Origin of the sequence: Albibacterium profundi, from assembly GCF_042159835.1 — a bacterium.
In the GTDB taxonomy this organism is placed as follows: domain Bacteria; phylum Bacteroidota; class Bacteroidia; order Sphingobacteriales; family Sphingobacteriaceae; genus Albibacterium; species Albibacterium profundi.
Genome location: NZ_JBBVGT010000001.1, coordinates 1 through 230686 on the forward strand (window position 1 = coordinate 1; position 230686 = coordinate 230686).

At 41.0% G+C, this 230686-nt stretch carries 211 protein-coding genes and 3 riboswitches (1 of these 214 cut by a window edge); of the genes, 71 read left to right on the forward strand and 140 right to left on the reverse strand.

Annotated features, from left to right (window positions below; translation table 11 throughout):
• Positions 1-226: 226 nt before the first annotated feature.
• Positions 227-718, reverse strand: coding sequence for a thermonuclease family protein (locus WKR92_RS00005; RefSeq protein WP_375555782.1), 492 nt, complete (start codon positions 716-718; stop codon positions 227-229).
• A gap of 71 nt (positions 719-789) precedes the next feature.
• A riboswitch (TPP riboswitch) is annotated at positions 790-888 on the forward strand.
• Between the two features lie 130 nt (positions 889-1018).
• Between WKR92_RS00005 and WKR92_RS00010 the strand changes: the two genes are divergently transcribed.
• Complete coding sequence (locus WKR92_RS00010) at positions 1019-1525, forward strand: pyridoxamine 5'-phosphate oxidase family protein (RefSeq protein ID WP_375555783.1); 507 nt, start codon at positions 1019-1021, stop codon at positions 1523-1525.
• A gap of 165 nt (positions 1526-1690) precedes the next feature.
• Here WKR92_RS00010 and WKR92_RS00015 read toward each other — a convergent pair whose 3' ends face one another.
• The 9 genes from WKR92_RS00015 to WKR92_RS00055 form a co-directional block, all read right to left on the reverse strand.
• Entirely contained in the window at positions 1691-2716 is a 1026-nt protein-coding gene (locus tag WKR92_RS00015) for a cytochrome-c peroxidase (protein WP_375555785.1), read from the reverse strand.
• A 17-nt stretch (positions 2717-2733) separates the two neighbouring features.
• A complete protein-coding gene (locus tag WKR92_RS00020) occupies positions 2734-3600 on the reverse strand; it encodes an MbnP family protein (protein ID WP_375555787.1) in 867 nt (288 codons plus the stop codon).
• 41 nt (positions 3601-3641) lie between these two features.
• Positions 3642-5648 carry a TonB-dependent receptor plug domain-containing protein gene (locus WKR92_RS00025; RefSeq protein ID WP_375555789.1) on the reverse strand — a complete coding sequence of 669 codons (2007 nt, stop codon included), beginning with the start codon at positions 5646-5648 and terminating at the stop codon, positions 3642-3644.
• Between the two features lie 3 nt (positions 5649-5651).
• Complete coding sequence (locus WKR92_RS00030) at positions 5652-6578, reverse strand: hypothetical protein (RefSeq protein WP_375555791.1); 927 nt, start codon at positions 6576-6578, stop codon at positions 5652-5654.
• Positions 6579-6693: 115 nt separating this feature from the next.
• A complete protein-coding gene (locus WKR92_RS00035; protein ID WP_375555792.1) occupies positions 6694-7062 on the reverse strand; it encodes a hypothetical protein in 369 nt (122 codons plus the stop codon).
• A 179-nt stretch (positions 7063-7241) separates the two neighbouring features.
• Positions 7242-8408, reverse strand: coding sequence for a DUF5074 domain-containing protein (locus tag WKR92_RS00040; RefSeq protein WP_375555793.1), 1167 nt, complete (start codon positions 8406-8408; stop codon positions 7242-7244).
• A 27-nt stretch (positions 8409-8435) separates the two neighbouring features.
• Entirely contained in the window at positions 8436-9332 is an 897-nt protein-coding gene (locus tag WKR92_RS00045; protein ID WP_375555794.1) for a cell surface protein, read from the reverse strand.
• 29 nt (positions 9333-9361) lie between these two features.
• Complete coding sequence (locus WKR92_RS00050) at positions 9362-10513, reverse strand: YncE family protein (RefSeq protein ID WP_375555795.1); 1152 nt, start codon at positions 10511-10513, stop codon at positions 9362-9364.
• Positions 10510-12543 (reverse strand): TonB-dependent receptor plug domain-containing protein, encoded by a 2034-nt coding sequence (locus tag WKR92_RS00055; protein WP_375555796.1) that lies wholly within the window; start codon positions 12541-12543, stop codon positions 10510-10512. The genes WKR92_RS00050 and WKR92_RS00055 overlap by 4 nt, the downstream gene beginning before the upstream one ends.
• A gap of 92 nt (positions 12544-12635) precedes the next feature.
• Positions 12636-12833: riboswitch (cobalamin riboswitch) on the reverse strand.
• A gap of 637 nt (positions 12834-13470) precedes the next feature.
• Between WKR92_RS00055 and WKR92_RS00060 the strand changes: the two genes are divergently transcribed.
• Complete coding sequence (locus WKR92_RS00060; protein WP_375555797.1) at positions 13471-15024, forward strand: sulfatase; 1554 nt, start codon at positions 13471-13473, stop codon at positions 15022-15024.
• A 127-nt stretch (positions 15025-15151) separates the two neighbouring features.
• On the forward strand, positions 15152-15916 hold the full coding sequence (locus WKR92_RS00065; RefSeq protein ID WP_375555798.1) for an acyl-[acyl-carrier-protein] thioesterase: 765 nt from the start codon (positions 15152-15154) through the stop codon (positions 15914-15916).
• Between the two features lie 105 nt (positions 15917-16021).
• Here the strand turns inward: WKR92_RS00065 and WKR92_RS00070 are convergent, their stop codons facing one another.
• On the reverse strand, positions 16022-16438 hold the full coding sequence (locus tag WKR92_RS00070; RefSeq protein ID WP_375556058.1) for a L,D-transpeptidase: 417 nt from the start codon (positions 16436-16438) through the stop codon (positions 16022-16024).
• Between WKR92_RS00070 and WKR92_RS00075 the strand changes: the two genes are divergently transcribed.
• The 4 genes from WKR92_RS00075 to WKR92_RS00090 all read left to right on the forward strand — a co-directional run bounded on the left by WKR92_RS00075 (position 16405) and on the right by WKR92_RS00090 (position 19223).
• Entirely contained in the window at positions 16405-16830 is a 426-nt protein-coding gene (locus tag WKR92_RS00075) for a potassium transporter TrkG (protein ID WP_375555799.1), read from the forward strand. The two genes, WKR92_RS00070 and WKR92_RS00075, sit on opposite strands and share 34 nt — an antisense overlap.
• Before the next feature lie 123 nt (positions 16831-16953).
• Positions 16954-17565: an arsenate-mycothiol transferase ArsC gene (locus WKR92_RS00080; protein ID WP_375555800.1), complete on the forward strand. Its 612-nt coding sequence runs from the start codon at positions 16954-16956 to the stop codon at positions 17563-17565.
• 3 nt (positions 17566-17568) lie between these two features.
• Positions 17569-18600 (forward strand): ACR3 family arsenite efflux transporter, encoded by a 1032-nt coding sequence (gene arsB / locus WKR92_RS00085; RefSeq protein WP_375555801.1) that lies wholly within the window; start codon positions 17569-17571, stop codon positions 18598-18600.
• A 44-nt stretch (positions 18601-18644) separates the two neighbouring features.
• Complete coding sequence (locus WKR92_RS00090; RefSeq protein ID WP_375555802.1) at positions 18645-19223, forward strand: TMEM175 family protein; 579 nt, start codon at positions 18645-18647, stop codon at positions 19221-19223.
• A gap of 20 nt (positions 19224-19243) precedes the next feature.
• Here the strand turns inward: WKR92_RS00090 and WKR92_RS00095 are convergent, their stop codons facing one another.
• The gene (locus WKR92_RS00095; protein WP_375555803.1) at positions 19244-19852 is read right to left on the reverse strand and encodes a L,D-transpeptidase; all 609 of its coding nucleotides are present in this window, start codon (positions 19850-19852) and stop codon (positions 19244-19246) included.
• A gap of 98 nt (positions 19853-19950) precedes the next feature.
• Between WKR92_RS00095 and WKR92_RS00100 the strand changes: the two genes are divergently transcribed.
• Positions 19951-20361, forward strand: coding sequence for a DUF6157 family protein (locus WKR92_RS00100; protein ID WP_375555804.1), 411 nt, complete (start codon positions 19951-19953; stop codon positions 20359-20361).
• A 31-nt stretch (positions 20362-20392) separates the two neighbouring features.
• Here the strand turns inward: WKR92_RS00100 and WKR92_RS00105 are convergent, their stop codons facing one another.
• The 5 genes from WKR92_RS00105 to WKR92_RS00125 all read right to left on the reverse strand — a co-directional run bounded on the left by WKR92_RS00105 (position 20393) and on the right by WKR92_RS00125 (position 25829).
• The gene (locus tag WKR92_RS00105) at positions 20393-21592 is read right to left on the reverse strand and encodes a beta-1,2-mannosidase (protein WP_375555805.1); all 1200 of its coding nucleotides are present in this window, start codon (positions 21590-21592) and stop codon (positions 20393-20395) included.
• A gap of 40 nt (positions 21593-21632) precedes the next feature.
• Positions 21633-21977 (reverse strand): TfoX/Sxy family protein, encoded by a 345-nt coding sequence (locus WKR92_RS00110; RefSeq protein WP_375555806.1) that lies wholly within the window; start codon positions 21975-21977, stop codon positions 21633-21635.
• Positions 21978-22015: 38 nt separating this feature from the next.
• Positions 22016-22510: a hypothetical protein gene (locus WKR92_RS00115; protein WP_375555807.1), complete on the reverse strand. Its 495-nt coding sequence runs from the start codon at positions 22508-22510 to the stop codon at positions 22016-22018.
• Positions 22511-22635: 125 nt separating this feature from the next.
• Positions 22636-24186, reverse strand: coding sequence for a glycoside hydrolase family 76 protein (locus WKR92_RS00120; RefSeq protein WP_375555808.1), 1551 nt, complete (start codon positions 24184-24186; stop codon positions 22636-22638).
• A gap of 65 nt (positions 24187-24251) precedes the next feature.
• Entirely contained in the window at positions 24252-25829 is a 1578-nt protein-coding gene (locus tag WKR92_RS00125) for a LamG-like jellyroll fold domain-containing protein (RefSeq protein WP_375555809.1), read from the reverse strand.
• 313 nt (positions 25830-26142) lie between these two features.
• Between WKR92_RS00125 and WKR92_RS00130 the strand changes: the two genes are divergently transcribed.
• A complete protein-coding gene (locus tag WKR92_RS00130) occupies positions 26143-26307 on the forward strand; it encodes a helix-turn-helix domain-containing protein (protein WP_375555810.1) in 165 nt (54 codons plus the stop codon).
• Positions 26304-26510: a hypothetical protein gene (locus WKR92_RS00135; RefSeq protein ID WP_375555811.1), complete on the forward strand. Its 207-nt coding sequence runs from the start codon at positions 26304-26306 to the stop codon at positions 26508-26510. The genes WKR92_RS00130 and WKR92_RS00135 overlap by 4 nt, the downstream gene beginning before the upstream one ends.
• Before the next feature lie 161 nt (positions 26511-26671).
• Here the strand turns inward: WKR92_RS00135 and WKR92_RS00140 are convergent, their stop codons facing one another.
• Positions 26672-26905, reverse strand: a complete 234-nt coding sequence (locus WKR92_RS00140) for a hypothetical protein (protein WP_375555812.1) — start codon at positions 26903-26905, stop codon at positions 26672-26674.
• Between the two features lie 45 nt (positions 26906-26950).
• Between WKR92_RS00140 and WKR92_RS00145 the strand changes: the two genes are divergently transcribed.
• Positions 26951-27238, forward strand: coding sequence for a PIN domain-containing protein (locus WKR92_RS00145; RefSeq protein WP_511261553.1), 288 nt, complete (start codon positions 26951-26953; stop codon positions 27236-27238).
• 150 nt (positions 27239-27388) lie between these two features.
• Here the strand turns inward: WKR92_RS00145 and WKR92_RS00150 are convergent, their stop codons facing one another.
• From WKR92_RS00150 to WKR92_RS00225, 16 genes are all read right to left on the reverse strand, one after another.
• Positions 27389-28264, reverse strand: coding sequence for a carbohydrate kinase family protein (locus tag WKR92_RS00150; RefSeq protein WP_375555814.1), 876 nt, complete (start codon positions 28262-28264; stop codon positions 27389-27391).
• A 48-nt stretch (positions 28265-28312) separates the two neighbouring features.
• Positions 28313-29635, reverse strand: coding sequence for an FAD-dependent oxidoreductase (locus tag WKR92_RS00155; protein WP_375555815.1), 1323 nt, complete (start codon positions 29633-29635; stop codon positions 28313-28315).
• Between the two features lie 46 nt (positions 29636-29681).
• A complete protein-coding gene (locus WKR92_RS00160) occupies positions 29682-30791 on the reverse strand; it encodes a metallophosphoesterase (protein WP_375555816.1) in 1110 nt (369 codons plus the stop codon).
• A 37-nt stretch (positions 30792-30828) separates the two neighbouring features.
• Positions 30829-31164: a hypothetical protein gene (locus tag WKR92_RS00165; protein WP_375555817.1), complete on the reverse strand. Its 336-nt coding sequence runs from the start codon at positions 31162-31164 to the stop codon at positions 30829-30831.
• A gap of 27 nt (positions 31165-31191) precedes the next feature.
• A complete protein-coding gene (locus WKR92_RS00170) occupies positions 31192-32130 on the reverse strand; it encodes a DUF6772 family protein (RefSeq protein WP_375555818.1) in 939 nt (312 codons plus the stop codon).
• 2 nt (positions 32131-32132) lie between these two features.
• Positions 32133-33863 (reverse strand): sodium:solute symporter family transporter, encoded by a 1731-nt coding sequence (locus WKR92_RS00175; protein ID WP_375555819.1) that lies wholly within the window; start codon positions 33861-33863, stop codon positions 32133-32135.
• Between the two features lies 1 nt (position 33864).
• The gene (locus WKR92_RS00180) at positions 33865-34782 is read right to left on the reverse strand and encodes a glycerophosphodiester phosphodiesterase family protein (RefSeq protein ID WP_375555820.1); all 918 of its coding nucleotides are present in this window, start codon (positions 34780-34782) and stop codon (positions 33865-33867) included.
• A 2-nt stretch (positions 34783-34784) separates the two neighbouring features.
• Positions 34785-36077, reverse strand: coding sequence for a ComEC/Rec2 family competence protein (locus WKR92_RS00185; RefSeq protein WP_375555821.1), 1293 nt, complete (start codon positions 36075-36077; stop codon positions 34785-34787).
• A gap of 25 nt (positions 36078-36102) precedes the next feature.
• Positions 36103-37794 carry a RagB/SusD family nutrient uptake outer membrane protein gene (locus tag WKR92_RS00190; RefSeq protein WP_375555822.1) on the reverse strand — a complete coding sequence of 564 codons (1692 nt, stop codon included), beginning with the start codon at positions 37792-37794 and terminating at the stop codon, positions 36103-36105.
• Between the two features lie 39 nt (positions 37795-37833).
• Entirely contained in the window at positions 37834-40908 is a 3075-nt protein-coding gene (locus WKR92_RS00195; RefSeq protein WP_375555823.1) for a SusC/RagA family TonB-linked outer membrane protein, read from the reverse strand.
• A 90-nt stretch (positions 40909-40998) separates the two neighbouring features.
• Positions 40999-41937 (reverse strand): fibronectin type III domain-containing protein, encoded by a 939-nt coding sequence (locus WKR92_RS00200; protein WP_375555824.1) that lies wholly within the window; start codon positions 41935-41937, stop codon positions 40999-41001.
• 45 nt (positions 41938-41982) lie between these two features.
• Positions 41983-43425: an amidohydrolase gene (locus WKR92_RS00205; RefSeq protein ID WP_375555825.1), complete on the reverse strand. Its 1443-nt coding sequence runs from the start codon at positions 43423-43425 to the stop codon at positions 41983-41985.
• Between the two features lie 49 nt (positions 43426-43474).
• Positions 43475-44953, reverse strand: coding sequence for a mannitol dehydrogenase family protein (locus WKR92_RS00210; RefSeq protein WP_375555826.1), 1479 nt, complete (start codon positions 44951-44953; stop codon positions 43475-43477).
• Positions 44954-44964: 11 nt separating this feature from the next.
• Entirely contained in the window at positions 44965-45975 is a 1011-nt protein-coding gene (locus WKR92_RS00215) for a LacI family DNA-binding transcriptional regulator (RefSeq protein ID WP_375555827.1), read from the reverse strand.
• Positions 45976-46572: 597 nt separating this feature from the next.
• Complete coding sequence (locus WKR92_RS00220; RefSeq protein WP_375555828.1) at positions 46573-46902, reverse strand: ferritin-like domain-containing protein; 330 nt, start codon at positions 46900-46902, stop codon at positions 46573-46575.
• Positions 46899-47252 carry a DegT/DnrJ/EryC1/StrS family aminotransferase gene (locus WKR92_RS00225; protein WP_375555829.1) on the reverse strand — a complete coding sequence of 118 codons (354 nt, stop codon included), beginning with the start codon at positions 47250-47252 and terminating at the stop codon, positions 46899-46901. Before WKR92_RS00225 ends, WKR92_RS00220 begins: the two co-directional genes overlap by 4 nt.
• Positions 47253-47283: 31 nt before the next feature.
• Here WKR92_RS00225 and WKR92_RS00230 point away from each other — a divergent pair, with 31 nt between their 5' ends.
• Together WKR92_RS00230 and WKR92_RS00235 are read left to right on the forward strand one after the other, a co-directional pair.
• Complete coding sequence (locus tag WKR92_RS00230; protein WP_375555830.1) at positions 47284-47571, forward strand: hypothetical protein; 288 nt, start codon at positions 47284-47286, stop codon at positions 47569-47571.
• 25 nt (positions 47572-47596) lie between these two features.
• Entirely contained in the window at positions 47597-48019 is a 423-nt protein-coding gene (locus tag WKR92_RS00235) for a protein-export chaperone SecB (protein ID WP_375555831.1), read from the forward strand.
• Positions 48020-48031: 12 nt separating this feature from the next.
• On the opposite strand, the gene WKR92_RS00240 is transcribed toward WKR92_RS00235, so the two are convergent.
• The 7 genes from WKR92_RS00240 to WKR92_RS00270 all read right to left on the reverse strand — a co-directional run bounded on the left by WKR92_RS00240 (position 48032) and on the right by WKR92_RS00270 (position 52366).
• Positions 48032-48229, reverse strand: coding sequence for a hypothetical protein (locus tag WKR92_RS00240; RefSeq protein WP_375555832.1), 198 nt, complete (start codon positions 48227-48229; stop codon positions 48032-48034).
• Positions 48226-48741, reverse strand: coding sequence for a hypothetical protein (locus WKR92_RS00245; protein WP_375555833.1), 516 nt, complete (start codon positions 48739-48741; stop codon positions 48226-48228). The genes WKR92_RS00240 and WKR92_RS00245 overlap by 4 nt, the downstream gene beginning before the upstream one ends.
• A gap of 252 nt (positions 48742-48993) precedes the next feature.
• The gene (locus tag WKR92_RS00250) at positions 48994-49674 is read right to left on the reverse strand and encodes a C40 family peptidase (protein WP_375555834.1); all 681 of its coding nucleotides are present in this window, start codon (positions 49672-49674) and stop codon (positions 48994-48996) included.
• A 5-nt stretch (positions 49675-49679) separates the two neighbouring features.
• Positions 49680-50099, reverse strand: coding sequence for a hypothetical protein (locus tag WKR92_RS00255; RefSeq protein WP_375555835.1), 420 nt, complete (start codon positions 50097-50099; stop codon positions 49680-49682).
• Positions 50100-50360: 261 nt separating this feature from the next.
• Positions 50361-50987, reverse strand: a complete 627-nt coding sequence (locus WKR92_RS00260) for a DUF6266 family protein (protein ID WP_375555836.1) — start codon at positions 50985-50987, stop codon at positions 50361-50363.
• Between the two features lie 173 nt (positions 50988-51160).
• Positions 51161-51466 (reverse strand): helix-turn-helix domain-containing protein, encoded by a 306-nt coding sequence (locus WKR92_RS00265; protein WP_375555837.1) that lies wholly within the window; start codon positions 51464-51466, stop codon positions 51161-51163.
• 156 nt (positions 51467-51622) lie between these two features.
• A complete protein-coding gene (locus tag WKR92_RS00270) occupies positions 51623-52366 on the reverse strand; it encodes a hypothetical protein (RefSeq protein ID WP_375555838.1) in 744 nt (247 codons plus the stop codon).
• Between the two features lie 27 nt (positions 52367-52393).
• Here WKR92_RS00270 and WKR92_RS00275 point away from each other — a divergent pair, with 27 nt between their 5' ends.
• Together WKR92_RS00275 and WKR92_RS00280 are read left to right on the forward strand one after the other, a co-directional pair.
• Positions 52394-52606, forward strand: coding sequence for a hypothetical protein (locus tag WKR92_RS00275; protein WP_375555839.1), 213 nt, complete (start codon positions 52394-52396; stop codon positions 52604-52606).
• 78 nt (positions 52607-52684) lie between these two features.
• On the forward strand, positions 52685-53413 hold the full coding sequence (locus tag WKR92_RS00280) for a hypothetical protein (protein ID WP_375555840.1): 729 nt from the start codon (positions 52685-52687) through the stop codon (positions 53411-53413).
• Here the strand turns inward: WKR92_RS00280 and WKR92_RS00285 are convergent.
• Positions 53390-53545 (reverse strand): integrase core domain-containing protein, encoded by a 156-nt coding sequence (locus tag WKR92_RS00285; RefSeq protein WP_375556059.1) that lies wholly within the window; start codon positions 53543-53545, stop codon positions 53390-53392. The two genes, WKR92_RS00280 and WKR92_RS00285, sit on opposite strands and share 24 nt — an antisense overlap.
• A 140-nt stretch (positions 53546-53685) precedes the next feature.
• A complete protein-coding gene (locus tag WKR92_RS00290; RefSeq protein WP_375555841.1) occupies positions 53686-54306 on the reverse strand; it encodes an SOS response-associated peptidase in 621 nt (206 codons plus the stop codon).
• A gap of 101 nt (positions 54307-54407) precedes the next feature.
• Between WKR92_RS00290 and WKR92_RS00295 the strand changes: the two genes are divergently transcribed.
• Complete coding sequence (locus tag WKR92_RS00295; RefSeq protein WP_375555842.1) at positions 54408-54647, forward strand: hypothetical protein; 240 nt, start codon at positions 54408-54410, stop codon at positions 54645-54647.
• Here WKR92_RS00295 and WKR92_RS00300 read toward each other — a convergent pair whose 3' ends face one another.
• The 23 genes from WKR92_RS00300 to WKR92_RS00410 all read right to left on the reverse strand — a co-directional run bounded on the left by WKR92_RS00300 (position 54648) and on the right by WKR92_RS00410 (position 82284).
• Complete coding sequence (locus WKR92_RS00300) at positions 54648-55892, reverse strand: Y-family DNA polymerase (RefSeq protein WP_375555843.1); 1245 nt, start codon at positions 55890-55892, stop codon at positions 54648-54650.
• Between the two features lie 9 nt (positions 55893-55901).
• Positions 55902-56333 carry a LexA family protein gene (locus WKR92_RS00305; protein WP_375555844.1) on the reverse strand — a complete coding sequence of 144 codons (432 nt, stop codon included), beginning with the start codon at positions 56331-56333 and terminating at the stop codon, positions 55902-55904.
• A 71-nt stretch (positions 56334-56404) separates the two neighbouring features.
• Positions 56405-56842 (reverse strand): adenylyltransferase/cytidyltransferase family protein, encoded by a 438-nt coding sequence (locus WKR92_RS00310; protein WP_375555845.1) that lies wholly within the window; start codon positions 56840-56842, stop codon positions 56405-56407.
• Positions 56843-57023: 181 nt separating this feature from the next.
• Positions 57024-58109, reverse strand: coding sequence for a glycosyltransferase (locus tag WKR92_RS00315; RefSeq protein WP_375555846.1), 1086 nt, complete (start codon positions 58107-58109; stop codon positions 57024-57026).
• A gap of 6 nt (positions 58110-58115) precedes the next feature.
• Entirely contained in the window at positions 58116-59057 is a 942-nt protein-coding gene (locus WKR92_RS00320) for an MraY family glycosyltransferase (protein WP_375555847.1), read from the reverse strand.
• A gap of 17 nt (positions 59058-59074) precedes the next feature.
• The gene (locus tag WKR92_RS00325; RefSeq protein ID WP_375555848.1) at positions 59075-59983 is read right to left on the reverse strand and encodes an NAD-dependent epimerase/dehydratase family protein; all 909 of its coding nucleotides are present in this window, start codon (positions 59981-59983) and stop codon (positions 59075-59077) included.
• Positions 59970-61169 (reverse strand): glycosyltransferase family 4 protein, encoded by a 1200-nt coding sequence (locus WKR92_RS00330; RefSeq protein ID WP_375555849.1) that lies wholly within the window; start codon positions 61167-61169, stop codon positions 59970-59972. Before WKR92_RS00330 ends, WKR92_RS00325 begins: the two co-directional genes overlap by 14 nt.
• Entirely contained in the window at positions 61169-62749 is a 1581-nt protein-coding gene (locus WKR92_RS00335) for a heparinase II/III domain-containing protein (protein ID WP_375555850.1), read from the reverse strand. The genes WKR92_RS00330 and WKR92_RS00335 overlap by 1 nt, the downstream gene beginning before the upstream one ends.
• A gap of 3 nt (positions 62750-62752) precedes the next feature.
• Positions 62753-63844: a non-hydrolyzing UDP-N-acetylglucosamine 2-epimerase gene (gene wecB, locus WKR92_RS00340; protein ID WP_375555851.1), complete on the reverse strand. Its 1092-nt coding sequence runs from the start codon at positions 63842-63844 to the stop codon at positions 62753-62755.
• 19 nt (positions 63845-63863) lie between these two features.
• Positions 63864-65984: a bi-domain-containing oxidoreductase gene (locus WKR92_RS00345; protein ID WP_375555852.1), complete on the reverse strand. Its 2121-nt coding sequence runs from the start codon at positions 65982-65984 to the stop codon at positions 63864-63866.
• A gap of 137 nt (positions 65985-66121) precedes the next feature.
• The gene (locus WKR92_RS00350; protein ID WP_375555853.1) at positions 66122-67084 is read right to left on the reverse strand and encodes a hypothetical protein; all 963 of its coding nucleotides are present in this window, start codon (positions 67082-67084) and stop codon (positions 66122-66124) included.
• A 66-nt stretch (positions 67085-67150) separates the two neighbouring features.
• Positions 67151-69034, reverse strand: coding sequence for a glycoside hydrolase domain-containing protein (locus WKR92_RS00355; protein WP_375555854.1), 1884 nt, complete (start codon positions 69032-69034; stop codon positions 67151-67153).
• 191 nt (positions 69035-69225) lie between these two features.
• A complete protein-coding gene (locus tag WKR92_RS00360; RefSeq protein ID WP_375555855.1) occupies positions 69226-70131 on the reverse strand; it encodes a glycosyltransferase in 906 nt (301 codons plus the stop codon).
• Between the two features lies 1 nt (position 70132).
• The gene (locus tag WKR92_RS00365) at positions 70133-71368 is read right to left on the reverse strand and encodes an O-antigen ligase family protein (RefSeq protein ID WP_375555856.1); all 1236 of its coding nucleotides are present in this window, start codon (positions 71366-71368) and stop codon (positions 70133-70135) included.
• On the reverse strand, positions 71355-72473 hold the full coding sequence (locus WKR92_RS00370; protein WP_375555857.1) for a glycosyltransferase family protein: 1119 nt from the start codon (positions 72471-72473) through the stop codon (positions 71355-71357). Before WKR92_RS00370 ends, WKR92_RS00365 begins: the two co-directional genes overlap by 14 nt.
• Positions 72474-72492: 19 nt before the next feature.
• Positions 72493-73770: a lipopolysaccharide biosynthesis protein gene (locus WKR92_RS00375; protein WP_375555858.1), complete on the reverse strand. Its 1278-nt coding sequence runs from the start codon at positions 73768-73770 to the stop codon at positions 72493-72495.
• 2 nt (positions 73771-73772) lie between these two features.
• Positions 73773-74789, reverse strand: a complete 1017-nt coding sequence (locus tag WKR92_RS00380) for a Gfo/Idh/MocA family protein (protein ID WP_375555859.1) — start codon at positions 74787-74789, stop codon at positions 73773-73775.
• Entirely contained in the window at positions 74789-75367 is a 579-nt protein-coding gene (locus tag WKR92_RS00385; protein ID WP_375555860.1) for an acyltransferase, read from the reverse strand. Before WKR92_RS00385 ends, WKR92_RS00380 begins: the two co-directional genes overlap by 1 nt.
• A 4-nt stretch (positions 75368-75371) precedes the next feature.
• A complete protein-coding gene (locus WKR92_RS00390) occupies positions 75372-76505 on the reverse strand; it encodes a DegT/DnrJ/EryC1/StrS family aminotransferase (RefSeq protein WP_375555861.1) in 1134 nt (377 codons plus the stop codon).
• Positions 76506-76528: 23 nt separating this feature from the next.
• Positions 76529-77728 carry an L-2-hydroxyglutarate dehydrogenase gene (lhgD, locus tag WKR92_RS00395; RefSeq protein ID WP_375555862.1) on the reverse strand — a complete coding sequence of 400 codons (1200 nt, stop codon included), beginning with the start codon at positions 77726-77728 and terminating at the stop codon, positions 76529-76531.
• 3 nt (positions 77729-77731) lie between these two features.
• Entirely contained in the window at positions 77732-79045 is a 1314-nt protein-coding gene (locus WKR92_RS00400) for a nucleotide sugar dehydrogenase (protein ID WP_375555863.1), read from the reverse strand.
• Positions 79046-79099: 54 nt separating this feature from the next.
• Positions 79100-81466 carry a GumC family protein gene (locus tag WKR92_RS00405; protein ID WP_375555864.1) on the reverse strand — a complete coding sequence of 789 codons (2367 nt, stop codon included), beginning with the start codon at positions 81464-81466 and terminating at the stop codon, positions 79100-79102.
• Between the two features lie 20 nt (positions 81467-81486).
• On the reverse strand, positions 81487-82284 hold the full coding sequence (locus WKR92_RS00410; protein WP_375555865.1) for a polysaccharide biosynthesis/export family protein: 798 nt from the start codon (positions 82282-82284) through the stop codon (positions 81487-81489).
• Between the two features lie 224 nt (positions 82285-82508).
• On the opposite strand from WKR92_RS00410, the gene WKR92_RS00415 reads away from it, so the two are divergent.
• The gene (locus tag WKR92_RS00415; protein WP_375555866.1) at positions 82509-83189 is read left to right on the forward strand and encodes a LytR/AlgR family response regulator transcription factor; all 681 of its coding nucleotides are present in this window, start codon (positions 82509-82511) and stop codon (positions 83187-83189) included.
• Between the two features lie 2 nt (positions 83190-83191).
• Here the strand turns inward: WKR92_RS00415 and WKR92_RS00420 are convergent, their stop codons facing one another.
• From WKR92_RS00420 to WKR92_RS00435, 4 genes are all read right to left on the reverse strand, one after another.
• Positions 83192-84544, reverse strand: a complete 1353-nt coding sequence (locus WKR92_RS00420) for an ATP-binding protein (protein WP_375555867.1) — start codon at positions 84542-84544, stop codon at positions 83192-83194.
• 188 nt (positions 84545-84732) lie between these two features.
• A complete protein-coding gene (locus WKR92_RS00425; RefSeq protein ID WP_375555868.1) occupies positions 84733-85089 on the reverse strand; it encodes a helix-turn-helix domain-containing protein in 357 nt (118 codons plus the stop codon).
• Positions 85090-85094: 5 nt separating this feature from the next.
• A complete protein-coding gene (locus tag WKR92_RS00430) occupies positions 85095-85388 on the reverse strand; it encodes a type II toxin-antitoxin system HigB family toxin (RefSeq protein WP_375555869.1) in 294 nt (97 codons plus the stop codon).
• Between the two features lie 472 nt (positions 85389-85860).
• Positions 85861-85992, reverse strand: coding sequence for a hypothetical protein (locus WKR92_RS00435; RefSeq protein WP_375555870.1), 132 nt, complete (start codon positions 85990-85992; stop codon positions 85861-85863).
• A gap of 114 nt (positions 85993-86106) precedes the next feature.
• Between WKR92_RS00435 and WKR92_RS00440 the strand changes: the two genes are divergently transcribed.
• The 3 genes from WKR92_RS00440 (at position 86107) to WKR92_RS00450 (ending at position 88078) form a co-directional block, all read left to right on the forward strand.
• Positions 86107-86286, forward strand: coding sequence for a hypothetical protein (locus WKR92_RS00440; protein ID WP_375555871.1), 180 nt, complete (start codon positions 86107-86109; stop codon positions 86284-86286).
• A 118-nt stretch (positions 86287-86404) separates the two neighbouring features.
• On the forward strand, positions 86405-87226 hold the full coding sequence (locus tag WKR92_RS00445) for a HipA family kinase (RefSeq protein ID WP_375555872.1): 822 nt from the start codon (positions 86405-86407) through the stop codon (positions 87224-87226).
• Positions 87227-88078: a hypothetical protein gene (locus tag WKR92_RS00450; protein WP_375555873.1), complete on the forward strand. Its 852-nt coding sequence runs from the start codon at positions 87227-87229 to the stop codon at positions 88076-88078.
• A gap of 264 nt (positions 88079-88342) precedes the next feature.
• Here WKR92_RS00450 and WKR92_RS00455 read toward each other — a convergent pair whose 3' ends face one another.
• The 3 genes from WKR92_RS00455 to WKR92_RS00465 all read right to left on the reverse strand — a co-directional run bounded on the left by WKR92_RS00455 (position 88343) and on the right by WKR92_RS00465 (position 96754).
• Positions 88343-89914, reverse strand: a complete 1572-nt coding sequence (locus WKR92_RS00455) for a RagB/SusD family nutrient uptake outer membrane protein (RefSeq protein WP_375555874.1) — start codon at positions 89912-89914, stop codon at positions 88343-88345.
• A 19-nt stretch (positions 89915-89933) separates the two neighbouring features.
• Positions 89934-92996, reverse strand: coding sequence for a SusC/RagA family TonB-linked outer membrane protein (locus WKR92_RS00460; protein ID WP_375555875.1), 3063 nt, complete (start codon positions 92994-92996; stop codon positions 89934-89936).
• Positions 92997-93154: 158 nt separating this feature from the next.
• Positions 93155-96754: a GH92 family glycosyl hydrolase gene (locus tag WKR92_RS00465; RefSeq protein ID WP_375556060.1), complete on the reverse strand. Its 3600-nt coding sequence runs from the start codon at positions 96752-96754 to the stop codon at positions 93155-93157.
• Here WKR92_RS00465 and WKR92_RS00470 point away from each other — a divergent pair.
• A complete protein-coding gene (locus WKR92_RS00470) occupies positions 96753-96968 on the forward strand; it encodes a hypothetical protein (RefSeq protein WP_375556064.1) in 216 nt (71 codons plus the stop codon). The genes WKR92_RS00465 and WKR92_RS00470 overlap by 2 nt on opposite strands.
• Before the next feature lie 334 nt (positions 96969-97302).
• Here the strand turns inward: WKR92_RS00470 and WKR92_RS00475 are convergent, their stop codons facing one another.
• The 4 genes from WKR92_RS00475 to WKR92_RS00490 all read right to left on the reverse strand — a co-directional run bounded on the left by WKR92_RS00475 (position 97303) and on the right by WKR92_RS00490 (position 103358).
• Positions 97303-97494 (reverse strand): hypothetical protein, encoded by a 192-nt coding sequence (locus WKR92_RS00475; protein ID WP_375556065.1) that lies wholly within the window; start codon positions 97492-97494, stop codon positions 97303-97305.
• 262 nt (positions 97495-97756) lie between these two features.
• Positions 97757-100138, reverse strand: a complete 2382-nt coding sequence (locus WKR92_RS00480; protein ID WP_375555876.1) for a GH92 family glycosyl hydrolase — start codon at positions 100136-100138, stop codon at positions 97757-97759.
• Positions 100139-100144: 6 nt separating this feature from the next.
• Positions 100145-101536: a sugar porter family MFS transporter gene (locus WKR92_RS00485; RefSeq protein WP_375555877.1), complete on the reverse strand. Its 1392-nt coding sequence runs from the start codon at positions 101534-101536 to the stop codon at positions 100145-100147.
• Positions 101523-103358 carry a class I mannose-6-phosphate isomerase gene (locus WKR92_RS00490; RefSeq protein WP_375555878.1) on the reverse strand — a complete coding sequence of 612 codons (1836 nt, stop codon included), beginning with the start codon at positions 103356-103358 and terminating at the stop codon, positions 101523-101525. The genes WKR92_RS00485 and WKR92_RS00490 overlap by 14 nt, the downstream gene beginning before the upstream one ends.
• Before the next feature lie 238 nt (positions 103359-103596).
• Between WKR92_RS00490 and WKR92_RS00495 the strand changes: the two genes are divergently transcribed.
• From WKR92_RS00495 to WKR92_RS00530, 8 genes are all read left to right on the forward strand, one after another.
• Complete coding sequence (locus WKR92_RS00495) at positions 103597-104331, forward strand: GntR family transcriptional regulator (RefSeq protein WP_375555879.1); 735 nt, start codon at positions 103597-103599, stop codon at positions 104329-104331.
• 75 nt (positions 104332-104406) lie between these two features.
• Positions 104407-105885, forward strand: a complete 1479-nt coding sequence (locus WKR92_RS00500) for a hypothetical protein (protein WP_375555880.1) — start codon at positions 104407-104409, stop codon at positions 105883-105885.
• Complete coding sequence (locus tag WKR92_RS00505; RefSeq protein ID WP_375555881.1) at positions 105882-106295, forward strand: hypothetical protein; 414 nt, start codon at positions 105882-105884, stop codon at positions 106293-106295. The genes WKR92_RS00500 and WKR92_RS00505 overlap by 4 nt, the downstream gene beginning before the upstream one ends.
• 15 nt (positions 106296-106310) lie before the next feature.
• Positions 106311-107750 (forward strand): hypothetical protein, encoded by a 1440-nt coding sequence (locus tag WKR92_RS00510; protein ID WP_375555882.1) that lies wholly within the window; start codon positions 106311-106313, stop codon positions 107748-107750.
• A 64-nt stretch (positions 107751-107814) separates the two neighbouring features.
• Positions 107815-111354 carry a hypothetical protein gene (locus WKR92_RS00515; RefSeq protein WP_375555883.1) on the forward strand — a complete coding sequence of 1180 codons (3540 nt, stop codon included), beginning with the start codon at positions 107815-107817 and terminating at the stop codon, positions 111352-111354.
• A gap of 84 nt (positions 111355-111438) precedes the next feature.
• Positions 111439-112038, forward strand: coding sequence for a hypothetical protein (locus tag WKR92_RS00520; RefSeq protein WP_375555884.1), 600 nt, complete (start codon positions 111439-111441; stop codon positions 112036-112038).
• Positions 112039-112054: 16 nt separating this feature from the next.
• Entirely contained in the window at positions 112055-112324 is a 270-nt protein-coding gene (locus WKR92_RS00525; protein WP_375555885.1) for a hypothetical protein, read from the forward strand.
• Positions 112325-112328: 4 nt separating this feature from the next.
• Positions 112329-113441, forward strand: coding sequence for a hypothetical protein (locus WKR92_RS00530; RefSeq protein WP_375555886.1), 1113 nt, complete (start codon positions 112329-112331; stop codon positions 113439-113441).
• 109 nt (positions 113442-113550) lie between these two features.
• Here WKR92_RS00530 and WKR92_RS00535 read toward each other — a convergent pair whose 3' ends face one another.
• The 3 genes from WKR92_RS00535 to WKR92_RS00545 all read right to left on the reverse strand — a co-directional run bounded on the left by WKR92_RS00535 (position 113551) and on the right by WKR92_RS00545 (position 118148).
• On the reverse strand, positions 113551-114285 hold the full coding sequence (locus WKR92_RS00535) for a tyrosine-protein phosphatase (protein WP_375555887.1): 735 nt from the start codon (positions 114283-114285) through the stop codon (positions 113551-113553).
• Between the two features lie 43 nt (positions 114286-114328).
• On the reverse strand, positions 114329-116995 hold the full coding sequence (locus WKR92_RS00540) for a PQQ-dependent sugar dehydrogenase (protein ID WP_375555888.1): 2667 nt from the start codon (positions 116993-116995) through the stop codon (positions 114329-114331).
• A gap of 151 nt (positions 116996-117146) precedes the next feature.
• On the reverse strand, positions 117147-118148 hold the full coding sequence (locus WKR92_RS00545; RefSeq protein ID WP_375555889.1) for a hypothetical protein: 1002 nt from the start codon (positions 118146-118148) through the stop codon (positions 117147-117149).
• A 213-nt stretch (positions 118149-118361) separates the two neighbouring features.
• Between WKR92_RS00545 and WKR92_RS00550 the strand changes: the two genes are divergently transcribed.
• From WKR92_RS00550 to WKR92_RS00590, 9 genes are all read left to right on the forward strand, one after another.
• A complete protein-coding gene (locus tag WKR92_RS00550) occupies positions 118362-120020 on the forward strand; it encodes a M1 family metallopeptidase (RefSeq protein ID WP_375555890.1) in 1659 nt (552 codons plus the stop codon).
• Between the two features lie 71 nt (positions 120021-120091).
• Positions 120092-120415, forward strand: coding sequence for a transmembrane 220 family protein (locus WKR92_RS00555; RefSeq protein WP_375555891.1), 324 nt, complete (start codon positions 120092-120094; stop codon positions 120413-120415).
• A gap of 29 nt (positions 120416-120444) precedes the next feature.
• On the forward strand, positions 120445-121140 hold the full coding sequence (locus tag WKR92_RS00560; RefSeq protein WP_375555892.1) for an EboA domain-containing protein: 696 nt from the start codon (positions 120445-120447) through the stop codon (positions 121138-121140).
• Positions 121141-121179: 39 nt separating this feature from the next.
• Positions 121180-122166, forward strand: a complete 987-nt coding sequence (locus WKR92_RS00565) for a TatD family hydrolase (protein ID WP_375555893.1) — start codon at positions 121180-121182, stop codon at positions 122164-122166.
• 10 nt (positions 122167-122176) lie between these two features.
• On the forward strand, positions 122177-123061 hold the full coding sequence (eboC, locus tag WKR92_RS00570; RefSeq protein WP_375555894.1) for a UbiA-like protein EboC: 885 nt from the start codon (positions 122177-122179) through the stop codon (positions 123059-123061).
• Positions 123062-123077: 16 nt separating this feature from the next.
• On the forward strand, positions 123078-124262 hold the full coding sequence (locus WKR92_RS00575) for a 3-dehydroquinate synthase (protein ID WP_375555895.1): 1185 nt from the start codon (positions 123078-123080) through the stop codon (positions 124260-124262).
• The gene (eboE, locus tag WKR92_RS00580) at positions 124256-125476 is read left to right on the forward strand and encodes a metabolite traffic protein EboE (protein ID WP_375555896.1); all 1221 of its coding nucleotides are present in this window, start codon (positions 124256-124258) and stop codon (positions 125474-125476) included. The genes WKR92_RS00575 and eboE overlap by 7 nt, the downstream gene beginning before the upstream one ends.
• A gap of 8 nt (positions 125477-125484) precedes the next feature.
• Positions 125485-126837 (forward strand): alkaline phosphatase family protein, encoded by a 1353-nt coding sequence (locus tag WKR92_RS00585; protein ID WP_375555897.1) that lies wholly within the window; start codon positions 125485-125487, stop codon positions 126835-126837.
• Between the two features lie 56 nt (positions 126838-126893).
• Entirely contained in the window at positions 126894-127742 is an 849-nt protein-coding gene (locus tag WKR92_RS00590; RefSeq protein ID WP_375555898.1) for a universal stress protein, read from the forward strand.
• Here the strand turns inward: WKR92_RS00590 and WKR92_RS00595 are convergent.
• Both WKR92_RS00595 and WKR92_RS00600 read right to left on the reverse strand, forming a co-directional pair.
• Positions 127739-128368 (reverse strand): carbohydrate-binding family 9-like protein, encoded by a 630-nt coding sequence (locus WKR92_RS00595; protein ID WP_375555899.1) that lies wholly within the window; start codon positions 128366-128368, stop codon positions 127739-127741. The two genes, WKR92_RS00590 and WKR92_RS00595, sit on opposite strands and share 4 nt — an antisense overlap.
• A gap of 6 nt (positions 128369-128374) precedes the next feature.
• Positions 128375-129493: a phosphotransferase enzyme family protein gene (locus WKR92_RS00600; RefSeq protein WP_375555900.1), complete on the reverse strand. Its 1119-nt coding sequence runs from the start codon at positions 129491-129493 to the stop codon at positions 128375-128377.
• 209 nt (positions 129494-129702) lie between these two features.
• Between WKR92_RS00600 and WKR92_RS00605 the strand changes: the two genes are divergently transcribed.
• Positions 129703-131055, forward strand: a complete 1353-nt coding sequence (locus tag WKR92_RS00605) for a Gfo/Idh/MocA family protein (RefSeq protein WP_375555901.1) — start codon at positions 129703-129705, stop codon at positions 131053-131055.
• 22 nt (positions 131056-131077) lie between these two features.
• Here the strand turns inward: WKR92_RS00605 and WKR92_RS00610 are convergent, their stop codons facing one another.
• Genes WKR92_RS00610 through WKR92_RS00630 form a run of 5 tightly spaced genes read right to left on the reverse strand, consistent with a single transcriptional unit; the run spans position 131078 to position 135152 of the window.
• The gene (locus tag WKR92_RS00610; protein ID WP_375555902.1) at positions 131078-132091 is read right to left on the reverse strand and encodes a LacI family DNA-binding transcriptional regulator; all 1014 of its coding nucleotides are present in this window, start codon (positions 132089-132091) and stop codon (positions 131078-131080) included.
• A 37-nt stretch (positions 132092-132128) separates the two neighbouring features.
• A complete protein-coding gene (locus WKR92_RS00615; RefSeq protein WP_375555903.1) occupies positions 132129-133565 on the reverse strand; it encodes a S41 family peptidase in 1437 nt (478 codons plus the stop codon).
• Positions 133566-133568: 3 nt separating this feature from the next.
• Positions 133569-134189 (reverse strand): HAD family hydrolase, encoded by a 621-nt coding sequence (locus WKR92_RS00620; protein WP_375555904.1) that lies wholly within the window; start codon positions 134187-134189, stop codon positions 133569-133571.
• A complete protein-coding gene (locus WKR92_RS00625) occupies positions 134186-134509 on the reverse strand; it encodes a hypothetical protein (RefSeq protein WP_375555905.1) in 324 nt (107 codons plus the stop codon). Before WKR92_RS00625 ends, WKR92_RS00620 begins: the two co-directional genes overlap by 4 nt.
• On the reverse strand, positions 134493-135152 hold the full coding sequence (locus tag WKR92_RS00630) for an ABC transporter ATP-binding protein (protein WP_375555906.1): 660 nt from the start codon (positions 135150-135152) through the stop codon (positions 134493-134495). Before WKR92_RS00630 ends, WKR92_RS00625 begins: the two co-directional genes overlap by 17 nt.
• Before the next feature lie 129 nt (positions 135153-135281).
• Between WKR92_RS00630 and sucC the strand changes: the two genes are divergently transcribed.
• The 3 genes from sucC (at position 135282) to WKR92_RS00645 (ending at position 138736) form a co-directional block, all read left to right on the forward strand.
• On the forward strand, positions 135282-136472 hold the full coding sequence (gene sucC, locus WKR92_RS00635) for an ADP-forming succinate--CoA ligase subunit beta (RefSeq protein WP_375555907.1): 1191 nt from the start codon (positions 135282-135284) through the stop codon (positions 136470-136472).
• Between the two features lie 104 nt (positions 136473-136576).
• On the forward strand, positions 136577-138022 hold the full coding sequence (gene asnS / locus WKR92_RS00640) for an asparagine--tRNA ligase (protein WP_375555908.1): 1446 nt from the start codon (positions 136577-136579) through the stop codon (positions 138020-138022).
• A gap of 93 nt (positions 138023-138115) precedes the next feature.
• Positions 138116-138736 carry an L-threonylcarbamoyladenylate synthase gene (locus WKR92_RS00645; protein ID WP_375555909.1) on the forward strand — a complete coding sequence of 207 codons (621 nt, stop codon included), beginning with the start codon at positions 138116-138118 and terminating at the stop codon, positions 138734-138736.
• 3 nt (positions 138737-138739) lie between these two features.
• Here WKR92_RS00645 and trpA read toward each other — a convergent pair whose 3' ends face one another.
• The 5 genes from trpA to WKR92_RS00670 all read right to left on the reverse strand — a co-directional run bounded on the left by trpA (position 138740) and on the right by WKR92_RS00670 (position 142878).
• Positions 138740-139513, reverse strand: coding sequence for a tryptophan synthase subunit alpha (trpA, locus tag WKR92_RS00650; RefSeq protein WP_375555910.1), 774 nt, complete (start codon positions 139511-139513; stop codon positions 138740-138742).
• Between the two features lie 25 nt (positions 139514-139538).
• Positions 139539-140720, reverse strand: a complete 1182-nt coding sequence (trpB, locus tag WKR92_RS00655) for a tryptophan synthase subunit beta (RefSeq protein ID WP_375555911.1) — start codon at positions 140718-140720, stop codon at positions 139539-139541.
• A 20-nt stretch (positions 140721-140740) separates the two neighbouring features.
• Positions 140741-141355: a phosphoribosylanthranilate isomerase gene (locus WKR92_RS00660; RefSeq protein ID WP_375555912.1), complete on the reverse strand. Its 615-nt coding sequence runs from the start codon at positions 141353-141355 to the stop codon at positions 140741-140743.
• Positions 141352-142341, reverse strand: coding sequence for an anthranilate phosphoribosyltransferase (gene trpD, locus WKR92_RS00665; RefSeq protein WP_375555913.1), 990 nt, complete (start codon positions 142339-142341; stop codon positions 141352-141354). Before trpD ends, WKR92_RS00660 begins: the two co-directional genes overlap by 4 nt.
• Before the next feature lie 201 nt (positions 142342-142542).
• Positions 142543-142878, reverse strand: coding sequence for a BON domain-containing protein (locus WKR92_RS00670; RefSeq protein WP_375555914.1), 336 nt, complete (start codon positions 142876-142878; stop codon positions 142543-142545).
• A 172-nt stretch (positions 142879-143050) separates the two neighbouring features.
• On the opposite strand from WKR92_RS00670, the gene WKR92_RS00675 reads away from it, so the two are divergent.
• Complete coding sequence (locus WKR92_RS00675) at positions 143051-143662, forward strand: RNA polymerase sigma factor sigma-70 region 4 domain-containing protein (RefSeq protein WP_375555915.1); 612 nt, start codon at positions 143051-143053, stop codon at positions 143660-143662.
• On the forward strand, positions 143659-144384 hold the full coding sequence (locus tag WKR92_RS00680) for a DUF3307 domain-containing protein (RefSeq protein ID WP_375555916.1): 726 nt from the start codon (positions 143659-143661) through the stop codon (positions 144382-144384). The genes WKR92_RS00675 and WKR92_RS00680 overlap by 4 nt, the downstream gene beginning before the upstream one ends.
• A gap of 9 nt (positions 144385-144393) precedes the next feature.
• Here WKR92_RS00680 and WKR92_RS00685 read toward each other — a convergent pair whose 3' ends face one another.
• From WKR92_RS00685 to WKR92_RS00720, 8 genes are all read right to left on the reverse strand, one after another.
• Complete coding sequence (locus tag WKR92_RS00685; protein WP_375555917.1) at positions 144394-146295, reverse strand: alpha-amylase family glycosyl hydrolase; 1902 nt, start codon at positions 146293-146295, stop codon at positions 144394-144396.
• Position 146296: 1 nt separating this feature from the next.
• Positions 146297-147658 (reverse strand): MFS transporter, encoded by a 1362-nt coding sequence (locus WKR92_RS00690; protein ID WP_375555918.1) that lies wholly within the window; start codon positions 147656-147658, stop codon positions 146297-146299.
• 48 nt (positions 147659-147706) lie between these two features.
• Entirely contained in the window at positions 147707-150025 is a 2319-nt protein-coding gene (locus tag WKR92_RS00695; RefSeq protein WP_375555919.1) for a family 65 glycosyl hydrolase domain-containing protein, read from the reverse strand.
• Between the two features lie 15 nt (positions 150026-150040).
• Entirely contained in the window at positions 150041-150727 is a 687-nt protein-coding gene (gene pgmB / locus WKR92_RS00700; RefSeq protein WP_375555920.1) for a beta-phosphoglucomutase, read from the reverse strand.
• 68 nt (positions 150728-150795) lie between these two features.
• Complete coding sequence (locus tag WKR92_RS00705) at positions 150796-151788, reverse strand: cadherin repeat domain-containing protein (protein ID WP_375555921.1); 993 nt, start codon at positions 151786-151788, stop codon at positions 150796-150798.
• A gap of 12 nt (positions 151789-151800) precedes the next feature.
• Positions 151801-153363, reverse strand: a complete 1563-nt coding sequence (locus tag WKR92_RS00710; RefSeq protein ID WP_375555922.1) for a RagB/SusD family nutrient uptake outer membrane protein — start codon at positions 153361-153363, stop codon at positions 151801-151803.
• 18 nt (positions 153364-153381) lie between these two features.
• On the reverse strand, positions 153382-156363 hold the full coding sequence (locus WKR92_RS00715) for a SusC/RagA family TonB-linked outer membrane protein (RefSeq protein WP_375555923.1): 2982 nt from the start codon (positions 156361-156363) through the stop codon (positions 153382-153384).
• Between the two features lie 326 nt (positions 156364-156689).
• A complete protein-coding gene (locus WKR92_RS00720) occupies positions 156690-157700 on the reverse strand; it encodes a LacI family DNA-binding transcriptional regulator (RefSeq protein ID WP_375555924.1) in 1011 nt (336 codons plus the stop codon).
• 209 nt (positions 157701-157909) lie between these two features.
• On the opposite strand from WKR92_RS00720, the gene WKR92_RS00725 reads away from it, so the two are divergent.
• The 4 genes from WKR92_RS00725 to WKR92_RS00740 all read left to right on the forward strand — a co-directional run bounded on the left by WKR92_RS00725 (position 157910) and on the right by WKR92_RS00740 (position 161918).
• Positions 157910-158359, forward strand: a complete 450-nt coding sequence (locus WKR92_RS00725; protein WP_375555925.1) for a GNAT family N-acetyltransferase — start codon at positions 157910-157912, stop codon at positions 158357-158359.
• Positions 158359-159465: an alanine racemase gene (locus tag WKR92_RS00730; RefSeq protein ID WP_375555926.1), complete on the forward strand. Its 1107-nt coding sequence runs from the start codon at positions 158359-158361 to the stop codon at positions 159463-159465. Before WKR92_RS00725 ends, WKR92_RS00730 begins: the two co-directional genes overlap by 1 nt.
• A gap of 42 nt (positions 159466-159507) precedes the next feature.
• A complete protein-coding gene (gene pdxH / locus WKR92_RS00735; RefSeq protein ID WP_375555927.1) occupies positions 159508-160179 on the forward strand; it encodes a pyridoxamine 5'-phosphate oxidase in 672 nt (223 codons plus the stop codon).
• Between the two features lie 320 nt (positions 160180-160499).
• Positions 160500-161918: an alanine/glycine:cation symporter family protein gene (locus WKR92_RS00740; RefSeq protein WP_375555928.1), complete on the forward strand. Its 1419-nt coding sequence runs from the start codon at positions 160500-160502 to the stop codon at positions 161916-161918.
• 17 nt (positions 161919-161935) lie between these two features.
• Here WKR92_RS00740 and WKR92_RS00745 read toward each other — a convergent pair whose 3' ends face one another.
• From WKR92_RS00745 to WKR92_RS00780, 8 genes are all read right to left on the reverse strand, one after another.
• The gene (locus WKR92_RS00745; RefSeq protein ID WP_375555929.1) at positions 161936-163237 is read right to left on the reverse strand and encodes a DUF389 domain-containing protein; all 1302 of its coding nucleotides are present in this window, start codon (positions 163235-163237) and stop codon (positions 161936-161938) included.
• Entirely contained in the window at positions 163237-164415 is a 1179-nt protein-coding gene (gene nhaA / locus WKR92_RS00750) for a Na+/H+ antiporter NhaA (RefSeq protein ID WP_375555930.1), read from the reverse strand. Before nhaA ends, WKR92_RS00745 begins: the two co-directional genes overlap by 1 nt.
• A 35-nt stretch (positions 164416-164450) precedes the next feature.
• On the reverse strand, positions 164451-164771 hold the full coding sequence (locus WKR92_RS00755) for a hypothetical protein (RefSeq protein ID WP_375555931.1): 321 nt from the start codon (positions 164769-164771) through the stop codon (positions 164451-164453).
• A gap of 86 nt (positions 164772-164857) precedes the next feature.
• Positions 164858-165076, reverse strand: a complete 219-nt coding sequence (locus tag WKR92_RS00760; protein WP_375555932.1) for a hypothetical protein — start codon at positions 165074-165076, stop codon at positions 164858-164860.
• A gap of 51 nt (positions 165077-165127) precedes the next feature.
• A complete protein-coding gene (locus tag WKR92_RS00765; RefSeq protein WP_375555933.1) occupies positions 165128-166096 on the reverse strand; it encodes a WD40 repeat domain-containing protein in 969 nt (322 codons plus the stop codon).
• 5 nt (positions 166097-166101) lie between these two features.
• Positions 166102-166596 (reverse strand): hypothetical protein, encoded by a 495-nt coding sequence (locus WKR92_RS00770; protein ID WP_375555934.1) that lies wholly within the window; start codon positions 166594-166596, stop codon positions 166102-166104.
• Positions 166593-166814, reverse strand: a complete 222-nt coding sequence (locus WKR92_RS00775) for a DUF7010 family protein (protein WP_375555935.1) — start codon at positions 166812-166814, stop codon at positions 166593-166595. Before WKR92_RS00775 ends, WKR92_RS00770 begins: the two co-directional genes overlap by 4 nt.
• An 85-nt stretch (positions 166815-166899) precedes the next feature.
• Positions 166900-167751, reverse strand: a complete 852-nt coding sequence (locus WKR92_RS00780) for a mechanosensitive ion channel family protein (protein WP_375555936.1) — start codon at positions 167749-167751, stop codon at positions 166900-166902.
• A gap of 370 nt (positions 167752-168121) precedes the next feature.
• Here WKR92_RS00780 and WKR92_RS00785 point away from each other — a divergent pair, with 370 nt between their 5' ends.
• Complete coding sequence (locus tag WKR92_RS00785; RefSeq protein ID WP_375555937.1) at positions 168122-168967, forward strand: universal stress protein; 846 nt, start codon at positions 168122-168124, stop codon at positions 168965-168967.
• Positions 168968-168981: 14 nt separating this feature from the next.
• Here the strand turns inward: WKR92_RS00785 and WKR92_RS00790 are convergent, their stop codons facing one another.
• Positions 168982-170997 carry a BCCT family transporter gene (locus tag WKR92_RS00790; RefSeq protein WP_375555938.1) on the reverse strand — a complete coding sequence of 672 codons (2016 nt, stop codon included), beginning with the start codon at positions 170995-170997 and terminating at the stop codon, positions 168982-168984.
• A gap of 525 nt (positions 170998-171522) precedes the next feature.
• On the opposite strand from WKR92_RS00790, the gene WKR92_RS00795 reads away from it, so the two are divergent.
• The 5 genes from WKR92_RS00795 (at position 171523) to WKR92_RS00815 (ending at position 176582) form a co-directional block, all read left to right on the forward strand.
• Complete coding sequence (locus WKR92_RS00795; RefSeq protein ID WP_375555939.1) at positions 171523-172020, forward strand: RNA polymerase sigma factor; 498 nt, start codon at positions 171523-171525, stop codon at positions 172018-172020.
• Positions 172007-172594 (forward strand): hypothetical protein, encoded by a 588-nt coding sequence (locus WKR92_RS00800; protein WP_375555940.1) that lies wholly within the window; start codon positions 172007-172009, stop codon positions 172592-172594. The genes WKR92_RS00795 and WKR92_RS00800 overlap by 14 nt, the downstream gene beginning before the upstream one ends.
• Positions 172595-172681: 87 nt before the next feature.
• A riboswitch (SAM riboswitch) is annotated at positions 172682-172785 on the forward strand.
• Positions 172786-173037: 252 nt separating this feature from the next.
• Positions 173038-174339, forward strand: a complete 1302-nt coding sequence (locus WKR92_RS00805; RefSeq protein WP_375555941.1) for an O-acetylhomoserine aminocarboxypropyltransferase/cysteine synthase family protein — start codon at positions 173038-173040, stop codon at positions 174337-174339.
• Positions 174336-175391, forward strand: coding sequence for a homoserine O-acetyltransferase family protein (locus WKR92_RS00810; protein WP_375555942.1), 1056 nt, complete (start codon positions 174336-174338; stop codon positions 175389-175391). Before WKR92_RS00805 ends, WKR92_RS00810 begins: the two co-directional genes overlap by 4 nt.
• Positions 175392-176582 carry a homoserine dehydrogenase gene (locus WKR92_RS00815; protein WP_375555943.1) on the forward strand — a complete coding sequence of 397 codons (1191 nt, stop codon included), beginning with the start codon at positions 175392-175394 and terminating at the stop codon, positions 176580-176582.
• Positions 176583-176596: 14 nt separating this feature from the next.
• On the opposite strand, the gene WKR92_RS00820 is transcribed toward WKR92_RS00815, so the two are convergent.
• Both WKR92_RS00820 and WKR92_RS00825 read right to left on the reverse strand, forming a co-directional pair.
• Positions 176597-177187, reverse strand: coding sequence for a COG3650 family protein (locus WKR92_RS00820; RefSeq protein WP_375555944.1), 591 nt, complete (start codon positions 177185-177187; stop codon positions 176597-176599).
• Positions 177188-177203: 16 nt separating this feature from the next.
• On the reverse strand, positions 177204-177383 hold the full coding sequence (locus tag WKR92_RS00825; protein WP_375555945.1) for a DUF6496 domain-containing protein: 180 nt from the start codon (positions 177381-177383) through the stop codon (positions 177204-177206).
• Positions 177384-177474: 91 nt separating this feature from the next.
• On the opposite strand from WKR92_RS00825, the gene WKR92_RS00830 reads away from it, so the two are divergent.
• The 7 genes from WKR92_RS00830 (at position 177475) to WKR92_RS00860 (ending at position 184696) form a co-directional block, all read left to right on the forward strand.
• On the forward strand, positions 177475-178296 hold the full coding sequence (locus WKR92_RS00830) for a thymidylate synthase (RefSeq protein WP_375555946.1): 822 nt from the start codon (positions 177475-177477) through the stop codon (positions 178294-178296).
• A 10-nt stretch (positions 178297-178306) separates the two neighbouring features.
• Complete coding sequence (locus tag WKR92_RS00835) at positions 178307-178801, forward strand: dihydrofolate reductase (RefSeq protein ID WP_375555947.1); 495 nt, start codon at positions 178307-178309, stop codon at positions 178799-178801.
• Between the two features lie 96 nt (positions 178802-178897).
• The gene (secDF, locus tag WKR92_RS00840) at positions 178898-181912 is read left to right on the forward strand and encodes a protein translocase subunit SecDF (RefSeq protein ID WP_375555948.1); all 3015 of its coding nucleotides are present in this window, start codon (positions 178898-178900) and stop codon (positions 181910-181912) included.
• A 125-nt stretch (positions 181913-182037) separates the two neighbouring features.
• Entirely contained in the window at positions 182038-182484 is a 447-nt protein-coding gene (locus WKR92_RS00845; protein ID WP_375555949.1) for a MarR family winged helix-turn-helix transcriptional regulator, read from the forward strand.
• On the forward strand, positions 182477-183481 hold the full coding sequence (locus tag WKR92_RS00850) for an NAD(P)/FAD-dependent oxidoreductase (RefSeq protein WP_375555950.1): 1005 nt from the start codon (positions 182477-182479) through the stop codon (positions 183479-183481). Before WKR92_RS00845 ends, WKR92_RS00850 begins: the two co-directional genes overlap by 8 nt.
• 18 nt (positions 183482-183499) lie before the next feature.
• Positions 183500-183826 carry a 2Fe-2S iron-sulfur cluster-binding protein gene (locus tag WKR92_RS00855; protein WP_375555951.1) on the forward strand — a complete coding sequence of 109 codons (327 nt, stop codon included), beginning with the start codon at positions 183500-183502 and terminating at the stop codon, positions 183824-183826.
• A gap of 15 nt (positions 183827-183841) precedes the next feature.
• Positions 183842-184696 (forward strand): hydroxymethylglutaryl-CoA lyase-like TIM-barrel protein, encoded by an 855-nt coding sequence (locus WKR92_RS00860; RefSeq protein ID WP_375555952.1) that lies wholly within the window; start codon positions 183842-183844, stop codon positions 184694-184696.
• An 89-nt stretch (positions 184697-184785) separates the two neighbouring features.
• Here WKR92_RS00860 and rplT read toward each other — a convergent pair whose 3' ends face one another.
• The 13 genes from rplT to WKR92_RS00925 all read right to left on the reverse strand — a co-directional run bounded on the left by rplT (position 184786) and on the right by WKR92_RS00925 (position 199473).
• On the reverse strand, positions 184786-185130 hold the full coding sequence (gene rplT / locus WKR92_RS00865; RefSeq protein WP_375555953.1) for a 50S ribosomal protein L20: 345 nt from the start codon (positions 185128-185130) through the stop codon (positions 184786-184788).
• A gap of 79 nt (positions 185131-185209) precedes the next feature.
• The gene (gene rpmI, locus WKR92_RS00870; RefSeq protein ID WP_375555954.1) at positions 185210-185410 is read right to left on the reverse strand and encodes a 50S ribosomal protein L35; all 201 of its coding nucleotides are present in this window, start codon (positions 185408-185410) and stop codon (positions 185210-185212) included.
• Positions 185411-185466: 56 nt separating this feature from the next.
• A complete protein-coding gene (gene infC, locus WKR92_RS00875) occupies positions 185467-186036 on the reverse strand; it encodes a translation initiation factor IF-3 (RefSeq protein WP_375555955.1) in 570 nt (189 codons plus the stop codon).
• An 11-nt stretch (positions 186037-186047) separates the two neighbouring features.
• Positions 186048-187973: a threonine--tRNA ligase gene (thrS, locus tag WKR92_RS00880; RefSeq protein WP_375555956.1), complete on the reverse strand. Its 1926-nt coding sequence runs from the start codon at positions 187971-187973 to the stop codon at positions 186048-186050.
• Positions 187974-188021: 48 nt separating this feature from the next.
• Positions 188022-188927, reverse strand: coding sequence for a sugar phosphate isomerase/epimerase family protein (locus WKR92_RS00885; RefSeq protein ID WP_375555957.1), 906 nt, complete (start codon positions 188925-188927; stop codon positions 188022-188024).
• Positions 188928-188948: 21 nt separating this feature from the next.
• A complete protein-coding gene (locus tag WKR92_RS00890) occupies positions 188949-189689 on the reverse strand; it encodes a (Fe-S)-binding protein (protein ID WP_375555958.1) in 741 nt (246 codons plus the stop codon).
• Between the two features lie 63 nt (positions 189690-189752).
• Positions 189753-191057, reverse strand: coding sequence for an MFS transporter (locus WKR92_RS00895; RefSeq protein WP_375555959.1), 1305 nt, complete (start codon positions 191055-191057; stop codon positions 189753-189755).
• On the reverse strand, positions 191032-192936 hold the full coding sequence (locus WKR92_RS00900; RefSeq protein WP_375555960.1) for a RecQ family ATP-dependent DNA helicase: 1905 nt from the start codon (positions 192934-192936) through the stop codon (positions 191032-191034). The genes WKR92_RS00895 and WKR92_RS00900 overlap by 26 nt, the downstream gene beginning before the upstream one ends.
• Positions 192937-192960: 24 nt before the next feature.
• Positions 192961-195066 carry a ComEC/Rec2 family competence protein gene (locus WKR92_RS00905; protein ID WP_375555961.1) on the reverse strand — a complete coding sequence of 702 codons (2106 nt, stop codon included), beginning with the start codon at positions 195064-195066 and terminating at the stop codon, positions 192961-192963.
• Positions 195067-195071: 5 nt separating this feature from the next.
• Positions 195072-197120, reverse strand: coding sequence for a ComEA family DNA-binding protein (locus WKR92_RS00910; protein WP_375555962.1), 2049 nt, complete (start codon positions 197118-197120; stop codon positions 195072-195074).
• A 6-nt stretch (positions 197121-197126) separates the two neighbouring features.
• Positions 197127-197951 carry a PorV/PorQ family protein gene (locus WKR92_RS00915; RefSeq protein WP_375555963.1) on the reverse strand — a complete coding sequence of 275 codons (825 nt, stop codon included), beginning with the start codon at positions 197949-197951 and terminating at the stop codon, positions 197127-197129.
• Between the two features lie 90 nt (positions 197952-198041).
• A complete protein-coding gene (locus WKR92_RS00920; protein WP_375555964.1) occupies positions 198042-198482 on the reverse strand; it encodes an NUDIX domain-containing protein in 441 nt (146 codons plus the stop codon).
• 1 nt (position 198483) lies between these two features.
• Positions 198484-199473: a cation diffusion facilitator family transporter gene (locus WKR92_RS00925; protein ID WP_375555965.1), complete on the reverse strand. Its 990-nt coding sequence runs from the start codon at positions 199471-199473 to the stop codon at positions 198484-198486.
• Between the two features lie 128 nt (positions 199474-199601).
• On the opposite strand from WKR92_RS00925, the gene WKR92_RS00930 reads away from it, so the two are divergent.
• Entirely contained in the window at positions 199602-200810 is a 1209-nt protein-coding gene (locus WKR92_RS00930; RefSeq protein ID WP_375555966.1) for a pyridoxal phosphate-dependent aminotransferase, read from the forward strand.
• A 90-nt stretch (positions 200811-200900) separates the two neighbouring features.
• Here the strand turns inward: WKR92_RS00930 and WKR92_RS00935 are convergent, their stop codons facing one another.
• Entirely contained in the window at positions 200901-202142 is a 1242-nt protein-coding gene (locus WKR92_RS00935; RefSeq protein WP_375555967.1) for an ABC transporter permease, read from the reverse strand.
• A 157-nt stretch (positions 202143-202299) separates the two neighbouring features.
• On the opposite strand from WKR92_RS00935, the gene queA reads away from it, so the two are divergent.
• Together queA and WKR92_RS00945 are read left to right on the forward strand one after the other, a co-directional pair.
• Positions 202300-203349, forward strand: coding sequence for a tRNA preQ1(34) S-adenosylmethionine ribosyltransferase-isomerase QueA (queA, locus tag WKR92_RS00940; RefSeq protein WP_375555968.1), 1050 nt, complete (start codon positions 202300-202302; stop codon positions 203347-203349).
• Positions 203350-203369: 20 nt separating this feature from the next.
• The gene (locus tag WKR92_RS00945) at positions 203370-204059 is read left to right on the forward strand and encodes a 2-C-methyl-D-erythritol 4-phosphate cytidylyltransferase (protein ID WP_375555969.1); all 690 of its coding nucleotides are present in this window, start codon (positions 203370-203372) and stop codon (positions 204057-204059) included.
• Between the two features lie 2 nt (positions 204060-204061).
• Here WKR92_RS00945 and WKR92_RS00950 read toward each other — a convergent pair whose 3' ends face one another.
• The 5 genes from WKR92_RS00950 to WKR92_RS00970 all read right to left on the reverse strand — a co-directional run bounded on the left by WKR92_RS00950 (position 204062) and on the right by WKR92_RS00970 (position 208633).
• Positions 204062-204214 (reverse strand): lmo0937 family membrane protein, encoded by a 153-nt coding sequence (locus WKR92_RS00950; protein WP_375555970.1) that lies wholly within the window; start codon positions 204212-204214, stop codon positions 204062-204064.
• A gap of 113 nt (positions 204215-204327) precedes the next feature.
• Complete coding sequence (locus WKR92_RS00955; RefSeq protein WP_375555971.1) at positions 204328-205092, reverse strand: MBL fold metallo-hydrolase; 765 nt, start codon at positions 205090-205092, stop codon at positions 204328-204330.
• Positions 205089-205361: a hypothetical protein gene (locus WKR92_RS00960; RefSeq protein ID WP_375555972.1), complete on the reverse strand. Its 273-nt coding sequence runs from the start codon at positions 205359-205361 to the stop codon at positions 205089-205091. The genes WKR92_RS00955 and WKR92_RS00960 overlap by 4 nt, the downstream gene beginning before the upstream one ends.
• An 11-nt stretch (positions 205362-205372) precedes the next feature.
• A complete protein-coding gene (lolA1, locus tag WKR92_RS00965) occupies positions 205373-206029 on the reverse strand; it encodes an outer membrane lipoprotein periplasmic chaperone LolA1 (RefSeq protein ID WP_375555973.1) in 657 nt (218 codons plus the stop codon).
• A gap of 3 nt (positions 206030-206032) precedes the next feature.
• Positions 206033-208633: an FtsK/SpoIIIE family DNA translocase gene (locus WKR92_RS00970; RefSeq protein ID WP_375555974.1), complete on the reverse strand. Its 2601-nt coding sequence runs from the start codon at positions 208631-208633 to the stop codon at positions 206033-206035.
• Between the two features lie 145 nt (positions 208634-208778).
• Here WKR92_RS00970 and WKR92_RS00975 point away from each other — a divergent pair, with 145 nt between their 5' ends.
• A complete protein-coding gene (locus tag WKR92_RS00975) occupies positions 208779-209501 on the forward strand; it encodes a DUF4397 domain-containing protein (protein ID WP_375555975.1) in 723 nt (240 codons plus the stop codon).
• Here WKR92_RS00975 and WKR92_RS00980 read toward each other — a convergent pair.
• Positions 209498-210265, reverse strand: coding sequence for a UDP-2,3-diacylglucosamine diphosphatase (locus tag WKR92_RS00980; protein WP_375555976.1), 768 nt, complete (start codon positions 210263-210265; stop codon positions 209498-209500). The genes WKR92_RS00975 and WKR92_RS00980 overlap by 4 nt on opposite strands.
• An 82-nt stretch (positions 210266-210347) precedes the next feature.
• Between WKR92_RS00980 and WKR92_RS00985 the strand changes: the two genes are divergently transcribed.
• Positions 210348-212498, forward strand: coding sequence for a prolyl oligopeptidase family serine peptidase (locus tag WKR92_RS00985; RefSeq protein WP_375555977.1), 2151 nt, complete (start codon positions 210348-210350; stop codon positions 212496-212498).
• 76 nt (positions 212499-212574) lie between these two features.
• Here the strand turns inward: WKR92_RS00985 and WKR92_RS00990 are convergent, their stop codons facing one another.
• Positions 212575-213882 (reverse strand): porin family protein, encoded by a 1308-nt coding sequence (locus tag WKR92_RS00990; RefSeq protein WP_375555978.1) that lies wholly within the window; start codon positions 213880-213882, stop codon positions 212575-212577.
• Positions 213883-213890: 8 nt separating this feature from the next.
• Complete coding sequence (locus tag WKR92_RS00995; RefSeq protein WP_375555979.1) at positions 213891-214523, reverse strand: RNA polymerase sigma factor; 633 nt, start codon at positions 214521-214523, stop codon at positions 213891-213893.
• Between the two features lie 197 nt (positions 214524-214720).
• Here WKR92_RS00995 and lysS point away from each other — a divergent pair, with 197 nt between their 5' ends.
• A complete protein-coding gene (lysS, locus tag WKR92_RS01000) occupies positions 214721-216439 on the forward strand; it encodes a lysine--tRNA ligase (protein WP_375555980.1) in 1719 nt (572 codons plus the stop codon).
• A gap of 21 nt (positions 216440-216460) precedes the next feature.
• On the opposite strand, the gene WKR92_RS01005 is transcribed toward lysS, so the two are convergent.
• The gene (locus WKR92_RS01005) at positions 216461-217486 is read right to left on the reverse strand and encodes a serine hydrolase domain-containing protein (protein WP_375555981.1); all 1026 of its coding nucleotides are present in this window, start codon (positions 217484-217486) and stop codon (positions 216461-216463) included.
• 11 nt (positions 217487-217497) lie between these two features.
• Positions 217498-220113 carry a valine--tRNA ligase gene (locus WKR92_RS01010; RefSeq protein ID WP_375555982.1) on the reverse strand — a complete coding sequence of 872 codons (2616 nt, stop codon included), beginning with the start codon at positions 220111-220113 and terminating at the stop codon, positions 217498-217500.
• Positions 220114-220204: 91 nt separating this feature from the next.
• Between WKR92_RS01010 and WKR92_RS01015 the strand changes: the two genes are divergently transcribed.
• On the forward strand, positions 220205-222250 hold the full coding sequence (locus WKR92_RS01015; RefSeq protein ID WP_375555983.1) for a M13 family metallopeptidase: 2046 nt from the start codon (positions 220205-220207) through the stop codon (positions 222248-222250).
• 78 nt (positions 222251-222328) lie between these two features.
• On the opposite strand, the gene WKR92_RS01020 is transcribed toward WKR92_RS01015, so the two are convergent.
• Both WKR92_RS01020 and WKR92_RS01025 read right to left on the reverse strand, forming a co-directional pair.
• Entirely contained in the window at positions 222329-224017 is a 1689-nt protein-coding gene (locus WKR92_RS01020; RefSeq protein WP_375555984.1) for a RagB/SusD family nutrient uptake outer membrane protein, read from the reverse strand.
• A gap of 11 nt (positions 224018-224028) precedes the next feature.
• Positions 224029-227001: a SusC/RagA family TonB-linked outer membrane protein gene (locus WKR92_RS01025; protein WP_375555985.1), complete on the reverse strand. Its 2973-nt coding sequence runs from the start codon at positions 226999-227001 to the stop codon at positions 224029-224031.
• A 158-nt stretch (positions 227002-227159) separates the two neighbouring features.
• Between WKR92_RS01025 and WKR92_RS01030 the strand changes: the two genes are divergently transcribed.
• The 3 genes from WKR92_RS01030 to mnmC2 are packed head-to-tail and all read left to right on the forward strand — an operon-like array spanning position 227160 to position 229666.
• Entirely contained in the window at positions 227160-228497 is a 1338-nt protein-coding gene (locus tag WKR92_RS01030) for an MBL fold metallo-hydrolase (protein ID WP_375555986.1), read from the forward strand.
• Positions 228498-229004 carry a rhodanese-like domain-containing protein gene (locus WKR92_RS01035; RefSeq protein WP_375555987.1) on the forward strand — a complete coding sequence of 169 codons (507 nt, stop codon included), beginning with the start codon at positions 228498-228500 and terminating at the stop codon, positions 229002-229004.
• On the forward strand, positions 228974-229666 hold the full coding sequence (gene mnmC2 / locus WKR92_RS01040) for a tRNA (5-methylaminomethyl-2-thiouridine)(34)-methyltransferase MnmC2 (RefSeq protein WP_375555988.1): 693 nt from the start codon (positions 228974-228976) through the stop codon (positions 229664-229666). Before WKR92_RS01035 ends, mnmC2 begins: the two co-directional genes overlap by 31 nt.
• 17 nt (positions 229667-229683) lie before the next feature.
• On the opposite strand, the gene gldC is transcribed toward mnmC2, so the two are convergent.
• The 3 genes in view from gldC to WKR92_RS01055 are tightly spaced (at most 41 nt apart) and all read right to left on the reverse strand, a layout consistent with a single transcriptional unit that may run on beyond the window.
• Positions 229684-230034 (reverse strand): gliding motility protein GldC, encoded by a 351-nt coding sequence (gene gldC, locus WKR92_RS01045; RefSeq protein WP_375555989.1) that lies wholly within the window; start codon positions 230032-230034, stop codon positions 229684-229686.
• A gap of 41 nt (positions 230035-230075) precedes the next feature.
• On the reverse strand, positions 230076-230324 hold the full coding sequence (locus WKR92_RS01050; protein ID WP_375555990.1) for a hypothetical protein: 249 nt from the start codon (positions 230322-230324) through the stop codon (positions 230076-230078).
• A 7-nt stretch (positions 230325-230331) separates the two neighbouring features.
• Positions 230332-230686, reverse strand: partial view of a DEAD/DEAH box helicase gene (locus WKR92_RS01055; protein WP_375556061.1) — the 3' portion only. Its footprint extends 1004 nt past the window's final position; the window shows 355 of its 1359 coding nt (coding positions 1005-1359); the start codon falls outside the window, past its right edge; the stop codon is at positions 230332-230334.

Consider the following 230686-nt stretch of genomic DNA (forward strand, 5'->3'; position numbering starts at 1 on the left):
GCGTCTGCCTGCGAATGTCCTTGACAAATGATTCCGTACTCTTTTTCTTCGGTGTTCCCATAATTAAATCTAATCTTTTTTGATGAAAACACTCCTTAAGATTCTAAATTATCATGTCCGCTTTTTGCTGACGATTTACAATATATGAATACCTGTTTTAAAACGTTTAACTGTTAACCACAGATATTCTATATTTGTTTAAACATCACTAGCGCTACGAGCAAATTCAATAAGCCAATTTCCACAAGCCTCTACCCTTTCGCTGCGCTTCTTTCTGTAGTACTAGAAGCTCATCCACATGCATCACATTAGGTTGATAGGTAACAACCTGCGCATACCCGTTGCGAATCATTTCGCCATTCACATAAGTACCATCCTCCAAATACACATGCGCAAGAACCCTTTTGTATTGATCATAACGCTGAACATCATATTCCAATCGTACCGATCGGTCGCTTATCAGCTCCGTCAGATAGGCGGTCGCCTCCTCGGCGTATTCACCCTTTTCCTTATGTCTTGTCGCACGCAATTCCGGAGCATCAATACACAGTAGCCGAATCTTCATACCTTTCTTACTACCATCATCCACCCAAAAGGTATCACCATCCACTACCCGACTAACCGGATAACTTTCTAATTGTGACACATCAACTTGTTGCCCGCTCTGATAGCTGATACAGCCATTTAGAAACAAAAGGAAAAAAACCAACACTCTCATTTACGCGTAAAGGTAAGAATTAACATTTTTTTCAACTTTATAAAACTTTTTTATTTAGCGGTTGTAAATACTAATACATGCAAGGGGTGCTCAATTAAGTTTGAGCTGAGAATATACCCTCAGCACCTGAACTGGTTAATACTAGCGTAGGAAGCATGTTTTTCGTAATATTTATATATTACAGCTCCATTTTCATTGATGAGAATGGAGCTTTTTTTTAACCGATCTTTCTTGCAACAAAAACCCCATACCTTTTGTTGTCCCTAATAATTGACTATAGTTAATCTTAACACAATAATTATGAGCGAAGAAAATCTTTATAACCAAGTAGCGATCGACAAATTAAAAGGACTGGTGGACGAAATAGAAATCGGTATGCTCGCCACTTATCCCGCAAACAGTAAATACATCCATTCGGTACCCATGAGCCATCAAGAAGTAGATGAGCAAGGCAACATCTGGTTTTTGTTCTCTTCGGAAAGTGAGACCTTCCAACATATAGAGCACGACTCCAATACCAGTTTACTTTATTCCGATGCCGATAATTACAGTTTTCTCAGTATCAACGGCACTGCCGAAATTAACAAAGACCGGACACGAATAGAAAAGTATTGGAACAAAATGGTGGAAGGATGGTTCGATCGAGGCATAGACGATCCCCGCGTACGTGTATTGAAAATCATTCCTAATGAAGCCCATTACTGGGAGACTAAGTCGAACAAACTCGTAACACTCTTTAAAGTGGCGTCCCGTGCAATCACCGGAAAAGATATCGACACAGGAGAACAAGGTGATCTGAATTTATAAAAAAAATAGCTATATTTACTTGTTAGCGCTTTGAATAATGCCTAAACCGTTCAAAGCCTAGGAGTATTCAGCTCCGAACCTGAGCAGAAAAATCCCACGTGACATTATGTTTTGTGGGATTTTCTCATTTCTACAATATAATCAATAGACTGTTGTAATCACAAGTTAGCGACCCACAAATTCAGGGTCGCTCAGCGTATTGATAAAAGCAATCAAGTCATACTTTTCTTGCTCGCTAAGAGGTATCCGGTTACCGTTTTCTTTTAAAATAGGGTCAAGGTTGTCTGCTTCCAGAACACCATTATCAAAATAATCCAATACCGATTTCAATGTGGAAAATTGACCGAAGCTTCCATAAGGTGCAGTAAATTCTGCGTTCCGCAACGAAGGGACACGAAAGCTCATCAGGTCAGCCGGATTACCGGTGACCCTTGCGCGTCCAGCTTCTTCAGAACTCGGATTCAACGGAAAACCGACATTCCGAAAACTCTGATCGGTGAACAGCATGCCCCCGTGGCATCCCTCGCATTTTTCTTGAAAAACCAGATAACCGCGTGCTTCCGTTTCCGTAAATGTTTCCCCTTCGCGCCGCTTCACCCGATCGTACTTACTATTAGCGGATACCAACGTATATTCGTACTGGGCAAGGCTCTTGTAGATCCGTTCGGGAGTAATTTCTTCGTCGCCAAATGCCTTTTCGAACAGATCCTTGTATGCACTTACCGTGTTGAGTTTGTCAATAACTTCGACAATCGAAGAATTCATCTCTTCATGCGTGATAATGGGAACTAGAGGCTGCTTTTCCAATTGGAGTGTATTCCCATCCCAATTGTAATGCTTCATAAAAGCCACATTCTGGATGGGCGGCGTATTGCGTAGTCCCACTCGCTCATGAATCCCAAGCGCCTGAACCTTCCCATCCGTGAACGCCCTGGCTTGCTGATGGCAGCTGGCACATGAAATCGTATTATTCGCACTCAACATCACCTCTTGAAAGAGCTTTTCCCCTAGCTCCACACCATATTTTGTAGGTTTGTTCTGGTCGAATGCACTGTTCAATTCCGGAAAACCCGCAGGCATGTCGACCGGAATTTCGGGATTATCGAAAGACTTTGGCACATCCAGTTTATCCTCGTTGCAAGAAAGCAACAGGAGATAGACGACCGATAAAACGCCAAAGACTTTTCTCATTTTACCAGCGATTAATTTTAGTTCTCTACATTTTCAACAGAGAACATCCCTGTAACATCGTTCGTCCCGTTGCCGCCCAGGTTATCCAAAAACTTCACCATCTGAACAGCTGTGTGAATATTCGGCGTGGCATTATCATCAGCACCGTTTCCCGAATTCAGGGTAATTGTATTGACCTTTCCACTCAATAACTTATCAAAATCAGCTTTAATCGTAATCTGTGGCGCGTGGTCACCTACCGTTGCTATCGTCGGCAAATCCAATACGATATCCCGATAAGCATCAACCCCTTGCGTATAGGCACCCTCTTCCCCTTCAATCGTACTGCCAACGTGAATGGACATCTCTTTCATATCTGTATCGTAAAAACCTTCCAACTTGACAAAACGATACCCCGTTCCCCATTCCCACATCATTTCTGTATCATTGGCACCGGCCTCCGCATAGAAGTTCGGGAAGCGTACTTCGTCCAAGGTATTGAGCTCTTGCTTAACGCCTAAGCCAAACTTAATCTGCTTGTAATCACCCGCCGGTATATTGTTCAATACATAATCCAAAGTTTGTGGTTTAGCTTGGTTAACAACGGTTGCCCCCAGATCAAGGTCGTTGATGTTATAGGGGATCTCATCGCCGCTGGCTTTAACCAGACGAATATTGCTGATAACATATTTCAGTTCAGAAAACCGGTGTACCTGTCCTTCAGCCGAGGTATTTTCCGTTGCGTCCGTAGAACTCGCATCCCCCAGAACAATCGTCGTATTTTTAAAGGTATTGTTGAAGTGTAAGACAATGTCGTTTGCCACTGGCGAATCTTCGCTCTTACTGCAAGACATCCACGTTGTTATCAAGATCAATGCTGTAAGGTATTTTGTTAAAGTTTTCATTGTTATGGTTTTTTATTTTGTTGTTAATTTATCGTGTTATGTTAGAAGTTAAATTTCAATGAGGTGAAAATATTCCGCCCCATTCTCGGGATGTTACCCCAGTCCGCATACGTACTGTAATATTCATTTGTCACGTTTTCTGCACCCACCTGAAAGACCGTACTGATGTTTCTGATATGAAAGCTGTAGTCGGCCGACACATTCCAGATAAAGTAAGCCGGAGTCCGGTCTTCACCATATTCCGGGCTGTAGTTCTCCTGCGTGAAATCCCCGTTTACCGAAGTTCGCAAACCAAAATTTTTATGCATCCAATGCAAGCCGGTTTGATAGCTTAGTGGACGGATAAAAGGCAAATTTCCACCTTTATCGTCTGTAGCCCACGCATAGGTCACCGTCCCCTTCCAATGCAGATGCTCAATGATATCATAATTCGCATTCAGCGAAGCATTGAAAAGTTTTGCGTGATCTAAGGAGGTGTAGCCTTTTACTCCGACCGACTGGTAGTTCATCGGACTGCCCAAGCTCAGTATCTTACCGACTATGTAATCTTGTATATGGAAATAATTCACATTGACTTCAAAGTCCATGCCCTGCCTTTTAAAGCCTGCACTCGCGTTCAATTCATAAGACACCTCATTCGGCAGATCTGGATTACCTATGTAATCGTAACGGTCAAAGCTGTTGTAGATATAATATCCGTAGCCCTCCGAAACAGAAGGTGCCCGATGCCCATAACCGGCTCCGACCGAAAAGTCGAAATCGTTCACGTTGTAATCATAGTTCGCATGCAAACCCGGCAGTACCCTGTTTTTCTCCTGAGGTGCTCCCGGATGGAATATCCAATTGAATTCCACATATTTTGAATGATTATAATTCAAGCCGAGCGAACCGCCAAAATTCAATTGGCTCCTATCTGAAATTTCCCAGGAATTGTTCATCGAAACTCCTGCGAAACGCGTTGTCACCCAAGGCCAGCTATAAGCAAACATTGTCCGCTCGCTCCGGTCCTGCGGGTACATCCGCATTTCGGCAATCGAGATGTTCTCGTAGGCATTCAGTTGGATTTCAGACGTATAATCGTCTTTCTTTAAATTTACTTTCGAAACCAAACCATAGGTCGTGCTCCAACCCGGCATATCCATATGCACTAGGTTTTCAGGTCTCGTTGTATCATCCATATAATGTTCAATCGCATTGAAATACAATTTTGTATCCCAGACCCGTATCAGCCCATCTTCAAACAAGCGTTTGTAGGCAGCAGACGTAATAATCGCACGCGATAACCAAAGATCCATCGGCAATGCAGGATAGCCCACATCGTTCGCTTGATCATAAATCGCATCGATACGAACCGAAGAAAGCGCATTGGGCTTGTAGGCCAAACCAACAGACGAGTTCAATTTCTTATACTGTGAATGGTTTACGACATCGTTATTCCCGTCGAGGTAGTTGCTCGCCTTCCGATAAGAAACACTGGCATCTGCAACCAATCTTTCATCCGAATAAGACACATTCCCCATATTTAGAAACTGATTATTATTGCTTTCAAAACCCGTCTGATAAGAGCCTCTCCATCCCCCCATCCCGAAGGGCGTATTCTTTCTCTTCAGGTCGATACTACCAGCAACCGTTGCCCCATGCAAACTCCCTTCCTGACCCGACTTAATATCGATGGCCGACAGGTTATTACTCTCCACATAAGATGTGACCGGATCCATTTTATCGGTACAGGCACCGAAAATATGCATACCGTCGATGGTGATTGTCGACCGCTCCGAACTCATGTTATTAAGCAAGGGTTCCCATGCATAGGCACCCCGTTTGATAAAACTGATGCCTTCGGCCGATGCCAGAAACTCATCCACAGAAACAGCCATCTTCAGTTCGGTTTCAATTTTCTTCTTCGCCATCGCCGTAATGTTCACCTCGTTCAAAACCTTGGCCGTATCTCCGGCATGCTCTGCACTGTCCACCTCCTTCGGAATCACTTGTGCATTCGCAACCGTTGCCAGCAAAAGGACTAAAAATGCTATACTTAATTGTTTCATTGTCTAAAATAAAATATCAATGTGTAGTTCACTTTTCACACCTTCCACACCCGGCGTAAAATCGGCCGGCACTTTCGTACCCTTCAATATCCTGCCCTTGTCGTTCATCATAATCAAGTTCAATGTCCAGTTACCGGTCATTGTATAATTGACCACGCCATGGTACAGTCCGTCATCTTGTTGCGTCAGATCCTTATTATTTGGGGAAGAATGATTACCCATTGACGGTTCTGGCATTCGCGGATCCAAAGCCAGCGTATAATCATTTACAATACTGTATGAAAACTGACTTGGATCGGGGAATTTACCTGACGGCGAAGCACTCGGCTTATTGTATTTATACACGCCCGCAATCAAATCATTTTCTGCCACTTCCGGCTTCTGGGGAGCTATTAGGGCAATAAAGTACTGTTCACCGTCATTTCCCTCGAAAGCTGTCATGCTGAGATTCTTATTAACCTGCTCCTCGACCGGTACTTCAATCTCTGCACTGAGATTCTGGCTGCCGATTTGAATATCCAGATAAAGTACCCAACTTGAATGATCCGTACTTTGGTTTGTGAACACCGAGTAGCCCGAAAAGTAATTACTGTCCGGTTGGTACACCATCTCATAGCGATGAGGGCAAGAAGTTGGTTCATTTTCCGCACTAATCATAATCGGTAAAAAGGTCACAGAAGACACATCCACCGTCTCACCACTACTTGTGTCGGTGATCCTCAGACGAATTTCGTTGTATCCCTTGTAGAACACTCCGTTCCGCGCTTCTATACTGATCTGATAGGCACCAATTTCCGCCTTTGCCGCTTCCTTAAAGCCCAAATGTTCGCTGACAGAGTCGTCAAGCTCTGCTTCATAATCTGTTTTATCTTTCGTACAGGCCGTGCCAATCAAGCACAATCCGACAAGAAAAAATAATGCTCTTTTCATTCGAATACTTGTTTGTAGTTCGGTGACATCCTGTAAAAACAATCCCTTTTCAGACGGTTTTTTCTACAGAAGTCCCCCTAATCTTAAATATGGTATGTGTAGAGTTAGCCTCAGATTAGGCTAAAGGCGGATGGAATATCGGAGAGTGATATTCGTATGTGTAATTATCCAGATACGCTAAAAATTGATTCTGACCCGATTCACCGCTAGGTAGCTGCGTTTCCAAGACAAGATATTCCTTATGCACATAAAGCGCACTATAATCATATACAACGTAGTTCTTTTGTGTCTCCCGTTTTTCCTGTTCCTTGATCTTCTTCATCAGCACGCACTGTCCATCACAATGCAATTCAGGCTTGTCCTTGTTTATACATTTGGCGATATAATCCGGGAGATTGATCTGATAATCCATGACCATGATGTTCCGGTAGAACGACTGTGTCGTTAAAGCAGCTAGAAGCACATATGTCCAGAAAAGTCTCAAAGTATATTTCTTATCATTAGCAACTTGCACCAAAGGTACAAAAAGTATAATCCTATGGAATGACCTCTGTCATTTCTTTAGACAATTTTTCGCACTATTTACTGGAAAGAGGTATATATAGAAAACAATGCAGCGGCAGAGACCTGTATCGATCGATAACAGATCTCAGCCGACCACATTTAATCCTCTTCGTGGAAGACAAACATCGACGTAAAGAAATAGCTTACATCATTGCCTGTCTCGTCTAATTTTTTATTGAAAGGCATACTCTTGACCAGATCACCTGTTTTAGCATCGTAGAAATACAAGGTATTAACAGCATAATTAGCACCGTAGCCATCTTGCACCGTCGTTGCTACAATCTGATCTAGGTTCGCATCGTAGCCAATGTTCTTTTTATAAAAAGACTGTTTATCGGGCATCGTAATAAAAGGAACAGACAATGAACTTTCGTCTCCGTCTATATATTTATACACCTCTTTACCACCGCCGAACATAGGGGCGTTCTGCATATATACAGCGTCCTCGGTACTCGACGCAATTATTGGCGATGAATACCAGGCGAACCAAGTTGAATTCGACTTATAAGGAAGTTCAACCGTGTCCGCTTCCAAACTTTCCCCATCTAGACTGATCAGATACTCGTTCGATGTATACCACACCTTTCCATTCGGTGTCTCTGCAAAACCAGTTGAAACAGCAGGTATCTTTCGCGCAACAGAAAGATCCTCGATATAGTAAACCACAGAGCCGCCACTTTGTGATTGAACGAATATAAATTTATCCGTTCGCAACATATCACCAACTTGACCATTAACCCCGTATAGTTTTCCTGACAGGCCCATCGATTTAAGGTTCACGATGTGGACACCATCTCCGCTGCTCAACAAACCCGTGTTTTCATCCAGACCAACAAATGCTCTCCAGTCATAACCCTGGCGTGAAGGTATCCTGCCGGTCTCCTTTAATGTCGTTGCATCTGCAACAACCACCGGACCGTTTACCTTGCTCACGATGTATAGTTTTCCGTCGAATATCGTTCCATACTGAAGGGTAGAATTACTCGGCTCAAAATCCTTATCTGGGTTCTCTTTTTGAAAAACACTGTCTATTAAAGTTTCCGTTTCATAATCATAGAAACTTACTGATCCCGTTCCATGGCCCATCCATCCCTCATGGACAAGAAAGAAACCATTACTATATTTACCCGGCTCAGGTTCAATAGGCTCTTCCGGATCAGGCGTTGGTTCTGGTTGAGGCTCAATTGGATCCTTCGTACAAGCTCCTAAGAATAGCAAAGCAAGGAGTAGAGAGAAAAATGCAGATTGTAAATTTACGTGTTTCATATATTAAATTTAGTTTGATATAATAAATTAATTTTCAGTCAATAAACGCAGATCAGCTACACCAACTATTTCTGTAGAAAGTTCTCCCAGCCAACCCATATTTGCTTGTATGCCCGTTTGTATTTTGATAAAATCAACCCCAGTCAATTTGACTTTATTCCCGTCAGCATCCACTGCGTTGGAGATATCAATCTTATCACCCTCTTGTGTGTTATCCGCATAGCCAAACTCAAACGGACTGCTCGTTATATAACTGGGATTAGACATGTCTATATTTGTTGGCGGCAAAAGAGTACCCGTCAAGGTGTATTCATCTTCGGTAATCCATTCCGGATAATAGGACTGCCTGTGAAATGTATTGGTTTCAACGACGCCTTCATTGCCTTGGTTATCTTTCCATGGTATATTAGCTGTTGCCGGATCAGGCCTTGTATATGTCACCGCATAGTCGCGAACAACAGCCTCCTTACCGAATTCACTTCCCGCAAGCTCGTACCAGGTATCATCCGGCTCCCCATTTCCATTCTCATCCTGCATTACATAAACAATACCCGGTTCAGAAAAGGTGGGAATCGCATTTCCGTAAATGATGATATCATCTCCTTCATGATTCGGAACAGTATGGTCAAAACCCAATACAATATAACCTCCCCAGGCTCCCAAGGTTACCAGTCCCTTCCCTCCTAGAATTCCTTCGGCGCTTTCATAATCCCCCGTTGCTTTATTTATAAATTGGCCTGGCGCTGGTTTGTATTCGAATAATGTAGTCACGTAAGCATTGCTCTCAACCTTAGAATCCTCCTCAGAAGTTTCATCTGCGGGCGGCTGAACCGGATCATCGTCTTTTGTACAAGAGAAAAGAGTAACTGTAAAAGCCAAAACCAGTATCCAGATTTTCGCGGCTGATTGTAAATAAATAGTCATAGTATTCTGATGTTAAAATATTTGATGTATTAATAAATAAATGCAAAATGTGCTGGGATATCACCCGTTGTCGTTGACCATTTAAGTTTGCCATCCTTATCGAAGCAGTAAATCGTTCCCGGTGAGACATAGTCCTTCGCATCAGTCACATAAACATCCTTCGTCTCCGGGTTAACTGCAATTCCATAGGGCAGGGTAATTTCCTGTTCCGTACCATCAGTTATAAACGAGCGATCTAGGAGTTCCTCATTTTTAACATCCAGCATGTGATAACCAATTTCATTCTCCCCAGTTATATAGCTCCATTCCGTGCTATAGATATAGGCTATATCATCGTCAATAAGCAACTGACTTGCAGCAATTTCAAACTCTTTCTTAACGGATTCAGTCCCTGTATCGATCACATATATTTTAGATGGTGTTTCATAGTAATCACCACGTGAGGTAACATACAGATCTCCATAAGAATCAGCCTTTAAGCGATGGAGATTGGGTGCTACTTCAATTCGCTTTACTTCCTCAAAACTTTCCAAGTCAATCACTGAAATCGTGCTTTCGTAATTCGGAGGACTATAACCCCCGGAATTAGCGACATACAGGCGTTCGCCCACAATGGCCAGTTCTTCGGGTTGACGACCAACCTCGACACGACGTGTTATTTCCAAACTCGCTGTGTCAATCTCTGCCACCATGCCATTAGGAGCATTCGGATCGCCCACACTACCCAGATACGCACTAACATAAGCTCTGCCATTACCAAAAGTTATGTACCGGCAATTTATGATATCAATCTGCCCGATCCGCTTAGCCGTGTACTTATCTAACACCTCCACCTTATTAGAATTATTGACAATTATATACAGTTTGCTTCCGTAAACCGCCATATCGTTCCCCACATCACCCAGCCCCTTAGTAATTTCAGGATTAATTTCATTGTATATATTTCTGTGATACTCACCGGCTTGTAGATCCATATAATCCAAGGAAGCCTTATTCATATTCATATTTCCTTCGTTAAGAAGATAGAAACCTTTGATGGAAGCATCCGGATCAGCATCTTCTACTTCCTCCTTTTCTGAAGGCAGAGGTTGGTGGTCTTTTTTACAAGACTGGCCAATCAGCAAAAAGGCCATAAAAAAGACGATAATACATGTTGTTTTACTTGGTTGAGGTGATTTCATATAATTAGTGTTAAGGATAATCGATAGTGCCGCCCCGGCATTGGAAAATTGAGAATGACATCATAGTGCTGGTCAAGAACGTTGTTCACTTCCGCACGAAGCTTTAAAGTCGTTTGCTTGTGTTGCAGCGCATACCACACAGACACATCATGCGTATACCAGGGATCAACATAGTTAGCTGGGATATTCGCTTTTTGACTATAACGCTCGCCGGTATAAATAAAACTATAGTTCAATCCATAATCGTCGGCACTTAACATACCGGCAAACGAACCGCTGTGAACAGGAATGTATGGAATCTGATGCCCGAAATTAAATGCGTTCTGCGTATGATCCTCGGCCCTTTGATATGTATAATTCATCAAGCCCGAAAACTGGAGCTTAGGAGAGACCTTGCCTACGACTTTAATATTGGTCTCTAAACCGTTGATCTTCACTTCGCCCAGGTTTAACATCGTCCAGCGAAACAAGTTGGCGCTCGGAATAGCTACAATTTTATCTTTCACAAGGTTACGATAGACATCTGTTTGGATACCTATATAGTTGAAGAAAGCATGATCGACGCGTTTGAAATATGTAAAACCCATATTATACTGATGCGTATACTCCGGGCGCAGAAAAGTATTTCCGATAAATGTATAATAAAGATCATTGAACGTCGGCATCCTAAAAATAGATTTATAGAATCCTCTCAGTCGAAAGTCGCTGGACTCAAAAGGCTTCCAGCTAGCCATCACGGTTGGCGTAAAATCCTGTTGATCCCCGGCCGACTCGAACACCTGCACATCGTCATCTACATAGGTAGCCAACAAACTCCCCTGAATATAGAAACTGTTCAACCTATAGTCAGTCGCCAACGCAGCCAAGAATGTATTTCTTCTCGGAAATTGAAAGCGATACAAATTCGCATCAAGCTTATTATGTATATAATCAACTGAAAAGTTGGCGCGCCAGTTTTGACGAATACGAAAGGCATTCGCGACGGAGACATATCCTTCCTTTTGCTGGTATTTATTATCCAAAAAACCCTCCGTCGTCACATATTCAGGATCTAAATAGCGATTATAGTCGACCGCCAATTTTGCTTTTATAGCAAACCGATACCGCTCTGAAACCCGTTTCTCCACGGCCAATTGCAGAAAATTACTTTCATCCCATAAACGTTGTGAATAATCAAAACGATTTGCTACAATAGCACCCGGCAAACCTCTTTCCGATTCATAATGATAATACTTCGCCTGCCAAGACATGGTCGAGTCCGGTTTTCCAAAAAGAGCTGCTTCCAACCTAAATGCCCGAATATCTGCGTTAGTACGGGTTGCCGTCGTATCATAAACCCCGTTCGTATAGTTAAAATCATATCGGCCATGCGCGTTTGTGTATTCCGAACTTAGTCGCGCACTAAGACTTTCGTTCAGCTTATAATCCACATTCAGCGCCGAATTAAAAAGGCCAAATGACCCACTTTTCAAATGAACCGACGCATTCAAACGTTTATTCCCAGTGAAAGTCGGCTCCATACTAAGCAAAGAGATTGAACTCGCTGAAGCATAAGCCTTCGCCGGTTGGAACAGATTGGGGTCTTGTCCGTTAATCACAGAGACCTGCTCCATATTGGCAAGCGATAGCTTCCCTAAATCAACCTGTCCGTTTTGAGCATTTCCAATAGCGATACCATCATAGAATACCTGTGTATGATTAGTGCCCAAACTACGAATATTCACTGTTTTTAATCCACCAACCCCGCCATAATCCTTCAATTGAACACCCGAGAAGTAGCGGACCGCGTCGGCGACCGACAGGCTGTTTAGCTTGTCAAGAACCTCCTTATTTAAACTTTGCATTGGTACTGGAGATCGCAAAATCTCAAGCTGTTGAAGTGAATTTATTTCAACTTCGTTTAATTCATAGCTTTTAAGAGAATCAGGATCAAGCCTCCTAAGCTCCTGCGCAGCAATAGGCAATACGGATACGCACGTTAAGGAGAACGTAACAACCAGCGATACCGAAGTAAATATAAAGATCCTCATTTCATTTTGCCTAAGACATAGCAATTGAGGCATAAGAATAACTATAGGAAAAAAATAGTTTTCTCATTCCAGCTTCAATCCTCGAAAGCTATGAATATTATTAACTTTAGGCAGGTCTTCTGACTTACTCCGGCTATTCGGCCTTCCCGCCTGTAATGGCAGTGACCCTTTGGAATGAATAGCCTGTATAGGAGAATACAGCTGCGGGACAGTTTCGGAATCTCACCGAATTCCCTTTTAAGTCTCACCCATGTAGATATAGGTAGGACACCAAAAGCGAAGCAAAGATACCAACAATAAATGATAGTTTACAGCGAACTTTCACTTCCACCAGATTTCCAGTCCTAATATCCTCAATAGCAACCGTCTCTCTCTTATTTTAGGCCAAGAAACGTTAATGCCTTCGAACGAGAATGTTTTTGCTGAATAGCTGTCCGCACCCCGGTTATCAGTCTGCTTGTAATTTAACACTTTACTTATCCTGCCCTTATTCACTTATACCAGAGCAAGTTACTTCGAATTACAACCAAACTCTTCCATCCTGATTTTTATCAGCTCTACGGGATTGACGTTTGGAAGTTCAGAGGTTTTATCTTCATATTCGGATATCAGTTTCACCAAAAGCTTTAATTCTTTATAATCTGCGGTTCCAGCTTTAGAATACTTGATCTCCTCATATCTTTTGATAGCTGACTTATACTCACCTTCCGATTAATCAAAAACCACATTTGCTTTTTCATACCTTAATTTTATTAAATTGTTGAAGCATCTATAATATCGTATTCTTGATGAGTGCCTATAAAGCGAATATCGACCAGAGCGGCATAAAGATAACTTAAATTAGTACAGTTGTAGACTCCAAGTCTTTGGATTTTAGTTGCGAAACACTATCTTCATTATTATCGTAATACTTTAAACGTAAAAAATATGAGGAGTTTCGCTATTGGTCTAAGCCTTCTAGTGATGATACTTGCCAATAACGCAGTCTACGGCCAGCTGCATCAGGCCAAGAATGTAAAGCGACCAAATATCATTGTTTTTTTGGTGGATGATATGGGCTGGATGGACACCTCCGAGCCCTTCGGCGACAGGCCGTACCCACTTAACAACACATATCATACTCCCAATATGGAGAAGTTGGCAGCGCAAGGGATGAAATTTACCAACGCCTATGCGACGCCGGTCTGCACCCCCTCGCGGGTCAGCATGCTCACCGGCATGAATGCTGCACATCATGGGGTCACTCATTGGACATCTATACATAAGGACACGCCTTCAGATCACCAGGATAGCATATTTCATCGAGTAGAGTGGAATTATAACGGATTCAGCCCAATTGGCGGGATCCCGCATACAGCAACGGCGACACCGCTCCCGCAACTGCTACAGGATGCTGGTTATTTCACGGTTCATGTTGGAAAAGCCCATTGGGGCGCACAGGGAACACCAGGGGCCAACCCATTGAACCTAGGTTTCATGGTCAATGTAGCAGGGAATGCCATCGGTCATCCTCAGAGCTACTACGGTAAGGACAATTACGGGAATATTCCGGGGAAGTTTACGTTCAATGCCGTGCAGGGTCTAGCCGAATATTATGGAACGGATACTTTTCTTACCGAAGCACTTACTCAGGAAGCTATAAAATGCATTGAGCCAGCTGTGGAGGCTGGGAAACCGTTTTACCTGCATCTGGCACATTATGCAGTGCACGACCCCATACAGGGGGATCCGCGTTTTGTTCAGAAATATCTGGCGCGCGGCCTTAATCCCAGAGAAGCTAAATATGCAAGTATGGTCGAGGGTATGGATAAAAGTCTGGGCGACCTAATACAATATTTAGAAGATCAGGGCTTAGCAGAAAATACCGTTATCTTATTCATGTCGGACAACGGCGGACTGAGCCTTGGCTACGCACGGGGTGGAGAACCACATACGCAGAATTATCCTCTTAAAGCCGGGAAGGGTTCAGTTTATGAAGGTGGCATTCGTGTACCCATGATCGTGGCGTGGCCGGGTGTGACTGAACCCGGCTCCAGTAGCGCGCAGCCGGTCATCATCGAAGATTTTTTCCCGTCGATACTAGAGATTGCCGACATCCATGCGTCCGATCTTACACAAAAAATCGACGGTAAGAGCTTTGCTCCGATATTGAAAAACGAGGACAGTCGACACTCCGAACGGTTATTGATCTGGCATAGTCCACATCGGTGGATTATGGATGCGGGGCCGGGTATCAATTTTTTCAGTGCTGCCCGCCAAGGGAACTGGAAACTCATTTACGATCATCGCCAACAAAAACTGGAACTCTATGACCTATCGAAAGACATTTCTGAACAACACAATGTGATCTTAAAACATAAAAAAATCGCGAGGTCGTTGTCGAGGCAACTGACCGATCAGCTAAAGAAATGGGGTGCAACGATGCCAACTTACAGAATAAATCAGGAACGGGTGCCTTGGCCAGAAGAATCAGATAATTAAGGAGATAATAACTTAAAATCGGTATAATACCCCCTTGAGTCGTGAAAATCATTTTTGTTAATGACATTCATCACTTTATCACCCTCGTCTAATAAGTAGATTTACGTCTCAACGGTGGGACGAGAAAATGGATACGATCAAAAATTATTTCGATAAAGACTTCGAACTTAGATATTTTGAGATGGATGAGTTGGGAACTGCCTCCCCTACGACCATCCTTACATTATTAGAAGAGACGGCAGCCGAACATTGTTATTCGATAGATCATAGTTTATACCAGTTAGCAGACAAAAATATTGGTTGGGTCTTAATTTCCGGTGTCATGCAAATGGAGCGGTACCCTCGCTATAAAGAAAAAATTGTAATCAGAACCTGGTTATCAAAATACACAACGATTAAAGGCTATCGAGAAAATATAATTTACGATGAGGAAAATAACATTATTGGTAGAGCCCGAGGCTTGTGGATCTTTTTTGATATTAACAGAAGAAGACCCGTTAAGATATTTGATGATATAATCGAAAGATGGTCGTGCTGTAATGTAGCAAGCATTGACCATGACATTTCTGCAAAGATCGAGACAATTGAAGATCCCACATACCTGTTAAAATTCAAAATCAACAAATATGATACGGACATGATCAAGCACGTAAACAACATTAGATATTTACAGTGGGCAATCGAATCCGTTCCCGATCATATTATAGACCGATATTATTTATATTCTATAGACGGTCGGTTTATCTCCGAAGCCCACTACGGGCAAGGGGTTGTCTCAATGACTAAAGACTGCCCGAACGATTCACCGGACAGATCATTTATACATTCGATAAAAATTGAAGGAACAGACAAGGTCTGCGCTGAAGCGAAGACGGTTTGGAAGCTCCTCTAAATTATAGGCTTGACAATTAAAAAAAATCTCCTAAATTAATCGAATGAAAACGCACACTACCAATTATTTCGACACATTTATTGAAGTCGCTGACGCTTAATAATATCATTCCACGTTCGTCAACCGGATAGGCTGCTCCAACTGTACCGATTCCATCGTTGTTGAGTCGCTCAGCACACGTTTGAACCAATCCTCAGAGCGCCCAGAGCCCGCTCGTTCCATCAGGAACCGTGCAAGATCGATCACTTCTGCATTGGCCATTCGCACCGAACCATGCGACTCAGCCTCACCCAATGATTCGAGCTCGGTAGTGCCGTGTATGGTATATGGCATCTCGTAAACGATGCGAGCCCTTCCCATAGGATTTCCTTCCTGACCGGGTTTCTTGTAACTTTCGTCCTTTGACCACTCACTGTCGGGCGGCGTCCAGTCGGGATTCCAATCGATCTGGTGTATCTCGAACTCTCCCTGAGGTGTAGGGTATTCTTGTGTACCTACCGATACAGCAGGGGTTAGGCATATTAACCTTTGCGAGTTATTTCAGCTATTTCTTTAAGGGCGGATACCTAAGCTTGGACGTAAAGCTCATGCCCGTATTTTTGGATCGAGTTTACTTTTCAGTATTTCATGCCATATCCGCATTTTGTAAGGCTGGGTTTTCGACCTTACCAAATGGAATGATGGAAGCACCCTATGTCTTTAATTATCCTCTTCAGCTAATTATTATAGCTATTTTTGTTTTCGGCGGCCTAGGGTTGACAGTTATCAAGAGCACCGAAGAGTCAGATCTTTTAGGGCGTCGAAAAACCGTCTCGAAAATCCAAGGCATACCAGAGCCTAGCGCCGTTCTCGAAAAAAGCGATGTTATCGTCATTTTCGGAGAAAAACAAGATCTACAGAAATTTGTAAAATAAAATCTTCATTGAAAATTTTTGTATCACAAAATAAAACCCGTTTCAATCTATTATCGTAATATTGCAATGTAATACCTTCCACATAGAAATGATGTGCAGGAAGTCGTTGTAAAATGAAATAGAATGGATCGAACCGTATTAAAAACAATCGAGACGCTACTCCAACGATCTATCGATCAGGAACGTAAGGTCAAATTAAAACCATTAGTAGATTACGTTCAGCAAAAAGCAAGCACGCAGCAAGAGATAAATCTTAATTTTATCTGCACACATAATTCCCGTCGAAGTCATTTAGCACAAGTTTGGGCGCAAGTGGCGGCAACTTATTTCCATATTCCGAATGTATATTGTTATTCGGGTGGCATGGAAGAAACTGCCTTGTTCCCAAAAGTAGCTGAAACATTAAGTAAACAAGGCTTTAGCATCATCAAAATTGCAGAAGGCACAAACCCTGTATATGCAGTAAAATATGACGACAATGCTTCACCTATTATTTGTTTTTCAAAGAAATATGATAGTCCTTTTAACCCCTCATCGTCCTTTGCGGCTATTATGACCTGTTCTCAGGCAGATGGCGAATGTCCTTTTATTGCGGGCGCGGAAAAACGAATACCCATCACATTTGAAGACCCGAAAGTTTCAGATGGTTCTCCTCAGCAAGCACAAGTCTATACGGAACGAAGTTTAGAAATCGCTGCTGAAATGCTTCATGTTTTCTCAATGATTAAAAAATAAGCGATGCAAGTAAAAATGAAGTTCCTTGACCGTTACCTTACTCTATGGATATTCCTGGCCATGGCAGTAGGTGTGGGATTAGGGTATTTTTTCCCGAATATATCCAACCTAACAAATAGCCTGTCGGTAGGTACAACCAATATCCCATTAGCAATAGGCTTGATATTGATGATGTACCCTCCTTTAGCAAAAGTTGATTATTCGCTCTTACCCAGAGCCTTTAAGGATAAAAAAGTCATCGGGATATCCCTATTGCTTAATTGGATAATCGGGACAGTGCTGATGTTTGGACTGGCCGTTTTGTTTTTACGAAACGAACCCGGTTATATGACAGGCTTGATACTGATAGGCCTGGCACGATGTATTGCTATGGTAATCGTATGGAGTGATCTGGCAAAGGCCAATAGAGAATATACCGCATTGTTGGTGGCACTGAACAGTATCTTTCAGATCGTGAGTTATAGCTTTCTGGTATGGCTTTTCATTAATGTCTTACCGAAACAATTAGGGTTAGCAGAGTTTAATGTGAGTGTTTCAATGAAAGATGTGACGGAAAGCGTTTTGATCTATCTAGGCATCCCGTTTTTAGCTGGGTTTTTAAGCCGTTTTTTCCTTGTAAGATCGAAAGGTGTCGAATGGTATAACAGGAAGTTTGTACCCAAAATATCACCCATTACATTGTATGCACTTCTATTTACCATCGTACTCATGTTCAGCCTAAAGGGTGATAAAATATTGGAATTGCCAATGGACGTGATCAAAGTGGCGATACCACTGATTATCTACTTTGTACTGATGTTTTTCGTGAGCTTCTTTATAAGCAAATCTCTAAACGTTCCCTATGATAAAAATGCATCCATAGCCTTTACCGCAACCGGAAATAATTTCGAGTTGGCAATAGCGGTATCTATTGCTGTGTTTGGTATTCACTCACCACAGGCATTCGTAGGCGTCATAGGTCCGCTTGTAGAAGTTCCAGTGTTAATACTATTAGTAAGGACGAGTTTGTGGATGAAAAAAAGATATTATAACTAAACTTTATTTAGGAGAGTTTTAATTATTTTTACTTAAATTCATGTATGAAAACCGGTCGTTTAGAAGCCTTTAGTGACGGTGTATTGGCTATCGCCATTACCATCATGGTGCTGGAAATGAAAGCACCTGATGACACCTCATTCAAAGCACTTCTAATGATAACCCCTGTTTTTACCAGTTATATTCTAAGTTTTATTTACCTCGGAATTTACTGGAACAACCATCACCACTTAATGCAAGTTTCACAAAAGGTGAATGGCAAGATTCTATGGGCCAATTTACACCTCTTGTTCTGGTTATCCTTGATCCCTTTTACCACCTCTTGGATTGGAGAAAACGAACACTATACAGAGACCTTACCCGTCTTTGTCTATGGTTTTGTATTACTGATGTGCGCATGTGCCTACTTCCTCTTAGAAAAAGCACTCATTCAGTACCACGATGACAATTCCGAGCTTCATAAATTATCTAAAAGGCGGTTGAAAGACTACGCCTCCTTCATAATCTATGTGATTGCGCTCCCCCTAGCCTACATCAACACGTGGCTATCCATACTTTGTTACGTTCTGGTTGCCATTTTTTGGTTGGTACCTGATCGTAGACTTGAAAAAGCACCTGAGTAATTGTCAAACAACAAGCGGTATTACTCCACATTCGTCAACTGGATAGGCTGCTCCAACGTCACTGATTCCATGGTTGTTGAATCGTTCAATACACGTTCAAACCATTCCTCAGAGCGTCCAGTCCCAGACCGTTCCATTAAGAAACGTCCAAGCTCGATCACTTCTTCATTAGCCATCCGCACCGAACCGTGCGACTCAGCCTTACCCAATGATTCGAGCGCCTTCGTACCGTGTATGGTATATGGCATATCATAAATGATGCGAGCCCTTCCCATAGGATTCCCTTCCTCACCAGGCTTCTTGTAACTTTCGTCCTCCGACCAATCACTGTCCGGTGGTGTCCAGTCGGGGTTCCAGTCAATCTGGTGTATCTCGTACTCACCTTGAGGCGTAGGGTATTCGTCTGTACCTACCGATATAGCATAGCGTCGTGTAGTGTCGCTCCCTTCGATTACAAATAACTGCCGTTTAGATATACTAATCTCAAGTCGAGGAGGTAGAAACGGTTCGGCTTGTGTTTCAACTGGTTCAGACTGAGTATCCGATTCGGTTTTAGTTGTACTATCTCTACAAGAACCGTAAACAAATATGGTTAATAGCAAAAAAATGTAGCGCGTTGTATTTTGCATAATTCTGATCTTTAATTTCATAACTGCAAAAAACACACCAATTTAAAAATTTCATAAATTGCAGTCTCCAAAACAACCTAATAAAACACCAAAGACTAATGAAGACGCACACAACAAATTATTTCGACACCTTTATTGAAGTTGCCGAGGATAGCAAAGCAGACCATGGTACACGTCCACCTTCGAAAGAGAAGAAAACGATTGCTGAAAGACAATACCAAATGATAGCAGAGAATCCATATCAATTCACATCTGACGATGTATTATTTCAGGTATACGCAGATAGAAATGATTTGGCAGAGTCAGAATACAAGCAAGCTAGAGAACAGTTCTTCTCAAAAGGACAAGCTTGTTTAAGAACATCACCCTTAGCGAAGTCCTACGGATACGGAATTCACTTTGACAGTAAGGGCAAAACTGCGGTATACGGAATAGAAACACCCGAATATGAAAGTTATTTATTGAACGATAACATTAAGAAGGTAAAAGCAATGCGATCAACAAGATAAAGAGGCAAATGCATTCAATGTATTTGACTCTTTATGGTAACGGATCAGGAGGTGCGGGATTCGCAGGATCGTAGATAGCTACCGCGACTCTGGAATCTGCACCACCATAGTATAAAAACCACTTGTTTTCATAGTATACCAACCCTTCGATAAACACAGTTCCGTCGACATACTGTCCACTCTTTTCAAAAGCCTCCATGGGACGTAAGAAAGGTACATCTAACCGACCTATTACCTTTGTAGGATCATTTTTATCGAACAAAACTTGTCCAGCGCTGTAAGTCCCTTTATTAAAACGTGGATCTCCGTTTTCAGGGTTATTTTTACCATTGTATAGAAGCAATATACCTTTATCGGTTAAGATAGCTGGCGGACCACATTCAGTCAAGTCGCTATCAAAATAACCTTCTCGAGGTGATATAAATGCAATAAGCTCACCCTTGTCATCAACAACCGGGTCCCAATTAAGTAAATTATCCGAGGTAGCGCCATACACGCCAGACTCTCCCCAATACATCCAATACTTCCCATTGATTTGGGTAATTACTTGTTTGTCATTCTCAACTTTTGTAAGAATGGATGCCGACTTGTGAAATGTATCATAAAGACTCGGCATCGTTTTGTTATCCTTGAAAATAGGCCCATGCTTTTCCCAGTTAATTAAATCTGTGGACGTCGCTACACCGAGACGAGCCGTTTTACGATTCCACTGTGTATAAAACATCACGTAGGTGCCATCCTCGGTAACGGCAATGCGGGGATCTTCGGTTCCGCCCGGCCATTCATATTCCTTTTGGTTATCATCTGCCGGAAAAAAAACAGGTGTATCCTTTCTTTCAAAATCAATTCCGTCCGTGCTACTTGCATATCCCAGACGTGATGTACGATGTCCAATACCTTCACCCGACTTATCTTCAGCACGATACAATACGATAATTTTGCCATCCTTTACCGCCGCAGCAGGATTAAACGTATCGTTAGATTCCCAGGCGATATCCTTACCCGTCATTGGGTCTTCAAAGAACGTAGTATCAATTGGCGAGATCACAGGGTTAACTCCATCTGGGCGTACAAACCCACCAAAAGCCCAATCAGGCAAGGTATTAACTTCGTCGTTCACCTGACTTTCTTGCTTATTTTCCTGAGTGCTCTGAGCACAGGAATTTAGTGAACCTAAAATTAATAAGGCTAACGCACTTTTTCCCATGTATTTTAAAACCGAGTTCTTCATAATTTACTGGATATTTTGTTTATAGTTAGACTATCTCTCCCTACCCCTTCTTTGACGCTTTTGCCCTATCATTAAAATCAAGACATAGGTTTAACCAAAATTCGAAATCCTTTTTGGTCCTAAAACCCTCAGGTTCTACGTAGCAATAACCTTTATACTCTTTGCCTTTCATGATCATCGGTAGAAAGCCAACTCGTTCTGCTATGTCCTCCGTTAGTTCCGGGTCAAAACGGCACATTAAATTCTCTTCACCGATGTTGATGCACATCTTGTCGTTGACTAAGAACGCAAGTCCACCAAACATTTTCTTTTCCTCAATTTCAAGCTTTGGAAACTGAACCAAATATTCTCTTACCCTATCGGCAAGTTGCGTACTGTATGCCATATATAAAGATTAGAATGACCGTGTCTAGCGAACTTCAGCTATATTAAACCTGCCTTTGCGTAAAAGTCATGTTCAATTTTTGTGATACCACCAGCTTCAGCTTCTTCTTCGATAGTCCAACTGGCGCCTTTAATAAGGAACTCTTCCTCTTTACCGCTATCAGTCAAAGTTCCATCGACAACCATAACAACCATGGACTCAGTCTTCGTGCTATCCTCTTCGTCAGTATCAACACACCCGACCTCCGAATCAGAGCATTCCGCTGGCCATGCTCTTGAAGCCAATACATCTGAAGTTGGGTGTCCATGGAGGCTTCTCACGTACTCCTCCAATTCCATCCTTTTATTAAACTCTTCAGTCTGTTGAAGAACCTCACCGTACATGCTGTAAAAACTCAACGCAGCTTTCCTGGCGAGCTTCGGGTCGGCCTCAACAAATACTCGTTCAATAGCACCCAAATCGTCACCTTCTTGCATCTGTACCATGCCGATAGCGTGTCGAAATATATAATGAATCAAAGGCTTTGCAGTCATAATTTCTTAAGATAATAATTTGGAGTTCTGTATTATGACACGAATATAAGGATTAAAAGTAATCGTACAACGGTAGCATGATCATCCGAACGATCACAAATACGTCTAATTTTCCCGAAACCAGATTATAAACCCTCCTGTTCTAGACTGGCTAAACGTGCGAGCATTTCTAAACAAGCCCCTTGATGTAATATCTCCCAAGAACTTTGACTAGTTCCACCCCGAAAGTCTCCATTTATTAAATTCGTTTGTCTATTCCGAGCATTGGACAGCCATGCATTGGCTAGCGTTTTCTTATAGGCATTAACATACGTGTTATCGCCATCGATTTTATATAGCTCAATAAAGCCTCTAAACATAATCGCTTGAAACCACACATGCCCAGGTTCTAAAATATTAAAATACTCACCAAGTATATAAGAGTTAAAGGGAACAAACCATTTTCTATATGCCGATTTTGCGATATTTTGCGCATCTGTCAAGTATTTGCTGTCACCGGTAATATTGTATAAAAGAGCTGCTGCTTGCATAGGTTGGCCAGCGTTATACGAAAATTTTGATTTATCAATACGTATTGAGTTTGGATCATTTTGGTCTGTCAAGCGAACATTATCCCAATATAAAAAGTCACTTGGATCCTGAAGCGTTTCTTTAACCCAGCTATATAGTTCTTTTGCACTGTTCAGGTAAGTTTCGTCATTTGTAGCCAAATACATTTTGGCAGCTAATACGGCTGATGGGGCAGTTGAACAGGTGTTTTTTGAATCACCATACTCTTTCCAATAAACCCCACCTCCCATGACATCATCCGTGCCTTCCAAGACAAACTTCCAGACTAATTTAGCTCTATCTAAGTATTTCGTATTCTTAGTCAGAAGATATAAATCAACCATATCAATTCCAACCCAAACGTTATCATCATAGTATCTTTCATCATTATCCCCTGGATAAACTGCATAAGCCTCAGCTCTACCATCTCTTCGGTTGCGGAACTGATCAATACCCGTCAACAATCTTTCATCATATAGACTTTCATATTTGGTCTTATATTCCGGGTAGGCTTCTCCAGCCTCTTTTAATGCTGCATAGCCTGAAAACGCTCCACCATGCCCCCATATCACAGCTGCCCCGCCCCAGTAGCCATCAGTATGCGGATAATTGCTACTCCAAATATCACGTTCTTTGCCATCCAGATATAACTTAACAAGTGAATTCATTAAAGTATCAGCCCTTCTTAAAAACACCGGAATGTCTGCTTCTTCGGGCTTAGCATCTGGCGAGTAAGGGCTTATTTCTACCGAAAGCGCTAATGATCTTGCCCCAGCCTTATTGATTGCAACAGCCGAAACTATATAGCGGTCACTGGTAGGAACGAGGATGGTTAATTGCGACTCAGCTCCGCTTTTCGCATCCACCAAAATAGGATTAGGACTCAACGTGGCATTAGTCTTAAGACTCCTATAAGTAATCTCAACTTTTAGCAGAGACTCATCATTAGGGTTCGTCCAGCTAAGTTCAATTTCATGTTCTTCATTTGTAGCACTAGCTTTTAATTCGGTAACCGGGTCTATAGATGTGCCGACGGTGTCTTCCGGGTCTAGAAAGCTGGTTTTACTGCAAGATATAAAACCTAACGTACAAATATAAACTATAAATAATATGAATGCTTTGTTCATTTCAAAAGGTATTGGTAATAGTTTTAATTATAAAAAGGGTTAAAATCGAATAGCTAATTCTGTATTTAATTTGGGCAGCCTTTTTCAATAAATGTGCTTTTTGGAGCGATCACCGGAGTATAATTGCCTGCGATTTTTGCATTGGCAATAATAAGGTTAGTTTCATATTTGCCACCATTGCTATCCTGGATATAATCGGTATCCGTACCCGCAGAGAAATCCCATCGTGCAAGAAGTCCAGTACGGCTTTCTTCATCTAAGTCACACATGTTATCTTTGATTTGCTGGCCAGTACGCGCCACGGTCCAAACACGAGCTTCCGATACCGCGCCTCTCATCACTCGCCAATCTTGCCCACTTGATCGACCTATTTGAAACCGATTTCCATCAGAACTTGAAGCCAAATTTACCACACTATGAGTTTCCTCTTCCCTGGTAACGATTAATACATCCTCTACTCCGTTAATATATAATTTGTATTTATCTTTTACATCATCCTTTGTACAATCAACAACCAATGCAATATTTGTCCATTCATTAAGATTGAAGCTACTCGTACTTTCTAACATGATTTTGTCTCCCAATCCTGCTATTTGAATAGGATGTGTAGCTCTATAATCGTCGTTCTTTCCCCTTATGATTAACCCATTCTCTAAACCCATAAAGGTTTGCAATCCCCGATAGCCATCAATTTTACAAGTAAGCTCAAACGTTACTTGTTTTAAAGATTTTATCGAATTATCCACCACAGCAATATCTGAGAAATTTGCGTAAGCAAAATATTGATCACTCAAATTCATTGCATATTTAGGACCATTTACCGTGATATCAACTGTAGTTTGCTGGCCTTTTTTATCTGTAATCGTTAATGTAGTAACTCCGTTCGTCTTTCCTGTTACGGTAATCTCATCGCCGTTTACTGAAACCTTAGCAACGTTCTCGTTTGCAACTTCAGCTTTATAATCACCGTTTCCCGCACTGACAATGATAACATCACTTGCTTGAACCGCATTTAATAATATCGATTTTTTGTCAACAACTAATTCATCTGGGGACGTTACTGTAATTTCTAAAATCGTTTCTTTCCCTTTAGCATCTGTGATCTTAACCTTAGCAGAGCCAGCGGCAATTGCTTTTACCGTAAACTTACCATGAGACTCAAGCTTAGAGATATCAAGCGAAATGTACTGATCAGAGTCATCCAAAAGTTCAGCCTTATAACCGAAATTTCCAGTACTCACCTTAACAACAACTTCGTTCTTATCCTCAACCCCCACTTCCAAAGAAGCCTGGTTTATATCCAGAGCCAAATCAAACACCTTAGCTATATCAACCTCAATGTTTTTTCTTTTAAACATTTTATCGGTTATAATGATGACTGCATTCGCTCTATCTTCATTGGTAGTTGCGGTAATAGTAACCACATCCTCCGAAATAGTTGCCGTAGCGACATCCTTATTAGAAGAAGTAGCCGTATATCCACCATTCCCCGTTTCAATAGTTACACTAATGCTCTTACCGGGTAATAAGGAAACTTTTGCTTGATCTAAAGTCAAGTCAATAATGGTAGGCTCTTTTTCTTTAGAACAACCTGTGAAAATAAATACTAGGCATAAAAATAATAAGTAATGATTTTTAAACATACTATTGCATTTGAATTACGACTGTGTTTGTAATATTAAGGTTAGGTATTATGATAATTGGATCATTAAAAGTAATAATTTAAAGTTAAAAAAACAATAGCTTGACGATATGTTGAGGAAATAATTCACCAACTCTTCCTCTCCGCGTTCCGCCCTCCAATAGCTGCAAGTACAGACATCCTCTATTTTCTTAAAACCAATAAGCGATTACGGTTCCCGAGTCTGGAAGACAGTTGAAAGAGCCAAAGCTCGTTTAGCCCGAAAAAGTTATTCAAAAATTTCTAATCTTATCGCTTTTGAAATATTAGAGCGTTTGGATGAATTGGGTTGGAAACAAGTGCATTTAGCAGAAAAAATGAACGTTTCTAAACAGCAAGTGAGTAAATGGGTTAAGGGCAGTGAGAATTTCACTTTGGATACATTGGTGCGCTTGAGCGAGGTGTTAGGTGTAGACCTTATTGTCGTTGCTCCAAAGTGAAAAAAGAGGCTTTCAAAAAGCTAACAAAGAAAGGGGAAATAATCTTACCGGGTAACTTCGGTAAGCATCTAGCTATGCTGACGACTGGAACCGCCCGAGGAATTTTGTATGCTAATACGAAGAATACTGCCTTCCACAAATTCTTAATGGGGACGATTAATATTGATACGATGTTCAAAGAAGATATTGCTATAGAAATTTAACATTATCAGAATATAATAAATCCATACAAGTATATGAATACCTGCTCGGCAGCTCGCCCAAACGGGTATTTTTCGGTTAAGGGATAACCGAGCACATAAAACTAAAAGTGACTGAACACTAACCCTTACTTAGTAGTACGAAAATACTATAGTAGTTAAAACTATTCCTCAGGATCAATCACGCCATCTTCAGGATCATCGAATCCAGAACCGCCAGTACTTTCGTCAATATCTAGATTGCTATACTCAGGTACATCATCTTCATTACCTTGCTTTTGTTCAGATTGGGAATCTTCCTTCTTATTCGGATCCTTTGGTGGATTCTGGTTGCTTTTTATAGGTTCGTTTTGTTCGTCACCATTGGGCTTGGTAGGATTGCTATCGTTATTTTCCATGATTATATGATTTAGTTGTTATGAAGCAACAGCACCGGTGACAGAATTTATCTCAAATCTTTATCTGAAACTGATAAATCAGTTTTGCACATTGCCAATATATTAAATGCATATGTTTTGAGCAGTGACAAAACTGTTCGTAATTGTGCCAAAAATAAAGACATCGAATATCACGGCACGATTTGGATATTTGATAAGCTTGTAGAAGCCAATATTCTTGTTAAGAAACAAGCAGCTTCAAAGTTAGAAGAGCTAGTGGCAACCAATTTTATTTTCCAGAATAACAAGCCTCTCGTTGCTGAGATTGAAAAGAGATTAAAGATTTGGAAGTAAATAGCTCCGAACCTGAACCAAAAAATCCCACTTGTCAACAATGTCAAGTGGGATTTTTAATAACTAAAACGACCATCTTGAAACAAGCATAGCAACACATAGGATCATAACGCTCATCAACACGGCGTCCATCGCAGGGCTGGATGCAGCCTACAACATATCTTCCAAACGATAATCCGGACAAGCGCCCTGCTGCCCGGCAACATAGGATGATATGTGACTAGCTATTTTCAAAGAATCTTTTACCGATCTCTCTTCCATTTTATATGCAAGAAAACCAGCAAGAAAGGCATCGCCACTGCCTATAGTGTCTTTAATTTTTACAGGCTGTGCGTTGATTGTCAATTGCTCTGACGCAGAGTAATATTTAGCTCCATCACCTCCAAGGGTTAGAATTATCTCCTCAATACCCGGAAAATATCTCTGTATATAATTAACTCGACTGTCAAAGGATCCGTCTGAATTGCCCAACCAGTCGGATATAATATCCAGTTCAATCGCGTTAAGCTTGAGAATATTAGTTACCTCCAATAGGGAAAGTATCAGATTTTTAGAATAAAAAGGGTGGCGTAAATTAACGTCAAAAACCCGAAGTCTGCTTTTCTCAACTAGTTTGAATAATGTTTCTTGGGAAACTGGGTTTCGAGCGATCAAGGAGCCAAAAACCAACGCTGAGGCTTCATTCACCACGCTTTCAATCGCTGGAGAACTTTCAATATAGTCCCAAGCCACATCGTCGACAATATCATAGACGACTTCACCTGCATCCCCTACGTCCACCTCCACAGTAGACGTGGGTTTATTGGAGATAGTTGAACAAAAAGTGCTATCAATTTTCAAACGTTTCAACTCTTTTAAAATAGCCTGACCGTCCTGATCTGATCCGATCTGGGTTATAATCTTACTTTTAATCCCTAATTTATTTAAATGATAGCAGACATTCAGCGGAGCCCCCCCCAACATTCTACCCTCTTTCAGGTTGTCCCAAAGAATCTCTCCGAAGCAAATTACATATTTTTCTCTCATCTATCTACTGTATTGATTGTTTTGTAAGTCTTAACCTTATTTCAGAAATTAATTCGTAAGATTGGCTCCGTGCTCCATCAATGTGCTTCGAAGTTTAGTGATATCGACCTTATCCACGTCGGCGCCTGAACTGACGCATAAAGCCGCGGCAGCACCTGCTGCTTGTCCGAGGCCCATAACCGAGGCTTGCACGCGGACAGAAGCAGAAGATACCCCATCCGCCGAAAAGGCACGTCCCCCGACAAGGAGGTTCGGGAAATCGGGTGCGATAAGACACCGGTAAGGTACGAAGGCAGCGTCCTTTAAAAACTGACAACGCTGGTTCGTGGAATCCGCCGAATGTATATCTACCGGGTGGCAGCCTCTTGATATGGAATCCGGAAAATCCCGGGCTTCAATATATTCCTCGCCCTGCAATGTATAAACCCCTTTAATTCTCCGGGTCTCCCGGGTTCCGGTTTGAGGTGCGGTCATGATCAGATGTGCATGCTTAAATGCAAGAACATTTTTCTTTAAAAGCTCTAGGAATGTAAATACATCCTCTCGAAGATTACATTCTGTTCGGGTCGCCTGCCGGTTATCGGCCATATTCGCGTAGGTTCGGGTCATGTTGACCAGAACCATTCCATTGTCCATAACCCCGCAATACCAGGGTCCTCCATAACCAGGCAGCTTACCTTCGGATCCGATATCTTCGAGTATCTTTCGCATATCCAGATCATGGTAATTTACGCCTTGTTTGCTATGACGGATCATAGGAAGCGAATCGGTATCCACACCCCCTAACATAAATATCAATGTCGCAGGTTGCAATTCAGAGCTCATGGGCTGCATTTCCACACCTGCCTGATAGGAAAGATCCGCATCCCCAGTGCAATCAATAAAATATTTACCAGCAATAGCTTCCGCTCCATTTTTATTATCTATGATAATATGAGAGATCCGGTTCCCCTCCTTTTTATGTCCGGTCAGGTACGAATGGAAATATAGATCCACCCCGGCCTCCAGCACCATACGCTGCGCAATAAGCTTATATTTTTCCGGAGCGAATGTAATATTCCCGATCGGCTTCTCTTCTCGGGCTCCCCCAATCTCTATAAGACGTTCAATGAATTCCCAGGGAATACCATCAATGACTCTGCGTTCATTATAGTTAAACACACTTATTGGAGCCACCAGGCTAGCTGTAGCCATTCCACCCAAAAACCCCAATCTTTCTATCAGCGCAACTTTAGCCCCACCCCGGGCGGCCGCAATTGCTGCAATAAAACCTGAAGGGCCGCCTCCACATACCACAACATCATATTCCGCGATCACGGGAACATCCCTTACTTGTTGTATACTTTCTTTTATTATTTTCTCTTCTTTCATAATATCTATTGCACCGTCAATCGATGCCTGTCACTTTAAAAGGTTATTAATCAAATTTAATTGTAAATTCATTCCGAACATCTTTTTTCCAAGCGTGTGACTGAGAAGTGGGTGAGATAGCAAACAATGGGGAAAAGGTCTTTACTTTAACCGTTTTACCATCCGGAAAAAACTCCATTATCCGCAACCATCCGTCACCTCCATTGCCGTCGCGATGTCCTCCGCCCATACTCTGCGCATCAAACATAACCTGATGCACCGATTTCCCAACGGCGTTGTCATCTATCCGATAACCCTCTCCTGAATAGTGACCTGAGAGCACCAATTCAATATTAGATGCAGGTTCTACTATCTTTTCCCAGACCTGCTTTCCGTTATTGGCATTCGGCAAGAAAACCGGTGAAGACTTCTGAATTTTGTTATCTATATTATATGGCTCCCAATATATCCAACTTGGCTCTGAAGCGCCATATTCGTCTTTTGCTGTGATAAAGGCATGAGTAATGAATACCACCCGATGATCCTTATACTGCTCCAAGTTGACCACTCGTTTAGCCCAGGTAACTATGGTGTCACGGGGTGCATATTCAACGGTAATAAACAAATAATCTTTCCCGTTCAGACTCTTTAATTCTATTGCCGAGTTCTCAAGCGTTGGCTGTCCTTGCTCATTACGGGCATTCTGCACCAGGTGTTTCTGGTTTAGGTGATTTCGCTCACTGGTAAAAAACTCGGAATATCTTGATGATCGATTTCCCACCCGGTCTATACTATATTCATGGTTTCCCGCCGCTGTAATATAAGGAACCTTACCATCCAGAATGGCGAAGGCATCCGAGGCAGCCTTCCATTGTTGTTGGGTCGTCTGATTCCCATCGTAATCATTAATTATTTTTTCATTATTCTGAACCAGATCCCCCACGCATACAACCATCTTTATGTTGAGCGTATCGATATTTTCTTCCACCCATCGCATCATCAAATCGAGGATGGGTTGGTTTCTGCCCCATTTGACGTAATTCTGTATATCGGGAATCATTACCATCGACCAGGAGTCTTTGTTCTCCAGACTTGGTTTTTGATATTCCTCTTGTGCGAACAGTGCAGGTAAAGCACCTATAAATATCAATAGGTAGCTGATAATTGTTTTTTTCATCTGTATTATTTTGAATAGAATGGATCTCGAACGGTCTCTAGCCTTTCAAGGCCAACTGGATATTAAGCCGAAAAACCGGCTGTTCACCTTCTAATTGGCAATTTAAACGTAGCCAATTACCGAAGTGCTTGACACGCACGAAATGTAAACCCTCCTTAGAAATGGGTTCCGACACAGTTCCCTCACTCGTCCAATGTACTCCATCATGAGAAATTTCAACGGCGGCTGTAAGAGTCGGATTCATACCAGACAAACCTTCAACGTCAATAAAAAAAATCGCTTCATCCGCCCACCCTGCTTCATAAGGGTTAGTCTGAAAATCTTCTTTAAAATCTTTTTTTACCTCTATGTGCGAAGCATTAAATAATTTCATTTTTTCGTTTTACTTTAAATACGATGACTATTCCTGAGAAATTACCACGGAATCCAAATAAAGAAAAACCCGGCGGTTCGTATCCGTCTCTATCCAAACCAGCGGATTCATTAACCCATCAATCCGATCATAAGGCGGTGTAACATAAATGGGTTGCCGCTTTAAATCGAATGTCTTGTCCTGACATTGCATTTCTACATACTCCCGCTTTTCGGTATCAATTAACAAGCGTCCATATTGCCAATTAATCTTACAATCCGTTTCATTATACACCAGGGATTGTTGCCCTCCGTCGATATCTTTATACCCATCATGCCTCCCGTCGGAATAGCGCTTTCCAAACCAGAAGGGATCCACACCTTTAATACACCAGTCACCTTCAGTATCATAAGCCCAATCTTTATCGTCTTTCGAAGAAGGGTAAATCAGCTGCCATTTCTTTTGCAATTTACCATCTAGTGCATTTAAATAGCGGACACCAGAGAAGAACCGATTGCCCCGTTCTTGTAAATCCCAGCCAAACCCAAATGCCCGAATGGAATTCTCATGGAGACCGGGGAGAGGTCCGTCCCCTTCAATGGTATCTTGTTCGGCGGTAAAAGCGAACCACATTTCGAATTGCAGGTATCTGCGTTTAAGATGATGAAAAGAGAGACGCTTTATAGCGTGTCCCATAGACCCCGGAGCCGGTGGTTGATCAAAAGGGTTGGCAATCGGACGGGTAGAAACTTTCAGGCTATATTGCCCTGATAAGGAACCGTGAGAACCCGGATATCGGAAAGTTGCCGTGCTAAGCATTACCGGTGGCCATTGATGCTTGACCATAATACTAGGACTCTCCCCGAAGTCTGGCGCTTCGTTAAAATTAGGCATAATTTCCATCCAACCATTATAGCCGGCATTAAAAACATCGTGCACCAATACTCGCTTAAGCGGCTGAAAACGAGACAAAAATGTTGTATCCATAATTAATTTAATTGAGCCTTATTTTTCGACCATTTGAAAAAATACAAGAACAGAACCAAGGCTGAAACCGCAATAAATAATGCAGCGTATAATAATAATTCCCCTCTATGGCTCGGATCAAAAAAAGCAAGTACACCCATAGCGATACCGATAGCTGCATAAGTTCCCATCATAATCTTAATACCCATGGAGGAATATAAGTCACCGGCTACCTTATTCTTTTTCACTTGCTCTGGGTCAACGTATTCCGCTTCTTTTGACGCTTGTGTGTACCGATTCCAACCCGCATCGGTTTCCTGCTTCCACAAGAACAACTCTATGACCAACAGGATCATACAGGGCACTACAAAGCCAATAAAGGCGTCAACAAATTCCACATGTCGGCTTACAAAGTCTTCGAAGAAAAGTCCCGTTTTCATGGTGATACCTAGAAAAAAAGTGATACCCATGGACCACCAAACCGCTTTTGATCCGATTCGCTTAGAAAAAAGCCCCCAAATAGAAGGAATAAAAAGTGGAGAAATAACCAAGGTCAAGATAGGTACAACCACACGCTCTGCGCCCCCAAAATAGGGAATCATAACCGCCACACCCGTAATCAATAAACCATATATATAAGTGAACCATCGTCCACTAGAAATCAACGTTCTATCGGACACATTAGGGCGTGCCGGACGAAAAATATCGTACGCAAAAACATTGGCAAACACATTCAGGTTACTCGACACTGTACTTAAGGTTGCCGATATCATAGCGGCAAGCATAAGACCAACCATGCCTGCCTTTAAAATATACTGACTCATCAACATATAAGCTTGTTCCGGATTGGCATCCGGATTGACCACCTGATACACCAATGCGGGAGTATACCACAAAATTGGGGTGACGATATATAATGTCCCGACGAGATAGGCACTTTTTTTTGCTTCCTTAACGGAAGGTACACTGATATAACGTTGTACAAATGCCCAGTCTCCTCCAATCATAAAGAAGTTGAGGCACAACCATAACACCATCCAGCCCCAGGAATATTGCTCGCTGAATAACGAGAAAAAACCATCCGGAGCCTTTTCTATAAAAGCACCGACCCCTCCTACACTATCGAAAGACAGGGGAACCATGATCAAGATCATACCAAACAATACGGCGAACTGCACAACATCGGTCATCAAAACAGCTAAGAATCCCCCTGCCGCCGTGTATATCAGGGTTATAATTCCCAGGAACAAAACGGCATATGTCACCGATAAATGACCGGTAGTAGGATTTGCCAACCAATGTCCCTCAGGAAGCGGGATAAGTGCTACAGCCATAATCGCTATAGCATATAAAGCCACTGCCATGTGTATCCCTCGACCGACAATACCAATGATGGTATAAAATCGAACCACGGACGTATTGAAGCGTATTCCCAGGTACTCGGCAGGCGAATCAATCTGCTGTTTTGACCATTTCCCCACGACAAACCAGCCCACAAAGAACGTGGCAATCCCTAGCATCATGGCAATTACAACAGCAACGATACCAGATCTATATGCCACTCCACCCCAAACCACAAAGGTACTAGCAGAGAAAATAGTCATGTAGGTAGACAGTCCCGACAGCCACCAGGACGAGTTTCGTCCTGCTATAAACATATCCTCAGAAGTTTTTACCTTTTTCCCCAGGACACCACCTAAAACTAAAAGACCTGCAAAATATATTAGTATGATTATATAATCGGCTAATTCCATATTATTTTTCTGTTCTAGTATTTGTTTTTAATGCCTCTGCTACCTCGGTTGGATAATCTGATTCAATGATATCAATACCGAGCTTTGCGATTTTTCTATAAGCCTTCGCTCGTTCTTCCCTAGTTGGTAATTTATCATATGAGGATGCTGTTGCTATCAAACCACTTACCCCTTCATCATGTAGGAGACGAGTCAAAGCAATCATATCGTCACTTAGCTCCGTTCCCATGCAGGCAAACATCTGTTCCTTCGGAATGCCGGCATTGATATACTTAAAATAGGTTTCGGGGTTTCGGATGGATACCGAGAACATCCGGCGGGGTTCATCTCGATAATAAAACAGGGCATCCTCTGTAGAACGAACCATGTTGATCACGTAGCTATTTGCATCATGCTTGCGCAGCAAATCTGCAATAATCTGTAGGGGCACATTTTTTTTATCTAGTATCAAAACCGTCTTTCCCCGAGCCCATTCCAACACTTGGGATAATGTAGGAATCCTATACTCGGTAACATCTCCTGCAGCGTTCTTAAGATTCAGCTTCTGTAATTCCAGCCAAGTATGATCCTCCACCCTTCCTGTACCATTACTAGTACGCTCCAGCGTTGCATCATGAAATACAACCACAACGCTATCCTTGGTTAAACGGGGATCAATTTCAAATATCGCCGGCATCTGACTCAGCACATATTCGAAGGCAGCGATACTGTTCTCTGGTAGACCATGCTCTCTTGTCCCGCGGTGCCCCTGAATGATCGTAGGCTGTTTCTCTCCGATTCGTTGATAGAACTGATGTAAGGCTTTGCTATCCTTAAAAACCCGATAGTTTGCATTCTCCTGTGCCACTGCTTTACCTGTGATAATAACACATAAGTAAAACGCGATGTAACCTATAAATAAGCATATTCTCTTTTTCATGTTTACTTACTTTTGTATGGTCCATATACACTCTTCACAATATAATCTTGATTGTTATCATCCAGTACATAAACTGAATATTCACCCCCACCCGGCTTTACTCTTACAACAATATGACCTTGCGTTCCTTTCATCTGGTGTAGATATTCAGCCAATCGGCTCTTATTGGCATTGGTCATATTAGTTGTAAATACCTGACAGTCGGGATCCGCTGCATACATCCGACCCACGGTCTCAGGATTGGGATGCACATCACGCCAAGTATGTGCCACCACGGTATGTGGCTTTAATTTCCCCAAAAGCATATCACCGTTGCAGTTGGACGTACCATGGTGATTGGCCTTCATTACCTCCACTGAAGACACTGCGCTGCTCAGCGGAGCTTCGATATCTTTCCATGGATAGCTGGAGCGGCCATTGTACTGTAAGTCGCCTCCAGAAAAATAATCAAAGTCTCCATAAGACATCACAAAACCTATACTGAAAATATTTGCTGGGGCATTCGCTGACACCAACGTGACTGCATCGGGAAACGTATTCCGGGTATCGGTACCCGTACCCGTCCATACCACCCCGTTGGATACAAGGTTTTGAACCTTAAAACTGGGGTATTTCCCCTGATCATGCTGTAAAACAACCTGATCATCCCGTCCCACTTCAAACTGCTCAACGGTTGCATCATATTCTGATTCCGCCCACTCCATAAAGTCGATATAATTGGAGATCCGCGGGTTCGATGTTAAATCACTAGGATAATTGTAATCGGGATACCCTCGATCCAGCAGCTTATCAAAGGGGACCTTTGCTCCTACCTCAGTCACTCCACCCATGCGGAAATTGCCACCCGGACCCATCGGCAGATCTTCACTGTAGCCACCCATATGATCTGGATGAAAATGACTCAACATAATATAATCCAGCTTATTGCTTGCCGGTTTAATGAAATGTTTCGCATAATTCGTGATTGCCGTTCCCGGACGAATATTATCATTAGGTTTCTGAGCTGGAGGCGGAATCTCTTCGTTAGCGTCGATTAACGAGGCTGCTGCGTCGACCAGCATTGTGGTACCGTCGGGAAAGATCAACAAGGTACTTTCGCCCCGTCCTGTGTTAATTGCATGAATGTCCAAATATCCATCTTCCCAATCGGGAAGAACCTTCCCAATCATAGAGTTCTCCTGCTCATCGTCGTCTGGCTTCTTGTCTGTACTGAGCTCTCCACTACCGTCTTTACTACACGAGAGGAGGAAAATAAACACAACCAATCCGATCCATTTATTATTTTTTAGTTTCATTACTTTGAATTTAATATACAATCAGTTAATACCCGGGATTCTGTTTCATATTATCCGGATTGATAATTACCTCTCTGGAAGGAATTGGAAAAAGATACTGCCGACTCTTATCAAAGTTTCTTGTCACAACTGTTCTTATTTTTCCCGTCTGCGACATCGCTGAGAAATCCACCAAGCCATTTTCATCTACTTCCGGTAATGGTCCTTTAGGAAAGAAATAATCCCCGGAAGCAATATTCTCCTCTAGACCGGACTTTACAGGTAATGCGTATACCGGACGGTTAATAGCAATTTCGGCCAATCTCCAACGAATCAGATCGAACCAACGCCGATTTTCCCAGGCCAATTCAGTCCGGCGCTCCGTGCGAAGAATAGTTCTGAGTTCTGCCTGTCCGGTTTCTGTAACCGCTGGATAGAACGCCGTTTGTCCAGGCGAAGCTTCATATGCGCGTGCTCGTACCTGATTAATCGCATCCAGAGTAGAATCATCAATTTCATTTAATTCGATTTTTGCCTCCGCATACATTAACAGTACGTCCGCATACCGCATGATAATTATATTCGGATCCGCCCGTTTGTTCGCATATGCATCGTCAACACCCTTCTTTAGAACTAAACCATTGTAAGAAGCAAATTGCGAGCTTAACTGCGTCTCCCGATTTACGACCATCTTGTTTGTTGCAAGATCTAAAACATGCGTAGCACCCGGATCATAAATAAAACCATGAAAAGGCGTTCCAAATGCGGGTACAAGTTCCGATAGCCTAGGGTCTCTGTTCATAAACGGTTTTTGAGGGTCAAATAATGGAGACTCATCTATAGGGAGACCGTCGGTACACGTATACGCACAAAACAATTCCCAAGAGGGTTGTGCGGTACTGGTTCCGCCAAGGGTTCGTGGCAGGAAAGAATTTCCACCCATGTTTTCTCCTGTAAGTTGTTCAGAGCGAGGAATAATAAAAATGAACTCAGGAGATTGGTTTGTTGTAGAAAGAAATAAATCCCCATAATCCGGATGTAGATCGTACACCCCTAAATCCATACAAGCTTTCGCAGCATTCCGGGCTGTCTCGTAGTCCAGCATCCAAGTCGCTACTCGAGCTTTAAAGGCATATGCCGCACCTTTTGTAATGCGCTGGCTATCACTAATCGGAAGAAATTCGATCGCCGTATCAAAATCCTTATAAATCTGTTCTAGCACGATGGCTTTGTCGGTCCGACCAGTAGTAAAAGCTTCCTCGATGGTAATATAATCTGTCAGTAACGGCACGTCACCGTACATAAACACCAAATAAGAGTAAAAGCTAGCGCGAAAAAAATATGCTTCAGCGCGTAATTGGTTCAGTCTTGTTTCGGGAATATTAGCCTGCCCATTTTCTAAGTTACTCAAGATAGTATTTGCTCTCGTAATACCTTTGTAGGTATTTGCCCATGTATTTCTGGAGTCACTCCATTCGCTTGTAATCGAGCCGGCAACCCAATCGTATAAATACTCACGTTGGTTCCAATCGTCCGTCCAGCGATCTGTATTATATAACCTTGCACCTTCTACATACCAAAGGGCGTCCCTATATAGGTCATTAAGCGCCATGATAACTTCATCTTCAGTTTTGTACCAATTTTCGCTAGATCCTTCCGACAAAGGATTCAGATCTAGTTTTTGGCAGCTTGTCGTAAAAACGAGAAGCGATAGGATAGATATTATAATCTTTTTCATTTGTATTAATTTTTCTTGGTGATCAGAAATTTTTAATTATTAAAATCGAATTTCAACACCAAAATTCCAGGTCCTGGCAATATAGGCCGTCAAACCAGCCTCCGGATCCCATCCTTTCGGGTAGTTATCAATGGAAAACAAATCATTAGCTGAAGCATAGACCCTCAAATTTGATATCTTTGCGGCATTCAGCCATTTACTCGGCAAGGTATATCCTAACGTCACATTCTTTAACCGGAAATACGACCCATCAAACAGCCAAAAATCCGAAGTTTCATAATTATTGCCATCATAGCCCAATTGTGATAGACGTGGAAATCTTGCATTTCGGTTCTGTTCATCAGAATTGTACTCGCTATAATAATTTCCGTCCACGAAATCAGGGAACGTGTGCCATGCTGCCGTCTGATACACCATGTCAACAGCAAGACGACTGGTTTTTTTTCCAACACCCTGAAACATCACGAACATATCAAAGCCTTTATAATCCATATTGATGTTCCCGCCGTAAAGAAGCCTCGGTAAGGATCCGCCTAGAGGAACCCGATCGTATTCCGGATTGATAACTCCGTCGGGTTCACCGCCAGTACCACCCACATCTTGATACTTAACATCGCCCGGTCTTACCACCTGACTAAGCAAGGCTGAGTTATCAATGTCCTCCTGCGATTGAAATAACCCGTCAGAACGGTAGCCATACCAAGAGTTGTACTCTACACCTTCTTTGATGATCTGGTCACCCAAGAAAACAATTCCCGACAGATTGCCCATCATCGACTCATAATCCGATATATTCGCAGAAACCGAATATCTGAATTCTCCAATACGATCTCGCCAACCTACCTGGACATCCCAGCCCTTGGTATTCATGGTCCCCGCGTTTTGATCCGGATTATCGTATCCCATAAATGCCGGTATTTCGAGTGCTAACAACATATCGCGCGTGGTCTTCTTATAATAATCGGCAGTTACAGACAATTTATTTGAAATTAATCTAGCGTCGAATCCGATGTTCCAAGACTCAGTAGTTTCCCAGGAGATGTTTCGAATATTGTAGCCTACTTGTGCGGCCGTGGTTTTCGACACAATGTTTCCGTCTTCCACAAATAGCGTGTTGTTGAAATTCATAATGGCCTGATAGGGATAGTTTCCGATACGCTCGTTACCAAGAGTTCCCCACGACCCCCTTAGTTTGAAAAAATCCAAGGCAGTAATGTCAAGATTTTTTATAAATGGCTCTTCTGTGGGCACCCACCCTACGGCTACAGAAGGAAAACTTGCCCATCGATAATCCTTATGAAATCTCGACGATCCATCGTAACGAATGTTCGCTTGCACTAGATACTTATCGGCATAATCATATATTATCCTTCCAAAATAGGAGTTATAAGCGTTCTCTATCGCATTCCCGTCATTCGACATAAAATCTAGATTTCCCCGATCCAAGTAAGGATAGTTCGAAAGCGACAAATCGTTCGAAGATGCATTCAAGCCTTCTTGAAATCTATAATAGTCTTCATAACCCGCCATAACAGATAGATCGTGATTTTCACCAATGCTAGCCTCATAGTTAGCCGTCAACTGTTTCGTTGTTGTACGAATTTCGCTTCGCGATTCTGCCAAACTTGTAATAAGATTTCCTGAGATATAACCGGAAGTGGTTGTTGTGTTATCTAAATCGTAATAAGGTATTTGTTTGACGAATCGTTTACCCGTTACAGACCTAATTGTTGGTGCTATAACACCTGAAATGATCAGATTTTCTATCGGTGTGAAGTTGAGGGCTAATCTTCCGGTCAATTCGTCGCCCACGCTATTATCGAACCCTCCATGATTTACTCTTGCCCAAGTATTTGTACCATTTCTACCGGGTGAAATACGACCATCAGACCAATATGGAGTTTCTAAGGGCCCATATTTATAGACGTGGGAAAGTGGGTTGTTAACCGGTTGATCATTAACAGAACGTAAATAAGATGCACCTACATCGGCTGACAAAAATTTTGTTATAGTAAATTCATTGTTCATCCGTGATGAGATTCTTTCAAACGATCTGTTGTTGTATAAAGCATCTGCTTTTTCATAATTTAAAGAAGCCTTCGTTTTAACAAAATCATTACCGTATGTCAAGGAAAGCCCGTGTTGGGTATTTGGTGCATAATCTTTGATGATCTCGTCCATCCAATTCATAATCGGGAAACGGTCTGAACCGGTCAATATATGATTTGCATCGTAATCCTCGATAAACTCTTTACTATAGACATTGTAATCTGCTCCTGACTGATTACCGCCATCGTTCCATGCCACTTCATTGATCATCTGCATATATCGTATATGATCTACTGGTTCAGGAAATTGCGTCGGTGTTATCAACCCATACATACCATGATACTCGAGGTTTAACTGATTGGTTTTAGCTCGTTTGGTGGTTATGAGAATAACCCCAGCAGATGCTCTTGCGCCGTAAATAGACGCAGATGCAGCATCCTTTAGGATCGATATGTTTTCCACATCATTAGGGTTTATCCTATCAATACTTTCAACCGGTATACCGTCCACCAAAATAAGCGGATTACTATTCCCAATAGTTGTAATCCCCCTTATCCTAATTGTGGCTGTCGCACCAGGCAGACTGCTACTTTTAGTAACCGATATCCCCGGTGCGGCTCCCTGTAAGGCCTGAGAAAGTACAATTTCTCTTCTTTTCTCGAGATCAGCACCTTCTACAACAGCTACCGAGCCAGTTAAATCCTTCTTTCTGGCCGTTCCATAACCGATGGCAACGACCTCATCTAAATTCATCGCATCGAGTTCCAAAACCACATTTAAAACATTACTCGTTCCTAGTGCGATCTCCTGTGTTTTCATTCCGATAAAAGAAAAAGAAAGTATCGTGGAGGCAGCATCCGGTACGCTAACGTTATAAACTCCGTCGTCATTGGTCATCGTGGACATACTCTCTTCCTTTACGCTTACGCTCACACCTGACAATGGTTGACCTCCCTCGTCGGTCACTTTTCCACTAATTTCCCGTTGCTCAGTTTGTGCCGACAACGCTACAGAAATCAGTAGCATTGAAAGGGTACCAAGCAGTTTGGCTAATTGTCTTTTCATAATTGTTAAGTTTGTTTTATGGACAATCCGTAACACCATGTCGCTCAAATAGAGACTGTTCATGCTCACTTCATAATCCATTATTTATATCTAATTTACATGCACTGATATCTCATCGACCATCAGCCTTGCTCTTGAGTCGTTTTTGCTGATTCTGAAGCGCACTGGTCCCTTTATATCTAATTCGTATTCCTTGAAATATTGTATTTCCACCGAATTTACTTCTAAAACATCACCTAAAGCAATCCAGGTCACTCCAGAATCCTGAGAATACTCTACAGTTACAAGAATGGGATTGCTCTCAGCATCCGTATCATTGCTATTAGTTTTTGTTACAGTACCATAGTAGAATGAGAACTTGGAAGCTCCATACGGCAGGTCGAAATTCATCTCCAAAGACGTGGCAACATTGTTCCGCATCATCAACCCCCACTCGCCGATCTTGTGTACGATAGCATCAACCGAATTGAGATACATATTGGGCATTAACCATTCACCCGACGGGAATACATCGGATTCGCCGCCATATCCTCCTTTTCTCACACTTTCATGATTTTCCCATCCTTCGGGAAAGTTAGGATAAAGCTCTTTAACTGGTTCCGGTTCTGGTTCTTCGAAATCTTTATCAACGATACCATACTTAGGCATAATCCGCGCGCGCTCCTGCCCGTCCGTGATGTACACCCACTCCCCGGTGTCGTAATTAACGTTAGCTCGTACACGCAAATAATAACCGCGAGTCTCTTCTAGTCCACTGAATCGATAAAAATCCTTCGAGGTGGTAGTGTAAGCATCTAACGGCTGTTCACTATCCTCTGACCCTAGTAATTGTACCGTATAAGACGTAGCACCCTCAATACGGTCCCAGGCGACTGTAATACTTGCACTCGAGTAATCCGATAAATGCACATTTGTTGGAACCTTGTCTGTCGTTCCCCCAGTATCTAATGCTTCCTTCTTACATGAATACGAAGCCAGCAACAAAGTGAACACGATCAGGTGACAGCAATAGTTTGTTAATTTTTTCATCTTATTTATAATTTTTAATGACTAAACATTGAACTTCTAACCTGCTCATTTCTCCTGGCGATAATTCAGCGCGGGAGCACGATCGCCTACTAAAGGCACATACTCAAAGTCTGCTCCTCTGCGCGACTCAAACTCTTCCGTTGCTTTTTCAATTAAGGAAGGATCAGTATAGAGGTCAATCGCAGTACGCACAAATACCTTTGCAGCATTGATGAGCGCCTTGGTACCGATGGTCGTACCGCCAGCAGCTACATTTTGCCAGCTATGACCGGGGCTGCCTGGAATAAAAGCCGCAGTTCCAAAAGTGATGGTGGGCACATTCCAACTCACATCACCTACATCGGTAGAACCTCCGCCCGTTTTTGGCTTTTCATCTGCCAACGGTTGTATCTTAACTGCTCGCTCCAATACACTCGGCTCAAGACCAAGTTCATTGACAATCCCTTCAGCAAAAGAACGTTCCCGATCATCGTAATGAACACCGCCGACAATCTCCAGATTTTTTTGCACCAATTCAGCCAAGGTTCGATTTGCCAATTTTTCGTAAAACCCGGCGATGGTCTCGCGTTCTACCTTGGTCTGCGTGCCCATTGCTGCTCCATCGGCAGCTTGGTTTACCCATGTTACTAAATCCTCTAGTACATCTCGTTTGGGGTGCCGAATATAATAAGACACAGTTGCCACTTCGGGAACCACATTAGGCGCTTTACCTCCATCAGTAATGACATAATGGATACGTGATGCATAATGAATATGTTCACGGAGCATATTCACCATATAATTCATGGATTCTACAGCATCCAGCGCAGATCGACCCTTATCGGGACTTCCGGCCGCATGAGCTGCTTTTCCTTGAAAGGTATAATCAATCATTTGAGCAGCAGTAAACCCATTAGCTACGTCGACAAAATTTCTCGATCCGGGATGCCAGTCCAACACCACATCCACATCTTTGAAATATCCGTCGCGGACCAAGTAGACCTTTCCCCCTCCGCCTTCTTCAGCTGGGGTTCCAAATACTTTGATTGTTCCCTCCTGCTTGTTACTGGCCAGCCATTTTTTAATGGCCACCGCGCCGGCTACCGCACCCGGCCCAAATACATTATGTCCACAAGCATGTCCATTACCGTCCTCTTCAAGGGGCCGCCGGTAGGGCACGGTATCCTGAGACATTCCCGGTAGAGCATCGTACTCGGCTAAAACAGCAATAACCGGATAGCCACTGCCATAGGTAGCGACAAATGCAGTCGGCATCCCAGCTACGGCCTTTTCAACCTGAAACCCATGTTCTTGTAAATGCTCCTGAAGAATATCTGAGCTCTTGGTTTCTAAAAAACCTAGTTCGTTAGTTGACCATATCGCCTTCTGCATCTCATCGTAAGTACCGAATGAATCGTCGAGGTACTCCAAAGGTACTTTACCTCGTTCTTGTCCCAATAGTGATAAGGGCAACATGACGATAGCCAACCATAGTAATTGTGTTCTCATAATTATTAGTATTTATTAATGAATAGTTTTTTAGTCATTTATTTTAGTCTTAGTTTAATTCAGCTTCGACCCAAATTTTCAGATTGATATGAGGCAATTTCATTACATACGTCAGAAAACATTCCTTAAAAACAGATTCCTCCCCTAGGTTACCAAAAATCGAAACTTGATTCAGAAATATGCTCGGGTCTCCCTGCTTTTCGGCCTGTTTTACTTGCTGCAATAAAGTATCAGCCTGTTCATCCTGTATATTTGACCCATCGGAAAGGCGCTTAACGAGGTACATATACCAAGCCGCAACAATGAGTGCCCCTATACGCACGGGTTGCTCACACTTTAAGCGATCGGCTATGACAGGAAGAATAAACTTGGGAAACTTATCCGAGCTACCTGATATAATACGGGCTACTTCATCTTTAATAAATTTATTTTTAAAGCGTTCCACCAGTTTTGCTTTGTACTGCTCTAAGTTCACACCAGGCACGGAATCCAGCGTGGACGTCACCTCCGTATCCATATAAAACTTAAGCAGTTCGGCAACCACCGGGTCTGCTATACTTTCATGGATATAGGTATAGCCTAATAGATCACCCATCAAACCTACCAGGGTATGTCCGCCATTCAGTAGGCGAATCTTCATTTTTTCATAAGGTGTAACATCGGCCACCATCTGTGCCCCTGCACGCTCCCACTCAGGACGCCGACCTGCATAGGAATCTTCTATAATCCACTGAATATAAGATTCGCAAATCACTGGCCAGCCGTCTTGCACGTTAAAGTCCTTCTCCAAGGTTTCTACTAAGGTCGGTGTAGTCGCTGGGGTAATCCGATCGACCATACTATTGGGGAATGCCACATTGGCGTCGACCCAATGGCTTATTTCCGGAGCCGCTTTCGATATGTAAGCCCCTAACATACAGCGTAACACATTTCCGTTATGCTCTATATTATCGCAGGACTGAATCGTGAGCTCGCCGCCTCCTTTTAAATACCGCGACTTTAAGGCAGCAGTTAAGTACCCGAAAATAGTCTTCGGACTATCGGGATTCTGAAGATCCCATAAAACCATTTCATTTTCCCAGTTAAAGTTTCCCTCGGAATCAAAATTATATCCTCCCTCGGTTATTGTGAGCGTAATTAAACGAATGGATTCATCCGCCATCTTAGCTACAACGGACGAGGGATCTCCCGGAGCATATAATAATTCTATGATAGAACCTATTACCCGGGCAGACAAGTCACCCTCGGTATCTGGAACCATTAAGGTGTACAGTCCGTCCTGTTTTGACAGGACATCGTAAATTCTTTTATCTGACTCAAGCAAAGCGATACCACAAATACCCCACTCTGAGGCCAGGCCCTGCGCTAATAAATTATCGACAAAATAAGCCTGATGCGCTCTATGGAACCCTCCAATGCCGATATGCACCATACCCACGCGCACCTGATCACGCTTATACGCGGGAACCGCTATCCTTTCGGACAGCTTGTTTAGATTTTTAATATTGAGGTCTATAGATTGTTCCATCTTCTTATTCGTTAATGTGGCGCGCTTGAGTTTCCTGCAATAATTTGTGTTCCCAGTACGATACTCTTTGCCGACTGATTGCCGTTTATCAGTGAAATCAAAAGCTCCACAGATTCTTGTCCAATCTGTTGTAAAGGTTGCTTTACAAAAGTGATACTGGTATGAAAAATTTTATAGGCATCCGCTTCATCAAAACAAATGATTCCTATTTCCCGTGGCACGCTAATATTATGCTTGACTAACACAGCAAGACCCTCCATGGCGATTTTATTCGTAGAGAAATAAACCAGATCTACCCCGTCTTTTATAAGCTTCAGCATACGGTCTTCTATTTCTCCGGACAACACCTCTTCGTCTATTTCAACCACTTCCGGCTTAAGGATATTCAAGAGCTCCTTTGATGCATTTTTAAAACCCGCAGTCCGTTCGCGCATATGAAACAAATCCACACTGAGCGTTACCATGGCTGGTTTCCTGAAACCATTTTTGGCGATATGCTCTACCACCCTATAAGAAGCCTGAAAATTATTAATACCGATTGTATTGATATCAGGGATGCTTGGGAAGTGACGGTCAATTAAAACAAAGGGGATATACTGATCTTTCAGGTATTCTAAAGTAGACTCGGTGCCCTTTGGCGCTGCCAGAATAATCCCGTCCACCTGTCTACTGAGCATGACCTGTACCAGTTCATTAAACTTTTCAGCATTTTCATCTGCACTACCGAAGATCATATTATATTGATGCTTTTTAGATTCATCCTCTATGTACCGAGCAATATTGGAATAAAACAGGTTAGAGATATCAGCGATAATCAGCCCAATGGTAAAAGTCTTATCTTTTTTCAAGCTTTTTGCAATCTGATTTGGCGTATAATTAAGCTCTTTGGCCGTCTCGCGGATCTGTTGGGCTTTCGCCTCACTGACCCTACCCTCATACTTATCATTCAAGACGTAAGAAACTACGGCTGTAGAAACTCCTAATTCATGCGCTATATCTTTTAAAGAAACCCGTTTTCTCATATTTATAAGTAAAAATATATGGTATTTGGTTAATCGATTAACTAAAATTTACAAGTTGTTCAGCTTTTATTTTATCATATTCTAGGCACACACAGAACATCTAAAAGAATTTCAACAAGCGAAAAATCGTCATTACAAAAGCGATTCTCCAATATCAAGATCTTGTTAAAAATGTGTTATATAAACCATTACTGTTAATTTTCCTTATATTTAAAAAGTAATTCGTAACTGATATTCTTGTGATTATTCTTTTCATAATTTTTATTTTCAAGAAGACTCAGTGCGGAAAAAGAGCATTCTTCTTTGGTTCGTGTTTCAAATATAGTTAAACGATTAACATAATTCCAAAATCTTTTAATAAAAAAAATTCAATACCAGCATTTTTCTTCGGAATCTCCAGATATACAACTCTTAGTTTTCATATCAAACCATATGAAAGCTGCAACATTAATGATATCGCCCCATCACCTGAGCGGTTTTCAATAGTGATAGAGTGGCATAATTGCTTGAATATGTCGGTTTATAAGTAAATGGCTCAGAGGAATAAAAAAACTTGCATTAATCTAAGTAGAATAGATTAATGCAAGAAAAAAACCGCTAACTGATAAACGGACTTACAATAGCCAGTACAGCCTCGGCAGTTAAAGGTTCATCAAAAGATTCCGTCGCAGCATTAACAGATATCTTTCCACCTGCACCGTTCAACTGATCAATCTCCACGCCCGCTTGGTTTTTATTATCCTCCCCCTCATATACAGCATCTACTGCTGCACCTATTCCCGTGTCGTTAGCGCCGGTTATCCAGGGCTTCAAGCTGGCCGCGGCGCCACCTCTCGCTTTCCGCATCTGCCTCAAATGAGACGCATGCCTCGCCTCTACCGAATGAATATTAAGCGCAGCCGTAAGAACATCTTTGTTACCGATCAAACCTCCGGCTGATCTACACGATCCTGCAATACCTCCATCTGTCCACGACCAATCGCCGCGCACACATTGCTCATCCGATAGTTATAACCAATATGCGTGTGCTCATAATGCGGAGCATTGTCACGAGCCTGCGTAGCCAAGAAACGAGCCTTCTTTATATAGTCTTCATTATCAGATATCAAAGCACCGCCCCCTGAAGTAGTAATAATTTTATTTCCGTTAAAAGACAGAATCCCCAGATCACCAAAAGTACCCATCCCCTGTCCGTCCAGTGTCGAACCCAATGCTTCAGCAGCATCCTCTACCACCGGGATACCGTACTCCTTCGCAATCTCCATGATTTCATTCATCTTGGCAGGCATACCGTAAAGGTGCACCGGGATGATCGCCTTTGGCTTCTTGCCCGGCCCTCAGAACTTCGTATGGAAATACCCCTTTGAGGGAGTCAAAATAGATGACTATTTTGATAAAATGAATGGAACCTTTCATGACTATTATTTTGACTTGTTCGGAGATAAATCTAGGGAATCTGATATTACCACCAGAGATTTGTTTCCGGATGATGCAATAATTAAGTCTGTTGTAGTGCCATCTTATACTGTCTTCATCGATAATGACGATTTGACAGACGTTTCTTTAAACAGCAATGACTTGATCTGTGCAGCCTAAAAAAACAAATAAAATAAAACTTGGATTGGTTCAGTTTACTGATGTGAACTTAACCGTGGCAACATTTGAAACTTCCATTACAAGTGAATTAAAAACTTCCAAATTTGAAGTCGATTGTCTTTATAACGACGAAGAAAACAAACATTTCGCGACAAGGTTTAATATTGAGTTATTCGCTCCAGATCAAGGGTTTCGGCTACATATTACTGCTATAGCACATTTTGAATCCGATGAAAAATTGACCCACGAATTTCTTAATTCAGATTTTACTAAAGTAAATGCTCCTGCAATAGCTTTTCCGTATGTAAGGACGTTTATATCCAATCTAACCTTAAATGCCGGATATAGTCCTGTTTATCTCCCATCTTTCAATTTCGTCTCATTAGCGGAAGAAAAACGAGCAAAGGCTATAACAGCGGCAAAGGAAGGCAGCTCCAAGAAAAAATAACAAATAATCCACTCAATTCACCAGCTCTTCCACTCCCTGTTCCGCTCTCCAATAACTGCAGGTACAGATATCCTCATGACGGTTGAAGTGTTCGTCGAACAGCTTGTAAAAATACGCCGCTTGATGATAAGCCAGTAAATTCTCCAACGTCAGCTCACCCGCCATGTCCAGTTCCATCTCTATCAAATGCAATCTCGTTATATCTTTCATTTCAAACTCCATTTAAATCTTCGTAAAACAATTAAACTAATACCTATCGCTCCCATAAACAAGAGCAAGGACCAAAGCCATATAGACCTTCCCTCCCGCGTTTTATCGGTCGCCGCCGAACGCAAATGCACCTCTTCTTTTGCGTTCCGCTCCGCGACCGAATCAACGTTCCTCTCCACCGCCAGATCACCCGAAGCCCGAAGCGAAGACGAAGCCTCCCTAGACTCCCCATACAGCACCCGACCGCCCGGCAACTCAAATCCGTTCTGAGGATCAAAAGCGATCAGCGAATCAGACTCCATCACAGCCATCACCACTGCAGACTCACCCGACCACCCATCCAATAACCATCTAGCTTTCAGAAAAGAACTATCGACTACCTCCACCCGCTCATCAAGTACCGACACTTTATCTATCCGCTCCCTTTCCTTCATCTTCTTCACCGCACCACAACCACCAAACACCATTATTACCGCCATCCATACAGCGCTCGTTATATTTATGTATTTCATTCTATTTTCATTTTTCTAATCATGTTGACCATCCATTTTGCCTGTCTTTCCTCCCTGTCTTTCCGAGTATTTATCAGTTTTTGTCGTTTGCCTTTCCACCATGCCCTGTGAGTAAACTTAGATAGCGAACCTTGTTTTGCGAGCTTGTCGCAGCAAAAATCAGAGAGCTAGCAAGTTTACGAGCTCGCATTGTTTTGAGAACGTAGTGAATCAAAAATCAGCGGCGAAATAAAATCATCCTTAACCAAATGTTCAAAACCACGACGAAACCCGATAAATACTCGAGATCAACCTTCTTTTCCTGTAAACCCCATCACCCTCCCTGCTGCCCGCCTCATTCGTGTTCCCTTCCACCGTAACCACATACTTATCGCCCCATTCATCCACAAAACCCGCATGAGCGATCCGCTTCACCGAGTTAAAATAAATACCGAACACATCACCTTTTTGGGGAATAGAAACCCTATCTTTAATGTTCGTATCATCAGTTCCCGGCTTTGCGGATGAAATCCTAAGATGACGAGCGCCTGAATGTGGTTCAGGAGGTCGCACTTTGTCCCCCCTCCGCCAGATCACACGCTTGGCAGGAAACAGCGCGGGCGACCAGGCCGTCCGAGGTTCCGGATAACCGGCCTGACCGTATACCCAGGACACAAAAGAAGCGCACCAAGCATAACCCTCGCCCAGATCCGTATAGCGGAGGTACTCAGCTACCCGATGACCGTCGTTCCGGCCCGTCCGCTCCCGGACACCCACCTCCCCCAGATAAATCTGCTGCAGTCGATCACGAGCAGAAGCGTCAACATCACTAGCTTTCACAAGCTCACCAGCCGCGTTCACGTAACGATCTGCCGCGTTCATGTAACCCTCAACACGCTCCGCGTAAACCACCGAAGAAACAAACTCGGGAGCAACCGCAGAAACCGCCTCCACCTCCCCTACAAAAACGCCCTCGTGATGCTGATGAACGCAAACAAGAGCGCCAAATAAAACGAGAAGTACACCAAAACCTTTTGCCATGATACCAATTGTTTAAAAGTCTTTTCCAAAAAATAACGTTGATACACATCCAATACCGGCCACTGCCACGCGATCAACCATTCCGTAAGCAACAGGAAGCCGATCACCGTCAGGGCCGCCAGCGGCAGCACCGCCAAGATCCCCAGGTCGATCGCCGCTGCTGTCACATCCACCATCCGCAGAATATCACCCGCCGCAATAAAAGTCAGCAGCGATAGGATCAGCAAGATCCCCCGTTTGTTAGAGCGGACAAAATCCGAAACCGACCGCCTCACAGAAAAAACCACATCGCGCACACCATCCGCAACCGTCACATATATCGATTCATTCCTAATCATATCCATCATTTTTATCTATTAATATTAAAAATCCAATTCGAGAACTTAAGTCCAACAACAACCCAAACCTATAACCCAAGTCACGAACCCAAACCTCAAACCTATAACCCAAACCTCAATTCCAAACCAAAACCCAATTTCAAAATAAGGGAAGCAGCGGCGGCAATTGGTGCGAGACCAACAGCCTCGCACCGACGATATGGCAACTATCTACGCCGCCCCGCCTCCCTTCAGCCGTTACCCACGGCCGTCACCCAGAGCCTATACGCTCAATGTACCCATGTAGATACTCTTAGAAGATTTCGTCCCATCCGCAGAGCTCGCGAACACCCACGTGTGCAGGGATTCCGAATTCAGCTCATCGAACGGTATCGAATACGTACCATCCTCACGCAAAGCATCCTGGTACACAAAGAAATCATCCGTCTCCGAATCGTACAGAACGATGTTCACCACATCATCCGGCTGCGCGTTGATCGTGCCCTCCGTAAAGGTCCAACTAAGCGCCAGACCATCCAGATCAGACTCCACCCTAGCACGTATCGGCTGCAGGCTGCCCGTCCCCAAGATCACTTTACCGTACGGTATCGTATAATCCGGGAACTCCCCCTCCACTACTGACATCAAGTGCCCCGTAGCACGGTTAAAGCCCGTTTGCTTCGTTTGCCCGGCATCATTAAAGCCGATGTTTATCAACTCACGCAGCGGCGACAGGAAATTGATCACCATCGCAAACTTAGCCCTGTGAGCTACCTGCTTCTCCGTCGCCGGTTTGTTAGAAGGCTTCGGCAACGACCGCATATAATCTATCGAGCGCCAATTTGCACCTACCACCGTACCAACCTTACCTGAAAACGATCCTAATACTCCTTTAACATAAAGTCCCATAATTCTAAAATTTAAAGTGTTAAACAAAAAAATTAAATGAACTGATGCGCTACCGGTTTTGCTATCAATTGCTGCAAACATAGGGCAGCGCACAAGGGAAAAGAAAAGCTGATAAGCTATGCATATCAATCAGTATCAAATACATAACTATAGTATCTTAAAGCAAGCAATGATTAGCTACGCAACTTATCGTTAAGAATATCCAAGATCTCACTTTCGTGAATAAACAGTTTCCTGTTGATGCGGGTGGTCCGTAATTTATCAGTATAAATCATTCGGTACACAGTAGATTTATGCAGGCTCAGCGTATCAGCCACCTCCTCAACAGAGAGAAACTTGCTTATATTTTCTCCCTTCTTCCGATTTCGGATCTCACTAAAAATCTGGCGGATCGACGTCTGCAACTCTTTCATCTGTTTTTGCAGCTCTTTTAAAATTAGGTTTGTGTTAATTGGATTTTTGTCCGATGTACTAAACATACTTAAAAAATTAAATGATTATTAAAAAATTCAGCATCTGTAATACAGAGAATAAAAATAGAATGGCACAAAATTGCCCGAAACGAGAAAGTTGGTCAAGGGGCAAAAAAAGGGGCAAACCTGCTTTTGACATACCCTTGACCAAAATTCACTCCCTTAGCCCTTTGCCCAAACTCCAACAATCGAAAACGGATTAAACCCACTCGTGTTCAAGTAAGAATCGCTCGTCTCCGAAGCAAAGAGCCTCAGTCCCACACAGCCCAAAAGCAAACCATTCTCAATTAAATCACCATCGATATTCAGCAGATCACAGTCTAGGTCCACCGCTCCAGGAACACTATTTTTCGGAAATCGACCCGAGATCCACCTAGCCACCACCGATGCACTGTCCGTCTCAAAATCATAATGCAATAACGTAAACGCCAGTTCCATTTCCTGTACTTCAGACCAGATCCGATACTTTGAAAAACGTCCACCATGCAAATTCAACGGAGGGATCCTCAACTGGCACGTAGTATCCTTTATCCTCATCACAATTTCGCTCTCCACCAGATCCTCCAACCACGAACGTCTTCCAACCTGCAAATCCAAGCTTCCAGGCACCAATGCCCACCGTTCACTCACCACTGCCGGTCGCAAGTGTTTAAACTCCCTAATAAAAAGACCGTTCAATGAACTATAGAGATTACGCATGGTTAGATTCAGTGCAAAATCCTTCAACTGCCTGTACATCCCACTTGCTGCTCGCGCAGCCACCCCAAACTGAACATTGTGCTTCGTTGTCGGATATCCATCTTTCGGCCGCTTCGGATACGCCTGCACCACCGTCTTTCCATTTACCGTTCTGTACACCACACTTCCAAGCTTACCTTTTAGCTTACCATCTTCATAGATTGCCATAATAAATAAAAGTTTAAAAGTTTAACAATGCCCAAAGATGTCCCCCTCCTTCATACAAACCAAAAAACCGAAAGCTATGATAAGCTATGCGACAATATGCGACAAAACCACCCCTTCTATGCACCAGTTATGGACTCGATCGAACAGCCCAACGACTATGTCCACCTCCCGACCACCTGCCGTCCACCACGGGAACAGGCAATACCAACTAGCATCCAGTCCATGCGAATCCCGCTATAATTAGAAAAAATAAAATCGTATATTTAGAAATACGTCTCTCATCGTTGACACATCGTTCCAAGAATTAAACCCTTTGTTATGTTATCCCAATTAAAGAAAGCCGAAATTGATGACCGACTACTCCACATCCTCCACACATTTTTTACCGAAAAGACCAACTCCGCGAGCCCTGCCGACCGTGAAAACCTGAAGAAACTAGTAGCCGATATCCTGTTGGCAGTTGGCGAACACAATGGAATTGACCTTCGAATTGCCTTACTACAACGCTTTATCATGTACGGGGTCAATGAACCACTCCTTGTCTCCTATTATTATGATGCCTTTACCAGACACAGCCAGAACTACAATCAGAAAGAAAAGCGGAAATTTGTCCGGTACCTAATCAAGAAGACCCAGGTTGCCGAGTATCACCGATTCTACCCCCAGCAACCCAGCTTGCTAGTAGCCATACATACCCAACTTCGCGCGTGGATCAATGATATCGACAAAAAAACATACCGTTTTGATAACCTTGAAAAGAACTCTTCAAGCCCTTACATCAAACTGCTCCAATCACCCCGTGCTTTTGTTCAGATCACGCGATTAATGGCCGAAGCCAAGATTTTTAAGCGCACTGGAAACCTAGACGAATTTTGTGAGTTCCTTAGTCGTGTTGTACTTTCTAATAACAACAAGAAATACAGTCCCAAAACCATTGAGAATAGCTATGAATACAGAGACCCCGAAGGCTTGCAAAACACCATCCATTTGCTTGATAAGATGAAGGAAATAGCAGAAAAGAAGTTAGATGAGATGTTGCGGAAGTGAGTTGCTTTCAAAAAATGGTATATCTTTGCAGAAACTGTAAGCTTCTTCTTTTGGGGTCATTTTGTTCAGTGCATCGTGTGGACGTTGGGTATTGTAATCCTCCTGTAAATGCTCTAAAGCGTCTTTTATTATCTAAAACATCTGTCACAAAATCCATACTCCAGGTACAAAGATGCCAATAAAAACAAATAAAAAAGGCTCCTTTCGGGCGGTTTAAGAATCTTATATTTTTAGATATGCTACACAATCCGTAAGGAATTGCCTTTCAATTGTTAATCAATTTCCGATTGAATATCAGGTCTATTGGTATCGCCCGTTCTGTCTGCCGTCACTCGGTGGACTTTATGTGCTGAAAACTCCCCTGCATAGGGAACCATCAGTTCCTGAATCTCTTCTTTACTATCAGCTGTCAACCATGCATCCCGAGATGCTTCTGGAACAATCAGCGGCATTCGTTTCTTTTCATTGTGGATTTCTTCCAAAAGCTCATTCGCCTTCGTTGTGATGACGGAAAACGTATTTCTGATTTCTCCCGTTTCTTGATTCACCCAAGGCGAGTATACAACGCCAATTGAAAATATTTGCTTATCAGGCTTATAGATGTAATAATTCTCACCCGCTCCGGTAACCCTATTTTTATGTGGCTCGAAGAAGCCGTCAACCCACAATAGCCCACGATATTTTTTGATATAATTTTTATACGATGCTTTTTCAAAAATGCTTTCAGACTCTGCATTAAGCGTATTTGCATACTTCTTGGCCTGCTCTTCATTTTTCACCCAAAAAGGCAGGAGTTTCCATTGCGCAGCCTGAATTACGTCCGGCTCATTGTTCAGTGTAACGGGTAAGAAAGGGCGGGTAAAACCCGACACATGGTAGTGGGGTTTGTCCATATCATATGTAATTTTCTTTGTCGGAAAAGACATTTTGAATTGGATATAATCTGGAACCGAAGCATGATAACACATTACACTAATTTACGTAACTTAGCTTCATGGAACAAGCACTCACCAAAGTATTATTGGAAAATCTTCAGTCGCAAGGTTATACCCATTTAGTAGCAGAAGGCCAGCTCGACCGCGACCAGTACACATTCAAACCAGTAAAATGGGATGAAGCTACTTTTCAGGAGAACTCGGAATCAAGCGAATTCGACAATCATATGGTGCTGACTATTGGTCAAATTCTAAAGGCAGAGTTACCGAAAGAATTCACGCATTACATCGAAGTGTAGTTATTTCACGTTAACAATATCCGCCCACTTGGTCGTATATTCTTTGCTTAAGAACGCCCGGCGCATCGCCCAGCGATGACGCTTCCCCTCAATGGCCATTCTCAGTGTGCCTTCTCCATAATGTCGGTTAATCCGATCCATCAGCTTACTAATCTTGTTGTTGACCGTTCCGTTCCAACTGGAAAACAAATGTAACTGAGTTTCACCCTCTGGAACCAACCCAGTTGCCATTACTTCTACTTTATTCCACATATAACCTTCACGATAAACATGTTTAAGCCCTTTTAAAGCTGCTTTAACCATGTCTGGAACATTGTTCACCGGATGTTGTAGAGATATCGAGACGCAAGGGAATAATTGCGGAGTTCCTTCTTTAAAAGGATTCGTCAGAAGCCTTACGCTCAAGACGGTCGCACAGCTCCCGTCTTTCCTCAACTTTTGCGAAAGCCTGCTCACATAGTTCGCAGTTGCTTCCTCCAACTGCGAATAATCGTTGGTCGCTTTACCAAAACCACGACTGCAACAAATATTCTTTTTACGCTCTATTTTCAGTTTTAATGGAATGCAGGGCTTACCGTGCAATTCATACCACATCCTCACACCCTGGATCGTCAGTTTATCTTTGACGAATTCCAAAGATAGGTTTCTCAGATCAAGCGCAGTATATACACCAAACCCATTTAATTTTTTTGCGTACCGGCGTCCAATCCCCCACAAATCACCCACCTCGAAATCTTTCAAAGCACGGGTAATTTCCTCTTCCGATTTAAGAACACAAACGCCGCCCGTTTTCTTGCACATCCTGTTCGCTAGCTTCGCCAGCGTCTTGGATGGTGCCACGCCAACGGAGACCGGAATGCCAGTATTCCGCATCACCGTATTCCGAACTATGTGGGAGTACTTATGAAGATGGGTAATTCCGCTCATATCCAAGAAGCATTCATCAATACTATACACTTCCACCTTTGGCGAGAACCTCGCCAAGTTGGTCATTACCCTTGCGCTGATGTCACCATAGAGCGCATAGTTACTACTAAACACATGAACCTGATTCTCAGTGATACGGTCACGAACTTTATGGAATACATCACCCATTTTAAATCCCAACGCTTTTGCTTCATTGCTTCTCGCAATGACGCAACCATCATTGTTGCTGAGCACCACAACAGGCTTACCGTTTAGTTCCGGACGGAACAAACGCTCACAGCTCGCATAGAAATTATTACAATCAACCAAAGCAAACATAAACCCTGTCTAATGCTTAACCAACTTATTCAACGGATTGCAGCTCCATGTTACCACACCAAAGACACTGATACCATCATCCTCAATCAGCGTTCTTTCCGATTGCAGTTTCCCATTCACCAAATACTGTTGACCGCCGAGGACAATCAGCTGCCTCACCAACCATTCCCCGTCCTTATTAACAACGATAATCGAACCATGGCGCGGATGTACAGAACGATCAACCACCAGCGTTGCATCCTTGGCTACACCCAGACTTTCCAGTTCAGCAGATTCCATTTGGAAATAGAAGGTATTAACAGGATCATTAACTAGCTTTTGAATGATGTGCAAACGATCTTGGATGTAGTCCGTGGCCGGCGAGGCAAAACCGGATACTTTTCCCGGATCTTCCAAAGGTTCTAAGTCAGTATTTCGACCCGGTAGTATTTGTCTAAGCATATATAGTAATCTTGAATGTTCAGATCAAAATTACTAATTTATTTAGCATTTAGAAGAATAAAAGTTTTTAACTATTTCTTATCCTTCTTCAGCTTCTCGCTTTCTCTATTAAAAACCTCTTTCCGGAGCCCGGTACTAGAGAAACGGTGCTTACGACTATTGTAGTAAAGCTCAACATTGTTTTCTTCGCAATACTTCTTTCCTGTGAAGTCCTTATGCATATACTCATCCCCTACAATCCTCACATCAATATCGAAGGATTGTAGAACGTCAAGTAAATCCTGTTCTGTAGCATAAGGAACAATCTCATCAACGAACTTACAACCCTTCAATTGTATGTATCTTTCAACAACTGTCTGTGTAGGTTTATTCTTTTCCGGTCTATCCAAGGTTGGGTCAGTTTGCAATCCAACAATCAGGTAATCGCATTGCTGCTTCGCTTCTTCTAACATTTTAACATGACCTGCATGAAACAGGTCAAAGGCACTAAAAGTAATTCCGACTTTCATTGTAATTCGAATATTTAATAATACGCTTCTAAGATAGAGAAAATGAAAATGTTCTCTATATCGTATCCACGATTTAACTCCCAAACGCGTTAAAATACCTATAACTGGTTAGTGAAGCTATATTATTGATACACAAAAATGTCTTCTATGAGTTTATACTTGGCAACCCGTGCGAGTAAACTCAGGCGAGCAATCCACCAAACCACTCATTATAATCAAAGTCAGAACCCTTTTGCTTCTTAAATCCTATATCCTTCGCTTCCAGTATACCCTCGACTAAAGAATCAACTTCTGCCTTCTGAACGATAACGCCATTAGCGTTAGGAATAATAATATTACTAAAATCAACGCAATTCGTAACTACACAGGGTACGTGAAGACTTAATGCCTCTAGTACAACATTAGGAAACCCTTCCATCAAAGAAGACAAGACAAAGACGTCAGCATGTTTCAAATAAGGATACGGGTTTGATTTATAACCTACAAATGATATATACTTCTCTAGTTTTAAGTCAGCTATTAAGGCTTGTAGGTATTCGTCATATCCACTGTCTGGGGTCATGTTCTCACCGACGATAAACAAGCGAATGTCTTGATTATGGTCGTATACTAACTTTCCTACTGCACGTATCAAAAAGTCGAAGCCTTTAACTTCCCATAGGCTACCAATAGCTACTAAGGTTGTACCATTGTAATCTTCATAAGGAATATACTCGTCAGACAGCCGCTTTATTTGCTGGTGATTGATAGCATTTGAAATAACGTTTACCTTACTCTTTGATGAAGGATAATATTTTGTTATTTCATCACGCATTTCTACACTCTGCGCAATAATACTATCGGCTGCTTCCACGGAGCAATTAACTCTCTCTTTGGAATTATAGCTTAAATTTAAAGTTAAGTTATTAGATGGTAACGTATTGAAACGAAGAACACTAATAATTTTCTTCGTTGAATTTTTCTTATAAATACCAACCATATAATTCAGTTCGACAAAGGATGTAAAGGTTATATCTGGCTGTATGTTTTGAAGAGTTCTTATAATAGAAAGAGACGCTTTTACATTGGTACTAGGGTTTAGTTCTATTATATTGACATCATTCTCAAGATAGTCTTTAAGGTCATTATTCTCGTTTGAGCAGATTAGTAGATACAGGTTGAAGCGTTCTGTATCAAGTGCATTAAGAATGTTCAATGTATTCTTTGCCTCTCCTCCTTTTCTGAATGAAGGTAAAAGAAAAAGGATGTTTGTCTTATGATAGCACACTAATGATTAGGCTTCAACCTTCATCAACCGAAACTTCAGCATATACACCGCTGCCAACGGCAGCGTACTAATCAAGAAAATCGCCAGCCAGTGCATACCAGAACCTACAATAAAACAAATAATCAAAGCTTGCACAACAGCATAGATAGTTGACACTACCAAATGAGGCACCTTTTGTTCATTCGCTAATATCTGATAGAAATGCAGTCTATGTGCATCAAAGATGTTTTGACGAAGTGCTAGTCTATGTATTATTGTAAAGATTGAATCTATACCATATACTGTCAAGAAGAGAATATAAATCGGATTACCTGAATCAAGTATCAAACGTAATAGAAGAAACATAATCCAGAAAGCCATCGTTACGCTACCTACATCACCTGCAAAGCATTTTGCTTTTTTGCGGAAGTTGAAGAATAGGAATACCACACACGATATCATCGGTAACCAAATCAAGTCACGCTCTACGAAGTTAAACACATTGATATTAACATATTGTAAGCCTCCAAGAACAACCAAGCTATACAGGCCTGTAATACCGTTAATGCCATCCATAAAGTTATAAGCATTGATGATGCCGATAACCAAGATATAAAGCGCTAGTATCCCCCACCACGGCATAATGATAAATACAGGCAAAAACCAGAACATCATGGTAACTGCTGCCAAATGAAATAATATCCGAATCTTACTTGACAGTGTGATACGGTCATCGAGAAATGAGATAATACCGATCACCGCTGCGCCTGCAACTGGCAGAAGGTAATTCGGATGCATGATTCCTGCAATAATGATAGCAACCAGGAATATAATACCGCCTCCTCGAATAGTCAATGCTGTATGGGAACTCCGTTCGTTAGGTTTATCGATAATATTGAATTTGTCCGCTATTTTGAAATAGACGAACATGAGGATGAAAAGTAAGGCAGTAAGTACAGCGTAGATCATAACACCAAATCGTAATTTTAAACAATTTCTTTAATTTTACCTAAAACTTTGCTGGGATTCCACCCAAGACTGTTTCTAATCTTGTCATCGTTAAACGTTAACGTGGAAGTTATCTTATCAATCTTATCGGAATTCACAGGTGCTTTAGATCCTAATAAATCTCCTATTCCACCCAAAATCTTGGCTAAAAACATCGGAATTGTTATTGGATTAGATTTATTAAGTGATTTAGATATTTCTTTTTCTAGCTCTCCGAACGAAGGATTATATCCGTCCGTTATATTATAAGTACCTCCCACTTCCGCTAGCTTTGGAACTATATCTGCTATATCTGCAGCCCAAATGATACTCTTTTTAGCGTCCGCTTTACCGATACTTAAATATTTCCCCGTTTTAATTCCATTAATCATGGCACCGAGGTTTCCAGGCGGGTTTGGTCCCGCAACTAAAGGTAAACGTAAAACACCCAAAACGATATCATTTTTATTTGCCCATTCAGCAAGATATTGCTCTGCCATAATCTTACTTTTAGCATATGGGGTATCTCCATTTAATGGATGGTCTTCAATTATATTTTCGCCTTTATCAAGACCATATACAGCGACAGTGCTGATAAAAATCAAACTCGATGGCTTATGTGGCAAATTATCAATATACTTTGTAACGTTTACAGTTCCTTGGTAATTGACATCATAAAATAATTGCTTCTCTTTATCTGTTCTAGGAACAGAGTGAGCTTTACCAGCAGCATGAATAACCATATCCGGTTGGAAATCGATATCAATTTTGATTGGTTTACAAATGTCGACGAGTTCATTTGAGTAATCCTGAAAATCTTTTACTAAATACTCTTCTTGAAGAGCACTACGCAGAATGGTGCCAAGGAACCCCGTACTTCCTGTAAATAATATTTTACTTTTCTCCATGAACCTTTTCTAATATCTTCAACATCTTATTCGCTAAATAATCCTTGTCAAAATACTGTTTAGCAATGGTTAGGCTTTTTTTACCCATCATATTTGTTTTGTCAGGATTATCTTTCATTTCAATTAGAGCATTCGCCAATTGCTCTGGATCATTCGGATCTAGGGTCAAACCAATTTCGTGCTCGGTTAAAAAGTCTTTCATCCATCCCTGAGTATTTTGAATTACTGGAACACCTGCAGCAAGGGATTCAAAAAACTTGTTCGGCGAAGAAGTGTCCAATACAGGAGTACCTTTTAATGGCACTAACGATACAAATGCGTTTTGTACATAGCCTACTAAATCACTCTTTGGCATAAGTCCTAACCTGATGAAGTTGTCCACTCCTTCCTTAACTGCTAACGCCTCTAACTCTTCGCGTTGTTGGCCTTCGCCAATCAAAAGAATTTTTATATCATCTCTATTTGACCGCTTTAATACTTTGGCTGTTTCATATAACCAATAGGAGTTATTAACCATTCCAATATTGCCGGTATATATTGCATAACTCTTAGAAGAAACAAATTCAGAATCGAAAGGAACAGGTGTAGAGAAAAGTTCGATGTTAGCGGCGTTGGTAACATCATCAACGTTCTTAAATCCGAATCTCTTTTTAATATTTTGCGTCATTCCCGGAGACAAGGTAACAATGTATGAAGAAGCTTTATAACATATCTTTTCAAACCAGTATGCTACTTTCTTCATTAGGGAATTATTGATAATTCCAAGTTCGATAGCACCCTCTGGCCACAAGTCCCTAGTTTCAAAGACAAGTTTTCTGCCCCTAATATATCTAGCAATCAGCCCTGGTAATCCAATGGTTATCGGACCGGATGAAGCGATTACAATATCCGCCTTTAATGTTAACGCATAATAGGACGAAAGAAAGCTGTATTGAAGAAAAGACCATATACGCTTCATGAATGACTGCTTATTATCAATTGTGACGTTAATAACCTTTACATGTATTCCTTCAAAATATTGATCTTCAATTAGCTTTTCCGCTTTCAGGTCAGACTTACTGTAAACACTCGAGACTACAGTCACTTCATGACCTTGTTCGACCCATTCTTTAGCAAACTCATAAACACGGGTACCCCATGAGCCTTTGGGCGTAGAAAAGTATTGATAAAAGTAAACTATCTTCATTATCTATTAAAATCGATTTTCGTGTTCAATTCATTTACAAAATTTATTACCAGAACTTTGCCTTTTCTCGTTTTATTAAAGCCCTCTGCAAAATCATAAGATTCTATAGATGATTTAATTAAGTTGCTAAATGAAATAGTGCCAATATCTCCTAGTATATATCTGCTATCGTTAACTTTTTCTATTTCAATATCAGGGTGGAGATGAAAATTTGCTTTGGAGGACACTCTTGAACTGATTACATCCTTTATTTCAATCAGATCTTCTTGAAAAGAAAAAGTTCTAGTATGTATCGCATTAAACTTTTGCTTATACCCATCATGACTGGCTACAATGCTATTTTCATCTTCGGATATAATTCTTGTCTCCGCACGGCTTCCGACTCGAAAACCACCATATACTTCCGATTGATCTGTGCCATCAACTACAACCGTATTATGAGATTTGGTTGAACGTTCTGTTTGTCGAATTGCATTTGCCTCATATGTAGAAGTTCCAGCTTCTACCAACAGAGGTTTACCGTCCGAATATAGAATAAACGATAACGCATCGGCGTGAGCATGTCCCGGTTGATAACTTGGGCCTATTTGTGCACAATCGATTTTACATTCGTAAATTGAAGTAACATAACTTCGGTAACCAGAAGAGTTTAAAGGACGATTATCAGACCTAATACCAAGCTTATTAGCATAGTTCAACAACCACTCAGTTGAATAGGCGATTTCTACAGCACTGTCATTGAAGTGGGGGATATCCCCATTTTTAAAAGTCATTTGATTTAGCCATTTAACCATCAAAGCTGCCTTATGATTTAAGAAATGCTGAAAATATTCCTCTTTTTTCTCCCATTTTGAATACCAATCGATCAGCTCAAGTAGACGAAAAAGAATTATCTGATGATACATAGGGCTTAGTTCAAAATGACCACCATCAGGAAGTATCTGTTCATTTAGCTGATGGGTCAGAACATCTTTTCCTTTTTTCAACCAATTATTGTTTGAAAAAAAAGCACCTCCCATGGTTAGAGCAAATGCATTTTCAAGCAGATGATTGCCTAATAGATGATTTTCCATTCGCCTCGACAGGAAATCTAATTCGCCGTGAAGACTTGATAGAACCTTAGCATCAGTTAATTGATATTTACTAAATAATCTAATGATATTTATTGATCGTAATGAAACTGGATAGGGTTCTAATAAAAGACTTCCATCTTGTAGAGATGCATGTAATGAATTAATTAGCGATAAACTCTTACGGACAGAAATGCCAGTTTGAAAAATATAATTTAAATATTGTAGATTATAATTCCACAATTTCCCATATTCCTGAAAGTCCCAATCAATTCCATGATTGAATTCCTTCGATAAATTGAGAAAAGTAAAACTATTACCATCATGAAGCGCTGAATAAACAGGGGGAACTTCATTAAACTTCAGGGGACTTATCAGGTCAGGGTCATAGTTTGTTGAATATTCCCCTAACTTTTGTGGACGCTGCAAACGATAGAACACCTGATACTTGATTTGAACAGGTTTGAGGTGTTTTATCGTTGAATATAAAAGCTTTAGCTTCCCAAGCATTTTTTAATTTTGCAACTTTAATAACTCTTCAACTATTCTTTCTGCTGTCTTCCCATCCCATAATGGAATTTCGCTGCCTGTTTTCCAATCATCAGCAAATAACTTTTCCATAGCAGGTTTGATTGCTTTAGGGTTTGTGCCTAACAATTTATTTGTTCCCAACGTCATGGTTTCAGGACGCTCAGTGTTATCACGTAATGTCATACAAGGTACACCCATCACTGTCGTTTCTTCAGTAATACCACCCGAATCTGTGACAACAGCCTTTGCTCGTTCTACAAGATAGTTAAATTCTAGGTATCCTAAAGGCTCAACCATATGCAAACGAGGATGAGAGACACCAAGATTTGAAAGAATCTTGGCTGTTCGAGGATGAACAGGGAACACCAATGGAAGTCCGTTTGAGTTGTCAATAATCTCATCCATCAGCTCCTTTAGCTTTTCTTCTTCATCAACGTTAGCAGGACGGTGCAAGGTCATTACAAAATATTCCTTTTCTTTCAAACCCAGTTCATCCCAAATAGCTGGTTTCTGAAAGCGTGGTCTTTGTTTCAATAGGGTATCGATCATGGTATTACCAACAAAGAAGATACGCTCATCTTCCACACCTGAATCTTTCAGGTTCTTATTGGCAATATCAGAAGTAGTAAAGAAATAGTTTGTTATACTATCCGTTACAAGACGATTAATCTCTTCTGGCATGGTCCAGTCACCCGACCGGATTCCCGCTTCAATGTGAGCCACTTTAACATGTTGTTTTTGCGCCGTAATTGCACAGGCCATCGTCGAAGTAACATCTCCAACTACTAATACCAAATCTGTGGGGTTCTCTTGTAATTCTTTTTCGAATCGAATCATGATAGCAGCAGTTTGTTCCGCTTGAGAGCCGCCACCAGCTTCAAGATTTGCATGAGGTTCAGGTATTTCCAATTGTTCAAAAAAATCTCCTGACATTTTCTTGTCGTAATGTTGTCCGGTGTGGATTAAACGAAAATCAATATTATTACCAGACTCCTTTGACTTTTGAATAGCATGAATAATCGGTGCGATTTTCATAAAGTTTGGCCGTGCTCCGGCAATGATCGTTACTAACATTCTTTTTATATTAAATTTATTAAATTGAAATCCAAGATCCGTTCTTCACACTTTCCACGGCAGCGAAGCTTGCCAATGTAGTATTTGCTATTTCATCGAAAGGAATTATCGCTTTTCCTCCGGATTTAATTTGAGATATAAGTTTTTCGAACTGAGCATAATGCCCTTTGTCTTGTGATGATGATTCTCGTGTAAAACCTTTAAATCCATACCCTTTCAACTTTCGCCAATTATCCATTATAAGTGTTCTCTCTTCACTATATACTTCTACACGTTCCTTAGAATATGCTTTACTCCCATTTGAGAAGTAATTAATAACTGCATTCGTACCGTTTTCATACTTTAATAAAATACTCGCGTTATCCGTATCTTCTTCAGGGTTAGCCCCCATAGCATTCATACAAACTGCAATTACTTTAGATCCTGAAAGATAGGTACACAAATCAATAAAATGGCAGGCTTCCCCAATAATTCTACCCCCGCCGACTTGCATATCATGCACCCAGACGTCTTTGGGAATAAAACCAGCATTCATCGTTGCGATAATATTAATTGGAGTATTACTGCTTCCAAGTAACTTTTTCATTTTTTGTGCCAACGGTGCAAACCTTCTATTAAAGCCCACGGTAATCGTCTTATTTCTTGTATTATATTCTTTTAATACCGTTTCGTATTCTTCTTTATTAAGCGCTAATGGTTTTTCTACGAATACATGTTTATCCGACTCCAATATTTCCTTCGATAAACTCGCATGCGAATTGTGGCGAGTTGTAATCATTACGAGGTCAACCTGAGGGTCTTCTAGAATTAATTTATAATCTGTCGTTGAGTTAGCGATACCGTATTTCTTTGATAACGTAGTTCCTGATAGTCCACCAGAACTTGCAATATATTTAACGTCAGCATTTAACTTTTTTAGTGCTGGTAACATCGTTGAACTTGTAAAGTTACCTGCGCCAATGATCCCCAAAATACCTCTACTTGATGCAAAGTTATTGCTACCGATCCTTATAGTTCGTGCAGGGACATCGTCCTTTTCATCGTAAACTAGAATCGAAGCAATTGAGCGAGACCCACTCATGTTATCATATATTTTATTATATTCTTTTAGAGGAATACGCTCGGTTATCAATTTCGAAACATCAACAGTTTTTTGTTCGATAGCATTTAAAATCGCTTCAAAGTTTCTTTTTTCTGTCCACCTTACAAATGGCAACGGATAATCGTTACCTTTTTGCTCGTAGTCATCATCGTATCGGCCCGGACCATATGAGCAATAAACCTGAAAAGTTAACTCTTTCTCATAAAAGTCTGCGCGACTTATGTCTAGTCCTACTACTCCGACGAGAACAATACGTCCCCGTTTTCGCGACATTTTAGCCGATTGAGAAATGATATCATTACTTTTATTAGACGCAGTAATTATAACTCCGTCGGCACCGATTCCGTTTGTTACTGATTCAACAAACTTTACTTGATCTGTACCACTACCAGGGTTAACAGCAATGATTCCAAATTCAGATGCTAATTCCACCTTGGACTGATCGAAATCGAAACCTATGACTCTACAACCATTCATTTTTAGTAATTGTGCGGTAATCAACCCAATAAGCCCTAATCCTACTACAACTATCGTTTCTCCTAATGTTGGCTTTATCAATCTTATCCCTTGTAGGCCAATTGAACCTATAACCGTAAACGCGGCTTCTTCGTCAGATACATTTTCAGGTATTTTCGCGACGAGATTTTTTGGAATTGAAACATATTCGGCATGAGGTCCATTAGAAGCAACCCTATCACCTATTTTGAATTCCTCAACACCTTTTCCGACAGCTACCACTTTTCCCACATTACAATAACCCAATGGAAGAGGTTGACCTAATTTATTAAAAACAGAGTCAATCGTGGGTTTTAATCCATCAGTTTTCACTTTATCCAAAACCTGCTTAACCTTGTCTGGTTGTTGACGAGCCTTTTGAATAAAGTTTGCTTTGCCGAATTCAACCAGCATTCGCTCTGTACCAAGGGAAACAAGAGTTCTAGTAGTTCGTATCAAAACTTCACCTGTTTTAACAATCGGTACAGGTACTTCTTCTAGGATGGTGTTACCATTTTTTAGGTCTTGAATTATTTGCTTCATTTCTCTTATATATTTATTGATATGTGGGTTGAAAAAATAAGTTATTTAAGTGTTTTTATTGGCAATCGTAAAATGTCAATGCGATTTGTAATGCTCCACTTTTATTACAATGATAGACTATCTTAAATTATCATGCTTCAACAAGTTAAAACTTTATATAGCGAAATCAATCTATCTGCTCCATTTTCAACCTCTGGTATTATAGTTCTGATGTTTTCGTTTATGCGATTAATAACGTTGTCTAATTTACCTAACTCGTAGGTAACACAACCGTTAGGACGTTTGACAACATCCGTCGCAAGAGTAGTTTTATTTAAGTATAACGATTCTTTGACAGATAATGAATCTCCGTCAGTAGTTGTATTTCGTATCGTGACGTCACATAATTCCATAACTTTGTAAAATGAATGCTCTTCGGAGATGATAAGAATATTCGAAGGAATATTATTTTTTTTAGCTGCAAAATATTTAGAATATGCTGAGGAAGGGTCAGAAACAACTAAACCGTATTCTGGTCTCATTCTAAAAATTTCAATTATTTCAACGATACCATAAGTTTCTGCCCCATTACTGTCGAAAGTCATATTGTAAGCATTTGTGGAGAATAATAAGTTATGGTTGAGCTTCATCAATTTTATTTTCTGAAAGATTTTTTCGCACAAAATCTCACTTTCCACTTTAGGTGGAATGAAAGCAGATATTAACTCACTATTTGCATTAATTTTTTTGGCAACATTAAAACTATTTGCATTTAGGACAATTGGTTTAGAAGCTAACCATATTGTCAATTTATCAATACTATTTTTAAAGCCAGGACCATAACGTCCTATATTCCCATGAAAAGTGATTATTGATTTAGTATTAGTGATTTTACAAATAACTGCCGAATATAGCCTAACAAATGGATTAGAACTATGAATGTGAATACATTTATAGCCTATTAATGTCATCGGCAAACCTAATAATGTCAAAATAGTCAACTTATAAAACTGACAATCAACATCTTGTGATCTAAGTATTATTAGTAATCTTGAAACATGAATAGTTACACCGCCGATCGGAGGAGGCAACTTTCCCATTATTAACAGTTGTTTTGACATTTTCAATCTTGTTATTTATATAGATTTTTACCGCCTTGCCTACATATGGTGTTCATTCAGCTAGCGCTAACGATTCTTTTTTATCTTCTCTATAGCTTCATTAATAACATTATCAGCTAAAGATACATTGTCTGAATTTCTAATTACCTTTTCACACAATTTTCGTGTTGCAGATGAACCGAACATTTTTTCGTAACATAATAAAATTTCATAATCTTCTAGACCTTTTCTTGTAGCCTCCCATCGTCTACTTGAAATTATATCTTTTCCGGCTTTATATACAAAATTAAAATCTGGCATATTACCATCAAAATCATCCCACGCGGATTGCTTACCCGGCATATTGCCAACGTCCGCGTAGTTCCAGAAACCGATACCTTTAGCATCATAAAAAAATGCTTCCCACGCCATTAATCTATAATAACTATAGGGTGATAATGATTTCGCGTATTTCTTTGTATCATAGATCCAAAGTTCGTTGATAGCGTAATTGTTCCTTGATATTTTAGGAAGTAAATCTCTTTTCAATTGGATTATATCGATACTATTAATTCTATTTAGAGACTCTAATACCTTCGATTGGTTAATTGTCGCAAATATCTTAACATTTGATCGCACACTTTTAATCCATTCAATGTATTCTTCAAATGTCTTGATGTGGCTTGCATCTAACTCGTCGTAAGGATATAAATAAATTTCATCGTAACCGTGATCTCTTAGTAAATCGTATGCTTTATCGTACCATTCTAAAAATGATTTTTTCCAAAAGTCGTTCAGTATATTATCTTTTTTTACAAATTTTTTAAAATCTAGATATAAAAGAATCTTATCGAAGTCTTTCCGACCTGAAACATAATTATTAAGATTAGAAAGGTCAAATTTATGTCGGTTGTTAAAAAGAACTGAAGGTGGAACGACAAATATATTATTGCCATGATCTATTAAGTCCTCATAAACTTTATTTTCAATACCCTTTGCAAATGGATAATTAAAATACGCCCATGTATTTAGATTTAACCTGTTTCGGAGGGCTATAGGCAATACGTTGGAATTAAAATTAATTGTATTCAGGTATGTACCTTCTATCGAAAACCTTAGGTGGCTCTCGGACGAACTAGGCGTAATATTTTTAATAGCGAGTAAAATAGTTTTAGTCTCATGGGGTTTTAATATAATTTGACCGTTAGGCTGCCAAGCAAAAATTGCGTCTGGGACAATTTTAAAATTTCTCGATCTAACACTTTCGATTGTAAACATTTTCCCTTGTTGACTACTTTCGAAACTATATGATATCGATTTTTCAGTATTAAAAGTATTAGTTATCTTAAATACATAGAAATTTGTATGTGAAAGAATATTACTATAATTCATTGTCACTTCATTAGTATTGACAATTTTCCTCGAACTACTCAAGTCACTTCCCCAAATTTCATCCACAATATAAAATTCAATCTCGTTATTTACAGTTTTCGCATTATCTTTTATTTGTGATTCATTGCTAAAAAGTAGATTGATAGCATTTCTCTTTTTCTCTTCCATAAAGTCATCAGCCTCTTTAGCATTCATTGTTTGATAGTGATCTTTTTCTCGACTCGTCTGGGAACTATTTTTTACTATAATTTCATCTGCAAAGAAAAATGGCCCATTAGGAAACACAACTAAACGGATTCCGGTGGCATTTACGTTGAGATCTTTCAATGATAAAGTAATACGTCTATATTTATCCTCATTATTTCGAAAACCCTCTATCATGTCTCCCAAATATGACAAAGTTTTAAAATCGTCACTAGTAGAGTAAGCGAAAACATTTATTGGCAAAAAAACATCAGATTGATTATTTAAAGCACTATGTACATTGATTTGGCCTACACTACTTGGATTTTCAAAACGTAAATCAATTATAACTTTCTCCTTGTTGGCCCAGCCTAAACTGTTTTGATCCAACCACATCGGATTTTTTTTTACGATAATCCCATCCGACAATGTAATAGGATTCGACTTTTCGAATGTATGCAAGTAATTTGGAGACGTTATACGTAAAACTTTAAACTCAATGTTAGACTGACTATAACCACTCCGGCATGATAATAATACCAGAATGATAATTATTAGTTTTAATAAAACGACCTTGATCTTCATTACTATTTAATAATTTTTGATGCTATATTTTTTGCAAATGACAACAACAATATCGCAAAATTAACACTTAAGCAGCGAACAAAGAAATTAGTTATTCGGCTTGATAAATGACGCTTTTCCTTATCTATTCTTTCAGCATATGTATCTAAAGCACCTTCCTTTGTAATAGACTGTTGTTGAGTTCTTTTTAGTGAGAGCATTTCTTCACGATCACTATAATCAAACGAGCCTTTATTTATTATCTTTAACATGAAGTCAATAAATCTACTATCAGCGGCCGAACTCATGATCGACCCTGGCGTGATTCGATATCTCAATAAAGCTTCAGGTAAAATAGCCACTTTCGAATGTCTACAAAATTGAGACCATAAAAAATAGTCTTCAAAATATTTATTGATTAGTTCATTGTATCCCCCTAGCTTAATAGCCAGTACTCTGTCCATCACAATTGTCGGATGTTTAAATGGGTTTCCATATTTGAATATTATTTTTTTCAAAACATCATGTTGTGTGTAGGGTATATCGTAAGTTATTGTATTACCGTCTTTATCTATTCGTTCCACTGTAGAACCTAAAAGTTTTACATCAGGGTTTTTGTTTAGAAAATCTAATTGCTTTTGAAATCGCATTGGATAACATATATCATCCGCATCCATTCTCGCGACATATCTGCCTTTTGCAGTTTTCAGCCCAATATTCAGCGTTTTTGCTAAGCCTAAGTTTTCCTGATCAATAACGATAATCCTTGAATCTGAGAAAGAATTAATAATCGAAAGAGAATTATCCTTTGACCCATCATTGATAATAATAAATTCGAAATTTGGAAACGACTGTTGGAGTACACTTTCTATCGCCTTTTCAACATATTGTTCAGCATTGTATACAGGCATTATTACACTCAGTTCCATATCATTGTCGCGCTTTAGTTTTATGAATGTCAAATTTTTGTCTACTCAGAACAATTAACATAAATAGAAACAAAAATTGATTAGTTAATAAGTCCCCGGAGGTTAAACTATTGAGAAAGAAATATAAGAAGAAACATGCGCTCATTTTCAAACCGTCATTGCGTACCCTTTTAGGGACAATCTTACTAATTGTCCGAAAAATTAAAATCGAAATCAGCATCACTCCTAAAATTCCATTTTCGTATAATAATTCCACAAAAATATTGTGAGGATAATCTCTAGAATCATGGCCAGTTGTTTTATAACCATAATGGCCGGTTCCATTACCAAGAACCACATTCGATTCTTCGAATTCAAATACATCAAGTATTCTATTCCACCGCTGTGCTGCGGTACCATCGGTAAACGAAAACCGTTCCATAAGATATTGATTGTTATCTATTCCAAAATAGAATATCAACGAGATAATGCTAACTATGAATATAGTACTAAGAATAAGAATAATTTTTAAGTTAAATATTTTGTATATCCGAAAAAAGAAGAAAACAGCAAAGAGAAAGGCAACAATAGGTCCTTTAGATCCAGAAGCTAACATGTAAAGTACTCCAATAAAGAAAACTACTGGCTGTATAAATTTCAACTTATATTGAGTGCTTAGAATTAGGGATGATATTAGTAAGAATCCAATATATCTGGAAAGCCAAATAGGATTTAATAATTCTTCACCTTCTCCGTAAGTGGATCCCAATCTTTGAGCGTTTACTAATGTTGACTCTATAAAAAAATTATATATATTACCATAAACTAATGTGAGTATAATAAAATACACAAACATCAGAAGAAAATTACAGATTAAAAAAGTTTTATAAAATCGTCGAATATAACCAGCGACAAAGAAGGCATAAAAACACCATGAAAGTACTTGGAAAAACTTCTTCAGTCCATAACTTGGCGCATATGATTGATTTAAGCCAATAAACAATGTTACCAAGAATATGAATACGATAAAAATATCCCCTGTTCTAAAAGAAACTAAATGTCTCCTTTTTAAAGATAAATCTATTAAAATAACGATTATTGATAAAAGTACTGTTCCTGATACTATGTAACTTATGTGTAACGGCCAATGGTTGATTAGAATACTAAACGAACAAAGGAAAACTATAAGTTTCTCAAATACATCTGGTTTTACAGTATTTTGATCATTATTAACAATTTTATATCTATTGATCTTCATAGACCGATTTAAAAAACTCTAATCTTAATTTTTCCTTAGTATTAATGTCAATCAATGGCGCCACCAATTCCTTTGAAACTACCTTATCTTTCCAATCATTTATAAATTCTTCAATTTCCAAAATGAACCTCTTCACCGACTCTTTATTGTTGTCGATTTCAAGTACAAATGGCCTTCCTGACAAATCATCGTCCCTATGGGCAATGATCACAGGAAGTCCCGCTGCTAAATATTCTCGGGTTTTCAATGAACATGCAACATTCATATTTTTCCGATATAGGGCTAAAGTTCCGACACCAATATCCATTCGTAGATACAAATCATTAAGTGCCTCTTTTTTTAGAAATCCATATTCAAAAAAGTTCTTTAATTGTGGATATGATTCATCAAGTTTGGGACCCACTAAATGAAAATTAAAATCAGGTAAAAGTCTAGCCATCTGATAATAATGATCGACTCCATGCCATAACAACCCAGGTGAGCCGACAAATATTAAATTTGGTGGTTCCACAGAAGAAGCTTTGGTACTTTTCTTTCTATTCAACGCATTAAAATCATAACCATTAGTTATAGTGATCGACTTAATATTAGGGTTAAGACTTTGATAATACTTCCTAATTTCGTCAGTCACACCAATAACACCATCAATATTTTGGCCAATTTTCTTTTCACCGATGTTATTCAAAAATTTCCCAACAACTGAGCCGGAGGCTTTTAGTTCTTCTCGGACTAGTGTATTTCCCTCTATAATTACTTTAAAATCCCTAAGAATAAAATCGAGACCAGGAAACCAAGTCATAGCTCTCATGTATACTATATCGGGTTGATATCGTTTTAAAGATTTTTTAATGTTTATCACGTTAGCAATTTGTCTCAATAATGAGATTATATTCGAATTTCTTTTTAAAGACTTGGATAGTAATATATCGAACTGAACAATATCAAAATCGGCTTGAATTGGAGTGCTATAATTAACCGAAAACGGTATAGAAAAGAACTTGACACTATGTCCCAATTTTTTCCATATATTATATTGCATTATGTGTTTAGTTCGAACTCCAGAATCAGTGAACATATCCACTTGAGTTAAATAAGCTACTCTCATTTTACAAATTAAATAAAGATTATATTTTTTTTAAAGCTACTAGGTATAACACGTAGGTAAAAGCACCGTAGGTTACACTAGTTGTAACCACATATAGTTGTAAAAATGCATCCAAAGACATTGAAAAATGATGCGCTATAATAAAACACATACTATTTACTACAAATATTACGAATTGCAACAGAAACATCAACTTTTGCTTTTCAAATGCCAAAGTAATTGTACTCAGTGGAACAAATATACTCCGAAAAAAAAACAATGGTAACATTGCTCTAGCAATACTTCCTGCAATTCTCCATTCCTCACCAAACAAAAACGCGAATAAGTCCTCTACAAAAAAAAACATTACAAAGAAAAATGGCAATGATATATATAATAACTTCTTGAAAGTTGTCAAAAACTCGTTCCGTGCACTTCGATTTTCTTTGGCACATTCTGTACATAGTTGAAAGAATAGCTGACTAACGTTATTACTTATTAGAGACAATGGAACATTTAAATATCGATAACTATAAGAATAATACCCAAGCTGACCAACTCCATACATACCAGAAATAAAGAAATTGTTCATACTAACACCTATCGAATTAAGCAATATTCCCCACGTAGATATAATCGGAAAATCCTTGTATTTTTTGGCGTTAAAGACCATCCGTTTTATAGATATTTGCTTGAACAAATATCGGTAATTAAAGAACTCTCTAAGCAGTCTTATGTTTCCAAAGATATTTGACACAAACAGTCCGTAAAGTAACCCTCCTTTTGTTAAACCAAGAATTCCGAAAAATATTTGCGAAATGGTATTTGAAAGAGATCTTACAACATTGGATTGAGCTATAGTTTTAAATTTTTTTAAACGAATAGAAAAGTTAGTTAAAATATTATATATACCAGATACGAGAGCCACTAATGGAATAAAAATGAACCACTTCCCAAGTGCCTCTGCATTTAAAATAACAAGAATTTTATCTTTGAAAATAACAAAAAGGATTAAAAGTAAAATGGTTATTGAGACAGAAGATAAAAAAGCAAAAAAAGAGATGTTAATAGCATCTTTATGTCGTTTGGGAATTGGGATAGCGAATTCGTATCTTAAGTTTATTATTGACGTTAATATAAGACAAAAAGCATTGAAGATTGCTAAAACCCCAAAATCCTCCGGAGAATAAAATCTAACTAAAACTATGCTACCAAGTAATGGAATACCTTGTGAAATAATACTGCCTGATATTAAGACAAGAAAATTTTTATTAAAATCGGACTTAAATATCCCTTTAAAGCGTCCTTTTAACGACATTATTATTGGTTATATATTCTCTCTATAATCTCAACCACCTTCATGCCTTCAAGCGCATTAGTTGTAATCGGCCCACGTCCATGTAAGACATCCACAACATTCTCAATTACATAATGGTGATTTGCAGCGGATCCTTTATACGCACCATAATCATTCCCTGGGTTTGTGGGTGCCAACTCAGGCATTTCATAATTCTTTATATCGCAAACTTCAACTTTGTCCATATATTGCCCTCCAATTTTCACAGATCCGTTTTCAGCGATTATAGTCATGGAGCTCTCCAAATTTTGATTCCAAACTGATGTAGAATAATTCAATGATCCCATACCACCATTAACGAAATCAAAGCTGATGAAACCGCTATCTTCAAAGTCGGTTAGATCTTTGTGATTATGATCCGCGAACTTTGCCTTGATATTGGTGATGTCACCAAAAAGCCAATACATTATATCAATAAAGTGAGAAAATTGAGTGAATAATGTTCCTCCATCTAGATCTTTCTTACCATGCCAACTTTCAGGTTTATAATAGCGTTCGTCACGATTCCAATAGCAGTTTAGTTGCACCATATATATATTGCCAAGTTTCCCACTACTGATTAACTCTTTAACCCACTCTGATGGCGGTGAATAGCGATTTTGCATGACTGCAAAAACCTGTCTATGAACATGAAGCGCTTTGAATATTACCATTTCGGCATCATTCTTTGTTAATGCCATCGGCTTTTCAACAACGATGTGTTTTTTTGCATCTAAGGCTTTCATAGCTTGCTCTGCATGAAAACCATTGGGGCTGGCGATATTGATAACATCAATATCGATACCTGATTCAAGAAGCTCGTCGATCGAGGAAAATAGTGGTACATTAAAGTGGTCTATGCCTAACTCAGATTTCGGCTTAACATCAACTAGTGCTACTAATTCTGCTTCCTCATTACGAGCGACCATTTCTGCGTGTCGCTTACCGATATGGCCGCAACCTATTATTGCAAACTTTACTTTATTGTTTTCCGCATTCATTATTTTATTCTATTTACATTATTATTATCTAATCTATATTCTTGTGCAGTTTCTGGACAAACACCGACTCCCTTTTCGTTAAAAGTCAGCCGATGTCCGTACTCACTTACCCATCCTAACTGCTTTGCAGGATTACCTACAACAAGTGCATATGCCGGGATTGTCTTTGTTACAACTGCTCCTGCACCAATAAATGCATACGCACCAATGTCATGACCGCAAACAATCGTAGCGTTTGCACCAATGGACGCTCCCTTGCCTACACGTGTTTTCGCATATTGTCCTCGACGATTAACAGCACTTCGAGGATTCGTTACATTCGTGAAGACCATAGACGGTCCTAAAAACACATCATCGTCGCATGTCACACCTTCGTAAATCGATACATTGTTTTGTATTTTGACATTCTTACCAAGCACAACACCGGGTGAAACGACAACATTTTGACCTATATTACATTTTTCACCTATCTTGCAATTTGGCATGATATGCGAGAAATGCCATATCTTAACATCTTCCCCAATTTCTGCACCTTCATCAACTACTGCAGTTTCATGTACAAAATAATTTTCTGCCATAGAATTAATATTTAAAAAAGTTAACGATGTTTTCAATAATATAGTCTTGTACTTCATCTTTCATCTCCGTGTGAATCGGGAAAGAAAGCACTTCTTCGCATAAACGTTCGGCAATTGGAAAATCTCCGGCGTTATATCCATAGACACGATAAGCTTCCTGTAGATGCACAGGAATTGGGTAATAAACCATGGAAGGAATACCCTTATCTTGTAAATAGATTTTTAATTCATTTCTTTTTCCATTTTTTATACGGCAAGTGTATTGGTTATAAACATGTGTAGAATATTCCGCTTTCTTCGGTGTGATGAAGCCATCGATATTAGCGAATGCTTCGTCATATTTTCTAGCTACTTTTTGACGGGCTGCACTGTAGTCGTTAAGGTATTTTAACTTCACTTCTAAAACCGCTGCTTGCGTTGTATCTAATCGGGAATTTACACCGATCGTTTCGTGACGATATTTTTGACGTTGACCATGATTAGCTATGATCTGAAGTGTCTCTCCTAGTTCGGCGTTCTGTGTTAGAAGTGCACCACCATCACCAAAACAACCTAAATTTTTAGATGGAAAGAATGATGTTGTACCAACATCACCCACAGTACCCGCAAACGCTTTAGTACCGTCTTTAAAAATGTACTCAGCACCCATAGCTTGTGCTGTATCTTCGATAACTGCAAGATTATGTTTTTTGGCGATCGCATTAATCGTCTCCATATTCGAGCACTGACCAAAAAGATGCACGGGTACGATACCAACGGTCTTTTCAGTAATAATACTTTCTAACTGATCATAATCCAATTCAAATGTATCTTCTTTTACATCAATAAACTTAGGAACAAGATTAAGCAAAGCTATTACTTCTACTGTGGCAATGTAAGTAAAAGCAGGAACGATAACTTCATCCCCTGGTTTGAAACCTAAACCCATCATAGCAATCTGCAACGCATCAGTTCCATTACCACATGTCACCGCACGAGTTACTTTGTTATACTCTTGAAGACTCTTTGCAAAACTTTTGACTTGTGGGCCATTGATGTAAGCCACTCCTTCTACTGCGCTTAGTAGCGCTTGATCAATCTCGGGTTTTATTTTCAAATATTGACTTTTCAAGTCAACCATTTGTATCGGTTCATTCATTATTAATGTGTAAATTAAATTTATTAAATTTTCTCACTGATTGTTTTTCCGATTGCAAGACACGAGGTCGCAGCTGGCGACGGCGCGTTCCTAACGTGGATAATATTCTCCGATTCTAAAATATTAAAATCATCAATTAAATTGCCATTTCTATCACAAGCCTGAGCTCTAACACCTGCACCACCCGGAATCAGATCATCTTCAGTAATCTCTGGCAGTAGCTTTTGAAGTGCTTTTGTAAATGCAGTCTTGGAAAGAGAACGATATATTTCACCCATGCCTATCCTGCCGAATTTAGCAACAATCGTCCAAAATCCAGGCCAAGTAAATGTATCTAGTGAATCTTTTAAATTAAAGTCCTTAAACTTATACCCTTCTCGCTTGAATGCCAAGACCGCGTTCGGTCCTGCTTCTACTCCTCCTTGAATCATTCTGGTGAAATGGACACCTAAAAACGGAAACTTAGGATCGGGTACTGGATATACTAAATTCTTGATTAGATATTCTTTTTCTGGTCGCAATTTATAATATTCACCACGAAATGGAATTATTCTTAGATCATTTTCCGTCTCAGTTAAGTTGGCTACGCGATCTGATTGCAAGCCAGCACAAGAAATAATTTTCCTAGTTGAATAGACTTGTTTTGAACTCTCAACCTTATATGCTTGCCCGTCTTTATCGATCTTGATGACTTCCTCGTTAAATCGTACCTCTGCACCCAATTTTTCAGTTAAAACCTCCCGGAGCTTTTGTGCCATATAAGGATAATCAATGACCCCGGTTTGAGGAACATGAATACCCGCTATACCAGCAACATGAGGTTCGAATTCGTTAATTTCCTCACGAGTGATCTTTTTGATATCAGACAAGCCATTCTGAATACCTCTTTCGTAGATATTGTTTAGAGCAGGCAGTTCTTCATTTGACGTAGCGACGATAACTTTTCCGCAAATATCGTAAGGCACTTTATGTTCATCTGAGAATTCAATAAGTGACCGATAGCCAGAAATACAATTTTGCGCTTTTAAACTCCCAGGTTTATAGTAAATTCCACTATGTATCACACCGCTGTTATGACCCGATTGGTGAGCAGACACCTTGGATTCTTTCTCTAGAATCAATATGGATTTATCGGGGTATTTTAACTTGGTATGGTATGCCGTTGAAAGACCAACGAGACCAGCTCCAATTACAATGATCTCATATAAAGCATTAGAGTTCATTTTTTATAATCTACCGTCAACTAACGAACGGTCTAAACACGCTTTTGTATCGAATATTACTCCGTTATTACGTTTGATTTTCTGATAATCAAATTCTAAAAATTCGTTATGCGCAACAGCTACTACAACTGCATCATAAACAGTGTTTTCATCTAACTTATTAATAATATCAACACCATATTCATGTTTGACTTCACCTGCATCTGCCCATGGATCGTAAATATCAACGTCGAGTCCAAAGGAAATCAACTCATGATAAATATCGACTACACGAGTATTACGAACATCTGGGCAATTTTCTTTAAAGGTGATACCCATGATTAAAGCCCGAGAGCCTTTAATCTTATGATCCTTTTGGATCATCAATTTTACTACCTTATCAGCGACAAAAGGCCCCATGTTGTCATTAACGCGTCGACCAGACAGAATGACTTGTGGGTGATAACCTAGAGCTTGTGCTTTATGTGCCAAATAATATGGGTCAACACCAATACAGTGGCCACCTACTAAACCTGGCTGATACTTCAGGAAATTCCATTTGGTACCTGCGGCTTCTATTACGTCGTTTGTATCGATGCCAACTCTGTCGAAAATTAAAGACAGCTCGTTAACAAAGGAGATATTCACATCGCGCTGGGCATTTTCAATGGCTTTTGAAGCTTCTGCAACCTTAATATTTGGTGCCTTATGTGTTCCTGCTGTAATTATAGACCGATAGAGGTCATCAACGCGATTCGCGATTTCCGGGTTAGATCCAGAAGTCACTTTTTTTATCTTCGTTAATGTATTAATCTTATCGCCCGGGTTGATACGCTCTGGTGAATAGCCCGCGAAGAAATCCTTATTAAATTTAAGACCTGACGATTTTTCTAAAACTGGGACACAGTCTTCTTCTGTACATCCTGGATAAACAGTAGATTCATAAATAACAACATCACCCGATTTAAGAATAGATCCTAACATTTCAGAAGCTTTGATCAAAGGGGTTAAATCAGGTGCCTTAAACTGGTCAATGGGAGTTGGAACCGTTACAATAAAAGTATTATAATTCTTTAGATCATCTTTGTTTGCTGAAAAAGACAACCCAGTCTTGCTTTTGCCATTTTTGCTATCTATCACAGTTTTAAGGTCCTCTAAATTCGCTTCCTGAGTTCTATCTTTTCCTCGACTCAACTCTTCTACTCTTGATTGATTAATATCAAAACCTAGAACATCATATTTCTTCCCAAATTCGATCGCTAATGGGAGGCCAACATAACCTAAGCCGATCACTGCTATTTTAGCATTTTCTATTGTTCCATTACTATTTTTACCCATTTTATTAATGATTTTATTGTATTACAAAAGTAAATCTCCAATGTTAACTATATATTATCTTGATAAATATCTTTTAATCTTATCTTTCCACGAACTCTTTTGAAGGTCTTCTCCATATCCATATCCATATCCATAACCATAGCCGTAGCCATAACCGTACGAGTTTTCTTTCTTAGCATCATTCATAACAACCATCAAATTCGGCATTTTTTTGTTTTGCCGAATGTCATTAACAATGTGTAATTGTTGCTTGAATGTATAATTGTACCTTACCATATATGCAGTAACATCTGCAAAAGGAGCCAACGAGAACGCATCAGCTACTTGTCCTATTGGAGATGTATCCACAATGATCACATCAAAATGTTGACGTAACTCAGAAAAGAGCTTTTCAATCTTTGGGCTTAATAGTAATTCAGCAGGATTGGGAGGTATTGGGCCTGAAGGAATTACCCATAAGTTATCCACCATATTAGTAGGTTGAACAATGTCTGCTAAGACCATATCGTCATTAACTAAGAAAGAAGTAAAGCCTTTACCTTTGGCTGCTGATAAACCAATATCTTTCATAAGTTTCGGCTTTCTTATATCGAACTCTAGCATTACAACCTTTTTACCTGATAGTGCTAAACTGGCACCTATGTTTATTGAAAAGAATGTTTTTCCCTCTCCAGACATTGATGAAGTAACCATTAAGACCTTCGCCTGCTTACCAGGAGCCGCGAATTGCAGGTTCGTCCTAATTAATCTAAAAAGTTCTGAAATAGCGGTACGACTACCTTTTTTTACCACCAAAGCTTCCGCTTCATCATGATGAACCAACTCACCCAAGACTGGGACATCAGTGACTTTTTCTATATCGCGTATATTTCCAACTTTGTCGTCCAGCAGATCTTTAATATATAAAGTAGCAATTGGCAATCCAAAACCGACGATTAGAGAAAACAATGCAATAAGCAATTTTTTAGGACTTACCGGCACATCGTTAGTCAATGCAGGATCAATGACCCTCGTATTGGACACTGCAGAGGCCAGTGAAATAGCAGACTCTTCTCGTTTTTGAAGTAGATAACCATATAAGGCTTGTTTAATCCCTTGCTCACGTTGGATTTCTAATAAATTACGTTCCGCAGAAGGTATCTGAGAAATACGTGATTGGAAACCACCGGTTTTTGCTTGCAAGTTGTTTCGGGTTATCGTCAGTGATCTTTTAATATTACCTAAATTTTCTTGGATATTAGTCCTCAAATTAGCTAACTGTTGATCTAGGCTCTGCACTAAAGGGTTTGCGGGCTGAACGGTACGAAGAAGTTTCTGGCGTTCTAATTGAAGCTCATTGTATTTTGACGTTAACCCAACCAAAGTTGGGTCTTGAATACCCATTGAACTCGGCACCAATTCATCGCCTGAAGTATTTTGCATATAGTTCTCCATGCTTTCCAATACCGATATTTGTGTTTGATAATCCGCAAGTTGCCTTCCATATTCCGAGGCTTCCTCCATATAAACTTGCGCCTCTGAGCCAACATCCGTAATTTGGTTTTCCCGCTTATACTCTTCTACATCTTTTTCAACATCTTCCAGTTCCGATACCAAAAAGCTTAACCGTTCATCAATAAACCTAACTGTATTTTGCGCAATCTGATTTTTGTCTTCGATTGCTTCACTATTATAAACTTCTACCAATTTATTAATAATATCTTCAGCCTTTTCAGGTACAGCATCCACTAATGATATTGTTAATACTGAAGCGTCTTTATTCACAGGAGCGATAGCAATTTCTTGATTATAGAAATTGGCCATCTTCATTAGGTCATTAAACTGGATCCAGATGGTTTTGCCAACTTTAATCTCACCTGATGCAGTTAACGTGAAAGTAGCATATGATTTTTTAACCTGCTTACCAAAGGCATAGTCTTGCGAGCCATCCTCGTCGGTCAAGGTATAGTTGTTTTTATCTTTAATTTGAATTTTTATTCGCTCGCCTAGGGCAATTGAGTCGAGAGACGATAGTGTAATTTTAATAGGTAGAGATTGCCCATATATTTCGGACGTTTTAATATTCCCCTCTGTATAAAAAGTTGTTTCCAAATTCAGCTCCTTGAGAACACGATACATCAAGGTTTTACCTTTTAAAACTTCAATTTCATTATTGATATTTTGATTAGACTTAAAAATATCCAAATCCTGGAAGGCTGCGGCGGGATCTAAAGAGCCACCACCTTTTTTATCGTCTTTGATTAAAACTGTGGAGGTCACATTATATTCAGGCGTGGCGTATCGTAAATATAAAAAGGCTAAGAATAGACATAGTGCTATACTAATAGCAAACCAATGCCAATGACGTATATAATTAAAAAGAAGGGCTTTGACGTCTACTTGATTATGTCCTTCTTGTTGTTGAATATCTTCTTGAGTCATTCTTTTTAGAAAATGTTAGTTTATAATCGAGTTGCTATTATCGTAATGATGGACAAAACACCCATAATAATTGGAACCGAATTTGGATTACGGTTTGCTTGTTTACCCTTCATTTCGGAAGGCTCCACATATACAATATCATTCTGTTGCAAATAAAAGTAGGGTGATTGAAACACCGAACTGCTGTTTAAATTTAAACGCGCCATTTGGCGTTTACCGTCTGTCTCACGAATCACCAATACATTCTCACGCATGCCAAAAGGAGTCATGTCCCCTGCTCTACCCAAGGCTTCTAATACATTAATCTGTTCGTTGGCAACGGTAAAGGTAGTAGGTCTTGTCACCTCTCCAATTACGGTTACCTTAAAGTTTAGATAACGTACGTTTACAATAGGGTCTTTAACGTATTTGCTTATTTCATCGCGCATTTTTTCATGCGCCTCGGTAAGGGTTAATCCTTTTAATTGGATTTTACCAACTACTGGAAAATTGATGTTACCATCATTGCCTACTAAATATCCTTCTTTGCCTAAGTTTGTACTACCTGCTGCATTAGATGAACTTAACTGTGTATTCTGTCCTTGGATAACGGCTCCTGTATTAAAAAGTGCATTAGACGTAGGATCTAAAGTACTTACAGTAATACTCATGATATCGCCTACTTGGATCTTGGGTTCATGGGCATTGGTGATGGCCTGTGTGTAGGCGTCACTCTGTTGGATATCATCAAAATAGACAAGGTTTCTTTGTTCGGCGCAACTGCTGAACAGCAATAGGAAGCCGACTACCGAGAGGTAAAGTAGGTTGTTAGATTTCATATGTTCTATGAGTTAACTTTTTGCAAAGATAGACTTTCAATGTTAAGTATTGTAAAAAATGTTTTTTTCGTCGGTAAAAGCAATCATCATACCAAAGTCGGTATTGTCCCGACTTATACCGTACGTACACAATTATGGGCGTTTTGTATTATTTTTAAGGCTTTGATTGTAATTAATCATACATTTGTTTCGTTCTAAAAAAAATAACAATACTAAATCTGATTGTGAACAAGCTTACTGAGAACAAACTTACTATACATATTGTAGAGGACGAGGTGATCATTGCTATGGACCTGGAAGATATTGTCACGAACCTAGGGCATGCGGTGGTGAAGGTGTCTACTTCTTATGAGGATGCATTGGATAGTTTGGACTCTAATAAAGCGGATATTTTCTTGGTGGATATTTCTCTAAAGGGTGTGGATGAAGGCTTGAACCTGGCGCAAGAGCTTGATAAACGGGATATTCCGCATATTTATATTTCTTCGCATAAGGATGCGGGTATTGTGCAGAAGGCGCGGGCTACGAATGCTTATGGTTATGTGATTAAGCCTTTTGATGTGGGGGATATCTTTGTGGCGCTGGAGATGGCAATCGGTCGCATTAAGGGTGAAAAGGCGCGGCGCTCTACGATCATCAACGAGGGGGGTACGAAGAACATTGTGAACTTTGCCGATATTCTGTACGCGGAAGCGGATGGTAACTATACGCATATCTATACGGTGGAGCGTAAGTTTACGCTGCGCAGTAACTTAAAGCGTACGCACTTAAAGGTGCTGAACCATGATTGGTTTAAACGGGTTCATAAGTCTTTTGTGGTGAATGAGCGTCATATTGATAAGATTCTCCACTCGCACTTGATCTTGAAGTCTGGGGAGGTGATTCCGGTTAGTAAGAATTATTGAGATTAATGATTTTCTAAAAACCACTCTATATATTCATAAAGCTTGGTCCCCAAATAGTATGGTACGTTCATCAGCGTATAAGCCGTCCCTTTGGGTGTTTTTGTGTTCTCAATGATAAACTTCCCTCCATAAACCCGTACTGCATATTTTTGCTGTGTCTGATCGATATATTGATGTAAAGATCTTAGACTACCGGTGCTTCCTGACTTTATTTCTACAGGAATTAAATGTTGATGAACTTGTAGTAAGATATCAACCTCTGCTTGCCCTTGTCGTTTTTCTCTAACCCAAAAATGAGGTGACTCGTCATGGATCGTTTGAGTAGAAATTAATTCTTGAAAGATGATGTGAGGGATGATTTTGCCTTTATAAGCTTCACTTAAATTTTCCATACTCAACATGGAAGCTTGAACCTTAAGTGTATAGTTCACGATTCCGGTATCAAGGATTTGTAATTTAGGGGCTTTCCTGATATCAGGAATGATGGGAAACTCTGTGCTGGTGGTGGGGTAAATAATTTTCAAGATTCTTGCATCCATCAAGCTACGCATGGCTTCGCTTACTTCTCTTGAACGATAATTTGAATTCCCGAAGTTTTGATATTTTATGCGTTCCTCGATAAGAAACGGAGCTGTATTCATAATATGACGAATAATATTCTTTTCGACATCGCCCTTAGCGTATTTTTCAACATCCCTTTTATAGGTGTCCCATATACTGGCATATATATTTCCGAGTGTATTGATTTGCTTATCTTCAACGTATTGTTTAACTATTTCGGGCATCCCTCCGATTATAGCATACGTATTAAACAAAGTAAGGAGTGTTTGATGAGCATACTCCTGGACTGGAACGATGTGCATTTCGTCTATTGCACGGCGGTGATCTATTCCTTCTAAAAACTCCAAAAAATTCAAGGGATACAAATACATATATTCAACCCGACCTACCGGGAAGCTCTTAACGTCACTAAAAGCGAATTCTAATAGTGAGCCTGCTGCGATTACGTGCAATTCAGGTATATCCTCATAAAAGTATCTCAACATCTGTATCGCTTGAGGCGACTCTTGTATTTCATCGATAAATACTAATACATCGTGAATATCCGATGTGATATTCCTTGAAATAAAAAGTGAATCTACTAAGGTTTTCATATCGGTAAAACCATCGAAAAACTCTTTGTCGGCAGGGTTTTCAAGGTTGAGAAAAATTGCCTGTTTATACGTCTTACCCAACTCTTTGACCACCGTTGTCTTTCCAACCTGACGAGCGCCTCTGAGAATAAGAGGCTTCCTGTTTTTCCTACTCTTCCATTTGATAAGATCGTCTACGATGTTTCTTCGAATTATACTCATTTCTTAACACTCTTACTATTAGCCACTTAATGCTTAACATTGCACAAAGTCAACCCAAATATAGTAGTTTTATGTAACAAAGTCAGGGCAGTTTTACGCTTTTTTTGTAATAAAGTCAGGGCAAATTATTAGGCTACCACTATACGCTTAGCTTTAAGAGTTAAGAGAACGCATCGAAAGATAAAATGTTAATAGGCTTGTATCAAAACATCGGAAGCGATGTGCAGCTTCGCACTGAGTTTTCTTATCATTTCGAGGGAGAGCTTTCTTTTGCGGTTTAGTATTTCACTTGCTCTACTTTTTAACCCTATTATTTCGGCAAGATCATTCTGATTGTAGCCTAGTTGTTCCATGCGAAATTTGATCGCTTCGATAGGGTCAGGCAGACCAATGGGGAAATTCTCAGATTCGTATTTTTCAATTAGGATGGCAAGTATTTCCAGTTCATCTCCTTCTTTGCTGTCCTTTTTAGCATCAAATATCTTTTCAAGCCTTGCGATAGCCCTGATGTAATCATCTTCTGTTTTTATTGGTTTCAACTTCATGGTTTCTAAATTTTGTTTGCGTCAATTTTATCATATTCGGAATGTGTGCCGATAAATCTTATCCAAATCACCTGATAGTCAAAATTTATCCGGACTATCAGTCGGTAACTGTTTCCTTTTATGTTAAAACAAACTCGATTGTTCTTTAGGACGCTTGCACTTGGATAGCTCTCTTTCAGTTCATTAAGATTTTTCCACTTTGCCTTGTCGGCATCTTGGTGCCAGGCTTTCAATTGCTGTTCGCAATCAGGATGTGCTTCCCAAAAATCACGGAGCGTCTTTTTCGCGATTACTCTCAAATCAAATTCATTTTATAATACAAATATACTTATAAATTCCCAAAATGGGAAATGCACATAGTCTTCAAAACCATTCTCTTTTGATATTAGCCTTAAAACGGTAACACCTAATAAAAAACCTTATCTTTTACTTAACCTACCCTATTATATGGGCACATCGCTTCCAGAATACGTAGAATGGTTGGTAGGACAGAAGTTATAGTTGCTTGCTATTTCTAAATTTAGGTCGTCATAAATATCCTTCGATGAACTGGAAGGGTTATCTTTGATATAGCTAATAATTTTATCGGTTTGAGAGATCATATTTGTATTTATAGCTCAACTAAACTACAAATACAGCTCATTTTCCTACATAATTGAGCTATATTTCATCGGTATGTGAGCTATATTTTAAATTGCCATCTACGAACGGAAGGAAAACGAGAGCTAAAGCGGTGTCAAAGCACTGGAACGATCAGTAGAAAAAGAAGTTTTATCTAGAGTGACCTTCATAGACTTCTTGTCTTACGCTCTCCACCTCTGTATCTATCGTCTTCAAAGGCAGATGCTTCAATATGGACAGCAATTGTTCAAAGGTAATATCTACTTGTAATGTTGTTTTCATCTTAAATATAAATTGTTACGCTTACCCAAATTTACAAAATTTCGTATATTAGATCATTTACTTCGAGAAAGAAACAATGAATTAAGGCATTAAAATAAAGAATATTGATGATTTATGGGACGAGATACTTTAGTTAATAAAACGGCTGCTGATAAGCATCTAAAAGCACTGCCTTCTATTGAGCCTACGGAACCTCGTTATAACAAGGAAACTGAAAAAGCAATAAAAGAGGTAAAATCGGATAAAGCAACCAAAATATCTCTTGAAAATTTTAGAAAGGAACTTTATTCGTAGGCAAAATTTGATAACGATCATCTGTAATGAATTGTTTCGAAGGTTTTAGCGAATTTTTCCAATTGCGAACGCGCTGCATTCGCAATTGGAAAAATTCGTATCTTATGGCCGATAGCTAATGAAAGAACTTGAAACGATTGAAATAGCCCATAAGGCATTCCATACAAAAGGTAGCAGACCTTTATTGGTTACTTGCAATGACTTTCAAGATTGGGTTTGCAAGTATGATCGAACAGCGCTTAACTTATTCAACGAGGTATTAGCGAGTAAATTCGCAGCAACTTGGGGAATTAACACGCCCGAAATAGCTTTTATCAATGTAAAGAAAGAGCATGTTCCACCTGATCGATTCCCGAAGATACCTACTCATCTCTTTGACAAAGTATGTTTTGGATCGCTGTATTTAAACAATTCAAAAGAGATTGATGAAACTATTATTCCCATGTTTTACGATGCTGCAACTCGAAGACATTTGCATCAGAAGGAGGACTTCTTAAAAATCGCACTTTTTGACTTATGGTTAGCAAATGAGGATAGACACCATAACAACTATAACTTACTGTTACATACATCGCCAGAAAAATACACTTTCTTTTATGCAATAGACCACGTTCAAATATTTAACAGCACTTTTTTAGATTATGGAATAGCGGAATTGACGGAAGATGAATCTCTCATTAAGACTGAAATAGCAAAAGTGTTATTTAAAGACAGGAAAGAGCTAATTCGAACAGTAGATAACATAATTGAAAATTTTTATCTTTGTAGTGATAAATGCAGAAATAGCTTAGATGAAATATTAGACCTCGTCCCTCCTTCTTGGGAAATTAATACCAATGAAATAAGAGAGAGAATCGACAATCAAGTTTTTAGTAAAGAATGGCTTAAAAATTGTGAACAACAATTTAGAGAGTTAATAAAAATTTTTATCGAGAATTAAATGAAAACTATATACTCCATATTATACGTTACCCTCAATGCATCTCTGAATGAAAGAGTCAGTATGGGGCTTTTGATGTCTAATGGGGAACAACATGTCTTTGATTTTTCTTCAGAAAAGTTGTTGGCTATCAAAGGTATCATAAATCCTAATGGCTATCAGCTGGTCAAAGCTTATTTCAAAAACATTAGCAGAAGTATAAATAATGATTCGATTTCAAATGAGCATTTGTTCAATAACTTATCATCAAAGAGAAATTGGATATCAGAGGGTTATATCAGCTACTTATCTAAATACTCAAATAATCTGATTCAGTTTTCAGAGGCAAAAGTCATCGATATTGAGCTTAACCATTCAAATTTTAACAAGCTTTTTGAGAAGTACATTTTTAATCGCGGCGAAGAGCCTTTAACTGAAAAACGAGAGAGTGTATTAAAAAAGGTTAAAAGGCGACTGTATCCAAAAATCGATACGCGGGTGAATCTAGATCAACCACTTGATTCTAGTCATTTTGAAAATCTTTTTACTCCCCTTGAAGTTAATTTCATCGGAATAAACGGAGTAACAGTAACTGGGCAAACTCTTGATTTCGAAAAAAAACATTACAATCTAGAAAATGACATAGCACGTTTTGTGTCGCTTACAAAAGCTATTGAATTAAAAGAACAAAAAAGAGGCCAATACTACGTAATCGGTCGTGAACCAATAGTAGAAAATAAAAGGAACCATGGGCTCTGGGAACAAATTCGTGATGCCGAATTCTTAGAGTTTATAGATGTTGATGAAGTAGGACTTGTCGAAGAATATATGGTTAAAAATGACGTTAAACCATATTTTGTTCAAGAACAATAAAATTGTAATTAAAATTAATTAGTACGGTCCCGTCTTCCATTTGATAATTCAATGATCGTTTTTAAGCACCTTCGGATTGTGCCCTAAGCAGAAGCATTCAACTAGCAATATCATTAGCAAGACGCGTGCGAAAAAGGATTATTGAATTAAATACGATATTAAATTTATAGGCATTTAAAAAACCCAGTTAAGACGAACTCAACTGGGTTTTATTTTATCAGGCTAATCCGAAAGTTAAGCCTTTATAGGTTTTCCGTGATGATATTATTCCCTCGGATAACCTGGATTTTGATCAAGCTTTGGATTTCTCTGTAACTCGTCAATAGAAATAGGCCATAATAGATCTGAATCTTTGAATACGGCTCCGGCACCATTCTGTGCACCAATAAGCGGCGTATAAGTCACCTGCCCTTCTACTGATTCTGAAATAACAGGGAACATACCGGTACGCACGCAGTCGTCCCACATCTTGAACTCTAACGGTAGCTCACGCAAGCGCTCGGTCCATACTTCTTCTACAAAGTCTTGTTTGGAGAGTAAGAGTAGTTCTACGGTGTATTGCGCTACGGTCTTGCCATGCATATCGGCTCTGGCTTTGATCTCGGCCAGGTAGCCGGCAGCTTCGGGAGTTACGCCTTCGGATTCGGCGATGGCTTCGGCGGCGATCAATAGTGCCTCTGCATAGCGATAGATGTTCCAGTCTTTGGTTCCTCTACCGGTGTTCAGAACGGCGTCTTCGTCATAGAAATACCAGATACCGGCTACATCAGAAGACCACTCTTCACCATTATTAGGATTGGTGTATTCCCAGTGGAAGAACTGGTTGGGCTGGATACGCAGGTCGTCATCTTCATAGACGTTCAGGAAGCGGTTAGTAGGACCGTATACACGCTCAAAAATGGAATAAGTTCCAAAGATGGCGGTAGCGGCTGAGCTGAAGGCATAGGTAGGCCATGCGCCGCTTGAGCTGATGGTTCCATCAAATTCATAGGAATAGATGGTCTCAGCGAGGTTGTCCGTTGTACGCAATTTGTTGAATGCGCTTCCCATTTCCAGGTTGTCATTTTCAGCAAGTTTGTGCGGTGAATTGGTGACAATCCGTGCGGCGGTGGCTGCTTCGGCAAATTTGCTCTGCTGCAAGTACACATTGGCCAAGGTCATGGCGGCAACGTACTTGGTAATGCGGTAACCGTTGCTGGTGAACATGCTTGCAGGTAGTACGTCGACTGCTGCATTGAGATCTTCTTCAATCAGGGCGTAGACTGCGGCTGGCGTAGACTGCTCCATTTCGAGGTTTTCTAAGGTCTCGTAAGGTTCTACAGGCATCGGGATGTTACCGAAAGTTTTCACCAAATAGAAGTAGTTGAATGCGCGGAAGAACTTGGCTTCGGCAATCAACTTGGATTTGGTGTTTTCATCCATCTCGATATTGGGTATGTGCTTGATAGCACCATTAGCAATATTGATAACGCGGTAGGAATCGTTCCAGCTGCTGTTTACATAGTTCGATACCGTACGGATGTTCTGCTGACGGGTTAAGAGCCGCGCGTACATGGTGGCTAGCTCCTGCCCTTCGTAAGAGTTTGAAAAGTATCCGGTAAGGAAGGTATTGGTACCGGCCGTTGGGCCATGGTAGGCTGAAGGAGTACTTCCGTAACGCACGGGCGCGCCCATACGGTACATGGAGTTGACGTTCTCCTGTGCCTGTGCTGCGGTCTCATAATAGGCCGCAGAGGTTACAGCGGACTTGGGGTTTTCTTCCAAAAAGTCCTGGCATGCTGTGGTGCTTAATAAGCCTGCAAACAGGCATGCATATATGATATGTTTCTTTTTCATAATGTTGTCTCCTTTTTAATTATAAGCTTAGGTTAACACCGAGCGAGAAGGTTTTGGCTCTTGGATAGGCGAAGAAAATCATGTTCTGTCCGAACTTGTTGCTGTCGCCCAATGAGGTACCTTCTGGGTCATATCCATTGAAGTCTTTGGAGTGGAATAAGAATGGGTTGTTGGCACTGGCGTAAACGCGGAATGCTGAGAAACCCATGCGCTCTAACAGACCCGACGGGAAGGTGTAGCCCAATTGGATCACATTGACACGAAGGAAGGAACCGTCAACAATCCATGAAGAATCGACATTGGTATCCTGACCTGCGTGGCCACTGTTGGTTAAAACAACGGCTTGCTGATTGGTATTCGGGTTGGTGCCATCATAAGCGCCATACAAAATTTCTTTCAACCCGTTGGTAATACCGAAGCGGTCGTACGTAGAGTGATAGAACTGTTGCATGGTCTCAACGCCGTAAACAAACTGGAGGTCAACTAGCAAGTCGAAATCTTTGTAGGTGAAGTTGTTGATGAAACTTCCTGACCAGTCTGGTGTACCTTTTCCAAGGATCTCTTGGGTAGAGCTACGCTTCGGACGACCGATTTGGTTTTCGTCTATTTCACCTGCTTCGAAGTCTTCGATGGTGTAAACGCCATCGCGTTTGTAACCGTAGAAGCTATTGAGGTTCTCCCCTACACGGATGATACTGTTTGGTCCACCAACCCAGCCGTTAAGCAAAAGGTCTTCGTTGTTAGCACCAAGCTTAAGAACTTCGTTTTTGTTGTAGTTCATGTTCAGGGTGGCATTCCAGTTGAAGTCCATGGTTTGTACCGGTGTAGCGGTTAACATGATGTCAAATCCTTGATTACGTACGGAACCGATGTTACGCATAACAGATGAAAATCCGGTTGCGTTCGGTAGCGGCGCATCTAAAAGGAGATCCGTCGTGGTCCGGTTGTAGTAGGAAACATCAAAATTCAAGCGGTTTTGGAATAAACCTAATTCAACACCCACATCATAGGTATTGGTTTTTTCCCACTGAAGGTCATCATTCGGCATACTGCTGATATAAGAGTATGGTACGCGCGAGCCGTCCATCAACAGGGTTCCAGAGCTTACATTGGCCAGGGAACGATACGGGCTGATCTCTGAGTTACCAGTCATACCGTAACTGGTATGGAGTTTCAGATTGCTGATAGCGTCGTTGTCTGCCATGAAGTCTTCGTTGGAAACATTCCAAGCAAGACCTACGGATGGGAAGAATGCATATTTATTGTTCGACCCGAATTTGGATGAACCGTCATAACGACCGGTAACCGTAGCGGAGTACTTATTATTATAGGTATAAGCGGCTCTTAAGAAGTAAGAGTTCATCGCCCAGCGGTCGTAATTAGATGACGGTGAGGATGGTGTGCTTCCTACGCCCATATTATACCACTCGAAGAAGTCGTTCGTAAAGCCTTCAGTAAAGGAACCGCTGAAGTTATAGGTACGCTCCTGCCAAGAAAGTCCGGCCATGGCATTGATCCGGTGTTTATCGATTTCCTTGTTATAGGTCAGGTAGGTTTCTTCTTGCCAGTAGAAGGTTTCTGAATTTTGGATAGCTGCCCAGCCGTTTGGCATGGATAGGTTGTTCAGGATGATCGACGAATAGCCTTTGTAATCGCGCTCATGCTTGTCGACACCAAACTGGGTTTTGAGGTCTAATCCTTCAGCTAAATGGAAGGTCAGAGCCGCATTACCAAAGATTTGGGTGTTGTAGCGCATTCTTTTTTGCTTATCTAAAATGGCTACGGGGTTGGACATCCCTTCGAAACCTAATACCTGTGATACGGTAGATGAGGCTGAAGAGGTGTAACTGCCGTCTGGCTCATAGATAGGATACCAAGGGATCATTTCAATCATGGTACGACGGGCATCCTGACCACCACCGTCTTCTGGTGTATAGCGTCCCCAGGTATGGTTAACTGTTAGGTTAACTGCCGTAGATAGCCAATCTTTTGGTTTGGAATCATAAGCCAGCTTTCCGTTAACACGCTTGTTATAGGTATTGTTAACGATACCCTGCTGGTCGGTGTAGTTTAAGAAAGCACCTACCGACGACTCCTGGTCACCTTGCTGAATGCTCAGCTGGTGGTTTTGAGAGATGGCATTGCGGGTAGCTTCTTCTTGCCAATTGGTATTGTACAATGGGTTCCCCTGCTCATCAAAGTAGTTGGGATCATTGAACCAGTCGGTTTTGTCGAGCGACCAGTCTTTGCCATGCCATCTGTTTTCATTTTCCAGACCGGTCATAAAGGCTGTGATCCATTCGTTAGCATCCAATACTTCCATAAAGCTTTGTGGAGAACTGGTGCTGACAGAACCTTGGTAGCTTACGTTTTTGCTTCCATCTTTGGTTCCTCTTTTGGTAGTTACCAAGATCACACCGTTGGCACCGCGAGCACCGTAAATAGCTGCGGATGAGGCGTCTTTTAATACCTCGATACGCTCAATGTTGTTCGGGTTTAAGAGGTGAAAATCTTCCATTACCACTCCGTCTACCACGTAAAGCGGATTGGACGAGGAGTTGATGGTCGCCGTACCACGGATAACTACGCGGTTGGCGTAAGCGCCTGGCTGACTGGAGTTGGAGTAGATGTTTACACCGGCAGCTTTACCGCGAAGGTTGTCTAAGGGGCTGAAGTTCTGCGCCTTGATCATGTCTTCGCCTTTGGCAATGGAAATGGAACCGGTAACGTCCGACTTCCGCATGGTACCGTAACCTACGACTACCACTTCTTCTAGCGACTCTTGGTCGATTTCCAGGTCAAAGTTGACCGTTCCTGTGGCGGTAACTTCTTTCTCTTGGGTGGTGTAGCCAATGGAGCGGGCTACGATCACCTGACCTACATTGGCCTGGATGATATAAGCACCGTTTTCATCGGTCTGGGTAGCGGCGTCGCCGTTCTTGACTTCAATGGTGATTCCGGGTAGGGTTTCACCACTACTGGCGTCTTTAACGACACCACTTACGTTTTGCTGTGAAAACGCATCTTGACTGTAAAAAACAGCCAACAAGGAGAGCAGCACTAAGTACAGCTTCCTTTTCATTCGATTGCTTGTGTTGAAGTTTAACATAATTTAATTGGGTTTTTTTTATTTAGGTGGATATTCGGTAAAATTAGGTATTCTGATTCGGGTATGCAAAGGTTTGCTATAATGATTTAGCGAAATTTTAAAGGACATTATTCAATAAGGTTCTTTGAATTTTAACGTGCCCAATCCTCCAACATGACAATGGCATCATACAAGACGCCAGCGGATCCTCTAAAGGAACCAGAACCGCTGGGTTTATTGTCCTTGGTGTAGTATTCATAGAATCCATCATTCTCGATGACGCGAGCTAGCATGGGCTGAATTTGTTCGTATGCTTGCTGATAGAATCCATTTTTAATCATCTCCTTGATGGTACGCCCACCGAACCAGGTCCAGTCGCCCCCATTCTGATAGTTGTAAGGCGACATGACTTTGTTCTGGAAGCTGCCCGCAGGATAGGTTGGGTAAAGGGTTAAGCCGACCGACGGGGCGCCGGACTCTTGAACGTTTTGGATCATTTTATCGAATGAAGCTTTTGCTTGCTCTTTGGTAAGTAGATTTGCTTTGATAGCGATGGTGGTTCCTCCGTGGTAGTAAACTTCATTCTCATTAAAGGATTCGGGGAAGGGTGATCCATCTAGATAGATATGGGGAATGAATTTCTGTTTCTCCTTGTCCCATAGGTGCTTCATGGTGTTCTTGGCGATCTTCTTTCTGGTTTTTTGCCATTTGCGTGCATCTGATGGTTCTAGTTCCAGATAATTATCGATCGCCACCAAGAACATGGCATTGTCGTAGATGTCAATAGCCAGATGGGAATTTTCGTCGAGTTCCACTCCCCAGGGATGCTCGGGCTGCACATCGCCCCAGTCGGCTGTGGTTGCCCCCCAGAGTAGGCCGTATTTTTTGTTATAACGGTGTTCCATCAGGAAATCCATTGCCATGCTCATGCGTTTTTGAACACTGACGCCAGCAATCTCTTCGTTCAGGAAGTCGCGATCGCCACTGGCTTCTACGTATTGATAGACGGCTTGGATTAACGATGACTCTTGATCGGTTTCAACGGTATTTTTATGACCGGCATAGTTGGGTTCCAAGTCTGTGTAAATATACTTATAACCCACTTTCGATGCTTTTGCTTTTGCTATAGGGATAAAGCCATCGACGATATTCCCATCCTCCCCTTGCAAGCGAAAGAAAACTCGCAGGTTTTCTTTAGTGACTTCGGGATCGTGAACTTGGGTAGCCACGGTGATGAAGGTATTATAGTCGCGGATCCATACCTCGCCATAGCCATCGCCTGCTGTAAAACCGCTCTTGACGAGGTCGATCGCTTTTTCTTTGACGGTCGACAGGCGCTGATCGGATTTGATTTTAGCTTTGAGATCGGCTTCGCTAAGGGTAGCTCCGGCTGCTGTACCGGCACCTGCAGCTTGTTTAGCCGCAGCGTCTCCTAGTCCCCAGTTCTTATTCGGCTCTGGTCCCATTTCAAGAACCAAGCTTCCTCCGGCTAGGAGTTCGGATGCTGGAAATTTAAAATCGTTTAAAGGCTTGCCATTCAAAATGGCGCTCTGTACATACACATTGGTTTTGCTGGTATTTTTGGCTTCGATGGTGAACGATTGGCCGCGACCATAACGTTCGCCAAGATCAATGGTCACTTTTTCGAAGAGCGGACTTCCGATTTCATATACGGGCTCAACACTGGTTCCGCCGTTCATTTGGAAGAGGCCGATAGCATTCATCAGGTACCAGGCGCTCATTTGGCCTTGGTCTTCATCGCCCAAATAGGCATTGGAAACTCCTGAGCCATAGTAGCGTTCGCCAATAGAACGGCTCCACTTCTGGGTAAGCCAAGGCTTCCCTACCCAGTTGAACAGATAGGCGAAGTGCATGGACTGTTGGTTGCCTTGTACAACGGGGTAGTCCCAGTACTGATCGTTTGGCCCATTGTAACGCCATTTGTTGCTTTCTTCAAAACCCCAGCTAAGGCGATTGATAAAGGTGTCGCGACCGATCAGGTCGGCCAGGCCATCAACATCTTGCGGCACGAAGAAGGTAAGCTGCCAGGCGTTTCCTTCCACATAGTGCTTGTTGGCGCCCGACTTGAACGGATCGAAATCGGCTTGCCAATTGCCTTCGGAGTCTTTCATCCGGGCATAGCCTATTTCAGGATCGATGGCATTTCTCCACCACTGTCCGCGATCGTTAAAATATTGATAATCTTCGGTTTTACCGAGTGCTTTGGCGAACTGCCCTACCGTCCAATCGTCGAAGCTATACTCCATGCTATTGGAATAACGACCTTCATTGTAAGGTACATACTGATGCTTGAGGTAGGTTTCCAGATCACGGTTGCCTGCAAAACCACCGGCGACGTGGGTGGCTGGTGTGGTCTGCATTTTTTTAACGGCTTCATAAGCTTTTTCAATATCATAATCGCGTATGCCCATTTGGTAGGCTCCGACGATTAATGGTATCTCATGTTCGGCTACCATAACGGGCACATACTCCATGCCGGCAGGCCCTTTGGCAAGCCAGCCATTGGCATCGTACATAGCGAGTTGCGAACGTACCCAGCGACTGCTCCATTCGGGTGTTACGAGGTTCCAGAACTGATTGAGGTTCCAGAAGGTATTCCAAAAGGCATCGCAACCCAAGGCATAATCGTCTGCCGGATTGGCAAATTGACGGATCTGCTCGTCTGCCGAACGCCAACGACCGTCTACATCGCTAAAGGTATTGCGACTGGCTAAGGCGCGATACATATTGGTGTAGAATTTTTCTTTCTGTAGGTAATTGTTGCTGCTGATCTGAACGCGATTGAGCAGATCGTTCCATGTTGCACGATTTTCAGCCATAACGGCATCAAATGACCAACCATGTGGATCGCTGATTTCCGTGCGGAGGTTGAGCGCTGCGTTTTCCAAACTAACATAGGAGATGCCGGTGCGTACTTGAACGGTACGCGCTTTATTGAGGTCGAACTCGACATACATGCCGGCATTTTCGGCACTGTCAGCTTGAAGGTTTTGTTGGCGACTTACTTTGCCGTTGAGCCAAGAACCGTAGTTGACGATGGGCTGATCGAATTCCATCACGAAATGGACGATATAATCTTGGTTGACATCGCCCGACCAGACATGCGCCGAGAACTGTTCGCTGATGCCTTCAATGCGGGTATCGCTTACCTTAGTGATTTTGACGTTTTTGAGGTCATAGCCATATTCGGCAGGTATTTTGAGGTCAATCATGACGCGACCGGTATCACCTTCATGGTAGGTATAACGCTGAAAGCTGCTGCGATTGAGCGAAGTGAGTTCCGCTTGAATGTCATAGCGTTTCAGGTCAGCTTTGTAATAACCTAGGGGCGCCTCTTCGGTCGATTTGTCGATTTCCGAGCGATAGCCCCCTTTTTTGCCGCTCTGATCGCCAACGAAGGTAATCAGCTCGCCCCTTACAGGGAAGGTTCCTAAGCCGGCCATCGTCCATTCATGGATATGACTGAAGGTTCCGATAGACTCAAAAGTAGGGTCATAACCGGCCTGCCAACCGCCGTTCTGATTATCCGGGCTGAGTTTGACCATACTGAATGGCATCCAAGGACCGGGAGCGATCATCCAACGCGAGTGGGCGCTGCCGATCAGCGTATTGACATAGTCGGCCGGGCTAGCGGCTTTCTGTGCGTTGCGGGTTATGGTCCCGCTGGTATACTCTTTACCGTTAATTAGGATTTGGTACTTGCTTTCGGTTTTGCTGCTCACCGTTGGCATGGGTGCTTCAAGGATAGCGCGACCGGCTTCGAGTGTTTGCTTTAGGATTTCTTGGCCGTCTAGGCGTACGCTGATTTGCGCGCCCTCTTCAGCGTCAAGGACGTCGATCAACAGGGGCTGTGAGTTGGCTCCGCTTTGTGAGTTTGCAGTTGTCTCGTTCGTTTCAAAAGCGGCCGGCTCGACATTGCGGATCATGGCGTCGGCAGGCTTTTGAAGATTTACCTGTTGCGGCCCCTCTAGCTTGACCTGATCGAATGCGATCCATCCGCCATCAAGCGAGGTGATGACAATTTCGTTGTAACCTTCTTTGAAGAGGTCCTGATAACCGACGATGACGATTTCTTTCTGGTCGTCCGTAAAAGGCGGCAGCGGATTGGATTCTTCTGCGTTGTTTTGACCGGCTTTGCGGGCTTCGGCCGACGGTTCAAAGGGGAATTTAAAAGATTCGCCATTGACTAAGACCTTGACATCAGCGCCATTCGTCTTATCGACACCGAGGAGATCAAGTTTTAGTCGCCATCTGTTTTCTTTTGTCTTGGGTGCGCGATTCACTTCCCGCGCGCCTTCCAGCTCAAAAGCAAGGGTGATAAAGTGAGATCGGATGCCGGCCGTGCGACCGGTTCCACCCCAAGAGTTCTTAGGACCGGGCAGAACAAAGGGAAATTCGCTTTTGGAATCTGATTTCCCAATATGGAAATAACGGTCTTCATAACCAAAGTCGTGTCCCAGAAAGTCTTCATAGGACGCAGGATATAAGGTCATATCGTCTGCCTTTTGGTCATCCTCACCGATGGACCAGATGATCTTTTTAGATGAGTCGTCCGAGGCTTTTTTAGAGGTTTGCGCTGATAACGTGAGAGCGCTCAGCAGACAGAGTGTTAGGCTGAGGGAGAACGTTAGACTGTAACTGAACGTCCGACTGAGGATATGCTTGATCTTTTTCATCTTATTGAGTATAGGTTATATGGGTCGTTATTTTTAGGTTCTTAGTTATTTTGATTGTTATTCAATTTCGGTCGACTCTGGCGGTCGGTTCACGACACCCCATTCGGTATTGGGTTCTTCGCCCATGGTGAACGACAGCGTGCCCCCTTGCATGAGTTCGTCGCGATACATCCAACAGTTATCCAAGGAATTGCCGTTCCATGTAGCGGACTGGATATAAACGGCTTTCTCTGAATTATTAATGGTTTCAATGAGGAGTTGATTCCCGTTGCCGAGGCGGATATGAGCCTTATCAAATTGCGGGCTGCTGAATTGGATAACGGGTCGCATATCGGTTAAGCCTTTAACATCTAGGAGACCGAGCGCGGCCATGACATACCAAGAACCGAGTTGGCCCTGATCTTCATCCTGCCCGTATCCGTAGCCATGAATTCTTTCTACGCCATAGAACTCATCCAAAATAGCACGTGTCCATTTTTGTGTTAGGTACGGTTTGCCGGAAAAGTTGAACAACCAACTGATATGCAGACTAGGCTGGTTTCCATGATTGTAGACCGACTTGACGCCGGCAAAGGCATCGATTTCCTTACCGCCGCCAAAGGCAGTTTTCTGTGCGGTGTCAAAAATGGTATTGAGTCGCGTATTGAATTCCTTTTCGCCGATTTTGGCGATCAGTCCGACAGGGTCATGCGGCACATAAAAGCTGTACTGCAATGCATTTCCCTCTTGGAAGCCCCTCCAAGGCTGGTAGGGATCGAAATTGTCGATAAATTCACCGTCATGGTCTTTCGGCCGGATGAGTTTATCTTCCGGTTCGAAGAGATTCTCCCATCCTTTGGAGTAGCTCATCAATTCTTTATAATCCTCTTCTTTGCCCAAAGATTTTGCCATTTGTGCTACGGCATGGGTAGAAAAGCTGTATTCCAAGGTATGGGATGCGGAAAAATTAGAACCCGCCGAATTGCTTTCATTTTTATCGTGATAAGGTATATAGCCCTGTTCGATAAACGGTTTGAGGTCCATTTTGCCGGAACCGACAAAGCGGTCTTGCCAGTCGAGTTCATTGGCCTTGATGGCCTCATAAGCTAGGTCGACATCATAATCTCGTAAGCCGATCTGATAGCCGGCTGCAAGTGCGAGGCCGACAAAGTTGGTACCAACGCCTGAGACGTAGTGGCCATTGGCCATGCCATCCGCAAACCATCCCCTATGTTTATAGAATTCTAAATGGCTATGGATGTAATCGTTGTATTTTTCAGGATAGGATAAAGCCCACAATTGGGTGATGTTCCAAAAGGCTCCCCAAATGGCATCTGTATTCATAAAGTTGGCCGTTGGATTTCCTTGAGCGTCAAGTGGTAACTGGCCAGTTTTTCTGCCATATTGTGGATACTGCCCATTGACATCATTCGCAATGCCTCGTCCGAGGAGTGCGTGATAAAGGCCGGTATAGAACTTGGTTTTATTGGCGACGTTATCATCTTCGATGTAAAGCTTGCTTAGCTCCTCTTGCCACTTGGCTTGTGCTTGTTTTTTTGCCTGATCAAAAGACAGATCGCTCGCCTCCACTAAGAGGTTATTGCGAGCATTTTCAAGAGACGTATAGGATAAACCCACTTTCGCTTCGATGACTTCATCCTCAGCAGTTTGGTAATCCAGATAAAGTCCTGCGCCAAGTCCATCTATTTTATTTATGTTTTCCAAGACTCCGTCTGCGTGAAAAGCGCCTACACTGGAAGGGGCCTTGCTAAGTTCTCCATAGACATACATGGAGATTTCCCCTTCGGGATCAAAATGTGCGACGTATTTAGGATAGGTAGTGACCGAACCTTCGAAATGCGTTTCATCGACCATCCTAATATGGGCTTTTTTCACGTCACCACTCTCACCTTGTTCATTTCCGATATCGATGATGATTCTGGATGAATCACTTTGTGGGAAGGTGTAGCGATGGAAACCTACGCGCTTGGTTGCCGTGAGTTCTGCATTGATTCCATAATCGTCAAGATACACCTGATAATAACCGGGTTCCGCAGTTTCACGATCATGGCTAAAACGCGAACGGTATCCGTCATCCGGATGTTCCAGATCGCCAGGAATTGTCTTCAGCGCACCGGTAGTCGGCATCATGGTAAATCCGCCAATCTGCCACTCGTGGAAGTGGACAAAGCCTTCGATGGACTCGTGGCGAGGATCATAACCGACCGCCTCCCAGCCGGATGGATTTCCTTCATGAGCGTCGGTAGCTGGAGCCAATTTAGCCATCCCGTAAGGCATGGCCGCCGGTGTGTAAAAGAACCAGCGACTATGAGCTGTTCCAATGCTGGGGTCTACATATTGCAGAACATTCTCTTTTTGAAGGCTGTCCTTTTCCGTTCCGCAAGCGACTAGGGATGCGAGCAGAAAGATGAATAGATAGTATGAGGACAGCTTTTTCATGTTTTTCTATTTAGATGCTGAGTTTTCGTTACTCCAAAATTTCTCGATCTCTTCGAGGGATTTTCCTTTGGTTTCCGGCAGAAGTCGATATACCGTCATAAAGGCGACCACACAGAAGAATGCGAAGAACCAAAAGGTAAAGGCCGTGCCAATGGATCCCAGCATAACGGCTGTAATCTGTCCGACTGCCGCATCGGCAACCCACATAACCATGATACTGAGACCCAAGGCGCGGCCACGGATATGTGTAGGGAAGATTTCCGAAGCTACAACAAACTTCAGTGGACCTATGGAGAAAGCAAAGCTTGCGAGGAAGAAGGATACGGCGATCAAGATGAGGATGCCCGGTACATTGTCCAGATAAAAGAACACACCGGTGAGCAACAAACTGATAGCGGCACAGGCAGTACCGATTAGGTAAAGCGGTCGCCTTCCCAGTTGATCAACTTTCCAAATGGCGATAAAAGTGAAAAGCATATTGGCTACACCGAAGATGATCTGACTCTGGAAGGAATTACTTAAACTGATGCCCGCATCTGTGAGGATGGTTGGACCGTAATAGATAATGGCGTTGATTCCGCAAAACTGTGAAAAGAACGGCAGTAGCAATCCTAGTAGAAGCGGTCTACGCATAGAGGGTGCTAATAGGTCTTTATAGGATCCTTGTCTGCTTTCGCTCTGCTCACTGATACTGGCGATGCTTTGCTCTGCCTCCTCTTCACTGCTGATCTTTTCGAGGATACGGATCCCTTGCTCTCGTTTTCCGTTTTGGATAAGCCAACGCGGGCTTTCGGGAACAAAGAATAATCCGATTAAAAAAAGTAAAGCCGGCAGGGCGCCAACAAGGAACATGCCTCGCCATACTTCTTCACCAAAGAGGTAGCTAAAGGTATCATTGTGCAGGTTGATATTCTCTGCCGATAAAAGCAGTCCGTAGTTACTTAAGTAAGCAATAAGAATACCGACGGTAACGGCTAGCTGATAGTAGGTTACAAACCGTCCTCGTTTATGGGCCGGTGCAATTTCTGAGAGGTACAAAGGCACAATATTGGACGCTATACCAACACCGACACCGGCAAGGATTCTAGACCAGATAATATGTGCATAGGTATCAAGGAGCGCGCAACCCAAGGCGGATATAAAAAACAGGATAGCAGCAGCGACGAGCAGTTTTTTACGACCAAGGCGGTCACTTAAGGATCCGGAAAAGGCAACGCCGATGATACAACCCACCAAGGCTGATGATACCAACCAACCCTCTTGGGCAGGACTTAGGGCAAATTGATCTTGCATCAAAGGCAAGACGCCAGATATAACGGCCATATCAAAACCGAACAGGAGGCCGCCGAGCGCTGCAATGATGCAGATCATCATGATAAATAAACTAGATTGTTTCATCTGCTTTATTTTTAACAAAGGCTTTGATTACTTTAGCTGAAACCGATCCTTTATTGATGAGGCGATAACTTTTAGCACTTGCGGGAACAATAAAGGTTTCAGCATAATTAAATTGGGTTTTGGTACCGTCTTGAGTTTCCACTTCAATACGGGTACCGTCGACCAGCATCAGGATATGGACGCCGTCTTCTGTTTGCTGTTCGATTTCCGTATTAAACTCGAGCCGGTGTACATCATAATAATGTTCTGTGTGGGTCGGCAAATGAACCACCTGCCAGTCGCCCCCAACCTCAATCACTTCTGGCTTGGAGACCAACTCTTGGCTGACACGTTCCCCTTTTCGTTCAAAGTTAAGATTGTTAAATCCGTGCTCAATGTTGATCGGCCGCGATTTACCCTGACTGTCTTTTTGCAACCAATCGTACATTTTAAAGGTATAAATATAGGGTGTTGCACTGATTTCAAGTACGAGGTTATCGCTTCCCGAGCTATGGATCGTCTGGTTGGGTATCAAAAAGAAATCGTGTTTATTGGCATTAAAACTCTGCAGGAAGCGGTTCACATCAACTTCCTGGTCGTGTTCATGGCTATCTTCCAGTGTTTGCCTGAATTCCTCGGGATTGATATTGTCCTTGAAACCGAGGTAGACAATTGAATCTGCCTTGCTATCAAGGATGTAATAGGTTTCATCTTGTGTGAAGGTTTCGCCGAACTCTTTTTGTACATACGACAGCGAGGGGTGGCTCTGGATAGAAAGATTCCCTCCGCTGAAGGTATCCAGAAAGTTGAAGCGGATGGGAAAATAGGTTCCGAAAGTCGCTTCATGTCGCCCTAAAATAGCTTTTGACTCTTGGAACATCAGCGTATCAAAACTCACTTCCAGCAGATTGCCGTCGCTTTCAAATACCAATCCGTTTTCTGGCGCAATGATTTCAAAGGACCAGGCATAATTAGGTTCATCGCGACTAAGCTGCGGAAAGTGTTTTTTCATCCATTGACCGCCCCAAACACCGGGATCAAACCAAGGGCGAGGTCGAAATACGGAAGTTGATAGCTTTTTGATGCCTGCAAAGAGATCTTCGGCGAATAACCATGAGATGGTGTCGGTCCACTGTGAATCAGCAAAGATGGTGATCTCTTTGAGCAAAGATTCTTTATGCTGGTTACATACGCGCCAGTCGACAAAGTAAAAGCGCTTGTACATAGTCTGATCATCGCCCGTCGGTTCTCCACCAAAATTGCCAATGGAGCCTGCCCTCATGCGATATAGGAGTTCATTTTTAGGCAGATCTATATATACTAAGGGTATCTCTGTAGGACGATTCTTCGGAGACTGATCGACTTCGGAGATGGCAGCAAGTGCCGCACCCGTGCCAATAATGATATTGAGATCAGTATCTTGATCTAGTTGAATAGCTGTTAACGCTTCCGGTCGAAAGAAATCGCGCAGACTTAAATCAGCATTATACCCCCAAACCGAGCCTTCCTCACCCATGTAGGGCTGAACCAGCTGCTCAATCTCTTCTTGGCTATGCATGAAGTTTTCCATCATAACCCAGTTAACACGCAAACCTTTCCCTTCCAAAAGAGGCCCCAAGCGACCGATGATGTAATGCCAATCGACCCCCACATATCCGTCTATCTTGATCACTTTTTGTGATGCCATCCAGTCGGCTAGTGATGGATAGCCATTTGATATTTTGCCACCTCCGAGTGAATGAAAGGGGTATAGATTGTAGTCTTTTCCCGATTGAGTACGTTCGCAGACATGCGGAGGCATGATTTCTTGAGTTGTCTTTCTTGTGATTTCTTTAATTTCCATTAAACAATGTTAGAATGTATATACATATCGAAACAGTAAAAAAGTACGTTAGCTGATGTTTATACGTTATAAATACTTAATTTTGATTAGATTAATTTTAATTGACTATAGCAATAATAGCGAAATGATTTATTTAATCAAATATTTTCCTCAAATAATTCCTGAAAACAAATCATATGTACATACAATAGACTTTTTAGATTTTTTTATATTACTTTTGTAACATAACCGCGGTACAATGAAGCTAAGTATTGATCATTCTAGTCCTGTCCCCCTTCACTACCAAGTTGAAGAACTGTTAAGAAACCTGATAGATTCTCCAGATTTCAGCAAAGGTCAGTTATTGCCGAATGAAGTGGATCTAGCAAAGCAATTGGCGATATCACGCACGACGCTTAGGCAGGCTATCAACAAATTGGTTTATGAAGGTTTGCTTGTCAGGAAAAAAGGTGTGGGCACTTGGGTTGCCGAGAATAGACCGCTGAGCACCAAATCGAAGAACTGGCTTAGCTTTTCGCAAGAAATGGCGGCACGAGGGATCCCCATTCGGAATTTTGAACTGCATATCAGCTGGGTAAAACCAGATCCGGCGATCGCCGAGTTTTTCGAAATCAAGAAAGACAAGAAGGTATTGAAGCTGGTCCGACTCCGGGGCACGACCGACGGACCTTTCGTTTATTTTGAATCCTATTTTCATCCACGGGTAAACTTGACGGGCGAGGAAGACTTTAAAATGCCACTGTACGAGATGCTGGAGCAGTCGCATTCCATCGTTGCCTATAAGTCACAAGAGGAAATCGGCGCTATTCTAGCGGATGACTTTATTGCCGATAAGCTGGAAGTCGACCTCCACAGTGCGATCCTCTACAGAAAGCGCTTTGTCTTCGATCAGGCGGAGCGACCGATAGAATACAACCTAGGTTACTACAAAGCGGATAGTTTTACGTACACGGTAGAGAGCATCCGGGAGTAGTGATTCCAATTTTATCGTAACAATCGCGCCGATCCTTCGTCCAAGAATCGCATTAATTTTCCTACATTTGAATCTATGAAGTACTCTTACATTGCTTTAATGGCATGTTTCTGCCTTTTAATAAGCGGATGTTACGAAAGACCGGGAAACCGTGATACTGGTGCATCTGAGGAGACAACGAAAGCCATTGCGGAAAATGATTTGACTGCGGAGGTGACTGAGAATGCAAGTGGTAAGCTGGATTCTAGCGGTGCGGCCACGGACGAAAAAGCTGTCAGCAAGGGCCCAACGAAAGTGGCGCTCTATGTTGAGAATTCGGGTAGTATGAACGGTTATGTGAACGGGAATACGGAGTTCAAAAACGCGTTGGGCGACCTACTAGTTCTATTGAAATTCCATTACGGCGAGGAAAATATTGACCTCTTTTTTATTAATGATCAGATTCATGCGCTAGATGATTTGGGCGATCTAACACGCTTTGCTTCCTGGCTGAATCCGACAACCATGAAAGTGGGGAACACGGCTTCGAGTGACCTGAACCTGGTATTTAAGAAGGTTCTGGAAAAGACAGATGGCCAAACACTTTCGCTCTTGTTTTCGGATTTGATTTATTCGATACAAGGTTCGAATACGGAAGAGCTCTTAGGTTACCAGAAGAGCCAAACGAAAGATGCCTTTCTTTCGAAATCCAAATCGGGTTCTGAACTGCAGACGTCCATTATCCAGTATCGGTCGACTTTCAACGGAACGTATTGGGATAAGAACAATCAGCGAACGGAACTGAAGGGTGCGAGTCGCCCCTACTACTTGACGATTACTGGTGAGGCTGACCGGGTGCTTGATCTGAATGAAAACATCGACCTGAAGGTAGCGGGTTTTGTAAATCAGCTGACCTTGACGACGGACGACTTTTCGGAGGACAATTATTATTCGGTGCTGACAAGTACCTACAATCAGGGTCGCTTTAAACCAATCCGCAGTATGTCTTCAGCTAAGTATGTACGTGGCATTGAGGATGTGGAGGTTAATGAACGCAGCTCCGCTCCTTTTTCATTTGCTGTGGCGGTCGACCTTTCACGGATTCCTGTAGAAGAAAGCTACAAAGTAAATACGGCAAACTACGAGATTCTGGATGGGAACTATGCGATTGATTCCATTATGCGGATTGAGCAGAATGATATTCAGCCGAGTGATTGGATTCGTATACAGGAGGCAAATGCTACACACTTGTTTTTAGTGGAAGCGCAAGGGAAAGCTTTTTCAGACTTGAGTTTTGCAATGAAAAAACAACTACCGGCGTGGGTGTATGAAAGCGACACGAAGGATGATACAACACTTGAGGGCAGAAAGGATAAGACCTTTGGCTTCAAATATTTGGTGGAAGGAGTTTCGGAAGCTTATGAGACGGTAGCGAAGAATAAAGAGTATTATTTTGAGGTAAAAGTTCCGGTTCGTAAAGCGACGGCGAGCAATACTGGAAAGATTTTTGTTGTGCTTGTGCTGCTTGCGGTAATCGGAGGATTGGTGTACACCTATATGAAACGACGAAAATGAATGAAATTTTTGCCCCGCTATACGAGGGCTGGGGATTATTTTGGTTAGGCGATTTTTCTAACGATCTTTATAGCAATAACTTATACACACCGGTAGGTCTGATCATGCTGATCTCATCCATTATATGGATGCTGGTTTATTATTATGTGATTGACCATCCGCGCTTTGCAAAAGCATGGCACTGGTTGGTGTGGATTTTGATTTTATGTGGAATTAATTTCGCAGTAGCGAACTATGTATCTTTTTCACAATTGACGGAGCTGTATACGGCTCAGGAAAAAGATGTGCCTTACTATGCGGAGTTTACGACGTTTTCTTTTGTGAATGCGCTGTGGACCTTTATTGTGGCTTTTGCTGTGTCTTTACTCATTAAAGGAAAGTCGGTGATGTGCCGACGGACACCTTTTTAATTCGATTGATAAAAAATGGCTAAACTCTATTTATTTGGAATTGGGGGTACGGGATCGAGGGTTATTAAATCCTTGGCGATGCTGCTGTCAGCAGGTGTAGATTTTAATGGATATGAATTGGTGCCTATTATCATTGATCCGGATTCGGCGAATGGTGATGTGACGCGGACGGTAGAGATACTAAAGGCCTATCAGCATATACACGAACGGATTAATAAGGAAAAGACACCGGATAGCAGTTTCTTTAGCACACCGATCTCGGGTATCTCACAGAACTTCAGATTGGAAATAAAAGGTAGCCATAATGAGGAATTTCGGGAATATATTGGCTATTCGGAATTGAGCGACAATAATAAGGCTTTAATCTCGATGTTGTTCTCTGAAGATAACTTGCGAGCAGATATGGAGGTGGGCTTTAAAGGCAATCCAAATATCGGTTCGGTGGTGTTGAACCAGTTTAGCGAATCGGAAGATTTTGTGAAGTTTGCGTCCGACTTTTCGACGGGCGATCGGATCTTTATTATCTCTTCGATTTTTGGTGGAACTGGTGCCGCAGGTTTTCCATTGCTACTGAAGAATATTAAGAATGCAGACCATACCTTACCTACTTGGGCATTGTTGAAAGAGGCACCCATTGGAGCTATATCGATTCTTCCCTACTTTGGGGTATGGCCTGATCCGAAGTCGAAAATCGACAAGGCAACCTTTATCTCCAAGACGAAAGCAGCGCTAACTTATTATAATAAGAATGTATCAGGTAATAATTCACTTAATGCATTATACTATATTGGTGATGAAGTAAATAAAGACTATGAAAATCATGAAGGGTCTACCTTCCAAAAGAATGACGCGCACTTTATTGAACTAGCGGCGGCATTGGCGATTGTCGACTTTGTGGCGACGGATGACTCCTATTTACAGAACGTAAACGGTCGCGCTACAGCTCCTTTATACAAAGAGTATGGGGTTATCAACGACGCGGAGACGATGACCTTTGGCGACCTGGGCAAGGGAACGCAGATGAGGCTACGGGAAGCGCTGACGAAGTTTACGTTGTTTAATATGTACACCGAAAATCATATTCATTCTGCATTGGATTTGCCATGGGCGACGGGCTCTGTGAAAATTGACCGACAGTTTTTAGGACAACCCTTCTTCAACACGTATATACGGACAATCAACAAGCATTTCTGGGAATGGTTAACCGAGCTGAAGAGGAATAAACGGAGCTTTGCTCCATTCGATCTGAAGGTTGGGTACAACAATCTTTTTGAACTCGTGGCCGACAGTAAGCCGAAGAAAGGATTGTTTGAACGGGGATCGAATTACTCGCGTCTGGACTATCTCCTTTCAAAAGTTGAACCGAAGATTAAAGCAAAAGATCAGGATACCTTCTTTATAGAGCTGTTTGATAAGGCTTTGGAAAATGCGACGAAAGAAAAATTCGGTACTTAAGGGTGTTTGGATTAATGATAAGAAGTGCGGAGTCGATTAAAACAAAACGGTAAAGAAAAAACACATGTCAAAAGTTTTTAGATTTCATAACGGTAATAACAATATTGAAGATTGGCAGATCACGGAAGCCTATGGCAGCAATGCTATCAGTGCGATCCAGGATCCTGCCGGTGAGTCTGCGAGCCGGGAAATCACGTCAATACCCAGTCCTTTCGCTCGTATAGACTTGATTCAGACGGCTTTTAGGCGATTGAATGAAAGTCGCCAAGTAGACGGCGATTCAATTTACCATAAAATGGTTTCTGATACGCTGGATGTGGCTGAACTGTTCTTTAATTTGGACCGTTTTCAGGACCGATTGAAACTGGTGGTATGGGATAAGCATCAGGATTTAAAGGAATTACTGAATTCATCGAACCCAAAACATAAGCGGCTGGGCGAAACACTGAAGCTTTACTTGGATCAGGATAAGGATGCACATAACTTTGATTCTTTGAATAGCATTTACCTGCTGGATTACTATCAGGGCGGTCCGCGAAAGATGAATATTATAGGAGGAACCTCTCCTTCTACCTTATTTTTCACCTCGGCTAACGATCTTAGTTACGTGAATATCCAGTTTGGGATCAAGAAAGTATTTTCCTCTCAATACCAAGCGCTTTATCAGCGGGATATCGAGTTTCAGAAATACCTTTACGGAATGCAGAAACACTGGACAGGATTCCAATCGAAGTTCCACGAAATCGACGGCTATTTGAATGAAAATTACAGTCGCCTACGAGACGACGTAAAGCAAGCGATTCAAGGCCTTACGGAGGCTGAGTTCAACAATGCATATACGCCGATTACGATTGGAGGCGACGGAAACATGGTGGAGGTGCTGGGCTTCCCGATACGAAAAAAAATTGCAAAACCAACGAATATTGCAGACCAGTCTGACTTCGTAATTGCCTCTGACAAATATGAAGGCCTGAAGCCGTTGGTATTGCCGAACGAGAAATTTTCAAATAAGCTACAATACACGACTGATCACTGGGATGCGAACCTGAAGGCGCCGCATGTTGATACACGTGACATGAGCGAGCGTAAACTGCCTTTTGTTGGCGACCAGTATCCGTACCTTACGGTATCTGATTTGCTGGAGCCTTATTTGATACGCACGGTCTATCCGTTGCAGAAGTCGGCTTACTTTGATGGAAACCTGTCTGCCGAGAAGTCTTTTACCAAAGGTTTTATTCTGCCGATAAAGAAAGCTTTTTTCGACTATTTTGATACGGACTTTTTACTGGGGCATACAGCGAACGGTCAGCCAGCCTTCGAAATGCGCTTGGGCGCAGGCGGTGGTGTGACCGTTACCTTACGTGTTCCGGTTAAAAAAGGCACGGTCTCATTTCAGCGAATATACTATCCGTCGTCTAACGAATTGAGTATTGAAGAAGCTGATATAGAAAACAATAAAGGTATTATCGTAGAGAATCAGTTTAGCTTAACAACTTTCCCTTTTTATAAGCTGCCGGCCGACTATAATCAGGTTTATCGCATAGCTTTGATGGATCGTGATGTATTGCCACTGACGAAGTCTAGACGCTACTCTTTGAGTTTCTTTAAGAATCGTGCTGGTGGAAAAGGTGCTGACTTGGGGGCAGCGAATGCCAACGCGGAAACGACTATCAAGGCAGAGAAATCACGCTCGAGGAAGTCGGCTGACGGACTCAGCTCTCACTTCTATGTATTGGAAGATGACTTCGATTATATGGTGGTGAAGGATGGCGCCGGACACCAGGGAATTGTGCTTCCGCTGTTTGAGAAAATTGAGCCGGGAACGGAGAGCTTTACCTTTGCAGTCGATTTTGGAACGACAAACACGCATATAGAATATCGGAAAAACGATTTGGACCCGCAGCCTTTCGAGATTGGTGAGGACGACCTACAGATGGCTAGCCTACATGATCCGAAGATTGAGGAGACGGATATATCACTCTCAGGGACAGGTGCTGCGGCATTGATCCTAACCCTTCCGCACGAGTTCTTGCCATTGAAAGTAGGTCGAAAATTGCAATACGGCTTCCCGACACGGACCGCGATCCATTACAATGATGCAACGGATTTTACAAGTTCTACTTATGCCTTAGCAGATCTGAACTTATCCTTTACTTACGAGAAGGAATTGATACCAAAGAATATTAAGTTTGACACCAACCTGAAGTGGTCCGACTTTAAAGCGAATACCAAGGAGCTGAAGAAGGTGGACGCTTACTTTGAAAACCTGATGCTGTTGATCCGAAACAAGGTGATTCTGAATGGCGGGAATCCGGATAAAACCGATTTGGTATGGTTCTACCCTTCCAGCATGTTGCCTTTCAAGATCGGCATGATGGAATTTAAATGGGAGAACCTGTTCAGTCGCTATATAACCGACAAACGTTCTCCGATGAAGCTGTCGGAGTCGATCGCCCCATTCTATTACTTCAAAAACCGACTGGGTGTGACGGCTACGGAGCGCCCGGTAGTGTCAATCGACATCGGCGGTGGTACTTCGGATATGGTAGTGTATACGAAGAATCGACCGGAAGTGCTGACTTCGATGCGTTTTGCGGCGAACACGATCTTTGGAGATGCTTATAATTCCAATCCGGCATTAAATGGTTTCGTAAAGAAATACACAGAGAAGTTTAAAGACCTGGGAATTGTATCCTATTACCTACCAAAGCTGCAGCGCTCGGATGATATTGCGGGATTCTTCTTCTCGCTAGAAAACAACCGGGATCTGCAGAAAAGGAATCACGATGCATCCTTTGCAAAAGAGTTGCGACAGGATGCGGATTTCCGAATGGTGTTCCTATTGTTCTATTCGGCGATTATCTATCATCTGGCGAAGCTTATGAAGGCCAAAGGCTTGGATAAGCCGGCTTATATCACATTCTCGGGAACGGGATCGAAGGTGATCGACTTTGCCGATCCGCGACCGAAGTTGAAAGGTTTAGGGAAATTGACCGAGGCTATTTTCTCGGAAGTGTATACAGCGGCTGGCTTGGGCACGAGTGAAACTGACGGCGACGGGCGCCCTGATGAGGATGTCGATATCTTGGCCGCTTCTGCGGATGCTTTAGCAGCCAACAAAGCGGTGCACCCAATGGACGGTGCAATCGAACTAAAACAATATGAAAATCCGAAGGAAATAACCTGTAAGGGTGGCTTGATGATTGACGAGGAGATTGAGATTGAAGATATCAAATCGGTGCTGCTAGGTGATGAAAAGAATACGCTTTTAGAAGATAAAGCGTTGACTTACTCAGATATAAATAATGAATTGACAGATAGCGTATTAGTAGAGTACAATAATTTTATTGACTTGTTCTTTAAACTCCATCAGGATATGAATTTTTCGAAAGAATTCGGAGCCAATCCTTCGACGATTACCTTAGCGCAGACGGTCTTGAGAAGCAAAGCAAAAGAGTTCTTACTTTTAGGTATTGAACAACAGCTTAAAGAGTTGAATGAAGATCAAAATGTAGAAATATCAGACAGTTTATTTTTCTATCCGCTAGTGGGTGTCCTTAACAAATTGGCTTTCAATATTTACGAAGAAGAGGAAGTTCAGTAGGCGAAGTAGGGTGACTCCTTTTGAAGTAAATTTTATACACGAATGAAAGATTGTACGTTATTGTAGAAGATAATTTTAAGAAACATGTTTTTAACGACCATATTACCGGCGATAGTTGTTGTTTTCCTGATTGTCATTCAGGGTTACCTAACGCAGCGCACGATGAAGAGCAAATATGCCGACCCTTTGCAAAAAAAGGTAGAGGAGCTGGAGTTGGATATCGCGAAGAAGGACCATGAGGTAAAGAAATTAACGGAGACCGTATTGGCTCTGCAAACAGAACTGGAAAAGATGGCACAAGATACGGTGAAGTTCTTAAATCAGAAGCCTGTACAATCCGCACCTAAACAAGAGAAAGAGCTGTTAGCCGACTTCTACATGTCGACCCCAAACAAAGACGGGAGCTTTAACAGCGCTTCGTATAGTGAGCAATTTCTTCCGTCCGTTTCGATCTATCATTTTACGGCATTAAATGAGAAAGAAGCCGAGTTTGAATTTGAAAGCGACGAACAGGGAACTCGAGATGCGTTAAATTTTTCAAAATCGTATATTGAGCCCGTATGTGACGAGGAAAACGATGTAACGCCAGATAGCAAAACAGTGGTGACCTTGCGGAAAGGCTTGGTCGAGAAGAACAACGGTAGCTGGATTGTAAAACAAAAGGCTGTGGTGATGTATAAGTAATAAATCAGCAACGAAAATGATAACTGCGATTGTGATAGGAATTGGATTGATAGCCGTGGGCATGCAGCTTTACTTCTTTCTGAAGACGCTGGGGCAAAGCAGTGCCTTAACGAAGCTGATCCCTCCGACAAAAGATTTAAAGACGGTTAAGGTGTTTGTTCCCGACCAAGAAGAGTTGGACTCCGAAAAAGTTCTATCGAAAAAACACAAGCATGCGGTAAGTCCGGAGCAACGGATTTCTGAAGAAAGCTTTTTTGAACATTTAGTTCGATCAGACGAAAAATAAGGCTATGGGATATATTGAGGTAAAACTAATTGAAGCTCCGAAAAACTGGTCGAAAGACAAGAAAGCCCTGATCACACAGATAAACGACTATCTGCTGAAGAACCGAGGCTTAATTGGCGACTTCAATCAGCTGAAAGAGCTTATTGACCGGAAGTCGGACGCCCAAGATAAAGACATCAAAAACAATGTCACCCTCCCCTTATACATCGGCCTGGTGGCGGCATTGCTATCCCTAGTCATTGCATTTTTAAGTTTGCCGTCCGTGACATCGATTGGTGCTGAAACGCTAGGTACGCTGTTCGTCGTCTTAAAGATAGCCTTAGTGGTGAGCATTCTAGGTTTTCTACTTACGGTTATTTCCTGGGGTTTTATTTACCGCAAGGCTGCTGCGAAAAACACAGAGCAGAAGATGGCGATGTATGATTTCATACACCAAGAGATGGATCAGCAGCTTTCTCATAATATTACATCGAGCGTGTATGCACTGCAAGCCAAGATGGACAGTTTTGCCAGTCGCTTTGAAAAGAGCACGGTGGGTTTCCAGATGGTAGTTCAGGAAATGAAGGCCAGTTTTGAACAGCAAGCTAAATACATGAGGGAATTGAAGGACACGGACTTAGGCGCTCTGAGCGAACATAATGTCAAGGTTATTCAAGAGATACGTCATAGTGCAAAAGAGTTTGATAAGCTGAACAACTACCTGAAAGAAACGAACGCTCTGGTGGAAGGCATGAAGACACTGAACGCCAACTTAGAAGTTCGCGAGAAGCAGTCGACCGCCCTAGAGCGCATTTCTAAATCGGTAGACAGCAATATCGATCTGAACAAGCAGATGATTGAGGTACTTCATTCTGATCTGCGCGAGATAGAGACCCGAAAGAAATACATGGCCGATGCCGTCATCAATGTAGATCACGCTTTACAAAAGGCTTTGGAGGAGTTAAGTGCCCATACCATCGCTAAATTGAACAGCATCCGTGAATTAACGATCAAAGAAGAGCATGCCATAGAAAAGCGTGTGGCTGTGCGTGACAAACAGCAGGGCAAGCAATTAGAGCAGGTTTTATCCGCCTTGCAATCACTCATCGAGGAAATGAAGGAGAACAAGGCTCAATAATAGCATCCTGTTCCCTATTATATCCAGTCTACTGATGATATTTTAACATATCACGCTATTAAGTGATATGGAAACCTATTCGCTTAGAATTAGCAGGTGAAACGAATCTTTAAAGCGTTTGGTTTTTGTATTCAATTGCTTCCAGTTGCCCTGCAACTTTAGAGGGCACTGTAAAATGCTGCATATTTTTCAGGTGACGGGTATGATGCATATCCGAACCAATAAAATCAATCATTTTGGCATCCAGCATACGCAAGGCCAAGTCTTGTTCACGGCGGCCGTAATAACCTATGAAGGAAAGCGCATTGCACTGAAGCAGGCAGTTGCGATCCATAAAGGGTTCTAACCTGGAGAAACTTTTATCGACATAATGATAGCGTTCCGGATGTGCTAACAAGGGTTGATAACCATGGGTTTGAAGCTGGAATAAGATATTCTCTAAGTTGGGCGGCGTATCCATAAACATCGTCTCGATCAACACGATGTTATTACCCATCGTAAGCAGCTTCTCGCCTTCGATCAGTGTCGGAAAGTTTTCATCCAGCATGTATTCCGCAGCAAAACTGATCGGGATGGTATACCCACCCTTTTCATTGAGTTCAGCTTGAAGAAGTTGCCAAGCACTCTCGATACTATCGGGTGTGTTGGGATGGATATCACTGATAACATGCGGTGTGGCGATCAACTTCTGATAGCCCAGCGCAATGAGTCCGTCGATGAGTGCGATCGAATCGTCAACACTATCGGCCCCATCGTCTATACCAGGAAGGATATGCGAATGCATATCCGTCCTTAAAATCTCACCAATCGCAAAGCTTGTCTTTTTATTAAATATCGAGAACATCTAACCTTCCTTATTTTTCTGCAAAGATAGAGGATAAAATTTATTAGCGATCAAAAGACAGCCAATCCAATGTAAAGATATGTTCGTTCGGTTCCTGATCTTTCTTGAAGACAAAGTACAAGTCGTTAATGCCTCCGGGATCGTTTACTGGCGCGCTTAGCTCAATAAATTTACTCCAGTCGCCCGTATTTTTATAATCGAACGTGCTGATTACATCTCCCGTTGGCGAACCTACACGTACTTCTAACGTTGCATCAATGTTTAAGGAAGAATAGTTATATGTGATTTGCTTAATGCCTGTTAAGTCGATCTGTTTCAGCATGAACCAAGAACCATTGTGAATACTACCCAATTGCTCATTGGTGCGACCGATGTTGTTAAGCTCATCCGCATCCTCAGCTTCAACAACATTGGAACGTAGAACCAAGGCGTCTTGACCGGTTAGCGGAACAATTGCCCCTCCTCCATCAGTATATGATGCTTTCAGTACATAACGACCGCGTTTACCTTGTTTTTGGTGTTTATTAAGAGGCACGGCACCTTGTCTTGGCAGATCAAAGAGTTCAGCCTGTCCTGCAAGCGAAAGAATGTAGCGCACCATTTCTTTAGCTTCATTCTGAGACACTTGAGGGTGGCCATTCATATAATGCTGACCCCAGTTACCGCTACCACCTTCAATGATCTTATTGGCAAGTTGGCCAACAACATCCTGATCTTGATAACGCTGCGCAATCTGTATGAAATTAGGCCCAACCGACTCCTCGGTCCACTGATGACAAGCCTGGCAATCGCTTGCACGGATCAGACTTTCTCCCAAGGGTACCGGTATTGGCATTTGATGGCCCGGTGTGTTTTTTCGGCGAGACACTTTCGGAACGTAATTAAAACTAATATGCACTCGATCTTCAATAATCTCTGTGTCTTCCGCATCTTCAACCGTCACTTCATAAGGCAATGTCTTGTCATCAAAAAAGAAACTGCGATTGCCTTCGGTTTTGATAGTTACGACTGGCAAGGTATTACCCACCTTGATTTCAATGATTCCCGTCGACTCTGCTCCTGCCGCATCTGTAACGATCTGTTTAACCTGATAAACGCCGTTTTCTTCAAATGTATAAGAAGGTGACGCTTCAGTCGACTGTACTTCAGTTCCTTCGAAAATCCATTGATAGGTATGTTCGTCGTCCGAATCAGGATCGTAATTATTGTCCCCATTGAATGTCACGGTTAGAGGAGCAGTTCCTACGGTGTCTGATGCCGCAGGATATGATTCCGGTGCACGGTTGCCGCCATTGTACTCAATCCGAACTAAGCGAGCATCCACATTATCAATACCATATACGGAGCCGTATTCAAGCATATAAAATGCTCCATCGGGACCAACTTCCAGATCCATCGGTCGTCTGAAATCGCCATTGCTCTCCATAAAGCGTTCCATGCTCACAAAGTTATAGTTCTCATCAAGTCGCACAGCGAACACCCAACTTCTCATCCAGTCGTAGATAAATAACGCTTTATCATAGTATTCCGGGAACTTAACCGATGATTCCAGATCCTCGTCAAAATGGTAAACCGGTCCCGCCATGGCATTTCTTCCACCCTCACCTACGAGCGGGAATTCTTCTGATTTCTGATATGGATACCAGATAAGTGCACTTTGTGCAGGAGGCAATTCTTTTAACCCAGTATTATTAACCGATTCATTAATAGGTTTTTCTGGATTGAAGTAATCACCAAGCTCTTTGGTTTCAAAGTTATAGTCCGGATAAGGCTTGCTGTTGCCCACAAAATACGGCCAACCGTAATTACCCGCCTGCTTCGCTTGATTGATTTCATCATAACCACGAGGACCGTTATCGCCATCGTTCCCAGCATCTGGACCCACTTCACCCCAATAGAGAATCGAGCTTTCCTGATCGACCGAGATCCGGTACGGATTACGCGTACCCATGACAAATATCTCTGGTCTAGTTCCTTCTGTTCCTTCAGGGAATAGATTTCCTTCCGGAATGGTGTACGTTCCATCCGCTTCCGGATGTATTCTTATAACTTTTCCACGGAGGTCGTTCGTATTTCCGGACGAGCGCTGCGCATCAAAGGTAATCCGTCCTTCAATCTCGTCGATTGGCGCATAACCGCCTGATGCAAACGGCACTGTGTTATCACCAGTAGAAAGATACAAGTTGCCATCCTTGTCCCACGCAAGCGAACCACCAGTATGGGCACTAACTTCTCGCTCGATAGGCACCTCTAAAACTACGATTTCAGAGGACATATCAAGTTCGTCATTCTCTTTCAAAACAAAGCGAGAAAGGTTCTGGCGAGCAGGTAGCTTGTCCGGTGTATAATAGAAATAGATAAATCTGTTTTCCTTAAAGTCTGGGTCAAGTGTCACGCCCATTAAACCGTTACCAAATACTTCTTCAGGATCTTCAGGGAGAAGTTCAAAAGTGTGAAGCAATGTAGTTTCTCCGGTATTTGGATCATATTTAGAGAACTGCCCATGCCGTTCGATAAAGAACACTTTCCCATCGGGCGCCACGGCGAGCTCCATAGGCTCATTCAGGTCGTCGGACAAAATAATCTTCGTAAAACGGTTATCTTCTGGCTTTTTAATCGGTTCTTTATTTGTGTCAGGAGCACAAGAAACCACGAAAAGCGCTAGCATAAAAAAGCTTAGCTTTTTGGCAAGGATATTTGAATAATTCATATAGATTGTCGTTCTATGCTTAATAGACGCGGCACGAATATATAATAATGAAATTTAAATTACAAGAATATGACGATTGGCTATAAAAAAGAGCCCGATCGTTTATGATGATCGGGCTGTTTTTTTGTTTCGGTTTACGTTTATTTTGTATTTACTCGAATTCCCGTTCGGGAAACTCACCGTCCCATTCGGTGTCTACGCCGATCTCTTGCAAGATATTGGGTATTGTGAAAATAGTGCCTTTGAGCTTGGTTACTTTATTTGCCTGAATAGAGACATCTGGAACGCTGATCTCGCGAATAAGTTCTCCATCGATGTCATAGGCAGCAACATTCACCGTTACTTGAGTAGGCTCGCTTCCTTTCTCTTCTTTAGGAATAAAATAGATTTGTTCCTGTATTGAACGGTTCGCGATATGCTCCTCGCTTATTTTAATTCTTTTAATAGTATTGTGAGTCGGATCACCTTCTCCTTGAATCTCGGTAAAGCCTTCTTCGTAGAACGGACTAAAGTATTTTGCTGTGTTCGCAATCGTTACTTCAATATAGCCAACGCTTTCAGGGATGACCTCTTCGATATTTAAATCAACCCGGCCAACATAACGACTAAGAATGACGCTGGACTCGACCCCTTCTGGTACTAGCTTTACACCAAGAACAAAAGTTGAAAAAGCATCGCTCACGTAAGGGGTAAAACCTACACCTGACGTTAGACTCTTATCAACCTTAACCCATTCCGTGTCCGTGTTTCCATCTAGCTTTGCGCCATGAAAAGCAAGACGAATAACGCTTCGATATATTGTAGTGTCGATATACGTTTCGTAAACCCCAAATTCCTCGTCAGTCGCATATTGCTTTACATGATCTACCAACTCGGCACCGGTTCCCCCATGATAAACGTAAATATCCAACACATCAATATAGTCTCGGATATCGGTAGAACCCGATCCACCTGTAGCCGAAAACACTCCTTTTTCGGCTGAAGCGATTATTGGATTTGGAAAAGGCAAGAGCTCATGCTCAAAACCACTAACAGTAAAAGCAACGCGGACTTTCCCGTCCACGTTTTTTTCGTCGGAAAGCAGGGTCTCTTTAGAACATCCTGCAAAAAGGCCCACCAGCAGTAGTGCTAATAACACCTTAATTTTTTTCATGATTGTATAGTTTGAATTTATTAATAAATGTATTTCCTTTCACAAGTTTTATTACCTCGTAAACCGAAATGCGACAAACATTGTAAACCTTCCGATGATTTCATAATATTTGCCGATCTATCTAACAATGTTAGTAAATACCCCCCATAGGAAGGGCGATTGCGACAATGATCTTTGATTTTTAAAATCGAATTAAATTGCGATTTTTGAAGGATGAAAAGGATCTTCTGTTTACTATTGACGGTCAGCTTGCTCTCATCTTTGCCGAGTGCAGCACAATTGCTTGTCCATAAAGAAAAATTCACACGAGCAGACTCACTCCGCGGCTCCTTAACACCTTTGAGGACGGCCTATGATATCCAATATTACCATTTGGATGTGACTGTAGATATCGAGAAGCGTTTTATCAGTGGATCTAACCTGTTTAGGTTCCGGGCAACCGAAGATTTTGATCGCCTACAGTTTGATCTCTTCGACAACTTAGAGGTTGAGAAGGTAGTATACAAAGACCAAGAACTTCCGTTCACAAGAGAGTTTAATGCGGTGTTTGTCGATTTCCCGTCGCAGATAAAAAAAGGAACAATTGATTCATTTCGTGTCTATTATTCAGGAAACCCAATCATCGCTAAACGCGCTCCCTGGGATGGCGGCTTTGTATTCGCAAAAGACTCGCAAGGAAAGGACTGGGTATCGACTGCCAACCAAGGTTTAGGTGCTAGTAGCTGGTGGCCGAATAAAGATCACCAAGCGGATGAAGTGGACAGTATGCTGATCAGTATTTCGGTTCCAAAAGATTTGGTCAATGTATCTAACGGGCGTTTACGCGGTAAAACCGATTTAAAGAACGGCTATATGCGATACGACTGGTTTGTGAGCAACCCAATCAATAATTATTCGATTTCATTGAACATTGGCGATTATGTTCATTTTAAGGATACGTTTGACGGAGAGAAAGGAAAGTTGGATTTAAACTACTGGGTGCTTAGGGAAAATTTGGAGAAAGCTAAAGAGCACTTTCCCAAGAACGTGGATCCGATGTTGGAAGCTTTCGAATATTGGTTCGGCCCCTATCCTTTCTACGAAGATGGCTATAAATTGATCGATGCCCCTTACCTAGGAATGGAGCATCAAAGTGCGGTTACCTACGGCAATAAATATGGCAACGGATATTTAGGTCGTGATATGTCTGGCACCGGATGGGGCTTGAAGTGGGATTTTATCATTATCCATGAGAGCGGACATGAATGGTTTGGTAACAATATTACTGCAAAAGACTTAGCTGATATGTGGATTCATGAGGCATTTACCAACTATTCTGAATCCATTTATATCGACTATGTTTTTGGTAAGCAAGCTGGACAAGAATACGTACATGGTAACCGGAGGGGCATACTCAATGACCGACCTATACAGGGCCCTTATGGAGTGAACAAAAGTGGTTCTGGTGATATGTATGTTAAAGGTGGTGTGTTCTTGAATATGCTTAGAACCATGATTGATGATGATGATAAATGGCGAGGGATACTGAGAGGCCTAAACAAGGACTTCTATCATAAAACTATTGACTACCAAGATCTTGTCGATTATATTTCAGAAAAGTCTGGAATAGACATGGATCCTATTTTTGCGCAGTATATACAACATACGGGCATCCCTACATTGGAATTCCAATGGGATGACGGTAAGCTTTACGCGCGCTGGATAGCCGAGGTGGATGACTTTGCCATGCCGGTAAAAATACGGGTAAAGGGTGGTGATTATAAATTCTTCGATTTGGATCAAGACTTTTCTGAAATAATTTTACACGGCGCTGAGAAAGGTGATATTGAAGTAGACGTCTTTAATTATTATATTGGCGTCCTGTTTAACTAAAAAAATTAATATTTAGTATATTTGAGTGTATGTTCTTAATGATTTTAAATATCATTTTTTTTCTGAGCTTTATGCTTTTCGCATATTTCAATTTGAATGATAAAGACTCCTGGTTATGGGTAGGGATTTACGTGATCGCTGCCGTTCTTTGTGGCCTTGTGGTATTTGACCTAACTTATCCAACGGTCTATTTGTTCGTCATGGGTTTTTACTGTGCTTATGCGATTTTTCTTTTTTTCTCGAAAGACGGTGTGCTGGACTGGTTTACGAAGTATAAAAGACAAAGTATTGTTGAGAGCATGCAGGCAACGAAACCATATATTGAGAAGACAAGAGAGTTTTTTGGTCTTTTGATTATTACGGGAGCCTTAGCTATTAATTATTTGTATGCATAGGAAGGGCTCAAGGTCAAAATAATAATAACATGTATACCTACGATTTCGATAAATTAAACCAACTATTTAGCTCGCTGATTGAACAGCATGTAAACGAGCTTGCTCTTCCATGGATTAAAGAAAAAGCAGAAGTAGCCCAAGGAAGGGATTCTTTTAATAAGTTCCCATTAGCATTTGCGATGGTAACCCGAAAAGTAAAAAATGAACCGCTAAATATTTCTGGCGAAATAATGGCGGAAATTTCATCCGTGATACCGAAACTTTCAATTTCACATTGGTCGGTACGGCGACTGGTTAGGGTTTGGTTGGTAATGCAGATTAACGCATCTGACAAAGACCAGTATACGAAACAGATTAAAAGCCTGTTTAGCAATGCGGATATGAATGAGCTTGCCACGCTCTATGCTTCCTTGCCGATATTAGCCTATGCTGAGTACTGGCGAGAGCAATGTGCCGAAGGGATTCGCAGCAATATAGGTTATGTGTTGGATGCAGTGATCATGGACAACCCATATCCGGCAGAATATCTGGATGAAGAAGCTTGGAACCAATTGGTTTTAAAGGCTTTCTTTACGGAAAAAGATATATCCAGGATTGTTGGATTGAAAGAACGAGTTAATGAAAAACTGGTAAAGGCATTGCAGGATTATGCAGATGAACGCAGTTCTGCTGGCCGAGAGATTAATCCCAAACTCTGGGAGATTGTTAATCTGATGCCGCAATAGATAATAAGATAAAATAAAACAGACAATAAAATAAAGATCATGTGTAGCAGCCATTCTATAGGGGAAGACAGAAAGAATTTTGGAGAGAGTACTCCTCTTAATTTAAATGATATTCAAGGCATGAGGTTCTTCGATCCTCATATACACGTATCGTCGCGGACGACTGATGACTATCAGGCGATGTATGATGCGGGTATCGTCGGAATTATAGAGCCAGCTTTTTGGTTGGGTCAGCCGCGAACAGGCCTATCAAGTTTTAAAGATTATTATAACAGCCTAATCGGCTGGGAGCGCTTCCGCTCCTCGCAGTTTGGGATTAAGCATTATTGTACTATTGGCTTAAATTCCCGCGAAGCGAATAATATTGAATTGGCGGAACAGGTAATGGAGCTTCTCCCCTCTTTTATATACAAAGAAGGTGTAGTTGGTATTGGTGAGATTGGTTTTGATGACCAGACAGCTGCGGAAGATCGTTTTTACAGAGAGCAGCTTGAGTTGGCAAAGGATGCAGAGATGCCCGTTCAAGTACATACTCCCCATCGTGATAAAAAACAAGGTACTACCCGTAGCATGGATATCGCTATCGAACATGGTATTGACCCATCCTATGTGATCATTGATCATAACAATGAGGAAACTGTTAAAGAGGTTTTAGACCGTGGGTTTTGGGCAGCGTTTACCATATATCCATTTACTAAAATGGGCAACGAACGGATGGTTGAGCTTGTGAAGCAGTACGGCTCCGAGAGAATTATGATTAATTCTGCGGCTGATTGGGGAATTAGCGACCCGTTGGCGGTACCAAAAACGGCTGCACTGATGAAAGCGATGGGCGTGTCAAAGGAGGATATTGAGTTAGTCACCTATAAGAACGCGATTGCCGCATTTGGCAAAAGTGGGCAACTGGATGAGGCCGATTTCCTAAGTGATGATACGATTGACCAAAGTCAGAAATTTGAAGGCAACACGATTCTACGTGGTGGCCAGCAACCTCGTCCTGATAAATCATCAATCATTATCAAGTAGGACATTCACTTTGAAAAGATTACACGCTTACTTATTACTAATGCGGCCCGCCAATATTGTCACGTCAATAGCGGATGTATTAGCTGGAATCGCGATATCAGGCATCTTGTCGTTATCGGCAGCCATACCAATGGCTGATGTGATATGGCTCTGTATTTCGACTATTGGTTTATATGGAGGCGGTATTGTCTTTAATGATGTATTTGATTTTGAGATCGACAAAGTAGAACGACCGGAACGAGTGATACCGAGTGGTAGGATTTCATTGAAGGAAGCCACAGGTTTAGGTACTGGACTGCTCGCTATGGGTATTATCGCAGCGTTATTGGTGAACAACACGGCTTTTGTATTAGCGATCTTGACAGCAACTGCGGCACTGGTATATAACCGATGGGGTAAACATCATTCGTTATTGGGACCGCCCAATATGGGGCTTTGTCGCGGTTTGAATCTCTTACTCGGTGTGAGTATTCTTCCAGCAATGGTCTTTGATCTATGGTATATTGCTATCGTTCCTATTATCTACATATCAGCAATTACCATGATTAGTCGCGGTGAGGTGCATGGCAGCGATAGGAAACCGCTTTATTTCGCAGCGCTACTCTATGGTTTAGTCATTTTAATGATTTTAGGCTTTGCGTGGGATCGGCAGAAACTACTGATAGCGATACCATTTCTACTTGGTTTTGCGTTTATGGTGTACAGACCTCTACTGAAAGCAATCCAACAACCGACAGGATCCGCTATCGGTAAATCAGTTAAAGCAGGTGTCATTGCTTTAATATTAATGAATGGAGCCTGGGCAGCCGCCGCAGGTCACTGGATCTTGGCAGTATTAATAGTACTTTTATTGCCGATATCTCTTTGGTTATCTAAACAGTTTGCGGTAACCTAATATTGTTTTAGACGTTATGAATTATATACAACAAGACTTTAGTGTACAGTTTAGCTATAAAGTATTTTTTACGGAATTTCTTTTTAGTCTTGAGAACCGACTGTTCAATGATTTATTGGAAAGTGTACACGAAGAAGGTATAATGAGGAAAATCCTCTTTGTTATTGATGAAAATATTACGATACACTTTCCGAAGCTTGGTGAACAGATCGATACGTATTTCAAAGACAATCCGTATGTAAAACTGGTGCCAGAGAAAGTGATTGTTGCTGGTGGTGAAATTGCAAAGAACGAAGAACGATTTTTAACGACCATTATTGATGCTGTTAATGAGCACGGTATCGATCGTCACTCTTATATTGTAGGCATTGGCGGCGGCTCTGTACTCGACCTGACGGGCTATGCGGCTGCAATTTCTCACCGAGGTATAAAATTAATTCGGGTGGCTACAACCGTTCTTTCTCAAGATGACTCGGGTGTTGGTGTGAAAAATGGGGTTAATTATAAAGGGAAAAAGAATTTTCTTGGCACATTCGTGCCTCCGTTCGCTGTTTTCAATGATTATCACTTTTTAACGACGTTGAGTGACCGTGATTGGGTATCTGGAATTTCCGAAGCAATCAAAGTAGCCCTGATTAAGGACGCGGCGTTTTTTGATTGGCTGGAACAACACGCAGAGCAACTAGCCAACCGTGATAAAGAAGCCACACAGTACATGATTAAACGTTGTGCTGAGCTCCACATGGATCATATCGCTGGAGGTGACCCATTTGAATTTGGTTCTTCCAGACCATTGGATTTCGGACATTGGAGTGCGCATAAGCTCGAACAAATAACAGATTTTAAAGTCTTACATGGAGAAGCGGTAGCGATGGGAATTGCACTGGACACTGTATATTCAAACTTGGTTGGCAGCTTGTCGGAAACAGAGACGAACCGTGTCATTACATTGCTTAAAACGATCGGATTACCGCTAAGTCATGAATACATGAATTTAACCAGTGCGGATGATCCTATATTTGCTGGTTTACGTGAATTTCAAGAACATTTGGGCGGGCGACTGACCATTATGTTATTAAAGTCGATCGGCACTGGATATGAGGTTCACGAATTGGATGCGCAGTTGATCATGAAGGCTTCACAGATTTTGCGGAATGCACAAGAATCTCCTAATCAACAAAAACAACCCTTATCATGCTAGTAGACTCGGCCCATCTAAGCTACTGTACAAATATCCACGCTGGTGACGGCTGGCAAGAGCATTTCGACGCACTGAAAACCAACTTACCGAAGGTAAAACAGCGGCTGTCACCGGATCGAGCATTCGGTATTGGACTACGTATTTCAAACAGGGCCAGTCACGAGCTTCAAAGCGAAGAGAATTTCCAAGAGTTTACAAATTGGCTCGATGCCAATGACATGTATATTTTTACTATGAACGGATTTCCTTATGGGGAGTTCCATCATGAAGAGGTTAAGGAGAATGTGCATAGTCCAGACTGGACAAGTACTGATCGCCTCTTCTATACATTGAGACTCATCGGCATCTTAGCTAAGTTTCTTCCTGACGGAATGGATGGCGGTATATCTACATCTCCACTTAGTTATCGCAGGTGGTTCAAAACGGAGGAAACGAAGAAAATTGCAACACAGGTGGCAACTAGGAATATTATAGAGGTTGTGGAACAATTATATCGTATTAAACACGTTAGCGATAAGATCTTACATTTAGATATAGAACCAGAGCCAGACGGCCTATTAGAGACAGGTGACGAATTTTTAAATTGGTACCACGAGTACTTGATCCCTATCGGTCGACAGCATTTCCAGAATAAGTTTAATCTGGATGAGGATAAAGCGGACGAAGTAATCAAAACTCATGTCAGGCTCTGTTATGATGTCTGTCATTTTGCGTTAGGTTATGAAGACCATGAAGAAATGATGAGAAAGCTTGAGGCAGAGCAAATATTGATTGGGAAATTTCAGATTAGTGCAGCCTTAAAGGCTAACTTTCCGAAAGAACCTAGAAAGAGAAAATTGATTACGCAAGCCTTCGCCGAATTTGATGAGCCTACATATTTGCATCAAGTAATCGCTCAGACGGATACAGGCAAAATAAGAAGATATAAAGACTTGCCGGATGCATTAGCCGATGCCGACCATCCGGATACTCAGGACGCTACCGAATGGCGAGCACATTTCCATGTCCCGGTATTTTTGTCGGAATACGAGCTATTGGAATCAACACAACAGGATATACTAAAAGTACTGGATCTACATAAAGAAAAGCGTCGGACTGCCCATATTGAGGTAGAAACCTATACGTGGAATGTGTTGCCCAAAGATCTTAAGCTACCCTTGGAAAATTCGATTATACGCGAGCTAACCTGGGTACGTGATGAACTAACGAAATAAGAATTACTATGAAAAAGACAGTTGTCATTGATATTGTGGGTCTTTCCACATCAGTGATAGGTGAACATACCCCCTTCTTAAAAGCATATAGCGAAAAAAAGCATTTGCGTACTATTAAGCCTATGTTACCGGCGGTGACTACCTCGGTACAATCTACTTACCTGACGGGCAAGTGGCCATCAGAGCATGGTATTGTTGGAAATGGCTGGTACGATCGTGTGGACAATGAACAAAAGTTCTGGAAGCAATCGAACAAACTAGTACAAGCTGAGAACATCTGGGATCGCGCCAAACGCGAGGATCCGACTTTTACGGTATCGCAAATGTTTTGGTGGTACAACATGTATAGTACAGCCGATTATACATGTACTCCGCGACCGAATTATTTAGCTGACGGTCGTAAAATACCAGACTGCTATGCTAAACCTGCCTCGTTGCGAGATGAACTACAGGACACATTGGGACAATTTCCTCTGTTTAAATTCTGGGGAGCGGGTGCCAATATTGAGTCGACGCAATGGATAGCTGACGCATCGAAAATAACCGATGACAAATACGACCCTACCCTAACGCTGATTTACTTGCCTCATCTGGACTATTGTCAGCAGAAGTTTGGACCCGATGTTAACAAAATAGCGAAAGAACTAAAAGAGATTGACACCGTTATTAAAGATCTGGTAGAGTTTTACGAAAGAAAAAACGCGAACATCATTTTACTCTCGGAATATGGTATCGCTCCAACTAATCATCCTATTCATCTCAACAGGACATTCCGGCGCGAAGGTCTTCTTGAAATCAGAATGGAAAGGGGCTTGGAATTGATGGACATGGGCGAATCAAAAGCTTTTGTAATAGCAGATCACCAAATAGCCCACGTGTATATCAACGACGATTCGGTACGAGAAAAAGTGAAAGGAATCTTAGAAAGCACGCCGGGTGTCAGTCTGATACTTGACAAGGAAGGCCAGGCTGCACATCATATAGATCATGAACGTTCGGGCGACTTCGTTATCATGTCCGACCAGGATCATTGGTTTACATACTACTTCTGGCTTGATGATGCTCTAGCACCCGACTATGCCCGTTGTGTCGATATTCATAAGAAACCAGGGTACGATCCGGTGGAAGTATTTATGACATCGAAACTGCGTGCTGCGTATAAGCTATTACGTAAGAAGCTGGGCTTCCGTTATGTTTTAGATATCGTTCCCTTAGATGCTACGCTGATCAAGGGTTCGCATGGAAGTACTGAGACGGAGGAGAAGTATCATCCGATTCTGATTACCAGCGAAGCTCAAAGCGATGATGAAATCAAAGCGGTCGACATTTATACGATTATCTGGAATGAATTACATCGTTAGAATGTATAAAAAACAGTATCTTTAATTAATATCTTTACAATAAAAATTGACTTTGCATGGAAAAGATTTTAGTTCCTACCGATTTTTCTAATAACTCCAAGTCGGGCCTCCGTTTTGCAATACGCTTGGCTGCCCGGAATAAGTCACCTTTGGTATTTGTTCATACAACGGTGATCGAAAGACCGATAAAAGAAATTAAAGAAGCTGATTATGAGGCGCATAAACAGAAGGAAATCAAAAAACTACGTGACAAGCTTCAACGCTTTGTCGCTGCTGTATATCGTAGTTTAAAACAAGATGAAGGTGAGTATACCTGCGAAATTGCGGAAGGTATAAAAGCGGACATCAGCTTAATTGACTATTGCAAGAAGCATCAAGACGTTGGCTTTATAGTCATTAGCACCCGCGGTGCCAGCTTTTTGAACAAAGTTTTAGGAACGAATACAGGGAATTTAATTACCAAATCACCTGTTCCCGTTATAGCCGTCCCAAAAGACTACCGTTCGAAACCACTGAGAAATATATTGTACTCAACCGATCTAGAAAACCTTGAAAAGGAATTTGATACGGTTCTGAAATTTGCAAAACCTAGAGGCCTCTCAGTTGAGGTACTACATTTTTCTACACCTTCTACCCTCGAAAATGAAGGTGAACTGGAGAAGCTTGATGTTAAAGCAGGCTACCCGGTGAAAGTTCGGAAGAAAAAGGCAGATATTAATAACTCGATGATCAAGAACCTGCAAGAACAGATTGAAAAAACAAAACCATCGATGGTAGCGCTGTTCACCAATCAGGAACGTACTTTTTTTGAAAAGCTTTTCTTGTCGAGCATGGCTGAAGCTCTTTCGTTTAAAAGTCAGGTACCTTTACTCGTTTTCAATAAACAGGTAAATTTTAAAAGCTAAAAAATCAACGTACCGAAAAATTCAGGCAGATGGAAATTAGGTTCATCTGCTTGAATTGGCGACCAAGATACATAATGGGGTTCAGGAAGCTCATCTCCACATTTATAGAAATTGGCTGTATACGAGTTACCTTTCAGCGTCGATATTTTTTCTTCTTCAAATAGCGCTAAAGGAATGTATAACATCAGATTCCATTTGACATCTTGCCCCGCATCTTTTGAAATATGTGAATACGTTTTGATCTGGCTGATACGCTCCGCAGTTAGTCGTTTCCGGCTGTCCTTATCCTTGGTTCCATAGCCTACCAATGCGACTCCAATTGCATTAAATTCAAGGTTATAATAATATTGATCACGAAAAGATATAAAGAACTCAACACAGCTATCTTCGTACACAGGTTCATTACTAGCAAAATTATTTACTCGCAATGCTTTCTCTTCAACATCAAAACGAATAAATAGTGCGCTTGCACTTTGAGCTATTTTAAATGTAACGTTCGGTCGGTATGGAAACCCCTTCCAAGAGACGCAATCTATTTTATTTTCCGGCAGGACTTCGGCTAGTTTAAGCAACTGATTTTTATCGGCAACTAATTCTTCAATAAAACGTACGTTAAGGGCTTTCATGAACTTCTATTTTTGTTTCGATACTAAATTGTATTTCGCAGCTTCAGATTGAATAATTTCACCAAGTATATGTTGTTGCGATTCAACTTCAAAAGCTAGCTTTAGCTGTGCACGTGTTCGTTGTAAATTATGCTCGGGATGTTGAGTTTTATAATAGATATCTCCTTCAAGATAATCTGTCAGAAAGCGAACCGACTGCATGTATGGAAAAAGAAGAGCTCCTTGCAATAAAGAGTCCACTTCATAATCGGTTAAAAATTGGTGAGCTGTTTCCAAATAACCTTTGGTATAAGCCTTGAACAAAGGAATGTTTAATTGAATTTTTGAAAGGTCAGCTTCATCCTCAGCTGCTCTGTTGATTATGGTTCGAATAGCATCACCGAAATCGTAAGCAACGTAACCAGGCATAACCGTATCCAGATCAATGACACATTGAGCTTTATCATTTTGATCGAGCAGCACATTATTGAATTTTGTGTCATTGTGCGTGATCCGTAAAGGCAGTTCACCACGGGCAGCCATCTGTAAAATGGTATTCATCTTCGTTTCCCGATCAATGATATATTCAATTTCGTCCTTAACATCTTTCTTTCGGTTAACAGCATCCTTTTCCAAGGCTTTATGAAAGTTGTTAAGACGGAACTCAATATTACAGAAATCCGGAATGGTGTAATCGATCTCAGTCGGGTCCAGATCAGCCAACAGTGCTTGAAAATTACCAAAAGCTCGTCCCCCTTCTTCGGCTTGGCTTTCGGTTTCTAAAATATCATAACTACGTGTATTGTTGATTAAAATCATCAAACGCCAATAATTATCAGCATCGTCCACATAGTAAAGTTTGTTATCTTTTGTCGGGATAATTGTCAGGACCTTTTGACTGGTATCAGTGTCATGCATCTTGCTTTGCAAATGCTCAGTAACCTTTTTAATGTTATTCATTAAAACATCAACGTCCTTAAAAACATAGTTATTAATACGTTGCAACAGGTACGCAGGACCATCTGCCTGATCTGTCCTTATTTGATAGGTATCATTGATATGTCCCGATCCGAATTCCTTAATTGAAATGGGGGTGCCTTGTATATTAAAGTATTCTGCAATTTTTAAATTAGAGTTGATCCCCATTATAGTCTTAGCGCTTTTATCTTATTCATATGTTTTTTTGATATCCTTAAAAAAACGACACTGCAATATCCGATTTTGTATTATATTTTCATAGTTTTTAAAAGACGCAATCGATTGACCGTTTTATTTTATTTCACGCAATCGATTGAGTTTGTAACGATCTGTTTCAATTATTAGGATTGTATTCGTCGGGATTGTATTTTTATCTTATGGATAGAAAAACATTTATCAAAACAGGAGGTATTGCTGCGGCAGGTTCGACAATACTTCGTCCACAAAACATCTTTGCTAAAACAAAAAAAGATGTCATTCGATTAGGATTTATCGGTGTCGGAATGCGAGGTAGGAATCACGTTGCCATAGCGTTAAACCGTGATGATGTAAATGTCGTTTCTATATGCGACACCCAAGAGGATTCATTGGCCAGATGTCGGAAGCAATTTAAGGAAAAGAATAAAAAAGCGCCGAAGGAATATACCGGAGGACTCGACGCTTATAAGCGTATGTTGGAATCGGAAAAACTTGATGCCGTAATTATCTCAACCCCGTGGCAGTTTCACCACGAACAAGCGATCGACTCGATGAAGGCAGGGATCTATGTAGGCTGTGAAGTAATAGCCGGATTAACATTAGACGAACATTGGGATATCGTAAAGACATCGGAACAAACCGGTGTACCATACATGTGTTTAGAAAATGTAGCCTACAGAAGAGATGTTATGGCGATACTGAACATGGTGCGTCAGGGTTTGTTTGGTGAGATTATTCATCTGGAAGGTGGTTATCAGCATGACCTGCGAGAAGTTCTGTTTAACAATGGAAAGCAACCTTATGGTGGCGGTGTAGAATTTGGAGATAAAGGCTATAGTGAAGCACAATGGAGAACGCAATTTAATATTGATCTGGACGGCGACCTCTACCCGACGCATGGATTGGGTCCGGCTATGCACTTTGCAAATATCAACCATGGAAATCGTATTACCAAAGTGGTATCCTTTTCAAGTAAAGCACGCGGCCTTTCTGATTATATCGAAAAAACCTCACCTGGCCATCCAAACGCTAATATCGATTTTAAAAACGGAGATGTTACTACCTCATTGATGACTTGCGCGAATGGGGAAACGATCGAAATTAAACATGATGTGCATTTGCCAAGACCTTATTCCATCGGCCTACGCGTACAAGGAACGGATGGTATATGGATGGATTTAAATAAAGGCATATACATTGAAGGAAAGGCTGCTAAAAGTCACGCCTGGGATAATGCTGATGAGTGGATTAAGAAGTATGATCACCCTTTATGGGCAAAATATGAACATTTGGCAACGGGCTCGGGACACGGGGGAATGGACTGGTTTGTCGATAACGCATTCTTTGAATCTGTTAAACAACAACGTCAAACTCCAATAGACGTTTACGATTCAGTAACGATGAGCGCTTTATTCCCATTGTCTATTCAGTCTGTCAAAGAAGGCAATAAAACTTTAGACTTTCCTGATTTCACAAATGGAAAATGGAAAACAAGTAAACCTGTCTTTGCATTAGACGATAGTGGATTTTAGTTGATCTTAAAAAAGTTATCCTTTACAGTGTATCGAGATGAATGAGCTGTGAAGGATAACTTATTAACTTTTCGCCACTCGTTTCACGCTCATTAATCAGATCAAAAAGTATATCGGCCGCCTTCTGAGCTTGTCTACCCGCAAACTGTTCAATGGAGGCCATTGGCTTGTTTTCAATATGGTTCCATATTGGGAAGTTAGAAAAACTAATAAAAGATACATCTTGATTGATACTTAAACCCTTCTCTTTGGCAACTTTCATCGTATCGAGCGCTACATAATCGCTGAAGCAAATAACCGCAGACGGCCGTTCCGGCAATGCGATGAGCTCAGCCATAACTCTTTTGTTATCCTCTTCACTCAAGTCGCTCACAAAAATATAATCTTCGTTCACCGGAATATCATTCTTTTCTAAACCTTGTTTATACCCTTCAAGGCGCTCCCTACTTGCTAATAGAGTTTGTGGACCGTTGATAAGCGCTATCCGGTTATGTCCACATGATACAAAGGTATCAATCGCTTCCATCATGCCCGGTTTCAAGTCGGATACAATTCTGATTACATCTTCCCGGTCAGGTACACAGTCAAAGAAGACAATGGGAATATTCGACTTTCGAAGCGAGTCGATAAAATCAAAGTTCGATGTGTTTTTTGCCACCGATAAAATAATGCCATCAACTCGGTGTTTTCTAAGTGTTTCTAAAATTCGAGATTGTCTATTTTCATCGTCTAACGATTGTCCCAAAATAACCGTATAATCTTCTTCTGTAGCTTTATTTTCAATGGCACTGATAGCCGTGCTGAAGAAAGATTCCGATAAATTTGGTAATACTACGCCAATGGTAAAGGTTTTTTGTTGTTTAAAAAAGATCGCTCGATTATTGGGTTCATAATTAAGCTCCTCAGCTAGCTTCTTCACCCGCATTGTAGTAACCAGTCCGATACTTGGGTGATCCTTAAGTGCCCTCGAAACAGTTGAAGTAGACAGTTTTAGTCGTTTAGCTATTTCTTTTAGAGTAGGTGGCGCGTTCTTCATAGTTTGTTGTTGGAGTACCTAATTTACTAAAAAAAACTCACTTTAATGAAAAGTAGTACATATCCTTATTACCTCTTAAGTCAAGTTTTCGATTAAGACCCGCCTTATCGGTCGCTGCGTCCGTTTGACTCCTCCTAAGAATCATTTCGCTTGTAAACGAACCTGATTCTGCATAATGTAAGGCTTCTCTTAGTAAAGGGTCATTCACATCACCCCAATTCCATCTCAAATCTTCAGTTACATCCTTATCAACGGGCATACCTTCATAATAATCTGTTTCCCCATCTGCATTGATCGTTTTAAATGAAACCGCATACAAATCATTGTTCATAATGGAAACAGCATAAAAACCAACGGGTTTTCCATAGGTAACACCCTCACCTATCAACTTAACATCGGTATATGGTTTTAGATTATTGATAAGGAGTTCGCTCGCCGAGGCGGTCCCTTCTGTTATCAGGAAATAAACCTTTGTCGGGTTCAAAGTATTGGTTTTATTAAAATGAACCGGGCTAAAAAAGCGGTCATTTTCATCCCGTTCTTCATCCTCTTTTCGCAGGGTTTCATTGATCCCGTAACTGTACATCAACGCATTTTCCGAGACTGAAGTCGGTGCCAAGAAGTTTGAAAGATCCTCAGCCGTGATTACTGCGCCACCGCCGTTATAGCGTAGGTCAACAATAACTTCTTCTACTTGATTTGCTTGGAATAGATTAAAAATCTCGTTCAATTTATTCATAAGCTCGGTATCTCTACCCAAATCATCTTTTGTTGACACAAAAGACTCTAAAACAAAATAACCTACATTTTTATTTCCAACGGTGTAGATATCCGAAAAGAAAACGGGTTGTATTTGAAATTCCTTACGCTGGAGAGTGACTGAGAGTTCTGTATTATCAGGCTTTTTAAGTCGCAACTCAATAGACTCCGCATCTAGCGCATCAAATAGGAATTGATAATCATTCGGTTCATGGAGACTATTAGCTAATTCAGAATTGCCGTTAATAGCCAACACCTGAAAGCCGCGTTCCATACCAGCCTCTGCTGCCGGCGAACCTGGGTACACCATTTTTACATATAGGTCCGTTTCATTTTGATATCGGACATCAAAACCAAAGCTCCCTTTGCGCCCTTCGCTTATTTCCCGCTCAACAGTTCCGCTGCGATCCAAGAAACTAAATCGATCTAATTTTACATGGGTAACCGGGTCTCTCGAATATTCGGTTAACGCTTCTAATACATCTTCTGCTCTTCTATAATCTTCGGTCGGGAAACTTGTAGGCAACTGATCTTGCCACAAATACATATCATAAGTATTTGTATACACGAGTTCTTTCAATCGGGCTTCTTTTGTGTTCTCACGTACAGGCTTTGGTAGTACCCGAGGCGTCTCTGTCTTTGAACATGACGATAAAAAGGATGCTGCAAAAAACAGCATCATCGCAAAAATCCGAAAGAAGTGTAATCGAAACATATATTAATTTCCGTCAAGTAAATCGGAGGCGTCTAGAAAATCGATATTCAATTCTTTACATACAGCTTCCTGAACTGTATGTCCAATAAATACAGTTTTGTTAGCGTCTAACTTATTCTCCTCCATTAGGTAATGTAGTGGTTCTTGTTTCCTCACCACTTTAATTTCATCATAAAAATACACTTTTAAATCCTTTTCAAGCCCCTCCCAGTCTATGTATTTCAGTTTATTAAGTTGCACCAATGGATTACCTTCGGTTAGTACAAAAATAGATTTCTTTGCGTCATGAATAGAATGTAGTAATTTAAGCATAGGCGGATATATAATCAAACGCAAAGGAAGTTGCGCATTGACGCCCATCTTTTTGAAGTTTTCATGATATTTCTCATCAATTCCGAAGACTTCGGCAGCTTTAGTAAAGAGCCCCTCCTTACCGTGTGATTCATAGCTTTTCTTTAAAAAAGCAGTTAAGTCGGCCGCAGCAGGTACACCTTCCGTGTATTCTAAAAGATTAGCAAAAAGGTAAAAAACCTGTAGATCATAATCTTTTACCGGATACAATACATCATCCAACCCAAATATAAAAGCGGATTTATCTTTTTCTAAATCGGCAAACCGTATCATATTAATTGAATATTATATTCTTCGAATAACTGTTTTTGAGGACTTACGACTTCCCATTCCTGTGACGAAAGAAGCACCAAGATATCAGCGTTATAATCAAGGCAATACTTTAACAAGATATGAATAAAAGAAGCAGAAGAAGGATCTGGTAATTGGATGTATTTACCCATGTTCACCAGAACTGCGGGAACGGGGGCCGAGTCAGCAAAAATAATAGTTGCATCAGGGTACTCCTTCGCATGGCTCTGTGCTTCAGCACTAATCCCCTTGGTAATGATAACCGTCTTTTCCAACGCTTCTTTCTTAAATATTGTCGACAATCTCCCCGTCTTTCATATGCACAACGCGGTCAGCAATACCGGCTAGCTCTTCATTGTGTGTCACGATGACAAAGGTTTGGTTTAATTCTTTACGCAGGTTCACAAATATTTGGTTCAACGCTTCAGCGTTATCAGAATCCAGGTTACCCGACGGCTCGTCAGCTAGAATAACTGCAGGGTTATTGATTAAAGCTCTGGCAACCGCCACTCGCTGCTGTTCACCTCCCGACAGCTCAGCTGGTTTATGATCTACCCGATGTGAAAGATTGAGTAGATCAAGCAGTTCTTTAGCCCTGATCTCGCTTTCCTTTTTCGGACGCTGAGCTATAAAAGCAGGCATGCAAACATTCTCCAACGCCGTAAACTCGGGTAGCAAGTGATGGAATTGAAAAATGAAACCGATGTTTTTATTTCGAAAATCACTCAATTTTCTAGATGATAGCTTGTTAAGTGTTACACCGTTAATCTCTACACTACCAGCATCTGCAGGGGCCAAAGAGCCGATTACATGTAATAATGTACTTTTCCCAGCTCCCGAGGCACCTACAATCCCAACGATTTCCCCTTTCTTGACCTCAAGATTTACTCCCTTTAATATTGAAAGCTTACCGTATGATTTATAGATATCTTTTGCACTTAACATGAAGCGAAGATAATACTAATTTATAATTACATAAAAATGTTCAATTCTTTTTAAGATTCAAACAAATAGGATGTCTTCAGATTGATAAAATGGATTAAAAGACTTACTTTTACAGCAAATTTTTAAAGCATGAATATTCACGAATACCAAGGTAAAGCAATTTTAAAAAGTTTCGGTGTACGCATACAAGAAGGAATTGTAGCGAACACGCCCGAAGAAGCTGTAGAAGCAGCGAAGCAATTAAAAGAAGACTTTAACTCTGACTGGGTTGTAATTAAAGCTCAAATCCATGCAGGTGGTCGCGGAAAAGGCGGAGGTGTAAAATTAGCCAAAAACCTAGATGAAGTAAGAGAAAAATCCTCTGAAATTATAGGGATGCAGCTGGTTACCCCACAAACCGGCCCCGAAGGAAAAAAAGTTAGCAAGGTTCTTGTTGCGCAAGATGTTTATTATCCTGGCGAAAGTGAAACCAAAGAGATATACATGAGTGTACTCCTAGACCGTGCAAAAGGCCGTAACATCATTATGTACTCTACAGAAGGTGGAATGGACATTGAAGAAGTGGCAGAGAAAACACCTGAATTAATCTTTAAAGAGGAAATCGATCCAAAAGTAGGACTTCAAGGATTTCAAGCTAGACAAATTGCATTTAACTTAGGTCTGGAAGGCGCCGCTCATAAAGAAATGGTAAAATTTGTTGCAGCACTTTACAAGGCATATGATGCAACCGATTCTTCTCTATTCGAAATAAATCCGGTATTAAAAACTTCCGACGATAAAATTCTAGCGGTTGATGCAAAAGTTAACTTGGATGAAAACGCTCTTTATCGTCATAAAGACTATGCAGAAATGCGCGACTTTGCGGAAGAAGATCCGACGGAAGTGGAAGCTGACAAATCCAACCTGAACTATGTGAAGCTTGACGGTAACGTTGGCTGTATGGTTAACGGTGCGGGACTTGCCATGGCGACCATGGATATCATTAAACTTGCTGGTGGTGAGCCTGCTAACTTTCTGGATGTAGGCGGTACCGCAAATGCAGAAACTGTAAAAGCCGGGTTCAATATTATCTTAAAGGATCCGAATGTAAAAGCCATTTTGATTAATATCTTCGGTGGTATTGTACGTTGCGACCGTGTGGCTCAGGGGGTTATAGACGCTTATAAAGACATGGGCAATATCCCTGTTCCTATCATTGTACGTTTACAAGGAACGAATGCCGAGGAGGCAAAAAAATTAATTGACGAATCTGGATTGGAAGTATATTCGGCTATTCTGTTGAAAGAAGCTGCAGACTTGGTTACTAAGGTTCTTTCATAGTTTCCAAAAGTAGACTGCCCTATCTATAAAAATAGATTACACAAATAAACCTCCGCATATGGAGGTTTATTTGTTCTGAGAGAAAATAAAATACATATCAAATCATGAAACACACAAGAATCAAGGAACTATTGGATTCTAACGAATTCGGCAAAGAATTTATTGTAAAAGGTTGGGTTAAAACCTTCAGAAACAATCAGTTTCTTGCAATAAACGACGGTTCGTGCCTTAGCAACTTGCAAATTGTTATAGGTATTAATGAATTTGAAGACCAGCAAGTAAAAAAGCTACATACGGGAGCCGCTATTGCCGTTAAAGGGATATTAACCGAATCTCAGGGTAAAGGTCAACGTGTCGAGCTAAAGGCTACGTGTCTCGAAATTCTTGGCGAAAGTGACCCTGATAAATTCCCGCTCCAACCCAAAAAACACAGTCTTGAGTTTTTGCGGGAAATTGCGCATCTAAGATTCCGGACCACAACCTTTAATGCCATTTTTAAAGTAAGAAACGCACTGGCTTTTGCAGTTCATCAATTCTTTAATGAGCGCGGATTCGTTTATATACATACACCCATTATTACTGGTTCAGATGCTGAGGGTGCCGGCGAAATGTTTCAAGTGACAACGCTTGATCTAGATCAACCAGCTAGAAACGACAAAGGCGAAATTGACTACAAGGAGGACTTTTTCGGCAAACAGACGAACTTAACAGTGTCTGGACAACTGGAAGGCGAACTAGCAGCGATGGCGCTTGGTAATATATATACTTTCGGCCCCACATTTAGAGCAGAAAACTCTAATACAACACGACATTTAGCCGAATTTTGGATGATAGAACCCGAAATGGCATTCTACGATAATAATGACAACATGGATCTCGCAGAAGAGCTATTGAAGTATGTCATTAAATATGCCCTGGAAACATGTCCGGATGAGATTGAATTCTTAAAGAATAGACAAGCGGAAGAGGATAAAAAGAAACCTCAGAATGAACGTGCAGCGATGAACCTAACAGAGAAGTTAGAGTTTTGCCTTCTGAACGATTTTGAGAGAATATCGTATACAGAAGCGATAGAGATATTGAAACGTTCGAAACCTAATCAAAAGAAACAATTTAAGTATCTGATCGATGGCTGGGGTGTAGATCTGCAATCGGAACACGAGCGTTATCTGGTAGAGAAGCACTTTAAAAAGCCGGTTATCCTTTCTGACTACCCAGCTGACATCAAAGCATTTTATATGCGACAAAACGAAGTTGATGAACAAGGCAGAAAAACTGTAGCTGCAATGGACATTCTCTTTCCAGGAATAGGAGAAATAGTTGGAGGTTCTCAACGGGAAGAGCGTTATGATGTGCTCACGAAGCGAATGGACGAAATGAATATTCCTCAACACGAAATGGACTGGTTTCTTGATACCCGACGATTTGGAACCGCACCACATGCTGGTTTTGGACTTGGCTTTGAACGCCTTGTGCTTTTTGTAACGGGCATGACCAACATACGTGATGTAATTCCGTTTCCTCGCTTTCCGAAGAGTGCGGAATTTTAAGACCTCCTCCCCGATCTAATTGAGTTAATAGTTCGCATCGGAAACTATTAACTCAATTTATTTGTTACAATATTGAAACCAAATCAAGCCGGAATGTTTATAAAAATATACGAGGAAAATCCCAACCCCAAAAGTATCGAACAAGTAGTCGATATTTTAAAAAAAGGTGGGGTTATTATTTATCCGACGGATACCATTTACGGGATCGGTTGTGACATCACAAATCCGAAGGCCATTGAACGCGTGTGTAGAATTCGTGGAATTAAAAAGGAAAAATCAAATCTTTCTTTTATTTGTAATGATCTGACATCCATTTCCCAATACACCAAACCCTTGGACAATGTCACATTTCGCTTATTAAAGAGGTCATTACCTGGTCCATTTACCTTCATTTTTAACGCCAGTAGTCAGGTACCGAAATTGTTAAGTTCTAAAAAGAAAACCGTCGGTATCCGTGTCCCAGACAATAACATTGCACGGGAAATTGTAAGGCAACTGGGCAACCCAATCATCTCTACATCCATCCACGATGACGACGAAGTTATCGAATACTCCACCGACCCGGAATTGATCTATGAGAAATATGGAACGGTGGTAGATGCTGTTATCGACGGCGGCTATGGTAAAAACATTCCATCAACTGTAGTTGATTGCACTACGGGCGACTTCGATGTAATCAGACAGGGCGAAGGCGACTTGACACTTTATATTTAAATCCTAGCCCCTTAATTCCTTAATAAAGGAAGGAATTTCCTCTAAATAACTGTCCGAGTCCAACTGCTTGACAAATGCGGAACCAACGATCGCACCATCCGCAATTTCAGAAGCTTGCTGAAAGCTTTCGTTATTTGATATCCCAAAGCCTATTACAAAGGGATTTTTTAATCCCAATCCTTTAATCCGATTAAAATAGGCAAGCCGTTCATCGGAAATATCAAGATTTTTACCCGTAGTAGATGATGAAGAAAGTAAATAGATAAAGCCTGTGCTCAGGTCATCTATTTTACGAATTCGCTCATCCGTTGTTTGCGGTGTCACCAAAAACACATTGCTTACTCCATTGTTTACAAATACACCTTTATACAGCTCCTCATACTCATACATTGGTAAATCGGGAATGATTACACCATCGACGCCAACCTTCGCACATGATTTGCAAAAGCGTTCGACACCGTACTGAATCACTGGATTTACATAGCCCATCAGGAAAACGGGAATAGAAACTCGTTTTCTTAAATCAGCGAGCTGCTCAAATAACACGTCGAGTGTCATTCCGTTTTTAAGAGCGACTTGCGACGCATGCTGAATCACTGGGCCATCTGCCAAAGGATCTGAATATGGAAAACCTATTTCTAAGAAATCAACACCCGATTCCTCCAATCGTTCTGCTATATCAAGTGTACTGTCTAACTTCGGATAACCTGCTGTATAATAGATGGAAAGTCGATTAGCTTTATTATCATTATCAAATAATTCTTTTATTCTGTTCATTTTAAATCGTCTAATTGTATGAATATTAGAGTGAAAAGTACTTCATGTAATTATCCAGATCTTTATCACCTCTTCCTGACAAGCATAATACCACATGATCATCCTTTTGGAATTCCATTTTTTCCAACTGTGCCAGAGCATGTGCACTTTCGATTGCAGGGATAATGCCTTCTAATTGCGTCAGAAGCAGACCAGCCTGCATAGCTTCATCATCTGTGATACTCACATACTCAACACGCTTGATATCGTGCAAAAATGCATGTTGAGGGCCTATACCCGGATAATCCAAACCAGCTGAGATTGAATAAGGCTCGATAACCTGTCCGTCGTCAGTTTGCATCAGAATGGTTCTGCTGCCGTGAAGTACGCCTTCTTTCCCTAAGACAGATGTAGCCGCTGATTCGCCGCTGTAAATTCCTTTACCTGCCGCTTCGGCAGCTATTAGTTTCACTCCTTCATCGTCCAAGAAATGATAAAACATGCCAATCGCATTACTCCCTCCTCCAACACAGGCCATCACATAATCGGGTAATTTTCCAGCTTTATCCAGAATCTGCTGTTTCGCCTCTTCAGAGATAACCGACTGGAAGCGGGCAACCATATCTGGATAAGGATGTGGCCCCACAACTGACCCAATAATATAGTGGGTGTCAACCGGGTTATTAATCCAATCTCTAAGCGCCTCGTTGGTAGCATCTTTCAATGTCTTACTTCCCGATTCTGCAGCAACCACGGTAGCACCCATCATTTTCATGCGCGCTACATTTGGTGCTTGGCGTTCGATATCGATAGCACCCATATACACTACACATTCTAGTCCCTTTAATGCGCAAACCGTGGCCGTCGCTACGCCATGTTGACCTGCACCAGTCTCCGCTATAATTCGCTTCTTCCCTAAGTGCTCTGCCAATAAAATTTGACCAATCGTGTTATTGATCTTATGGGCTCCCGTATGGTTTAAATCTTCGCGCTTGAGATAAATATTAGCACCATAGCGTTCCGATAAACGCTCAGCAAGATAGAGCGGTGAAGGGCGACCGACATAGTCACGGAGTAACTGATCAAAATCATTTTTGAAGCTCGGACTTTCCATGATTTTTAGATATTCCTGTCGAAGCTCCTCTACATTCGGATAGAGCATTTCGGGAATATAAGCCCCGCCAAATTTGCCATAGTAACCTTGCTCATTTACTTGATATTTATTCATTATCTTCTTATCTATTAATATTATTTCAATATTGTTTTCAAAAGAGGAATACTCTTAATGCCCGGCTCCAGTTCAAATCGCGAGTTAACATCAATGCAATAAAGACGTTCGTCTTGTAAACTGGTAGCCGACTGAAAAGTTGCCTTATCGATACCTCCACTTAAAAAATAAGGAGTATTTTCTTTATATCCGTCCAAAATGCTCCAATCGAACTGTCTCCCCGATCCTCCGTGTAAACTAGTTTTTGTGTCAAATAAAAAATAATCTACTACTGACCGATACACCTCCAGCTGGTTAAAATCAAAGCCAGAATCTACACCAAAGGCTTTAATTAGCTCTACATTTTTTTGGCGAACAGTTTCACAGAACTCCGGACGCTCGTTCCCATGCAACTGCACCGCATCAAAGCTATATCTCGTTAGAACAGAATCGATTTCTTTCTCCGTAGCATTCACAAATACGGCGACCTTTTTCGTACCAGACAATTCGTTAAGAAACGCTAAATCTCCATGCCCTGCATAGCGAGCCGATTTTTCATAGAAAATAAATCCTATGTAATCAGGTTTCAAGGCAGCGACCTGCATTACATTTTCTTCATCTCGTAAACCACAAACTTTCGTTTTAAGCGTCCTCATTGCTTTAACAGAGCTTTAAATTTATTAATTGCGTGGCCGCCTAAAAGAGACTCCTCTGCTTTGGAATAACACTCACTAAACGCAGCATCTTGGTCGATCGTGTTGATAGCAATCGCTGCATTAGCCAGCACTACTTTATTCTGTGTATCAGTACCTTTACCGCTCAGAATGCGCGTAAATACTTTAGCTGCTTCCTCAACCGTTTCGCCTCCACGAATCTCATTCGGGTCGATAGCTTCGAAACCCAACTCTTTAATATCCACAATCTGCTCGGCCCTGTTTGTAATAATTTTATAATCACCTGTCAAGGATACCTCATCATAGCCATCCAATGCATGGATGACACTGAATTGTTTATTCGTTTTCTGATAGATATAACCGTATAGTCTCGCCAACTCCAAACTGAAGACGCCCACCGATTGGTAAATCGGGTTGGCCGGATTGATCATCGGGCCCAACATATTGAAAAATGTTTTCACTCCCAATTCTTTGCGAATCGGAGCAACATTCTTCATTGCCGGATGAAAAAGCGGGGCGTGTAAAAAGCATATATTCGCTTCATCGAGTGATCGCGATATTTCATCTTGATCATTTGAAAATTGGTAACCTAAATATTCCATTACGTTAGATGAACCGCAGCCTGAAGACACCCCATAGTTACCGTGTTTAGCCACTTTATGACCTGCGCCGGCCACAATGAATGATGCCAATGTGGAAATATTAAAGGTATTTTTTCCATCGCCACCTGTTCCGCATAAATCAATCAGTTCGTAACCGTTATAATCTCTTTTCAAGCTTAAATCGTACATTGAATCTCTAAAACCTGCAAGTTCCTCTTCACGAATCGATCGCATACTATAAGCCGTCATAAATGCAGCGATCTGAGACAGATTGTATTTCCCGGTTGCTATATTCGTTAAGATCTCATGAGCTTCTTTCCGACTAAAGCTGCGATGTTCGAATAAGTGATTTAATATTTTCTTCATTTTATTTCCAAAAAAAAAGCTTGTCGTTTAGACAAGCCTCTGTTTTTTTATTATGTAAATATTAATATATAGAAGTCATGTCACAAGGTTTTATCCTTTGTGCCACCAATTAATATTTACGTTATTGTTAACCATTTTTCTGTTGTTATGCCAAATATGAATAATAATTTCGAAACAAACAAAAATTTCTAAAAATGGCCATCACTCTACTGGTTCTACTGCCATCGTATCCGCTTCTATGGAATCCATCGTCGCACTGTCAACCGGTGTATCGTCCAGGACAGTCGCATTGTTTTCTACCGAACGAATTCCCTTAGTTTTTCTAGCGGCATTTTCGGCTACGATTCGATCTACTTCGTTTTCAAATTGTCCTGTAAAGGTAGCGACGCCGTCTTCTACAGTTACTTCAACTCCCGGAGGCAAACTCTCCGCTATTGTTTCCTGTGCTTTGGTATCTAATTTATTTGGCGACGTGCATGCAAATAGGAACAGGCTTATAGCTGTAACTGATACCAATAAGTAGATGAGCTTTTTCATAATTTCCATTTTTTTGGTTCACACATTTATGTTGGTTATATGGTTGAATATACAAAAAAAGAGAATAAGTAACAATTCTATTGCAATATCCTTTGTACCGTATCATCTATACCGACGATATTTTTTATTATCACGTAAAAATTGGATATATTTACTCTATAATACTATTTCTATGGTTGCGATTATAACTGGAGACATCATAAATTCGTCTAAAGTCGATATTGACAAATGGTTGCCATTATTAAAGGCGACATTACTCCACTTTGGCAAGGCTCCCAAACAATGGGATATTTATCGCGGTGATAGTTTTCAACTAAAGGTTGACGAACCCGCAGATGCTTTAGAAGTTGCTTTGATTATAAAGGCATCCGTAAAGACACTAAAAGAACTAGACGTGCGGATGTCAATGGGCTTCGGCGACATCACTCATGATGCATTCCGAATCACCGAATCAAACGGAACAGCATTCATCCATTCCGGCGAACGATTCGAAACGTTAAAAAAAGACAAAATAAACCTAGCTGTAAAAAGCGACTGGGAACATTTTGATCTTGATATCAATATGTTTCTCAAGCTCGCGCTACTGACGATGGACCAATGGACTGAAAACTCGGCAGAAATTGTTCGTCTAGCTCTTCTCAACCCCGACAAGTCGCAAGCCGAACTCGGCAGTCTGATTGGTATCAAACAAAATACGGTGAGCACGCGTCTAAAACGATCTGCTTTCGATGAAATTCAAGCTATGAACCTACTGTACCGTAAAAAAATAAAGGAGCTTAAATGATCATTCTTATTAAACTGCTGCTCGCCCATCTATTAGGCGATTTTGTTCTGCAACCAAGCAAATGGGCTAAAGCAAAAGAAGAATTAAAGATTAAAGCCTATCAGCTGTATCTTCATATCGGCATTCATTTTATTTTGATTTTATTATTGATTTGGGACTGGGAATTTTGGCCTTGGGCATTAATAATTGCTAGCAGTCACTTGATAATCGACAGCCTAAAGATTTATTTACAAAAGCCCGGCAACGCAAGAACACTTTTCTTCGCCGATCAACTGCTCCATCTGCTCGTCATCGTTGTAATCTGGTTTCTTTACCATCAAAACTTTCAACTATGGCTTCAATCTTTTGACGAAAACAACCTAACAAAACTTCTACTCTGGATTTCTGCTTTTGTTTTTTTAACCAAACCCCTCTCGGTTGCTATACGGATCTTCATCTCAAAATGGACTCCACATACGGAGAACAACAAGAATGATTCGCTCCAAAGTGCAGGAGAATACATAGGCTATCTCGAGCGGATTCTGATATTTATATTTATCATTATCAACCAATTAGAGGCAGTCGGCTTTTTATTGGCAGCCAAATCGATTTTCCGTTTTGGAGATCTTACCGCATCAAAAGATCGTAAACTCACAGAATACGTACTTATCGGCACATTGCTCAGCTTTGGTGCAGCGATATGTACGTCTCTGTTGTTTGGCTACTTACTGACCTTGCTATAAACCAGCTGTTTAATTTAATAGCTGATTGCTGTATAGACGATATTCACCAGCTTCTATTATTGTAGTCAACTGGCTTTCCGCAAGCACCAGTTCATTGCCACTTGCATAATCTGTCCACCTGCCCGTTTTCATATCGATACTTATTGGTTGCTCGGTCACACCAAAATTCCCGATCAGCCATAGTTCATGATCGCCGTCTTTCAAGTGAATCGACTTAACCGCGCCACCCACATTATGAACCAAGTCGCCTCTATTAAAGATGGGGTTATTAATCTTCATCTTTATATATTTTGAAAATGAGTTCATCAGCTTAGCCCGATCTGCATTCTTCTGGTATTCCCATAGAATCGGCTTCTCACCAGTGCGACCGTTTTGATCAATGGATACATCGTAACCCAACTCACCAAATTGCCATATCATCTTCGGTCCTGGTGCCGTCATCAAAAATGCAACAGCCATCTCCTGTCTCGCTAAAGCAGTTTTCAAATCGGTCACCCGATAAGAACCCTCTGACCTTCCCCAAGTCAGATTTTTAAACATCATGCGTTCTTCATCATGGCTCTCCATATAGGTGATCAAGTGATCAGCAGAGCTGAAGCCTCGATTTTTATAAAACATCCTAGACAAGTCCGAATTGTCGACCCAACCCATTGTTGCCTCGTTAAAACTATAATTCATGTTATTCCACAGCATCATCCCTTCTGCCGCTAGAGCTTTCTCTTCTTCATCCGCCGCAAAATGCTCCAGAATAACGTAGAAGCCATTGTCGTCTAACGATCTGATATAATTATTATAATCTTTCCAGATGGCGACCCTACTTGCATCGTAAGCCGACCAGGCACCTACACCACCATCGCCAGTACCGGAATCTTTTTGGGTAAAGCCCTTTGACAGATCAAAACGGAAACCGTCAATACGAAACTCCTCCATCCAAAATTTGATCACATTTTTCACAAAGTACTTCGTGTCCAAACTCTCATGATTAAAATCATAACCCACGTTATACGGATGTCTTGCGGTGCTGTTGAACCAAGGATTTTCAGCAGTAGGCGCTTTCGTTTGTTCATTAAAATACAGTTGCACCATCGGTGATTGCCCAAAGGAATGATTCAGAACCATATCGATAATCACGGCGATTCCTTCATCATGGCAGCGATCAATAAATTCTTTTAGCTGATTTTTGGAACCATAATATTTATCCACCGCAAAGTAAAATGAGGGGTTGTATCCCCAACTTAAATTGGCTTCAAACTCATTCACCGGCATCAGTTCCACGGCATTCACTCCCAGTCGCTTCAAATAACCAATCGTATCAATTAGCGTACTGTAATAATTGCTTTCAAGAAAATCGCGGACAAGAAGCTCATAAATTACCAAGTCTTTTTTAGCAGGTCTCTTAAAATTTGAAGAAGTCCATGAATATTCATCTTGTTCCATCTGCAGCACACTAACAATCCCTTCTGTTTTACCATCAGGATACCCTTTGTCGCCTGAATACCGTTGATCATTAATATATCGGTCGTTCCAAGGATCCAGTATTTTCTCCGTGTAGGGGTCTGCGATCCTAATTTCGCCGTCAACCAAATATTGGTAAGCGTATTCCCGACTCGCATCTAGACCATCAACCTGAATCCACCAACGTTTCCCGTCTGGTGTCCGTGTCATTAAGCTTTCATCACTCACTGTCCAGTTATTAAAATCGCCAAGCACATGCACCGTTTCCTTACCGGGTGCAAAAAGATTAAAAATGACCGATGAGCCATTCAATACATTCGCACCATCGACAAGTCCTTCTGGCAAATCTGCCTCTACTTGGCCGGGCTGCTCCTCGTCTGTATTCGGAACTTCCTTTTTCTGACATGAAAATACCAGAAAAAGAAATGCAGCTAGCAACATTCGTTTCGTTTTCATTTTAATTTGTTTTGAATTGCGATTTTTCATCACGAACAAATAATACGGCAATGGCAGCCATGAGCATTGCAACCCCTGCTAATACAATTGCATAAATAGCCTCGCCACCAAAAAATTCCTTCACGATCCATCCACCTAAAAAACCATTGACAATCTGAGGAAAGGTTATAAAGAAGTTAAAGAGCCCCATGTAGACTCCCATTTTATAAGGTGGAATTGAATCGGCCAGAATCGCATAGGGCATTGCGAGAATACTTCCCCATGCAAAACCCACTCCTATCATAGATACAATTAGCAGCGATGGGTCACTTATAAAAAAAACAGATATCAATCCGATTCCTCCCGCTGTCAGCGATGCCGCATGAGTAGCCTTTTGACCAATCCTTTTAGCTATCGACGGTAGCATTAAGGCAAACAATGCAGACACACCATTGTAGATTCCAAATAGGATACCAACCCAATTGGCCGCATCTGCATATCCTAGTGATGAGGTATCAGATGCACTTAAACCATACACATGTTGGGCGATAGCCGGAGTTGAAAATACCCACATCGAGAATAATGCAAACCAAGAAAAAAACTGAACCAATCCCAGTTGTTTCATCGCTGTAGGCATTGCTGCGAAATCTTTAAAAATATGCTTTAGCCCCTTAGCGCGCTCCTCTTCTCGTACGATATCTGGATGGAAGTCGGCCAACTCTTCGTCGTTATACTCCTTCGTCTTCAGCACGGTCCACCCTAAGGCAATCAACATCACGGTGGCACCCGCATAAAATGAATAAATGACATTATCAGGGATATAACCTTCGGCTGCCGTTTTAGACACCCCAAGATATTCTGCCAACAAATAGGGTAAAGCAGAACCCAGAACCGCACCAATTCCGATCAAACAGGTTTGAATCGAAAAGCCGAGACTTCGTTGTTTACTCGACAAATTATCAGCAACCAAAGCACGAAAGGGCTCCATTGCAACATTAAAGGAGGCATCCATAATCATGAGCATACCAGCGCCAATCATCAACGGCGGAACGGCAATAGCGAACAACTGTCCGGCGTTTGGCATTAAAATCAATGCAATAGCGGCAAATAACGCTCCCCCTAAGATAAAGGGTCGCCGCCTTCCAAGTCGCGTCCAAGTCCGATCACTATAATGACCAACCAAGGGTTGAATAATCATCCCGGTAAGTGGGGCAGCTAACCAAAAAAGAGATAAATGCTCAATATCAGCACCGTAGGCCTGCAAAATCCGAGAAGCATTCCCGTTTTGGAGAGCAAAGCCAAACTGAATTCCCAAGAATCCGAAACTCATATTCCATATTTGCCAAAACGACAGAAGAGGTTTTTTAACTGGTTGCTTAGTCATTGTAATTTATAGCTTGGATCCTTAATATGCTATTTTTTCCGCATTCTCCTATTGTTTATTTACAATTTTAATCTGCGATGACGCCTTAACTTCATGATATCGGTTAAATGCATGTACGGACAGATCTTTCTCTGCATTCGTATTGGATACTTTGATACCCTCGCTAGAAATCTCAACTTGGAATACGATGTCCCTAAAATTCATCATAAAGGAATAAGAATCCCATTGTTTTGGTAACATGGGCGAAAAATACACGCTGTTGCCTCTCACCCTCATTCCTGCAAAGCCTTCAACCACACTCATCCAAGTTCCCGCCATTGATGTGATGTGCAAGCCATCCTCGGTATCATTATTATAATCATCCAGATCCAAACGGGCCGTTCGGAAATATAGATCATATGCCTTGTCCTCTTTATTCAGTTTGGCAGCCAAAATAGCATGCACACAAGGCGATAACGAGCTTTCATGTACCGTTCTACTTTCATAGAAGTCGAAATTGCGTCGAATAGTTTCCAAGTCAAATTGGTCTTCAAAAAAATAAAGACCCTGTAATACATCTGCTTGCTTAATGAAAACAGAACGAAGGATCCGATCCCAGCTCCAGTGTTGATTTAGTGGCCTGTGCTTTGAATCCAAATCGCTTACCAGCGTCTGTTCCTTATCCATAAACCCATCTTGCTGCAGAAAAATTCCCAATTCCTTGTTTTCCGGCAAATACATCCTGTCAACAATCTGTTTCCAGTCGCCCGTCTCCCTTTCAATATCCAACTGCGTACGAACCAGTATATTTTGATAATCGCTGGGAGACTCCGCTTCAAGTTCCCTTAGCACCTCCATCGTATACTTCATGCACCATATTGCGATGGTATTTGTGTACCAATTGTTATTTACATTGTTTTCGTATTCATTCGGACCGGTGACTCCCAAGATCACGTAGGCTTGTTTTTCCTCGCTCCAGTTGACACGCTGTTTCCAGAATCTCGCGATAGCAATCAGCACATCCATCCCGTAGTCAGCCAAATAACGTCGATCGCCTGTATAATTCACATAGTTGTATATCGCATAGGCTATGGAGCCATTCCGATGAATTTCCTCAAAGGTAATCTCCCACTCATTATGACATTCTTCGCCATTCATCGTTACCATCGGGTACAGTGCTGCCCCATCCGTAAATCCTAGTTTTTCACCGTTCTCAATCGCCTTTTGCAGATGATGATAACGATACAGCAACAAGTTTTTAGCAACTCGACTATCAGCTGTTCTTAGATAATAGGGTATGCAATAAGCCTCTGTATCCCAGTGAGTAGCACCACCATACTTTTCGCCGGTGAAGCCTTTAGGTCCGATATTTAGACGTGGATCCTCTCCGGTATAGGTTTGATTAAGTTGGAAGATATTGAAGCGAATCGCTTGCTGTGCTGAGATGTCACCTTTAATAACTAGATCACTTTCTGCCCATTTCTTTATCCACGCCCGTTTATGATCCATAAACAGATCGTCATAACTATTTGCTTTTGTTGATGCAAGAGCGGCTTGCGATTCATTAAATAGATCATCTTTTGCCACATTCAACGAACTCAGCAAGGCAATAATCTTACATAGCGTGATTTCCTCTCCTTCACGCACATCTATCTGTAGTTTGTAACCAACATATTGTTCGCGGGTAAGCGACTCAGCAACAGGCTGAAACAAAGTACCATTTCTATAGGCACGATAATAAAATGCGGTCGATACGTCAAAAGCCGTCTTTTTTGTCCGCATCGTCAGGTATCGACAGTCGTCCTGTTCAACACGAGTAACCGGTTCCCAAAAATGCTCATCATAATTTGCATCTGCATTTCGTACATCACCGTCTAAGCCCAAAGACACTTCGATCGTTCCGTCAAAATTCAGAGGAGTAACTGTATATTGTACCGCAGCAAGTCGATCGTTGGCTATGCTGCAAAACCGCTGTGCATGAATCTTTACCTGTTTACCCGAAGGTAACTGCACCGATGCTTGGCGTTCTAGATAGCCCTCCTTCATATGGAGAGTCCGCTTAAAATCCAATATCTTACTAGTAGCAAGATCCAAACGCTCATCTCCCACCTTAATATCTATCTCAATCCAGTTGATTGAGTTAAGTACTTTGGCGAAGTACTCAGGGTATCCATTCTTCCACCATCCCACCTTGGTTTTGTCCGGATAGTAAACTCCCGCTACATAATTCCCTTGCAGACTTTCTCCAGAGTAAAACTCCTCGAAGTTAGCACGCTGGCCAAATCGGCCGTTTCCTAAACTAAATATACTTTCAGAGATTTTGTTGAAATCAGGATTAAAACCCTCTTCGACAATATTCCACTCATCTCCTTTTAAATATTCCTTCATAATGATGCACTTCCTCTATAATGGTGTCCCGTTTATAATCGATTCTAGTCTTTCAATATTCATTTCGGACAAACCTGTCACATAACCATGGGCACCCAATAAGTTCGCTGACTCAGCAACGCCGATCACCTTCATTCCCGCACGCAGCGCCGCTTCAACACCGGCCTGCGCATCCTCGAACACAGCACAGGCCTTAGGGTCAACAAACAGTAATTCAGCAGCTTTCAAAAATACCAGAGGATTAGGTTTAGATTTGGAAACCATATTCCCGTCCACCACAACTTCAAAGTAATGTCGGATCCCCGTTTTCTGTAAAATAGCTTCAGCGTTCTTGCTCGCCGACCCAACAGCCAAGTGATAGTCTGAACAAGCAAGTTCCTCTAAGAACGCTTCCGTACCAGGCAAAAGGTTACTCGAATTCATCGTCCTGATCATCGTTTTGTACCAATCGTTCTTTTGTTCAGCAAGCAAGCTCCTTTCATTCTCATTCTTAGATAGTCCCGCCCAGTCGAGAATCATCTTTAAGGATGACATCCTGTTCACCCCTTTCAACCGCTCATTATCACTTTCGCTGAAGTCAAAACCCAAACTATTAGCCAAGCGCTTCCATGCCAGAAAGTGGTAGCTTGCTGTATCAACCAACACGCCGTCTAAATCAAAAATACAGGTATTGATTTTCTGGGAACGTTCCCGAACCTTCATAAAAAAATAGTCTCGTGAAATAAAAGGTACTTCAGGACGGATATCCTGAAGTACCTAGAACTATGAAATTAATTTTTATTGATTTCCGCTTTATAACCGGATGGCTCCATATGCAGACTGATTGTATAACTACCAGCATCCGCAATTGCTATATTATCACCATCAAAGCTTAGGTTCCCTACGGCACCGCCCAGGTTAATAGCCCAATCGTCATTTGCTCTAAACTTCAATTCACCCGCAGTAAGGTTCGTCGTGATGGTCCATGTATAACTACCTTTTCCACCTTCAAACTCCATATCCGTATCAGCATCCCAGCCTCCGGCGGTAGCGTCTCCTATAATTCCCCATTCAGTTTTTAGAGCCTCATAGGTTAATGCTTCCCGGTTCATCCGCAGACGGTAGAAACCATCTTCCGTTACCATTAGGTTAGCACCACCTTCTTCATCGCTCAGCATCCCATCGCCACCATCACCTAAAGCTCCGTCCCAGCCACCTTGCGTCGGCAAGAACTTAAATCCACCGTCCTCAGCCACTAGGTAGACAAAGATTTCAAACTTGTCTTTGCTGACATCATCGTCACCGTCGGTGTACATTCTCATCGGAATAGCCGCCGATGGTTCCCAACCGGCACCGGTTGATCCACCAACGAGGAAGAATACCGGATCTCCTTCGGTAAAGGTAATAGCCTTTGTCTTTTCCACGTTGGTACCGCCTATTGCATAGACAACTTGGATGAGATGTTCACCTAACCAAGCATCGTCAGCCGGCACAGCAATTTCATGAGTCAAGATGTGTTTGTTCTCTGGATTATCAATCGTTGCAGAATAAATACTTTCCCCTCCTCCGGCTGGAACAACCGAAAGGGTAAGACTAGTTACATTGTTTGCAACCAACCCGACTTCAACCGTGCTACCTAAAAGTGCGCTGGATGGTGTAGTATTGCTGATCGACACGATCGACTCGTCGATTCCATGCTCTACTTTCTTACAGGAAGAAAAAGCCAGTAGCCCCACGAGCATCAGGAAAAGCGATCTATATAAATTTAAATATTTTCGTTTCATTTTGATCTGATTTTAATTCGTATATCCCGGATTTGGATCTAAATTTTCATTGGTATTTAGAGCATCTTGTGGAACAGGGAAGATTCGCTTGTATGTCTCACTTGGATTAGCCGGTTTAAATAACATTGCATCCTCCCAATGTTCAAAACGGATCATGTCGGTCCGTCGCGTTACTTCAAAGGTTAATTCAAGTGCTCGTTCAGTATAGATGGCATCTAAGTTCAAACTTGCAGCAGTGTATAACTCGCTAGCATCTCCAGGAAAAGCTCTTGCCCGTATTTGATTCACCAAATCCACAGCCTCAGTAACCGTACCATTACCGGCACCGCGCAATATCGCTTCTGCTTTCATCAGATATACATCTGCCAAGCGATAAACCACGACATCATTACCTGCGTTATTACTAACTTGATTTTTATCCGGATAATATTTAACATTCCTTGCACCTGCCAATCGTCCGATGTTATCATCACCACCAATGTCGAATTCAGAACCATCAACCAATTCATAACCATAAGGATCTAAAATAACGTTTACTCCATTGAACACCAAAGGTTGCCCAGTAGCGTCGTACTGCTGACCATAAAGCCACTGTTTCGTACGGTAATCGTCTTCATCAAAAAGATCGAAATATGCCGGTTGTGCACTCCATCCATTCCATGTATTTACACTCAAGCCATAGGTTAAGCGATGGCCGTAATGCAATACTTTATTGAAAAGCTGGTTTCCTGTTGCACGAGCCGGATCAAAGGGGATAGAGAAAATAGGCTCTGTATTCGCCGGACCATTATCTGGCATAAATTGTGCAAAATAATCACTCTCCAAGCTGTATCTACCTGATTCTATGACCGCATTGGCATGTGTTACCACTTTATCCCATTGAGGGGTACCTGTATATACCTCGGCATTTAAATACAGTTTAGCCAAGAGCGTATGCGCCATCCATTTGGTTGGTCTGGCATAAGTCTGCTCCGACTTCTCTTCGCTCAAGTACTGTAAGTTTTCTTCCAATTCTGTTGCGATAAAATTGTAGATATCTGCACGACTCTGCGTTTCGGGTAAATCCGCCCGATCGTCGAATGTAGTTACCAATGGTAGATTACCATAGGCATCCATCATCAAATAGTAGTACCAAGCTCGCATTGTCTTGATCTCAGCCATGGTCTGTGTCTTCAGATCAGACTCTTCCGTCTGTTCAAAAATACTTAGGATACGGTTACACGTACCGATAGCATTAAAGCCCCAATTCCAGGCATTCCCAACTACTTCATGAGATGATGACCATGTGTGGAAGTGCATATCACGCCACTTACCACCATCAAACCAGTCTCCTCCGCGTGTAGGGATCACCACTTCATCAGAACCTGCTGTCTGCAGATCAAAATAATCTCCGAAGTATCCTCTTGCAGCTGTATAAACCGGACCTGTTAAGGCCACAAACTGCGCTGGTGTTTTCGGAAAATTATCCTCCGTATAAGCTGAGTACATCTTATCGTCAAACTTGGTACATGACTGGCTAAAAGCCAGAAGTAGACCAGCTGTCAATAAACTAAATTTCTTTATATAGGTTTTCATTTTCTATCCGTTTTATAATTAAAAGTTCACGTTAATTCCCAACAAGAAGGATCTTGTTTTTGGATAGTAATTACGATCGTCAATCCCCGGAGCCAGCCCGCCTAGATTTACCTCTGGGTCTACACCTGTGTAATCTGTGACTGTAAACAGATTCTGACCCGTCAAGTAAATTCTCGCACTATTGAAGAACCTCCAGTTACTAACATCAAACGTATAGCCGATAGTCGCATTCTCCAATCGTAAGAAAGAACCGTCTTCTAAGAAACGACTCGAAGCGATGGTCGGTGTTTCGAAGATACCTTCCTCCATAGCGTCTTTTGAAATATTGGTAATTCCAGCTTGCGGTAATCGTGATAGATCCGCACGAGTGGCATTAAAGATTTTATTGCCGTACACACCGCGGAAGAAAAAGCCCAAATCAAATTGTTTGTAGCTAAACGAGTTGTTCCATCCATAAGTAAACTTAGGAAGTGCATAACCCATCACTTGATAATCGTCACGCGCAGTAATCTGATCGGCTGTTACCAATTCTCCCTCCGTATTCTGATAAATTGTTTTTTGAGCTTCTTCATCGTAACCAACGTACTTAGCCGTATAAAAAGTACCTACAGGCTGACCTGGTAGGACGATGGCGACGGTTTGACCAGTCCAGCCTTCCAAGCCAATAGATCCTTCATAGCGCTCAGATACACTTAGATTACCAATATTACTCGATAGATTACCAACTCGGTTTTGGTTATGCGCGAAGTTCACTGATGTATTCCAAGTAAAATCTTCTTTATCAATAGCCAGAGCACTTAAAGCAACTTCTACTCCTTTGTTTGTCATCGTTGCACCGTTTGCGAGAAGACGATCGTGCTGATAAGGCGGTGTTGGCACTGAATATTCATAAAGTAAATCTTCGGTTTCCTTATTATAATATTCAACCGTACCGTTTAAACGTCCATTCAAGAATGCAAAATCCAAACCAATATTCAGCATGGATGTCGTTTCCCACTTCAAGTCCGGATTCGGGTTTTGGTTAACACCGTAGCTATTCAGCCATTCACCGTTATACATAAACTGACCACCCTGCTGTCCGAAGATGGTAATCGATTTATACGGATCGATGTTCTGATTTCCTGATACACCATAACCGGCGCGAAGTTTCAAATCGCTTAAGATATCTTGATCCTTTAAAAAAGCTTCCTCACTGATGCGCCAAGCTGCTGAAACGGATGGAAAGGTTGCCCAACGGTTGTTCGCACCAAACTTCGAAGAACCATCCCGGCGAACGGTTGCATTGATCATGTATTTACCATTGTAGTTGTACCCAATACGACCGTAGAACGAAATAAGTAGTGATTCTAATTTCCATGGGTAATCCGCGAAATGACGATATCCTACTGGCGGAGTAGCTGCATCAGGATTATTTGCACCCAAATCGTCCGATAAGAAACCTGTGGTTCTCAGCCTCACACCGTCATTGTCGATTGTCCGCTGATATGAATAACCCACCATCGCATTAAAGCTGTGTTCGTTGATGCTCTTGTCGTAATTTAAGAATGACTCCAAAATCTTATCCGTATTCTTCAAATTGTCACGCTCAGCATAACCAACTCCCAATGCATTTGATGCAAAATCAGTTGTATGCATATAATAGTTTCTGTCGCTATTCTGGCGCTGGTAAGAACCTATATTTGTCCAGGTTAAGTCCTCTATAATATCAAGCTCCGCTTTCACCGTAGCCAACAAAATATTTCTGTTGCGATTTTCATCACGCTGATTCAGCATAGCTACCGGGTTCATATAACCTGTACGGCCAGGAACTTGAAAGTAACCCCCATATTGTGAATAGAATGGATCATCGGTCATGATAGGTGATACCGGAACGAAGCGCGCGGCACCATTGAAAATTCCGTAGTCAACATGATTGGAACTAATGATACTGTTAGCCACATTTAGTGACAAACGCAAACGGTCATCAAAAGCATTTTGATCTACCCCCAAACGAGAAACTATACGCTCTATATCACTACGCTTTACAATACCTTCGTTTTTGAAATAATTCACCGAAGCATTGTAGCGTGTACCCTCACTCCCGCCTGTTAAAGAAACGTTGTGATTGTGAGAAACACCCGTACGGGTAATTGCATCTTGCCAATCGGTTTTCGCACCCGCTTCACTTTCAGAAACGCTTAACCCGTTATCTGCAAGAAACTGTGTGTACTCGTCGGCACTCAAAACATTAACGCGACTTGAAACGCTTTCCGTAGCAGCATAGCCGCTGTATGATAACACTGGTTTTCCAGCTTTACCACGCTTCGTTGTTACGAAAATAACTCCATTCGCAGCGCGGGAACCATATATCGCTGTCGATGATGCATCCTTCATCACGTCCATGGAAACAATGTCGTCTGGCGAAACCAGGTCGATATTAGCACCCGGCACCCCGTCGATCACGTAAAAAGGTGCTGTCGAAGCTGTCAAAGATGAAGGGCCACGCAACTGGATCGTAGCGCCTGCGGTCGGGTCACCTCCTGAACGAGTAATAGTCAATCCCGGCACCTTGCCTTGAAGTAATTGATCTGGCGTTGCCACAACACCCTTGTTAAAGTCTTCTGCCGTTACGCTACTTACCGAACCGGTTAAATCACTTTTTCGCTGAGTACCATAACCGATAACAACTACCTCCGTTAATGCCTCCGCAACAGGCACCATTTCGACATTAAGCTGCGTATTAGCTTCCACATTAACGCTTTGCTTTGATTCTTGATAACCGATAAAGTTGAATGTCAAAGTCTGCATTCCGAGAGGTACGCCAGTAAGCGTATACACACCGTCTGCGTCGGTCGCCGTACCTATCGTTGTTCCGTCGACGCCAATCGTCACACCGGGAAGCGGCTGGCGATTTTCATCCAAGACCTGTCCACTTATCTGTCCATTTTGTGCATATAAGCTTAACGAACAAATAAAAAGAACAAGTAAAAGAAACGTCTTTTTTAAGTAGATTCTTTCCATATGATATTTGGTTAAATAGGGTTTATAATGAGCGTTTACAATCGCACATTGAAACAAATATAGTCGGGAACGTTCCCGAAACAAAACCAAAACACCAGAAGTTATCCACATTTTTGCGATTTCCAATTTATTCTTAAATGTGTAAAAATAACACTAAGCATATTCAACTTTTAAACTTAAATCACTGCTTAAACATTTAAAAATGCAATAAATAGAGATAACCAGCAAATATAAAATTCACAGCAACTTACAACAAGTAGACTTCATAGATGTTAATAACTTTCGGCCAAACTCCTATATGCAGCAATAATTGTAACAGAAAATCGCTATCCGAGGGTAGATTTCCTGAAGATCAATTCAGATTTTAACTCGATCGCCTCGTTGACATCATTATTCTCAGGACTGTTGATCCTTCGAAACAACAGTTTCGCAGCCTCCTCTCCCATCAGGTATGATGGTTGCAAAATAGTGGACAGCGCCGGATTTAATAATCGGGCAATTTCAAGGCTCGAAAATGAAATGACTTTCAAGTCGGCGCCTATTTCAATCCCGAGATCATGGCAGACGTAATAACTAGCTAGCGCTAGTCGCTCTACCGAAGCAAAGACACCGTCCGGTTTGATCTTTGTAAAAACATCCTTCAACAAAGTTTTATTTTCATCCATCCGATTGGTACAATCGATCACCAGCTCGTCCTGAAACGGTATTCCAGCATCTTTCAAAGCATCGACATAGCCCTGCATACGTTTCTTACCAATCGACAGCAGCTTGTTCACGACCAAATAGGCCACCTTCTTACAGCCCTGCTCTATCAAGTGCTTCGTGGCTTGGTAGCTGCTCTCATAGTCGTTTGTTGTGATTTTAGAATTATCAACATCTTCGTAAATTCGGTCAAAAAACACGATCGGCAGGCTGCGTTTCCTGATTTTATGCATATAGCTATGATCATTAGCCTCACCGGTTACCGACATAACGATTCCGTCCACGCGCCCGCTCTGCAAACTCATGATAAAATCAATTTCCTTCTGAAAATCGTCATTTGTTAAGTAAATCAAAATATGATAACCATTTTCCCGCGCTATTCGTTCGATACCATTTATAGCCCTGGAAAAGAAATTGTTAGCAATTTCGGGAACGATCACGGCGATGGTCCTGCTTTTCTTTTCCCTGAGGTTACTCGCCAAATGATTGGGTTGATAATTCAATTCCTTAGCCATGGCCAGAATACGCTCCTTGGTCTTAGGATTGATATCACTATTACCTCGAAACGCACGAGACACAGTGGACGTTGATAGATTCAGTTTTTCAGCGAGCTGCTTGATATTAATAGGTTCCATTTCTAGGCTTTTCGAGTAAGCTTTCTGTTACATCAGTAACCGTCCAAAAATAAGACAAAAAGCTACACATTACCCAAAAAATGGTGAAATATATTGAATTTGCCTCCTTTTTTCGTAATTTTGTAATAATCTTATAGAATTAAAACCCTACTAGCAGATGAAACATCAAGGGTTTTATTAATTCTCCGTCCGGAGAGAAAACATACAGAATGATTGAAATAAAAGAATTTAATAAAAACAATCAGTTAACCGCATCCGAAAAACAACAGATCATATCTTTTCTTTATAAAAGCTTGGAACAGTATGGCGACCCCGAAAGTTCTATCGAGAAAGCGATTAATTACGCACTCGGCGAGCAAGGGAGTTTAGGCGGCCATGTCCTTACTGCAAATTTGCATGGAAACTTATGTGGCGTCGTTGTCATTAATAAAACGGGCATGGACGAATACATTCCCGCAAACATATTGGTGTATATAGCCACAGACAAAGAACATCGGGGAAAAGGAATTGGTAAAGAACTGATGCAGAAAGCCATTGAAACTACCACCGGTGATATTGCACTGCATGTGGAACCTGATAATCCTGCTAAGAAGCTATACGAAAGACTTGGCTTTACCAATAAATACCTCGAAATGAGGCTTGTAAAGGAGGATCAATAATGGCCTTTATTACACTAAATAAAGAAAAACTTCGCTATAACTACGAACAACTTCAACAGTTATTTAAGCGAAATAACATCGAGTGGTCGGTTGTAGCCAAAATGCTTTGCGGAAATGAAAAGTATCTTAAAGAAATCATAAATCTAGGTGTCAAACAAATATGTGATTCAAGGTTACAGAACCTAGAGATGATAAAAAAGATCAATCCGAATATCGAGACAATCTACATTAAACCTCCTGCAAAAGGCAACGTGGTGCGCATTGTAGAAGCTGCCGATATTAGTTTTAACACCGAGTATGAAACCATTAAATTACTTTCACTAACCGCGAAGGAACTAGGAAAGGTTCATAAGATCGTTGTCATGATTGAGCTCGGCGAACTCCGTGAAGGCGTTATGGGAGATCAATTCGTGGACTTCTATTCAAAGATTTTCAAGCTTCCCAACATCGAGGTGGTTGGTTTAGGAACTAACCTTACTTGCATGTATGGCGTATTACCCAATCAGGACAAATTAGTTCAGTTATGCCTTTACAAACAATTAGTAGAGAGTAAATTTAATCGAAAAATACCTTATGTGTCTGGTGGCACCTCCGTTACCATACCGCTCATTACCAAGGGGATCCTTCCTAAAGGAATCAACCATTTCCGGGTTGGAGAAACGTTATACTTTGGCACCGACGTATATCATAACAAGGTTTTTGATTTCATGCATAATGACGTTTTCAAGCTCTGTGCAGAGATCATTGAACTAACCGAGAAACCTATGGTTCCTACCGGAGAGTTTGGTGTCAACCTGACAGGTGACACGCCAACATTCGATCAGAGCAATCTTGGCAACAAGTCATACCGAGCTATTGTAGATGTGGGTTTGCTTGACATAGAAGTAGATCATTTGGACCCGATCGACAAGTCCATGGAAATTGCAGGTGCTAGCTCTGACATGATTGTGATAGACTTGGGAGTCAATGAGCAAAAGCTTAAGGTTGGCGATCTGATTGAGTTTAAAGTAGACTACATGGGTTTACTGCGACTTATGAATTCCAATTACGTCGACAAGAAATTTGAGGAAGAGATTAAGGTATTTCAACTTGCTCATCAAAATTAGAAAAGTTACTTTTGACAGTAATTTCTCTAAAATATAGTGAACATGAAACACCCCGATAGCGACAAGTCGCCTACTGTCTCAGAACTTCATACTATCCGCACAGATTACATAAAATCTGAACTACACGAAACCCAGGTTAATCAAGATCCTATCCAACAGTTTATTACCTGGTTCAATGAAGCTCTTCATTCCGAGGTAATGGAACCAAACGCCATGACACTGGCGACGGCGACGGCTGATGGACAGCCAAACGCACGAACCGTGCTATTGAAACATATTGACGACCGGGGTTTCGTCTTTTTCACCAACTACGATAGTCAAAAAGGCAAAGAAATTGCCGAAAACAAGAAAGTATCGCTCCTCTTCTTTTGGCCGGAACTTGAACGACAGGTTCGTGTACAAGGAACCGTAGAAAAAATCTCTTTTGAAGAATCCGAAACCTATTTCCATTCGCGACCGCGAGGAAGTCAGCTTGGCGCACTGGCTTCTCATCAGAGTGTCCGAATTGACAGTCGCGAGGTTATCGAAGAAAAACTGACAGAGCTTGAAGATAAATACAAAGATTCAGAGGTTCCACTCCCTGACTATTGGGGAGGCTATTGTGTAAAACCTCTACAGTTAGAGTTCTGGCAAGGTGGAGCAAAAAGACTACATGACAGGATTGTCTACAAAAATGACACTGACAAATGGGAAATTTTCCGCATATCGCCGTAAATATTGACAACTATTTCGATTTCACCTCCATTTATTGTAATATAATCAATACAATCTACCTTTCGGCATAGTTGAAAATTAACAGGCATTATATTTGCTAATCGATGATTAGGTTTATAATTGGTTAGTAAAGGTTCCCATTCTCCCCGTTTGGGAGCCTTTCTTTTTTGTGTTAAGCCCGCTCTCCCCTTACCTCAATTGGTAGATATCAGTACTTTTAACATTTTTTTTTCAAAGTCTTATATTTTTACTTACCTTAAAACCATCCTAATTAGTAAATTCCCAAATCACAGTTGAGTTTATCAAATATTATCTAGTATATGGAGGAAATCATAAGTAAAGTTAATGCCATCGTATGGAGTAATGCCTTAGTTATACTATGCTTGGGCGCTGGGATTTATTTTTCTTTCAAAACTCGGTTTTTACAGGTCAGTTATCTAAAAGAAATGATCAAACTGCTTTTCTCGGGAAAACCATCTAAAAAAGGTGTAACATCTTTTCAAGCATTCGCTATCGCTATTTCAGGAAGAGTCGGAACAGGAAACATCGCGGGCGTAGCAATCGCTATTGCCATGGGTGGTCCAGGTGCAATCTTTTGGATGTGGATAATCGCATTTTTAGGCAGTGCTTCCGCTTTTATTGAAGCCACGCTGGGACAACTGTATAAACAGGTTAACAACGGACAGTATAGAGGTGGACCAGCATTTTATATCGAAAAAGGCCTGGGAATAAGATGGTATGCGATGCTGTTTGCTATTGTAACGATTATCAGTACAGCCGTGTTTTTACCAGGCGTTCAAAGTAACAGTATCGCACTTAGTATGAATAATGCTTTCGACTTTCCTGTCGAGTTCACAGGAATTGCTATTGTTCTTTTTTTGGCATTGATCATTTTTGGTGGCGTGAAGCGCATAGGAAAGGTTGCAGAAGTTATTGTGCCCTTTATGGCTGCCGCATATATTCTCATGTCAGTTGTTATTATAGCCATGAATATCCAACAAATCCCCGATGTACTCGCACTTATTTTTAGATCAGCATTCAAATTAGAGCCCGCTACCGCTGGGGTATTCGGTATGGCGATTGCATGGGGTGTAAAACGCGGTATCTATTCAAACGAAGCAGGGCAAGGGACAGCTCCTCACGCTGCGTCTGCCGCAGAAGTTAGTCACCCCGTAAAGCAAGGTCTGGTACAGGCGTTTTCCGTGTATGTAGATACATTATTTGTCTGCACCGCAACTGCGTTTATGATCCTTTTTACTGGCCAATATAATATTGTTGATCCTGAGGGAGGATTCTTGATTGAAAACATACCGAATGTGTCTATCGGTGCTGAATATACACAACATGCTGTTAGTCACCATTTTCCGAGGTTAGGAAGTGCTTTTATAGCGATTTCTTTATTATTTTTTGCGTTTACGACCATCATGGCTTATTATTACATAGCAGAAACAAATTTGAGCTATCTCAATAAGAGAAATAGACGTTGGCTAGTTTGGTTATTAAGGATTTTTCTTTTGGCCGCCACTTATTATGGATCCATTAAAACAGCTAAGGCGGCATGGACGCTTGGCGATATTGGGGTTGGGTTAATGGCCTGGCTGAATGTTATTGCACTTTTACTACTGAGGAAACCTGCAATGAACCTATGGAGAGATTATCAAAGGCAACGAAAAGAAGGAAAGGATCCAGTTTACAAAGCAGATGATCATAAGGACATCAAAAACACCAGCGAGTGGTAGGTATTAACTCAAAAATCTTAGTTCGCAACAAATAGTTGTATTGAATCTGCTTTTAAACGGGTAGCCAGCCATGACTTTAATTTTATTTGATCAGTTTCAGTCAATGGTTCAGTAGCCGTATCCACAACGACAAGATAATAAGGGGTTGTAAGAGAGTCCGTAAAAAACAATTGCTCTCCGACTGAACACGCAATAATTTGTGGAAAAAGTGCGCTAATCTCATGAAAGACTGCTCGTGCCAATTCATTATTGTTCGAAATACTGTCTAATTTTGCCTGGTTATTTGCTAAGTCTAATCGAAGGCGATTTAACTCTGTGATGGTTTTATCCTGAATAGAAGTTTTCAACTCCGTGTCACCGATTTCAAAACCAAGTCGAATTTCCAGATCCGTTCCTTTTAACCCATAGAAAGCCAATTTGTCTTGCATCTCTTCTTTTTCACTATCAGTAATGGCTTTTCCACCGTACACGAGCGAGATTTTCTTAGCTGCCGGATTAATATCAGACTGAAGCAAGTAATCACCCTCAATAAACGACTCGTTGTTAATAAAAGACGTAGCGTTCTGATTGTAGTTTTCTTGCTGAACCATGATGTAACCGAAATAGATGCTAGGGATCATGGTCATTAAAGCAATAACGGTAACCCATCTATTTGCTTTGATTTTTTTCTTTTCATCCGTATAAGTGATGACAGGAAACTTTAGAAGCCGAACTGTTATTAGTGTAGCCGCCCCAATAAATACCGTGTTAATGGTAAATAAATAAAAAGCCCCTAAAAAATAACTCCAACTGGCTGTTGCCAGCCCATAACCTGCCGTACAAAGTGGCGGCATTAATGCAGTTGCGATGGCAACTCCCGGAATAATATTTCCTTTGATTTTACTGGACATGGCTATTATTCCCGCTAACCCACCAAATAACGCAATTAAAACATCGTATATGTTGGGCTGAGTTCTAGCCAAAAGCTCAGAATGAGCCTCATTTATGGGAGTGATTAGGAAATAGAGTGTAGAAGTAACAAGTCCTGAAGCAACAGCAAAACCAAAATTAGAACCTGATTTCTTTAACAAGGTAAAGTCATAGGTTGCAAGACTATAGCCCATCCCAATAATCGGACCCATAAGGGGTGATATTAACATGGCTCCAATAATCACTGCTGTCGAATTTACGTTCAATCCTACACAAGCGATAAAAATTGCAAATATTAATATCCAAAGATTAGTACCTTTGAAAACTATCCCGCTTTCCATTACGCTGTGGATCACTTCGTAATCCTCTTGCTCTGAACGGATATTAAACCTACGAAACAACTTGTTCATTATGATAAACTTTGTTTTCGTCCGGTCATTTTCAACAATATAAACCCAATTCCCCCTGACAAAACAGAAGCAGTTAAAATTGCAAATTTAGCAATCGATATTAAATCAGGGTCAGCAAAAGACAGTAAGGCGATAAATATAGACATCGTAAAACCAATACCGGCCAACAGACCAACTCCAACTATATGTATCCAATTAGCACCTTGGGGGAGCTGACATATCTTACCCTTAACAGAAAGCCAAGATAACAATAGTATTCCGACAGGTTTGCCAATGATTAAACCGAGTACGATTCCCATACCCAAATTTGAAAAAAGACCTTCGACCATGCCGGCTTCAAAACGAATATTGGTGTTAGCCAAGGCAAAAACAGGAATTATAAGGAAATTTACGGGTTTAGTTAATATATGCTCCAATTTTTCTAGTGGTGATTCGGTAGCATCTGGCGTCGTTGGAAGCGTCAAAGCTGTCAACACGCCAGCTATAGTGGCATGAATACCTGAATGGTGAACGAAATACCATATAAATACGCCTGGGATCAAATAACAGACGATACTTTTAACCCCAAAATAATTGAAAAGAACCAAAAGTAATAATATTGCTCCTGCGTAGGCTAGGTAAGTAAAATCTAAATCAGAAGAATAGAATAAAGCGATAACCAAAATCGCTAATAAGTCGTCAACAATCGCCAATGCTGCTAAAAATATTTTTAATGATGCGGGAACAGTCTTGCCAAGCATTGTTATCACTGCCAAAGCGAATGCAATATCTGTAGCCATCGGTATTCCCCACCCGTTGGCAGTAGGAGTATCATTATTAAGAAACATGTAAATCGTCGCAGGTATCAACGCCCCGCCAAGAGCACAAATAATTGGTAGAGCAGCTTTCTTAGGTGAGGCTAATTCTCCTTCAACTAATTCTCGTTTAATCTCAAGACCAACCAAAAGGAAAAATATTGCCATTAACCCATCATTTATCCACAATGCAAGTGAATATTCTAAATGGACAGACTCAGTATTGAACCCAATCTGGGTCTCAAGCAAGTTATTAAACCCGATACCTAAAGGCGTATTGGCAATAATTAATGAGATAACAACACAGAAGAAAAGAATGATTCCCCCTGCTGATTCGTGCTTTAAAAAATTAGGAAATGCCTTTAAGTTGATCACTTGTTTCATCTAACAAATATATCAAAATAAGGTTAATTATTTTATTAAAACTTGACTATCGGAAGCATAGGAATTAAACCAGACTCAGATGTTGTATTAAAAAAAACACCAAATATCACACCTCCTATCAGATAACAAATCGCGTCTATATAGTCTGCAGTAAATGCTGGATTCCAAAGTGGGAACAAAACTTCACAAACAATGGATACAACAAAAACCACCATTAATATCTGATACCAGGAGAAAACATATTGAGCGTCTTTTTCAAACAGGTAGCGGCGTTCAAAAAGCATTAGTTGAAGTAATATCGGCAAAAACAAAAGTGGATCAAGATAGGAATCGACAACCTGTATTTGGATATTCAATATTTTTTGTAGAACCTGATGTATGAGCGCAACGCTTAAAGCTATAAAAAACCACCATCGCAGAAACATTTCTTTAACTCCTATAATCACAGCGCAATTAGAAAAATTATTAATAAAATCACAATTAAAACCGGGGAACATAAAACTAGTAAAAGAACTACTGGTATTTTGGCTATACTCTTCAAGACTTGGATCGCCCAGTGATCATTCGGATTTGGCATAAGCCACCCTGCAAACCGACCAACAGCACCCTTAACCATTTTTGTTACTTCCTTAAAAACAGATTGATTTTCTTCGTTACCCATAAAGTGCAAAGTTAAGATGGCGGCACCTATATTACAACTTACAATACAATCTTACAGGTTCCAAAAATGGATTTTTCCTAAAAGATCGACAGTAACCAATTGAGACTCATCCGCCGTTATATCCATACCACTTGGAGTCCCTCTATGCTTTGAGTAGGTTTTGATTAACCTACCCGACCATTTATTCCATTCGCGAATAGATTTATCCAAACCAAGAGTATATATAGATTTATTGCTTGTTAAACCAAAAAGAACTTCCAAGCTTAAAGGGATATTGACAATACTGTCTTGCTGTGGAACATAAATTGGCCAATTGGGATGAGACCTCGTGTAAATTATGCTGTCTTCTCTCGTATCATAGAAAGCAAATTCTTTGCCGCCCATGATCAAAACGTTTCTGTTATCATCCACGTCAGCGATCTTACCATTAATTTGACTTTGTTTGATGTTGTTTGTTCTATAGTTCCAAGAAATAAGTTTACCCAGTCCATCAAAATAAATGTCGCCGTTATCCGCTATGTACTTTGGGGACATTCGCTTTAAGTCATCAGGTGTGTCCAACTTCCTAAAATCATTATTCGTATCCCATACATAGTGGTTACCTTTAAAGTCGAACGTAGCTAAGATACCATTTTGTGTATTGAAGCAGATTTGATAAGCCCAAGTTTCCTTTATCGGTAATTTATCAATAACCGCTCCGTTGAGCACATTGATAATTACAATACCAGAATTTAAGGTAGCTGCATAAAGCTCATTTTTTTCGGCATGATAAGCTAAGTCGTAGATTTCATCACCAATCGCAGCTATTTGTTTTTTGTTATTGTTTTCATTAACGAGCTGATATATTTTCCCGTCGAAAGTGGAAACAAAAACCGTGTCACGACCTGCTTTGAAAATAACATCGGTGTAAGCTATCGGGTTTATACTCGTGACTTTATGTTTTTTAACCGTAACCTTTTGCTTACAATTGGTAAGAAGCACACAAAGAGACAATAGTAAAATAATTTTATGTAGTTTCATTCGTATTATTTGCTTTCGATTAAACTTTGATTCTTCCCATTGTCTGAAACATCCATCCAAATATTCATGTCGGAAGTGCCTAGATTGATTTGATTGCCATTTTTACCCCACATTTTTAGGTTAGCTGCACCTTGGGGTTCAGCCATAAATAACACGCGCTGTGAAATTTTCGAATCTAGAGTTAGAAACACATTCCCATAAGAGTCATCAGTTACATAACCTCCCCTTTCTTGCCCCTCGTGATCATAAAGCATCACGCCAGAGACACCCGAGTTATCGCCTCTATAAAACCTGTAACCAAACGATTGTGCCGGTGGAAGATGCGTTCCAATAATAATGCGTTCAACACCAATAGAGTCAGTTACAATGAGCCCTCTGACTTTTAAGACTTCATTTGACAAATCGACCTCAACATGATTGTTTTTTACTATATATATTACCAGACATCCGGTAACCAGCAGGTTAAAAAATAGGAGAATGCATAACGTTCTATTCTTCATTTTTTTATTTTTTTCAATCTTATAAAAATAGATATCGCTAAAGTAAATAGAGATATGGATGTGAACAGTGGAATTAGCCAACTCATTGTTGAGTCAAAGAATAAGGCTATAATAAATGAACCTATTGAAATTAATATTGATGCGACAGCGTATCCCGCCTCATCGTAAAACCAAGCATATTTATGAAAATAAGCTGCCAAAGATAACAAAAATGACAATATAATCCTTCTGATACCTCAAAAAAGGAGCATGACTTTAAATGCAAAAAAAACGAAAAACTTCGCTGGCGTATAACGAGAATAGTTAAGGCGTGTTTTGACGAACATAAACATCTTGTTGCGGGAACGGAATTTCAATTCCTGCACTATCAAGAGCCTCCTTACAATCAATAATCAATTGCTCATTCATGGTCCAAAAGTGCTCGTTAGACGTTGTTGCCCTAATCGATAAATTTATCGCGCTATCGCCAAGACTTGTTACGACTACTTGAGGCGCGGGATCTTTAAAAGCATATTCATTTTTACTTATTACCTCCAATAAAATATCCTTTGCCTGTCCCAAATTAGCACTGTAGGAAACACCAATATCAAACCACGTTCTGCGTGTCCCTAAGTTCGTATAATTGGTTATACTGCTGTTAGACAGCTCGCCATTTGGGACGACAACCAATTGGTTTTGAGGCGTAGTAAGTTTGGTATTAAAAATATCGATTTCTTGCACGGTTCCAGATACACCCGAATCAGCGGAAATATAATCACCTATCTTAAAAGGCTTGAGCAACAAAATGAGTACCCCTCCAGCAAAGTTCGCCAGCGATCCTTGTAGAGCCAGCCCCACAGCTAAACCCGCTGCACCGATTATGGCTACAAACGCAGAAGTTTGCACGCCAAGCTGTGTCACCACGATAATAAATAATAATATATTTAACCCCCACTTAATCAAATTTAAAAGAAAACGCTGGAGAGAAATTTCCATATGTCGTTTCTCAAAGGTTTTTGCGGCAACTCGATTAATAAACTTGATAATCCAAGCACCTATTATATATATTAGCAATGCAGAAATAATTGCGGTGATAATCCGTGGAGCCCAGGAAATTGCAGAAGATAAAAAATCGTTCCAATGTTGTTCCATGCCATTTAGTTTTAAATTGTCCATTGTTTTGAGTTGTTTAAATCAAGAAATATCTATCTTTATCAATATATAAAAGCGCCAGCCACGATGCGCTTTCTTTAGTCCGGCACACGATTTACGGAAAGATTTATAGAAAAAACCGTAAAAAAACCGAGCTATTTCTAATATAATAAAAGAATATTTATCTACAACTTTTAAAGTTGAATAAACTTTAGTTTCACAAATCCATTCACTATTTTACAATAGTAGATGACTGAATTAACTTTTGGCAAACGGTTTCGTCTCTTTTTTTGGTTTATGGTTTATTACTTGTCAATTCCGTTGAGCCTTTGTATTTTTGTCAGAATCGTAAAATACCAGCAATATAGCTTTTAAAAAAACAAGAGAATAAGATATGAATCAGACTATTTTGTCACTCACAGACTTTTCCAACAATTCGCTCATAGCTACACGTTATAGTCTAGAGTTAGCTCGTAAAATGCAGGCTCGTGTCCATATTCTCCATGCTTATCAACCGTTTACCTCTGCTTTCCAGAGTTCCTCGGCCAACCAGAAAGATGAGCAACAAGCTAAAATTAATGCAGAAAAAGAGTTATCCGAATTTATAGATAAGTTGGGAACGAACTTGAACATACCAGTAACATCAAGTGTCACCCGAAATAACCTCGTCGAGGCGGTCAATCATTACATCCAAAAAGAAAATATATGTCTAGTCGTTATGGGGGCTCATGGAGTCTCTGGAGCTCGACTGGATTTACTAGGCAATAACACTTACGACGTTGCTAGGGACGTGTCACGTCCTTTATTGATTGTCCCGGAGCAAACCAGCTCTTTTAAGCTGGAAAATATCGTCTTCTTTACTGACTATCAACAGGGCGATATCAAGAGCCTCAAAAGCTTTGACGAGTTGTTTGGTGGAGTACTTGCCTCTTGTACACTTGTTCATATACATGAAGGAAAGGATACGCCAACGGATGACGATCTGTTGACTCTAACACAATGGAGGACTACGTTGGAAAAAGAAGTGGGAATAAATAGTTTGTCTGCGGAAATAATGCACGTTCCTGAAAACATAGAATCTATTAATCAGATTTCGAGCCGTCTGAAGGCCGATATGATATTGATTACCCTAATCGACTCTCGTCCTTTTTTTGAAAAGCTTCTGCATAAAAGCCTGGCGAAAGCGATTATTCTCAATGCCCAGACTCCTGTTCTGCTCACTTCAGAAGACACAGAATGACATTCCGCTCCTCCTTACCTTAACCTTTGGTGAGCATCCCTGCTAATAAACATTCTGTTACGCTCTTCGGAAACCATTTCGAGGAATCGTTCATAGTGTTTCAACACATCGGATATCAATTCTTTTTTTGTAAAAAGCTGAACATCGTATCCTTCTCGATCATCCCCAAAATAAGACTCTGGAAAAAAAACGTGGCGTTCCTCTATATCAGGCAGATTGTCTTCATCAAGTAAATAGTTTGCTATTATTCTTGATTCATTTTTTATACCGTAGACAAAGTTGTTCACAATATCATATGGAACTTCAATCTCCACCCTGTGTGGATTCTCCTTAAAGTTCACCATGGCTTCAATATTATTTTCAGCAAGCTCTTTCTGCAGCTCAGAAAATGCATCTTTTACTATCGTGTCTATAAATTTATCAATAGATTCCTTATCATTGAATGAGATGATCTGCTTCAAGCGTTCCTTCCACGAATCACCAGACCAAGGAACGGTTGTTTCCGAAAAAGCCCGTTCATAATAATCCCTATCAATGGAAAGAGCTTTAACCAAACTAACGATAAACAGCAACATAATAACAGAGAACGGCAAAGCTGTTATCAACGTCATGCTCTGTAAAGCATTAAGTCCCCCTGCATTCAGCAGCATCAGTGCAAGCGTGGCAAGCAAAATACCCCATCCAATCGTTTGCCACTTAGGCGAAATTCTGGCATTTTTTGTAGCAATACTGTTCATTACGAACATACCAGAATCAGCAGAAGTGACAAAAAACACGATGATGATTGCAATAACCAAAAAACTTACCATTTCGGTTAAAGGCAAGTATTCCAAAAAACGAAACATCAAGGCATCCGGACTGGTAGCGAGCTGACTCAACGCCCCATTGGCAACGTTCAGGTCGAACCATATCGCGCTATTCCCGAAAACAGACATCCAGATAAAGTTAAATAAGGTCGGTATGATTAAAACTGCCGCTACGAACTCTCGTATTGTCCGTCCTTTAGAGATCTTAGCAATAAATAACCCCACATAAGGTGACCAAGAAATCCACCACGCCCAATATAGTATCGTCCAGTCGTAAAACCAAGATTGTGTATTCGAGTCGTACACATGGGTATTAAACGTGAGACTGAAAAACTCATTGATATATATCCCGATGCCCTCCGTGAAGCTTCCTATCAAATAAACGGTGGGCCCCAGAACTAAGACAAATAACAAAAGCACAACAACCCCTACGATATTTATACCACTTAGAACCTTTACCCCTTTATCCACTCCACTCACAGCCGATATAATAGAAAGTGATACCAATACCACGACAATCACTACCTGATAAATAAAATTGCTATCGGGTAGAACACCCAGTGTTTCCAGCCCAGAGTTGACCTGAACAACACCAAAACCCAACGTTGTCGTAATACCAAAAAATGTACTACAAAGAGCGAAAACATCGATAGTATTACCCCAGGTTCCTTTGATCTTATCTTTCAGCAAAGGATAAAAACAGCTCCGTAAAGAAAGTGGCAACCGGTATCGGTATGCAAAATATGCCAGAGACAGCCCTACAACACCATAGATTGCCCAAGCATGAATTCCCCAGTGGAAAAAAGTATACAGCTGTGCATCTTTGGCACGCTGGGTAGCCGTATTGCCAGAAAACACTTCATTGGAATAATGCTGCATGGGTTCGGCGACACTAAAATACATCAGTCCAATACCCATCCCCGCAGCAAATAGCATGGATATCCATGAAAAAAAAGAGTAATCAGGCCTACTATTATTTTTCCCTAATCGGATATTGCCGTATCTGCTGAACATAAGATAGATCAAAAACAGAACAAAGATCGTTACAGACCAGACATACACATAATTTAGATTCACGAAGATGAAGTCTTTGATGATATTGAGAAGACTCTCTGTGAATTGAGGAAAAATAGCAGACAACAAACAAATGCCCAAAATGAAAATCAAACTGGGAATTACAACTGCTCCGCTTAACGTGGTTCTTACCCTTGAAAATTTTATCATGTTTTCTTAATTGTCTCTTCCGCAGCCAAAAATTGTCGGAAACATCCTCAAAATAAAATTAAAACGAAAAAGTCTAAAACGTGTTTTCCAAACCAATTACGCATAGATCCCAAATTAATAAAATAGTATAAATTTACATAGAACAGATAACGATTTCTTTATAGCGTTATCGGGAGCAATGGTTTCACAATTGATAAAGCGTTCATTTCTCGAACTTACACCAGATTAAGCAATGTCGACCCTTAATAAGTGCGCAAAATCAACGCGACCACAATGAAAAACAAAAATCACCTTCGGGTACCTTGGTAAGACCCTTGTAAACGGTATTTAGCAATTAATTATCTATTAATTCCCTGTTGCTCTCGTATAAATCGACGAAAATAGGGATATATTAGCAAATAATTCAGTAAAAATTCACCTATGAATCCGAACAAGGTCTTGAGAGAATTTAAATAAAATAAATAACTAGCTTAGACCGAACATCAGCTGTAACAAATCTTGCTTTGCTCGCTCTAAATGGAAAGAATGGATAATAAGGAAGCACTATTTCAGGAATTGTTCGAAAAAAATTCGGAAAGGATTTTCCATTTATGCTATGGGTATACCGGAAGTAGTGATCTGGCTAATGACTTGATGCAGGAGACATTTATCAAGGTATGGCAAAATCTGGATAACTTCAGAAACCAATCGCAGATATCCACCTGGATATATCGGATCGCCATTAATACCTGTTTGTCTCACCTCCGTGTTGAAAAGAAAAAAATAGCTGATGAGCTGAACGAACATATTATCCAAACGGTTGCAGATACGGTTTCTGAAAAAGAAGAACAGGTGGAACAGCTCTACAAATGTATCGCTCAGCTGGAAGAGAATGAAAGAATTATTATAACAATGGTGCTAGACGAAGTGCCTTATCCTGAAATAGCTGAAATTTCAGGCATATCTGAAGGGAACTTGCGTGTTAAGATACATCGTATCAAAGCGAAATTAACACATTTATATAATCGATATGAAAGATTTTGATGAGATAAAGAAGCTGTGGAAAGTACAGCCAACCGAGCCGATTCATATTGAACGTGTTTGCAAGAAAATTGCACAACAGAAGCGCAAATATGAAATGCGCCTATTAATGCAAACAGTTATTGTCGCATTGGCGTTCGTGACGATTTTCACCATTTGGATCACGGCAACCTTTGTTACTTGGACCTCACATCTGGCTATGATTATTGTTATTGCTTGTCTGATATTTTACCTTCGGATTCAGATTAATGACTATCTGCGTATTAACAAATCGAGCTCACTCTTAAAGAAGCCCAAAGAATTCATACAGGATCTAAGAGATTATAAAAGATCTCGATCTAAATTGAATACAAAAACATATCAAACCTACGTAGTACTAATCAGCGTTGCGCTCGGCCTTTTCGCATTTGAGATGTATTATGTTCTCCCGTTCTGGGAGCTGATCATCTATGTTGCTGTTTCTATCTTGTGGGTAGTGCTTTGTCAATTTGTATTCATGAAGCACTATAATAACAGAGAATCGCAACGATTGCAGGAAATAATTGATAATTTAGAAAGAGTTTGCGAACAATTTTGATAAAACAATTTTGCAAATCCAATAATGGATTGTATATTTGCCAAGTGCCTTGATAAAAGGACTTGATCATTACTCACGATGAGTCTTGATTTATAAAGAAGTGGCGAGAGACTGGCTCGATGAACCACTGGCAACCATCTGAACGGAAAAGGTGCCAATTCCTGTCCCGAATTAACGGGAAAATATAAATTAATAAGACATGAAAACAACGAACATTTCTTCCCAAAATTCGCCAAGTCATTACGCGCTTAGGCAACACCCTCTTACAGTCGGATGTACATACCGAATGTGCAGCTCATCTCAACCTACCCCAAACTGCTATTGTTAAATTTGGGAAGCTCTAAGGGGCGCTATTCTATATATTCTACCATATGGAATAATCAGACACAAAACAATCTTATCATCAATTTTTTAACATTATTTAGTAAAATTATTATACCATCATGGCAACAAATTCATTGAAATTCGAAACTTTACAAGTGCATGCAGGACAGGAAGCAGATCCAACTACCGGAGCGCGGGCGGTTCCTATTTACCAAACAACGTCTTTTGTATTTGACAGTGCGGAACATGGCGCTAACCTTTTCGCTTTAAAGGAATTCGGAAATATATACACACGCATCATGAACCCGACCAGCGACGTATTCGAAAAACGTATTGCGGCGTTGGAAGGAGGCGTAGCGGCTCTAGCAGTTTCATCTGGAATGGCAGCACAGCTTATCGCGATTACGAATATCGTCGAAAGCGGTGAAAATTTTGTCAGCAGCCCTAATCTTTATGGCGGAACTTATAATCAGTTTAAGGTTACGTTTAAGCGTCTGGGTATTGAGGCACGTTTTGCAGAAAACGACGCTCCAGAGAGCTTTGAGAATCAAATAAATGAAAAAACGAAAGCTATTTTCATCGAAACTATTGGTAATCCTAGTTTTAACATTCCTGATTTTGAAAAAATAGCGGAAATAGCAAAAAAACATGATCTACCATTAATCGTAGACAATACCTTTGGGGCTGGCGGGTACCTCTTCCGACCTCTTGAGCATGGAGCAAATGTAGTTGTACATGCTGCTACGAAATGGATAGGTGGACAAGGTAGTAGTATCGGTGGTGTTATCGTTGATGGAGGGAATTACAATTGGGGAAATGGCAAATTTAAGCAGTTCAGCGAGCCTTCGGAAGGTTATCACGGTTTGGTATTCAGTGATGTATTTGGAGTAGATAGCAGCTTAGGTAACATTCAATTTATCATAAGAGCGCGTGTAGAAGGTTTGCGCGACTTAGGGACGGCCTTGTCGCCTTTCAACTCTTTCTTATTTATTCAAGGCCTAGAAACCCTGTCACTTCGTGTTCAAAGACATGTGGATAATGCGTTAGCTTTAGCAAAATGGTTGGAGGAGCATCCGCAGGTTGAGGCAGTTAGTTATCCCGGTTTATCAAGTCATCCGTCGTATGCTAATGCTAAAAAATATCTTAAAAACGGATTTGGATCGGTGTTGAGCTTCGAGATTAAGGGTGGAAAAGAGAAAGCGACTGCATTTATCGATAATCTAGAACTTACCAGCCATTTGGCTAACGTTGGGGACACGAAAACCTTGATTATTCAGCCTTCGGCAACAACGCATCAACAATTGAGCGATGAAGCGCAATTGGCTGCAGGCGTTAAACCAAACTCCCTTCGTGTTTCTGTTGGAATAGAACATATTGACGACATCAAAGCCGACTTTGAAGGTGCATTTTCAAAAATATGAAGACACACAAATTTCAATATAAAAAAACCTTTAAACTAGAGAGTGGTAAGCGACTTCCGAATTTGGAGATCGCTTATACTACTTTCGGTACTCTGAATGCTCAAAAGGACAATATTGTGTGGGTATGTCATGCGCTGACTGCCAACGCTAATGTATTTGAGTGGTGGCCAGGCTTATTTGGCGACAAGGATTATTTTAATCCTGAAAAAGATTTTGTGATCTGCGCGAATATCATTGGCTCTCCTTACGGGACGACAAATCCGCTAAGTATCAATCCAAAAACAAATCAACCCTATTATCTATCGTTTCCTCAATTTTCAACACGTGATCTTGCCAGAGCACACGAATTGTTGGCCGACCATTTGAAGATCGATAAGGTATCATTACTAATAGGTGGTTCCCTTGGCGGTCATCAGGCTCTGGAGTGGTCTATTTTACAGCCGGAACGGATTGAAAAGTTGATCCTTCTTGCTACGAATGCACAGCATTCGCCATGGGGAATCGCATTTAATGAGAGTCAGCGACTGGCTATAGAAAGCGACCGCACATTTTATGCGAATAAGCCTAATGGAGGAGCTAAAGGGTTAAAAACAGCGCGATCAATAGCACTCCTATCCTACCGTACGTACGAAACTTATGGATTGACGCAGATGGAAGCGGATAATGAACGTGTGGATGATTACCGTGCTTCATCGTACCAAAACTACCAAGGAGAAAAGCTGGTAAAGCGCTTTAATGCATATAGCTATTGGTTTTTGAGTAAGGCGATGGATGCTCACAATGTGGGTAGAGGGCGTAAAGGAATTATTGAAGCACTTCAGCTGATTAAGGCCAAGACCTTGGTTATTGGCATCCGAACAGATGTACTCTTCCCACCGGAAGAGCAGAAGTTTATTGCAAACAATGTACCCTCAGCAGAATACGCGGAAATTGACTCCTTTTATGGGCATGACGGATTCTTGATTGAGACCAAAACACTGACGCAGATTATAGAGAAGTTTATTAGGAAAAATTATATTACATCAAAACACTCAGCAACGATTCACATTTAAATGGAAAAAAAATTACGACTAGGCATCTTCGGGTTTGGAGTAGTAGGACAAGGATTATACGATATCATAAAGACGAAGCGACTTAATATTGAGGTAAAAAAATTCGTAATCAAGCATCCCGAGAAAAAAAGAAGTTTGCCGGCCGAACTCTTTCATACCGACCCTAATGAAATTTTGGAAGATCCGGAAATTGACACGGTCATTGAACTAATTGACGATGCAGAGGTAGCTTACGACATCGTATCCAAGGCTTTACGAAATGGAAAAAACGTTGTATCTGCGAATAAAAAAATGATAGCTAATCATTTAGAGGAACTCGTAGCCATACAACAGGAGTTTGGAACATCACTTCTATATGAAGGCGCGGTATGTGGAAGTATCCCTATTATCCGTAATCTAGAAGAGTATTATGACAATGAACTGTTGCACTCGGTTAGCGGCATATTTAATGGTTCGTCAAATTACATTCTCTCGAAAATATTTAATGAGGACTTGTCGTATGAGGTAGCGCTAAAACAAGCGCAGGACTTGGGTTTCGCAGAGACTGATCCGACACTCGACGTCGGCGGGTTTGATGCCAAATTCAAATTGAGCATTGTAGCGTCTCACGCATATGGCTTATTCATAGATCCGGACAAAATATTAAATATTGGCATTGACGGTCTAACTGAAGCAGACATTCGCTTTGCAAAGGAGAAAAACCTAAGAGTCAAACTAGTACCAACTGCACGAAAGATCAATGACCATCAGGTTATTCTTTATGTTATGCCTAAATTGGTGGATTCTGAAAACATTCTCTATCAGGTTGAGAACGAGTATAACGGTGTATTGGTACAAGCTGCATTCGCTGACCAACAGTTCTTTTACGGAAAAGGGGCTGGCGGACACCCTACTGGCTCCGCGGTTTTATCTGACATTGCAGCACTTCGCTATGACTATCGTTATGAATACAAAAAGCATTTAACGAAAACTCCTTCGGATGATGAGATTTATAGCGTAAACTGGAACCTGAAGGTTTATCTCCGTTATAAAGACGAGAACCTGATTGAGAAATTGGGTTTCCAAGAGGTGCATGAGCGTTATGCTTCAGAAGACTTTAAGTATATCATTGGTACAATAAATCTTCGCAACCTCCTTGATAATCGCGATTTATTGAGAGGAGACGATGTCTATGTAATCGAAAAACCTTAACATATAGAAGACCCTTAGAACGTATAGCTCTTAGGGTCTTTCAAAATAACTGTTGTATCTGCCTGCTGTATGCTGTCGTCAAATGCGGGAAGAATGGATGGGTTTGCTGGATAAGACTTACCATCAAACGTAAGCTTCCTCATACCGCTATTAGAGTTGATCACCAAATCATACCATCCATTGGTTGTGGATGGTAACACGTAAAATGGCGCGCGGCTTACCGAAAATAAAGAAAGAACCTCTCCCGTATGATTAACAAGGTAATAAGTACAACCACCAGACCCACAAAAATAATCATTGGAAAACCCGATAAAATATTCCATATTCCCATCTTTATTCAGGTCGTATGCATCTAATTGATAACGCCGTTGATCGCTTTTCAAAAAGCTTAAATCTTCTTTTAAGATTGAGCTAGCCAACCAACTGGATATCTGCGCAGTATCTTCTTCATTATAACGAAGCTTATCGAACGCATCGCTAATTGTTACGCTATCTGTATTTGTGTGGGACTGACTTCCCCTATTGTCTTTTTCAGACTCATTAGATTGTTGGCAAGATGTAATTAATAAGAGTAGTATGTAGCTAAGTGTTGTCAGGTTTTTCATTGTTTATACTAAATGTCTATTTCTTTTTTTTCTTTGGCACCTTGGCTCCCTCTTCACGCGCCTCGGAAAGTCCGATAGCGATGGCCTGCTTTTTAGATGTAACTTTCTTTCCGCTTCCGGTTTTTAATTCACCTTCTTTCATCTCATGCATAGCTTCTTCTACTTTTTTGCTTGCTTTTTTAGAATATTTTGCCATGGTTTCTTCCTTTTAAGTTAAGGATTTAACATCAAACGTGGCTATAATGTTTATTTATTCTTACATTTACAAACTAAATTTACCGATTAAAATGCAACAATACCTTGACTTAATGCGTAAGGTCTATGATAGCGGCGCTGATAAGCTAGATCGTACGGGAACCGGGACAAAAAGTATCTTTGGACACCAAATGCGCTTTAATCTCAAAGAAGGCTTTCCGTTGGTTACCACCAAAAGACTTCACCTCAGATCTATCATCCATGAACTAATATGGTTTCTGCAAGGTGACACAAATATTAAATACCTGAAAGACAATAAAGTAAGTATTTGGAACGAGTGGGCGGACGAAAATGGAAACTTGGGACCGGTATACGGTGCTCAATGGCGTTCCTGGCCTACACCAAATGGAGGAAGCATTGATCAAATCAGTCAGGTTATCCAACAGTTAAAGTCGAATCCCGATTCTAGGCGTATTATTGTGTCTGCCTGGAATGTGTCTGAAATCAGCAAAATGGCGCTGCCTCCCTGCCATGCTTTTTTTCAGTTTTATGTAGCTCCGCCCGACCCAACAAAAGGACAAGACAAACCGCAATTATCCTGTCAACTGTACCAACGGAGTGCCGATATTTTCTTAGGGGTTCCATTTAATATTGCATCCTATGCATTATTAACGATGATGGTAGCACAGGTTTGTGATATGGAGGCGGCTGACTTTGTACATACCTTGGGCGATGCGCATCTATATAGCAATCATATGGAACAGACTGAACTGCAATTGCAACGAACACCCTATCCGTTACCGAAAATGAAAATAAATCCGGCTGTGAACGATATTTTTGAATTTAAATTTGAGGATTTTGAATTAGTGGACTATCAGTTTCACCCTCATATTAAAGCTCCGGTAGCTGTCTAAATACTATATCATGACATCGATAATTGTAGCTGCGGCCCAAAATAATGCCATCGGAAAAAACAATGAATTACTATGGCATATGCCGGCAGATCTAAAATACTTCAAAAACAAAACAAGTGGCCATGCCATCATTATGGGTAGAAAAACCTATGAGTCAGTCGGCAAGCCCTTACCAAACAGGCGAAATATTGTCATAACACGTAGAAAGGACTATTCCGCAGAGGGTATAGAGGTTTGCCACTCCTTGGAGGAAGCACTCAACCTTTGCGACCCCAATGAAGAAAACTTCATTGCAGGCGGAGCCGAGATATATAGTCAAGCGATGGCGCTATGCGATCGAATTTACATCACCCTTATATACGGTGAGTTTGAAGCAGATGCTTTTTTTCCGCCTATACTAAAGGATATTTGGCAACTGACGTCCGAGGCATTTCATGAAGCGGATGAAAAAAATCCATACGATTATAACTTTATGACGTACGATCGGAAGAAGAAAATTTCATAATGAGAAAATAAACGTCATCATTACTCAAAATTTTCATAGATTTGCCGACTTAACAAAACTAATTACAATTAGAAATAAACTTTACAAATAAAAACAATGCAAGGGAAAGGTATTATTAAGTTTTTCATCGTTGTGGTAACGCTTGCGTGCCTGTACTCGATATCATTTACTTTCGTTACGCGAAGTGTAGAAAATGATGCAGCAGCTTACGCACAAGGTGATCAGGAGAGAGAAAGAGCTTACCTGGATTCGATGGCTAACGAGCCAGTTTACAATCTAGGCTTCGCGAAGTACACCTATCAGGAAGCTAAGGAACGTGAAATAGCTTTGGGTCTTGATTTACGAGGCGGCATGAACGTGACCATGGAGATTTCCTTGGAGGAGCTTATTTTAAATTTAGCGGGAAACACCGAAGATGAAAATTTTCACCAAGCATTAAGAAACGCGACTGAACGTAGTAAACAATCACAAACAGACTATGTAACTCTTTTTGGTGAAGAACTTAAACAACTAAGTCCGAATACATCATTCGCTTCATTTTTTGCAACTAAAGAAAATGTAGGTTCGATCAATGCTCAGTCGAGCGACTCAGAGGTGCTAGGCTTCTTGAGAACGCAGAGTGAGAGTGCGATTGATCGCTCATACAACATTCTTCGTACACGTATCGATAAGTTCGGAGTTGCTTCACCAAATATTCAAAAGCAACAAGGCACCAACCGTATCTTAATTGAATTGCCTGGTGTGACGGATGAAGAGCGTGTTCGTAGCCTTCTTCAAGGATCGGCTAAATTGGAGTTCTGGGAAACCTACGATAATTTAGAAATCTACCCTTTGCTGGAAAACGTTAATCAGACACTGGCAGCAACATTAAAAAGTAAAAAGCCTTCGGAGGAAACAGCTCTAGCTGACTTAGAAGCAGACACTACTGAAGAAGAGGCTGACCTAGGAGAACTTGCTGCTATTACTGGTGGGCAAACTGACTCTGTGACGCAAGACAGTGCGGATGCACAGCTTGCGGCTCAAAACAACCCTTTGTTCAACATTATGCAGCCGTCGATCGTTATTGGTCAAAATCAGCAGCCTATGTTGAGACCCGGACCGGTTATCGGCTATGTTGAGTTAAAAGACACTGCAAAGGTTAATGACATCTTAAGAGATTCCGTCATTCAATCAATCATCCCTGCAAATGTTAAGCTAGCATGGGCTGTAAAACCAATCAGTAAAGAAGATAGAAGGTTGGAACTATACGCACTGAAGCCGTCGACATCGGATGGCGAGGCTGCTTTAGCCGGGAGTGTTATCGCAGATGCTCGTGCTGATTTTGACATCAATGGGAACCCACAGGTTACCATGACTATGAATACGGAAGGTGCACGCGAATGGAGAAGAATCACTGCAGCGGCTTCGGCTGATCCGAATAATAAGAAATCGATTGCGATTGTCCTTGATGATGTAGTTTACTCCGCTCCTACGGTTCAAGATGAAATTGCCGGTGGGAACTCTTCGATTTCAGGAAATTTCCAAATTGAAGATACACAGGATTTAGCAAACGTATTGAAGGCTGGTCGTCTGCCAGCACCTGCAAAAATAGTCGAAGAAGCGGTTATAGGGCCAACGCTTGGTCAAGCAGCTATTGATGCAGGTATCAACTCATCGGTTATCGGATTGATTGTGGTATTAGTATTCATGGTTGTGTATTACAATCGCGCTGGATGGGTAGCTAATATCGCTGTACTAGTGAACGTTTTCTTTATTATGGGGATATTAGCCTCTATCGGAGCAGTATTGACCCTACCGGGAATTGCGGGTATCGTACTGACTATGGGTACGGCCGTCGATGCCAACGTGCTGATCTATGAACGGATCCGTGAAGAAATGAGGCTGGGCAAGTCGATTCGCCAATCTATTGCGGATGGTTATAAACATGCAATGCCATCCATTCTTGACTCACAGATTACGACCTTCTTGGTTGGTGTAATCCTCTTTATATTCGGAACGGGCCCTATTGCTGGCTTTGCGACTACCTTGATGATCGGTATTATAACATCACTATTTACGTCGATTTTCATATCCAGAATTATATTTGAATGGATGTTGGAGAAAGACTGGAAGATTACCGTTTCAAACAAATGGAGCGCTAATACCTTGGTAGATGCAAATTTTCAATTTATTAAGAACAGAAAAAAATACTATATCATTTCTCTTATTGCTGTTATAATAAGCCTCGTGTTTATCTTTACTAAAGGCTTCAACTTGGGGGTCGACTTTAAAGGTGGACGAACCTATGTAGTAGAATTTACTGAAGCAGTGAACCTCGAAGAAGTTCGCTCGAACTTGAATACCGCATTCGGAGAGGATACAGAGGTTAAAACATTTGGTGATGCTAATCATTTGCGGATTACCACGGGTTACCTGATTGGCGAGACAAATGACGAAGCGGATGCAGAGGTATTAACTAAGCTAGAGGGTGGACTGAATCAATTAGATGGAAATTCCCATGAGATCGTGAGTTCTCAAAAGGTTGGACCAACAATTGCAAATGACATCAAGACTTCAGCGGTTTATGCGTCTATATTTGCTATTATCGGTATCGGACTTTATATCTTATTACGTTTCCGAAAATGGCAGTATAGCATGAGTTCTGCAATTTCCACTGCTCATGATGCTATTTTATTATTGGGTATCTTCTCAGTTTTCGACGGTCTTTTGCCTTTTGCATTGGACATGAACCAGCACTTCATTGCAGCGATGCTTACGGTGATCGGTTATTCAATCAACGATACAGTAGTTGTATTCGACAGACTTCGTGAGTATTTAGGCATTCCGGCAAATCAGAAAAAGCCACACGCAGAAATTATTAATAAAGCGATTAATAGTACGCTAAGCAGAACGATTATTACATCCCTAACTGTAATATTTGTAATGGCAGTTCTATTCGTATTTGGTGGTGAAGTAATTCGAGCATTCTCATTTGCCATCTTAATCGGTATCATCTTAGGTACCTATTCTTCTATCTTTGTTGCAGCGCCATTAGTACTAGATTTGACAAACGAAGCGGAAGGGACAGAAACAAAGTCTATTCCATCAAAACAAAAAGTAGCTAAAGCATAAGCGAACATTTTTTAATATTAAATAAGAAAAGAGGATAGCTAATCACTATCCTCTTTTCTTATTTTTTTTGCAAGAAATAGGGAGTTTAGTGAAAAACAATTATATTTGTCACACTAATTATTGGCATGCAAGAAGAAGCTTTTAATCGTTACTCATTATTATTGGACTGTACGGCAAGACGTGTCAAACAATACGCACAACTCCAATTTAATCAAGGAAACTATGGTGTGACGGTTGATCAATGGATTGTTTTGAAGAACCTGAATGAGTCTGATAACATTACACAAAAAGAATTAGCTAAACTTTGTGGAAAAGATCAGCCAACATTAACTAGGATTCTTGACTTACTGGTAAAGAAGGAGTTTGTAAGCCGAGTAATGCATGAGCAAGATAGGCGTTCTTTTATTGTGAGATTAACTGATAAAGGTAGAACCAAGGTTAAAGAAATGACCCCGTACGTAAAGGATATTAGAATGAAAGCTTGGGAAAATTTGGAGGAGAGCGACTTTAAGCACTTACAGCGTATATTAAATACTATTTATAAAAATTTAGAACTAAACGATAATGATTAATACGGATATCTGCATCATTGGGGCTGGGCCCGTTGGACTATTTGCTGTTTTTGAAGCTGGTCTATTGAAAATGCGTTGTCATTTAATTGACGCGCTTCCCCAGATTGGAGGGCAACTGTCAGAGATATATCCTCATAAGCCGATTTATGATATCCCTGGCTACCCCACAGTGAAGGCTCAGGAGCTAATTGATAATCAGCTAAAACAAATTGAGCCCTTCCACCCTACTTTTACATTGGGCGAACGGGTTGAAACAGTCAATAAACTTGAAGACGGATCTTTTGAGCTTATCAGTAATGAAGGCACCAAAATACGATCAAAGGTTATTGTGATTGCGGCGGGTTTAGGATCGTTTGAACCAAGAAAACCAGCTGTCCAAGGCTTAGAAAACTTCGAAGGTAAAGGCGTAAGCTACATGGTGAAAAACCCAGAAAGTTTTAGAGATCAACGTGTGGTCTTGGCGGGTGGCGGAGACTCTGCACTGGACTGGACGATCTTCTTGGCGGATATAGCCAAGGAAGTAACATTGATTCACCGCAGTGATAGCTTTAGAGGAGCACCGGACTCGGCACAGAAGGTATTCAACTTAGCGAATGAAGGACGGATCAGATTGCTATTGCAGAGTAATTTAAGCTCAGTACACGGCAATGGTAGAATTAGCAAAATTGGTGTCACAGACAAAAGCAAAGTAGAAAGCTTCATAGAAGCTGACTCATTAATCCCATTATTTGGCTTGAGTCCAAAGCTTGGTCCGATCGCTGATTGGGGGTTAAATATAGATAAGTCTGCGATAGAGGTAAACACATTTGATTATAGCACGAACGTTGACGGCATATTTGCTATCGGTGATATCAATACATACCCGGGTAAGCTAAAATTAATTTTATGCGGATATCACGAAGCTGCGCTTATGGCACAGAGTGCATTTAAATATGTTTTCCCCGATCAAAAACTAAGTTTTAAATATACCACAGTTAACGGAATTAACGAATTCTAGTATCATTGTTGTTAGAAAATGCAGGACAATATAATTACAATCACCGTAGAAGATCAGGAAGGTACAGTTCGTGACCTTGAACTCCCTACGGATATAAGTTTGAGTTTAATGGAAGCGCTTAAAGCCTCCGAGTATGATATTCTTGCCACGTGTGGAGGGATGGCTCTATGTGCTACCTGCCACATTCAAGTACAAGATGACTTCGATTTGCCCTCACCCAATGATGATGAAGCCGATATGCTCGATACGCTGCATAATGCCGAATACAATAGCCGTCTCTCATGTCAATTGCGAGTTTCACCTGCGCTTGACGGGATGAAAATTAAAATTATCGGAGCTGAATAATTGAATCATGGAATAATGGTTAAAATCACTGAATGTCCACGGGATGCTATGCAGGGAATAAAAGATTTTATCCCTACAGACATCAAAGCAACATATATTAATCTGTTGCTGAGAGTGGGATTCAGTAGAATCGACTTTGGAAGCTTTGTTTCTCATAAAGCGATGCCGCAAATGAGTGACACGGCCGATTTGGTCGGGAAATTGGATCTTAGCAATACCAACTCCTCGCTCTTGGCTATTATTGCCAACTTAAGAGGTGCGAAAGATGCCGTCGATTTTGATGAAATATCTGTATTGGGTTTTCCTTTCTCTGTTTCAGAAACGTTTCAGCTAAAAAACACGAACAGCACGATCACTGAATCTCTCCTGCGTGTTGAGGAAATTAGTGAGCTCTGTCATCAAAAAAGCAAAATACCATTAGTTTATTTATCCATGGGATTTGGAAACCCTTATGGAGATGAATGGGATGTAGAGGTAATTTTAAACTATACGAATCAACTTGTAAGTTTGGGTATCAAAGAGTTTGTGTTGGCTGACACGGTTGGGATCGCCAGCGTTGAGAAAATAAACGATCTTTATCCCCATCTAAAAACAGAATTCCCGCAGTGCAATTGGGGTATTCACCTTCACAGTACACCGGATACAGCATATGAAAAAGCTAAAGCTGCGATTGCAGTGGGATGCGATCAGATAGATTCTGCGCTACGAGGCTTTGGAGGCTGCCCTATGGCGAGCGATGACCTCACAGGAAACCTAGCCACTGAAACGCTTTTGACTGCCTTAGAAGCTACGAAAACCTCTCATGATGTTATTGACATGAATGCATGGAAGGAAGCGCTTAATTATAGCAACAAGGTATTCGCTAATTGAGACCGCAACTCTGAAAGGAAAACTAAGTAAACAAAAAAAGGAGACATGTACATGCCTCCTTTTTTTAAAATAGATAGATTGGATTCAATTTATTTTACTGCGTCTACAACTGCTTTAAAGGCCTCTGGTTGGTTCATTGCCAAATCAGCTAAAACCTTACGATTTAAGCCAACATTATTTTTTGACAATTTACCCATCAACTGAGAATATGAAATTCCATGTTGACGAGCACCAGCATTGATACGCTGAATCCATAATGCTCTGAATTCTCTCTTTTTGGTTTTACGATCGCGATATGCGTATTGTAAACCTTTTTCTAATGTATTTTTGGCAATGGTATAAACCTTACCTCTAGATCCATAATAGCCTTTGGCTAATTTTAAGATCTTTTTTCTTCTTCTTCTAGAAGCTACTGCGTTAACCGAACGTGGCATAATTAATTTGTTTTTTGGTAATAGGCGACGTGTTTTCCAACGTACTTACAACCCGATACCTGGTTATTGATTTCTGTTATTATTTTCCTATTGTTAGCATACGCTTTACGTTCCCCATATCGCCATCAGCAACCAAGCTGGTTTGACGAAGGTTACGCTTGCGTTTAGTCGACTTCTTGGTTAAGATGTGACTCATGAATGCATTTTTTCTTGCAATTTTACCTTTTCCAGTAAGCTTAAAACGCTTTTTAGCACTGGAAGTGGTTTTCATCTTTGGCATAATTCTATTTATTTTATCTATCTATTTTTATCTTTCATCCTTCAGAAAGAAGGTTTTTATTTTTTTGCTGCTCCTTTGGGTGCAACGGTGATAAACATTCGCTTACCCTCCAATTTCGGAAGAAGTTCTACTTTTCCATAATCTTCAAGCGCTTGAGCAAAACGCAACAGCAAGATTTCACCTTGCTCCTTATAGACAATCGCACGACCTTTGAAGTGTACATAGGCTCGTACTTTCTCGCCTGACTCTAAGAACTTTTGAGCGTGTTTTAATTTAAATTCAAAATCGTGATCATTTGTATTTGGCCCGAAGCGAATTTCTTTGATTACCGTTTGTTTTGCATTGGCTTTAATCTCCTTAAGCTTCTTCTTCTGCTCGTAAACGAATTTACTGTAGTCAATAATCTTACAAACAGGAGGATTGGCATTCGGAGAAATCTCAACCAAGTCAAGATCCTGCTCATCAGCCATTGCAATAGCTTGTCGAGTTGGATATATTCCTTGCTCCACGTTGTCTCCAACCAACCGAACTTCTGTAGCTCTTATGTGGTTATTAATTCTATGATCGGGTTCTTTCTTTTTAAAAGGTGGCCTAGGGCCCCTAGATCCTGGTCTTTTTAATGCCAAATTTTTTAATTTTAAACGGTTATTTCTTTTGTTAATTGTTCGCTAAATGCCTCTACACTCATTGTTCCTATATCACCTACTCCATGTTTTCTTACTGAAATCTGTCCACTTTCAACTTCCTTCTCTCCTATTACTAACATATAAGGGATCTTTTTGATTTCAGCATCACGAATTTTTCGTCCTACCTTTTCATCTCGCAAGTCAATTAAGCCGCAAATATCGGAATTATTGATAGATTCTAAAAGTTTTTTTGCATATTCTTCGTATTTTTCCGACACAGGAAGAATTATAAACTGCTCAGGTGCAAGCCATAACGGAAAGTTTCCACCACAGTGCTCAATCAAAACAGCCACAAAACGTTCGAGGGAGCCGAAGGGTGCTCTATGAATCATGACAGGTCGGTGTTTCGTGTTATCACTACCTGTGTACTCCAGTTCAAAACGCTCAGGAAGGTTATAGTCAACTTGAATGGTTCCAAGCTGCCATTTCCTACCCAAGGCATCTTTAACCATGAAATCCAACTTGGGACCATAGAAAGCAGCCTCTCCCGTTTCTACAACTGTTTTCATTCCACGTTCAGCAGTGGCCTCGATGATCGCCTGTTCTGCTAACTTCCAATTATCATCAGATCCGATATACTTTTCTTTATTGTCAGGATCTCTCAACGAGATTTGTGCCGTATAATCGTCAAAGCCTAAAGCCTTAAAAACGTATAAAGTAAGATCAATTACCTTTTTAAACTCATCCTTCACCTGATCCGGACGACAAAACAAATGGGCGTCATCTTGTGTAAATCCGCGCACACGTGTTAATCCATGTAACTCTCCGCTCTGTTCATACCGGTATACTGTACCAAATTCAGCAAATCGCACCGGCAAATCCTTATAAGAACGAGGTTTGGTTTTGTAGATTTCGCAATGGTGCGGACAGTTCATTGGCTTTAAGAGAAATTCCTCTCCTTCTTGTGGAGTTGTAATCGGCTGAAACGAATCAGCTCCATATTTTTCATAGTGACCTGAGGTTACATATAGGTCTTTGTGACCAATATGGGGGGTTACAACCGGCTCGTAACCCGATTTGATCTGTGCCTTTTGCAAGAAATCAATTAATTTCTGGCGTAAAGCAGCCCCCTTAGGAAGCCACATCGGCAATCCCATTCCAACTTTTTCGGAGAAGGCAAAAAGCTCTAACTCTTTACCGAGCTTACGATGGTCACGTTTCTTCGCTTCTTCGATCATCTGCAGGTATTCCGTCAGCTCGCCTTGCTTAGGAAAACTCACACCATAAATTCGGGTCAACTGCTTTTTCGTTTCATCACCACGCCAATAAGCCCCAGCTACATTTGTTAACTTGATAGCTTTAATGAGCCCTGTATGAGGAATATGTGGTCCGCGGCACAGATCTGTGAAATTCCCCTGTTTATAGAATGTGATATTGCCATCGTCTAATCCACTTAGAAGATCAAGCTTATACTCATCCGCTTTTTCGATATAGTATTTTTCGGCATCAGCTTTCGAAATAGATTCACGAAGGTATTCAGATTTTGTTCTCGCTAGTTCGATCATCTTCTTCTCAATGGCCGGAAGTTCATCGGAAGAGAATTCGCGATCACCAAAATCCACATCGTAATAAAACCCAGTTTCTATAGACGGTCCGATTCCGAATTTGGTTCCGGGATACAAGGCTTCAAGGGCTTCAGCCAAAAGGTGAGCGGAAGAATGCCAAAATGTGGATTTTCCCGCATCGTCATTCCAAGTCAGCAATTTGACAGTCGAGTCAGCCTCAATAGGCCTACTTGAATCCCATACTTCTCCGTTAATTTCTGCAGCTAATACATTGCGAGCTAAACCTTCTGATATAGATAGGGCAATTTGATGAGCAGTAGTTCCCTTCTGAAACTCTTTTACAGTTCCATCAGGAAGAGTTATTTTAATCATTTACAAATATGATTTTAGATTTTCTATATACAAAGATACTAAAAATGATTAACTTAATGCTTCACCAACCATCTCCAGAAGCTTTTTGCTCTTAATAATACCCTCTTCTTCGCTCAGGTTTCCGCCTTCATACTCAATTCCAACCCAACCTTTGTAGCGAGCATCCTTCACCATCTTCATCATCTTCATATAATCAATGCCACTTTCATAGCCATCTTCCGTGAAGTCGTGTGTTTTTGCACTAACTCCTTTGGCGAAAGGCATCAGGTCAGCAACCCCTTGATAGCGATCATATTCATAGAAGTTTCCAAAATCTGGCAAGGAACCACAGTTTTTCATATCAACCGCTGCAAGTACGCTGCTTAACCATTGGCCATCAGATGACAAGCCACCATGGTTTTCAACAATGACATTGATTTTGTAATCTTTCGCAAACGTACTTAGTTTACTTAAACTTTCTACAGCTGCATCTTTCATTTGTTCAGGTGTACCTTTACCTGCGGCGTTAACACGAATAGATTTACAACCTAAAAACTCAGCAGCTTCTACCCATTTGTAGTGATTTTCAACCGATTTATTTCTAACATCAGCGTTAATGTCTGCTAAACTTCCTTCTCCGTCAATCATAATCAACACATTAGTTACCCCATTGTCCTTCGCACGTTGGTTCAACTCGGTTAAATACGTTTTATCTTCCGCTTTATCTTTAAAAAATTGATTTACGTACTCCACACCGTAAATACCAAATTTCTTTGCCGCAAGCTCAGGGAACTCCATATTCGTTAACTTTCCACCATTAATGGTACGATGTAACGACCATTCCGCTAAAGATATTTTAAAGAACATTTTCTTCTTCGCAGCAAAGCTGTCTAAAGGTAATGAAGGCAATACTGTTAAGCCCAATGCTCCGATACCTAATTGTTTTAAAAACTCTCTTCTTTTATTGTTTTCCATGTTGATATGTATTTTTTACTATTAAATATTAGCCCAACCATGCGCCAATACATCGGCTATGTGCATTGTTTTAACGGGTAAGTTGTGTTTATCAATATAAGCTTGAAGATGAAGCAAGCAAGAAACATCTGTCGATATAATATAATCCGCATCCATTTCCAAAGCATTATAGACTTTTTGCTCTGCCATTGCAGTGGATATTGAGTCGAACTTAACTGCAAAAGTTCCCCCAAAACCGCAGCATACGTCTGTGTCTTTCATCTCGACTAATTCCAAACCGTCTACCTTTGACAAGAGCTGTCTTGGTTCTTCTTTTATATGACAATCTCTGAGCCCTGAACAAGAGTCGTGATAAACAGCCCGGCCTTCTAATTCCGCACCAAAATAATCTTTCTTTATTATGTTGACAAGAAAATCGGACAGTTCAAATATATTGCTTTGGATATTGCGACATCGATTATGAACTACGGTATTGGTAAACAAGGCATTATATCCATGCTTAACCATGCCTGTGCAAGATGCCGAGGGAGAAACAATTGTCCTTTCATCAGTAAAATCGTTTAAAAATTTTGCCCCCACTTTCTTCGCTTCGTCAAAAAAACCAGCATTGTAGGCTGGCTGACCACAGCATGTTTGCTCGGGATTATAGATGACTTCACAACCAGCCTTTTCTAATACTTTAATGGTATTAAATGCTGTTTGTGGATATAGCTGATCAATAAAACAAGGAATGAAAACCTCGACTGTATTGTTTTTAATCATATAAAACAAAGTTAGAATAATAATTAATATCCGATAGTAATCACAGCCTGAAAAATATTCACTTCACATTTGCAAAGCGCGAACCTTCGGCACCCGAAACAGTAATACCAATGCAATTAAAAAGAAGATTGCGAGGACCAGTGCCGAAGTCCGGATATCACCGGTGAGCTCCTCAACAAAACCAAATGTAAACAGCCCAATGACGATAGCAATCTTTTCAGTGACATCGTAAAAACTGAAAAACGAAGTTGTATCTTCTGTCTGATCAGGAATAAGCTTCGAGAAGGTTGAACGTGAGATTGACTGCGTACCACCCATTACCAAACCAACAAGAACGGCCAATATGTAGAATTGGATTTCACTATTAATCACAAAAGCCGACAAACAAACGATGATCCATAGAAAAATAACAAGCATTAGAACTTTGATATTCCCGATTAGTCGCACTAACCGCGACATCAAATAAGCACCAGCAATCGCAACCAACTGTATAGCTAGTATCGTGACGATAAGTTTCGACGCACCCAAGTTCAGCACCTTCTCTCCAAAAGCTGCCGAGACTAACATAATGGTTTGTACACCCATCGCATAAAAAAAGAAGGCTAGTAAAAACCGTTTTAAAACAGGAATACCTTTGATATACACGGTCACCTTTTTCAACTCTTGGAATCCCTTTTTCAGAATTTCTTGTTTCAATCGGCCATTTCTCTTAGTGCATTTCGGAAGTCGTCTAAACGATATTTGTGAAAAAATGATCCACCATACGCCAACCAATAAAAATGAAAAACGAGCGGGGAAGGACGCATCGCTAATACCGAACCATTCGGGTTTAATCACAAATACGAAGCAAATTATCTGCAAAATAACACTACCAACATAACCATACGCAAAACCTTTGGCGCTAACGCTGTCTTGTTGATCTTTTGTGGCAATTTCTGGCAAATAGGAATTATTAAATAGCACACCTCCGATATAGCCCATTGCAGCTAGGGATGAACAAATGACACCTAGTTCTAGAGTCTCATATTCAAAGAAGAATAAGGCCATACATGCGAACGCACCTACATAGGTAAAAAGTTTCATCAGCGCTTTCCTGTTTCCTTTGTAATCTGCTATAGCCGAGAGAACCGGAAGAATCAAAACCATAATCAAGTATGAAAAGGCGAGGGAATAATTTGCTAACGCTGTATTGATAAAACTAAAGCCAAAGAAATCAACTTTATCTCCATGTTCTTCCGTAGTAGTAATAATCGTATAATATGCAGGAAAGATAGTTGACGTGATAACGAGATTGTAGGCTGAGTTTGCCCAATCAAACATAGCCCAACTGCGGATCGTAGATTTATTGTTTTTGGTAATATTTTCCATTATTCATTTTAATTTTACCCGAGTCAATGAGTTTTCGGATAAAGTCGAGTTTAATTTTCTCGTTGCCGCTTTCAATTCCTGCTACCAGCTCATCAAGAGTCAAAGGGCTAGTCGCTAAAAGATGGGTCAATTCAATGTAGATGTTAGCTTCCACTTCTTCAAGGCGTTTGCCCTTATTCTTCAACAAGCAAACATCGCATATCAAACAATCGGCTTCAGCATCCTCACCAAAATACGCTAAAAGTTTGCGGCTGCGGCATTGGCCGTCGTCTAGATAATTAAAGATAGCATGAAGTTGTGATTCAGCAACCAGCTTTCGCTCACGAATATAATGACGATCAATTTCGAGGTGGCCCGTATCACTTCGGGGACGAAGAAACTGTAGCTGTGGATTGTCTTTTTGCTTCAAATAGGAAAGTACGTTCATGTCATGCATTTGCTGCAATAAACTGACGATGTGCTTAGGGTGCGTATTTAATTTGCGTGCGAGGTCTCCTTCATGAATATCAACGAAGTGATCAAAAGCGGGGCCGTAAGCTCTGAGGATAACTTTGATTAAAGCGTCCATATTCACATGTTCAACTTGGAAACGATAGAGTTCCGTCGCATCAATTTCAAAACTGATCCGAGAAGGTAGAAATACATTTTCGGAAACAGTGATCCATCCGTCTTTTTCCAAAAACTTCAGCGAAGCTATCGTCTTGGTAACGTTTAACGAGAAACGTCTGCAAAAATCTCCTAAGTTAAAATCAAACACTACCCCCTCTCCCGCGCCGTAAGCTAGCTGATAATAATTACCCAGCTGGAAGTAGATCTGAGCTATTTCCTGCACACTTGGGAAGCTTTGCTCAAAACTAGATTTCAGCTTTAAACGGTCCGCTTCGTTATAGAGCAATACTGCATAGGCTTTATTTCCATCCCGACCGGCACGACCGGCCTCTTGGAAATAAGCTTCAAGGTGTTCGGGTATGTCCAAGTGCACTACCCACCGAACATCTGGTTTATCGATCCCCATCCCAAACGCATTGGTTGCAACAATGACATCCGTTTTATTTTTCATCCACGCATCCTGCTTTTGACTTCTTTCGAGCGAAGTTAACCCCGCATGATAGTAGTCACCTTTGATATTATTCATGATCAAAAACCTAGCGATCTCCTTTGTTTCACGTCGGCTACGGACGTACACAATGCCAGATCCTGGTGTCCGTTTACTTATTCTTAACAGTCGTTGCATTTTGTTTTCCTCAAAAAGCACCATATAAGCCAAGTTTTCACGAAAAAAGCTTTTCTTTAAAACCTGACTACGTTGTAGATCAAATTCAAGTTTTTCCTGAATATCTGTCGCCACACGAGCAACAGCAGTTGCGGTTAAGGCTAATATTGGCACTTCGGGATGCAGCGAGCGCAGAACTTTAACTTTAAGGTATGAGGGGCGAAAATCATAACCCCATTGAGAAATACAATGCGCTTCATCAATCGCAAACAAACTAATGTTCATGTGTTTGATTCGTTCCTGAACAAGCTCATTTTGTAAACGCTCTGGTGAAATGTACAAGAACTTAACGTCGCCGTAAATACAGTTGTCCAGCGCAATGTCTATCTCCCTTTTCCCCATCCCGGAAAAAATAGCTGTTGCTTTAATTCCTTTAGCTTTCAGGTTTTCTACTTGGTCTTTCATTAATGCTATCAACGGGCTGATAACAAGGCATATTCCCGGTCTTGCTAAAGTCGGAACTTGAAAGCAGATCGACTTGCCTCCACCTGTAGGCATCAGAGTCAATGTATCTCTACCTTCTAATACTGAATTTATAACGTCTTCTTGAAGCGGTCTAAAAGATGAATACCCCCAATATTTTTGTAAAACTTCATGGATTGTCATGGATCGTAAACATGCGTTAATGACTTACCAAACATAAGCATTATTATTTTTTAGAACATACATCGGGAGGTTCATTTTTTCCGTCTCTTCTGTGATTTCTCTGATATACCACCACGCATTTGTTGCATCTAAAACTACTTTCTCAAAGTGAATTTTAGAATAAATTTCGGATAAACTAGCTAATGAGTTGTTTTTAAGATAGAGAATATCTACATCAATAGTGCCCTGTACATCGACATTGCCATCGTACAAAAACAAACTTTTGTTCCGAATTTGAATAAAACGATTAATGATCAGCAACTCATCACGCGCCAAGGTATCGGCTATTCCGATAAACTCAGCTTCCTTTCCGAAAGCCGAAAAATTAGGTTTAACCGAATACTGAAAGGATGCATCCTCTTGGTCAGAAAAGTCGGTATAGAGAAAAGCACCCTCTTTTGAAAAAATACCGATTGCCGTATTTTGTCCAGCATTATAGATTATGATTTCGTCGGTTCTCAACTCCTTCATTTTTAGTAGCGACCAGTCGCCAACAAGAAGAAGCATGCCAATACACACAACATACAGAGCCTTTTTCCGACTATACGAGACAAAGAAAACGACAGCTAAAATGATAGTGTAAAGTATTATAAAATGCCACGGCTTACTCCAGATTAAGTTTAAACTAGCATAAGGAAGCTCTTCGAAATACGTTAACACCTTCTTAGTCAAATGGATGCTATTTTCCAGAATCCAAGCTAATCCGTATTGAGCAAAACTACTGGGCAGCAACAACACTAAAATACCTACATACAAAATAATAGTTGCGGGCAGTAAAATAAACAAATTAGCCGGCAGGAAATACAGCGGAAAAAAATGAAAATAGTAGGTCACTAAGGGGAAGGTTGCTAACTGTGCCGCTAAAGAAATCGACATGTAGGACCAAAGAGTCTGTATTATAGAATTTTTATTTCTCAGAATCGAGTTAAATTTAGGATAAAAATACACGATACCGAGTACGGATAAGTATGACAACTGGAAACCAATATCCGAAATGAATCGAGGGTTATAAAGTAGTAAAACAAATGCTGAAAAAGCGATGGTGTTATAGATATTACTTTTTCTAACAATGCTCAAAGCTAAAATTCCCGAACTAAGCATGATTGAAGCCCTGAGAACCGAGGGCGACAGTCCGGTAATAAAGGCATATATCCAAATTAAGGATATCAAGCAGATTGCTTTAATCCACATCCATTTAGATTTCTTTTTCCAAAGTAACAAAAATGAGAAAACAGAAAATATGATTCCGACATGAAGCCCCGAAACGGACAGCACATGAATAGTTCCAGTTACTGAAAAAGTATTTAACAAGTCTCGATTCAACTCACTACGGTAACCCAATACTAACGTTGAGATAATCACCTGAACATCCTTATCTGGAAAAATACTGTTAAACTTCGCAACCATTTTTTCTCTGAAGTCTAACGACCATCGAACCAAAAGCTTTCCCTGTTTCTCTCCTACTTTCTTTATCAGATCCTCTGTTAAATAGCTTTGATGCCAAACTGCCTGCCCAATCATGTACTTTTGGTAATTAAACTCATTGGGGTTAAAATTAGACCTGATTGTGTCGTACTCTGCTACGGCGAGCAATTGATCACCATAAGCATATTTTTTGGTATTATCGTTTATTGTATCTCTTTGGATGCTGATCAATAGTCGTCCGCTACTATTTGATACTATCCCGTTTTTTATTTGATGTGAGACCTGCAAAGGAAAGCGAATGGTCTTTGCCGTTACTTTAGGTTCATCCCCAATATATCCAATAAGAGCGTCTGATGGACGATTGCTGAAATGATCCCGCTGAATTCTCGGATCTTGCTGCCAAGTTCGGCTCCATCCTAAGGAGAACAGGAAGGCATAAAATAAAATACTGAAAAGGAGATAATCCTTGTAACTTGCAAGTTTGGTTACCCAAATGCAAATAAAGAAAAGAACCAGTGACGATATCATCACGATTGTAATGGCGCAGTAGACACCAGAGCGTGGTTGGATCCAATGCCCCATGCTGATGCCAGCGATTAGTACGATTATAAAACGCACAAAGGGCATCGCCATGAGCCGAATATCATCACTTTTTAAATTATCCACGTCAATTAGAGTTGAAAGCGTAATTGTAATCGAATTTCCGATTTGGACCGACCATCGATAAAGTTAAGTCCCGACCCGATGCCCTGATCTTTGTAGAAAAAGCTCGCATATCGAATCCAAAAGTTAATTTTCCGATTGACCCGGTAACGCATATTAACGTATAATCGTAAGCCTTCATTAAAATAAGGAATAGAGGAATGTGCATACAAGACGTTATTTTCGAAAACATAAAGTCTGGAATTATAACCATCGGTCTTAAATCCAGCCAAACGCACATTTCCAGAGATTGCCTTCCCCATAGGTTGGTAGAGTAAATCGTGATATAGCATCCAGCCGGTTTCGGCGCTGCTCGTTCCTTTCTGGTAGGCAACCATTTCGGCACGATTGCGAAAATCTAGACTTTCTGAAATCTTATAAGATGCTTGCAATCGCAGTTGATGACGTACAACATTTTCGAGGATATTGACCGTACTTCCGTCGGACAGGTTTTCTTGTTTATTTCTGTATCGAAACCGAATCGAAAAATTACTTGTACGCGTAGGTGCATATGAAATATGAGAAAACAGGTCGATGCCCTCAGACGGTCCATCTACACGGTATCGGACCCAGGGAAATCTAAAGTAATCTGCATACGCTACCCATTCTATTCTCCTATTGGGGTTCCAGATTAACCCCGTATACAAACCTTTTTCATTTGTTGCATTACTATTTTCAGAAAAGGGCCGGTTTAAAAAGCTGTAAAAATCCTTCTGATAAAACCGATGTAAACCAACGAACGACAATTGGTCGGATAAACTTGCAATCATACCATTGACTAAACCAAAGCCATGGCCATTACTCACGGCTCCTTCTCCAAACAAATACATGTTTTTGTAAGTATATTGATAATACAGGCTTGTATTGGAAAGTGAATTACCCCGAAATGCAAAGGAATTATACAATTGTTGGTTTGGTGCACGCGGTTTATCATATTGTATACTCGAATACGTCCCCCCGATCTTAAAACTCGAAGAACTATATACTAGGTTCCCTCCATATACGAGCATGTCGACCGATCTGCGATTCCTAATTTCTGCCGGTGTGCGATGAAAACCAGATGAGCCGAGAGAGCTGAAACCAATGGAGTCTTTCGTCAACGTTCCATCAACCGCGTTGTATGATATGAACGGAGAAAACTCAAAAGATCCGAGATTAATAGTGGTGGCTAAACCACGAAAATACTGAACTTCGTTCGTTGATGTATGAGGACGAACTCCAATGCCATTACGTGCAACATTATGAACGATCGCGCCTTTTCCAAAGCTATATCCATTCCAGATACCAAGTCCTTGTCCGAAAGCAACACTGTAGTCTCCAATAACAATACTTTTAAATTTTCCGATATTTTGTAAATGCAGGCTGGCAGAATAATAATCAAACCCTTGACGCTGATTTCCACCGAAAAACTCCTCGCCGGGATCCTTCTCCATATTGATCGCAAGCTGAAACTTATTCTCTAGCCGCAATCGGTATCTAATTAACAGGTGGTCAGGTGTGCCCAAATAACGTGATCGTTCTTCATCATCGATTAAATATCCGGCCTGCGACTCTAGTATACGACCATAGCGTAAAATTAAATCGTGCTTTACTTTTTTGAATTTTGATGTTTTATTAGATGTTTCTGACGTTATCCGCACAAAAGGCAGAAGTCGCCGCAAGCTCAGTTCATCTAGTGAGGCTATAGATTGTAATTCGTAAACCGAAATATAAGCGCCACTTTCTTCCCGATGGTTTATAATATCTTGAATCTGTAAATCTGAAAGAAAAAGCAATGCAGCGAGATCTTCATGAGTTGCCGCGTTTAAGTTGATTGGATTACTAAGATAATAAGTAAGCTGTTCTTCAAGCTCTGAGTAGTCGATCTCAGTATCGTCATCTTTTAAGACATTTTCTAATAAATCCTCAATGATTACCGGGTCAAGTTGATGATGTTCCGGAAGATTCTGACTATACGAACTACAAATGCTAAAACCAGCCACCAACACGGTGACAAATAGAAATTTATGAAGCATCATTATGAATTAAAATCTGTAATCAATTGATATCTGTGGGGAATAGCCCAATTGGGCATGAAAGGAAGTAGCAACATCAACATTAAAGCGATTATAAATAACTCCCAGTCCCACATAGCGCATAAACGGATTCACAGATAAGCCCCCACGCACTACCAGCCATGTCATTGGCAGGTAATTGACCCCCACTGATAAATCTGTATGACTATCGACTAAATAAGAAAATTCAGTCGCGATAAACGTCTGATAAGAGAACTGATAAGCTGCACCGACCGCTATTGTAGCTTGATCCGTGGCGTTCGCCTCATCAATCAACAATTGCTCAAAATTGCGAAGACTCAGTCCAATAGTAGCAGTCTGGTTGATTGTATACTGACCTCCGATGTCTATTGAGACAGCATTAATTTGTTTTTCGTCGGGAATATTGATAAAATGATAGTTCGTAATGATCCCTACTGCTAAATCCGATTGAAACGACTTGGAAATAGTTAGTCCAGCGCTGGTCTCCTGAAAATGTGACCCGAATCGGTCATGATTTCCGTAAAAACCTAGACTTACGATACCTATAGGGAGAACTAGTTTACCCGTTAAGCTTCTTGTGTCAGAATTTAGAAAGTATTCGGCATAACCTAGGCTGAGTACTGGTTTTTCCAACTTTGCTATACCAGACGCATTACTACCGATACTATGAACGCCGGCAAGAGCCACACTCGCATTTCCTAAACCTAAATGACCAGCGCCCGAGGAAACCTGACCACTAACTTTTATTGCACTACACATCAACAATAAAACAAAAACCCCCGTCAAAAAACGACGGACATCATGATCTATCATATCAACAAATACTACAAATAAATGCCGAACATAATCAATTTTATGATGAAAACGAAGTCGACCTTCGATGTCGAAACACCAAGACTGACGCTAGATTAAGATCTTGTTTCTGATATTTTTCCAAGCTTGTCGATCCATTTCAAAAGTTAGGGTATCTAGATAGAAATCTTCCAGATCAATCCATCTAAGCGCCTGTGTGGCGTCCTCATCGAAATCGAATGCTTGTTCTTTAACAGAGAATATTAGTTCTTCGCTTGTAAACACCTGATAGTAAACCCCAATTACCTGACTGAGATCAAAAGCGGAAGGTATTACCTCTTCCGTGACATATAATAAGTTGCCTGAATCTATAGACAAATCGAATTCCTCCATGAATTCTCTTTTCAGACCATCCCACAGGCCCTCTCCTAGTTCTAAGCCCCCTCCTGGAAATTTTGAAAACCGCTGACCATGGTATAGTTCATCACTAATCAAAACCTGATTTTTATCGTTTATCAATATACCATACACACGAATATTGAAGTGTTCCATATTAGTTTGATTTCTCCTTTTCAAAGTGTTTTAAATTTCGAGTAACCAGCTCTACGTCCCAAATCATATCTATTGTCTTTTCTGAAGAACGAATAGGACAGTTTTTCACGTTGCAATAATGACAGCATTGAGGCAGACAGGGATCCGCGTGAATAAAAAACTCAGTCTTTAGCCCTACCTTTTCATTGATCAATTTGTCAATTTCCGAAACTTCTTCATGGACCTTATTCAAATCGAAATAATTAGGCAGAGTCACATGGCAATCCAAATGAAGATTTGCGCCGTACCTTTGTAAACGAAGGTTATGAATATCAATCCACGGATCTTTTCGGTGTTGCTGTAAAACATCTACGACATCTTTAACCAGCTGGACATCGGACTCATCCATAAGTCCACCGACCGACTGGCGTAGCAACTTATATCCCTGATATAAAATAAATACACCTAATATGAGAGAAAGAATGATGTCAATAATAATAAGGCCCGTAAAATAAACCAAAAGGAGGCCGACGACCAAACCCACGGTACTTAAAGCATCGGTCAAAAGGTGTTTCCCATCGGCCATGAGTGTCAACGAGTTCAGCTTTTTGCTTTTAACAAGAAGATAACGGCCTAAAAGAAAATTGATTAAAGCGGTGAATGCAACCAGCCCCACCCCTTCCAATAGGTTTGTCAGCTCGATAGGAAAGAAAAAATTGTAAATAGCCTTTCCGATAATGAATAAAGCAGCAAGAAATATCAAAGCCCCCTCGATAAAAACAGAGAAGAATTCAACTTTTCCGTGCCCGTATGGATGGTTCATATCCTTGGGGAGCGAGGAAAGGTAAATGCTGTAAAAGGCAAAACTGCTTGCTATTACATTTACAATGCTTTCAAGCGCGTCCGTAAAAACGGCATTTGAATGTGTTATAAAGTAAGCTATAAACTTGATCACCATAAGGCTTATAGCCGTTATCAGTGATAATAGAATAAGACTTTTTTGACTTTTCAATTGCTCTGATTTTACACAAAAATACTAGAAATGTTTGATTAGCCCAGTATTCGGATTTTTGTGAGCATATTACTTAAATAATTAAATATTAAAAAGTAAATTCGCTACTTCATAATCAATTTTATCAAATGAACAATAGCACAGTAGCTTTATCAGACAAAATCAACAACCTATCAGAATCAGCAACCATTAGAATGGCTAAGCTGGGGCGAGAGCTAAAGGCAAAGGGAGTAAATGTAATCAGTCTTAGTTTTGGCGAACCAGACTTCTCTACTCCCGAAAACATCAAAGAGGCAGCCAAAAAGGCGATGGATGAAAACTACACCTATTATACGCCTGTATCGGGCTATCCGGACCTAAGACAGGCTATTGTGAATAAATTAAAAATCGAAAACAATCTGGATTATGATATCTCACAAATTGTGGTAACCACTGGAGCGAAGCAAGCATTGGCTAATGCAATTATGTGTCTCGTCAATCCAGGTGACGAGGTAATCATCCCTACTCCTTATTGGGTATCCTATTCCGAAATGGTTAAGCTCGCTGACGGCGAGTCAGTTTTTATCGATACTTCAATAGAGAGCAACTTTAAGATTACCGCTGAAGAACTGGAAGCTGCAATTACGCCGAAGACCAAACTTTTTATGTTCTCCTCTCCGTGTAACCCGACAGGAAGTTTATACAGCAAAGATGAGCTAGAATCCCTTGCGAGGGTTTTTGAAAAACACCCTGATATCTATATCTTATCCGACGAGATCTACGAGCATATCAACTTTAGTGGAAAGCATGAGTCGATAGCTCAGTTTAATTCTATCAAAGACCGCGTGATCGTAGTCAATGGCTTTTCAAAAGCTTATGCGATGACAGGTTGGCGAATTGGTTATCTTGCTGCGCATCCAACGATCGCCGCTGCAACCGATAAACTACAAGGACAGATTACTTCTGGCACCTGTTCAATCACGCAACGAGCGGCACTTGCCGCTTACGAAGGCGGTCTTGACAGCGTAATCGCTATGCGAGACGAATTTCTTAAAAGAAGGGATATTGTCTACAACCTTTTAAAGGACATCGATGGCGTGAAAACAAACCTTCCAGAAGGCGCATTTTATTTCTTCCCAGACATCAGCTCCTTTTTCGGAAAACAAACGGAAACCGGAGAAACAATAAAAGACTCTAGCGACCTTGCTTTATATCTATTGAATGTAGCACATGTGGCAACAGTTGGCGGCGACTCTTTCGGCAACAATGACTGTATCCGATTCTCATATGCCGCATCTGAAGAAAGCTTAGTTGAGGCCATGAAACGGATCAAGGATGCTTTAGGCAAATTAAAATAAATTTCAGCTTCAAGCTTAATAATAAACGAAAGCGGTGCTTCTTTTCGTAAGAAGCACCGCTTTTTGTTTATGGACACATGATGAATATATCTAACTTCTAATTGCTTCTACCGGATCGAGACGGGCGGCCATCACAGCTGGGATAATACCTGCAATTAGACCAATCATGGTTGAAAGGACTAACGTAAGGACTACTTTTCCAAAATCAACAACAATCCCTACACCCAAACCTAACTTAATAATAAAGGCAAGAAAATAAACGATGCCGAGTCCGATCAGGCCTCCTAAAATACAAAGTAGGATCGCCTCTATTAAAAACTGAGAGAGGATGAAGAAGTTCTTAGCACCAAGTGATTTCTGTATTCCTATAAGTGGTGTTCGCTCTTTAACTGATACAAACATGATATTCGCAATACCGAATCCACCTACTAAAATCGAAAATATACCAATAAAAAGACCGGCACCATTTATAATCGCAAATAGCTGATCCAATTGAGCGGTGATAATCGTTGTTTTATTCAATGAGAAATCGTCTTCTTGCTTAGGGCTGAGCCTATGAATGGATCTCATAATACCTCGCACTTCACTTTCGGTCTCTTCTAGGGGATATTTCGCAGCTGCTCGAACAACGATGTTAGGGCTGTGGTTTTCAACATATACTAGGTTTTTTATAAAGTTCAACGGAACGACTACTGCATTATCGAGCGATACGTCGAGAAGCATACCCTCTCCTTCTGATTTGAAAACACCGACAACCGTAACCTTACGACCCAACAGGTCTATTTGCTTGCCGATTGGATCCATACTCGGGAACAATCCTTCTGCAACTGTAGATCCGATCATGGCTATGGGTGTGCCATTGTCCGATTCTAAATTCGTAAAGTATCGCCCAGAGGAAAATTCGATATTTCGTATTTTATAGAAATCGAATGATACTCCCGAAATAACCGCCCCCTCTATATTATTGCTTCCAAATTGAATTGTTCTATTGGATACAGTAATGTTATAACAAATCCCATCCGCCATGGTTAGGCGTTCCTGTAATTTTTCAAAATCTTCGATCGAAGGTTCGGGGCGATTGACGTATTTCCACCACGGAAAATCTGGTCCGCCATCCCAAGGCCATTTGGACACATAAATCGACTTGCTGCCCAACTTTTCAATGCTGCTTTCTAAATTTGACCGAAGGGTATCTACGGCAGAGAAAACACCGATGATCGTCATGATCCCAATTGTGATTCCAAGCAAGGATAATAGCGTCCTTGTTTTGTTTCCTCTTAAAGCAGAAAAAGCAAAACCAAAGCTTTCACCAAGTAATTTTAAAAACAACATATAAAACTATGACGTTTAAATGATGAAGAAGTTACAGCACTAATTGAAATTAAAACAGTTATGATATGCATCCAATACCCACGAATAGTATTTACCATTAAAAAATCGTATATTTGCGCGCTAATTTAATTGCTAAAAGAATCCTATCAAACATACAATGAAACTATCTCAATTCAAATTTAACTTACCACAATCACTAGTAGCTCTACATCCTTCTGAAAACCGTGACGAAGCTCGTTTAATGGTTTTACATAAAGATACAGGCAAAATAGAACATAAAGTATTTAAAGACGTGATCGACTATTTCGACGAAAAAGATGTCATGATCTTTAACAATACGAAAGTTTTCCCTGCAAGACTTTATGGAAATAAGGAAAAAACTGGTGCCACGATCGAAGTATTCTTATTACGTGAGTTGAACAAAGAATTAAGACTTTGGGATGTATTGGTAGATCCTGCCAGAAAAATTCGTGTTGGTAATAAGCTGTATTTCGGGGAAGATGACTTATTAGTCGCTGAAGTTGTAGATAATACAACTTCTAGAGGACGTACAATACGTTTTCTATTTGATGGCACTGATGAAGAGTTCCGGAAAAACATAGAAATACTGGGCGAAACACCACTTCCTAAATACATTAACAGAAAACCAGAACCGGAAGATAAATTTCGGTACCAAACCATTTACGCAAAACATGAAGGTGCCGTTGCTGCGCCTACTGCTGGCTTACATTTCAGTCGCGAGCTGATGAAACGTCTAGAGCTAAAAGGGATTGAGTTCTCAGAGGTGACTCTACATATTGGCTTAGGAACATTTAGACAAGTAGAGGTTGAAGACCTTACCAAACACAAAATGGATTCTGAGCAATTCTTTATAAATCAAGCAGATGCTGATATGGTAAACGAGGCCATTGACAATAAACGTCGCGTTTGTGCTGTTGGTACTACTAGTATGCGTGCTATTGAGTCGTCTGTCTCTGCAAGTCATCATCTAAAACCTGCTAGCAACTGGACCAGTAAATTCATATTCCCTCCTTATGACTTCAGTATCGCGAATAGCATGATTACTAATTTTCACACGCCTGAGTCAACCTTATTGATGATGATTTGTGCATTTGGTGGATATGAAAATGTAATGAACGCATACGAAGTAGCAGTAAAGGAAAAATATAAATTCTACAGCTACGGTGATTCGATGTTAATCATCTAATAAAACCTAAGGGTTCAAACATGTCGGACTTCAAGAAATATGTGATTATTGTCAGTGGCGGTACTGGCAGCAGGATGAATAGTGCCACACCAAAACAGTTTCTTGAACTAAACAAGGTGCCTCTTCTCATGCACACTATCCGTGCGTTTAATGCAAGCGACATCCATATTGTACTCGTTCAAAATGACACACATGCTGATATCTGGGCATCGCTTTGTACCAAACATCAATTTGATGTTCCGCATAGTCTTGTCAGCGGCGGGAAGACGCGTTTTCACTCAGTGCAAAACGGTTTGAGATTTATTGTCGAAAATGAGGCAGACTTAGGCTCGGTACTTATCGCCGTTCATGATGGAGCTAGGCCATTCGTGAGTAAAAAAATCATTGAACATTCTTTTCAAGAAGTTATTGACAAGAAAGCAGTTGTACCCGCTATCGAAAGTAGAGATTCTCTTCGGATAATAAGCGACGGCGGCATAAATAAAGCGCTTAAACGAGAAAAAGTCCGCTTAGTGCAAACTCCTCAGACTTTCTTTGCCAATATATTGTACGATGCATATGCATCTGATTATAATGCTGAATTTACCGATGATGCGTCCGTCGTCGAAAAATCCGGATATCCCATTCATTTAATTGAAGGAGATATCCGGAATATTAAAATCACTTACCCCATCGATATAGCTATCGCGGAATCGTGGATGAATAACTAAACTTAAGCTGCTCCACGAATTACTCTTAACAGAATCGCTATGACAGCTATTACTATGAGGATGTGAATAATTCCGCTATCAACAAATCCTCCGAAAAAACTAATCGCCCAGATAATAACTAAAATTACAGCGATGATGTACAATAAGTTTCCCATAATACTCCTTTTAAGGTTTTAAATAAATTATTTTTACAATAAATTTTATAAATAATAAAGGAAAAAGCCCCCCTAATTGTTTTGAATAAGAGCAATTATTTATCAATAAAGGATTATAAATGCACTTTTAAGCCGTCGTATGCAAGCTTAATTTTGGACGGCAGCTCTTTCGAAACATCGGTATAAGTACCTAAACGATGACCGATATGAGTGAAATATGTTTGCTCTGCACCCACTCTTTCTGAAAAATCGATTGCTTCATTCAGCGTCATGTGAGATATGTGTTTTTCACGTTGAAGAGCGTTAATCACGAGCACTTTCGTTCCTTTTATCTTCTCAAACTCAACATCTGATACGGTCTTTGCATCGGTAATGTAAGTAAAATCACCAATTCGATATGCTGATACAGGCAATTTAAAATGCATAACCTCAATAGGTATAATTTCAAGCTTTGATGCAATCTTAAAAGGGGCGTTGCTAATCTCGTGGAGATGAATTAGTGGAATTCCGGGATAAGATTGATCTGAGAAAACATAATGAAACTCCCTCTTAAGAGCTTGTATAACTCTATTCGTAGCATAAATGGGTAACGAACTCTGTTGTTTATAATTGAAAGCACGAATGTCATCTAAACCCGCAATGTGATCTTTATGTTCATGTGTAAATAATACCGCGTCCAAATGTTGAACATTTTCTCTTAGCATCTGACACCTAAAATCAGGACCTGTATCGATTACTATATTCAAGGAATCATATTCAATTAAAATAGATGATCGTAAACGCTTATCTTTCTCATCTAACGACGAACAAACGGGGCAATTACAAGCAATAACAGGAACACCTTGAGATGTACCCGTTCCTAAAAAGGTAATGGTCACAGATCTAATTTTGTTTGTTTAATCAAATATAAAAACTTCTTTTGTTTCTCATTAAGCACAACAACAGAAAAATCTAAACTCGCAGTCAGCTCAGCGATAGAATTGATCTTGACCTCCAAATCGGAGAACTTATTGACCACTAGTATTTTATCTTGCAGTAAGGTACATGTTCCCGACTTAAAATTGCCCTTTTCATAACGGATTTTATAATTTTTAATCCTAAGAAGCTCTTCTAGTTTTTGTAATGTAGTCTGTGTGTAGGATAACATAATTTAACGCATTACCGTAGATCTACGATTTCCAGATCAGGGTAATTGTGTTTATAAAATGAGAATATCCCTGGAGAAAATGTTCTGTTTGTCTCGATATTCGACAGCTTATACGTATATGTATTACCATTTTTATCAGAAATGGTGGCATCATAGATAAAGTTTGTCGATTTGTCGATACGCATTCGTATTTTCGAAATATTTTGATTCTCATCCAAAGGTGTTAAATCTATAACATATAAAGTCCGCCCATCAGCTGTCTGTTGATTTTTGCTTTCAGTACGATATCCCGTTTTGTAAAAACTAAAAATGTTACTCGGAGAAATGGACGCATCATCCGGATTCAAGTTTGTTATTTGTACTTCACCGATATCCTTCATAACGGCCCACTGCGTCTTTCCATCGCTAATAAACGCTTGCTGGGCAGTTTCTATTTTATACTTCTTCGTGCCGGGCTCAAGATAGACACGCCCCTTCTCATCATAGCCTGCTCCCGTCTCAATTTCATTAATACCGGTTAAGACAAAATCAGCTTTGATGGTTTTGAAAGAAGAATATTTTTTGCTGACTTGATCCAAAATTGCCTGAGCATTATTCTGGCCAAAGGCGTAAATTCCAAGAAATAAGAAAAAAGTCGTGGCCACATATATTTTGAAAATACATTTCATACCTTAGTCATTTTTCCTTAATGTCTCCAAATATTGTTCCAATGAGGCCTCATCTGGGTATAATACTTCTCTTGCCTTGCTTCCCTCAAACTGTCCGACAATACCCGCTTGTTCCAATTGGTCAATGATTCGGCCTGCACGATTATAACCCAGTTTCAGCTTTCTCTGTATTAGAGAAGTAGACCCTTGTTGGTGTAGTACAATTAATCTTGCTGCATCCTCAAAAAGTGAATCGCGTTCATCGCTATCAAAAGAAGCTGAGGCCCCTTTGCTGCTCTCATCAACATACTCTGGGAGTATAAACGCAGAAGAGTAACCACGTTGCGCACCGATAAACTCGGAAACTGCTTCGACTTCAGGTGTGTCCACAAAAGCACATTGAATTCGCGTTAGATCACTTCCCGTTGCCAACAACATATCCCCTCGACCAATTAGCTGATCCGCTCCACCGGTGTCCAATATCGTTCTGGAGTCAATTCTTGATAGAACTCTAAATGCCAATCGTGCCGGGAAGTTGGCTTTAATTGTACCTGTAATGATATTTACTGAAGGCCTCTGAGTTGCTATAACTAAATGAATTCCAACCGCACGCGCTAGTTGAGCTAACCTTGCAATCGGTGTCTCTACTTCTTTACCGGCCGTCATCATCAAATCCGCAAACTCATCTACAATTAATACAATAAATGGTAAAAAACGATGCCCTTCTTCGGGGTTTAAGCGCCGGTTTATAAATTTAGCGTTATACTCTTTTAAGTTACGTACCCCTGCATTCTTCAGCAAATCATAACGCAGGTCCATTTCGATACACAATGAGTTTAAGGTATTGATAACCTTCTTTGTATCCGTGATAATTGCATCTTCTTCATCAGGAAGTTTTGCCAAAAAGTGACGTTCAATCGTATTAAACAGAGATAATTCTACTTTTTTGGGGTCTACCAATACAAATTTCAGTTCAGCTGGATGTCTTTTAAAAAGCAATGAAGTAATAATTGCATTGATACCAACCGATTTACCTTGGCCTGTAGCACCCGCTACTAACAAATGTGGCATCTTTGCCAAATCAGCAATAAAGACCTCATTGGTGATGGTTTTACCGAAGGCAATAGGCAGGTCCATATCGGTATGCTGGAACTTCTCAGTCGCAATAACCGAACGCATAGAAACCATTTCTGGATTGCTATTTGGTACCTCGATCCCAATCGTCCCCTTCCCTGGCATCGGTGCGATAATCCGAATTCCTAATGCCGCCAAGCTCAAAGCTATATCGTCTTCAAGGTTTTTAATCTTTGAGATTCTGACGCCTGCTTTTGGCACAATTTCATAAAGTGTTACCGTGGGACCAATAGTCGCTTTAATTTTTTCAATCTCGATGTTGTAATTTGCCAGTGTTTCAACGATGCGATCTTTATTTGCTTCCAGTTCCTCGTTATTGACAACTATTTTTCCACTGCCATAGTCCCTCAACAAATCCAAATGAGGAAATTTATAATTCGATAGATCTAATTGCGGATCGTATTGACCGTGCTTTTCAACAAGAACATTCGAGTCCGCTTGCTTCTCTTCGACAACATCTTCTACAGCTAAACCCGGTACATCAGTTTCTGTCTCTTTTAGAGGACTCGATTTTTCAGAGTCGCCACGACTCGTATTTTTTGGGTTTAACTCCAAGTTTCTCGTATCTGCAATTGGCGACTCTTTTTCGTCAAGCTCTGAAGACTGTTCCTCTTCAGCCGTTCGTCGATTTGCATATATCGAATTAATAGTAGAGCGTTCTTTGAAGTTGGATTCACTCGTTTGCCGCGGAGTATCTGTTTCTCGTCTCCAATTAGAGTCTGAGGAAAGCTCATTTTTATCACTCTCATCCAGCTCTGCCTCATTATTCTGTACCGACTGAACCTTCTTTTTCCTCTCGGGCAAATTAAAATCTATATTAAATGTAATCACCAGAAACGTGAGGAAAAGAAATATAAGCAAACCGGCTACTCCCGCGCTTCCTATTTGTGCTTGCAATAGACGATTAGTCCAAAAACCAAACTCGCCTTCCAGGAAGTGAGGATATGTTGTCATAAAGCCATGAACATAGCCTAAGGTCACCGAAAGAAAAACCAGGAAGAAAAACGAATAGCCGAGTGACTTACTCAGCGAGAAGATCCGAACCCGAAACAACAACCGATATCCAACTGCGAAAAATATAAATAGAAAAATAAAGGACGCAACCCCAAACCACTTATAGATAAATTGATGCGATAAAAATGCACCGAATTTACCTAGCCAATTTTCGACAACCGGGTTCTCGATGCCTTGCTCCATCAATTCTTCTTGTGTCTTGAAAAGATTGGACCAACCACCATTAGAAGAAGCCACATAACTCTGGTCGTCTTGCCATGTAAATAGATACGAAACAAAAGAAACCAAAAAGTATATCGATAATAGAAGCAGGAATAGCCCTAATATCTTCGCTACCTTCGTTCCGCCAAACTTGAACTTGGGTATTTGTTCCGAGTGACCAACCCGTCTAGAAGCGTTGCGTCTTTTGGCATGATTTTTACCTATCTTTTCACCTTTAGTTGTGTTAGATCTGAATTGATTTCCTTTTATAGGCATTTATTCGGTTTTATGCATTTTGACAAACTTACGGAAATTTTGATGATTTTAAGGATATGAAGCATGCTAAGCACATTTTTTCGATCGCATTGTAGCATCAGTTTATCATCTGTCGTTATCACTATATAATCATAAAAAATACTTTATGCACACTACAAACTTCATGCAAATATTTTTAAATAATAAAATAAAGCTAAGAGCTTTCATCGTGGCAATCGTTGCCAGTGTAAGCTTAAGCTCATGCTTGGATAATTCAGGGCCGGACAGTTCTTCAATCGTTTCGGCGGTCAGCGTCATTCATGCGTCACCCAATTCGCCCGGATTTGAGTTTGTAGTAGATAACCAACGGGTTGAACGGTTTTCATACGGCGATAATTATATTCCTTATTTTGTTGCCTACTCTGGTAATCGATACGCACGTGTCTACGAGCAGGGATCCTTTAACAGACCGCTGTATGAGTTTGAATTACGACTGATTAACGGAAAGTATTATAGTGTTTTTATAGCGGGTGATAAAGATGACTTATCGTCGCTAATTCTTGAAGATGACTTAACGAGCCCTGGTGAAAACGCGCATGTGCGCTTTGTAAATGTGAGTCCGGATGCACCCGCGCTCGACTTCAGTGTTACAAATGATAGTACACTAGCAAGTAATAAAAAATACAAGGAATACACTAGCTTCCAAGTAGTAACTCCAGGCACCTATAATGCACTCGTCAAATCACATGGGAGTGAAGATATTGTGTTTAACGAAGAAATACAATTCAAAGCAGGTCAGATCTACACGGTGTGGGCAAAGGGCTTTGTAGAAACAGAAATAGAGGATCAAGCCTTCGGAGTCAGCGTCATCAGGCACGTTATCGATTAAACCGAACGTTGGCGTTCTGTTTCCCAATAAAGCAATTGTAAAGTGCTACCGTCAAATACAGCATAGCTGTTATAGTTGATCCACTCACCTAGGTTTACATATTGACTAGCATGATCCAATTGAATGGACAGCGGTAGATGTCGATGTCCAAAAATAAAATAATCAAAATGCTCCGACGTCAATAGAGATTTGGAGAACTGTACCAACCATTCCTTTTCCTCACTAACGAAAGTCTCTTTTTGATTACTTGCAATGCGACTACTTTTGGACCAATATTTCGCAATCGCTATACCGATTGAAGGATGAAGCCATGAAAACAACCATTGACAGGTTTTGCTTCGAAATATCTTCTTTAGAAACTTATATTTAGCATCTCCAGGGCCCAAACCGTCTCCATGATGCAAATAGAAGCGTTTCCCAAAACGCTCTATAATCAACTCATCGGAGATGACAGTAACTCCAATTTCCTTTTCAAGATAATCAAACATCCACATATCATGGTTTCCCTTAAACAGGACAATGTTAATCCCCTGATCTGTTAGTTCAGCTAACTTCCCTAGAAAACGGACAAAACCTTTAGGTATAACGTGCTTATATTCAAACCAAAAATCAAAAACGTCACCCATTAGATATATCTCTTCAGCATCGCTCCTTGCCATTTCGAGCCATGTAATGATCCGTTTTTCCCGTTCCAAACTCGACTCATAACTTGGAACACCCAAGTGAAAATCTGAAGCAAAATATAGTTTTTTTCCGCTAGTCATAAAAAACAAACATACAAAAAGTAGTGGTTTTTTTGTTATCCAATATATTCATTTAGTTTTGTACAAAGCCATAATTTTACATATGAAAACGTATTTAGGAATTTTAAGTTGCGCAGCAATACTCGTCTCGTGCAACACTAACAGTCAGGAACAAACAACCATTGACCCAATTGACAGTATCAGTATGCTACCTTACCCAGAAACTAAAAAAGTTGAAATAACCGACAATTATTTTGGCACAGCCGTGGTTGATCCTTATCGCTGGCTTGAAGATGACATGGCCGACGACACGAAAGCGTGGGTAGCTGAGGAAAATAAAGTAACTCAAAACTATCTTTCTCAAATACCGTTTCGCGATGCGATCAAAGATCGGCTAACGGAACTCTGGAACTATGAAAAATTTTCAGCGCCATTCAAGGAAGGGGACTACACTTATTTTTATAAGAATGATGGGCTTCAAAACCAATATGTTCTTTATCGTCAAAAAGGAGAAGGAGAACCAGAAGTCTTTCTGGATCCCAATAAATTTTCAGCCGATGGAACAACCTCTCTAGCTGGAGTATCTTTTTCTAAAGACGGAAGTATGCTTGCTTATCAGATTTCCGAGGGAGGGTCAGATTGGCGTAAAGTAATTGTAAGAAATGCTGCCGAAAATAAAATCGTGGGCGACACACTATTGGATCTTAAATTCACAGGTTTGGCATGGAAGGGAAACGACGGTTTCTATTACAGCAGTTATGACAAACCTGAAGAAGGGAGCACACTATCAGGCGTTACTGAATACCATAAATTATACTATCATAAACTTGGAACTCCACAATCGGAAGATAAGTTGATTTTTGGTGGAGAAGAAACGAAAAGACGATACATAGGGGCCTATCTCACAGACGATGAGCGTTTTTTAGTTATTTCTGCAGCCAACACAACAAGCGGGAATGAGCTTTATATCCAAGATTTATCAAAAGAAGGATCGTCAATTGTAAATATCATTGACAACTTCGAAAAAGATTATAGTATTATTGATAATCAGGGCGATCAACTACTGATCTATACCAACTTCGATGCTCCAAACTACCGCGTGGTAACTACGGACATTAACAATCTTGATCCTAGCAATTGGAAGGATCTGATACCAGAAACAGAAAATGTATTGAACATCGGCACCGGTGGCGGAAAACTATTTGCAAATTACCTAAAAGACGCTACTTCTCTGGTACAACAATACAACTACGATGGTGAACTAGAAAGAACGATTGAGTTACCTTCGGTCGGTACTGCTTCTGGCTTTTCAGCAAAAAGCGAGGATACGGAGTTGTATTACAGCTTTACGTCCTACATCTACCCTCCTACAATCTTTAAATATGATATTGCTTCAGGAGCTTCCGAAGAATATAAGAAATCCGGTGTGGAGTTCGATCCGTCATTGTATACATCCGAACAGGTATTCTATGAATCTAAAGACGGAACTAAAGTGCCGATGATCATTACCTATAAAAAGGGCATCGAGCTTGATGGAAGCAATCCCACCATTTTATATGGATATGGAGGCTTCAACATTAGCCTTACTCCTTCTTTCAGCACATCTAATATCATTCTATTAGAGCAAGGCGGTATTTATGCTGTCGCAAACTTACGTGGCGGTGGAGAGTATGGTGAGGCTTGGCACAATGCAGGAACAAAGACGCAAAAACAGAATGTTTTTGATGATTTTATCGCTGCTGCAGAGTATTTAATCGCAAATAAATATACGTCCTCCGAAAAACTCGGTATAGCCGGTGGTTCTAATGGCGGACTCCTCGTGGGAGCAGCTATGACCCAGCGTCCGGAACTTTTTAAAGTAGCGTTACCTGCTGTAGGTGTTCTAGATATGCTTCGCTATCATAAATTTACAGCTGGTGCTGGTTGGGCCTACGACTATGGAACGTCAGACCAATCGAAAGAAATGTTTGAGTACCTATACAACTACTCACCTTACCATGCTTTAAAAGAAGGAACCGCCTATCCGGCAACCATGGTTACAACCGCAGACCACGACGACCGTGTTGTACCTGCACACTCGTTCAAGTTCGCAGCACGTTTGCAAGAATATAATACTGGTGAGAATCCGGTTTTAATTCGTATCGAAACCAATGCTGGACACGGCGCTGGAAAGCCAACTGATAAGATTATCCAAGAAGCTGCCGATAAATGGTCTTTTGTATTCCAGAATATGGATGTCAGCTACAAAGACTAAAATCACTTCTGTTAACACAAAAAAAGCCCTCTATGCGGAATCCACATAGAGGGCTTTTAGCATACTTTCATTCATATTAAAAGCTTGTCACTATCTTCAGGCCTCCATTACTCAGATTCATATCCTGATCGGTAAGAGAGCCAACCGGAACCCTTAGGTAGGGTTCCAATGATAAGTTCAAATTTTTCAAAACTGGCAATCTGTAACCAACCGACAAATTGAAGAAGCCGGTAAAGTTCTTTCCCTCATATGGACTGTTTGGACTTATCTCTTGTGAGTAAACTGTCTGAATAGCTGGTACACGCTTCCCCTGACCATCATCAGATAAACTGGCTACTTGAGCAATCTTCTCCTCAAAAACATTATATCGGTCTTCACTCAATACACTAAACACCGACACCCCAGCGCTCGCATATAATTGCTTGCCCAAGTTTACCTTCAGGTTTACCGGAATATCTAAACCAACCAACGTCGTATTGATTGTATTTAATGATTTGTTATAACTATAACTATTGAGGCTCGCTTTAGAAAACTCTGCAGGAATATCTATTTGATTAGGTCCTCTTTGTGCATCTAATTGCACATAAGACACACCTGAGCTGATGGATATTTTTTCATTGATATTATAGGCAACTGCCAAGCCTCCACCAAAGTTGATTTGCTGCCGCTCGTTTATACTGGGAGCTATTTCAACACTAAAATCCCATTTATCAAACCCTTGTCTCATATCTGAATTGATTTCAGGTTCGTCTACCAGAGCCCATTCCCCATTTCGGTAAGCATTTTCTTCATCATAGCTCCTGTTTGGCTGAATAGCCTCCGATGCAGCATTTTGACTTTGCTTCGTATTTTTATCTACTAAATCTTTTTCCTCTTTAAGGGGTCTTACTGTTTGATTGTCATTTAAAACCGTCTGCTGTTTTTGCTCTTGCATACCCGAAAGCAGAGACTCCTCCCCTTCGTAAAAAGAAGGTTCGACGTATGCTATACGAGAACGGCCGGCATCATGACTGTCTCTTTCAACATGCTCATTGTTTAAAGTAGCAGTTTCTATATGATTGCCTTGTGTACTCGTCTTGTCTTCTGTTTTCTCAATATCTCCCGGCAGAACTCCCATGTCTTCATATGAACGAGACTCACGATCGGTCTGCACAACAGCCGGGTTGGAATTATTGAGGATCGGCTCTTGTCTTAGAAACAACAAGGTTCCCAACAAAATGATGGCAGCGGCACCAGACAAATAAGGCCATAGAATTACCTTTTTCTTTTTACCGGCCTCATATGCTTTAAATTGCTCCCAAGCCCCCTCTTTATAAGGAACAGAATGCTTGCGCAGCATCTCGACCATACGTTCGGTTATATCCTTATCTTTATCAGACTTCATCTCTCTGTTTATTTCCTTTTATCATTAAACATCAACTGTTTATACAATATCCTTAATTTTTGCTTCCCACGCGTCAGATAGGTTCTCGACGTGCTTTCGGGAATATTCAGTTTTTTTGCGATTTCTTCGTGTGAATAACCCTCTAACTCATATAGGTTAAAAATAACACGTTGAATATCTGGTATCTTATTTAGCAATTTCATAATATCCTCAACCTCTAAATCGCTTGACGGAGAAACCGGTACGAGCATTAATTCAGTTTCCGCCGAGTCGTCCTGCGAGTGAAATTGCTTCTTAGAGCGTAAATGATCAATGGATAGATTTGCTGCGATTCTTCCAATCCAACCGTAGAAAAAGTTCTCCATCTTTTCTTCGTTCTCTTCAGAATATGAAAATTTATGAATCGCTTTAAATGCTTTTATAAACGTTTCGTTAACCAGCTCTTCGGTATCATGTATACTTTTAATATATCGAGAAACCACCACGGTAACATAGCCATACATCTTTTTGTAAATAAACTCTTTGGCAAATTCGTCATTTTGTACGGCACAAGCATGCACAGCCCACTGCAAATTGGGTGTTTGTTGACTCCTAGAACTACCGATCGATTGATTCACTAATGTAATTGGTATACCGTTCAAAACTTCAATGATTAACAAAAATCGGATTTATAAACCAAAACGCCATACATTTTTTCTTAAGACCTATGCTCGCTTATTAAGTTTATCCATGCTACATATTTTATTTACTGGTAAAACGGAAGAAAAGCTTTCATTGCTACACACTGGATTAAAGATTCTCATTAAAATATGTATTTTTGCCTAAATCAAATTTTCACATGAGTACTTTACTTTCTGAACAAGAAATATTACGTCGCGAAGCGTTAACTTCCCTACATAATTTAGGGATCAATCCATATCCTGCAGAATCTTATAATATCACGTCAAATGCCAAGAGCATCCTAGACAATTATCAGGAAGGTTCCGATGATTTCAAGTCGATTAGCATCGCCGGCAGAATCATGAGTAGACGGATCATGGGCAGTGCTTCGTTTATCGAATTACAAGATTCGTCAGGTCGTATTCAGGTTTATATAAAACGTGACGACATTTCCCCTGGTGAAGACAAAACGCTCTACAATACTGTTTTCAAAAAACTTCTTGATATTGGTGATATTATTGGCATCAAAGGCTTTGCTTTTATCACCCAAACCGGTACGGTGTCAGTTCATGCCGAAGAACTCACTATTTTATCTAAATCATTAAAACCTTTACCGGTTGTCAAATCAGCAGACGGTAAAACTTTCGATGCAGTAACCGACCCTGAATTCCGTTACCGTCAACGCTATGTTGATCTGGTGGTAAACCCGCATGTCAGAGAGACTTTTGTTAAAGTATCAGCTATTAAAACGGCAATTCGTGACTTTCTAAATGAAAAAGGCGCTTTAGAAGTTGACACCCCGGTATTACAAAGTATACCAGGCGGTGCAGCAGCTAAACCTTTTATCACGCACCATAATGCTTTAGATATTCCGTTATACCTTCGAATAGCTAATGAGCTTTATTTAAAACGGCTAATTGTCGGCGGTTTTGACTGGGTGTATGAATTTAGTCGCAATTTCCGAAACGAAGGTATGGACAGAACCCATAATCCCGAATTTACGGTACTCGAATTCTATGTAGCCTATAAAGACTACGAATGGATGATGGAAACCACGGAACAACTTTTCGAGAAAATTGCTCTTGCTACCAATGGCAAAACCAAGCTTCAGGTGGGCGAAAAAGAAATTGACTTTGCTGCGCCTTATAAGCGCATATCAATTTATGATGCAATCAAAGAACACACTGGTTTTGATGTGAGTCAGCTAGATGAGACAGGATTACGTGATATTTGCAAGCAATTGAATATAGAGATTGATGAAAGCATGGGTAAAGGAAAATTGATTGATGAGATCTTTGGTGAAAAATGCGAAGAGCATTATATCCAACCAACGTTCATCATTGATTACCCGGTTGAGATGAGCCCTTTAACCAAAAAACATCGAAATAAAGAAGGTTTGGTTGAACGATTTGAGCTGATGATCAATGGAAAAGAATTGGCAAATGCCTATTCCGAGCTCAATGATCCGATTGATCAACTCGAACGCTTTGAAGATCAAGTTAAGTTGATGGAACGCGGAGATGATGAAGCGATGTTCATCGACTATGACTTCCTACGTGCACTTGAGTATGGCATGCCTCCTACCGCCGGTGTTGGTATTGGCATTGATCGATTAGCGATGTTAATGACCAATCAGGTGAGTATCCAAGATGTTTTATTTTTCCCACAAATGCGACCGGAAAAGGTTATTAAAGCCGCGTCAATCGCTGATTATGAAAAAGCAGGTATTCCGATCGACTGGGTTCCTGTCTTACAGAAAATGGGGTTAACGACTATAGAGGCCATTAAGGACGCCAATCCTAATAAGGTTTTTAATGATCTGGGTGGTATGCGCAAGAAAATGAAACTTGATATTGCCATGCCAACAAAAGATGAAGTGATGGAATGGTTTAAGTAAAACCATCTTCAAACTGAGATATTAACTCATATATTGTTTAGCAAGCCATTCAAAAAGTGTAACTTTTGAAGCATTCACGCCTTCGAACGCTAATTGAACGGCTTGTTTTTTTGCAGCGTTTTCAAACACTTCGCTTACAAGATTGTCATTTCTATTCGTAAAAACACTGATCATTAAGCGCTTTTCAAGGTTATGATAAACGATATTCATAAAGCCTGATGTCTCCCCGGAATGAAAAAAGCAATCAGTCCCATCCACTTCCTTGCCGACAAACCAACCATACCCATAACCCATTCCGTTGTTTACCTCCACCTGAGCAGAAGTAGATTCCTTAAATAATTCACTCGAAAGAAAGACATGGTGGTAAAACGAATGATGCCAACGCTGATAATCTTCTATCGAGGTATAAACACAACCATCACCTTTCGTTGCAGAAGTGATACTTTGATCGTTCATTCTAAAGCCATCTTTTAATACGGCGTAGCCTAACGCCCGATTGGTCATCTCCTTTTGTTGATTATAGATCATTGAACTCCTCATACCAAGAGGAACAAACAACATCTCGTGAATGAGTTCATCGTATGGCTTTTCGGCTACGTGTTCGGCAACTAAAGTCAAAATGCAGTATGCAGTATTACTGTATTTAAATCGCTCTCCCGGCTTGAAATATGTTTCCGCTTTGAAGTTAACCAGTAACCATGCATCATGATCGCTCAGCTGTTCTTTTTGGTTGGCTGAAATCAGTGGTTCATAATCCCAAATCCCCGATGTATGTGTTAGCAAATGTTTAAGTGTGACATCTTGATAAGCAGAACAGCAGTCGCCGAGAAAATCATTTAAACGATCTTCCAGACTCAACAAGCCTTTCTCGGCCAGCATAAGGATAACCATCGCCGTAAATTGCTTACTCACAGAAGCCATCCGAAATACGGTTTGGGATTGAATGTTGCTCCCCACCGACAAATCCGCTAAACCTTCGAACTTCTGATCGATAATCTGACCGTTTTTGATAACACAAAGAGCATAGCCTGGTGTGTGGGGATCCATCTTTATTTATTTTATAATGTTGCCAAGGTTTCTTTTAAGCTCGTAATCTTCGACTCAGCATCGGCTTTTTTATTACGTTCATTTTGAACAATTTCCGGCTTCGCATTATTCACAAAACGTTCGTTTGCCAGTTTTGCGTCTACAGATTTCAAGAAACCAGTTAAGTATGCAATCTCTTTCGTAATACGTTCCTTTTCAGCTTCAAGGTCAATATTTTGACCAATAGAAACATAAAACTCATTTCTCCCAACCATAAAAGCAACTGATCCGGACGGATTATCCTCTACGAGTTTTAATTCGCTGATATTAGCCAACTTAGAGACTAATACTTCAACGTATCCTGCATTCAATGTATTTCCCGACTTATAACATAAAGGCAAAGCTTCTTTCGGAGATATTTGCTTCGTGTTCCGTACATTTCTGATCTCAGATACAACCGTCTTAATCTGTTCAAATTCAGCCAAGATAGTTGAATCAAAACTTTTTGAAGCTGGATATTCAGCTACAATACAGCAGTCCAATTCATCACGCTCACCGAACATCTCATCATGCCACAACTCCTCGCTGATAAAGGGCATAAATGGATGGATCAACGCTAATATACGTTCGAAAATACCCTTTGTACGCTCATAGGTTTCCGTGGATATAGCTTCCTGATAAGCAGGCTTCACCCATTCAAGATACCATGAACAGAAATCATCCCAGACCAATTTATAGGTTGCCATCAAGGCATCCGACAATCGGTAATTGTCAAAGTGCTTCTCAATTTCCCCTAATGCTTCATTAAATCTATTTTCAAACCATTCGATCACTCTTAAATCTGCTTCCGACGCCTTCGTATCCTTTAACTCCCAGTTTTTAACCAAACGGAAAGCATTCCATATTTTATTGGCGAAGTTTCTACCCTGTTCGCAGTAGGCGACATCAAACATTAAGTCGTTACCCGCAGGTGAAGAAAGCAACATCCCGACTCTGACTCCGTCGGTGCCATATTGATTCATTAGCTCTAACGGATCGGGCGAATTTCCTAAAGACTTAGACATCTTTCGTCCGAGCTTATCACGTACAATTCCTGTCAGATATACGTTTTTAAATGGCACCTCACCTTTAAACTCATGACCAAAGGTTATCATCCTTGCCACCCAGAAAAATAAAATCTCTGGAGCAGTGATCAAATCATTCGTCGGATAATAGTATTTGATATCCTTATTATCAGGGTCTTTTAATCCGTCAAACACAGACATCGGCCAGAGAGCCGACGAAAACCATGTGTCCAAAACATCATCCTCCTGTACCAGACCATTCGTTGACTTCCCTTCTTTTTCAAATTCGATAATAGCCTCAGGCTCCGTTTTAGCAACCACCCATTCATTATTCTCATTAAACCACGCAGGGATGCGTTGTCCCCACCAAAGCTGACGACTGATACACCAATCATTTACATTCTCCATCCAATGGCGGTAGGTATTGATAAATTTTTCTGGAATAAACTTCACATCACCATTCAAAACGTAGTCGAGTGCAGGTTTTGCCAACTCCTCCATTTTTAAAAACCATTGCATCGAAAGCTTCGGTTCAATTACAGCATCCGTTCGTTCCGAAAACCCTACTTGTGATTTATAATTCTCTATTTTTTCAACGCTTCCATTAGCTTCTAACAACTTAATAATGTTCTTTCTTGCAACAAACCGGTCTTCCCCAACTAATATTTGAGCTTTCTCATTTAGGGTTCCATCATCGTTTAAGATATCAATAACCTCCAAATTATGTTTTTGTCCCAGCTCAAAATCGTTTAAATCATGCGCAGGCGTAACCTTCAAGCATCCTGTTCCAAAATCCATCTCTACGTACTCATCTTCTATCACTGGAATTTCGCGGTCGATTAGAGGAATCTGGATTCTTTTACCCTTTAAGTGCTGATAACGAGAATCATTTGGATTCACACAAATCGCTGAATCCGCCATAATAGTCTCCGGTCGCGTTGTTGCAATCACCAGGTATTCATCCGACCCGACGATTGGATAACGAAGGTAGAACAAGCGCTGATCAACCTCCTTGCGAATAACCTCTTCATCTGAAAGAGCTGTCCGACCTTGAGGATCCCAGTTTACCATACGAACACCACGATATATGTAGCCTTTACGATAAAAATGTATAAATGTATCAATTACAGACTCGCTCAAGTCCGGATCCATCGTGAAGCGTGTACGATCCCAATCCGCTGAAGCTCCCAACTTCTGAAGTTGATCTAAAATAATCCCCCCGTACTTCTCCTTCCACTCCCATGCGTAGTCTAAAAAGTCCTCTCGGCTAATTGACTTCTTATCAATACCACGTTCTTTCAGCATGGCAACTACTTTCGCTTCCGTTGCAATCGATGCATGGTCAGTTCCGGGCACCCAACATGCATTCTTTCCCTGCATTCTGGCTCTTCTTATTAATACATCTTGGATTGTATTATTTAGCATATGCCCCATATGTAGTACACCGGTAACATTCGGTGGCGGCATAACGATCGTATACGGTTCCCGTTCGTCAGGGGTTGATTTAAAGAATTTTTTGTCCAGCCAATAGCGGTACCATTTATCTTCTGTATCGTTTGGATTATATGTTTTTGCTAAACTCATGTTATGGAATATTCGAATGAAAAGCAAAAATAGCATTTTGTTTATTAACTTCGTAGCTTGTGCAGTCAATAAACAAATCAAACAAACATATATGAAATACCCATCAATTCTAATCTGTGGAATGGCGTTGGTAGCAGCTCAGTCATGTTCACAGCCTGAGTCGCAAGTCGCCTCCAATGTACCTGACAAGTTCATTGATCCCTCCAACATGGACACCACCGTTAATCCCGGCGACGACTTTTTCCATTATGCAAATGGCATCTGGATGAAGAACAATCCGATACCCGATAAAGAAACCCGTTGGGGAAGCTTCAATGAGCTGCGTGAGTTTAATGCGCAAGCTGTGAAAGGTTTATTAGAAGAAGCTGCAGCTGCTGATGCAGAAGAAGGAAGCATTGAACAACGCGTCGGAGTCTTTTACACGAGCGCAATGGATAGTGTAAAAATCGAAGAAGTTGGCGCATCCGTCATAGAAGAAGATTTAAATCGTATCGATGCGATAACAGATATCGAGGGGGTTTTGAATGAAAGTGTGTTCCAACGCACGCATGCATTAGGCAGTCCATTCTTTAGTTTTTATGTAGGTCAAGACCGTAAAAATGTTGAAAAGAATATGCCTCAGATAGGACAAGGAGGCACTACCCTGCCCGATCGTGATCATTATCTGGTAGAAAATAGTCGTAATCAAGAGATAAAGGATGCTTACAAAGACTACGTGGAGCGTCTATTTGTTTTAACGGGCTCAACCGATCAACAAGCCAGTGAAAATTTTGAAACCATTTGGAATTTCGAAAAAGCTTTGGCCAAGGCTCAAAAAAGTCGTGTTGAAATGCGAGACCCTCAAGCAACCTACAATAAATTCTCGCTAGCAGAACTAACGAAAAGCACACAACCATTCAACTGGGAAAAGATGTTACCTGCTTTAAAAGTGGAAGGTGCCGACACATTGCTAGTGAACAACCCTCAATTCTTTGAAGATGAAGCTAAACTTATTGCTTCAACTCCCGTTGATGATCTAAAAGTATACTTAAAATGGAACGTTCTTAAAGGATCGGCAAGCTTATTAAGCAAGGATTTTGTTGACGCTAATTTTGCATTCACACAAGCCCTTACCGGCCAAAAAGTTATCACTCCACGCTGGCAAAGAAGTTTCAATTTAATCGACCGTAACATCGGCGATTTGTTGGGTCAACTCTACGTTGCTAAGTACTTCACTCCCGAAGCCAAAGAACGAATGGACGAATTGGTTAATAATCTGTCTGTTACGTTCGGAGAACGCATAGAAGGTTTAGAATGGATGAGTGATGAGACCAAAGAACGAGCCTTAGAAAAATTGAATGCTTTTACACCAAAGATTGGTTATACCACCAAATGGAAAACCTATGACGGACTCGAGCTCGCAGCGGATGATTTCTATGGCAATGTACAGCGAGCACAACAATGGGCATATGATGACATGGTCAGTCAGTTCGGTAAACCTGTAGATAAAACACGCTGGGGAATGACCCCTCCAACCGTTAACGCCTATTATAGCCCGGTTAGAAATGAAATCGCCTTCCCTGCAGGTATCCTACAGTTCCCGTTCTTCTCGTTTGAAGCGGATGACGCCATTAATTACGGAGGTATTGGTGCTGTTATCGGACATGAAATGACACACGGATTTGATGATTCTGGTCGTCAATATGCCGCCGATGGCAACTTAAAAGACTGGTGGACAGAAGAGGACGCAGAGCAGTTCAAAGTACTTGCAGACAAGGTAGTCGAACAATACAATAACTATACTGTACTTGACACCATTCATGTTAATGGCAAATTAACACTCGGTGAAAACCTGGCGGACCTTGGAGGGTTGGCAATTGCTTATGCTGCCTTCAAGAAAACTCCTCAAGGTCAATCTGATGAGCTGATCGACGGATTAACACCTGATCAGCGTTTTTTCCTTTCATGGGCACAAGTATGGAGAATGAATGTAAGGCCCGAGACCTCAGCTCAATTGATCTTAACAGATCCACACTCACCGGGAGATGCAAGAACCGTTGGACCTTTAGTTCATATGGATGCTTGGTACGAAGCTTTTGATGTTCAAGAAGGCGACAAGCTTTTCATACCAAAAGAAGATCGTGTTACTATTTGGTAGGACGAACCTCAAATAACAAATAAAACAAAAAAGCCCGACACATAACGTATCGGGCTTTTTATTTTGCGGGAAATAACCCTATTCGTATCCTGGATTGGGTTCTAAACTATTGTTACCGGCAATCGCTTCATTAGGAACAGGAAATCTATTCAAGTGTGCCGATTTACTAGCGGTGTGATCCCACCAGTTCTCATTAACAAAAGCATCCCAACGAATCAGATCAGTCCTCCGTCTTCCCTCACCCAGGAACTCGATGCTCCATTCATCTAGTAATCGGTATTTATCCAAATTAGACGCCGTTACAGGATCCGGGTCATTGCCATTCTCAAAATTACGTTTACGAACTTCGTTGATTAATTCTGCTGCCAGTCCGGCATTTCCAGAACGGAAATGACACTCAGCGAGCATATAATAAATTTCAGCCAACCTGATAATGGGAAGGTCGGCACCCCAGCGCAACGTGTTTTCATTTAAGGTAGGGATCGGAACCTTTACCAATCGCAACCCTGTATTCTCTTCTCCCTCTGACATTTTAGATGGCAGTTCACTCACACTGCTGTATTCTTTGCCGGGGCCAACCTCTGAGAATCGCGCAACCTGATCTACAAAGACCAAAGGTTCGCCATTATACTCTTCACCCCCTACAATCGGCTCTCCATCAGGTGTTAGATGGGGGCCAATAATAAACATACCTTCATAATTACCACTACCTAGATATTTGTAAGGTTTTTTACGAAGATCTCCATCAGCGAATTTTTCATAAGGCGAACCCAACTTAAATTCAGATTTATAGAGTGAACCATCGGGCTTCCTGGATGGCGTCAAATGCGCACCATTATTTGCACCCATATCCTGATCAAAATATTGACGCGTATTGTAATGATAGAAATCGGCGTAAAACCAGTTGTACTCCAGTTTTTTGAATTCAGACGGCATCGACCAGATGATTTCAGGCGATCTATCGTTCGTAAAACTATGCGGGCCATACCATTCGGTGTCCAAACTGTAGAAACCATATTCGTTATTGATAATCGCTTGAGCTAGGGTTTTCGCTTCTTCGTACATCGGTTTACCAATATAGGCTTCTGCATTAAAGTAAAGACGAGCAAGCAACGCTGCGGCAGCACCTTTGGTGATCGCCCCTTCTTCTGCCCCTCCTTCTTCTTTCAACGGTAATTTCGTAATAGCGTCTTTAAGCAACGTCTCTATGTGGTTAAACAACTCTTCGTCTGTATTTCTAGGTAAAGCCTCTCCCTCCAGAGAATCGAAAACAGGCATTCCCCCAAAAAAGTCGAGACCTCGTAGATAGAAAAATGCAATTAAGGCATCCAATTGGCTTAGGTGCGCAGCTTGGTCATCTGCTGTGAGTGAAAATTTTGTGTAATCTAACTGCGAAAGATCATTCTTAGCATCTAATGCCAGGGCAACACCCATTAATGTCCCTCTCCATGCACCCCAGATCCAACCATCATCTGCTGTCCAACGGTGATAGTGATAGCGTTCATTCTCTCCCCCATTATACCAGTGTCTTCCTTTTGTCGTGATCGCAAAGTTGTCAGCGGTATACTCTTGTAGCCTCCAGCGATCTTCACCCACATACCATTTAGCATGTGTAAACGGTCTAAACAGAGCTGCTTTGATATCCTTTTCACTCTTAAAAAAAGTTTCGGGTGTCACAGAGCTATAAAACTCTTGATCTAATTTAGTACAGCCATTGGCGAATAAAAGTGCCATAGCTGTCATACAGTAAATAAAATATTTTTTCATGATAATTCTCGTTAAAAATTAAATTGAAAACCCAGCATAAACGTTCGGGTCTTAGGGTACACATTTCGCTCCTCAAAGCCAGGATCCAAACCATTGATATTGACCTCTGGATCAAGACCTGTATAGTTTGTGAAAACAAATAAGTCGCGACCGGTCGCATAAACTCTTAGGTTCCTAAACGGTTTAATCACATCTTCCTTAAATGTGTAACCTATACTAAGTGCATCTAATTTGAGAAAAGTACCTTTTTCCAACCAATAGTCCGACAATTCCTTTTCTCCAACAATGTCCTTGTGCTTATCAAAAGCTTCAGCCAGTACATTTTGCCCTTCTACATTCGGCAGACTGTAATACATATTAATCATGTTGAACACATCGTGTCCAATCCAGCTTCGCATATAAACACTGGCGTCCCAATTCTTGTAGGTGAATTGGTTGCTCCACGATAATCGCAGCTTCGGGATGGCTTGACCAACAAACGACTTATCGCCAACGGTTTTACTCCGATCCCTTACGTCAAATGCGTTTCCATCTTCGTCATAGAGCATCCAATAACCATCGTCAGTAAATCCTGCAAAGCGCCATATAAAGAACTGGCCGATATCCTCACCCGGATATAACCTCACAGCAGAACCTGGAGAGCCTGGTGCCGGAAAGCCTTTTCGATCCGTAAAGGTCTGACTTCCCCAAAGTGAACGCAATTTACTTTTATTGTGCGAGGCAACAATGGCCGTGTTATAGGTGAAATCCTCATTGTCGACAGCCCTAAAGTTCAATTCAAATTCATAGCCCGTATTTTCCATACTACCAACGTTCATTGTAGTCTTATCATGAATTGCAGGCGGCTGGGAAACACTGATATCGTATATAAGATCATCGATCACTCGTTTATAGTAATCAAAACGACCACCTAATCGATTATCCAAAATGGCGAAGTCCATTCCCAAATTATACTCTTTTTTAACTTCCCATTTAATTCCTGGATTTTGATTATGTCGCACGCCATAGGTTCTAAACCATTTGCCGTCTTGCAAGAACCAGGTATCAGCGCTGTACATCCTCGTTGATACTTCTGCTCCGAATCCTTCGTTGCCCGTTTCACCATATCCCGCACGTATTTTCAAATCGTTAACAAAGTCGACATCCTGCATAAACGGCTCCTGGGAAACCCGCCAACCAAAGGACAACCCGGGAAAGAAACCCCAGCGGTTCCCCGGTGCAAATTTTGAAGAACCTTCGTAACGACCTGTGGCGGTTACAACATAACGGTCTTTGAATGAATAGTTAACACGACCAAAGAAGGCGGCCAACTTTACCCAAGGGTTTTTCCAAGACCCCATACCTGCTCTGCCGTCTACTAAAAAAGTACCTGACCCCATATCATGTTCCCGAATACCGTCTACAGGAAAATCGGAGTTATTGGCATTAAAACCCCGTCCGTTAAAGTCTTGATAACTATACCCACCTACAGCGTTAATCGAATGATCATCCCATCTTTTGTCGTAGTTGACCGTCCATTCAAAAATACGGTCAGAGGTACGGAGATACTCTTGGCTTGCATAGCCATCGATACCGTCCTGACGCGACAAACGATGCTGTGCTGACCGATAAAAATTACCATGCTCAGAGTTATTTATGATCCCAATAGTGGCTGTGGTATTCAGGTTCTCATTAAGATTGATCTTCAGGGTTGAGTTTGCCAATAGATACCTGTATTGTCTCTGATCGGTCCTTAACATAACTTCCGCTACGGGGTTCCAATAGTCATAGCCCCCAACTAAAATATTGTAGCCAGTAATGTCTGAGTCATCATAAGGCGTTTCAGTCGGGTTAAGTACCATAGCCATGTTGAAGATGTCATTATTGGAGAAATCCGAGTTTACCTGATTATAGCTGACGTTTGTAGATAATTCAGCAACGCCATCGAAAAATTTAAAGCGACTGTTTACCCGGCCACCAATTTCGCCCCGTTTGGATCCGATAGCCATCCCTTTTGCGTCGCGCTTATTAAATGTAGCGTAAACGTTTGCGTTCTCTGACCCACCGCTAATATTTAATACTTGACGGTGAGAAAATGGCTGGTCATTCGTAACCTCATCATACCAGTCCGTCCGATGTCCAAGATCCTCTCCCAATCCGACTTCCACAAACCGATATGCCGATAGTACCTCGGGACGCTTACGGACACTTTCCACAAAATACTCCGAAGTTAGACTCACGACAGCTTTACCAATTTGAGGTCGTTTGGTTGTTATCAAGATTACACCACCTGAAGCTCTCGTTCCATATATCGCAGCGGCAGAAGCATCACGAAGTACCGTAATGGATTCAATATCTTCTTTTGCGACAGAATTAATGTTCCCACCTGGCACCCCGTCAATAACGACCAAAGGCCCTTGCGAAGCGTTTACGGAGTTCACCCCTCTCAGTTGCAAGGTCACATTCGAATTAGGGTCGGTTCCATTTGTCGAATTGACATTCAGGCCTGCTACCTTGCCTTGCATCGATAACAATGGAGAGGATGTACCTGCAACGAGATCATCCTGTCTCAATGTCGTCACGGCACTAGTTAATTCTTTTTTGTCGATCGACCCATAACCGACAACGACTACTTCATCAAGCCCTTGACTATCTTCTTGAAGAACAACGTCCACCGTAGAGCCCGAAACAGTCGTCTCCTGATTTAGATAACCGATCATCGAAACGACCAGTACTGCTCCATCAGAAATACCCTGTAAAGTAAACTGCCCATTTACATCCGTTGAGGTCGCCGTAGCCGTTCCTTTTACCGAGATGGTAGCACCTGGGATTGGATTTCCTTTGGTGTCCTTTATCGTACCGGAAATCTGCTGCTGTTTTACAAGAACGCCGACAGCCTCAGCGTTGGCGTGCGCATACAGTTGCGTAAACGGCAACGCACTCATCGTACCACTGACCAAGAGTACCTTGGTCAATGATCGAAAATAACAAGTTGTTTTTCTCATTTGTTAATTAGGTTAGGTAATAAATTTAGTTTACAAGTATTGGAAAGAAACTAATCAATCAACGTTGGCTAAATCTATTTATTGCCTACAGATCCAGTATTTTCATTTTTCACTTTAACATTAGCTTTTTGTTATATTTGCACTATATTTTTTTAACCATGAAGATAGAGCAGTTTTACGATAAAGGCTTAGCACATGCTTCGTATGCAATCCTTAGCCGAAATGAAATTATCCTTATAGATCCAGCACGAAACCCAAAACCTTATTACGACTTTGCCGATACACATCAAGCGAAAATTGTCGGTGTTATCGAAACACATCCTCATGCCGACTTTGTCAGTTCACACCTAGAAATACATCACACAACTGGGGCTACGATTTACGTTAGTGCATTACTTGGAGCTGACTATCCACACCAAAGCTTCGATGATGGCGACCGAATTGAGTTCGGTGAGGTCAGTTTAGAGGCTCTTAATACTCCGGGCCACTCACCCGATAGCATTTCTATCTTATTGATCGACCAAAACGGCGAGGAGCATGCTCTCTTCACGGGAGACACCCTGTTTATTGGCGATGTCGGTCGCCCTGACCTAAGAGAAAATGTCGGCAATATTCAAGATAAAAAAGAAGCACTTGCCAAAAAACTGTATCACTCTACCAGAGAAAAAATAATGACGCTACCTGATGACGTAATTGTCTATCCGGCGCATGGTGCTGGTTCACTTTGTGGAAAAAACATTAGTACCGATTTAGAAAGCACGATTGGCAGGGAAAAAGAACAGAACTACGCTCTTCAAGATATGGAGGAGTCTGCTTTCGTCGACTTGATCCTAGCCGATCAACCCTGGGTGCCCAAATATTTTCAATACAATGTTGCTTTAAATAAAGCTGGGGCCGAAAATTTTGAACAGAGTATTCATGCCGCGACAGCATTCAAGCGCTTCAGTGATTTGACAGACAATGTTCTTATTGTTGATACGCGCAAAGCGAGCGACTTCCGGGCGGGGCATCACCCACATGCCATTAACATTCCAGATAGCGGAAAATTTGAAACCTGGCTGGGTTCCGTGGTTGACCCAAGTGAAAGCTTCTATCTAGTCGGTTACTCTTCGGAACAACTGCACGAAATGATGAAAAAAACAGCCAAAATAGGTTATGAAAAATCGGTCAATGGATTAATTTGGGAAGATACCGGTAGCCAACAAGAAAAAACGTTTGATAAAGATGCTTTTGATACCAAACCCAACGATTATACCGTTTTAGATATTAGAAACGACGGAGAAGTAGCGGCAGGTAAGACGTTCGAACAGGCCCTCCATATCCCTCTCCCTCGTCTCCGTGAATCCGCAGATGCATTGCCGGTCGATAAGCCTATTGTGGTTCATTGCGCCGGAGGTTTGAGGTCAGCTATTGGTGCTAGCATCCTAGCGAAGCAATTCGACAATGTGACTGTTTTGGATATGGGTGAAACGATAAAAGACTATAAAAAGAACTAAATGCTGAGCATTTTACTTTCTTTTCTAATCCCTCTGGTTGGGGATATGACGTGTACTGATTGTATAGCAATCGATTCACTTTATAAAGCTGAGTTACAAAAAATATACAAAGCAGATATACCAACCATTAGTATTCAAGACTACCTGCAGATGAATGCTGACAGTGTTGTGGTTCTAGACGTCCGCGAACAACGTGAATATCGCGTAAGTCATCTTCGCAACGCACGAAATACCGGCTTCATTTGGTTCGATATGAGAGACCTCTACAATATTCCAAAAGAGAAGATTGTCGTTGTCTACTCCTCCATTGGCGACCGCTCACAGCGCATCGCCGAAATGTTGTTGCGTTCTGGATATAAAAATGTCTATAACCTCTATGGAGGAATCTTCGAGTGGGTAAATCAAGGTTACCCGGTTTACACAACACACGATATACAGACATCTCAAGTACATATTTACAAGAAAGATTTAGGGGTATGGCTGAAAAAAGGAACAAAGGTACAGTAATGGATATCGTTGAAACCGGTGACGGTTCCCATACGCTTTTCCATCCGACCATCGGCGAACATTACCATTCCAAACATGGCGCTCTACAAGAAAGCAAGCATGTATTTCTTCAGTCAGGATTAGAATATCTTTTGCAACAAAACAACCTGAGTTCCATTCGTCTTTTGGAAGTCGGTTTTGGAACAGGTTTGAACTATCTAATAACGGCAGATTATTGCCTAAGACATGCTCTCAAGCTGGATTATATCGGCATTGAGCGTTATCCACTATCAGAAGAAATTATCCTGAAAACCGGAAATCTACAATATGTATCAAAACAGGTAGCCGATGATTTTTTGGTCGGCTACGGACATTCAAAAAAACATCCCGCTGAGATGAAGCACGGCAGTCTTTATATCGACCTGTCCGATGTGAATGACTTTACCATTGAAGAACCTGTCGACCTCATCTACTATGATGCATTTGCCGCTGTCCATCAACCTGAAATGTGGTCTCGCGAAACGCTTGATCACGTCTGCAGCAATCTTAAAAGCGGAGGGGTATTCGTTACCTATGCGATCACGGGCAACCTCAAGCGAATCATGAAATCACTCGATTTTAGTATTGAAAAAGCGCCCGGAGCACCGGGAAAACGAGAGATGCTGCGGGCGTTAAAAAATTAACGAAAGAACGAGGATATCTATTGACTTTGTTGAGTTACTTCCATCTTCTCTGCAAAGTGCTCACAATAATCCCGCAAATCACCAATCACCGCTTCTGCCATTTTATCATCGCCAGCGGCACGCAAAAAGGTATCTCCCAGGGTTTGCAGCGTTTCATAGAAAAAACGTTTCATTTCATCCAAAGGCATATCTTTTGTCCACAGGTCGATTCGCATTGAGTTTTTATAATGAGGATCCCATAATGCTAAAAACATAGCTTTAGCAGCTAGAGCTTCTGACGATTCACTATCAGAAGATTCCCAAGTAATATGTTCGGGTACATTTTTCTCGTCTAATTCTACGATCAGTTTTATTTCTGCTTTTTTCATTTTCAACAACTATATTCAACTATATTCTACGTAAGTTTAATTTAATTTCTAAAGTGCCAGATACCAAAGGCCACAATCACAGTCAACACCAGAAAAAGCAACTGAATCATCCAAAGCCGTTTTGGGGTTTTTAACATCATCCGGAACATGATATCTACTAAGATAACGAGGACAACCAATAGGCCAATCCAAATTAGCTGAGAACTAGCGATTGCTCCATCCATCAAGCCAGACACCGCCCAAACAATTAAAATTGCGACAACTATATTTAAAGGAGTTATCTTTTTCATTTAGCAGCTATCGTTTTTTATTTCCTTTAAAAGACTTATGCCCTTTGTTAGCTTTTCCATCAAACCGTCCTTTTCTTGTACTAGCATTCGCTTTTGTGTTAAAGCTAGCCCTATTGTTAGATGCTTTCTTTTCATGGAATGCGCCTTTGAAGTCAGGATTGTCTTTACGTTTTTGATTATCAATCTCCCGCGCTATATTCTGACGCTCCTCAAAACCTGTCTTTTCTATGAATACCTGTTCAGGGATATCTTTTACAGGTATTTGCTGACGAATTAACTTTTCTATTTTCTTGATATAATATTCCTCAGCAGGATTACAAAATGTAATGGCCTCTCCCGATTTCATCGCCCTTCCTGTGCGG

Bases quoted from the DNA above. Each gene is read 5' to 3' on its own strand.
- WKR92_RS00005 (WP_375555782.1), bottom strand. From the start codon at position 718: ATGAGAGTGTTGGTTTTTTTCCTTTTGTTTCTAAATGGCTGTATCAGC.
- WKR92_RS00010 (WP_375555783.1), top strand. From the start codon at position 1,019: ATGAGCGAAGAAAATCTTTATAACCAAGTAGCGATCGACAAATTAAAA.
- WKR92_RS00015 (WP_375555785.1), bottom strand. From the start codon at position 2,716: ATGAGAAAAGTCTTTGGCGTTTTATCGGTCGTCTATCTCCTGTTGCTT.
- WKR92_RS00020 (WP_375555787.1), bottom strand. From the start codon at position 3,600: ATGAAAACTTTAACAAAATACCTTACAGCATTGATCTTGATAACAACG.
- WKR92_RS00025 (WP_375555789.1), bottom strand. From the start codon at position 5,648: ATGAAACAATTAAGTATAGCATTTTTAGTCCTTTTGCTGGCAACGGTT.
- WKR92_RS00030 (WP_375555791.1), bottom strand. From the start codon at position 6,578: ATGAAAAGAGCATTATTTTTTCTTGTCGGATTGTGCTTGATTGGCACG.
- WKR92_RS00040 (WP_375555793.1), bottom strand. From the start codon at position 8,408: ATGAAACACGTAAATTTACAATCTGCATTTTTCTCTCTACTCCTTGCT.
- WKR92_RS00045 (WP_375555794.1), bottom strand. From the start codon at position 9,332: ATGACTATTTATTTACAATCAGCCGCGAAAATCTGGATACTGGTTTTG.
- WKR92_RS00050 (WP_375555795.1), bottom strand. From the start codon at position 10,513: ATGAAATCACCTCAACCAAGTAAAACAACATGTATTATCGTCTTTTTT.
- WKR92_RS00055 (WP_375555796.1), bottom strand. From the start codon at position 12,543: ATGAGGATCTTTATATTTACTTCGGTATCGCTGGTTGTTACGTTCTCC.
- WKR92_RS00060 (WP_375555797.1), top strand. From the start codon at position 13,471: ATGAGGAGTTTCGCTATTGGTCTAAGCCTTCTAGTGATGATACTTGCC.
- WKR92_RS00065 (WP_375555798.1), top strand. From the start codon at position 15,152: ATGGATACGATCAAAAATTATTTCGATAAAGACTTCGAACTTAGATAT.
- WKR92_RS00080 (WP_375555800.1), top strand. From the start codon at position 16,954: ATGGATCGAACCGTATTAAAAACAATCGAGACGCTACTCCAACGATCT.
- arsB (WP_375555801.1), top strand. From the start codon at position 17,569: ATGCAAGTAAAAATGAAGTTCCTTGACCGTTACCTTACTCTATGGATA.
- WKR92_RS00090 (WP_375555802.1), top strand. From the start codon at position 18,645: ATGAAAACCGGTCGTTTAGAAGCCTTTAGTGACGGTGTATTGGCTATC.
- WKR92_RS00095 (WP_375555803.1), bottom strand. From the start codon at position 19,852: ATGCAAAATACAACGCGCTACATTTTTTTGCTATTAACCATATTTGTT.
- WKR92_RS00100 (WP_375555804.1), top strand. From the start codon at position 19,951: ATGAAGACGCACACAACAAATTATTTCGACACCTTTATTGAAGTTGCC.
- WKR92_RS00105 (WP_375555805.1), bottom strand. From the start codon at position 21,592: ATGAAGAACTCGGTTTTAAAATACATGGGAAAAAGTGCGTTAGCCTTA.
- WKR92_RS00110 (WP_375555806.1), bottom strand. From the start codon at position 21,977: ATGGCATACAGTACGCAACTTGCCGATAGGGTAAGAGAATATTTGGTT.
- WKR92_RS00115 (WP_375555807.1), bottom strand. From the start codon at position 22,510: ATGACTGCAAAGCCTTTGATTCATTATATATTTCGACACGCTATCGGC.
- WKR92_RS00120 (WP_375555808.1), bottom strand. From the start codon at position 24,186: ATGAACAAAGCATTCATATTATTTATAGTTTATATTTGTACGTTAGGT.
- WKR92_RS00125 (WP_375555809.1), bottom strand. From the start codon at position 25,829: ATGTTTAAAAATCATTACTTATTATTTTTATGCCTAGTATTTATTTTC.
- WKR92_RS00140 (WP_375555812.1), bottom strand. From the start codon at position 26,905: ATGGAAAATAACGATAGCAATCCTACCAAGCCCAATGGTGACGAACAA.
- WKR92_RS00150 (WP_375555814.1), bottom strand. From the start codon at position 28,264: ATGAGAGAAAAATATGTAATTTGCTTCGGAGAGATTCTTTGGGACAAC.
- WKR92_RS00155 (WP_375555815.1), bottom strand. From the start codon at position 29,635: ATGAAAGAAGAGAAAATAATAAAAGAAAGTATACAACAAGTAAGGGAT.
- WKR92_RS00160 (WP_375555816.1), bottom strand. From the start codon at position 30,791: ATGAAAAAAACAATTATCAGCTACCTATTGATATTTATAGGTGCTTTA.
- WKR92_RS00165 (WP_375555817.1), bottom strand. From the start codon at position 31,164: ATGAAATTATTTAATGCTTCGCACATAGAGGTAAAAAAAGATTTTAAA.
- WKR92_RS00170 (WP_375555818.1), bottom strand. From the start codon at position 32,130: ATGGATACAACATTTTTGTCTCGTTTTCAGCCGCTTAAGCGAGTATTG.
- WKR92_RS00175 (WP_375555819.1), bottom strand. From the start codon at position 33,863: ATGGAATTAGCCGATTATATAATCATACTAATATATTTTGCAGGTCTT.
- WKR92_RS00180 (WP_375555820.1), bottom strand. From the start codon at position 34,782: ATGAAAAAGAGAATATGCTTATTTATAGGTTACATCGCGTTTTACTTA.
- WKR92_RS00185 (WP_375555821.1), bottom strand. From the start codon at position 36,077: ATGAAACTAAAAAATAATAAATGGATCGGATTGGTTGTGTTTATTTTC.
- WKR92_RS00190 (WP_375555822.1), bottom strand. From the start codon at position 37,794: ATGAAAAAGATTATAATATCTATCCTATCGCTTCTCGTTTTTACGACA.
- WKR92_RS00195 (WP_375555823.1), bottom strand. From the start codon at position 40,908: ATGAAAAGACAATTAGCCAAACTGCTTGGTACCCTTTCAATGCTACTG.
- WKR92_RS00200 (WP_375555824.1), bottom strand. From the start codon at position 41,937: ATGAAAAAATTAACAAACTATTGCTGTCACCTGATCGTGTTCACTTTG.
- WKR92_RS00205 (WP_375555825.1), bottom strand. From the start codon at position 43,425: ATGAGAACACAATTACTATGGTTGGCTATCGTCATGTTGCCCTTATCA.
- WKR92_RS00210 (WP_375555826.1), bottom strand. From the start codon at position 44,953: ATGGAACAATCTATAGACCTCAATATTAAAAATCTAAACAAGCTGTCC.
- WKR92_RS00215 (WP_375555827.1), bottom strand. From the start codon at position 45,975: ATGAGAAAACGGGTTTCTTTAAAAGATATAGCGCATGAATTAGGAGTT.
- WKR92_RS00225 (WP_375555829.1), bottom strand. From the start codon at position 47,252: ATGAATGAAATCATGGAGATTGCGAAGGAGTACGGTATCCCGGTGGTA.
- WKR92_RS00230 (WP_375555830.1), top strand. From the start codon at position 47,284: ATGATCGCCTTTGGCTTCTTGCCCGGCCCTCAGAACTTCGTATGGAAA.
- WKR92_RS00240 (WP_375555832.1), bottom strand. From the start codon at position 48,229: ATGAAAGATATAACGAGATTGCATTTGATAGAGATGGAACTGGACATG.
- WKR92_RS00245 (WP_375555833.1), bottom strand. From the start codon at position 48,741: ATGAAATACATAAATATAACGAGCGCTGTATGGATGGCGGTAATAATG.
- WKR92_RS00255 (WP_375555835.1), bottom strand. From the start codon at position 50,099: ATGATTAGGAATGAATCGATATATGTGACGGTTGCGGATGGTGTGCGC.
- WKR92_RS00260 (WP_375555836.1), bottom strand. From the start codon at position 50,987: ATGGGACTTTATGTTAAAGGAGTATTAGGATCGTTTTCAGGTAAGGTT.
- WKR92_RS00265 (WP_375555837.1), bottom strand. From the start codon at position 51,466: ATGTTTAGTACATCGGACAAAAATCCAATTAACACAAACCTAATTTTA.
- WKR92_RS00270 (WP_375555838.1), bottom strand. From the start codon at position 52,366: ATGGCAATCTATGAAGATGGTAAGCTAAAAGGTAAGCTTGGAAGTGTG.
- WKR92_RS00275 (WP_375555839.1), top strand. From the start codon at position 52,394: ATGCCCAAAGATGTCCCCCTCCTTCATACAAACCAAAAAACCGAAAGC.
- WKR92_RS00280 (WP_375555840.1), top strand. From the start codon at position 52,685: ATGTTATCCCAATTAAAGAAAGCCGAAATTGATGACCGACTACTCCAC.
- WKR92_RS00290 (WP_375555841.1), bottom strand. From the start codon at position 54,306: ATGGACAAACCCCACTACCATGTGTCGGGTTTTACCCGCCCTTTCTTA.
- WKR92_RS00295 (WP_375555842.1), top strand. From the start codon at position 54,408: ATGGAACAAGCACTCACCAAAGTATTATTGGAAAATCTTCAGTCGCAA.
- WKR92_RS00300 (WP_375555843.1), bottom strand. From the start codon at position 55,892: ATGTTTGCTTTGGTTGATTGTAATAATTTCTATGCGAGCTGTGAGCGT.
- WKR92_RS00305 (WP_375555844.1), bottom strand. From the start codon at position 56,333: ATGCTTAGACAAATACTACCGGGTCGAAATACTGACTTAGAACCTTTG.
- WKR92_RS00310 (WP_375555845.1), bottom strand. From the start codon at position 56,842: ATGAAAGTCGGAATTACTTTTAGTGCCTTTGACCTGTTTCATGCAGGT.
- WKR92_RS00320 (WP_375555847.1), bottom strand. From the start codon at position 59,057: ATGATCTACGCTGTACTTACTGCCTTACTTTTCATCCTCATGTTCGTC.
- WKR92_RS00325 (WP_375555848.1), bottom strand. From the start codon at position 59,983: ATGGAGAAAAGTAAAATATTATTTACAGGAAGTACGGGGTTCCTTGGC.
- WKR92_RS00330 (WP_375555849.1), bottom strand. From the start codon at position 61,169: ATGAAGATAGTTTACTTTTATCAATACTTTTCTACGCCCAAAGGCTCA.
- WKR92_RS00335 (WP_375555850.1), bottom strand. From the start codon at position 62,749: ATGCTTGGGAAGCTAAAGCTTTTATATTCAACGATAAAACACCTCAAA.
- wecB (WP_375555851.1), bottom strand. From the start codon at position 63,844: ATGTTAGTAACGATCATTGCCGGAGCACGGCCAAACTTTATGAAAATC.
- WKR92_RS00345 (WP_375555852.1), bottom strand. From the start codon at position 65,984: ATGAAGCAAATAATTCAAGACCTAAAAAATGGTAACACCATCCTAGAA.
- WKR92_RS00350 (WP_375555853.1), bottom strand. From the start codon at position 67,084: ATGTCAAAACAACTGTTAATAATGGGAAAGTTGCCTCCTCCGATCGGC.
- WKR92_RS00355 (WP_375555854.1), bottom strand. From the start codon at position 69,034: ATGTGGTTGGATCAAAACAGTTTAGGCTGGGCCAACAAGGAGAAAGTT.
- WKR92_RS00360 (WP_375555855.1), bottom strand. From the start codon at position 70,131: ATGGAACTGAGTGTAATAATGCCTGTATACAATGCTGAACAATATGTT.
- WKR92_RS00365 (WP_375555856.1), bottom strand. From the start codon at position 71,368: ATGAAGATCAATAGATATAAAATTGTTAATAATGATCAAAATACTGTA.
- WKR92_RS00370 (WP_375555857.1), bottom strand. From the start codon at position 72,473: ATGAGAGTAGCTTATTTAACTCAAGTGGATATGTTCACTGATTCTGGA.
- WKR92_RS00375 (WP_375555858.1), bottom strand. From the start codon at position 73,770: ATGTCGTTAAAAGGACGCTTTAAAGGGATATTTAAGTCCGATTTTAAT.
- WKR92_RS00380 (WP_375555859.1), bottom strand. From the start codon at position 74,789: ATGAATGCGGAAAACAATAAAGTAAAGTTTGCAATAATAGGTTGCGGC.
- WKR92_RS00385 (WP_375555860.1), bottom strand. From the start codon at position 75,367: ATGGCAGAAAATTATTTTGTACATGAAACTGCAGTAGTTGATGAAGGT.
- WKR92_RS00390 (WP_375555861.1), bottom strand. From the start codon at position 76,505: ATGAATGAACCGATACAAATGGTTGACTTGAAAAGTCAATATTTGAAA.
- lhgD (WP_375555862.1), bottom strand. From the start codon at position 77,728: ATGAACTCTAATGCTTTATATGAGATCATTGTAATTGGAGCTGGTCTC.
- WKR92_RS00400 (WP_375555863.1), bottom strand. From the start codon at position 79,045: ATGGGTAAAAATAGTAATGGAACAATAGAAAATGCTAAAATAGCAGTG.
- WKR92_RS00405 (WP_375555864.1), bottom strand. From the start codon at position 81,466: ATGACTCAAGAAGATATTCAACAACAAGAAGGACATAATCAAGTAGAC.
- WKR92_RS00410 (WP_375555865.1), bottom strand. From the start codon at position 82,284: ATGAAATCTAACAACCTACTTTACCTCTCGGTAGTCGGCTTCCTATTG.
- WKR92_RS00420 (WP_375555867.1), bottom strand. From the start codon at position 84,544: ATGAGTATAATTCGAAGAAACATCGTAGACGATCTTATCAAATGGAAG.
- WKR92_RS00425 (WP_375555868.1), bottom strand. From the start codon at position 85,089: ATGAAGTTGAAACCAATAAAAACAGAAGATGATTACATCAGGGCTATC.
- WKR92_RS00435 (WP_375555870.1), bottom strand. From the start codon at position 85,992: ATGAAAACAACATTACAAGTAGATATTACCTTTGAACAATTGCTGTCC.
- WKR92_RS00440 (WP_375555871.1), top strand. From the start codon at position 86,107: ATGGGACGAGATACTTTAGTTAATAAAACGGCTGCTGATAAGCATCTA.
- WKR92_RS00445 (WP_375555872.1), top strand. From the start codon at position 86,405: ATGAAAGAACTTGAAACGATTGAAATAGCCCATAAGGCATTCCATACA.
- WKR92_RS00450 (WP_375555873.1), top strand. From the start codon at position 87,227: ATGAAAACTATATACTCCATATTATACGTTACCCTCAATGCATCTCTG.
- WKR92_RS00455 (WP_375555874.1), bottom strand. From the start codon at position 89,914: ATGAAAAAGAAACATATCATATATGCATGCCTGTTTGCAGGCTTATTA.
- WKR92_RS00460 (WP_375555875.1), bottom strand. From the start codon at position 92,996: ATGAAAAGGAAGCTGTACTTAGTGCTGCTCTCCTTGTTGGCTGTTTTT.
- WKR92_RS00470 (WP_375556064.1), top strand. From the start codon at position 96,753: ATGGGTGCTTCAAGGATAGCGCGACCGGCTTCGAGTGTTTGCTTTAGG.
- WKR92_RS00465 (WP_375556060.1), bottom strand. From the start codon at position 96,754: ATGCCAACGGTGAGCAGCAAAACCGAAAGCAAGTACCAAATCCTAATT.
- WKR92_RS00475 (WP_375556065.1), bottom strand. From the start codon at position 97,494: ATGAAGACTTTCTGGGACACGACTTTGGTTATGAAGACCGTTATTTCC.
- WKR92_RS00480 (WP_375555876.1), bottom strand. From the start codon at position 100,138: ATGAAAAAGCTGTCCTCATACTATCTATTCATCTTTCTGCTCGCATCC.
- WKR92_RS00485 (WP_375555877.1), bottom strand. From the start codon at position 101,536: ATGAAACAATCTAGTTTATTTATCATGATGATCTGCATCATTGCAGCG.
- WKR92_RS00490 (WP_375555878.1), bottom strand. From the start codon at position 103,358: ATGGAAATTAAAGAAATCACAAGAAAGACAACTCAAGAAATCATGCCT.
- WKR92_RS00495 (WP_375555879.1), top strand. From the start codon at position 103,597: ATGAAGCTAAGTATTGATCATTCTAGTCCTGTCCCCCTTCACTACCAA.
- WKR92_RS00500 (WP_375555880.1), top strand. From the start codon at position 104,407: ATGAAGTACTCTTACATTGCTTTAATGGCATGTTTCTGCCTTTTAATA.
- WKR92_RS00505 (WP_375555881.1), top strand. From the start codon at position 105,882: ATGAATGAAATTTTTGCCCCGCTATACGAGGGCTGGGGATTATTTTGG.
- WKR92_RS00510 (WP_375555882.1), top strand. From the start codon at position 106,311: ATGGCTAAACTCTATTTATTTGGAATTGGGGGTACGGGATCGAGGGTT.
- WKR92_RS00515 (WP_375555883.1), top strand. From the start codon at position 107,815: ATGTCAAAAGTTTTTAGATTTCATAACGGTAATAACAATATTGAAGAT.
- WKR92_RS00520 (WP_375555884.1), top strand. From the start codon at position 111,439: ATGTTTTTAACGACCATATTACCGGCGATAGTTGTTGTTTTCCTGATT.
- WKR92_RS00525 (WP_375555885.1), top strand. From the start codon at position 112,055: ATGATAACTGCGATTGTGATAGGAATTGGATTGATAGCCGTGGGCATG.
- WKR92_RS00530 (WP_375555886.1), top strand. From the start codon at position 112,329: ATGGGATATATTGAGGTAAAACTAATTGAAGCTCCGAAAAACTGGTCG.
- WKR92_RS00535 (WP_375555887.1), bottom strand. From the start codon at position 114,285: ATGTTCTCGATATTTAATAAAAAGACAAGCTTTGCGATTGGTGAGATT.
- WKR92_RS00540 (WP_375555888.1), bottom strand. From the start codon at position 116,995: ATGAATTATTCAAATATCCTTGCCAAAAAGCTAAGCTTTTTTATGCTA.
- WKR92_RS00545 (WP_375555889.1), bottom strand. From the start codon at position 118,148: ATGAAAAAAATTAAGGTGTTATTAGCACTACTGCTGGTGGGCCTTTTT.
- WKR92_RS00550 (WP_375555890.1), top strand. From the start codon at position 118,362: ATGAAAAGGATCTTCTGTTTACTATTGACGGTCAGCTTGCTCTCATCT.
- WKR92_RS00555 (WP_375555891.1), top strand. From the start codon at position 120,092: ATGCTTTTCGCATATTTCAATTTGAATGATAAAGACTCCTGGTTATGG.
- WKR92_RS00560 (WP_375555892.1), top strand. From the start codon at position 120,445: ATGTATACCTACGATTTCGATAAATTAAACCAACTATTTAGCTCGCTG.
- WKR92_RS00565 (WP_375555893.1), top strand. From the start codon at position 121,180: ATGTGTAGCAGCCATTCTATAGGGGAAGACAGAAAGAATTTTGGAGAG.
- WKR92_RS00575 (WP_375555895.1), top strand. From the start codon at position 123,078: ATGAATTATATACAACAAGACTTTAGTGTACAGTTTAGCTATAAAGTA.
- eboE (WP_375555896.1), top strand. From the start codon at position 124,256: ATGCTAGTAGACTCGGCCCATCTAAGCTACTGTACAAATATCCACGCT.
- WKR92_RS00585 (WP_375555897.1), top strand. From the start codon at position 125,485: ATGAAAAAGACAGTTGTCATTGATATTGTGGGTCTTTCCACATCAGTG.
- WKR92_RS00590 (WP_375555898.1), top strand. From the start codon at position 126,894: ATGGAAAAGATTTTAGTTCCTACCGATTTTTCTAATAACTCCAAGTCG.
- WKR92_RS00595 (WP_375555899.1), bottom strand. From the start codon at position 128,368: ATGAAAGCCCTTAACGTACGTTTTATTGAAGAATTAGTTGCCGATAAA.
- WKR92_RS00600 (WP_375555900.1), bottom strand. From the start codon at position 129,493: ATGGGGATCAACTCTAATTTAAAAATTGCAGAATACTTTAATATACAA.
- WKR92_RS00605 (WP_375555901.1), top strand. From the start codon at position 129,703: ATGGATAGAAAAACATTTATCAAAACAGGAGGTATTGCTGCGGCAGGT.
- WKR92_RS00610 (WP_375555902.1), bottom strand. From the start codon at position 132,091: ATGAAGAACGCGCCACCTACTCTAAAAGAAATAGCTAAACGACTAAAA.
- WKR92_RS00615 (WP_375555903.1), bottom strand. From the start codon at position 133,565: ATGTTTCGATTACACTTCTTTCGGATTTTTGCGATGATGCTGTTTTTT.
- WKR92_RS00620 (WP_375555904.1), bottom strand. From the start codon at position 134,189: ATGATACGGTTTGCCGATTTAGAAAAAGATAAATCCGCTTTTATATTT.
- WKR92_RS00630 (WP_375555906.1), bottom strand. From the start codon at position 135,152: ATGTTAAGTGCAAAAGATATCTATAAATCATACGGTAAGCTTTCAATA.
- sucC (WP_375555907.1), top strand. From the start codon at position 135,282: ATGAATATTCACGAATACCAAGGTAAAGCAATTTTAAAAAGTTTCGGT.
- asnS (WP_375555908.1), top strand. From the start codon at position 136,577: ATGAAACACACAAGAATCAAGGAACTATTGGATTCTAACGAATTCGGC.
- WKR92_RS00645 (WP_375555909.1), top strand. From the start codon at position 138,116: ATGTTTATAAAAATATACGAGGAAAATCCCAACCCCAAAAGTATCGAA.
- trpA (WP_375555910.1), bottom strand. From the start codon at position 139,513: ATGAACAGAATAAAAGAATTATTTGATAATGATAATAAAGCTAATCGA.
- trpB (WP_375555911.1), bottom strand. From the start codon at position 140,720: ATGAATAAATATCAAGTAAATGAGCAAGGTTACTATGGCAAATTTGGC.
- WKR92_RS00660 (WP_375555912.1), bottom strand. From the start codon at position 141,355: ATGAGGACGCTTAAAACGAAAGTTTGTGGTTTACGAGATGAAGAAAAT.
- trpD (WP_375555913.1), bottom strand. From the start codon at position 142,341: ATGAAGAAAATATTAAATCACTTATTCGAACATCGCAGCTTTAGTCGG.
- WKR92_RS00670 (WP_375555914.1), bottom strand. From the start codon at position 142,878: ATGAAAAAGCTCATCTACTTATTGGTATCAGTTACAGCTATAAGCCTG.
- WKR92_RS00675 (WP_375555915.1), top strand. From the start codon at position 143,051: ATGGTTGCGATTATAACTGGAGACATCATAAATTCGTCTAAAGTCGAT.
- WKR92_RS00680 (WP_375555916.1), top strand. From the start codon at position 143,659: ATGATCATTCTTATTAAACTGCTGCTCGCCCATCTATTAGGCGATTTT.
- WKR92_RS00685 (WP_375555917.1), bottom strand. From the start codon at position 146,295: ATGAAAACGAAACGAATGTTGCTAGCTGCATTTCTTTTTCTGGTATTT.
- WKR92_RS00690 (WP_375555918.1), bottom strand. From the start codon at position 147,658: ATGACTAAGCAACCAGTTAAAAAACCTCTTCTGTCGTTTTGGCAAATA.
- WKR92_RS00695 (WP_375555919.1), bottom strand. From the start codon at position 150,025: ATGAAGGAATATTTAAAAGGAGATGAGTGGAATATTGTCGAAGAGGGT.
- pgmB (WP_375555920.1), bottom strand. From the start codon at position 150,727: ATGAAGGTTCGGGAACGTTCCCAGAAAATCAATACCTGTATTTTTGAT.
- WKR92_RS00705 (WP_375555921.1), bottom strand. From the start codon at position 151,788: ATGAAACGAAAATATTTAAATTTATATAGATCGCTTTTCCTGATGCTC.
- WKR92_RS00710 (WP_375555922.1), bottom strand. From the start codon at position 153,363: ATGAAAACCTATATAAAGAAATTTAGTTTATTGACAGCTGGTCTACTT.
- WKR92_RS00715 (WP_375555923.1), bottom strand. From the start codon at position 156,363: ATGGAAAGAATCTACTTAAAAAAGACGTTTCTTTTACTTGTTCTTTTT.
- WKR92_RS00720 (WP_375555924.1), bottom strand. From the start codon at position 157,700: ATGGAACCTATTAATATCAAGCAGCTCGCTGAAAAACTGAATCTATCA.
- WKR92_RS00725 (WP_375555925.1), top strand. From the start codon at position 157,910: ATGATTGAAATAAAAGAATTTAATAAAAACAATCAGTTAACCGCATCC.
- WKR92_RS00730 (WP_375555926.1), top strand. From the start codon at position 158,359: ATGGCCTTTATTACACTAAATAAAGAAAAACTTCGCTATAACTACGAA.
- pdxH (WP_375555927.1), top strand. From the start codon at position 159,508: ATGAAACACCCCGATAGCGACAAGTCGCCTACTGTCTCAGAACTTCAT.
- WKR92_RS00740 (WP_375555928.1), top strand. From the start codon at position 160,500: ATGGAGGAAATCATAAGTAAAGTTAATGCCATCGTATGGAGTAATGCC.
- WKR92_RS00745 (WP_375555929.1), bottom strand. From the start codon at position 163,237: ATGAACAAGTTGTTTCGTAGGTTTAATATCCGTTCAGAGCAAGAGGAT.
- nhaA (WP_375555930.1), bottom strand. From the start codon at position 164,415: ATGAAACAAGTGATCAACTTAAAGGCATTTCCTAATTTTTTAAAGCAC.
- WKR92_RS00760 (WP_375555932.1), bottom strand. From the start codon at position 165,076: ATGGGTAACGAAGAAAATCAATCTGTTTTTAAGGAAGTAACAAAAATG.
- WKR92_RS00765 (WP_375555933.1), bottom strand. From the start codon at position 166,096: ATGAAACTACATAAAATTATTTTACTATTGTCTCTTTGTGTGCTTCTT.
- WKR92_RS00770 (WP_375555934.1), bottom strand. From the start codon at position 166,596: ATGAAGAATAGAACGTTATGCATTCTCCTATTTTTTAACCTGCTGGTT.
- WKR92_RS00780 (WP_375555936.1), bottom strand. From the start codon at position 167,751: ATGGACAATTTAAAACTAAATGGCATGGAACAACATTGGAACGATTTT.
- WKR92_RS00785 (WP_375555937.1), top strand. From the start codon at position 168,122: ATGAATCAGACTATTTTGTCACTCACAGACTTTTCCAACAATTCGCTC.
- WKR92_RS00790 (WP_375555938.1), bottom strand. From the start codon at position 170,997: ATGATAAAATTTTCAAGGGTAAGAACCACGTTAAGCGGAGCAGTTGTA.
- WKR92_RS00795 (WP_375555939.1), top strand. From the start codon at position 171,523: ATGGATAATAAGGAAGCACTATTTCAGGAATTGTTCGAAAAAAATTCG.
- WKR92_RS00800 (WP_375555940.1), top strand. From the start codon at position 172,007: ATGAAAGATTTTGATGAGATAAAGAAGCTGTGGAAAGTACAGCCAACC.
- WKR92_RS00805 (WP_375555941.1), top strand. From the start codon at position 173,038: ATGGCAACAAATTCATTGAAATTCGAAACTTTACAAGTGCATGCAGGA.
- WKR92_RS00810 (WP_375555942.1), top strand. From the start codon at position 174,336: ATGAAGACACACAAATTTCAATATAAAAAAACCTTTAAACTAGAGAGT.
- WKR92_RS00815 (WP_375555943.1), top strand. From the start codon at position 175,392: ATGGAAAAAAAATTACGACTAGGCATCTTCGGGTTTGGAGTAGTAGGA.
- WKR92_RS00820 (WP_375555944.1), bottom strand. From the start codon at position 177,187: ATGAAAAACCTGACAACACTTAGCTACATACTACTCTTATTAATTACA.
- WKR92_RS00825 (WP_375555945.1), bottom strand. From the start codon at position 177,383: ATGGCAAAATATTCTAAAAAAGCAAGCAAAAAAGTAGAAGAAGCTATG.
- WKR92_RS00830 (WP_375555946.1), top strand. From the start codon at position 177,475: ATGCAACAATACCTTGACTTAATGCGTAAGGTCTATGATAGCGGCGCT.
- WKR92_RS00835 (WP_375555947.1), top strand. From the start codon at position 178,307: ATGACATCGATAATTGTAGCTGCGGCCCAAAATAATGCCATCGGAAAA.
- secDF (WP_375555948.1), top strand. From the start codon at position 178,898: ATGCAAGGGAAAGGTATTATTAAGTTTTTCATCGTTGTGGTAACGCTT.
- WKR92_RS00845 (WP_375555949.1), top strand. From the start codon at position 182,038: ATGCAAGAAGAAGCTTTTAATCGTTACTCATTATTATTGGACTGTACG.
- WKR92_RS00850 (WP_375555950.1), top strand. From the start codon at position 182,477: ATGATTAATACGGATATCTGCATCATTGGGGCTGGGCCCGTTGGACTA.
- WKR92_RS00855 (WP_375555951.1), top strand. From the start codon at position 183,500: ATGCAGGACAATATAATTACAATCACCGTAGAAGATCAGGAAGGTACA.
- WKR92_RS00860 (WP_375555952.1), top strand. From the start codon at position 183,842: ATGGTTAAAATCACTGAATGTCCACGGGATGCTATGCAGGGAATAAAA.
- rplT (WP_375555953.1), bottom strand. From the start codon at position 185,130: ATGCCACGTTCGGTTAACGCAGTAGCTTCTAGAAGAAGAAGAAAAAAG.
- rpmI (WP_375555954.1), bottom strand. From the start codon at position 185,410: ATGCCAAAGATGAAAACCACTTCCAGTGCTAAAAAGCGTTTTAAGCTT.
- thrS (WP_375555956.1), bottom strand. From the start codon at position 187,973: ATGATTAAAATAACTCTTCCTGATGGAACTGTAAAAGAGTTTCAGAAG.
- WKR92_RS00885 (WP_375555957.1), bottom strand. From the start codon at position 188,927: ATGGAAAACAATAAAAGAAGAGAGTTTTTAAAACAATTAGGTATCGGA.
- WKR92_RS00890 (WP_375555958.1), bottom strand. From the start codon at position 189,689: ATGATTAAAAACAATACAGTCGAGGTTTTCATTCCTTGTTTTATTGAT.
- WKR92_RS00895 (WP_375555959.1), bottom strand. From the start codon at position 191,057: ATGGAAAATATTACCAAAAACAATAAATCTACGATCCGCAGTTGGGCT.
- WKR92_RS00900 (WP_375555960.1), bottom strand. From the start codon at position 192,936: ATGACAATCCATGAAGTTTTACAAAAATATTGGGGGTATTCATCTTTT.
- WKR92_RS00910 (WP_375555962.1), bottom strand. From the start codon at position 197,120: ATGATGCTTCATAAATTTCTATTTGTCACCGTGTTGGTGGCTGGTTTT.
- WKR92_RS00915 (WP_375555963.1), bottom strand. From the start codon at position 197,951: ATGATAGATCATGATGTCCGTCGTTTTTTGACGGGGGTTTTTGTTTTA.
- WKR92_RS00920 (WP_375555964.1), bottom strand. From the start codon at position 198,482: ATGGAACACTTCAATATTCGTGTGTATGGTATATTGATAAACGATAAA.
- WKR92_RS00930 (WP_375555966.1), top strand. From the start codon at position 199,602: ATGAACAATAGCACAGTAGCTTTATCAGACAAAATCAACAACCTATCA.
- WKR92_RS00935 (WP_375555967.1), bottom strand. From the start codon at position 202,142: ATGTTGTTTTTAAAATTACTTGGTGAAAGCTTTGGTTTTGCTTTTTCT.
- queA (WP_375555968.1), top strand. From the start codon at position 202,300: ATGAAACTATCTCAATTCAAATTTAACTTACCACAATCACTAGTAGCT.
- WKR92_RS00945 (WP_375555969.1), top strand. From the start codon at position 203,370: ATGTCGGACTTCAAGAAATATGTGATTATTGTCAGTGGCGGTACTGGC.
- WKR92_RS00950 (WP_375555970.1), bottom strand. From the start codon at position 204,214: ATGGGAAACTTATTGTACATCATCGCTGTAATTTTAGTTATTATCTGG.
- WKR92_RS00960 (WP_375555972.1), bottom strand. From the start codon at position 205,361: ATGTTATCCTACACACAGACTACATTACAAAAACTAGAAGAGCTTCTT.
- lolA1 (WP_375555973.1), bottom strand. From the start codon at position 206,029: ATGAAATGTATTTTCAAAATATATGTGGCCACGACTTTTTTCTTATTT.
- WKR92_RS00970 (WP_375555974.1), bottom strand. From the start codon at position 208,633: ATGCCTATAAAAGGAAATCAATTCAGATCTAACACAACTAAAGGTGAA.
- WKR92_RS00975 (WP_375555975.1), top strand. From the start codon at position 208,779: ATGCACACTACAAACTTCATGCAAATATTTTTAAATAATAAAATAAAG.
- WKR92_RS00980 (WP_375555976.1), bottom strand. From the start codon at position 210,265: ATGACTAGCGGAAAAAAACTATATTTTGCTTCAGATTTTCACTTGGGT.
- WKR92_RS00985 (WP_375555977.1), top strand. From the start codon at position 210,348: ATGAAAACGTATTTAGGAATTTTAAGTTGCGCAGCAATACTCGTCTCG.
- WKR92_RS00990 (WP_375555978.1), bottom strand. From the start codon at position 213,882: ATGAAGTCTGATAAAGATAAGGATATAACCGAACGTATGGTCGAGATG.
- lysS (WP_375555980.1), top strand. From the start codon at position 214,721: ATGAGTACTTTACTTTCTGAACAAGAAATATTACGTCGCGAAGCGTTA.
- WKR92_RS01005 (WP_375555981.1), bottom strand. From the start codon at position 217,486: ATGGATCCCCACACACCAGGCTATGCTCTTTGTGTTATCAAAAACGGT.
- WKR92_RS01010 (WP_375555982.1), bottom strand. From the start codon at position 220,113: ATGAGTTTAGCAAAAACATATAATCCAAACGATACAGAAGATAAATGG.
- WKR92_RS01015 (WP_375555983.1), top strand. From the start codon at position 220,205: ATGAAATACCCATCAATTCTAATCTGTGGAATGGCGTTGGTAGCAGCT.
- WKR92_RS01020 (WP_375555984.1), bottom strand. From the start codon at position 224,017: ATGAAAAAATATTTTATTTACTGTATGACAGCTATGGCACTTTTATTC.
- WKR92_RS01025 (WP_375555985.1), bottom strand. From the start codon at position 227,001: ATGAGAAAAACAACTTGTTATTTTCGATCATTGACCAAGGTACTCTTG.
- WKR92_RS01030 (WP_375555986.1), top strand. From the start codon at position 227,160: ATGAAGATAGAGCAGTTTTACGATAAAGGCTTAGCACATGCTTCGTAT.
- WKR92_RS01035 (WP_375555987.1), top strand. From the start codon at position 228,498: ATGCTGAGCATTTTACTTTCTTTTCTAATCCCTCTGGTTGGGGATATG.
- mnmC2 (WP_375555988.1), top strand. From the start codon at position 228,974: ATGGCTGAAAAAAGGAACAAAGGTACAGTAATGGATATCGTTGAAACC.
- gldC (WP_375555989.1), bottom strand. From the start codon at position 230,034: ATGAAAAAAGCAGAAATAAAACTGATCGTAGAATTAGACGAGAAAAAT.
- WKR92_RS01050 (WP_375555990.1), bottom strand. From the start codon at position 230,324: ATGAAAAAGATAACTCCTTTAAATATAGTTGTCGCAATTTTAATTGTT.